At 30.9% G+C, this 230,686-nt stretch carries 102 protein-coding genes, 8 tRNA genes and 6 pseudogenes; 62 read left to right on the forward strand and 54 right to left on the reverse strand.

The genetic code is table 11. The features are described from left to right. Positions 1-615 precede the first annotated feature (615 nt). Complete coding sequence (gene ycaO / locus KTT71_RS01025; protein ID WP_216782625.1) at positions 616-2,373, forward strand: 30S ribosomal protein S12 methylthiotransferase accessory factor YcaO; 1,758 nt, start codon at positions 616-618, stop codon at positions 2,371-2,373. A 590-nt stretch (positions 2,374-2,963) separates the two neighbouring features. Here ycaO and ribA read toward each other — a convergent pair. Beyond that, positions 2,964-3,551 (reverse strand): annotated as a pseudogene (gene ribA, locus KTT71_RS01030) (GTP cyclohydrolase II RibA). A gap of 2,069 nt (positions 3,552-5,620) precedes the next feature. After that, a complete protein-coding gene (gene murJ / locus KTT71_RS01035) occupies positions 5,621-7,162 on the reverse strand; it encodes a murein biosynthesis integral membrane protein MurJ (RefSeq protein ID WP_216782626.1) in 1,542 nt (513 codons plus the stop codon). A gap of 2,219 nt (positions 7,163-9,381) precedes the next feature. On the opposite strand from murJ, the gene bacA reads away from it, so the two are divergent. Further along, complete coding sequence (bacA, locus tag KTT71_RS01040; RefSeq protein WP_216782627.1) at positions 9,382-10,197, forward strand: undecaprenyl-diphosphate phosphatase; 816 nt, start codon at positions 9,382-9,384, stop codon at positions 10,195-10,197. Between the two features lie 524 nt (positions 10,198-10,721). Here bacA and KTT71_RS01045 read toward each other — a convergent pair. Together KTT71_RS01045 and pmbA are read right to left on the reverse strand one after the other, a co-directional pair. Continuing rightward, positions 10,722-11,966 (reverse strand): multifunctional CCA addition/repair protein, encoded by a 1,245-nt coding sequence (locus KTT71_RS01045; protein ID WP_216782628.1) that lies wholly within the window; start codon positions 11,964-11,966, stop codon positions 10,722-10,724. A 1,050-nt stretch (positions 11,967-13,016) separates the two neighbouring features. Further along, a complete protein-coding gene (gene pmbA / locus KTT71_RS01050; protein WP_216782629.1) occupies positions 13,017-14,357 on the reverse strand; it encodes a metalloprotease PmbA in 1,341 nt (446 codons plus the stop codon). Between the two features lie 2,882 nt (positions 14,358-17,239). Here pmbA and bamC point away from each other — a divergent pair. Next, a complete protein-coding gene (gene bamC, locus KTT71_RS01055; RefSeq protein ID WP_216782630.1) occupies positions 17,240-17,926 on the forward strand; it encodes an outer membrane protein assembly factor BamC in 687 nt (228 codons plus the stop codon). A gap of 1,077 nt (positions 17,927-19,003) precedes the next feature. Here the strand turns inward: bamC and kefB are convergent. The 6 genes from kefB to pepA form a co-directional block, all read right to left on the reverse strand. Then, positions 19,004-20,815 (reverse strand): glutathione-regulated potassium-efflux system protein KefB, encoded by a 1,812-nt coding sequence (gene kefB / locus KTT71_RS01060; RefSeq protein WP_216782631.1) that lies wholly within the window; start codon positions 20,813-20,815, stop codon positions 19,004-19,006. Between the two features lie 4,101 nt (positions 20,816-24,916). Continuing rightward, a complete protein-coding gene (gene aroE / locus KTT71_RS01065) occupies positions 24,917-25,744 on the reverse strand; it encodes a shikimate dehydrogenase (protein ID WP_216782632.1) in 828 nt (275 codons plus the stop codon). Positions 25,745-25,749: 5 nt separating this feature from the next. Beyond that, positions 25,750-26,286: an L-threonylcarbamoyladenylate synthase type 1 TsaC gene (gene tsaC / locus KTT71_RS01070; RefSeq protein WP_216782633.1), complete on the reverse strand. Its 537-nt coding sequence runs from the start codon at positions 26,284-26,286 to the stop codon at positions 25,750-25,752. A 220-nt stretch (positions 26,287-26,506) separates the two neighbouring features. Further along, on the reverse strand, positions 26,507-26,980 hold the full coding sequence (locus KTT71_RS01075) for a DUF494 family protein (RefSeq protein ID WP_216782732.1): 474 nt from the start codon (positions 26,978-26,980) through the stop codon (positions 26,507-26,509). Between the two features lie 327 nt (positions 26,981-27,307). Beyond that, entirely contained in the window at positions 27,308-30,163 is a 2,856-nt protein-coding gene (locus KTT71_RS01080) for a valine--tRNA ligase (protein ID WP_216782634.1), read from the reverse strand. Between the two features lie 591 nt (positions 30,164-30,754). Continuing rightward, positions 30,755-32,272: a leucyl aminopeptidase gene (pepA, locus tag KTT71_RS01085; protein WP_216782635.1), complete on the reverse strand. Its 1,518-nt coding sequence runs from the start codon at positions 32,270-32,272 to the stop codon at positions 30,755-30,757. A 1,312-nt stretch (positions 32,273-33,584) separates the two neighbouring features. Here pepA and lptF point away from each other — a divergent pair. The 3 genes from lptF to cynS all read left to right on the forward strand — a co-directional run bounded on the left by lptF (position 33,585) and on the right by cynS (position 36,548). After that, positions 33,585-34,685 (forward strand): LPS export ABC transporter permease LptF, encoded by a 1,101-nt coding sequence (gene lptF / locus KTT71_RS01090; protein WP_216782636.1) that lies wholly within the window; start codon positions 33,585-33,587, stop codon positions 34,683-34,685. After that, positions 34,685-35,755 (forward strand): LPS export ABC transporter permease LptG, encoded by a 1,071-nt coding sequence (gene lptG, locus KTT71_RS01095; RefSeq protein ID WP_216782637.1) that lies wholly within the window; start codon positions 34,685-34,687, stop codon positions 35,753-35,755. The genes lptF and lptG overlap by 1 nt, the downstream gene beginning before the upstream one ends. Before the next feature lie 322 nt (positions 35,756-36,077). Beyond that, positions 36,078-36,548 (forward strand): cyanase, encoded by a 471-nt coding sequence (gene cynS / locus KTT71_RS01100; RefSeq protein ID WP_216782638.1) that lies wholly within the window; start codon positions 36,078-36,080, stop codon positions 36,546-36,548. Positions 36,549-37,559: 1,011 nt separating this feature from the next. On the opposite strand, the gene matP is transcribed toward cynS, so the two are convergent. From matP to mpl, 3 genes are all read right to left on the reverse strand, one after another. Then, a complete protein-coding gene (matP, locus tag KTT71_RS01105) occupies positions 37,560-38,018 on the reverse strand; it encodes a macrodomain Ter protein MatP (protein ID WP_216782639.1) in 459 nt (152 codons plus the stop codon). 1,628 nt (positions 38,019-39,646) lie between these two features. Next, the gene (gene bamD, locus KTT71_RS01110) at positions 39,647-40,381 is read right to left on the reverse strand and encodes an outer membrane protein assembly factor BamD (protein WP_216782640.1); all 735 of its coding nucleotides are present in this window, start codon (positions 40,379-40,381) and stop codon (positions 39,647-39,649) included. A gap of 1,059 nt (positions 40,382-41,440) precedes the next feature. After that, positions 41,441-42,820, reverse strand: coding sequence for a UDP-N-acetylmuramate:L-alanyl-gamma-D-glutamyl-meso-diaminopimelate ligase (mpl, locus tag KTT71_RS01115; RefSeq protein WP_216782641.1), 1,380 nt, complete (start codon positions 42,818-42,820; stop codon positions 41,441-41,443). A 233-nt stretch (positions 42,821-43,053) separates the two neighbouring features. Here mpl and recC point away from each other — a divergent pair, with 233 nt between their 5' ends. The 7 genes and pseudogenes from recC (at position 43,054) to KTT71_RS01150 (ending at position 58,995) form a co-directional block, all read left to right on the forward strand. Then, positions 43,054-46,428: an exodeoxyribonuclease V subunit gamma gene (gene recC / locus KTT71_RS01120; RefSeq protein WP_216782642.1), complete on the forward strand. Its 3,375-nt coding sequence runs from the start codon at positions 43,054-43,056 to the stop codon at positions 46,426-46,428. A gap of 132 nt (positions 46,429-46,560) precedes the next feature. Beyond that, positions 46,561-49,470, forward strand: a complete 2,910-nt coding sequence (ptrA, locus tag KTT71_RS01125; RefSeq protein ID WP_216782733.1) for a pitrilysin — start codon at positions 46,561-46,563, stop codon at positions 49,468-49,470. After that, a pseudogene (gene recB, locus KTT71_RS01130) lies at positions 49,467-53,020 on the forward strand (exodeoxyribonuclease V subunit beta). The gene ptrA and the pseudogene recB overlap by 4 nt, the downstream one beginning before the upstream one ends. A 17-nt stretch (positions 53,021-53,037) precedes the next feature. Beyond that, the gene (gene recD / locus KTT71_RS01135; protein WP_216782643.1) at positions 53,038-54,894 is read left to right on the forward strand and encodes an exodeoxyribonuclease V subunit alpha; all 1,857 of its coding nucleotides are present in this window, start codon (positions 53,038-53,040) and stop codon (positions 54,892-54,894) included. 748 nt (positions 54,895-55,642) lie between these two features. Then, positions 55,643-56,419: a carboxy-S-adenosyl-L-methionine synthase CmoA gene (gene cmoA, locus KTT71_RS01140; protein ID WP_216782644.1), complete on the forward strand. Its 777-nt coding sequence runs from the start codon at positions 55,643-55,645 to the stop codon at positions 56,417-56,419. 11 nt (positions 56,420-56,430) lie between these two features. Next, positions 56,431-57,405 (forward strand): tRNA 5-methoxyuridine(34)/uridine 5-oxyacetic acid(34) synthase CmoB, encoded by a 975-nt coding sequence (gene cmoB, locus KTT71_RS01145; RefSeq protein WP_216782645.1) that lies wholly within the window; start codon positions 56,431-56,433, stop codon positions 57,403-57,405. An 837-nt stretch (positions 57,406-58,242) separates the two neighbouring features. Continuing rightward, positions 58,243-58,995 (forward strand): YciC family protein, encoded by a 753-nt coding sequence (locus tag KTT71_RS01150; protein WP_216782646.1) that lies wholly within the window; start codon positions 58,243-58,245, stop codon positions 58,993-58,995. Positions 58,996-60,112: 1,117 nt separating this feature from the next. On the opposite strand, the gene mnmE is transcribed toward KTT71_RS01150, so the two are convergent. The 8 genes from mnmE to tmk all read right to left on the reverse strand — a co-directional run bounded on the left by mnmE (position 60,113) and on the right by tmk (position 67,307). Beyond that, positions 60,113-61,474 (reverse strand): tRNA uridine-5-carboxymethylaminomethyl(34) synthesis GTPase MnmE, encoded by a 1,362-nt coding sequence (mnmE, locus tag KTT71_RS01155; protein ID WP_216782647.1) that lies wholly within the window; start codon positions 61,472-61,474, stop codon positions 60,113-60,115. Between the two features lie 70 nt (positions 61,475-61,544). Continuing rightward, on the reverse strand, positions 61,545-63,179 hold the full coding sequence (yidC, locus tag KTT71_RS01160; RefSeq protein WP_216782648.1) for a membrane protein insertase YidC: 1,635 nt from the start codon (positions 63,177-63,179) through the stop codon (positions 61,545-61,547). Positions 63,180-63,181: 2 nt separating this feature from the next. Beyond that, positions 63,182-63,439 carry a membrane protein insertion efficiency factor YidD gene (gene yidD / locus KTT71_RS01165; RefSeq protein WP_216782649.1) on the reverse strand — a complete coding sequence of 86 codons (258 nt, stop codon included), beginning with the start codon at positions 63,437-63,439 and terminating at the stop codon, positions 63,182-63,184. Then, positions 63,403-63,762 (reverse strand): ribonuclease P protein component, encoded by a 360-nt coding sequence (gene rnpA / locus KTT71_RS01170; RefSeq protein WP_216782650.1) that lies wholly within the window; start codon positions 63,760-63,762, stop codon positions 63,403-63,405. Before rnpA ends, yidD begins: the two co-directional genes overlap by 37 nt. Before the next feature lie 16 nt (positions 63,763-63,778). Continuing rightward, positions 63,779-63,919, reverse strand: coding sequence for a 50S ribosomal protein L34 (gene rpmH / locus KTT71_RS01175; protein ID WP_216782651.1), 141 nt, complete (start codon positions 63,917-63,919; stop codon positions 63,779-63,781). A 939-nt stretch (positions 63,920-64,858) separates the two neighbouring features. Beyond that, a complete protein-coding gene (locus KTT71_RS01180) occupies positions 64,859-65,644 on the reverse strand; it encodes a YchF/TatD family DNA exonuclease (RefSeq protein ID WP_216782652.1) in 786 nt (261 codons plus the stop codon). A gap of 21 nt (positions 65,645-65,665) precedes the next feature. Next, the gene (gene holB / locus KTT71_RS01185; RefSeq protein ID WP_216782653.1) at positions 65,666-66,670 is read right to left on the reverse strand and encodes a DNA polymerase III subunit delta'; all 1,005 of its coding nucleotides are present in this window, start codon (positions 66,668-66,670) and stop codon (positions 65,666-65,668) included. After that, positions 66,624-67,307 carry a dTMP kinase gene (gene tmk, locus KTT71_RS01190; RefSeq protein ID WP_216782654.1) on the reverse strand — a complete coding sequence of 228 codons (684 nt, stop codon included), beginning with the start codon at positions 67,305-67,307 and terminating at the stop codon, positions 66,624-66,626. Before tmk ends, holB begins: the two co-directional genes overlap by 47 nt. Positions 67,308-68,970: 1,663 nt before the next feature. On the opposite strand from tmk, the gene folE reads away from it, so the two are divergent. From folE to fabA, 4 genes and pseudogenes are all read left to right on the forward strand, one after another. Next, on the forward strand, positions 68,971-69,633 hold the full coding sequence (gene folE / locus KTT71_RS01195) for a GTP cyclohydrolase I FolE (protein ID WP_216782655.1): 663 nt from the start codon (positions 68,971-68,973) through the stop codon (positions 69,631-69,633). 1,699 nt (positions 69,634-71,332) lie between these two features. After that, positions 71,333-72,898: an anthranilate synthase component 1 gene (locus KTT71_RS01200; RefSeq protein WP_420885582.1), complete on the forward strand. Its 1,566-nt coding sequence runs from the start codon at positions 71,333-71,335 to the stop codon at positions 72,896-72,898. Beyond that, positions 72,898-73,467, forward strand: a pseudogene (locus tag KTT71_RS01205) (glutamine amidotransferase-related protein); the annotation flags it as partial. The gene KTT71_RS01200 and the pseudogene KTT71_RS01205, both read left to right, overlap by 1 nt. Positions 73,468-75,920: 2,453 nt before the next feature. Continuing rightward, positions 75,921-76,439: a bifunctional 3-hydroxydecanoyl-ACP dehydratase/trans-2-decenoyl-ACP isomerase gene (fabA, locus tag KTT71_RS01210; RefSeq protein ID WP_216782657.1), complete on the forward strand. Its 519-nt coding sequence runs from the start codon at positions 75,921-75,923 to the stop codon at positions 76,437-76,439. A 2,234-nt stretch (positions 76,440-78,673) separates the two neighbouring features. On the opposite strand, the gene xthA is transcribed toward fabA, so the two are convergent. From xthA to fabI, 4 genes are all read right to left on the reverse strand, one after another. Further along, positions 78,674-79,510 carry an exodeoxyribonuclease III gene (gene xthA, locus KTT71_RS01215; RefSeq protein ID WP_216782658.1) on the reverse strand — a complete coding sequence of 279 codons (837 nt, stop codon included), beginning with the start codon at positions 79,508-79,510 and terminating at the stop codon, positions 78,674-78,676. Positions 79,511-80,146: 636 nt separating this feature from the next. Beyond that, positions 80,147-80,902, reverse strand: coding sequence for a hydroxyacylglutathione hydrolase (gene gloB / locus KTT71_RS01220; protein WP_216782735.1), 756 nt, complete (start codon positions 80,900-80,902; stop codon positions 80,147-80,149). A 1,015-nt stretch (positions 80,903-81,917) separates the two neighbouring features. Further along, positions 81,918-82,388, reverse strand: coding sequence for a ribonuclease HI (gene rnhA, locus KTT71_RS01225; protein ID WP_216782659.1), 471 nt, complete (start codon positions 82,386-82,388; stop codon positions 81,918-81,920). A 2,186-nt stretch (positions 82,389-84,574) separates the two neighbouring features. Beyond that, the gene (fabI, locus tag KTT71_RS01230) at positions 84,575-85,363 is read right to left on the reverse strand and encodes an enoyl-ACP reductase FabI (protein ID WP_216782660.1); all 789 of its coding nucleotides are present in this window, start codon (positions 85,361-85,363) and stop codon (positions 84,575-84,577) included. Between the two features lie 3,533 nt (positions 85,364-88,896). Between fabI and dnaT the strand changes: the two genes are divergently transcribed. Next, complete coding sequence (gene dnaT, locus KTT71_RS01235) at positions 88,897-89,454, forward strand: primosomal protein DnaT (protein ID WP_216782661.1); 558 nt, start codon at positions 88,897-88,899, stop codon at positions 89,452-89,454. Between the two features lie 293 nt (positions 89,455-89,747). On the opposite strand, the gene KTT71_RS01240 is transcribed toward dnaT, so the two are convergent. Continuing rightward, entirely contained in the window at positions 89,748-90,473 is a 726-nt protein-coding gene (locus KTT71_RS01240) for a UDP-2,3-diacylglucosamine diphosphatase (RefSeq protein ID WP_216782662.1), read from the reverse strand. 996 nt (positions 90,474-91,469) lie between these two features. Between KTT71_RS01240 and KTT71_RS01245 the strand changes: the two genes are divergently transcribed. Further along, positions 91,470-92,072: a peroxiredoxin C gene (locus tag KTT71_RS01245; protein ID WP_216782663.1), complete on the forward strand. Its 603-nt coding sequence runs from the start codon at positions 91,470-91,472 to the stop codon at positions 92,070-92,072. A 707-nt stretch (positions 92,073-92,779) separates the two neighbouring features. Here the strand turns inward: KTT71_RS01245 and dnaJ are convergent. The 3 genes from dnaJ to folD form a co-directional block, all read right to left on the reverse strand. After that, positions 92,780-93,901 carry a molecular chaperone DnaJ gene (gene dnaJ / locus KTT71_RS01250; protein WP_216782664.1) on the reverse strand — a complete coding sequence of 374 codons (1,122 nt, stop codon included), beginning with the start codon at positions 93,899-93,901 and terminating at the stop codon, positions 92,780-92,782. Positions 93,902-94,027: 126 nt separating this feature from the next. After that, the gene (gene dnaK, locus KTT71_RS01255; RefSeq protein WP_216782665.1) at positions 94,028-95,914 is read right to left on the reverse strand and encodes a molecular chaperone DnaK; all 1,887 of its coding nucleotides are present in this window, start codon (positions 95,912-95,914) and stop codon (positions 94,028-94,030) included. A 435-nt stretch (positions 95,915-96,349) separates the two neighbouring features. Continuing rightward, positions 96,350-97,216 carry a bifunctional methylenetetrahydrofolate dehydrogenase/methenyltetrahydrofolate cyclohydrolase FolD gene (gene folD / locus KTT71_RS01260; protein WP_216782666.1) on the reverse strand — a complete coding sequence of 289 codons (867 nt, stop codon included), beginning with the start codon at positions 97,214-97,216 and terminating at the stop codon, positions 96,350-96,352. Positions 97,217-97,400: 184 nt separating this feature from the next. On the opposite strand from folD, the gene KTT71_RS01265 reads away from it, so the two are divergent. The 14 genes from KTT71_RS01265 (at position 97,401) to dcd (ending at position 124,189) form a co-directional block, all read left to right on the forward strand. Further along, positions 97,401-97,477, forward strand: a tRNA-Arg gene (locus tag KTT71_RS01265). Between the two features lie 1,176 nt (positions 97,478-98,653). After that, the gene (gene infA / locus KTT71_RS01270; RefSeq protein ID WP_216782667.1) at positions 98,654-98,872 is read left to right on the forward strand and encodes a translation initiation factor IF-1; all 219 of its coding nucleotides are present in this window, start codon (positions 98,654-98,656) and stop codon (positions 98,870-98,872) included. A 2,766-nt stretch (positions 98,873-101,638) separates the two neighbouring features. Then, positions 101,639-102,919 carry a 3-phosphoshikimate 1-carboxyvinyltransferase gene (aroA, locus tag KTT71_RS01275; RefSeq protein ID WP_216782668.1) on the forward strand — a complete coding sequence of 427 codons (1,281 nt, stop codon included), beginning with the start codon at positions 101,639-101,641 and terminating at the stop codon, positions 102,917-102,919. A 1,223-nt stretch (positions 102,920-104,142) separates the two neighbouring features. Continuing rightward, entirely contained in the window at positions 104,143-104,832 is a 690-nt protein-coding gene (gene cmk, locus KTT71_RS01280) for a (d)CMP kinase (protein ID WP_216782669.1), read from the forward strand. 218 nt (positions 104,833-105,050) lie between these two features. Next, positions 105,051-106,730 carry a 30S ribosomal protein S1 gene (rpsA, locus tag KTT71_RS01285; RefSeq protein WP_216782670.1) on the forward strand — a complete coding sequence of 560 codons (1,680 nt, stop codon included), beginning with the start codon at positions 105,051-105,053 and terminating at the stop codon, positions 106,728-106,730. Between the two features lie 50 nt (positions 106,731-106,780). Further along, a complete protein-coding gene (gene ihfB, locus KTT71_RS01290; protein ID WP_246543835.1) occupies positions 106,781-107,065 on the forward strand; it encodes an integration host factor subunit beta in 285 nt (94 codons plus the stop codon). Between the two features lie 379 nt (positions 107,066-107,444). After that, the gene (ubiD, locus tag KTT71_RS01295; protein ID WP_216782672.1) at positions 107,445-108,911 is read left to right on the forward strand and encodes a 4-hydroxy-3-polyprenylbenzoate decarboxylase; all 1,467 of its coding nucleotides are present in this window, start codon (positions 107,445-107,447) and stop codon (positions 108,909-108,911) included. 1,762 nt (positions 108,912-110,673) lie between these two features. After that, complete coding sequence (locus tag KTT71_RS01300; RefSeq protein ID WP_216782673.1) at positions 110,674-110,946, forward strand: oxidative damage protection protein; 273 nt, start codon at positions 110,674-110,676, stop codon at positions 110,944-110,946. 80 nt (positions 110,947-111,026) lie between these two features. Beyond that, positions 111,027-112,106 (forward strand): membrane-bound lytic murein transglycosylase MltC, encoded by a 1,080-nt coding sequence (gene mltC, locus KTT71_RS01305; RefSeq protein WP_216782674.1) that lies wholly within the window; start codon positions 111,027-111,029, stop codon positions 112,104-112,106. Positions 112,107-114,041: 1,935 nt separating this feature from the next. Next, the gene (gene msbA / locus KTT71_RS01310) at positions 114,042-115,790 is read left to right on the forward strand and encodes a lipid A ABC transporter ATP-binding protein/permease MsbA (protein WP_216782675.1); all 1,749 of its coding nucleotides are present in this window, start codon (positions 114,042-114,044) and stop codon (positions 115,788-115,790) included. Continuing rightward, positions 115,787-116,767, forward strand: a complete 981-nt coding sequence (gene lpxK, locus KTT71_RS01315) for a tetraacyldisaccharide 4'-kinase (protein WP_216782676.1) — start codon at positions 115,787-115,789, stop codon at positions 116,765-116,767. Before msbA ends, lpxK begins: the two co-directional genes overlap by 4 nt. Positions 116,768-117,064: 297 nt before the next feature. Beyond that, positions 117,065-117,274 (forward strand): transcription antiterminator/RNA stability regulator CspE, encoded by a 210-nt coding sequence (gene cspE / locus KTT71_RS01320; protein ID WP_216782677.1) that lies wholly within the window; start codon positions 117,065-117,067, stop codon positions 117,272-117,274. Between the two features lie 3,488 nt (positions 117,275-120,762). Then, on the forward strand, positions 120,763-121,278 hold the full coding sequence (gene rppH, locus KTT71_RS01325) for an RNA pyrophosphohydrolase (protein WP_216782678.1): 516 nt from the start codon (positions 120,763-120,765) through the stop codon (positions 121,276-121,278). Positions 121,279-123,607: 2,329 nt separating this feature from the next. Next, on the forward strand, positions 123,608-124,189 hold the full coding sequence (gene dcd / locus KTT71_RS01330) for a dCTP deaminase (protein WP_216782679.1): 582 nt from the start codon (positions 123,608-123,610) through the stop codon (positions 124,187-124,189). Positions 124,190-125,754: 1,565 nt separating this feature from the next. Here dcd and phrB read toward each other — a convergent pair. Both phrB and KTT71_RS01340 read right to left on the reverse strand, forming a co-directional pair. After that, complete coding sequence (gene phrB, locus KTT71_RS01335) at positions 125,755-127,194, reverse strand: deoxyribodipyrimidine photo-lyase (RefSeq protein ID WP_216782680.1); 1,440 nt, start codon at positions 127,192-127,194, stop codon at positions 125,755-125,757. A gap of 1,858 nt (positions 127,195-129,052) precedes the next feature. Next, positions 129,053-129,205 (reverse strand): hypothetical protein, encoded by a 153-nt coding sequence (locus tag KTT71_RS01340; protein ID WP_216782681.1) that lies wholly within the window; start codon positions 129,203-129,205, stop codon positions 129,053-129,055. Between KTT71_RS01340 and dnaA the strand changes: the two genes are divergently transcribed. The 4 genes from dnaA to yidA all read left to right on the forward strand — a co-directional run bounded on the left by dnaA (position 129,199) and on the right by yidA (position 137,552). Continuing rightward, positions 129,199-130,566 carry a chromosomal replication initiator protein DnaA gene (gene dnaA, locus KTT71_RS01345; RefSeq protein ID WP_216782682.1) on the forward strand — a complete coding sequence of 456 codons (1,368 nt, stop codon included), beginning with the start codon at positions 129,199-129,201 and terminating at the stop codon, positions 130,564-130,566. The two genes, KTT71_RS01340 and dnaA, sit on opposite strands and share 7 nt — an antisense overlap. Before the next feature lie 24 nt (positions 130,567-130,590). Beyond that, positions 130,591-131,691 carry a DNA polymerase III subunit beta gene (gene dnaN, locus KTT71_RS01350; protein WP_216782683.1) on the forward strand — a complete coding sequence of 367 codons (1,101 nt, stop codon included), beginning with the start codon at positions 130,591-130,593 and terminating at the stop codon, positions 131,689-131,691. 980 nt (positions 131,692-132,671) lie between these two features. Next, positions 132,672-135,086, forward strand: a complete 2,415-nt coding sequence (gene gyrB, locus KTT71_RS01355; protein WP_216782684.1) for a DNA topoisomerase (ATP-hydrolyzing) subunit B — start codon at positions 132,672-132,674, stop codon at positions 135,084-135,086. A gap of 1,650 nt (positions 135,087-136,736) precedes the next feature. Beyond that, positions 136,737-137,552 carry a sugar-phosphatase gene (yidA, locus tag KTT71_RS01360; RefSeq protein WP_216782685.1) on the forward strand — a complete coding sequence of 272 codons (816 nt, stop codon included), beginning with the start codon at positions 136,737-136,739 and terminating at the stop codon, positions 137,550-137,552. A gap of 1,372 nt (positions 137,553-138,924) precedes the next feature. On the opposite strand, the gene nfuA is transcribed toward yidA, so the two are convergent. The 5 genes from nfuA to rfaD all read right to left on the reverse strand — a co-directional run bounded on the left by nfuA (position 138,925) and on the right by rfaD (position 145,385). Beyond that, complete coding sequence (gene nfuA, locus KTT71_RS01365; RefSeq protein ID WP_216782686.1) at positions 138,925-139,503, reverse strand: Fe-S biogenesis protein NfuA; 579 nt, start codon at positions 139,501-139,503, stop codon at positions 138,925-138,927. A gap of 1,487 nt (positions 139,504-140,990) precedes the next feature. Then, positions 140,991-141,075 (reverse strand) — tRNA-Leu (locus tag KTT71_RS01370). 1,314 nt (positions 141,076-142,389) lie between these two features. Further along, a complete protein-coding gene (rfaC, locus tag KTT71_RS01375; RefSeq protein ID WP_216782687.1) occupies positions 142,390-143,370 on the reverse strand; it encodes a lipopolysaccharide heptosyltransferase RfaC in 981 nt (326 codons plus the stop codon). Beyond that, entirely contained in the window at positions 143,358-144,422 is a 1,065-nt protein-coding gene (waaF, locus tag KTT71_RS01380) for a lipopolysaccharide heptosyltransferase II (protein ID WP_216782688.1), read from the reverse strand. Before waaF ends, rfaC begins: the two co-directional genes overlap by 13 nt. 15 nt (positions 144,423-144,437) lie before the next feature. Further along, positions 144,438-145,385 (reverse strand): ADP-glyceromanno-heptose 6-epimerase, encoded by a 948-nt coding sequence (rfaD, locus tag KTT71_RS01385; RefSeq protein ID WP_216782689.1) that lies wholly within the window; start codon positions 145,383-145,385, stop codon positions 144,438-144,440. Between the two features lie 3,625 nt (positions 145,386-149,010). Here rfaD and mgtA point away from each other — a divergent pair. Beyond that, positions 149,011-151,710, forward strand: a complete 2,700-nt coding sequence (gene mgtA, locus KTT71_RS01390) for a magnesium-translocating P-type ATPase (RefSeq protein ID WP_216782690.1) — start codon at positions 149,011-149,013, stop codon at positions 151,708-151,710. Positions 151,711-151,909: 199 nt separating this feature from the next. Here the strand turns inward: mgtA and rpmG are convergent, their stop codons facing one another. Together rpmG and KTT71_RS01400 are read right to left on the reverse strand one after the other, a co-directional pair. Further along, positions 151,910-152,077 carry a 50S ribosomal protein L33 gene (gene rpmG / locus KTT71_RS01395; RefSeq protein WP_216782691.1) on the reverse strand — a complete coding sequence of 56 codons (168 nt, stop codon included), beginning with the start codon at positions 152,075-152,077 and terminating at the stop codon, positions 151,910-151,912. A gap of 1,683 nt (positions 152,078-153,760) precedes the next feature. Continuing rightward, a tRNA-Ser gene (locus tag KTT71_RS01400) sits at positions 153,761-153,849 on the reverse strand. A gap of 1,727 nt (positions 153,850-155,576) precedes the next feature. On the opposite strand from KTT71_RS01400, the gene ppa reads away from it, so the two are divergent. The 12 genes and pseudogenes from ppa (at position 155,577) to KTT71_RS01455 (ending at position 175,073) form a co-directional block, all read left to right on the forward strand. Then, the gene (gene ppa / locus KTT71_RS01405; RefSeq protein WP_216782692.1) at positions 155,577-156,107 is read left to right on the forward strand and encodes an inorganic diphosphatase; all 531 of its coding nucleotides are present in this window, start codon (positions 155,577-155,579) and stop codon (positions 156,105-156,107) included. 1,669 nt (positions 156,108-157,776) lie between these two features. Further along, a complete protein-coding gene (cysJ, locus tag KTT71_RS01410) occupies positions 157,777-159,579 on the forward strand; it encodes an NADPH-dependent assimilatory sulfite reductase flavoprotein subunit (RefSeq protein ID WP_216782693.1) in 1,803 nt (600 codons plus the stop codon). Next, on the forward strand, positions 159,579-161,324 hold the full coding sequence (gene cysI, locus KTT71_RS01415; RefSeq protein ID WP_216782694.1) for an assimilatory sulfite reductase (NADPH) hemoprotein subunit: 1,746 nt from the start codon (positions 159,579-159,581) through the stop codon (positions 161,322-161,324). The genes cysJ and cysI overlap by 1 nt, the downstream gene beginning before the upstream one ends. Before the next feature lie 344 nt (positions 161,325-161,668). Then, the gene (locus KTT71_RS01420; protein WP_216782695.1) at positions 161,669-162,400 is read left to right on the forward strand and encodes a phosphoadenylyl-sulfate reductase; all 732 of its coding nucleotides are present in this window, start codon (positions 161,669-161,671) and stop codon (positions 162,398-162,400) included. Positions 162,401-163,365: 965 nt separating this feature from the next. Continuing rightward, positions 163,366-164,010, forward strand: a complete 645-nt coding sequence (gene adk, locus KTT71_RS01425) for an adenylate kinase (RefSeq protein ID WP_216782696.1) — start codon at positions 163,366-163,368, stop codon at positions 164,008-164,010. 923 nt (positions 164,011-164,933) lie between these two features. After that, on the forward strand, positions 164,934-165,908 hold the full coding sequence (gene hemH / locus KTT71_RS01430; protein WP_216782697.1) for a ferrochelatase: 975 nt from the start codon (positions 164,934-164,936) through the stop codon (positions 165,906-165,908). Positions 165,909-167,844: 1,936 nt separating this feature from the next. Continuing rightward, a complete protein-coding gene (rne, locus tag KTT71_RS01435) occupies positions 167,845-171,000 on the forward strand; it encodes a ribonuclease E (RefSeq protein WP_216782698.1) in 3,156 nt (1,051 codons plus the stop codon). A 943-nt stretch (positions 171,001-171,943) separates the two neighbouring features. Then, positions 171,944-172,744 (forward strand): annotated as a pseudogene (gene mlaF / locus KTT71_RS03455) (phospholipid ABC transporter ATP-binding protein MlaF); the annotation flags it as partial. A gap of 111 nt (positions 172,745-172,855) precedes the next feature. After that, positions 172,856-173,557 carry a lipid asymmetry maintenance ABC transporter permease subunit MlaE gene (gene mlaE, locus KTT71_RS03460; RefSeq protein ID WP_246543848.1) on the forward strand — a complete coding sequence of 234 codons (702 nt, stop codon included), beginning with the start codon at positions 172,856-172,858 and terminating at the stop codon, positions 173,555-173,557. A 7-nt stretch (positions 173,558-173,564) separates the two neighbouring features. Then, a complete protein-coding gene (gene mlaD, locus KTT71_RS01445) occupies positions 173,565-174,104 on the forward strand; it encodes an outer membrane lipid asymmetry maintenance protein MlaD (RefSeq protein WP_216782700.1) in 540 nt (179 codons plus the stop codon). Positions 174,105-174,138: 34 nt separating this feature from the next. Then, on the forward strand, positions 174,139-174,765 hold the full coding sequence (gene mlaC, locus KTT71_RS01450) for a phospholipid-binding protein MlaC (protein ID WP_420885584.1): 627 nt from the start codon (positions 174,139-174,141) through the stop codon (positions 174,763-174,765). Positions 174,766-174,845: 80 nt separating this feature from the next. After that, positions 174,846-175,073 (forward strand): STAS domain-containing protein, encoded by a 228-nt coding sequence (locus KTT71_RS01455; RefSeq protein ID WP_246543842.1) that lies wholly within the window; start codon positions 174,846-174,848, stop codon positions 175,071-175,073. A 630-nt stretch (positions 175,074-175,703) separates the two neighbouring features. On the opposite strand, the gene KTT71_RS01460 is transcribed toward KTT71_RS01455, so the two are convergent. Further along, on the reverse strand, positions 175,704-176,441 hold the full coding sequence (locus KTT71_RS01460) for a phosphatase (protein WP_216782737.1): 738 nt from the start codon (positions 176,439-176,441) through the stop codon (positions 175,704-175,706). 2,092 nt (positions 176,442-178,533) lie between these two features. Continuing rightward, positions 178,534-179,337: a tRNA pseudouridine(38-40) synthase TruA gene (gene truA, locus KTT71_RS01465; protein WP_246543852.1), complete on the reverse strand. Its 804-nt coding sequence runs from the start codon at positions 179,335-179,337 to the stop codon at positions 178,534-178,536. Positions 179,338-182,443: 3,106 nt separating this feature from the next. Between truA and KTT71_RS01470 the strand changes: the two genes are divergently transcribed. After that, the gene (locus KTT71_RS01470) at positions 182,444-183,622 is read left to right on the forward strand and encodes an FAD-dependent oxidoreductase (RefSeq protein WP_216782702.1); all 1,179 of its coding nucleotides are present in this window, start codon (positions 182,444-182,446) and stop codon (positions 183,620-183,622) included. 245 nt (positions 183,623-183,867) lie between these two features. Here the strand turns inward: KTT71_RS01470 and KTT71_RS01475 are convergent. From KTT71_RS01475 to asnB, 5 genes are all read right to left on the reverse strand, one after another. Then, positions 183,868-183,942 (reverse strand) — tRNA-Gln (locus KTT71_RS01475). 50 nt (positions 183,943-183,992) lie between these two features. Then, positions 183,993-184,067: transfer RNA gene (locus tag KTT71_RS01480), tRNA-Gln, on the reverse strand. 34 nt (positions 184,068-184,101) lie between these two features. Further along, positions 184,102-184,186: transfer RNA gene (locus tag KTT71_RS01485), tRNA-Leu, on the reverse strand. Positions 184,187-184,215: 29 nt separating this feature from the next. Further along, positions 184,216-184,289 (reverse strand) — tRNA-Met (locus tag KTT71_RS01490). Positions 184,290-185,028: 739 nt separating this feature from the next. After that, positions 185,029-186,696, reverse strand: coding sequence for an asparagine synthase B (gene asnB, locus KTT71_RS01495; RefSeq protein WP_216782703.1), 1,668 nt, complete (start codon positions 186,694-186,696; stop codon positions 185,029-185,031). 3,058 nt (positions 186,697-189,754) lie between these two features. On the opposite strand from asnB, the gene KTT71_RS01500 reads away from it, so the two are divergent. Both KTT71_RS01500 and murA read left to right on the forward strand, forming a co-directional pair. Next, complete coding sequence (locus KTT71_RS01500; protein WP_216782704.1) at positions 189,755-190,021, forward strand: BolA family protein; 267 nt, start codon at positions 189,755-189,757, stop codon at positions 190,019-190,021. A 54-nt stretch (positions 190,022-190,075) separates the two neighbouring features. After that, positions 190,076-191,341 (forward strand): UDP-N-acetylglucosamine 1-carboxyvinyltransferase, encoded by a 1,266-nt coding sequence (murA, locus tag KTT71_RS01505; RefSeq protein ID WP_216782705.1) that lies wholly within the window; start codon positions 190,076-190,078, stop codon positions 191,339-191,341. Between the two features lie 1,281 nt (positions 191,342-192,622). Here murA and KTT71_RS01510 read toward each other — a convergent pair. From KTT71_RS01510 to gltX, 5 genes are all read right to left on the reverse strand, one after another. Beyond that, the gene (locus KTT71_RS01510; protein ID WP_216782739.1) at positions 192,623-193,255 is read right to left on the reverse strand and encodes a protein-L-isoaspartate(D-aspartate) O-methyltransferase; all 633 of its coding nucleotides are present in this window, start codon (positions 193,253-193,255) and stop codon (positions 192,623-192,625) included. Positions 193,256-194,891: 1,636 nt separating this feature from the next. Further along, positions 194,892-195,365: a 2-C-methyl-D-erythritol 2,4-cyclodiphosphate synthase gene (gene ispF / locus KTT71_RS01515; RefSeq protein ID WP_216782706.1), complete on the reverse strand. Its 474-nt coding sequence runs from the start codon at positions 195,363-195,365 to the stop codon at positions 194,892-194,894. A 70-nt stretch (positions 195,366-195,435) separates the two neighbouring features. After that, a complete protein-coding gene (gene ispD, locus KTT71_RS01520) occupies positions 195,436-196,140 on the reverse strand; it encodes a 2-C-methyl-D-erythritol 4-phosphate cytidylyltransferase (RefSeq protein ID WP_420885585.1) in 705 nt (234 codons plus the stop codon). 174 nt (positions 196,141-196,314) lie between these two features. Then, positions 196,315-196,599 (reverse strand): cell division protein FtsB, encoded by a 285-nt coding sequence (gene ftsB, locus KTT71_RS01525; protein WP_216782708.1) that lies wholly within the window; start codon positions 196,597-196,599, stop codon positions 196,315-196,317. Positions 196,600-197,306: 707 nt separating this feature from the next. Further along, positions 197,307-198,740 (reverse strand): glutamate--tRNA ligase, encoded by a 1,434-nt coding sequence (gene gltX / locus KTT71_RS01530; RefSeq protein ID WP_216782709.1) that lies wholly within the window; start codon positions 198,738-198,740, stop codon positions 197,307-197,309. Between the two features lie 1,330 nt (positions 198,741-200,070). Here gltX and dnaX point away from each other — a divergent pair. After that, positions 200,071-202,001, forward strand: a pseudogene (gene dnaX / locus KTT71_RS01535) (DNA polymerase III subunit gamma/tau). Positions 202,002-202,940: 939 nt separating this feature from the next. On the opposite strand, the gene KTT71_RS01545 reads toward dnaX, so the two are convergent. Continuing rightward, a tRNA-Val gene (locus KTT71_RS01545) sits at positions 202,941-203,016 on the reverse strand. A gap of 1,257 nt (positions 203,017-204,273) precedes the next feature. Between KTT71_RS01545 and zapG the strand changes: the two genes are divergently transcribed. The 3 genes from zapG (at position 204,274) to nlpD (ending at position 210,994) form a co-directional block, all read left to right on the forward strand. After that, positions 204,274-204,666 carry a Z-ring associated protein ZapG gene (gene zapG / locus KTT71_RS01550; RefSeq protein ID WP_216782712.1) on the forward strand — a complete coding sequence of 131 codons (393 nt, stop codon included), beginning with the start codon at positions 204,274-204,276 and terminating at the stop codon, positions 204,664-204,666. 157 nt (positions 204,667-204,823) lie between these two features. Further along, on the forward strand, positions 204,824-206,152 hold the full coding sequence (locus tag KTT71_RS01555; protein ID WP_216782713.1) for a Do family serine endopeptidase: 1,329 nt from the start codon (positions 204,824-204,826) through the stop codon (positions 206,150-206,152). A gap of 3,837 nt (positions 206,153-209,989) precedes the next feature. Beyond that, complete coding sequence (gene nlpD / locus KTT71_RS01560) at positions 209,990-210,994, forward strand: murein hydrolase activator NlpD (RefSeq protein WP_216782740.1); 1,005 nt, start codon at positions 209,990-209,992, stop codon at positions 210,992-210,994. A gap of 1,954 nt (positions 210,995-212,948) precedes the next feature. Here the strand turns inward: nlpD and queD are convergent. Further along, positions 212,949-213,314 carry a 6-carboxytetrahydropterin synthase QueD gene (gene queD / locus KTT71_RS01565; protein ID WP_216782129.1) on the reverse strand — a complete coding sequence of 122 codons (366 nt, stop codon included), beginning with the start codon at positions 213,312-213,314 and terminating at the stop codon, positions 212,949-212,951. A gap of 3,477 nt (positions 213,315-216,791) precedes the next feature. After that, a complete protein-coding gene (htpX, locus tag KTT71_RS01570) occupies positions 216,792-217,673 on the reverse strand; it encodes a protease HtpX (protein WP_216782130.1) in 882 nt (293 codons plus the stop codon). Positions 217,674-219,264: 1,591 nt separating this feature from the next. Between htpX and KTT71_RS01575 the strand changes: the two are divergent. Continuing rightward, positions 219,265-221,237: pseudogene (locus KTT71_RS01575) on the forward strand (helicase-related protein). 1,965 nt (positions 221,238-223,202) lie between these two features. Here KTT71_RS01575 and KTT71_RS01580 read toward each other — a convergent pair. Further along, positions 223,203-224,066 carry a YicC/YloC family endoribonuclease gene (locus KTT71_RS01580; RefSeq protein WP_216782132.1) on the reverse strand — a complete coding sequence of 288 codons (864 nt, stop codon included), beginning with the start codon at positions 224,064-224,066 and terminating at the stop codon, positions 223,203-223,205. 1,790 nt (positions 224,067-225,856) lie between these two features. On the opposite strand from KTT71_RS01580, the gene rpmB reads away from it, so the two are divergent. The 4 genes from rpmB to tolA all read left to right on the forward strand — a co-directional run bounded on the left by rpmB (position 225,857) and on the right by tolA (position 229,799). After that, complete coding sequence (gene rpmB / locus KTT71_RS01585; protein ID WP_216782134.1) at positions 225,857-226,093, forward strand: 50S ribosomal protein L28; 237 nt, start codon at positions 225,857-225,859, stop codon at positions 226,091-226,093. A 1,401-nt stretch (positions 226,094-227,494) separates the two neighbouring features. Beyond that, complete coding sequence (gene tolQ / locus KTT71_RS01590; RefSeq protein ID WP_216782135.1) at positions 227,495-228,190, forward strand: protein TolQ; 696 nt, start codon at positions 227,495-227,497, stop codon at positions 228,188-228,190. A gap of 1 nt (position 228,191) precedes the next feature. Beyond that, positions 228,192-228,614: a colicin uptake protein TolR gene (gene tolR, locus KTT71_RS01595; protein WP_216782741.1), complete on the forward strand. Its 423-nt coding sequence runs from the start codon at positions 228,192-228,194 to the stop codon at positions 228,612-228,614. 243 nt (positions 228,615-228,857) lie between these two features. Next, positions 228,858-229,799, forward strand: a complete 942-nt coding sequence (gene tolA, locus KTT71_RS01600; RefSeq protein ID WP_246543816.1) for a cell envelope integrity protein TolA — start codon at positions 228,858-228,860, stop codon at positions 229,797-229,799. Positions 229,800-230,686 lie beyond the last annotated feature (887 nt).

Consider the following 230,686-nt stretch of genomic DNA (forward strand, 5'->3'; position numbering starts at 1 on the left):
TATATACATTTGTTTCTGTAGATCATATCTTATACTGTTGTTTTTATAGTTCTTATACCAGCATATGATTAAGGATTTTTCTACTTAGTTCCTAGAACTATTATTTTTTCTATATTAATATTTTATGCAGTAATTTCCTGTCATTTCCATAATTAGACCGATAGTACAACCATATTTTTATTAATTTTTTAAAAATTAATTGAATAATATTATTATTACGAGCATATACATTAAATATATATATATTATCAATATTGATAGAGAAATAGTTATCAGTAAAACTGATAACTATAGTATTAAATTGTATACTATATCCCTTGAAGACCTCCCTAATAATTCATAAATTAACTAATAGGATTAATATGATATGATCTATTTAACTGAGGAATTTATAAGTATGATGTTAAGGTGATCAGATCATTTTTTCTAATTATTGGTTATGTTTTGAGTTAATTTATTAATTTAGCTAATGCTTTAAATAAATTTCATTTTATTGATCTATGATGATTATATCAGTATATGCATTATCTTTTTAATGCATATACTGATATAATTATTTAATATTATTAAATAATATTAAATATTAATTAATATACCTAAACAAGTGATTTCAAAATGATACAAACCTATATTCCAGGTAAAGATGATTCATTGGAAGCCTCTATAATGCATTTCCAGCAGCAATTGACTAAATTTGGGTACAATATTGAAGAAGTATCTTTCCTTAATCCTGTTCCTAATGTTTGGTCTGTTCACATACGAGATCGAGATTGCCATATTTGCTCTGCCAACGGTAAAGGAAGTAGTAAAAAAGCTGCCTTGGCATCTGCTTTAGGTGAATACATTGAACGTTTATCTACTAACTATTTTTTTGCAGATTTTTATCTTGGCCTCGAAATTGCAGAAGGTGAATTCGTGCATCATCCTAACGAGAAATGGTTCAGAGTGCCATCTGACGATAGCCTACCAGACAGAATTTTAGATGAAAGTTTGCATAAATTTTATAATCCTTTCGATGAAGTATGTGGTAAAGACCTTATCGATTTACAATCCGGAAATCTAGACCGTGGTATTTGTACGCTGCCTTTTACACGTCAGTCTGACCAGAAAACTATTTATATTCCTATAAATATCATTGACAATCTTTACGCATCAAACGGTATGTCTGCTGGTAATACCCGTAACGAAGCACGTGTACAAGCTATGTCTGAAGTGTTAGAGCGTTACGTAAAAAATTTGATTATTTCTGAATATATTTGCCTACCAGAAATACCATCTAGTGTTATGAATCGATATCCCAGAGTTGTTGAATCTATAGTAAGATTAAGGCAAGAAGGTTTTCCAATTCTATCTTTTGATGCTTCACTAGGTGGTAAGTATCCAGTTACTTGTATTGTTTTATTTAACCCTATTAATGGTAGTTGCTTTGCATCATTTGGTGCGCACCCTGACTTCGGGGTTGCATTAGAACGTACTCTTACTGAGTTGTTGCAGGGACGAAGTTTAAAAGATTTGGATGTATTTTCTCCACCAACTTTTAACTATGCTCAAGTCAGCGATATATCTAATCTAGAAACGCATTTCATTGACTCTAGTGGTGTAATTTCTTGGGATATGTTCAAGAAAAATTCAGACTATGAGTTCGTCGATTGGTCCTTTAAAGGTAATACTCAAGAATCATGTAACATACTAATGAAAATATTTAAAAGGCAAGATAAAGAGGTGTATATTGCAGACTATGAGCAACTTGAAGTTTATACTTGCCGTATAATAGTACCGGGAATCTCTGAAATTTATCCTCCCGAAGATTTACTATTGGCTAATAATAATATGGGTTCGCATTTACGCAAGCAGATCCTACAATTACCTGCTTCTAATCTCAGCAAACGAAATTATCTACAAATTATAGATCAACTCGATGATGAATTAATTGACGATTTTACTCGTGTTCGAGAACTACTTGGTATTGCGACGGGTACGAATAATAGTTGGTACACTCTCCGTATTGGTGAACTAAAGGCAATGCTGGCTCTAGCTGGCGGTGATCTTAAGAAAGCTCTTATTTGGACTGACTGGACACAGGAATTTAATTTCTCGCTATTCAGTTACGATCGTATTAATTTTTATCGTTGCTTAAAAGACTTACTGACTCTTAATGTAGAAGGAAATAGAGAACCGAAAAATTATTATTATGCATTTAGCCTTATGTATGGCTCTGATATATTAGAAAAAGCTTTAGATATTACTGTTGGTAAAAAGAGGTTCTATGATCTTCCTGCCGTAGATGATAGTTTCAAGGCATTACCTGCACATCAGGCATTATTGCAATCTTACAAGAAGTTGCAAGTTGCAAAATATTATTCACTAAATTAAATAATAACAGAATTATTTGTTAAGAAATATTTCATGATTGTTGCTTGAACTAATGAACAGTTATTGATCATGCAACCTAAAATAAGAGATGTAATATTTTAAATGTGCTAAATTACTAATCCATTTTATTAATATAATTTTCTTAAAAAGATAGTATAACTAATTATGGGATGTAGTTTTCTAAAATCAGGACTGCTCTATTGTATTTTATTATTCGTATTATAGTATTCTTATATTATAAGAATATACAGAGACTGTATTTTTCAGTAATTAAAATGTATATAATACTTCTGTATTACTCATTATCTTTTATAAAAACTAAGTACCTACAAAATAAAGTTATTTTGTCTAAATTATTATTAATCCTATATATTAAAAATTAATAATACTTAATGATAGAGCTATTCTACTAATTTACATCACATCAAAACATAAGATATATCTGCCTAGATATTAAGAAGCATGTATCGTATTAATACTAATTTAGTAATGAATGTCTTAAATATTGTTACTCCTATTTTATCTTATTTTGAGGATTTAGTATATATTTTAATATGAACTAATAAAGATATTTCTCTGATGGCACAGCATTAATTAAATGTATGGCCTATTTTATAGGATTTTGCAGAACAGTAGAGTTTATTCTTTGAATTACGACCGACGATAATAGATATGTGCTCCGTGATGCTTATGACCGTCTCATATAAGATTACAACCTTATTTAGGTTATTAGTCAATAAACGTATTTGTTCTATGCCCAAAATTTTTAATATGTAGGCACATAGTGTAAAGTGGCGCTAGTCAGCAAAGAAGCCTAATCGTGGTTTTTTTCTACGTTATCAGCACCCGCATCTTGCAAATTATAAGAGCTATTTTTGTTTAGTAGGTAGATGTTTCTGCTTGCTTGACGGTGATATAGAATAAGACGACTATTTTCTTTTGAAATACGTTTAAATGCTGCGCCTCGTTGAAAACTACAATCAGAGCTCAGACTATATAAAACGTCTCCCTTTAAACACTCGGAGTATATTCATAAGAGCACTAGCAGAAATCGAGATACGTCACTATATACTCAGGATATATGATTATAACCATTAGCAATTTCCTCAAATCCTACTATCAAAAAGTTGTCCTCAATGTGTTGGTAATTTTGAGTTAGCTGCTTTTTTAATCTGCATATGTAATCTCCGAAATAGATCTTATATCTTTTTTATAAAAAGATTAATTGTCTCGTGTCGCTATTGATTAAATTTTATCTATATCATTATATTATTTAATATGTTCAAAAAATTATATAAAAATATTTAGGTCATGGGTTTCATTTTTTTAGATCTGATTTATAATATATTTATGTCATTAAAGAATATGCAAGTTATGATTGTATCGCTGTTATTATTATAATTTAATATTACGGTATTCTTTCTCTAAAGAAGAACAGAACTGAATACTTATTTGATAATATTTTTAATGGCGTAGTTAAAATACGGTGCAGTGATTATATTACCATAATTCTAGATATTGATCTGAAAATGGCACATCACATATTAAATAAATTATGCAGGATCCATCACTTTATCTCAGGCTGCTAATCTAAAATGTTTTATATATTTGCAGCACTCATTAGTATTATGTTTTTATTAAAAGTTCTGCAAAACACTATAATTTTTTATAAAAGAACTAATCGATATTTTCTGATTTAGTAAGTATATGATTTCTGATTTTTATTAAATAAATTTTAACATAATTAAGTAGACATTTGAGTATCTTGTGCTCCCCAGTTTAAAAATAATGAAACCTACAGTAAGCTAATGAACAGTTTATTAGTTGTATCCTAAACAATAAGCTCAAATTGATATCACTTAGCTTATGATATTTACTGGAGGCAAAAGATTTTTATAATATAATATTTAATATTATGAATACAATACAGTTAACTTTTACTCATATTATCAAATATATGCATCTGCGAAATAGATGCTGACTTGAATCGAATGATTACAAATATAATATAATTATAATTTTGATTATAATAAGATTATGTTAACGCATCGACCAATATTTAATAAACTATATTATTAATCCACTAAATATTTAATAATATAGTTAATTTAAGGTATTTAATTTATTTTATAATTATATTAATAATGCACACTCAAAGATAGATCATCTTGTTGAAGGTTTATGAAATAATGCTATATAAATTTTATCTTAATTAAATCAAATAATAAATCCGACAATATAAAATATATATTTTTAACAGCTCACACAATGCAATCTAGTAAATGTTAAATGCTTAAACAAATTAACATTGGTAGATTGTTTGATCAAATCATCATGAAAGTCAATGATAATACACTTCACTTACTTACTGAAAAGTAAATATATAAAAAAAGAACTGCTATCGATCATAATAATAGATTGCTTAAGTAGTTTTTTAGTTCCTGTAATACATCACTAACTGCTTAGAGATTTATGATCCTATGGCAAGATAAAATTATTAATTTTGCTAATAGCTAGTATCATGATGTTTTATTGTAGTATTATTTTAGAATCCCAGATATCATAATTTTGCCAGTAGCTGATAAAACTTTTGAGTGAATATTTAAAGAGTTATTAGTAAGAATACTAAAAAGCACACTGACATTCAAAGATGATTTTATCGCATTATTAATAGCATTTTCTCGGTATTTACTAAAGGTAAAAACAATAAATTGTAACACGAGGTGCACTGATAAATTTATATTTATGGTATAATTTACATCTAAGAATATGCGCTCTTTTTGCCTTAAAGATATAGTGATCGCGTTAATTTATAAGGGGAAAGCTTATAGCAAACAATAAGATATCATGCGCTAAGAAATGAAAGATAATCTAAAATCTCATCAATATTAGATTTATAATTATTTTGATACCTATATGTTTTCATAAATTCTTGCATCTCTAAGCTTTTAGAAGCATAAAATTATTATTAATATTATTCATTAGAGATATTTTCTGAAAACTTTTTAGGTTAGCTGAATCTTAGTTCAATCGATTATAATTATTGCTCTATTATAACATTAGATAGGAAATAAATAAAGGATTTTGAATAGATTGATAGAATCTTATAATTGTAATAGCACATATTGCAGCACTCTTATTTGTATCATAAGGTTTATTAATTCGATTGAATACTTTTGTAATATACATGCTGTATAATATTGCGTGTTACAAACATAAATTTGATGCATATTATTTATTAAAATATCTATTGATTAGATAATTTGCGGTTAAAATCACTAATACGAATTCCTAATAAAGCTAATGCAGAAAAATAAGATCCTGCTCCAACCAAGACTACAGCCATTAAACGAAGTAAACGTATTAGCATATTACCAGAATCCCATGCAGTTATAAACGACATCAGGCCAATAAGAACTATTGTCATAATTATTGCAGCTGCTAATAATTTTAATAGAAATATCCTCCAACCTGGTTGAGGAATATACATGTTTTTCTTGCGAAGCTGCCAATACAATAAGCTTGCATTAAGATATGCGGCTAACCCAATAGATAGTGAAAGCCCTGCATGCTGTAATTTCCATATAAAGGCTATATTCATTAATTGCGTAATGATTATTGTAATAATTGCAATTTGAACAGGTATTTTAATTTTTTGACAAGAATAAAAACTTGGTGCTAATACTTTGACTAAGATGAGTCCCACTAAACCAATTGTATAAGGAATGAGTGCGCGCTGAGTCATATCAGTATCGAAAGTAGTAAAATTACCGTACTGGAATAGCGCCATAATTAGAGGTTTAGATAATATCCCCAGAGCAATTGAACTTGGTATAGCCAATAAAAAACATAAACGCAACCCCCAATCTATTAAGTAAGAATAATCTTTATAACAACCTCTGGATATGCTTTTTGCTAGATATGGCAATAGAAGAGTCCCTAAAGTTACACCTAATACACCTGACGGAAACTCTATCAAGCGATCTGCGTAGTACATCCATGATACTGAGCCTGACATTAAAAATGAAGCAAAAATAGTGTTTATAATTAAAGATATCTGGCTGACAGATACCCCAATAATAGCTGGTCCCATCAATTTAATAACTCGCCATAATCCTTTATTGTGTAGGTTAATGCAAGGTAGTACTAGCGTTCCTATTTTCCTTAAAGTAGGCAGTTGGTAAGATAATTGTAGTAAGCCTCCTAAGATGACCGCCCAGGCCAGAGCTATAATAGGTGGATGAAAATAAGATGCACCAAATAAAGAGAAAATAATTATGCTAATGTTTAGGAAGATAGGAGCAAAAGCAGGTACTAAAAATAAGTCCCAGGTTGTAAGGATAGCAGCAGCTAATGACGCTAAAGAAATAAAAAAAATATAAGGAAATGTTATTCGTAGTAAGATATATGTAAGCTCAAATTTATCTGGATTACATAGAAAACCCGGAGCCGTAACATAAATAACAAGAGGTGCGCCTAGCACTCCTAGTATGCTCACAACTCCTAATATCAGCATTAGCATACCGCTAACGTGAGCTATAAGATTAAGAGTTTCTTTTTTGCCTCTTTGGTTTTTATATTCTGATAGAATAGGCACAAAAGCTTGAGAGAGCGCTCCTTCTGCAAAAATGCGCCTAAGAAAATTAGGCAGTTTAAAAGCTACAAAGAAAGCATCTGTAGCCATTCCAGCGCCAAAGTATTGCGCTACAAGAACATCTCGCACAAATCCTAATATACGAGACAATATGGTGATTAAACTGATCTTGGCTAGTGAGTTTAGTAAATTCATAAGTGATCTTTAAGCTGTGGTAAGCCTTATGAGGCAATAATACGAACGATGAAGAAGCCGAAAATTTTACTTTTATATTATTTAAATTAAATTTTATAAGAGATACACATTATCAATTTACAAGATATATAAAAATATGATCCTCTAGCCTGATAGATCATTTAAGATAGTTAAAAAATATTTGAAAATCCTATTAATATTTTATGTATGAAGACCTATTTAGGTTATTAACATAAAAATTTTACTATAACCTCATATCAATGCTGAATCAACATGAATTCTTTTGGTTAAAAATAACATATTCAGGAGGATACACATTGGTTAAGTAAGTGACTAAACAGAATATGGTCCAATTCTTAGATCAGCATAATTAAGAAATAATAAGAGATATCTGCTTATTCGTTTAACCTTATAACATTTATCTAACCTTTATATCGTCATACCTTAAGATATTCTGCATTAGTACATAACGTTGTGCATGAATTTAAATAAATATTATTTACTTCTTTATCTAAAACATGAATTCAGGCAGAACTTATCTCAATTTTTTGTACATGATCACTAGAAATATGATGCTTATATAAGATAAATACTTATAGTTTTAAGCTATAATTTAAGCTAGTCATAATTGGTATTACTTTTTCTATGTTAAAATTTTAGAGAAATACTATATCTAAATATCAGAAGTCTAAACTAATATATCTAGTTTATCACGCATTAGCTCCTTAAAAGGATATACTGCAATTATTATTATAAGAGAGATTATTCCATAATTCTATTGCCAAGACCGCTCACTATTGTTCATCATAATAGTATTAATACTAATATTTTAAATATTTATGTTAAGTATGAGTTAACAAGCACATCTTCAATTCGCGTGCTTCTTGATTTAATGAGCAAGTTTTGGTAACAGTATCCTACCTTATATATCGTGCTAACAGGAATGCAGTATCTTGCAAATTATTTGCAATAACTATAGAAAAGATTTCTATTTTCATTCTAAAATATAGTATGACTTGTATAAGAATGTTTTCTATTCAAATATTAATTTATTGTTTACTTTTAGATAAATATACTAATAATTAAGTAGATGCACATGGTAGGCATTAGGAAGATATTTACAATTATAGGATCTTTACTTTTAGACGTGCATGAGTATATATCATAGATAATTATTACTATCTACATAGTATTTTGATTGTTTTATTTATAAATAGAATCAGATCTTTTGTTAATAACACTGTAACTTACAGAACTGCTATTTCTCATTAAAGTTTTGTATATATTTTAGGTTATTATTTGCTATTTCCGGTTCTTTTTTGTTGAAAGTTTAGTATTAAAATAATTAATTTTCTTTTTCTATATACATTCATTACGCACATGCTTTAACTTATTGCTAATAATCATTGTAGTATCTTTTATCTATCTATTAAAAATTCTCATTAGCTGATATCATTTTTCTTTCCGAGCAAATGCAACTAGAATAAGTATATCAATAGATCTCCTCACAATATTATATAATTATTAGATTCTATATTGATATAACTTATAAGTAGTATAAATCTTTTAGGATCAACTTTGATTTAAATATATAGCAGGCACATAAGTTCTATTATCTTACTAGGATTACTATAAATTTTTTGATCCCGCGTAATCATCAAGGAGAAATAAGTAATCGCTAAAAGCGATAAATATTCTTGTACATGCTTTTTTAAGTCTCTTTTATAATACAGCAGATATTGCGACTTCAATTATAATTCATATGAATAATAATAAGGATTACAAGATATACATAGTCGTGATTCTACTATCTTATCTAATAAAGTAGTCAGATTCAGTGTTTTTGGTTTATTGATTTTTTATTGGATGCACATAATTTTATGGAGTACTGCAATATTGTAATGGTGTGTATCGTTCTCTAGATTAATGATCTATAAACTTATTTAAGAACTGATACTATACATTAGATGTTATTATCTTGTGATATCTAATATAAGAATATTTTATGTAAAGCCACTAACTATGAGAATGATATTTCATAAAACGCATTTTTCTATTCTATTATGGTTTTCTTAAAACTATACATTATGCAGTTTTCACTGAATCTTTATTTCTATATAATCTTATTATCAATATCGTTTTTGTTGTAGTTTTCAAAAACATTTTATTCTATAAAATTATTTCTTGTGCTTTTATTATCGGTTTAAAGGTTAGTTTTTATGGATCTGCATTTATTTATCAATGCTTTTGTTATTGGACTGGTAGAGGGTATTACAGAATTTATTCCAGTTTCTTCAACTGGGCATATGATAATTATCGGACATTGTTTGGGCTTTGAAAGCGATAAAGCAAAGAGTCTTGAGATAATTATTCAGCTAGGACCTATCTTGGCTGCTGTATTACTATTCAGGAACCGCTTATTTAGTTTGATTGGCATGCACTGCATTCATTATCCAGTATATCAGAGAGATAATGGTAATCATCTTAGGTTGTGGCATATTATTCTAGCTATGTCACCAAGCGTCGTGATAGGTCTGATCTTGCAAGATGAAATTAAAATGCTTTTTAAGCCATACACGGTAGTGTTTGCATTAATAGTTGGTAGTTTTATGTTGCTACTTGGAGATTATTTTAGAATAAAAAAATCATGTACAGTAGAATTAGATGATATTACCTATCGCCAGGCTTTTATAGTCGGCTGTTTTCAGTGTTTAGCCTTTTGGCCTGGATTCTCTCGTTCGGGTGCTACAATTTCTGGCAGTATGCTTATGGGTATTAGCCCTTTTTCGGCTTTAGAATTCTCATTTATTTTAGCAGTGCCCATGATGATAGGTACAACTGCACTAGAATTGTATAATAGTATTTCTTTGTTTTCTTTAGTTGATTTACAGATATTTACAGTTGGTTTTGTAACGTCATTTATTGTAGCGATGATGATAATTAAGTTATTTCTCGGGAAGATGAAACGAATCTATTTTACACCGTTTGCGATTTATCGTTTTATAGTGGCGGCATTTGTTTATTTCCTACTATAAGTAGCTGGTTCATATCTTCATAGATCATTAAATAATTAAGGATATACATATTTATTGTAAATCAGGGAAACTTACTTTAATTTAATACAATCATTCTTGTTTGGTCTTAGATAAACCCTGCACCTCATAGTATATATCATGTAGATTTTGCATTAGTAAATTTTACGATGATTAATAATTTACAAATAGTAAAATAAATGAGTATCTCTTTAAGAGATATGACTAATATATATTATATATTTTTGAAACTATTCTATTGATCAATAGAAGCCTATGCCCTGGTAGAGAAAAATGGATTGGGCTCTTGTGAGATCAGTAATTTGATAAATTATCATATAAAGTTGTTAGAACAAATATGCTTGTCGAACAACAAATACTATGTATGTCTATCATTTTTATAAACCGACGCCTTTCTAAGATCCTTATAAGAATATGAAAATTTCTTATTATTTGAAGAATAAATGATATATTTTTTATTAAAAGAACTATCTTTTAATAGGATACTAAGTTTGATTATTTTATAATCAGGTCATTTTATTTTTCTTGAAAAAATCATTTTTCCATTTTTTTAGCACATGCAAATGTCGCACCCTTAGTTCTTCACTGATTTTTGATCCTTTGAATCCAGCTTCTACTATTTCTCTAACGGATACGTTGATAGCAACTTTGTATGCTGACCTTAGGTAATCTCCTTGTGGGTATGGATGATTCTCAAAACCAGTATTTCCGCGGGCATCCGCTTCTCCAACTATAATAATCTGATCTAAACGATGTGGCTTGCGCCATGCATCAATAGCATCAAATAGTTTTAGCAGGGCTATTGGTTTCATGTTTTTTATGTTATGAACACATAAGTGATATTCAGCTGCTATTTTCGCAAATTCTCGAATATATTTAGGGATGCAAATACGCCTGCAAAGAGCATCAATCAGTTCTATAGCAACCGTTTGATGTTTGTAATGATATGGATTGTATGATTTATACGCTAAACCTTTTCCTAGGTCATGTGTTAAAATAGCAAAGCGCACTTCAACGTCTTTAGTAATTTTAGCTGCGATTGAGAGTGACGTGAGGGTGTGCACACCGGTATTCATTTCTATTTTGGATTTTTCTGGAGCAGGAGTCTCAAAAAGGTTATCTATCTCTGTAAATAAAATAGCTAAAGCACCGCAGTCACGTAGAAGCTGAAAATAAACTTGAGGACTTTTTGTAGTTAATGCTTTTTGGGTTTCACTCCATACACGCTCTGGAGTAATATTTTGTAGTTCTTTATAAACGGTCATTTGTCGCATTAATTCCATAGTTTCTGGTGCAACATTAAAACCTAGGTGGGCAAATCTTGCAGCAAAACGAGCAACTCGTAAAACACGAAGAGGATCTTCATGGAATGCCTCTGATACATGACGCAAAACTTTATTATTAATATCGTTCAATCCTCCATAAGGATCAATAAGTTTGCCATCGATGCTTTCTGCCATAGCGTTGATCGTGAGATCTCGACGTCGTAAATCTTCTTCTAGTGTTACATGAGGAGCGAAGTAAGTTGTAAAACCGGTATAGCCAATGCCTGATTTGCGTTCAGTACGCGCTAGTGCGTACTCTTCGTGAGATTTAGCGTGTAAAAAAACAGGGAAGTCTTTACCAACTTGCTGAAATCCCTTAGCAATCATTTCTTCTGGTGTCGCACCTTCAATAACCCAGTCGCGGTCATAAACTGGTAGGTTTAATTTTTTATCTCGTACAGCCCCTCCCACCAAAAAAATCTTCAAACTTAATTCCTCTTGAATAGCTAGTAATTTATAGCATACTTGTGAATAGTAAATATTTAATGTATAAAAATTCATTAGGATTATGAGATTGATTATATTATATAATATTCTTTTAAGAAGACCTACTGCTATATAGAGACAGAAATATCATTTTACTTATTAGGTCAGTAACTAGTTTTGTGATGTTCTAAAAAATGTTTACAAGTCTCCCATTAATTATCCTCAGCATCTAAATGTACAAAATACATTTATACTTATGAAGTGTCTTCATATAACATATTTATATTTATTTAGGAAAGATATAGAATCTCTCATTATAATTTTAGATTCAATAGAATAACATTAAAACTAATGAACATGACTATATTATTCAGGTGATTCAAAGGAAATTACAGCGAGAAGATTACTTGTATTGATTAGTTAAAAGATATTAGCAAAAAGATATATATAGTTATCTTGTTCATTATTATTGCTTATTTGTAGAATAGTAGAATCTATTATATTCTATATCTATTGTGTTATAGTATTTAGAATTAATTAAATTCAGGCAAATGTAATAATTTTTTGCAGCATTTACAATCTTTATATTATTCAGATTAATAGATTAGATATATACTTAATACGTGGCCATATCAGATTTTTTATTTTTATAAAAATGGTCAATAATAATTTAAAATATTGATTTATAGGTAGTTTATTTTTATTACGTGGGAGGCCTTCTTAAGGAAGTTGGCTTATATTTCATGTCTCCAATGTAACCATATAATTTTATGTTTTATTTAATCAGATGCATTACTTAAATGCAGCTAATTTATACTATTTAAGGACAATACTCTATAATCAGCAACTAATTGCTGATTATGTAATTAGCATCTACATTCATCTTCTCTCTGCTTTTAAAGAAGCTTGATAATAAATATGCCTACAGCACAAAAAATTATACTGTTATTAAAGACCATATTTAGCTTAAACGTAGACATGATTAAAAATCATTTGATCTTTATTTAAAAAGATAGAATGAATATGATTCTTGATCAGGCCGTCAAGATCTTACTCACCAGCAATTTTCATGTCTTCCAATAGAACAGATCCACACTTAATATTGCTGCGTATTTCAATATCATCACCAATAGTGATTTGATTTAACCAAATATCTTTTAAATTACCTGCAATAGTTACTTGGCTTACGGGATACTGGATCTCACCGTGCTCTACCCAAAAACCTGCCGCACCGCGGGAATAGTCACCGGTTACATTATTCACACCTTCTCCCATTAGTTCTGTAACTAAAAGACCAGTGCCCATTTCTCTTAGCATTTGCTGGAAGCTTAATCCTTGTCCTTTAATATACCAGTTATGAATGCCGCCAGCATGGCCACTGCTTTGTAGGCCCATCTTACGTGCTGAATAACTATTCATTAGCCAGGTTTGTAATACACCATGTTCGACAATATTGCGTGCAATAGTACGCACACCTTCATTATCGAAAGGAGTAGAGGCTATGCCTTTTAGTATATGCGGCTGTTCTGTTATAGTAAGCCATTTAGGTAAAATTTGTTTACCGAGGCTATTAAGTAAAAAAGTAGATTTACGATATACACAGCTGCCGTTTATAGCCCCGACTAAATGCCCGAAGAGACTAATAGCAACTTCTGCTGCAAATATGACTGGTGCTTTCATTGTAGGCAAACGACGCGGTGCCGAACGCAAAATAGCACGACGGGCACTCTCTTCTCCAACCCATTCAGGACTTTTTAGATCATTTAAATCACGAGATATGGTGTAAGCGTAGTCACGTTCCATGTTGCCATTATGTTCGGCAATCACACAGCTTGAGATTGAGTACCTGCTAGAGATATAGCTCTGCAGCATACCGTAGCTATTACCAAAAACTTTAATATCATGATGGCTATTAAAATTGCCTCCTTCGGTGTTAGTAATGCGACGATCAAATTTTAAGGCCTGTTGTTCAGCTCGTGCAGCTAATTCTATACCGTATTCTATGTCTAACTCGGCAGGATGAAAGAGATCTAGGTCTAGAGCCTGGAATGCTAATAGTTCTTTATCAGCAGGGCCAGAAAATGGATCTGCAGAAGTATAACGTGCAATGCTTATAGCCGCTTCTACAGCGCAAGCAATAGCTTCTGGTCTTAGATCTGTCAATGAAGAACTACCTTTACTATTCTGGCAATAAACATTAATATATAAAGCACCATCATTATTAAATTCAACATTCTCAACTGAACCAAAACGCGTACTTATACTAACTCCAGTTGTTTTAGTAATAGCTACTTCCGCAGCATCTGATCCAACTTTGGCTAATGCTAGAGCATATGCCACAGCATTTTCCAGCGCACTGCGCTGTTCTGCAATTTGAGTGACGACTTCCATATAATCTGCCCTAATTATCAGAAATTTATTAAAAAGTATTTTTCATACTACAGACTCTTATGATGAGTACCCATGATAATATTTTAAAATTATTCACTATTATTATAAATAATAGGTAAAGTTAACATAACTATTCAAAGATGCATTAAAAATTTGGGCTCTTATTATGGGTATTATTCACTTTTAAAATAATTAATTGAAGGAAAAGTTTATTGATAGAAGTATCTTTTCTATTGTGAAATGATATCACTGGGTTATATTTAATATTCAAATATTATTTCAATTAATTACTCTTAGTAGATACAGCAAATAGTGCAAGTATCTACTATAAAATTTATTCTGACGATTTTAAAAAGCAAGTAGTTTAGTGATATAATTACTTTCAGATTTATAATAATTATTTAATAGATATAAGTCAATCCAAAGATACGATGTTTTTAGTTTAAATCAAATTCATATATGAAAATTGAATAGAGTATTTTGGTGTGCTGATTAAAGATATTAGAGAGTATTAGTTAATTAATTTTATTCAGATATATCTTTTGTTCTCAGATTGTAACCAAAAATTTTACCGTATCCTTGATCAAATAGAAAATTTTAACTCTAATTCTTAAATAAGATCCAGTATTGATTACTATAAGGTGCTATTTTTAGTATTAATATATCACCACTGTATTCTGATCCTATTGATTAGTTCAGGTAGTTACCCAATTACTACTTATTAAATAACCAAATGCATCCATAAAATAATCTCTGCATTAGTTATGCTTTTACTTATCTGGCTATAACTAATCCTTTGCATCTTTACTGCTTGTATCTTAAACTAAGATCTTATAAATTTTGGTATACTAATAACATCCTATTTAGCTTGAGGTAGCGAATCAAGAATTATTATAGAATCAATAAATATCTGAAAAGTGTTTTTATTTATAACAAGGTAATAACTAATAACATTTGCTATGATTAATTAAATGCTCAGTCTATTCAACCAGCTGCATATGCATCATTTCATCGTTTATATGTTCTTTGCGATGTATCTATTACTTATCGCAATTTTTTGGTGTAAACGGATTATTCAATATTAGATGAGTAATAAATAGATTATCTCAGTATCAGTTAAGTTATAAGTCTGATATGTAGGTTTTGGCGTAAGCTATAATATTATTGAAGCATTAAAATAGATATGCAATAAGCTGAAAGAGTTATCAACAGAAATATGATTGGATTTTAATATCATTTATTCCTTGTAGATTTAAAGAAAATAAAAATTTTTTTCTTCTAAAGATAATTATCTAACACTTTATTATGATTTTCTTGATTTCAGTATTATATGGTTTTGCTCTAAGAAGAATTCATTTATCCATGCACAACATATAGACGATAATTATGAATTTACATAAAAAGAAATATCATATATTTCTGATAATATCGAGTAATTTTTATATGCTTATTTTTTAAAGATCTACCTTTTCTAGTAACAGCATAATAATTACTCATTAAGCTAATAACAGATTTCAGTAAGACGCAGAGCAATAATAAGGATCTCTAAAAATAAGTTTTTCAGATGATAGTCTTCTTAAATACTGTAGTTCTTCCGAATCATTAATATGATTTCTAGTTACTATATCGCAGTATAGAGAGGAAAAGTCTGCTCTAGAAGGTCTATGTTATATACAAGGTCTTAAAATTAGTAGTATGATTCTAGAATATTAAATAATAGGATACTCCTATTTAATCAATTAGGTATAATATAATTTCTTCAATTAATGTACCATACTTTGGCACGAACATAATAGTTACATGAAAGAAGCAGTTTTCTCGAATGACGTGTACTCCGATAGTACATGATTCGATATTTAGCCTATATAAATAAAATACATATTTATTAAGTGATTAGTTTAATGATTTTAGTGTATAAAAGGAATTCTTAATGCTTAAATGATTTCAGGACTAGCCTAATTCTCATAAAACAGGTACGCAAATATAGCAGCAGTTTTTTCTATATTACATCGGCACTATATTAATATAGTGTACTGTTGGTGTTTAGGAGTATAACTATTTTCTATTGAATAATTTAACTTTGATTATTGCTAATAAATATGATCATTTCATGATCAACACATGGTAGAAAGCTTGATTTACAATTTTGATCTATTGAAACACATAAATTAAGCTAAAAGATCTCAAATCATCAGATTATATGAATTGTTTATTTAAATTTTTTAAATTCACAATTTGTTTGTAATTATACATCTTTATTTTCTAAAAATATTTAACGTATATTATTGATCTATTCTTTTATAATAATACCAATTATTAATAATTTGACCATAATAACATACTTAAATATAATAAAAAATAGTTTTAACCGGCATATCAATATACTAGTATGATGTCTCATTTAACTAATATATTATATAATGCTTTTTTCGTACAGCATAAGATATAAGGCATGAAAAATATTTAATTTTATAAGATAGCAATCAGGTACTAAAATTTAGCTAATAATTGCCAAAACACCTTTTCTTACTATATCTGCATTTGCTATTCTTAATTAATTACGAATATTTGAGTGTTATAACGATATATATAGATTTTACTATATTTACAGTAAAGTTTTATTGCGCAAACATATCTAAACTAGATGATTACATTTTGTCTGGTAGACATTAATATTTAGAACGTTTATTGATTTTATATCAGCAATTATTTATATTATTAAAGTTGATAATTGTAAAAGAAGGCTCTTAATTTACCGAAAATTGTCTTCATATAGCATCATTAATATTCTTATTATATAACTGATATAATGATAATGAGCAAGAAATTACGATTTTATTATAAGCATTAATATATTAAGTTTTCTAGTTCAAGGAGACTAAGTGGTCTACTCAGCACAAAGATTTAGGATATCCATCTTCATAAATATTTTTTTAGTCATAACATTGGCTGCGTGCTCCACTGATAATAGTTATAAACGTCAGGCCACAGGAGGAGAAGGCTATCTTAATTCTGTTATGCCATCTAAATTAAAAATCCCAACTGGAATAATATTACTGCCCCAAAATAATACTTATCAGGTTCTGCATCACTCAACTAGAGGTGATATAGGCAAAGACTTAGACATTAGACCACCTATTCAGATCCTGCCCTTTTTGAAAGGTTCTAGTGGTCAATATTATAATGGTAAAGCAATTTTATTAGTAGATTCTGCTTGTGTGGGAAGCAGTATTTGGAATCAGGTAATACAAGCAGTGAAATTACTAGGCTATCCAATAGCCTGGTGTAATTTTGGGAGCCAAATTTTAAGAACTGATTGGATTATCTTTCAGTGCAGTGATGAAGACGTGCAGTATAGAGGTCGCTATGAAATTTATGTGCAACCAAAGAAGAAAACCCAAACTAAAATTGTCATTAAATTATTAAGCTTTAAACATGGCTATTTAGAAGTGGATAAGGGGTTGCAAGCTCAGCGTTATACAGTTTATGTACTTAATAACATAATAAGGGTTTTAGAGAAATATCAGATAGATGAAGGCAATTTTCACAATAAAACTCAGCATGGTTAAATTGATATCCAAAACTAGTTCTTATAAAATACAGTTTTATCTTTATGAAGATGATGTTAAAGATGATTTACTAGGTTTATGGATAATAAGGCATATGGAAATTATGTAGTATTTCTTTTAATGTTGTTTCAAGATATTGAAATATCTTTCAATAAATTTATTTAATTACTTCATATTTGACTATATAAATGCATGGCTAATAATAAAATATATTTTTGTTATATATTTTGTTTTTATTTTACTACTGCTATATGATATTTAAAATTGTCTTACTTAATACATATTATATTATTGCAGATACATTTTATATCGATCCATCGTCTCTTTAAGATTTATGTATCTTATACAAAATCATTATTTGATATCATTATCAGGGTATTTTAATTTAATCTTTAAAGATTAAATTATATAAATTTTGAGATGCTCTACATAGAAAAAAGTATACCATAAATATTAATATTACAAATAAATAATATATAATTCATTATTATCTATCTTGATTAAAATATATGAGGTTATATAGCAAACTACTTATTGATTAATGTCTTTATTTAATACCTCTGATTCTATGTAGAACATAAGTTTCTATTTTAAGATAGTTTGATAATGAGGAATGCCTAATCAATCTAGATTATTCATCTCTGATGACATCAGCTTATTAAGCAATAAAAAACAAAATTTTTTATTAATAAAGAATTATATTTTCTGTTGGATGAAATACTCTATATTTTGAATCAATATATTTATGGAATATAGTAATTTGGTTCTTCCAATCTTTTATGTTAAAAATATCTATATTTTTAGAAAAATATCATTTTTACTTAATATTAGTTTATAAAAAATATTTCATAAAATATATTATATTCATTGAATTTTCTTCTTTTGTTCTTTGATTATATGCTTTAGTTATATTTAGGAGTAATTTTTATCGTTAGGAAATTAAAGTTATTACAGGTTATATATTTTACATCGCACAAGACATTATTTTGAAATTATATAACTGTTATATTGTAATCTTTTTATTTTAGGTTTTGCAGTTTTTAAAAATATAGTTATTTTGATGGGTTACTTTAGATTTCATGACTGATCTTCTTTATCCCAGTCATGCATATACTGATGATGCATCTCGCATTCGAAAATATCTTCTAATTCTCTATGGGCTTCTTTTACTCTTGAAATTTGTGTGATACTCTTATTATTTTGAGGAATTAGTTCCCGTAGTATTCGCATATCTAGTCGCCGGAAGTGCTGCTCAGCCCGATGAGCCTGATCTGAATTCATACCTAGTTCTATCAATGCTTTTCTGCCTAAATATAATGCGCTAGAAAATGTCTCACGACTGAACTGATTTACACCAGCTATTAGGAGTTCATACGCTTCAACGCGGCTGCGTGCTCGTGCTAATATCTTTAGGTGAGGGAAATGCTGTTGGCATAAATTTACTACTGCTAGCGTGTCTTCTGGTGTATTACAGGTTATAACAATAGCAATGGCTTTTTCAGCACCAGCAGTACGCAGTAGTTCTAGTTCTGTAGCATCTCCATAATACACCTTATATCCATAACGATGCATCATACTTACCGTGCTTATATCACGTTCTAAAACCGTTATTTTAATGCTATTCATAATTGATAAGCGCCCGATAATCTGACCAAAACGACCAAAACCAACTATAATTAATTGAGTATTTTCATTGTCCTTGCACGTATCTTCTTTACTTTTATTCGATGGGTTATAGCGTTTTTCTAGGATTTGATCGACCATCTTCATCATGAAAGGGGTTGTCACCATGGAAAGGGTAACAATTACTAGCAATATTTCCATGTGATTTGCTTTAAGCAACTTCTCAATTCTGGCTGCGGAGAATAGCACAAATGCAAATTCACCACCTTGGCTTAGTACAGTTGCAAACTGCATGCGCATAGAACTACGAATTCCAGCAATGCTGGCTAAAATATATAATATACCGCCTTTTACTGTAATTAACATAATTACCCCGAGCAATACTTCTGGTAACCTGGTATATAAAACTCCTAGATTCAACGCCATACCGACAGATATAAAAAATAACCCTAAAAGCAAGCCCTTAAAAGGCTCTATAGCAATCTCTAATTCTTGCTGAGATTCACTTTCTGCTAGTAGGACGCCTGCTATAAAAGTGCCCATAGCCATTGAAACACCTAAGCTCTTCATAAAGATAGCCGACCCTAATACCACTAATAATGCTGCAGCAGTAAATATTTCACGCACACCAGTAGCAGTCATATAGCGAAAAACAGGTCGCAATAGATAACGCCCGCCTATCAGCATTCCTAGTAATGCTCCTACTTTTATTGCTATAAAAGTCCAGTTAGTATTTTGAATACTAGAACGAACTAGTACAGGAATTAATGCTAATGCAGGAATAACAGCTATATCTTGAAATAGCAGCACCGATAAAGCAAGTCTCCCACCTTCATTGCGATCCATACCTTTTTCTTGCATTGTTTGCAAGGCCATAGATGTTGATGACATCGCTAGACCAATTCCTACGATAACAGTAGCTTGCCATGAAAAATCTGCCAGTGATAATAGACTGCTAAGAATGGAGGCAGTGATAAAAACCTGTCCGGCTCCTATACCAAAAATAGAGCGTCTCAGAGCCCAGAGTTTGCTTGGTTTAAGCTCTAAGCCAATCAGAAATAGCAGAAATACAACTCCTAGCTCCGAAAAATTAAGAATCTCATCTACATCTCGAATAAATCCTAAACCCCAAGGTCCTATTGCAATACCTGCAATTAAAAAACCAAGTACTGTACCAATGCCAATTCTCTTAGCTATTGGCACAGTTGCTACTGCTGCAAACAAAAATAGCATTATAGCCGGCAAGAGTGAGCTTTCTTCATGCATGAGCTAAACTACCTACAGTCAAAGATGATGCGAGGTATTTCCTGTATAATTTAGTATAAATTTTTAATGTATTAGATTTTAATATTAATCTCCAATTTGCTGCTATTCGGAGCATCCAATATATGCACCAACATTTACTATTAATGAGTCGTAATGATTTTAAAAATATTTTTATTCTGTATGTATGATCTCTATTTCTTTTGTGGATCATTTGATTACTCCTATAGATACCATGCTATGCTAATGCTTTTAGCAGAAAATAACTCGACCATACTATGAATAAAAGAACACAATAGAATATGCTCTAATCCCTAATTCAACATAGCAGGACAGCTATGGTTATATATAATATTAAAAATAATTATCTGTTTTTGCGCAATATTATTGGCTTAGATTGAATGTCACGAAAAGCTTATGATAGTGCAGATAAAAAGTATTATAATAATCTAAGTTAACAGACATTTGTTAGCTTGAGTAACATCTCATCTGTACCTACTATTGTAATTCTCCATGAGGTATAGCAAGAATATGTTACATATTTCTAATATGTATTAATCTTCCAACGCGTATTTATTAATAAATATTAAATTACTTTGCATATATAATTCAAAATTGATAGTTTGAGTATCATGAATGATTATGCACATGCATAAGCATTATAAAATGTACATAATTTAACATATTTTTTATCAATGTCGCTTTATAATTGTATTTCATCTCTCTTAATGCTCTATATTCGTCTCTTTTATAATCCAGGAATTATAGGCTAAGTTTAATTAAAGATTTCCTTATTAAGTAAATCGCCATAGAAAATTAACTCTTCTGATATTACTTTCAAATTTTTATTAATTACTTATGTAGGAAGATTGGAGTTATAGCGGTTTTATTGAGGGTAGGTTATATAATAAAATTAAATTTATCGATTTAATAATGATAGTATATTCTTAATATTTTAGTTTATTTCTATGGATCTAGCAAGTACAGGCTTAAAAAGCCTAATCGCAGGAGGAGAGTAGCATAATGCAATGTTTCCTATTTATATCATGAATAATATTCAAGCATATCATATCTGTTCTAGGAATCTAATTTGCATGTGCATATCTTTGATAATTAATCTAATCAAGTAAAGAAATAAGTAAGGTACTTTGTAAAGGATCTCTGATACATTTTAAATGAGCTGAACGTTTTCTGTGTATTAAAGGCTTGCTAAATAGGTAAGTAGATAAACAAAAATATGCGTATCTGATCTTATCTAGTTTAAAAGTTAATGAAATAGCTATTGATTTCATCCTAAAACCATATGCTCTATAAGAGCATCAATCAAATCATATGATTCTCTGTGAGAATCAAAATATATTATATATTTGCAGCATATGATTATCTATATAAGCAGGATGCAACTGCATAATTCCTGCAATAATCAGCATGTACAGTCAACCGATCATAATTTATTTTAGTAAAGAAAATCAAGTATCTCTTTTTAGTTCTAGTGAATGGAGAAGATGATTAAAAATCATATGTAATATGCAAGTAGTGATATTAGAACATTAAATTATTAATTTAATTAAGATTAAGCAAGTTATTAAGTTAAATTATCTGAGTTCTATCTGCTAGCGCTAAATATGTTTGTAGTTAGCTATTGTAAATAAAAAATACTAAAAATCCATCTAATTACTTTAGTAAAATGTTTAGGACACTTATTATTATCTTGATTAAGGAAATTAATTATTGAGCATCATAAACTGTTGTGCCTGCTTCCCTAGTTATTTTCTGTCTTATCTTTATTGATATGCTTATTCAAGGTACTCTCATTAGGTAAAAAGAAAATTTCTGAGTACTATAGTATTTTCAGTATTTCTATTACTAATTTATAGATTTTAATAAACCCTATATGAGATCTATTACGGGTGCATGATCAAACCCATATTAATGCTAAAATATTTTAGGGCGCATGGTTTATGATTCCGTATTACTGATAACTTCTGCTTCTTTTAATATATAGATATGATTTAAGATTTTAACATTGAGCAATTGCATATCATATAAATTCTTATCAACAGTAGATTTATATCATTTAATGTGCCCAAGTATAGGGAAATACCAAGAAAATATTCGCAATAAATCAGGAAATTGTTATTCACAATAGTATTTCTTATTCTTTAGTACAATCAAACTTGATTTTATCTACGATAATATCATGAGGATAAGATCAGATCAGATCAGATCAGATCAGATGAATTTATCATGTAATAAAAGTATGTCAGCAAATATAGTTTGCATATTAATCTTGAGTATAGTTTATATAACACATGCAAACTATTTTAAGATAAAACTTATATTTTAAATATATTACAAATTATGTCATAAATAGTTCAATACAGTTAATAAATGATCTATTAATTTTTAATATTGTACAGCATTCGATCAATTAAGAAAAACAGTACAATAATAGGTGAGTATTATATCAATCAATATAACCTCATAGCTAAATAACATATTTTATATTAAGGTGAATATATTTCAAATAGATGATGCTTTTGGATTATATATGGGTATTAATAATTTTACTAAAATACTAATAGTTATACTATTTATAAATTAGTTACTAGAACTCACTAATATCATAAATGTTATATGTTACATAGATATTATGTTTTAATATAATTTACTATTTAAATAATAGCTCTTAAATTATACTGAGTGTATTCTTTATAAGTTTATAAATACTAACCGGTTTTCTTGATAATCATTTATTACTCATAATATTTAAAAAGAAAATATATCAATGAAAGTTCAAACATGCATATACAAAACTACTTCTTCTATTTATAGTACGATTATTATTAATAGTATACTTGACTGCTATTTTATATTTTATTATGTATTTAACAACTTTACTCTTACAATTATAAGCCATAGATATATTTTCTAATATTATTATTTAGCAAATATCTTCTCAACAATTATATAAATAAATATAAGACATAAAACTGACTTATACCATATATTTGTAGAGGCAATATTGACTTTTAAATGGATTTCATAGATATTATCTGCAAAGAGAATATCTATGAAATAGTTATGAAAAATAACTTGAATATAAGCTAGATAGTTTAAATAATTGCATCTTTATTATGATTATTTATCACTCCTATTCATACGTTATATTACAATAATATCTCCTTCTAGTAGATATCAACGGATTATGTAGATAAAAGAGAGACATATGATCATTTTATGATATGAAATAAAGATAGGATTTTTTATTGCTATAAAAACAAAAGGTATATACAGAACTTTTATAACAATGCTGCATCCGTATATAATGTGAACATAGAAAGATTTATTCTAGTGCAATAAAATCATTATTATCATTTGTATCTTTTTCTATCATATATTTTTGGTTTTTAAATATTTTTATGGTTACTGTAAGTATATAATATTTTTAGTTTCTGCTAAAGAATATATTAATATAATCAACTATTTAATTAATTATTATATTAATTTCATTTAATTACTCATATAACCTAACTTTATATTATAATTAAAATATAGAGTTAACCTAAATAAATATAATATTTAGATTAGATTTTGGTTTGTGTTAATAATTAATAATTATATTATTACAATTTATGGTTCAGGATATTAACAATGGTGAGCAATATTATATTAAGTTCAAGTAAAGATTATATCATTATCAGTTTATCAAGGTACTTTATTTAGTAAGGTTAATTAATCAATATATATTGTCGCATATCTACTTAATAAAATTAACTTATTGAGTATATTATATACCAGAGATGTACTATATGTACATATACTGTCGTTCTTTTCTAAGAAGATAAATTTATTAGGATAATTATTTAGAACACTCATAGTGTTTATGATATCTTTTTATATTTTATCTTTCAATAAAAGATTAAGAATTATTAATTTAATTATTTTAAAATAAAAGATGATAATTAATTCTATTTTCTGGCATGTATTTAATTTTTAAATTAATCATAAAAGATGATCTATTTCAACTTCTAATTATTGAAGAACATACGATATGAATCTTATGTGCTTCAATAATTAGATAATTGCTATAAACTATATCCTCTATGTAAATTGTGTGCATTCTTTACGCATGACTTCTAGAACTGATGATGTTGCTGGCATTACCTCATTCCACAGTAAGAATGAATAGGCAGCTTGTTCTACTAACATACCTAAACCATCAGCTAGCTGTATTACACCTTGTGTCTTTGCCAAGGACAGGAACGGTGTTAATCTTTCTTGATAAAAGATATCATAGCACGCAGTATTTTTATTAATTATTTCAAAGGGAATTTGCGGAATTTCATTATAAATACCCGAAGATGTTGCATTGATTATAAGATCAAATCTCTCGTCTTGTAGTTTACTAAAATCAACAGAAGTAATTTTTTTTCCTAAAGCACTAAATATTTTGGATAGTTCTTGTGCACGAGTATACGTTCTGTTAGTAATGATCAGCTCACATCCCAGCGATAATAGTGGTTGTATTATACCGCGCGCTGCACCACCAGCACCTATTAATAAAATTTTTGTTTTAGGAAAGACCATACCTAAACGCTTAATATCACTCAATAGACCAATACCGTCAGTATTATCTCCTAGCAATCTGCCATCTCTTAAAACCTTTATCGTGTTAACAGCTCCTGCTAATGAGGCTCTTTCACTTAATTCATCTACTAGTTTATATGCCTGTTCTTTAAATGGTATCGTGATATTTGCTCCGGATCCACCGCAAGAAAAAAATGACTTAATGCTTTTATCAAAGTTATCAGTAGAAGTTAGGTGAGCATTATAACTCAGAGCAATTCCCGTCTGTTCGGAAAACATCTTATGTATTCTTGGTGATTTGCTATGCTTAATGGGATTACCAAAAACCGCAAATTGTTTCATTTGTATTACCCTTGCCTAAATAATTGGTTAGTTAAAGCATCGCGAATTTCAGATGGTTGTAGACTTGTACCAACTGCTTCATCAATTAAAAGCAAATCATCACCAAACTGTAAACGAACCTCTTGCGCAGTACGGCAAGGCTTTAGACCGCTCAGATTAGCACTGGTTGAAACGATAGGCTTACCAAATTCTGAGCACAGTATTTGGATGAAGGAGTAATGACTAACTCGTACTGCAATCGTAGAAAAATGACCTATTAACCATCTAGGGGTCGTTATTTTAGCAGGTATTATCCAAGTAATAGGTGTTTCATTATAAGAAAATAATTGTTCGATTTTTTTTTCTGATAATTTTGTACGATCAATATATGGCAGTAATTGCTCATATTTTGCTGCAATAAGAATTAACCCTTTCCCCCATGATCTCTTTTTTAACTCTAATAATGCATGCACAGCTGTTTCACTATCAGGATCGCAACCTAGACCAAAAACAGACTCAGTAGGATAAGCTATAACCTTTGCATTTTTTAATGCTTGTACCATACTTTTTAGCGATGATTTTTGTTTTTTGTTTTTTATTTTTTATTCTCTTAGATGAATTTAGTATATTCTATCGATTATACTGTAGAAAAATATCTGCATATTTTTTATATTTGTTTTATACCTATTCAGGACGAGTAATGGGTTAAAATACTTAAAATATCTTTTGTGTTATGTATTTAATAAACTGCAAAAGTATTCTATTGATTCATCAATCAACTCCTTAATTTAGGTAGCCATCATTATACTCGAACAATAGTGCTTCCATCTGCTTATAAGCATATTCATGACCAGGAACGTTAAAGAGTACCATCAGCACTACCCACTCTACATCCTCAAGATCTAGCTGCTCCGCATCTAGGGCCATCACGCGATCAATAACCATTTCTCTAGTTTCTGGAGTTAATACTTGTATTTGCTCAAGAAAGAGTAAGTACCCTCGGCATGTACTATCCAGGCGCATTACCTCTTCATAGGCATAAATGCGTATTAAATGAGGCTTTTGACATGAAGTGTAAGGTAGTGCATTAGTTTCTTGCATAAAAGCAAGTTTTTCTAACCATCCAAGGGCATTACATATATCTTTTCGTTCAAACCCTACGCTTGTCAAATCATCAGTTAATTTATCTTGATCAACCTGCATGCCTGATGCAGTATGTATATATGTCTCGAATAGGTATATTAATACGTCGAACATGGCTAGCCCCCCTTCAGTTAGACATAGACCGCCGGGATACATATTGAGCTTTATTTATTGTTAATGACATATAGTTAATGCTCTTCTTTAGGCGGCCGCATCTATAGATGTCACCTCACATTCTACGTTAGTGAACAAATCGGTAAACAATAATTCGACTTAGATCTTTCGAAGTAATTACAACTAACTGATTGCCTAACTATATAGTTGAGATAGATCATTATGATAACAGTAATAGAATTCTACTCTTCAAGTATTATAAGATTTTATGAGGCATTTCTTAGAATTATTTCAAGTATCTCGTTATAGTTTTCTTAAGAGTATTTATTATAATGCAGCAATAACTTCTTGCTGTACTATCAGTTTAGCTTTCGCTTCAATGTAAGTATTCATCTTTTTAATTTCCTTAGCAACAATGATCTCAGGCGCATGAGCGAGAAGATTTTTATCAAATATTTTTTCTTCTATTCTCCTGATTTCAGCTTCTATTTTAGTTATTTCTTTTGCTAAACGATCTAGCTCGGTATCCTTATCGAACAAGCTAACCATTGGTATTAGTAGTACTGCGCTATCAACTATTTTAGTAACAGACACTGGACCTATGTCGCCAACAGGTAAGATAGTAATATTTTCTAAATTTGCTATTGACTTAATAAAAATTAGATTTTCCTGCACACGGCGCTGGGCATCATTTTCTAATTCACGCAGAAAAAGTTCTAGTGGTTTATTGAGGGGAGTATTCATTTCTGAACGAATATTGCGTATAGCAATTACTAATTTTTTGATCCAAACTAGATCGTCCGAGGAAATCTTATCAACTTTAGATTCATCATATTTAGGGAATGGTTGCAACATTATTGTATCATCAGTAATACATTTTAAATGCTTTACTTTTTGCCATATAGTTTCGGTGATATATGGGATAATCGGATGTGCAGCGCGTAGCAGAGCCTCTAGTACGGTAATCATTGTGTGACCTGTGCCACGCATTTCAGCTATCGAACCATCTGTCATGGTTGGTTTAGTGATTTCGAGATACCAATCGCAGAACTGGTTCCAGGTAAACTCATACAAAATATTAGCGGCTAGATCGAAACGATATTGATCTAGCGCTGTGCGGTAGGATTTTAACATCTGATTAAATTCAGATAAAATCCAACGATCAGCTCTAGACAGGATTGTTAATCCTGCAGACAGGTTATAATCTTGATTTTTGGTATGTATCAGGACAAAGCGGCTAGCGTTCCAAAGCTTATTACAAAAATTACGGTAACCTTTAAGACGGTTCATATCCCAGTTAACATCACGCCCCGTAGAAGATAGCGCTGCTAAGGTGAAGCGAAGAGCATCAGTTCCGTGTGCCTCAATTCCTTTAGGGAATTGTTTTTGGGTACGTTTCGCAATTGATTCAGCTAGCTGTGGTTGCATCATATTACTAGTGCGCTTCTTAATTAATTCTGATAAAGAGACACCATCTATCATATCTAATGGATCGATAACATTGCCTTTAGACTTAGACATTTTATGTCCTTTTTCATCACGAATAAGGCCTGTTATATAAACAGTTTTAAATGGAATCTGGGGCTTTCCATGTTTATCTTTCATGAAGTGCATACTTAACATGATCATGCGTGCTATCCAGAAGAAGATAATGTCAAAACCACTGGTCAATACGTTTGTTGGGTAAAAAGTTTTTAGTGCTTCTGTTTCTTCAGGCCATCCTAGACTTGAAAAACTCCACAGTCCGGAAGAGAACCAGGTATCTAGAACATCATCATCTTGTTTTAATACTACTGCAGCACTCATGTTATTCTCGCTGCGGACTTCGTCTTCACTTTTTCCTAAGAAGATATTGCCTTCTATGTCATACCAAGCTGGAATGCGATGCCCCCACCAGAGTTGACGAGAAATACACCAGTCTTGAATGCCAGTCATCCAAGAATAGTACATGTTTTCATATTGCTTAGGTACGAACTGTATTTCACCTTTTTTAACAGCTTCTATTGCTCTTTTTGATAGAGGTTCAGTGCGTACGTACCATTGATCAGTAAGCATAGGCTCGATAACAACTCCACTACGATCTCCATAAGGAATAGTAAGAATATGAGGCTGGACTTGCACTAGTAGATCAGATTCTTCACAAGCCCTAATGACGGCGCGGCGAAGTTCAAAACGGTTCATACTACAGAATTCTTGGGGTATATCTGCACTATAAGCTTCGATTTTTTTTCCTTGTGTATCAAATACCTCAGCTTTCTCACGTATTTTGCCATCAAAATTTAGAATATTAATCATAGGAAGTGCATGGCGACGAGCAACTTCATAGTCGTTGAAGTCGTGAGCTGGTGTTATTTTAACGCAGCCAGTTCCTTTACCTATATCAGCGTGCTGATCGCTAATAATAGGAATGCGTCGGCCAATCAAAGGTATTAATGCGAATCTACCATTTAAATTTTTGTAACGTAGATCTGTTGGGTTCACAGCCAAAGCGGTATCACCAAACAGGGTTTCTGGCCGTGTTGTGGCAACTACTATATAATCTTTTCCGTTGTTTGTTTTCTCACCGTCAGCAATCTGATAACGGAGATACCACATAAAGCCATTGGTTTTGCGGTTTTCAACCTCTAGATCTGAAATAGCAGTTTGTAGTTTTGGATCCCAATTTACTAGGCGCTTACCGCGGTAAATTAGATCTTCTTTATACAATCGAATGAATGCTTCTTTAACTGCTTTAGAGAGACAAGCATCCATCGTAAAGCGTTCACGATCCCAGTCAACTGAATTACCTAGACGACGCATCTGATAGGAGATGTTACAACTAGATTCTTTTTTCCAACGCCATATTCTATCAATGAAAGCATCACGTCCATAGTCATGGCGTGTTTTACCTTCTTCAGTTGCTATTTTGCGCTCGACAACCATTTGAGTAGCAATACCAGCGTGATCGGTGCCTACCTGCCATAGTGTATTTTTGCCTTGCATTCGCTGATAGCGGATCATTATATCCATAATAGTGTGCTGAAAAGCATGTCCCATATGTAGATTTCCAGTAACATTAGGAGGTGGTATCATAATACAGAAACTTTCTTTACTACTATCGTCATTTGGCCTAAAGTAACCCCGCTGTTCCCAGTGTTTATAAAGTGTTTGCTCAATGTTTTTCGGATTATATGTTTTTTTCATAGTGCTTCTTTTCTGGCTCTTATCAATCAATGTGATTGGTGCGCGGCTTAATGTAATTATAATAAAGCTCTAAGTAGTATTTATAGTGGTCAGTTGCTAACTGCTTTCACATTTTTCAGAAGGCACCAAGTCTAATTGCATCATGAAAGAGGTTATAAAATGTGTATATTCATCATCTAGGTAAATCATAAATTTATATTATATATGTCTACCTGGTTTCCGGATTTATAGCTCTACTAAGGCTATATCTTTGTATTCTGCGCACTAGCTATATTATCCGGTAAGAATACATATGATTAGAAACCAGTAATGCTTTATCCAGTTTTATTATCTTCGCTTGATATTGTAAATCAATAAGAATTCTCTTATACATCTTCATTGTTGACAGTTAGAGTAACATGCCAGATCTTTTATAATATCTAATGTGCTACTCAGGTTGCTTGTATTCAAAAACAGAGGATAACCTTCTTAATTAAGTTGTATTCATATGAGTACATGCAAAATTTATTAGATTATTAAAACAAAAAAACTTTTTCTAAACACCAATATGCAAGCAGTATCATGAAAGCTACCTGATTTGATACTAATATTTTAAGCATTCTTATCTATACTTAGAGCAGCACGGTTTAATAGAAACTGAGATAACATAGCGATAGGTCTTCCTGTAGCACCTTTGGAGTGACCAGGCCGCCATGCAGTACCTGCTATATCCAGATGAGCCCAGTGATATTTTCGCGTAAATCTAGATAAAAAAGAAGCTGCAGTGATAGCACCTCCAGGACGCCTACTAATATTTGCCATATCAGCAAAGTTAGAATCCAGGTAATCTTCGTATTGATCCACGATAGGTAAACGCCAAATATGGTCACTAGCCTCTTCTGATGCTCTAATTAATTCTGAAGCTAATAGATTATTATTCGTCATTAGCCCAGTTAAACCGTGCCCCAAAGCTATTACGCATGCTCCAGTCAGTGTTGCAACATCAATAACTACTTCTGGCTCGAAGCGTTCAACATAGGTCAGAACATCACAAAGTACTAAGCGACCCTCTGCATCGGTATTAAGAACTTCAACTGTTTGGCCACTCATCGTGGTTAAAATATCGCCCGGACGATAAGCATTTCCATTGGGCATATTTTCGCAGCCAGCTAGCACGCCAATAATATTTAGTGGAAGTTGTAGCGCAGCAGCTACCTGCATGACGCCGTAAACGGACGCAGCTCCACACATATCGTATTTCATTTCGTCCATATTTTCTGAAGGTTTAATAGAAATACCTCCTGAGTCAAAGGTCAAACCTTTGCCAACTAATACTATCGGTTTATCGTCTGAATTTATTTTCCCTTGATAATGTATGACTGACATTATTGATTTATTCGTAGATCCTTGTCCTACAGCTAGATAAGCATTCATACCTAGCTCTTTCATTTTTTGTTCGCCAATCAAAATAGTACGAACTTTAGGACTAAAGGTATCTGATAATTGGCGAGCTTGCAAAGCTAGATATTCTGCATTACAAATATTGGGCGGCATATTTCCAAAATCTTTAGCTACTTTTATACCGGATGCAATTGCTAATCCATGTTTTATAGCGCGTTTGGATATAGTTAATTCAGAGCAACTTGGGACGTTAAAGATAATTTTATTCAGTATACGGTGTTGCTCTGCTTGATTGTTTTTAAACTCTTTAAAATTATAAATAGTTTCTTCAATCGTTTCTACGGCTAGTCGCACTTTCCAATAAATATTGCGTCCCTGGACATGTAACTCCGTTAGGAAACAAACCGCTTCTGTCGAGCCCCTGTATTGCAGCGTGCGGATAGTTTTCTGGATGAGTTTTTTGTATTGAAGTTCTCTAAGCTCGTTTTCTGTACCGCATCCGATGAGTAATATGCGATCTGAGAGTATATTGGGAACGTTGTGCAATAATAAAGTCTGACCAATTTTACCCTCTAATTCACCACGTCTTAGTAGTGCACTAATATAGCCGGCGCTAATTTTATCTAATTTTTCTGCTATTGGTGATAGTATGCGTGATTCGAAAATACCTATGATCATACAGGCGCTAGATTGTTTTTCTGAGTTACTGCTTTGTACACTAAAATCCATGTATTCTCCTGAATTTCAAATATAGCTGCTTAATGCGTGTTTATTTAAAATATTGCTTCTTATGTGTATTAGATTAACTATCATCATTTGATGACCATGTAAGATACAGTTCTTAACTTCCTCTCTTATCATCATAATTGGCGGTTATATCTCAGGTACTGAGATATGCTAATTGTTTTAATGCTAAGATATTATATTACCCTATAATATGATATGAAATCACGTAATTTTATGTGTAGTCATTACGACATTTTATAATGAGTTAAGATTAAAAAATATATTATAAGTCTAATCAATCATCTAAATTTTATTTTGACTATCAAACAATATTTAGAATTTATCGATAATATAACATGAAGACTGGGGATCACTTAGCAGATTAGAAAATATATTTTTGGAGTTGTTACTTAAGTATATGATACTAGTCTTATGTAGAACAAATTTTACTTAACCTATAAGGATTTTAATATTTTATTATTATTATATATTTTCCAGCCAAGTGCACATTAATTAAATGTAATGATAAATATGGTATATTATATTTATTAATATTATTTTATTGACTAAGTAAGGATTATAAGTAAGACAATATAACAACAAATATATAAATTAGCAGTTATATGCCATTACTATTTATTAAACTATTTATTTTTTATTTATAAATGAGGTATTAGAACATAATAATACCGACAGTATTCTAATGCTTGCTGTGCTATATTTTGAGATGATCTAGGGAATATTTTATATAAATATTGTATGATGTTAATACATAATCTTCTTCCATAGAGGCTATTTATAACATCAATAAGTATGGATTACTAGTTTTCGTAAAGGATCCTTTTAATATTCATATCTTGGATATATTATTATAAGTTTTATTAAAAATATTATTTTTATCCAAACATAATATTCAGATAATTTAAAGAGAAAAGAACATAGTTGCTGATAATGATCAAGAGATTATTGATGATTGAATGACTTATTAGTAGTCATGGAGTGATATAATATGTATTTATTTTTCTTTTAGTTAAAGATAATGACACAATTATTTTTGTTATTTGATAAATCATAGCTACTGATTACTATTTTTAAGTATATTATTTTCTTACATCATTTTATTATTTTGATTAATAATAATTCCTATTATCTTATAAAAGATATTTTTAATTATCTGATATTTAGAAGGTATCATTGAGAAAACTATTTCATGAAACTATGATTATGATGCCCTCGATAATATTCATTAAATAAGAGGATATTACAGATATAATCTATTTTCTGCAAAAGAAAAATTTCTACAGGCGAAATAATAGTGATTATCATTAGATACTTAGTACGTGAAACATTAAAGAGTCAAATCGCCATTTTATGTATTTTGTTATTAATTTTTTTTTGCCAAAAAATGGTACGAATACTCGGGGCAGCAGTTGAAGGAGAAATGCCAACAAATCTAGTATTATCTCTCCTTGGTCTAGGTTTACCCGAGTTAGCTCAGCTTATTCTGCCGCTTAGCTTATTTCTTGCTTTATTAATGACTCTAACTAAACTTTATAATGAAAGTGAAATTGTTGTTATGCATGCTTGTGGTTTAGGTAAGGAATCACTCATTAAAACTGCAATGCTTCTTGCCTGTGTTACTGGATTTTTTGCATTGATCAACGCGTTTTGGGTATGTCCTTGGTCATCATTCTACTCAGCCAAAGTTATTGCAGAGGCAAAGGCTAATCCAGGTTTAGCATCTATGGTGGCAGGGCAATTCCAGACTTCTAAAGATGGTCATTATGTATTATTCATAGGAGATGTACAAGGAAAGAATTTTAAAGATGTCTTTTTAGCTCAGATACACCCCAAAAACATGCAATATCCATCTATTATTGTCGCTGATACCGGACATCTAGAAGTACTTCCAGATGGTGCCCATAAAGTATTTCTAGATACAAGCGCTTGCTATGAAAGTACAGTATTGTTGCGAGGTTTTCGTATTACGAGTTTTGTTGACTATGAAGCAATAATTGGGCATCAAAGTGTACCTCTTAAACCAAGTAATGTAGAACAGGCTTCAATGAAGACGCTATGGAATTCCAAAGAAAATGATTTTCGTGCTGAGTTTCATTGGCGTATCACTTTAGTATTCTCCGTATTTGTTATGGCACTTATGGTAATTGGATTGATCGAACTTAATCCGCGTCAAGGAAGAGTGTTGAACATGCTACCTGTCATGTTGCTTTATTTAATCTTTTTTTTAATACAAAGAACCCAACGCTCAGAGGCTGCCGCAGGAAAAATTGATCCATTAATTTCGTTATGGATAGTAAATGGGTTCTACCTCGTGCTAGCTATTGCTTTAAATATCTGGGATACCTTGCCTATGCGTAGAATCCGTGCACGAATCACTAGGCAGGGAGAGTACTGATGCTTAGAGTATTAGACCGTTATATTGGGCGTAATATTTTTACTACTATTATGGTAACGCTATTTATACTTGTCTCATTATCTGGGATAATTAAATTCATTGATCAGTTACGTAAAGTAGGACAAGGAAATTATTCTGTTTTTGGCGCTGGTATTTATGCTTTGTTAAGTGTTCCTAAAGACATTGAAGTTTTTTTTCCTATGGCTGCTCTTCTCGGGGCATTGTTAAGCTTAGGCATGCTAGCACAACATAGTGAATTGGTTGTTATGCAGGCTGCAGGCTATGCTCGTTTGCAGATTGCTTACTCAGTAATGAAAACTGCAATCCCTCTTGTCATTATTGTAATGGCTATTGGCGAGTGGATTGCTCCTGAAGGAGAACAGGCTGCGCGTAACTATCGTACTCAGCAGATGTATAGTGGTTCATTACTTTCTACTCAGCATGGTTTATGGGCTAAAGATGGTACTGACTTTATTTTTATTCAGCATGTTAAAGGTGAGAATAATATTCAGGGTGTTAGTATCTATAGTTTTGATCGCGAACATCATTTACGGAAGTTTCTTCACGCTACTTCCGCTCATTTTGAAGAACATCAATGGAAACTATCACAAGTTGAAGAATCTGACCTTATTGATTCCAAAAGGATTGTAGTTTTACACAAGTTAAACGATTTTTGGCAAACTAGTCTAACTCCGGATAAACTAGGTGTAGTTGCAATGAATCCTGATGCTCTCTCTATAAACGGTCTTTATAATTATGTGAAGTATCTAAAAAAAAATGGACAAGAATCCTCGCGTTATCAATTAAATATGTGGAGCAAGATTTTTACCCCTTTGTCTGTTGCAGTTATGCTGTTGATTGTTCTTTCTTTTATTTTCGGCCCACTGCGCAGCGTCTCGATGAGTGTAAGAACATTAACCGGTCTTAGCTTTGGTTTTTTATTTTATGTCTTGGATCATACTTTAGGATCCTTATGTTTAGTGTATAGTGTGCCACCTATTTTAGGTGCATTACTACCAAGTATTTTATTTTTACTGATTAGTATTTATATACTTATGAAGAGATCTTAAAATCACTGATTCAGTGTTAGACATCTCTTAGGAATAAATGATAAAATATCTATATATTAAAGAGATATTCTTTTCGTTATAGGATAACTCTATTCTATTGAATTAAATTGATATTTTCTAAAATATGCGATACCATAAACATATATATACTATGACGTAGTGATGCTTCTTGACAATTTTAATATTTTTAATAAGCCATTCTTAATTTATTACCTGAAATAAGACAAAGATCGAGTTAAAACTTAGCAGTCCGTATTATCTTTCATAGAAAATGATTATTTTAAAATAACAACTAAATTTTTATTTTATTTATGAGCTCGTTATGACGCAAACACTAGTTACTCAAGCCTCTCGCATATCGTTAACTGAAAATATTATTGCGGCAAAAATAGCTAAAAAAATATCATGGCAGGATCTTGCCGATGATACTAATATGAATGTAGTATTTGTGACAGCAGCTTTATTAGGACAACATCCATTGCCTTTGCGCATTGCTAAGAATATTGTGAAAAAATTAGAATTATCCCCAGAATCCGTGGAATTACTCCAGGCTATTCCTATCCGTGGTTCTATGCAACAATGTATTCCAACAGATCCGACAATTTATCGCTTCTACGAAATATTAAATGTTTACGGCACTACTCTAAAAGCCTTAGTACACGAACAGTTTGGTGACGGTATTATAAGTGCAATTAACTTCAAGATGGACATTAAAAAAGTAAAAGACCCGGAGGGTGGTTCTCGCGCTGTCATCACTATGGATGGAAAGTATCTGCCGTCCAAACCATTTTGATCTAATGCTAATATATCATTAGTTTTATTATTTCAAAATTTCATGAATCTTACTAAGAGAATAAATGTGTATAACATTAAATATTAATTTTTATCACAGCGTTTTTATACTACATAGTATCTGTATACTGCTCAAAGGTATTAATACTTTGTTACACAGAAATATGATGATATGTAATCGTAATCGATTGTAAGAAAAAAAATATTATTGTACGATTCTTAAAATAGATCACTTTCTTATATCATCTAGAATCTAATGGCTTTCCTGCTTTGCAAGAAATATTTTTAAAAATTTAAAAATAATTAATATTTATTAATAGAATAATTTGTATGTTATACCGCTTCTTCTTAGGATAACTATATCCGAACATATATATAGTTAAAGCCGCAATAGTTATAATAATACTAATAATATGGTATATGTAATCTACCTAAAGCATTCATCTTAATTAATAGGTTGTTCCACTTTATTACTTGATTTATCTATTCGATAAAATCGATAACTCTATTATTCACTTTCAATAATATTAAAGTCAGGAGTGGCTTTAATATTAGAGCTAATTATAACATCTACTAATTTAGATGTTATATCTTAATATTGTTTACTTTATTTAATTGAAATATTTGCTCTGCTATTAGCAGGATATTATTTATATGCTTTTTGGATAAATTATTTATAATAGTTATGTATTATTTGAAATATAAAAGATAAATTTGATACTTTAACGCATGGTATTGTAAAAATATTATTATAAAATTTAATCCATCAACTCTAATGAGTTATGCAATTTATTTATGGTATTCTTAGTATAAGACATTCATTAAATATACTATTAAACTTATCTGCTAAATATAATATGTTCTTGAGAAATGTTACAGTATAATCGTCTATATTTACCTATGAATACTATATTCTTTCTTACTTAAAAGAAGGTCAATATTTTAAAAAATATTCTATATACAATATCAATTGTATTGATATTTAGACAGAAACATATTTTTCTGTACTTTATCACTGATTATTGTTCAGGATAAACGACTGCAGATCTTTTTTTAGTGATAATATCTTCTTTTCATATTTTTCTTTCTCCTCTGCATCTTCTAGCAAGTGCATAATAGTGTCTGATAGAGTGCTACGGAGGCTCTTTGCAAGTTTAGATAGATGTTGCCAAACTAAATATTCTAAATCAATTGATTTTTTACGCTCATTTATACTTTCAGCATTAGATTTACGTTTACGTTTTGCACGAATACTTTGTTTGATCTTTTTCTCTAGATCAGGGTTCATGTGGTTCCTGATCCAATCTTGGACATGCTCATGTTTGTTCTCAATATTGAATAGTAAAATGACAGCCTGTTGGCTCAGATCGTTTTCCATATAGCGGGTAATAGACTGACCTTCATGGTATTTTCTTACTAAGTATTTCCACTTCCACTCATCTTCTATATCTTTATTTTTTTGGTATTTCATTGAGATTTCTGCTAGTTATAATAATAATGGTATATTAAAAAATATTTAATGTTTTATTTATTTTATATTTGATTAAAATTAATCTATCTAGATTTATTTCTACTGTAAAATTATTAATCTCCTATAATTATATATAAGATAAATTATACATTTGGTGTATTATAAATGTCTTGTAATAACTAGAGCAATATATATATCTAGTTACGATAACATCAATCATCTTAGATTCTAAGTATGCAGTTATAACTGAAAAAGCAATCCCTAAAATATAAATTTATTTTCTTTATTTTATCTTTGTATAACTAATAGTTATTAATTAATTGAAATTTTCAATATCTAAAGAATTTTATAGATATTTTCTGAATTCTCATTAGACTATTAGGGTGAATGATTCTCAAAAATACAGTTATCTCCTTATTAAAATTCAAATAGGCAGATGATTTAATATATCCTCTGTAATAATTAATTATTGATAATTAGGAGTACTCATATTTATTATAATCAAGTTAGCAAGATAGATTATGTTAGTCTTAATTCAGATTTTATCAACTCAAAAATAAAGCTAAGTAACCAAAAATAGTTACAATATTTAATTCATCAATCTAAAGAGCCGATTAGTTATCTTCCTACGATATACTTAAAAATTTATTATAATACTTTTATACTAACTTAAAATAAATTTATTCTAATTTCATCAATCCTCTATTTAGAATGTTAAATGCATCTTTGATCTGATCGAGTAATCAAGAGATCAAAATTGTCATATCTTTTATTTGAAATAATGCGTCATTTTTTAGGTCCTTATAAATTATGTCTGATTGTTTTGAATCATTTCTTTCATTACAATATTTATAAATCAGAAAAAAATTATATTTGCATTATTATCTTATAGTATAAGATGGCTACTGTATGCAGTTTTAAGTTATAAAATAGAGCTGATAAGTAATTAAAATAACTTCTATTTTTGATTGGATTATGTATTTTGCAGAGGCAATTATTTTCCTGATTTATAATCTGTTCTAGTATTTTTTGCTAAAGTTTATAACTGCTAAAACTGTTTCTGTTATCTAAAAATTATTTTTGCATGTAATCTAGCAGAAAGATCTACAGCGCTATATTTGATATATAAATCTGTACTTTAAATTTTGAAGGAAGACATATTAAGGAATACCTTATTATCGCCTAGTCATTCAGATGAATATTATAGCAAAGTGCATGAATAAAATTAATTAATGCATTATTATAGAAATAATAATATTAATTGATATTAATCTAACTTGAGTAAATCTATATTAAAGAATTGATTGCTGTTTATTTAGAATATTATGCTATATTTTAGAAAAGATATTTCTATCCAGCCACTGTATTCATGACAGATATCATAAATAGTAAAAACATTGAATATAGCAGCCTAATTGAACAAATTATAGTCACTCTGTGATTATTATCAATTGGAATACAACGAACTATCTTCAATAGTAGCAATCATATTAATATTATACTTAATGTTTATAAACTACTACTTTATAGCATACTAACCTATCAATTAATCAGTTGATATTTGCCGCATTAATAGCAGTATAGTCATACTATATACTTAAAGATTTCAACCTATAGGATATGATGCGTTATCTTAGGTGATTCTCGGCAATAATTCTGGAGACTTTATCCGCTTGATCGTTAAGATGAATCTGTTTATATGCATTCTGCATTAACAGTAGAGCATAGCGAGTTGCTTGAGTATTACGGTAGTCACGTAGCATGGTTTCTACTCTGTTAATAACAGCAACATAAGCTTGACGTTTGTTGTAGTATTGTGCAACCGATAGTTCATACTCCGCTAAACGATTCAGGAGATAAATCAGACGCCTTGTAGCATCTGCAGCATACTGACTATTATCATAGTGATTAACCAGCTCATTGAAATCCCTAAATGCCTGGCGAGCATTATCTGGATTGCAGTCAGCATGATCAATACTAAAAAAAATCTTCATATCCTGCTCATCTAAAGCCATACTAATTAATCCACGCATGTATAAGACATAATCAGCATTAGAATGTGTTGGGTTCAAATGCATAAAACGATCTATTAATGTTTTGGCCATGTGTAAATCATCTGCTTTATAATAAGCGTAGATAAGTTCTAGCTGAACCTGTTGCGCATAATTAGCAAAAGGAAAATAGTTATCTAATAATTCTAGTTGTATAATAGCTTTTCTAAAGTTACCGTCTTGTAACTTTTGCTGGGCTGTAGCATAAATTTCAGAGGGAAGATGATTAGATATTAAATTCTGGTAGCTAGAGCAACTTACCAGAGTTATAATAGATATGGTAATAGCAATTAAAGATTGCATACGCATCATGACGTTTTAATTACCTTATATGTTGTTATAAAATATTAGTTGATTTCATGATACTCGAAGATCTAAAAATATTTTAAATAGCAAAATTAAAAGAACGCGAGGTAAACTAAATACAGACATATAAAATGAATGAGTTTTGACTTAATGAAGATTACAACTCAATTATTATTACATAATTTGTTCAATTATTGCCTTGTAAATCTTATATAAACTTAATTTCAGTAAAAGTATTGCTTTCTACAGTCCTGTTGAGTAGATTTTACTTTGATTAAGTTATCACATTTATATCTATTGCCCTTGGGTTACTATATCTATTTTTTAAGGAAATGCATCTTATTCCTCTTAGCAAATAGAGATCAGGAATGTCCTAATTTATTTTTAGAATTTGTTAATATTTTTGTATAAATATGCACTATATATGCTATATGTACAGCATATCTTTTATGAAAAATTTTTATTAACTTTCTACGTTCCTAACATAAAACTATATTTCACAGTAATCTTATTCGGAAATTGATCTGCTGAACAAGAATGTCACTATCATTTCATAAAAGATAGTAACTAGATATATCTAACTTTATACATTTTTATTATTCAATTCTATTTTCTGGCAGAATTTGCTCTTTCTTCTATAAAATTCTTGATAGTAGGTGCTATTATTGATATGATAAGTCAGTGCTCCCTGTTTATCGAGAATCTGTAGTATTGTTTATAATACTCTTTTAGTGTCTTCTTTAGGGATTGACTCAAATAATAGATAATGATTTCTGATAAGAATCTCTACAAATTACCTAGGTTTCTGTAAGATAGAAACTATTATATACTCTTGCTGGGTAGCAGATCATACCTATCTCAGTGCATTAAACCAAATGCATTATCTAATGCAAATAGGTCAGTTATGTTTTTCATGCATCATTTATCTAATTTGATGAATCACTAAAAGAATAGTCAGTCTTTATTTTATCAAGCATGATTGGGCAGTTTAAATTTTATTATAATTATAATAAGTATTAGGTGAATAATATTTAGTTAATAGATTTCTAATCAAGCATATTCATATTATTTTTTACTGTTTTCCTCCTTGTCTTTTAAGGTTTTTAATATCTTGTCTTTAATTCCTTCAAAATCACCATTACTCATTATAAGAATATAGTCATCTGGTTGAGCTTTTTTTGCAATCATGTTAACCAGAAAATCAATATCTGCGCTACAATGCACAGGCTGAATGCAATATTTTGCTACTTCTAGGACTAATAATGAGATATTTGGGGGTTGGAATAAAAATACCTCATCAGCGCAACTCATCGCAGGCGCTAGATCGTTTTTGGATATACCCATTTTCATGGTGTTAGATCGAGGTTCGAGCACAGCAAGAATGCGCGCTGTTTTACCTATCTTACTGCGTAGAGCACCTATTGTCGACATAATTGCTGTCGGATGATGAGCAAAATCATAATATACTTTTACACCAAATACTTCACCAATTAGCTCTAAACGATTATGAGCATTAATGAAATCTACTAAAGAGCGGCAAGAATCAGAGGGTGATATTCCTAGATGATGAGCCGCAACAATTGCCATAAGGCCATTATGCATATTGTATTCTCCGATTAAGCTCCAGTGCACTGCCCCTATCACTTTTCCGCCTAGCAATACTTCAAAATTACTGGCCTCATTATTCAACTGAAGTGTATTCCAATTTTCCTGTTTTCCTTTTATTTCTTCTTGTGTGCTCCAGCAACCCATTTCTATTACTTGCTTAAGATTTGCATCATTAGAGGGAAAAATAATATGCCCTTTCTCAGGTACTAAACGTACTAAATGATGGAATTGTTTTTGAATCTCCTTGAGATCCTCGAATATATCTGCATGATCAAATTCAAGATTATTAAGAATCAATATACGTGGGCAGTAATGCACAAATTTAGCTCTTTTATCAAAAAAAGCAGAATCATACTCATCAGCTTCTATAACGAAAAATGGACTATTTCCAATACGTGCAGAAACATTAAAATTACCAGGTATACCGCCAATCAAAAAGCCGGGTTCGTATCCGCGTTCTTCTAGGATCCATGCAATCATACCTGCAGTTGTGGTTTTCCCGTGCGTACCGGCAACCGCAATAACCCAGCGATATTGCAGAATTTCATCATGTAGCCATTGAGGACCAGAAACATATGGTATTCCTTGCTCTAAAATAATTTCTACACAAGGATTGCCCCGCGCCATTGCATTACCAATAATAGCCAAATCAGTTCTTGGTGCTATATGTAATGGATGATACCCTTCCATAATATTGATCCCTTCTTTTTCTAGTAGCGTGCTCATAGGCGGATAGACATTAGAATCAGAGCCAGTAACGTGATGCCCTAAAGAACGAGCTAGCAGTGCAAGACCGCCCATAAAAGTGCCGCATATTCCAAGGATATGGATGTGCATATCTTTTCCAGTTGATTAAATATATCCTGATCATGTTATAATAATGATCTGGGGTAGTAGGTAAGGAATGAAATAATTTAGGTATTACTTTATACATTAACTGAATATCATTGACAATAAACTAGTTTAGTTATAAATAAACATTCTTATTTTTATAGCTATTAGAAAGATTCAGTATATATCTATCTGATATTTTATCCAAAACGTATTATTTCCCTTTTGTTGAAGACAGCATGTTTATTGTTTATCATTCAAATACATTTTATATGCTTAAGCATATAATTGCTGAACTAATGGAAAGTCAATCCTTGCAGAATCCTTTAGAACAAGAAGTTATCTTGTTACAATGCCATGGTATAGCAGAATGGGTGCAAATAGAATTGGCTAAACAATTAGGTATTGCAGCTAATATTAAGTTTTCTTCCCCTTCTACTTTTATATGGAATTTATTTACTATTTTAATACCAGGTCTCCCCAAAGATAATGTTTTTAATAAAGATGTAATGACTTGGAAACTGATGTGGTTATTATCCGCAAAGTTAGATCATGAAGCATTTGGTCTTTTAGAGAATTATATAGCTAATGACACAGATAATCGTAAACATTATCAACTCGCATCCTGCTTGGCTGATCTTTATAAACAATACTTAGTATATCGTCCGGAATGGATAAATCTTTGGGAACAGGGTATTTTAATAGATGGACTAGATGAATCACAGAGGTGGCAGGCGCTCTTGTGGGTAGCGTTAAAAGAGAATACTACTAATCTTACACATCCTGCATTGCATATTGCTAATTTATATAAAAAGTGTAAGTCCATATTAGAACATGCCACAGAGTGTCCGCTAGGGCTGCCCAAGCGTATTTTTATTTATGGAATTATATCATTACCCCCAATCTATTTAGATATTTTAAAAGCATTAGGAAATCACATTGACGTGCATTTAATGTTTAACAATCCTTGTCGACATAATTGGCATGATATTAAAGATGATGGATGTCTAGATAAAACACAGAATAGTAAAATTTACTATAATATTAAACAGCCTAATACTATTGCTATATCTAAAAATTATCAGAGATTATACGATCCTTTTAAAGCAGGTCGTAGTCAAGAACGGATTAATCCTTTACTGGCATCCTGGGGAATGTTGGGAAGTGATTATATAAATCTCTTATCTCAGTGTGATCTAAAGGAAGTATATGCCTTTGTTGAATTAACTCAAGATAACTTACTTACTCGTATTCAAAGAGATATTCTAGAGTTAGAAAACCATAGTAAAGTCACAAATAGTTCAGAAGAGATTAATAATAGCATAGGAAAAAGACTATTAAATATAGGAGATCGCAGCATTAGCATAAATCTCTGTCACACTCCGCATCATGAAATTGAAATGTTACACAATAGATTACTGGATCTGTTTAATGAAGATCTTTCTCTGGTTCCAGATGATGTCATAGTCATTGCTGCAGATCTTGATATCTATAGGCCTTTTATACAGGCCATTTTTGGCAATACTAGTTGTCAAAACTACATACCTTTTTCTATTTCTGACTGTAAAATTAGTCAAGAAAATCCGGTTATTCAGACGTTTCTAATGTTGCTTGACTTACCTAATAGTCGATTTACCTCTCAGAATGTTTGGTCTTTGCTAGAATTACCATCTTTAGCTGAACATTATGGTTTCAATAAAGAAGATCTAGATTTTTTACATCATTGGATTAATGATTCTGGTATTCGGTGGGGGTTAAATAATAATAATATACTAAGACTAAGCCTGCCAATAATAGGACAGAATACATGGCAGTTTGGTTTAACACGCATGTTGCTTGGATATGCGATGGACAGCGATGCTGGGGATTGGAACGGGGTACTTCCTTATAATGAATCCAGTGGGCTGATTGCGGAATTAGTTGGTAAATTAGCTGATTTTTTAATGAAGCTTGATCAATGGAGTGTCCGACTTAGCACGGAATATACGTTGCAAGAATGGCAACCAGTATGTCGTGAAATCATTAATGATTTCTTCGTTCAAAATACTAAAACTAAGGTAATTCATAACTTTATAGATCAGAAATGGCGAAATATTATTAGTCATGGAATGCAGGCTGAGTATCCGCGGGTTATAGAAATATCGATTCTTCGTGATAAATTGGTATCAAGTTTGGATAAACAAAATATAAGACAATGCTTTTTATCTGGATATGTTAACTTCTGTACTCTTAAGTCTATGACTTCGATCCCATTCAAAGTAGTTTGTCTACTAGGTGCAAATGATAGTGCCTTCAAGGATACTACTGTGCCGATGAGCTTTGACCTAATAGCTCGCCATCCCGCATGTGGCGATATAAACAGTAGATCTTATAATCGATACTTGTTCCTTGAAGCACTGCTATCAGCTCAGAAATATTTCTATATCAGTTATATAAGTAGGTCTATTCAGGATAATTCTCTACGTAATCCATCAATCATGGTTAGCGAACTTATAGAATATATTGCCCAAAGCCATTATATAGCTGGAGATGAGTCTATGGACCTTGATTGCAGTGCAGAGCGAGTTACTGAATATCTACAGATTAAGCATGAATTGAATTCTTTTAAAACAGGAAGCTACTTAAAGACTAGTGAAAGACAAAGCTACAATAGTGATTGGTTGCGTGATGTTTCAGCTATTGGTGAAACATCTAAATATTTTGGTCTACCATTGCCTCCAGAAACCCTTTCTGTCATTACTCTCGATGAGCTTATTCGTTTTTATCGTCATCCTGTGCGCGCCTTCTTCCAGATGCGTCTTGGGGTGAACTTCTCATTAGAATTAAACAAACTAAGTGACGAAGAACCTTTTGTGGTGGATTATATTAATAATTATACGATAAATAGCCAGATATTGAACCGGTTGATAAACGATGGCGATATTAATACTCTATTTCGTAAGTTTAGTTCAGCTGGTGTTTTACCTTATGGTGTTTTTAGTCATATTTATTTTGCAAAACAAGCGCAAGAAATGCTAGACCTTGCTGTAAAGGTAAAACAATATCTACAGCCTAACCGCAGCATTGAGATTGATAGTATTATCAGTGGTATACAGATAACAGGTTCTTTAGACCATATACAGGATAGCGGTTTAGTACGTTATCGTCCTGCTGTATTAGGTATTATAGATGGTATGACGTTATGGATTGAGCATCTGTTTTATTCTTTAAGTGGCGGTAAAGGTGAGAGTCATTTTTTTGGGCGTAAAAACTCAGCTTGGCATTTTCCTCCTTTATCCTTAAAAGATGCTGAAAAAGAACTATTGCCATTATTAATTGGTTATTGCAATGGTCGCAGCAGTCCACTCCTCCTGCTACCTAGAGCTAGCTGGGCATGGCTTAAGGCATGTTTTGATAAGCATACAAATGCAGTTAATTGGGATCATGAAATACAAGTTAAAGCACAAATGAAGTTTTTATGTTCATGGCAAGGTGATTATAGAATGACAGGGGATAGGTCAGATCCTTATATACAGAGAGTGATGCCAACCTTAGATAATGAGCAGATATGCTATCTTCAGAAATTGTCTGAACAGTATTATTCGCCATTGGCACGCAATAATTTAGCCTCATAGTTTTCAGCATATATTTTATAAGACCGCATGTACACAAATATTCATTCTTTTCAGTCCAACATTCTTGCTATTTAGATACTCGAATAACAATATTATTTGTGGATTTTGAGGTAAATCATGGTTGGATCATTAATGCACAGGCACTTTTCATGTCTTAAAGTAATTACATTACTAATTATGTGTACATCTTTTTTATGGTCAATGATGAGTTTGACCATAACTAAACCTGTAGGATGGCAAGCCCTTCCTGAAAAAATATATAAAGATCAAAACGATCCTCGCTTATATCAAGCTATAAAGCTTGACAATGGGATGCAGGTTATTCTAGTTTCAGATAAAAATGCAACTAAATCTCTAGCTGCTTTAGCATTGCCGGTAGGATCCCTTGACGATCCTAACTCACAGCTTGGTTTAGCACATTATCTCGAGCATTTAGTTTTAATGGGTTCCAAGAGATATCCCAAGGTTGATGATTTTTCTGAGTTTCTCCAAAAACATGGAGGCAGGCATAATGCCAGTACGGCATCCTATCGTACAGCATTTTATCTAGAAGTAGAAAATGATGCTTTATCACCAGCCGTTGATCGACTAGCTGATGCAATTGCTGCACCTTTACTTGATAGAGTGATTGCTGATCATGAACTAAATGCTGTTAATGCAGAATTAACAATGGCGCGTTCTTGCGATGCTATGCGCATGGCTCAAGTCTCAGCAGAGACTTTAAACCCTCTTCATCCTAGTGCCCGCTTCTCTGGTGGTAATACAGAAACTCTGAGAAATAAACCATATAGTAATCTGCAGCAGGAGAGACTCTTATTTTATCATCGCTACTATTCATCTAATTTAATGGTAAGCGTTATTTATGGAAATCAGCCGATATCTAAGCTCGCAGAAATAGCCTGTATTTCTTTCGGCCGCATTGCAAATCGTCATGCAATAGTACCTCCTATTACAGTTCCTGTAGTGACACCAGAACAGCAGGGTATTATTATCCATTACGTACCAGCAAAACCTTGTAAAATATTGAAAATTGAATATCGCATTGATAATAATAGTGCTTTGTTCCGTAGTAAAACAGATGAGTACATTGCGTATTTAATTATTAACCGCAGTAAAAATACATTATCTGATTGGCTGAAAAAGCAAGGTTTAGTAGAGTCTATTGATGCAGGATCTGATCCTATGGTTGATCGCAATGGTGGGGTATTTTGTATTAGCATAGAATTAACTAACAAAGGTTTAGCAGAGCGTGATCTTGTGATTAGTGCCGTATATAGTTATTTAAAACTGATACGTAATCAAGGCGTAAGGGAAAGTTATTTTAATGAAATCGCTCATGTTCTTGATATTGATTTTCGATATCCATCAATTATCCGTGACATGGATTATATAGAATGGTTAGTTGATAACATGCTGCGTGTGCCTATTAAAGACTCGTTAAATTCGCTTTATGTGGCTGATAAATATGATCCGCATGCTATAGAATTACGTCTGAATAGTATGATCCCAAATAATGCACGTATATGGATTATCAGCCCTGATGAGCCATATGATAAGGTTGCTTATTTTCTTAACGCTCAATACCAAGTAGATCGCATAACAGCAAAGCAATTTAGATATTGGGGTAATTTAGCAAAAAATATCTTATTATCACTACCCACTCTAAACCCTTACATCCCTAATGATTTCACGCTTAATAAATCGGATTTGCCAAGAATGATGAAACCAGAAATGGTTTTAGATGAACAGACATTACGTGCATTGTATATGCATAGCATTCATTTTCCAAATGAGCCAAGAGCAGATATCACTATTTCTCTGCGCAATAAAATAGGTGATGCTAGTGTGAAAGAGCATGTGATGTTTCTTCTAATGGATTATATTGCTGGTATTGCTCTTGATCATCTTGTATATCAAGCATCAATTGGTGGTATTGTATTTTATACAACCTATAACTGCGGTTTGACGATAAATGCCAGCGGTTTTACTCAGTTTTTGCCAGCATTGTTAACTAGGTTAATCAATATCTATATTGATTTTGAGATCAACGAAAAATATTTGGTACAAGCAAAAGCATGGTATCTGGGGCAGTTAAATTCAGCCGAAACAGTAAAAGCATTTGAGCAGGCGATGCAACCTATTCAGTCCTTATCTAGTATCCCCTGCGCTGATATTAGCGAAAGACGTGCACTTTTAGATCAAATAACGATCATTGATATTAAAAATTATCGCACCCAATTGATTAAAGGGGCTGCGCCAGAGCTGCTGGTAGTTGGTAATATGACTGCCATGCAGGTACAGGTTATGTCGCAAAATATCCGTGCCCAACTTAAATCGGCTGGCATGCTTTGGTGGCACGGTCAGAATGTGGTCTTAAATCATAAGCAATTGGCCAATATCCAGTATAAAGGCAGCAGTACCGATTCGGCTCTGGGCGCCGTTTATATTCCGGTAGGTTATGATGAAGTGGAAGGAATGGCATGCAGCCAATTATTAAGCCATATCATTCAACCATGGTTTTATGATCAATTGCGCACAAAAGAGCAGCTTGGTTACGCTGTATTCGCCTACCCGGCTTCAATAGGCAATCAATGGGGCATTGGCTTTTTGCTGCAAAGTAACAGTCAATCTCCTAGCTATCTATATAAACGCTATCTAGATTTTTATAGAAAGGCAGATAAGCTTCTCGAGTCATTAAAAGAGTCAGATTTTAAACAGTATAAGCTTGCGCTTATAAACAAGCTAAAGCAGCGTCCACAAAATCTCAGCGAAGAGGCTAGTCGCTTCTCGAACGATTTTGATCGCGGTAACTTTAAATTTAATACCCGAGATAATCTAATAAAACAAATTAATGCTCTTAGCAGTGATAACTTTATTACATTTTATCATAAAGCAGTTATGCAACCTCAGGGTATGGCTCTGCTATCTCAGGTTCTGGGTAGCCATACGCAAGGATATTATGCGGCACCAAAAGGCTGGATTACCTATAAAAATGTTTCAGCACTGCAACATACTCTGTCTTTTAAGGTATGTCCATCATGATTAATAATAAAACTTTAGATCCCTTTTCTTGTCCTCTTATAGGGGAGTGTCTCATTGAATCCTCTGCTGGTACTGGTAAAACCTTTACTATTGTGATTCTGTATCTACGCTTGCTGTTGGGTTTAGGTGGAAAAGATATCTGCCGTCCATCTCTATCTATTAAAAAAATTTTGGTGGTAACTTTCACTGAATCTGCTACCGAAGAACTGCGCGGGCGTATTCGCGATAATATCCATGCTTTACGATTAGCATGCATGCGTGGTAGAAGTAATAACCCTGCACTTTCTGCGTTGCTTAATTTAATTCATAACAAAAATAATGCGATTAACCAATTGTTGCGTGCTGAACGTCACATGGATCATGCATCCATCTTTACCATCCATAGCTTTTGTCAACGCATACTTAAGAGTAATGCTCTTGAATCAGGATCTTTATTCAAGCAAATATTAATCGAAAACGAATTGCCACTGCTTCGTCAAGCTTGTTCTGATTTTTGGCGACGATACTGCTACTCTTTACCTCTGAGCATTGCTAAGATCATTAATCAAGAGTGGAGCGGTCCTGATCAATTATTAATGGATCTAGAGCCATATTTATATGGTGAGTTACCGGAGTTACGTCAGGTTATTTCTGATGATGATACTTTGTTGCAAAGACATGAAAAAAATATTAATCGTATTAATCGTATAAAGTTTCATTGGCTTCAATTAGGCGGCAATATTGAACGCTTGATTTTGGATTATGATCTAGATAAGCGTAGTTATAGCAGTAGCTTGATACCGAAGTGGCTGAGAGTTATTGGCGATTGGGTTCTAACAGATACGCTTAATTATCAATTTCCTAGTGAGCTTAAACGATTTGGGCAAAATATTCTACTAAAAAAAACAAAAAAAAAAATCCACCATATCATCAATTATTTAGTGACATTGAACAATTAGTTACAGATTCTTTATCTTTACGCAATTTATTTCTTTTTCGAGCATTAACGGCGGTGCGCGCTAATATCAGAGAAAATAAAGAACAGCATAGTCAGCTCGGTTTTGATGATCTTGTAAGTATTCTATATAATGCTCTACATAAATCTAATGGTAATTTATTGGGTAAAGCAATTCGTCAGCACTATCCTGTCGCCATGATTGATGAATTTCAAGATACAGATCGTCAGCAATATGGTATTTTTCGGGCCATTTATAGTAGGTACACATCATGTGCTTTGCTACTTATTGCAGATCCTAAGCAGGCTATATATTCTTTTCGCGGTGCTGATATCTTTACTTACATGTATGCACGTTCTAACATTAAGAGGCAGTATACTTTAAACACTAACTGGCGTTCGTCATCAGGAATGGTTTCTGCTGTTAATCAGCTCTTCTCAATTGTGCATAATCCTTTTATTTTTGTAGACATTCCCTTCTTACCAGTATCTCCTGCAAAAGCTAATCAAGAGCTACGTTTTGAGATGGAAGGAAAGATTCAGAAATCGCTCCATATATGCTTACAGCCAGGTGAGGGATGCGGGATCGCAGAATATCAGCAGTTTCTCGCAAGCCAATGTGCAATGCAAATTCGTGATTGGTTAACTGCAGGTCAGCAGGGTAAAGCATTGCTTTATACTAATAAGAAAGATCTAGAAGGATGTATAATATCTCATCCGGTTAAAGCATCACATATCACTATTCTTGTACGTAGCCGTTCTGAAGCAACAGTAATTTGCAATGCGCTCATTGCACTGAAGATACCATCAGTATATCTATCTAGCCATGATAATGTTTTTCAGACTCCAGAAGCTTCTGATCTACTTTGGTTATTACACGCAGTTTTAACCCCAGAAAATTCACGTTTCTTGCGTAGTGCGGTTGCTACAAGACTAATGGGACTTAACTCACGAGAGTTAGATAGTCTATATCAGGATGAAAATAAATGGAATGATCTCATTTCTGAATTTGATGCGTATCGCCAACATTGGCAAAAGCAGGGTTTTTTGTCAATGTTACACTGCATTATTATAAAAAGAAATATAGCAAAAAATATTTTAGCTAGTCAAGAAGGAGAACGACGTCTAACAAATATTTTTCATATTGGTGAGTTGTTGCAAGAGAGATCCTTAAATTTAGACAATGCAGTATCTTTGCTGTATTGGTTATCTAAGAAAATAGAGAATCCTGATGTTCATTCAGATAAGGAGAGACTACGTTTAGAAAGTGATAATCCTGTCGTACAGGTAATGACTATCCATCATTCTAAAGGCATGGAATTTCCTATCGTTTGGTTACCATTTATTGGAAGTTACCGCTTGCAAAAAAAAAGGCTGTATCACGATCGAGATAACTTTAATTCGTTCCTAGATCTTAACAATAACAATAATAATGATGAAGTTAGTAAATTAGTAGAAGAGGAGCGCCTTGCGGAGGATCTTAGGCTGCTCTATGTAGCACTCACCCGTTCAATATATCACTGTAGTCTTGGTCTAGCCCCAATTTTTTCAGGGAAAAGGAAAAGACAGGGGAAAACTGACGTGCATAATAGTGCTATCGGTTATCTTATTCAAAACACAGAAGCCGGCGATTCCCAGATGTTATTAAATTTTCTTAAAATCTTAGAAAGCGAAAATATTAGATTAATCAAACTTAAGAAGCAAGATTACTTACCATGGACGCCTGTAGTAGATAAGGAAAAAGATCTTAGGATTAAAACATTTACTCGTAAGATGGAAGATGATTGGAGTATTAGTAGTTATTCTCAATTACATCGGCAAAATAAGACTAAAATATTTGATAGTTTATCAAACATATATGAGGACCCCGTTATTGAGACAGCGGAAGATAAAAGCATAGATGAATTTACACAACACACCTTTCCTAAAGGTGCTACTTCTGGAGTCTTTTTGCATAGATTATTGGAGTCGCTAAACTTTAGATGGATAACAAACATTACATGGCTTACTGAACAAGTAATACTTGAAGGTCTTAATATAGCTTGGATTCCGGTATTAAATAGATGGTTATATACTATTATTAGTTGCCCTCTAACGGATAAAGGACCTTGTTTAGCGCAGCTACATTCAGAGGCAGTACAGTCTGAATTATCTTTCTATGTATCCATCGATAGATTGATATTTTCTGCTGAATTAGATGCTTTGATGAAACATCACGATCCACTTTCTGCCCAGTGTCCTGTTTTAGAGTTCAAGAAATTTCGCGGTATGATAAAAGGGTCTATAGACTTAGTCTTTTACTGGCAAGAGCGCTATTATATCCTAGATTATAAATCTAATTGGTTAGGGGAAGATTATTATGCTTATACTCAGGAAGCAATAATAGAATCTATGATCGAACATCGTTATGATTTTCAGTACCAACTGTATTCGTTAGCGCTGCATCGTCATTTGTGTCAACGACTACCCAACTATAAATATGCACAGAATTTTGGCGGTGTGATATATTGTTTTCTGAGGGGTATGAATATAGAACAACGAGGACAAGGCATTTTTAAGTACCGTCCATCAGAAGAACTTATAGAAGGTATGGATAAGTTATTTGGTTATCTCTAAGGGGTCCTTATAAGAAAATGATTTTTGATCTTCTTTTACGCATGAAAGAACATAATTATCTGCGTTCTCTTGACATCCATTTTGCTCGCTTAATGGCCTCTAATGGTCATCCTCATTTGGCTTTAGCCTCTGCATTAGTTAGTAAGGGAACTTCTGCTGGTCATGTTTGCTTGCCTTTGAGTCAGCTAAGTATAGAAACACTGGTTTTACAGTTTCCTTATTTTTCTAGCGATATGCGATCCTTTTTTGGATCTATTTGTGAAAAGAAGTGGCAGGATTTACTGCTTTCAGAGCCTGAAGTGAGCGATGGCAGTTATATGGCTCCAATGATTTTACAATATAGCCTCTTGTACTTACAGCGTTCATGGAGAGATGAATGTTGTGTAGCAAAGTTTTTTGCAACCTCATATTTCCCTTTATATTATGACGAACAATATCTGTCTAAAATTTTAGCTCATCTTTTCCCTCCAAGAAATTCAGTCAATGCAATCAATTGGCAAAAGGTTGCTGTAGGTGTTGCTGCAATGAGCAAGGTCTCTATTATTTTAGGAGGTCCTGGCACCGGCAAAACTACGACAGTTACAAAATTACTCACGGCGCTGATTCAATTGTATCCATACAAGAAACTACGGATTCAGTTAGCTGCTCCTACAGGAAAAGCTGCTGCAAGGCTAACAGAAACATTGGGTGTTGCTATTAATATGCTTAACCTAGACATACAGGTGCGTCAATCCCTACCTCAGGAAGCCTATACATTGCATCGCTTACTTGGCGCCCAGTACAATAATGCGCGTTTTCGTTATTATCAGGATAATCCTTTGCGTCTAGACGTATTGGTAGTTGATGAGGCGTCCATGGTAGATTTATCCATGATGTCTAAAATTATATCGGCTATTCCAAAAGATGCGCGCTTAATTTTATTAGGTGATAGAAATCAACTACTTTCAGTTGAGTCTGGATCAATCTTGGGAGATCTCTGTTACTTCGCTAAATTTGGTTTTCGCCCTGCACGTGCAAGATCACTTTCTATACTGTGTCAGTATAGTATTACCGAAGGAAATTATGAACCGGATATTGCAATACGTGATAGTATTTGCCTATTAAAAAAAAATTATCGTTTTAAGGTTAACTCAGGCATTGCTCAGTTAGCAACAGCTGTAAATTCAGGAGATGCTGCTCATGCATTAAAATTGCTTAATAAAAAATTTACCGATATCTCCTGGATACCAATGACTAAGAACAAGGATTATGATACTCTTATTCAGACCTGTGTGGAAGGCTATCGTTCAACTTTAGAATTGGTATATGATAGAGCAGATATCACTAAGGTATTCACTAGTTTTTCGCGCTTTAGATTGCTCTGCGCATTACGCGAAGGACTTTTTGGTCAGTCAGGTCTTAATGAACGTATCGAGCTTGCTTTGGCTAAAGCTAAACTGATTAAGCGGTCTTCACAAGATTACAGGAATTGGTATAGCGGAAAACCAATCATGCTGACCAGAAATGATAGCTCGTTAGGATTATTTAATGGTGATATTGGAATTTCTCTTGCATATCCAGCATATGGAATTCGCGTTTATTTCCAGTTATCTGATGGTTCTATTAAATCTGTACACCCAAGCTGTTTACCACAGGTAGACACAGCCTATGCTATGACAGTACATAAATCGCAGGGTTCTGAATTTGCACATGCAATATTGGTTCTGCCTGTTGATTTTTCAGCTATAGTAACTCGAGAGTTACTATACACGGCAATCACTCGGGCTAAGCAGAAAATAACCATATTCAGTAAGGATAAAATACTGGTGTCGGCAATCTGTACGCCTACTTTGCGCCAAAGTGGTTTTATAAAGCGCATCATGCTTGAATCTTAGCTAAATTTTCAAGAATTATACCTAGTTATCTTGGGTTATTTTATAACTTTCTGATTTTAAAAGAAAGTCCAAGTATTTTAAAATAGCTTAATCAGTATCATATGAGGGTCACTGCAAAGTAATCACTTTAAGAATTTTTATCTCTATTTAGATATACATTAAAATAATCTCGAGAATAATGACTGTAAATCCTATTAATGACTCGCAGGGCTTAAATAATTATTATAGATAAGGTGCTTGGTTATTATATGATTCAATCACAAGAAAGGATTAAATGAGTGTATTCGTAAGACATGTTTGGTATAATGGTACCGCTTAATTAAACGGTACCATTATACCATCGACGATTTTTTCTTAAGATTCATCAATGTATTTTTAATATTTAGTATACTTTCTTTATATTACTTACACTAATAAGTGCTACTTAGTTTAGATTAACTAAGATTACTGATCAAAAAAATTTTGTACGGTAAATTTGGTTGAAGGTAAATTATGTAGTGCTTTTTTCAAAACTAAATTTCAAAATATTTAATGATATTCTTTATGCTATAGACTGTAATGTATCATTACTAAATTATTTGTAATAAAAATAAATTCTATTCTAATAATTTATTTTCTATATTTCATTCTTACGAATGAATGATTTGTTGTCATAATATACAATATTTGTTACTTGCACTATAATAAAGCTAGCAGTTTTTTATCTGCTAAATTCGGTCTCTTTATTTAAATTATATACACCTTATTTATGTCAAACTGCAATAATACTTTATATAGCATTCTCAATAGTAAGATAGGGGTTAAGCGCGATACGCTTTTCTCAACTCCTCTGAATAGATTATATGACTGGACTTTTGACGAACATATAGCTGAAGTCTTCCATGATATGCTACAACGATCTGTACCGGGTTACTCTAATATCATATCTATGATTGGAATGTTGGCAGAACGTTTTGTGCAGCCTAACACTAAAGTATATGACTTAGGATGTTCTTTAGGCGCGGCAACTTTTTCTATATGTCGCAAGATACGCGCTGAAGGCTGTCAGGTTGTTGCTGTAGATAATTCTCCTGCTATGGTGCAACGTTTTCGTCGCCATCTTCACTCTTTCCGTCTTCATATTCCAGTAGAAATTATCGAAGCCTGCATTCAAAACATTTCTATTGAGAACGCATCTATGGTGGTCCTCAATTTTACGTTGCAGTTCTTAACTCCAATAGATAGACAATCTTTACTCAATAAAATTTATCAAGGTTTATTGCCTCGTGGTATTATAGTTTTATCTGAAAAACTTCACTTTGAAGATAACACTATAGGCGAACTATTCTTTAATATGCATGACGATTTTAAGCGCTTAAATGGTTACACTGATCTTGAGATTACGCAAAAACGTAAGATGTTGAAGAACGTGATGTTCACGGATTCAATTGATACACATAAAATTCGTTTGAATAACGCCGGTTTTAAACACGTAGAAATTTGGTTTCAATACTTTAATTTTGGATCCTTGCTTGCAGTAAAATGAGGAATGGATCCATGATTAATTTCTTTAATTTCTATAAACAAATTACCAATACCTCACTAAGGCATTGGTTGGATGTTCTGCCGGAACAGTTAAACATCTGGCAAAGAAGCGCTTCGCTGCATAGCGAATTCAAGTACTGGCTTAACTGTCTTGAGCGTCTTCCAAAAATAACGCCATACTATCTTGATCTGTTAAATGGAGTGATCAGTCACGGAGAATCTCAGCTATTGTCAGATCACAAAGTAATGATTGAAAAAACTCTACGTTTACTAATGCCATGGCGTAAGGGCCCATTTCATTTCTATGGTATTGATATTAACACCGAATGGCGTTCTGACTGGAAATGGGAACGCATATTGCCATATATTTCCCTACTAAAAGGTCGCACTGTACTTGACGTTGGTTGTGGTAATGGGTATTACTTATGGAGAATGATTGGAGCAGGTGCAAAGCTGGCTATCGGTATAGATCCAATGCAACTATTATTATGTCAATTTGAAGCAGTCCGCAAACTCATTGGCGATGATCAACGTGCTCATTTATTACCGTTAAGAATTGAGCAGCTCCCTAAAATTGCGTCGTTCGATACTGTATTTTCCATGGGAGTTCTATATCATCGTCGTTCGCCGTTTGATCACATACAGCAGCTCAAGAATCAGTTGGTAAAAAATGGTGAACTAGTGCTTGAAACTATTGTGATTGAAGGTGATGAAAATAAAATACTAGTTCCTGATAAGCGCTATGCGCAAATGCGTAATGTATACTTTATCCCTTCGGCTAACTTTCTAGTAAATTGGCTGAAAAAGTGCGGTTTAGTCGATGTATGTATTGTTAATAGTTGCGTTACCACTGTGGATGAACAGCGTCGTACCGACTGGATGATTAGTAAATCTTTAGCAGATTTCCTTGATCCTAACGATCACAGCAAAACTATTGAAGGTTATCCGGCGCCTATCCGTGCTGTAATAGTTGCTCGCAAACAATAGAAGAAGATCTTTAAGAAATAGTTATCTACTATAATATTTATCTAGATAGAGTATACTACTTTTTGTATAACTAATAGTTTATAATCTTTTTATTAAAAGATGATAAAATACTACTTTATAAAAATATAAACTAAGAATTAAATATACTATAAGTAATAAAAATTTTAGATACGCATATTTTTAATCATATAAAGTTATTATTCTAGGAACTATAGGGTAAGATTAATAGTTATCTTAAAAGACAGCTCAATAATCAAAGTGTAGCCAAATGATTGTAATGCGCTTAAACCTTCACCTTAACTGACTTTATATTTAAGATAGTAGGATCTAATCATATATACGCTAAGATCTTGGATCACTAATATAAACTAAATGTTTATAGAAATCTGAAAAATAAATAATCAGTCCTAATCTTATTCTAAACAGAAATATCTCTCTTAATTAAATTCACTCATGTTATAGTATTAAGGGGATTCGCTATATATCATACTAGCGAAGAAATGCAGCAAATACCCTGCAACAAGATCTAGAATTTTCTGTACTAGAATGCTACAGCTAGTCTGTATAATAGTACATAAATACACTAAAGATATTCAAAGATATACTCTTTAAGCTAATCTAGTAAAATTAAAAAGATATTTTGTCTCTTTCTATAATTGTAATAGATCATGAAATATAGCAAACCTAAGGTATCATGTTTGCCTGCAGTTTGTGTCATCCCTTGTTAAAGATCAATAAATAGCGAGTAATCATATAATTAGAAATAACTTAAATATATTATCGTTTAGCATGAAATCATATCAGCAATAATACTCACAATTGCCAAGGAGCACTGGAATGCCAATAACGGCTTGTAGATTGTACCTTGACACCTTAAATTTTTTTCGTCATCAGTTCAGCACGCTATGCCTATTAGTGCTATTTACTACTTTGATTTCATTGATCTTGAATCAATTATTTACGATGGGTGGAGCCGACCTGAGTATTTTCTCCGGTCTTCATAGCTCTTTGACTGAGGATATGAATTGGCGAGAGATCATTAAAGAAATGACTCCTGAGCAACACATAGTATTGCTGAAACTCTCTATTGCAGCGAGTCTCTCTGGCCTTATTGGTAACGTTGTATTGTTAGGGGGCATGCTAGTACTAATTCCATTAATTTCTACAGGAAACGATATTAGTGCGTCACGTGTAATTTATGGTTCTGTGCTAATACTGCCACGTCTTTTATTATTAATGTTTCTGTGTACCTTAATGGTTCAAGTTGGCGCTACTTTATTTATTGTACCAGGTATTGTTCTTGCAGTCGGTCTCTCTATGGCGCCTCTAATAATATATAGGGAGGGACTAGGTATTTTTAGTGCTATTTATAGTAGTTTCCATCTTGCATTTGCTAACGTATCTCTGATTAGTCCAGCTATTATGCTCTGGTTTGCATTAAAACTAGTCATAATGCTTTTTCTGAGGTCAATACCTGTATTACATCCAATGATTATTATGTTTATTATGGGATTGTTCAATCATTTCGTTTCTACTTTACTTATTATCTACTTGTCACGTCTCTATATGCTGTTAAAACAAAACACTTAATTTATAAAATAGTCTAAAATAGGTTTTATATATGTAATATATTGTTCATTCTTATAATCCAAAAATTGCTAAATGATAACTATCTGGGATGCTCACATAGTTTAGATATTTAAAATGATTACCTTGTAATACACAAGTACACATTTATCTAAAAATTAGTGTATATACTAGTTGTTGATTTGTGCTAAGGCTAAGATAAATTATATCTAGTACTTATCTATCATATTACAAGACCTATTGTGCCTTATCATATCGTTATTATTCAGCTCATTCTCTTACAAATACTAAAAATAGATTTCCGCGAGATCATAATAAGAATATGATTATTTAATGTTTTGAGCACATCTCATAATCCTTATTCATTTTTATTAATACTTCCTTCAGCTCCTATCTGAAAATAATTGTTTCATCTCATAGCTTCTCTTTCTATGTGGTGTCTTCCAAATTTTCTGTTGAGTGTTCTCCACTATTAATGCAGCGTATTATTATTTTATGGATTTTTTGTTATGAAGTTATGGATAATAGGCAGTCAAATTAAAAAGTTATTAATTAATTGTACTCTATACTAAATTAGTAGTATTAATCGTAGATTAAAATAATTTTCTGTGTATATGGATTCCATGATTATACTGTTATAATTGCATCTTATTAAGATGCTTTATTTTTCTGGCTATGAAATATATAATACTTTTTAATTTTTATTAAAAATTTAAGTTTATTAGTTTTCACAAATGATCAGTATAATAAAAATTATTAAAGATATTTCTAGAATATAGAAATATTCTAATATTTTGCTATAAAATATTATATATACTACTTTTAATTCAGTGTTTGCACTATCACCTTCTTCAAGGTAAAAAGAATAATATTAATTATAATGCAAAGACCTTAGTATAGAGATCTATCTTGTTTAAATATTTCTTTACATACCGTAGCTTACATGCTATTGAGAATTTTTCTAACTAGTATATAGTAGAATTAATTAATTACTGAATTTAGATAAAACTAGTTTTTAACATGATCAGTTATATTGCTAATTAAAATAACTTTAATATCTTTAATAAGTAACTATATAAAAAGAATTAAACATTTCTATGTATTTCCATAAAAGTGAAGATTATTTACCAAGACAAAAACTGGAGAAAATACGTCCCAGTAATTCATCTGAAGTGAATTTTCCAGTAATTTCATTAAGAGCCTGCTGTGCGAGATGTAATTCTTCAGCTAATAGTTCAATTGCATTAGTATTGCATAGCTGATCTTTGCCCCTCTCAAGGTGCTCAGCGGCAATCCCCAGTGCGTGTAGATGACGTCTGCGGGCTAAGAACTTACCTTCTATGTTATCAAGACCTATGATCTTCCTTAGATGTACTCGAAGCATATCCAGACCTTCCCCGGTTAGAGCAGACAACCTTATAACAGAGTAACTATTAACACTGCTAACGCCTACTGATTCTCCAGTAAGGTCTACTTTATTCTTAATAATTGTGATTGGTAAATTTTTAGGTAGCTGATCCATTACATCTGGCCAAATAGTAGTAGATGCAATCTCATCAGTAGTGGTTGCATCAATCATACACAAAATATGATCAGCCTGTCTTATTTCGCTCCAAGCACGCTCTATTCCAATGCGCTCAATTTCTTGGTGTGTTTCGCATAATCCTGCAGTATCAACAATATGTAGTGGCATATCATCAATCAGGATATGTTCACGTAATACATCTCGAGTAGTGCCCGCAATATTAGTTACGATAGCTGTATCTTGGCCAGTCAATGCGTTTAATAAACTAGATTTTCCTGCGTTAGGTCGTCCAGTAATAACTACTTTTAAGCCCTCCCGTAATAGGATACCTTGTCTTGCTTCTGCAAGTATTACTTGTAGTTCTTCAATAATGCTATTAAGTTGTGCTTCTAGTTTTCCTATCGGGACAGAATCCACGTCTTCATCAGGGAAATTAATAACAGCTTCGATATAGATACGCACATGGGTAATTGCTTCAACAAGTTTATTAACTTTTCTAGAAAAAACACCTTGTAGAGAATGTAATGCTGAGCGAGCTGCCTGTTCTGAACTTGCATCTATTAAATCAGCAATTCCTTCTGCTTGTGCTAGGTCTAATTTACTATTTAAGAATGCGCGTTGCGAGAATTCACCAGGATAAGCAATCCGGACATCTTGAATTTTTAGACTACTTTTTAACAGCATATCTAAAATTATCGGTCCTCCATGTGCTTGTAATTCTAGCACATCTTCACCTGTAAACGAATTTGGTGCTGGGAAATATAAGGCAATCCCCTTATCTAATAAAATACCATTCGCATCTTTAAATGGCAGGTATTCAGCGTATCGGGGCTCTGGTAATTTTCCTAAGCAGGCTATGGCTATTGCCTTAGCTTGGATTCCTGATGCACGAATAATACCTATGCCACCTCGTCCAGGCGGTGTTGCTTGAGCAATAATGGTGTCATACTGACTCATAATTTATACTCTAATATTAAATATGTGCTATTAATATCGATTAAGTAACCTTTTGTTAAAATAATATTCACTATGTTTGATGCTTTTTCTTATCACTCTTGTGTAGGCCACGTTTCTCAAGGCCGTGGTATATTAGTTGTTGTTGCAAGATAGTAACTAAATTACTGATTATATAGTACAGGACAAGACCTGATGGAAACCACAAGAAGAATAAAGTAAATACTATAGGCATAAACATCATTATTTTCTGCTGCATAGGATCATTAACTGTTGTTGGTGACATCTTCTGAATAAAAAACATTGTCACACCCATCAGAATTGGCAAAATATAGTTTGGATCTTGTGTAGACAAATCTTGTATCCATAGCATGAAAGGAGCCTGGCGCAATTCTACCGAGCTAATCAACATGTAATAGAGTGCTAGAAATATTGGCATTTGTATTATTAATGGTAGACAACCGCCAAGTGGGTTAACTTTTTCTGATTTATACAATGCCATCATCTCTTGACTCATACGGTGTTTGTCATTACCGATGCGGTCGCGCATAGCTGACAATTTGGGTTGCAATATACGCATTTTAGCTATGGAAGTGTATTGAGCTTTAGTCAATGGGTACATGATCCCACGAACAATAAAGGTAATAAGGATAATTGAGAATCCCCAGTTTTTAATAAAGCCATGAATGGATTGTAGCAGTTTAAATAGCGGCTGAGATATGAACCATAGCCATCCGTAATCTACGGTAAGATCTAAGTGTGATGCCACAGCAGCCATACTACTCTGTATTTCGGGTCCGATCCAAAGAATTGCCTGCAGGTTTTTTTCGGTGCCAGGCTCAATGACAACTGGGGCAGCGTTAAATCCAATAGTTGATAATTTATTATCTGTATTTGTGGTATAAAAATGATTGGCACCTCTAGTTTGTGGAATCCATGCAGTAGCAAAGTACTGTTGCAACATAGCAATCCAACCAGATTTAGTAGTGACATTTAATCGCTCTTCATCATCAAAATCATATTTTTGATATTTATCGTTAGTTGAAGAGTATGCAGCGCCACGGAAAGTATGTAAGGCAAAGTTGCCGCTGTTATTATCGCGGTGTTTTGGCAAATTAATAGATTGTTGCAACTGACCAAAGAGAGTTACATGAAGCATCTTTGTGCTATTATTCTGAATTTGATGGTGTACACAAATATCATAATGACCTCGTTTTATAACAAATATTTTTTTGTATAAAACGTTGTTTTTCGACTTATATGTTAATGGAATGATCAGTTCCTCTTTATCTCTAACTAATTCAAAATGATCTTGATCAGTAGTGTATAGGGGTCGTTCATCGTTATTTAGATTATCTGGGCCATCCTGAGTATTAAAACCGCTGTTAGCCTGATATATAAAATCTGGAGTGGTCTCTAAGAGCTGAAATGGTTTCTCAGAACCTAAGCTAGCTGGGTATAACAATAAACTAGCTTCTTCTATATCACCACCTAATGTATTGATGATTAAAGACAGAACATCAGTCTTAACTTTAATAAGTTTACCCTGCCTACTTCTAGACACAACAAACTCATTTGATTTATCTGCTGTAATAATACGCTCTGCCTGACTTGTAGGATTCTGATTGTTATCTGCTTGCCATGTTTGCCAAATAATAAAAGACACGAATAGCATAGCTATGAGGAGTAGGTCGCGTTGCGAATCCATCTTTAATGTTCTCTGTTATCTTCTAGTTTTGGCGGTACGGGATCATAACCACCTAGGTTTAAAGGGTGGCATTTTGATAAGCGTTGCAGTGTCAGAAACGTTCCTTTGATCACTCCAAATAATCTCAATGCTTGAATGCTATACTCTGAGCATGTTGGTCTAAAACGACAATTTTTTCCTAGTACTGGACTAATAAAAATCTGATACATGCGTATTACCCTAATTAGGATACGCGAGCTTGCCGACAATGACGGAGCCATAACTTTTCCAAAATATTTATTAGTTCCTGATTATCGAGCGTTTGACCTCCTTTTCTAGCAATGACTACAAAATCCATGGCAGGAAGAGAATGTTGGCGTAAACGGAAATGCTCTCGTATTAAACGTTTGATCCGGTTTCGCTCATGGGAACGTTTGACACATTTCTTAGAAACTGTCAGCCCAACGCGGGGATACCCAAGGTTATTCATGCGACCAAGTATGATTATTTGAGGACTACTAGCTCGTTGCGGTTCCTGAAAGACAAAATTGAATTGATGAGGAGTGAGCAAACGAAACTCCCTAGGAAATGCTAGCGTGATCACAAAGGTATGCTCTTTATTACTTGGAAACAGTCAGACGAACACGGCCTTTTGCACGACGGCGGGCTAGAATCTGACGACCATTTTTAGTTGCCATGCGAGCAAGAAAGCCGTGTGAACGGTTACGTTTCAATAATGACGGTTGGAAAGTTCGTTTCATGGTTATTGCAATCCAAAAATTTAATAATGCTTAATTAGGCAACGAGTTTCTTGACTCAACGTGAACAGAACAAATGACGTCTTAATAACATACATCACAAAGATTAAAGATTGTAATAATTGAAAGTTGCTGAGTCAATTATGATTATAAAATAGTTTAATAAATTCTGCTAAAGAAAAAACTTAACCATATCTGACCTTGTAATACCTCTAGAGACGGATACTATTTAGTAATTTCTCCGAACACTAAAGTCTTAGTCTATCACTCAATTACTATTGATACAGCTTATTTAAGCTAAATTTATTTTTTAGTTAAGATAAAATAAATGCATCTAATGAGAATCTTAGATGATTTTTAGAAATATTCAGCAATAGGATGCTACTTATTTAGTATACCTAAAATAATTAGTGATTGGTACATATAAAAAGAAGAAGTCTAATAGACATCATGGTCATCAAATGTAATATGTCTAAATAAAGCATATAAATATGCTTATTAATAACAAATAATATTTCTAATTTTTGTTAGAGACGGAGAAGAACTTTTCTTAATTTAAACTTAGTATTTGCATCGAGATTATAAAATAGAGTTAAAATTATATTTATCATTGACTGTGATTTTTTAATGAGGACAATCATATGAAGAATTGATATTTTAGGTTTTGACCTGATCCTCAAAAGATTGATTAGGTTGAAATAAAATAGTAATTATTAGAGTTAGAAAATTTTTGATAAAATAGATAATTAGGCGAATCATATTATAATATGATGCTCTATAATAAGATTATACAGCATTGTTACGATTCATTTAATAAATTTTTTTAAAGGTATCTTTGTATTATAAAATACCTAATAGAAATTAGTATTATCGTCTAATAAAAAAGATGAATGTTTCTTATAAAACAAACCTTACAATATTTATATAATATACTTGATTATATCAATCATTGGGTAAATTTAATCCAAAAAGATTACTAAAATTATCCGTAGTTTGTTTCGCGAGAACTTCTATTGGCACATCCCTTAGAAGAGAAAGATGTAAGGCAATATCCCGCAGGTAGGCTGGCCTATTCTGTTTTCCACGGTGTGGTACAGGAGCTAAATAGGGAGAATCAGTTTCCAGCAGTATGCGATCGGCAGGAACATATCGTGCTACCACTTGCAACTCATCTGCATTCCGGAATGTTATAATTCCAGAGAACGAAATATAGCAGCCCATATCTAGCAGTTTGCGAGCGGTTTCCAGGTCTCCAGTAAAACAATGTAGTATCCCACCGCACTCATATATCTTCTCTGCAACTAAAATCTCTAAAGTGTCCTTACAAGCATCACGCATATGAATAATCACGGGTTTATCTAGTGCCTTGCCAACGCTGATGTGCCGGATAAAAGAATCTTTTTGTAAAGTAATATTATCCTTATTGTGGCAGAAATCTAAGCCGGTTTCACCAATAGCAATTACTTCTGGACTACTTGAATACTGATGAAGTTCTTCGTAATTATAACTATTGCTTACATTTAGCGGGTGAACACCACAGGAAAATGCTACATTATTGCGTTCACCAATCTGCTGACGCATCTCGAGATATCCGGGTATTGTGGTCGCAACCGTCATTACAAAACCTACGCTCTGATCTTTTGCATCCTCTAAAATATTATCTATACTTGTTGGAATATTTTTATCATTCAACTCATTTAAGTGGCAATGGGAGTCAACTAAATACATAATTTATAACCTATAAAATAATTAGCTACGTGGTTCGTTCCCAGATTTATCAGAACAAGAATCGCTCCATAAACAAAGTTGACGCGTAAGCATGAGTTCACGATTAAGACCAATAGTGGTTAGAAGACGATGTCTACAAAAAATCCATTGTTCTAACTGTTGTTGTAGGATCTTATTAGTATGTACAGATGCCAAATGAGAGATCAATTGTTGCTGGTCTAAATTAGCCAGTGTAGTCTTGATACCAAGATTTATCTTTAGAGCATCTAATAAAAATAGGCATAACCATGTTAGACAATCCCCAAAGTTATCGTGATCCAGGAGCGGTAATAACTGTATCCATTGCTGCTGAGGAATTGTTCGTTTTAATCCTAGAGCAAGCTGCATGCGTTGTGTCCACATGTTAGTTGTAAGTACTTTGAATGCAGCAACTGGTGCACCGGCATTTAAACGTAATGCAGTACGCATACTAAGCTCATGGCCCGGTCGTTGAGAATTTAACCAATGTAGAGCATACTCTTCTGTAGGAGTAGGTATATGTAGATAAAAACATCGACTGCGCAACGTTGCGGGCAAATGAGCCGGCTCACGGGTTCCTAGTAAAAAATAGGTTTGGTCTGGGGGTTCTTCGATAGTTTTTAATAAGGCATTTGTAGCTGCTTCCGTTAATGTTTCAACTAAGGGCAACAGCACTACTTTTGTCCCTCCTTGATGAGCGTGAAGATAAAGTTTTTCAATAATTTGTCGTATTAGTTCTATACCTATACCAGATTTTCCTGTCTCGGGTTGCATATGATACAAGTCTGGGTAGGTGCCTGCTATCATTAATCTGCAGCTATGACATTTACCACAGCTTTTGTATTCTTGTGTATCTCTGCATATCAACCAACGACTCAGAGCGTAAATCAGAGAATCATCACCGCATCCACCTGATGCATGAAGTAGTATAGCATGATGCCCTCTTCTATATTGATATTGTCTAACTATCTGTCGATAAGGCGCATTGAGCCATGGATACCATTTCATTCGTTTTTTCTTGCCTATCGAACCAAGACTGAAGAATTAAGTAGATATTATTAGTGACCTGGGGCAGAGTCTGTGTTGCATCAATGGTAATAATGCTTTGGTCTGTTTTAGCTAGTTCTATATAACGCTGACGCACACGTTCAAAGAATTTTAAAGACTCTTTTTCTATTCGATCTAATGAACCACGGCTACATGCTCGTTCTAGACCTATTTCTGGTGGTACATCTAAGTATAATGTGATTGCAGGCTTGAAATTACCTAAAACTGTATCGCGTAGTGACTGGATTAACTTAGAATCAATACATCTACCGCCGCCCTGATAAGCCTGAGAAGAAAGATCATGACGATCTCCTAATACCCAATTTCCGCGAGCTAATGCTGGTTTGATAACAATTTCTACCAACTGGACGCGCGCGGCGTACATCATAAGTAGCTCTGCTTTATCGGTAATTTTTTCGTGTTCTAGGTTCCTTTTTAATAATACACGTAGATTTTCAGCTAATAGCGTCCCACCAGGTTCACGTGTAAAAACTGTATCCTTAATACCTCGATGTTTCAGCATTTTAGCTACGTTATCGATTGCTGTCGTTTTACCAGCTCCCTCGAGGCCTTCGATAACTATGAACTTACTTTTCATGCGCGCTCCGTAGTAGATGCAGATAATTGAAAAGTTCTTCATTATGCTTGCAAAATTTATTTTTCAATAATTTTATATTTATAATATCAAAGATAAAAGATAAAAAATATATTTATAGTATGTTTCTAAGATTTGGAAGTATTTAATTTGCTTGTTGTGGAATAGATGGTGAAGGGATTTTGTCATACACAATTACTGCTATTAATCATTTTGTAGGTTAAATTATTATCACATGGCTATGATACCATTACCATGATGGGTATCTTTTGGTTTATACTAAAATTTTAGTATACGGCTGATAAATAATATTTCTTCTTACTTCAGTCAGTTTTACTGCGTTAGTCCGTTTTTTCTCTTTAATTAATTCAATATTTTGCATATGTAATATACTAATTATTATTAGATACTTTCTTATCTGAATCATAAACATTTATATTTTAAGCTACGCTATTTTTCAAGCATAAAGGAAAAGAGAATCAATTATTTTGTTATATTACGAAATAATACTCATCATAACGATGAGCTCTATTCAGTATTCAGTCTAGTATTATAAAATAGTGCTTAATGCAATTACTGTGATAATATTATAGATAAAGTTATATTTTTTGATAATTATAACATTAGGATCTAGCTAATTCAAATTCATATAAAAGTGCTAAAGGTATTCCATTAAATATAATCAGCTTTTAATCTAATTAAATTGTATTATATGCTGCGCTAAAAATTATTTCGTTGATTAAAATATAAGATTATCTTCTATTTATTGTCTATATTTAGAATATTATATAAATTCGTTTAGCAATCTCTGTCTTTGCTATAGCTCTTTTTTATATAAAACTTTGGTTGGCTGTTTCCTGTGCTTTAATTTTTTGAAAATTATTGATAATAGAAAATATTATCCCTGTTTCTAGCTCTTGAGATATTAATCTTTTTCGTTATATGGATTAGATCTAGTTTAATTTGTATTAATCTTATAAGCTTAGAATCTAAATTCTATCTTATGAAGTAATTATAGAAAGACTAGCATTTTCTATAAAATATTAGCATATTATATCGTCGCTGATTCACCTCTTGTCTTTGCTTCCGCTCTAGCAGAGCCTATTTTTAGTGACATTATCTTTATATAATAATAGCCTAATATAAGATTTCATCGTTTATGCTGTTCTGGAGGATATAATCCTTAATAAAGGATCTTTTGCAGGGGTTATTATATTGACTTGAAATCCTGGTTTTATAAGACTTGAGTTTTGGTTTTTAAGTAATATAAAAATGTAATTTCCTACTTTATTTTTTTGTTCTAATTTTACCGCTTGCTTCTGACTAATTACTTATCAATGATTGAACTAGAACAAATAAATATCATCACTTGAAAATAAATTCGCCTCTTCTATCAGCGCTATGAGCGACAGGTATTAATGTATTATTCATGATTAATATAACACCTATTTACTATATATCGTTATACCCAAAAGGAGCGCAAATCTTTTAGGAAGGTTAAGGAACCTTCCTAATCTGCTAATTCCTTATTTTGCATTAATATGTATTAGTTAGCATCATGTACAAGAATTTTTAATAGTATGTACTCCAATAGATTTAGAATATAGGATAAATTACTTGATCCTAGATATTATCCAGAATGAATATTACTTGCAGGAGAGGATTGATGTTATCTCTGAGTAAAGAAGCAGCTGAAGTGCATGAAAGGTTAGAACATTTTGGTTTGGAAAATCCTTTGCGGACGGAATTAGTAGAGCTAAAAATTCGCAAAAACAGTATTAAAGAGCATATTAGAGAAATAATGCTCTTGCTAAATCTAGATTTATCTAACGATAGTTTAGCAGAAACTCCTCAACGTATCGCTAATATGTATATTGATGAAATTTTCTCTGGTCTTGATTATGTAAATTTTCCTAAGATTACAGTTATTGAGAACAAGATGAAAATGGATGAGATGGTCACAGTTCGCAATATCACTTTTACTAGTACTTGCGAACACCATTTTATTACTATTAATGGTCAAGCTAATGTGGCATATATTCCTAATAAATGCATAATAGGTCTTTCCAAGATTAATCGTATTGTTCAGTTTTTTGCTCAGCGTCCACAGGTGCAAGAGCGTTTAACCCAGCAAATTTTAGTTGCATTACAAACTCTGCTCAACAGCAAAAATGTAGCAGTATCAATAGATGCAATTCATTTTTGTGTTAAAGCTCGCGGAGTTAAAGATGCAGCTAGTTTAACTAATACAATATCGTTAGGTGGGCTATTTAAGTCTAGCCAGACTACTCGTCAGGAATTTTTGCGTACAGCACATTATCATGAATAAGCATCATTATATTCTATATGGAATCGCGTATTTTTTGTGCTTTAATACAGAAGAACCTTCTGTTGGTGGCTAGAATGATTATAAAATAGGTTGTTTAAGTAGACAACTTTTGCATATTTTATGAAGGTTATCACCATAACCAGAGATTATCCTATAGATCTATTTTTTAACATGTTGTTTATAGCTATAATATTTTGGACGGAATTTTTTCTTGTGAAGTAATCATCTAATCTATATTTCGCAGTTATCATACTTCAATATTTATGGATATTTAACTGAAAATAAAAGATATGAATAAAATGAGATTATTCTAATGTTAGAGTCTAAATAATATCTATAAATAATCTATCATGCATAATATTACTACTGTACCCCAGTACTTTTGCACAGATAAAAGTTGAGCTCTACACAGTTATCATAATTATTGTCGATTTTATTGTGTAATGCATTTAGTATTTATTGAAATGCGTGGTCCTTATAATGCATTATATTGCGTAATAATCCACCTTCTTTTGTATTTGTTGTTATTTCTAAGAATGATGCTAACATACTCATATGAAATTTTCAGTCAAGCATTTTCAAGTAATTAGGTAATTAGAACAATATAGCAGAAAACTTGTATTATTTTTTATTTCTTATCTAAATAAAAATCGGAGTTTTAAGTCTTGACGATAAGATGATAGTCTAATATTAGTTACTTTTTATAGAGATCATTAGATAAAATAGACCTCTTGAAAGTCTTCAAAATATGCTGATGATATATCAAGATAAACTAAATTATCTAAAAGATTCTCACGCTGATATATGGCAGTTAAAATAAAGTAAATTCAGATTTTTAAAATTATTTTGTTAAAAATATCTTAATATAAAAGATCATCAAATCTTTTATCAATGATTATAATTGATACTTCTTAAAGTGCATGATCTAATTCCTGATATCATATAAGGAATAGTTTCAAGATTAAATTAAGCGTAATGATTTTATGATAGCCCTATTCTAGTAGCACCCATCTTAGCGTAATAATTTGAATAAAAATCTTGCAATAGTCTTTTGCTCTAGCGCTGCGCTAATCTAATAAACTGAGAAACTATATTTTTAGTTATCCTAGCTAATTATGCTTTTTGTTAAAGTAGTGATTTTGAATATTAATTTTTATTAGGTACTATATTAATATATATATGATAATCGTAATATCATATCTAATGTATTTATTTCTATCAACGACATCTTTTTAGTGAGCAAGAAGATAATATATCTATTGATAGATAGAAAAACTGTTGTCAGTATATATACCTATAATTAGAATAAAGTTGCTGTGTTATACTGAGTATAGATCTCTTTGATATCTATACTCAGTCATACCTATCTATATAATTTTCTTATGAAAAATATAAATACATGTATTAAAAAGGATTGCTATAAATCAGTAAATTATTTTTTTGATCAAATTTGTTATTAAATTCTATTTTTAAAACAACTACTCATAAAAATATAGATCAAGAAATTAATTCAGGTTAAGACAATATTAAGTAATGTCTTAAAAGAGTCTATTTAGTTAATTAATATAGATATTCTATCTAAACTATATTATAGATATGTGATGTCTGAAATGTAGGAATATTATGATACTATTGCTCGCAATCTGCGAGATTTTATGGCTAATTTCACTAAATATCAATCAGCCCATAAGCGAATATAATGATGAATTACATAAAACCAGTGTTAACTCTATTGACTCAAAATGTAGCTTACCGCAATGATCCAACAGCACTTTTTAATCAACTATGCGGAGCCCGTTCATCAACCTTGCTTTTAGAATCAGCTGAAATTGATAATAAAAAAGATTTAAAAAGCCTCTTAGTTATAGATAGCGCATTGCGGATTACGGCTTCAGGTCGTAGAGTAACTATCGAAGCTTTAACAGAGAATGGTCGTAGTTTATTACCCTTATTAGATACAAGGATATCATCAAAAGTTAAAAACGATATTCTCTTTAATAGGCGAGTTTTGCACTTTCCTGTTATTGAAAATATTCAAGATGAAGATGCTCGCTTAAAATCATTATCAGTATTTGATGCCCTTCGTACTTTATTAAGACTAGTTGATGCTCCGGTGCAGGAGCGTGAAGCGATATTTATTGGAGGACTCTTCGCCTATGATCTTGTTGCAGGATTCGAGAATCTTACTGTATTAAGTAGCGATAAGAGACATTTAGATTTCTGCTTTTATATGGCGGAAACCATGCTAGTTCTAGATCACAAACATCACACTGCTCGTTTACAGTCATCGATTTTCGGAAATAACCAGGAAGAAACCAAGCGCTTGCAGGAGCGCTTGCAACAGTTAACCAAGGAGATGCAATATGACGCTGAACCCATAGAGCATCCTCATGTTGAAAAAATGCAGTTGAATTGCAATTTAAGCGACGAAAATTTTAGAAATGTAGTTAGTAAATTACAGAAAGCAATTAGTATCGGTGAAATATTTCAGGTAGTTCCTTCACGTCGTTTCACCCTTCCATGTCCTTCACCTCTGGCGGCCTATCACACATTGAAGCACAGTAACCCAAGTCCTTACATGTTTTTTATGCAGGATAAAAATTTTTCTTTATTCGGTGCATCACCAGAAAGTGCATTGAAATATGATGTGACTAGCCGCAATATTGAGATATATCCGATTGCAGGCACCAGACCACGTGGACTCAACGCTAATGGAGAACTAGATCATGATTTAGACAGCCGCATTGAACTGGAAATGCGCACTGACCATAAAGAACTGGCTGAGCATTTAATGCTAGTAGACCTTGCTCGTAATGATTTAGCTCGCATTTGTGAACCAGGATCACGCTATGTTGCTGATTTAACTAAGGTCGATCGTTACTCTTGCGTCATGCATTTGGTATCCCGCGTAGTTGGAATATTACGTCAGGATTTAGATGTTCTACACGCTTATCAGGCTTGCATGAACATGGGTACGCTAACTGGCGCACCAAAAATTCGTGCTATGCAATTGATTTATGAAGCCGAACAAGATCGTCGTGGTAGCTACGGTGGTGCAATAGGTTATTTTACTTCGCATGGCGATCTGGATACTTGCATTGTTATTCGTTCTGCTTATGTAAAAGATGGTATAGCTACGGTTCAGGCTGGCGCAGGCGTAGTAATTGACTCTCTGCCACATGCTGAGGCAGAGGAAACCCGTAATAAAGCTCGTGCAGTTCTGCAGGCTATTGCTACTGCTCATAATGTGAAAGAGGTATTCTAATGACTGATATTCTTCTTCTTGATAATATCGACTCTTTTACCTATAACTTGGTCGATCAGCTTCGTTCTAATGGACACCATGTAATTGTATATCGCAATCACATACCATTAGAAATCATTATTAATAAAGTAACTGAGATGGAAAATCCAGTGCTAGTGTTATCTCCTGGTCCTGGTAATCCATCTAATGCAGGCTGTATGCCTGCATTACTGGGTTTGATGCGTGGTAGATTACCCATTATTGGAATCTGTCTTGGTCATCAAGCTATTATAGAATCTTACGGCGGGCAAGTATCACAAGTAAGTGAAATACTGCACGGTAAAGTATCACTTCTAGAACATGATGGCATAGGAATGTTTAGTAGTTTTCCTTCTCCGCTTGCTGTTGCGCGATATCATTCTCTAGTAGGTAGCCGGATCCCCACCGGATTAACAGTGAATGCCTATGTTAATGACATGGTTATGGCAGTTCGCAATGATAAAGATCGTGTATTTGGATTTCAGTTTCATCCAGAGTCAATTCTTACGACGCAGGGTGGGCGCTTACTTGAAGAAACTTTAAGATGGGCTTTATTGTAAAATAATTAACATTTATAATTAATAAATTTATTACTAATAACAGTCAGTGGATTTGATCGAATATCTAATTTATGATAAAACCAACTTTATATCATGAGAATGTGCATAAAATAAAGTGCGCTCTATAACCTGCGTTATAGAATATTAGGGTCTTTAGACAACTTGTCTTATAGGGCATAGTGTTTATTTTGGTGTAATAAAAATATGTTAGTTATTGCATTAATTGAGCAGTCAGATGACTTCTATGCAAAAACAGTGAATTGTCTAGCTTTTAAAAACAATTAATCAAGTATTTCTTGACGTGATTTCTCTTGCATCTAAGACGTGTAAAAGTTATGCAAACTTAATAAAAGTTATAAAAATTTATTATTATCTTCTCTCTTCTGTCTGTGTCGAGATTGACGGAAAACGATAAACATAATGTGGATAAGATAATAAATTACTGAAGATCTTATGCAATTGTAGGTCTATAGTCTGTCATAATAAATATTATATTAGATACAGAATATTATCAATTTATAGATGAGTGATTTGTGTTCTGATAAATAGTAATAATATTGCGTAATTATATTTCTGATTTTGGATAAAATAATTAAGTATTTTAGCTCTAAATAATAAATAACTAAATAAAGATAGCATTCCTTATCTAATCTATTAAATGATTTGCATTAAAATAACTATAGATATTTATGATTTAGTACTTGAATACAATATCCAATAAAAACTTTTAAATATTTTTAATGCTATAATTACACTTTACTAAAGTATTGTGTATTAAATAAAATTATTCTCTTAAATTAGTTGTGAATTTAGCGGGGGATATTAAACAAATTACTTAATATAATAATATCTTTATAAGATATATTTTCTGATGCCAATTAAAATTTTATGCTTACAAGATAACTAGCTTAATAATGCTTAAGCTCTTTAAGAGAAACGGACGGTTTAAATGTTCATATGCATTATAGTATAAAATAAATCAATTTTTTATGCATATTTTCTTCATATATTAAGCTAATGTATATCAATAATGTAGTAAAAATATTTTTGACATATTAATTATGTATTTATTCTATATTTATAATAAAAATTAAATTTTTTAAAAACATTACTATTAAGGACAAAAAGATGTATACTTATTTTATTCTATGCTTAAAATAAGTATACATATGATTTTTAAGATATAGCATCTCTTCATAGAAAACCTTATTTCATTTATTATGATTATTTATATCTTTTTATAACGTCAATAAATTTATATAGTAATACATTAATAAACAGAAGACAAATTTAGCACAGAAATTGCAGAGGATGTTAATATTTTGACTTATTAAGCCCTTGGTGCATCATTACGAGAGAGCAGAATAATAAATACTAATATTTATATGAAGAATTAATGGTTTTATGAATTTCTTTTGATCATTATTATAAAATAAAATACTTTGTTATTATATTTCGGGTTATAACTAAGAAACTGTTATGAACAAAGTATAAATTTGATATTATGTATCTTATTTGATTTCACTAAAAACTATTTCCATTTCAATATATAGCTCTAAAATAATATTTAACGGCATAATTTTATAAATTATTTATGAGCTGTTTTACTCATATCTTTCCGTTATAGTTAATGTATAATATACTTTAACCTGAATATACTGATATTCTAAGAAGTGCTTATATAAAGATTTTACTCACTATAGATCGATAAATATTGTTGTTTGGACAAAACAATATGCTTTATAATAATCCCTTATTTTATGAGCTTATCCGACTGCGTAGTTCAAGGAGAGCTCCATGAATTATATTAAAAAAATAACTATGCATATAGTTCAACAAGAACTTCAATTTTTTTTGAAATATATTTCTTGCTTCATCATGAAGTAAGAAATAGCTTAAAGAGAAATCATAAAATATAATAGATGTTTTGCTTGTGACATATTAACTCATATAGAGCAAATCAAATTTATAAATTATTCTTTTGTACACTTACTGTAATTAACTAACTAGAAAATTATAGAGCAAAATAAATCTTTATTATTATGTCTAATAAGTTCTAATATATTCTGAGAATCTTGCACGGTTAATTAGTGCACCTCTGATCTTCAGGGGGTATATAATACCAAGTATGTAACTATATAAAATACCTTAATCAAGCATAAAGAACACAAATGATCTTGATATTTTCGTAGAGCATATTTGTAAATAACTTTTAAAAAATATTTATCTTCATTGTATCATATTTATTGATATAACAAGATGTTTATACAAAAGATATTCTACTAATTTAGTATGACAACGATAGTAAAACAGAGTCGATATTAGGCGATGTATTAGTCATATTTCTTAGTGAAAATAATTTTTAGTATGTCTTTGCGGATCTGTTAAATATAACATGTATGATCTAAGAAATAATATTGCTTAAAATAAGGCTAATAAGAATTATGGTATATAAACGCAAGTATTATACTCAAGAAGACCTCGAAGCATGTGGGCGTGGTGATCTATTCGGTGCTAGCGGTCCACCATTGCCATCAGGCAAGATGCTTATGATTAATCGTGTTGTAAAAATGTCTGAACATGGTGGTAACTACAATAAGGGATATGTAGAAGCTAAATTAGATATAAATCCTGATCTATGGTTTTTTGCTTGCCATTTTATTGGAGATCCAGTAATGCCAGGATGTTTAGGTTTAGATGCTATGTGGCAACTAGTTGGTTTCTATCTTGGATGGCTTGGAGGTGAAGGGAAGGGACGTGCTTTGGGTGTCGGTGAAGTGAAATTAACTGGACAGGTACTACCTACTGATAAAGAAGTGACTTATCGTATTCATTTTAAGCGTATCATTAATCGTCGTTTGATTATGGGCATGGCCGATGGGGAAGTATTAGTTGATGGGGTCGTAATATATAATGCATCTGACCTTAAGGTAGGATTATTTAAAGATACTAGCTCATTTTAATCCAACAATATAAAAAAATTTTTTTCTAAAATATGAAAAATTCATTCTAGGATATAACCTGCTATAACTAAAGAATTAGTTAAAGTAAGAAGGTCTCGTACACAGTATATGTTTATTAGACAGTATAGATAATGATCATTCTCTTATGTAGATGCTTAATTCACAAGAAATATGGGTCTTGATATACTCGTGGTAAAATTTATCCCATTGTCCATAATATAATATATGTTGTTTGCGTCACACATGTTATCTCTTTCTTACAGAAGATATGATAATTTGTACAAATATTTTTAGTTATGTAATTTTTTAGTAAGTTAATGTTATCTCAAAATATAGAGATATTTAGTTGATGGTAATCTTAAATTTACTATATTTATCCCATCTGTCTTCAGTGAAGCATTAGTATGATCAAGAATAGTTTCTAAATACTTAATAAAATTGCTTTAACATAATATATACCTCAATTACTGTATTGAAGGCAAGTAAAAACTTGACATAAATATTAAAATCACATTTTTAATATTTAATATCTTCTATCAGTTATATATCACGTCATATAATAAACGTGTCCATATTATGTGAAATAATATACAGATTATTGCTAATTAATTATTTTTATTTCTTTATTTAAGGAAGGAGTATCTGCTTCGCTTAATTTATTTTTCAAAATAAAATACAGATGCATTCTAGATCATTAAGTCATTGAAGTAGATCATGTTATATATCAAACTATTAAACGATATTTTTATCTTAATAAACAGTCTTACAGTAAGGTTTAATATTTTATCTCCAGAATATAGTATGATCCTAAATGAGTTAATGATCTTGAATGACTTAAGGACCATAAAATAATCGCTTTTCTTAACATATTTAATATGTCACTTTTTTCTATTAAATATTTAATGATGTTTATATAGTTGTTCCAATATTATTGGAATAATTTTATATTTTTAATGATTCTTTAATATTAACTTATTTAAATCATAAGTTGAGCATCATTGCTAATATTATTGTTAAATTAATAATACTTTTCTAATATTATTTAAACAATAATAATAACTTATCTCTGATAAATTTATTCTTTAGCAAAAGATAATTTAATGAATAACTAATAGTAATTTTTCTAAAATAATTTTAAGATATTAATCTTATATTTATTTATATACCATTAACTAATAGGAGTATATAGATATATGCTACATGAAATGATACGGTATTTTTCTTAAAATATCATATGTAATAATTAATAATATGCTATCTACCTTTCCGAGAACTTTGGATAAGCAAAATTATTTTTATATCTACTATATGATATATGTATTCCTATCTATAAATAATGATTTTTTAACATAAAATATGCTTACCATAATAATATTGATAAATAAAGAGTTTATCTAGTTTAGATAAATTAAAATATCATGAAACTTGATATCTTTATACCTAAAATTATTATTTCAATTTATCAGGCAAATTACAATATATAAAATATATTATGCCATCTTTAATCGCAAGATATAATATAAAAATATTTTATATCGAAAAGTTCATAATTTCTTCTTAAGATAAATAAATAGTATTTATTATGTTATTAATATTTAGTAAATAATGGTCGAGAGATACTACTGGCTGCATGGCTACCCTTTAGAGTTGCTTGTAAATATTATTATTATAACAGGCTCTAAAAATAAATATTATTAAATATAAAAAATAGATGAACTATACCATATACCTATAATGAGGCAAAGCCTGCATTCTTCAAGATTGATTTAGTAACAATAAGAACTATTGTGATATTAATATATTTTTATTTAGAAAAACATTCTTTATTGTTATCAGCATAATACTATTTAATTATCTATAAGATATTAAATATCTTATGATCAATAATAATTTATATTAGATTATTTTATAACAAAAGTGTAGCGATTAGTCAAAGCTCAAAGAGTATGATTGTGATGTATATCATTAAACTTTTTTGATAATATACTAACTTAGTATGTGCTTACATATAATTTCATATCTCATAAATATAGATAAATTGCTTGTTTAAATTAAAATAATATATTATTTTAATTTAAATTTTTTAGTAGTCGTATATACTTTAATAAGTTAATGTTAATGACTATAATTTTCTTATCATACCTTATCATATAATTTCTCTATATCATTTACTGAGTAGTGTAAGCAGTAGGCTTTTATTATAAAAAATACAGCAGTAATCACTTCTATATGTTTTACATGTTGGTTTGCATTAGATTATTTTTGATCAGTTGAAACTCAGCCCAGATTGGTGCATGATCAGATGATTTCTTCATGCCATGAATTTCATAGTCAATCCCTGTATGAATGCAGCATTTAGCTAATCTCTGGGTTGCCAATAGCAAATCTATACGCAGGCCACGATTTTGATCGAAGCCTTTTGATCGATAGTCAAACCACGAAAACTGATCGTTGCATCTAGGATGTTCTTGCCGATAAGTGTCAATAAGACCCCAATCTTTGATTTGATTCATCCAATAACGTTCTTCAGGTAAAAATGAGCATTTTCCTTTATTGAGCCATTTTCTACGGTTCTCTTCGCCAATACCGATGTCACTATCAGTAGGACTAATGTTCATGTCTCCCATAACAACTACTTGTCCTTCTGGATTCTGATTAGTCTCAAGATAGTTTTGAAGATCTTGATAAAATTTGCGTTTTGCTGGAAATTTTATCATGTTATGACGATTGTCGCCCTGCGGAAAATAACCGTTTATTATTGTTAGTATTCCGGTTGGAGTGCTCATATCAGCCATAATAATACGGCGCTGTTCCTCTTGTTTGTCATATGGAAAACCTTTACGTACTTCTAATGGCTGTTCTTTAGTAAGTAGTGCGACTCCGTAATGTGCCTTTTGACCATAATAAAACATTTGATATCCTAAATATTCTAAATCGGATACGGGGAACATATCATCGTGAACTTTTATTTCTTGTAGACCAATTATATCAGGTTGATGTTTATAGATGATGGCCTCTAATTGATGCTTGTGAGCACGCAATCCGTTGATATTGAAAGAAATAAACTTCATTAGTATATCCTATATTCAATAATGATTATTCAGTAAGATTTTTATATGAACAATATAGATATATGTTGTATGACTTAAATATAATTAAATCAATCTAGATTGATTACATATTCTCTGTATTCTACAAAATTTAAATTTGTATATTTCCTAAATCACTGATGGCTTGTTAAGCTTATCACTTTTTGTAGGTCATTTTATGCATTACTATTGTATGTTTTAGTAGATCTTCTGATAATAGATATATAATCTAAATATATTCTTATTGTCTTTCAGAGAAAGAGGATATTTTTAAATACAATAAGATTAGAATAAAACATAATTAATTTGAAATACTTTATATGTAATCTTATTTTTTAAATAAAGTAGGCTACGTGTAGCTAATGGCTATTATATTGATGTAACTTTTTTATAAAGATAAAACTGATTATTTGCAAAAATAAAATATGAGATATTTTAATTTTCATTACAGCACTTATTTCTTATCTGCATGTCTATTATTTCTGTTTGTAGTATTGCTGCGCGCTATCTATCTAGTTATAATAATATTAAGTGCATTGTTATGTTATCTTATAGTAGTATCACATCTTCATCTAATATAAGAAATAATATTACTCTTATCTTAAAAGAATCAACTCTTTAAAAGAGATCCTTCATCTCTCGCAGTAGAGCAAAAATTTTCCAAGCACTATCTGGTCTATTGCTACAGGAAATATTAAGCTCTAAATCATTGTCATGACAGCGTAGAAAAGGATTAATATCTTTTTCTAATTTTAGAGACGAAGGTAACGTAGGTTGGTTTTGAAATCTTAAAGTTCTAACTTTTCTCTGATATTCTTGAATAGATTTATTTTTTGATAAAACAAATCTAGCAAATCTAAGATTAGATTCTGTATACTCATGAGCGCAGCAAATCAATGTATTATTTGGAAGCCGAGCAATGATTTGTAAGGATGAATACATTTGCTGTGGTGTACCTTCTAAAATACGTCCACAACCTGCAGAAAAAAGTGCATCTCCACAAAATAAATATGGTACCGCATAGTATGCAAGATGTCCTAAAGTATGCCCTGGTACATATAAAACCTGAAATATAATATCTAATGCAATAATTTTATCATTTGCTAGCACTGGGCTAGTACATCCTTTATTTAGAGTTTCTAAGGGACCATAAACAGGAATATTCGGATACTGTTCTAAAATATCATATACGCCTCCTACATGATCATTATGATGATGAGTTAGTAGAATTGTTTTAGGGGTAATATTATTTTTTGTGAGATAGTCTAAGACTGGTCTAGCTATACCGGGATCAATTATTATACTCTCACGTTGAAGATTAGATAGCACCCAAATATAGTTGTCTTTCATAGCAGGAATAGCGATTAGAGTCATCATATCTATAGTTCTTAATATAATTATTCTATAATAAATAGAAGATACTAGTGGTTATATATACTATGATTTGATATATGGTATTATCATACTTCCTTAGAATATCTTTTTCTAATTATATGCTAAAATTTTAGTAAACCTCTGTTGTCAGAGAGGATACATATAAGTCATAGTAATATTACTATGACTTACCTATTATCACGAAGTAAAATTATGTTCTTTCGTTGTACATATCCTAAATTTTTAACGATCTTCAGCGTACTTTACCATAATTAGACTTCTTTTAATGAATATGCATAATGAGTATTAATAGAATAGTGAATGCTAATATTATATTAGATTCAGTAAAATGATAATTTATTAAGGTGAATGATACCGCACAATATCCTTGATTTTTATTTTAACATGTATTCAATTCGGATTTACAATGAATTAATTATAAATGAATTTATAAAATATTTGCTAAATTCTTGCTTGATATTTATTGCATCTTTATAATAAAAATTATCTCGTTTGTTGTCCCTACAAAAACCTGATTGTTAAAACATAATAATTTTATCGCCGATATATCTCATTTTTTAAGAATGGGTTATAGAGTCTAATTTTTAGACCGTTATACCCAATAAATTTTTATTATTTTATATTGATCTTACGAAAATATTTAATTTCTATTATAATAATTATTTGATATTCGCAACTGTCATAAAATGACATATCTTTGCCTTATATTTAATTGAATTAATATTTCATATTATTATTCAGCCATTGCATCAATCACCACTAAATAATAAAAAATTATTTTGCTAGATCTTAAGCAGTATCTAACTTTTTATAAACATTAAAATTTTATCTTATCATTTTATGTATTTATTTTGAATTTAGTATTTATAACTTGATTCTAAAATCAAGTTATAAAATTCTTAACGTATATCGAGTTTAATAATAATCATCAATTCTATGTTTCTTATCTGTAAAGATTTTGTATCCTCTTAAATACCATATTATCTAATATTAGTTATCTGTTTTCTAGTTGATAGCCAATATCTTCCTTTTCTGGGCAACCAGCTGCTGTGCGCGCTAGCTCGTCGCAGCGTTCGTTATTAATATAGCCTGCGTGTCCTTTGATCCAGACCCATTTAATTTTATGTGCTCGAATAGCTATATCGAGACGTTGCCATAAATCTATATTTTTAACTGGTTTTTTGTCTGCTGTTTTCCAGTCGCGCTTTTTCCAGTTATGAATCCACTCAGTGATCCCTTGACGCACATATTGGCTATCACTATACAAAACTACTGAGCATGTTTCTTTAAGTTTTTCTAATGCTACGATTGCCGCCATCAACTCCATTCGGTTGTTCGTGGTTATATAGTAGCCAGAGCTCAAAGTTTTTTCTTGTTTTTTATAGTGCAAAATAGCACCATAGCCACCTGGGCCTGGATTACCTAAACAAGAACCATCAGTGAAAATCTCAACCTGTTTTGTCATAATCTATTAGGTTAATTCGTGGTAAACACCTGAATCTTTATAGAAATTTATATTTTAAATACAGGACAATAATAGTATAGATATTTGAGAAAAAGAAACGCACTATAGCAATAATCCAGGGATACAAGATAAAATATACTAATAGTAAATTAAAATTTGTTTGGTATTAGTTTTATATCGTTATCTCTTATATTTTATATTGTCTTTAAATTTTTTGTAATTATAGTGTAAATAATTTTTATCTGTTTGATAAAAAACTTTTTCTGAAATTTTATAAATTGTAAAAACAGTTTATTGATTATTCCCGAGTACATAATAAATCATCAATAGTTTGATAATAATATTTATGACCTATAAATTTCTTTGCTTAATAGTTCTCTTCTAAGAAAGATGTTCTAACATCTTATTTCTATTACTCATACTTGAATAATACTTATTAATTAGCACGAAATTATAGCGGAATATTATAGAGTTTATTTATTTGGTTTATATTAATACTTTAAAAACACTTAATTTGCGTTAGTAGTATAGATTTTTCTGTTTGCGAAGACATATATAAATTTTAGTCTATTGATGAAATAAAATATTATCAGGAAATATAGTGTGTTAGAATTCTTCAAGAATATGTAAGTGAATGATAAGCACAGAAAAAACACTTGTCTTGGTTTATGAAAAATATAAGCAGCAGTTATTTGCAGTTAAATTAATAATATTTTAAACGTAATATACTAAACGCATAATCAAGATAGAAAATATATAGTAGAAAGCATAGTTTTGAGAAACAGCGAACTATTTAGATCACAGTTTTATTGCATGTCTCTTATATACCATAAGTAAGGATAGCAGTAGTTATAGTTTTATGAGAATTAATAAGTTTTGCTCATATCTTTTGAGTTATCAGTTTAAAGATTTTTTATAATCTATCGTATGAATATAACAGTATAATCATTGAATATAGTATGAATACTATTATGCGTTATTTGTACTGAATTTTTAAAATCATCTCTTAATATACTTTATTAATATATAGTACTTTTAACTCGTTATTTAATAGAATAATTTCTACTTTTAGAAATATACGCTATGATACATTAAAAAAATAAGATGTTATTTCTTCTGATAATTTTAGAAAGGTCTACGCTATTTGCCTATATTATTTTTCAAGACCATTGGCATGTTACTTGAGTAGTATATAATAAAGTTATGATTCTTATAACTTCATGAATATATTTTTCATGAAGAGATCATAAAGAATATATTAAAAAATTGCGGATTGATATAATCCGTGGATTATACTATTTAAAAATCAGGCAGCTCTTGCTAAACCTTTATATTTTCTATTCATAGAGTACTTAGACAAGATGAACACCGTTGCTTCAATGCTTTATCATTTGATTATAATGAACATGCAATGATATTGCATCATTCTTCCGAATCTGTATGAGTTCCATACGCTAAGGCAATGATCGTTCTATAAAAAATTATTTATCTCAATTCATTGCTTATCAGCATTAATCCTTCGAAGGTTTCGTGTGGTTAATTATATAACAATCTATAATAAGATAGGATTTAATAAAATTTTAAAACAAAAAATTTTTGTAGAAATACCGATGTTTTGACTTTTAGTATGTTCTAGATATTAAATAGTTAGTAACGATGCTCAGAATAGATAAAGCCTTATAAGCAGCTTTATTATCTTAGAGAGCAATATTTTAGTATTAAATTTATTCCTGTTTAAACTGCTTTGTACAGTCATAGTATTATGGTGTTTAAGCTGCAATTGCTATACTTATCTTGAACGAAATAAATTCCCAATTTTTAGATTATGGATACTTATTTCACTACAGATAATCATAATACTCACAGGTATTGCTTCTCGTGATCTAATTTTTTTAATAAATAAAAACAAAATATAGATATATTTAGTTCTTTATGAAATTATAGAAGTATATTCTGATATAACTTTTATATTATCTATTTATGTTATATTAAGTAATTTTTCTGCTAATGAGTTGCACTGATGTCATAATATTTAGATATTTTGTCATGTGTTATACTTACTTTTTTATCTGTCTAGTGATATAAGTGATCCACATCTTTAGATTGAAAGGAAATAATTTAGGATATTGTCTAATAAAAATTATATGCTAAAGAGCACAATATAACCATACTAAAAAACCAGCAGATTAATCTGTTTCTAATTCGTTCATTGCAGATATATTAAATCCCCCGTCAACGTGCAATATTTCCCCAGAAATACCACTAGCTAAGGAAGAGCACAAAAATGCTGCGGAGTTTCCTATATCTTCGATAGTTACACTGCGACGAATTGGTGTTAACTTTTCACAGTGCGCCATCATCTTACGAAAGTTTTTGATGCCAGATGCAGCTAAAGTACGGATTGGACCCGCTGAGATACCGTTCACACGGATTCCCTGAGGACCCATGGCATTTGCCATATAGCGCACGTTGGCTTCTAAGGAAGCTTTTGCCAGACCCATAACGTTATAATTTAGTATAGCACGTTCTGCTCCTAGATAAGAGAGAGTAAGCAGGCTGGCGTTGGTGTTAAGCATTTTACGACAAGATTTTGCCATAGCAACAAAGCTGTAAGAACTAATATCATGAGCTATTCTAAAACCTTCACGAGTAACTACATCTACATAGTCGCCATTTAACTGTTCCTCAGGGGCAAAACCTATAGAGTGCACAAAACCATCTAATTTTGGCCAATATTTCCCTAGCTCTTTAAACATCGCATTTATACTGTCATCTTTTGCTACGTCACAAGGTAGAACGATATCGACATTGAATTGAGCTGCGCATTCTTCTACGCGGGATCTAAGTCTATCGTTTTGGTAAGTAAAAGCTAATTCGGCTTTTTCTCGGTGCATAGCACATGCTATTCCGTAAGCAATAGAGAGTTTACTAGCTATGCCAGTGATAAGAATGCGCTTGTTGATCATAGAATCCATATAATAACCCTTTTAGTCTAGTTTTATATTACTTAAGTATTTTAGCTCTATCTACTTTTCCGAATTATACAGAAGAGCGGGGTGTTCTTCGCGGCATTTAATAAATATGAAGATATTAATCTCTTTTCAGAGAAAATAGATATGTGAAAAAATCTTTTTGTTAAGATTTTATGACAGTATCAAAGTAAACTTAAACGTGAATCACTCAACCATTTATTTATTAATGTATAATTTTTATATATCTATATTATTGTTTTCATTCTAGCCTACTATATACAATATAACATACTATCAAAATATAGCGACGCAATACTGCGCATAGCAATGTTAATTTATAGATTAAGAGTTTACTTATTTTATATCTGGGTATACTAATACTTGATAAGTAATACCGTAGTTATACTGCGTCTCCATGACACATCACGATCACTTGATTGCTAATGTGCTGGATCCGCTTTAAAATCTGAGTAACATATATAAGAGATTAAGTGTTTTTGTTGTAGTTCTGATATAACATTTATCATCTGTAAATGTATCTACATATCTAAGGCAGCAATTTCTTCATCAGTACCAATAACTTTTGGTTGCAAAATTAACGCACATGCTAGAGCAACGTGGTTAATCTGTCTATATTCATATAATATGTTAATAATAGCATAAGTGTTAAGAAAGTAATTTAAATTGATGCAATATTTATTGATACGTTATTTACTTTTAGCAATATCTAAATATGTAAAATACGATGACGAGAATTTAATAAAGTTGACCATTGGTATTAATACTAGAGAGATAACAGACAGAATCATGCAGTAGGCAACAATTAGGAGCGTAGCATTATATAATGTAAGTTTAACAGACACGCATTAACTAGAGATCATTCTTGCTATATTTTTCATGCGATATAGTATATAGTACCGACCTAAACCGGTCGTAAAACTAGATGCAGTAAACAGAATATAAGTAAAATATCTAACCAGAAAAACGGCTTGAGCATCTGAATATCTCTAGGGAGCCAATCGCTCTATACTTCTATCTAAATCTTAATATGACAACTATAATACCCAAGAAATAACTGAGATTATTGCTATCATAAATGCTAAAATACAGAGTTCCACAGTTGCAGGGCACGTCTCTTTTAATTGTTTTATTATTATCCTACTATTTGTGCTAGAGAGACATAAATCTCCTTTTAGGAATACTATGTGCGCATCAATTAGAAATGCACTGAAAAGTGAGGTGTTAGGAGTAGACTCAAGCAGAATTAAGCCAAGCAGAGATAATAAAGATATTTTAATTAATAAAAGAAAACAGCCGGTATAATACAAAAGTAATTGTGTTTTGCTTTATATAGAAGATAAAAATAACTTGGTTTAATGCTTTGATGTAATTGCCTGCAGAATCTTCGCAACAGGATAAAAAGATGGTTTTTTATAAAATACTCTGTCATATGAGGCGTTATCAAATATATTAAATGTTATTTCTTGAATATTATAACGATATCATTACAAGGATAAAGAGTTGATTAGTATGACAATAGGAAATGCTCTTCTAGAATTTTTTATGCTTCTTGATAGTATTATATGCCCTGTAAACTTGCTGTGATAGCAAGAATTGCTATTACTGAATAAAATGATTCATTGCATCTATGAGATCAGTTATTCTCTGAATCAATCGTTCCGCTTCTTGGCAGGCAGGCTACAAATTCTCTGGATAATTGCTGTTATTTGCCTATCCTAAGAGTTTTATATCATGACTAATATCTATTGAACGCTCTTCGTGAAAGTTTTTTGCGATTGGGAAAATACTGATATCACTCCCTGGCGTGTACTAAATAATTAATTAACAAGCTTATCATTTTTTAGTTAGCTGGGTATAATACTTAAGATATAGTAGGCAAGCAAAATTGCACTTTAAGATCCTTCAGACCAGCATGCCTGAAAAACTAACGCGATGTTTATAGATGATATAATGATATTTTATATTTGTTACAATATGCGCAAAAAGAGCATTTTAGTTAAAATGCAGATATTTCTGTTGTATGATTATAAATATGCTACATCAGTATCTTATTCTTAATGGCATAAGAAATAGTGCACCATATATTTATATTATTTTATTATAGCTTTTTGGGTTTAAACTACCAGGGCAGTATTTCAACACCTGGATGTCAAATGAGAGTCTTGGTTATATCATAAAATGCTCAGCTAGCTCTGAGGGATATGTAGAGCATCGCATTTCCTGGTCAGTAGTTTTGACAATTTTCCTGTTTCTAAGATTTATAGTTACTTTGTTGCATACGCGGCTTGCCTTTTTAGGATTTATCATTTCTTTTTATACAAAATATACCCTGCTTAATACTTATGCATTATGAATAGAAAAGCACCAACTGGCAAATGATCAATTTCTTGTTTTATATTTTATTTTGTTAAGGTATGCGAATATTAGACCAAGAGGATTAATGCATAGTTGGTTGCTGAATACGATAGAAAGATCTATCCAAATATTTAAGACGAATTTCAATTTTATAGTTATCTAGTGTACAAAATTTTTTGCTGTGTATCTCAACGGGATACTATCAAAATAGGAGTAATATTCGCCATTTAGAATATACTACTCATGCTTTATGTCAAATATGAGGTTAAATCTAAATATAAAGTCATAAGAGTTTATTTTTTAGTAGTTTTAAAGCAGCTCGTTTCCTAAAAAGGTACAACTTTAAGATGTTGAAACGATACACATGTTATAACTGGATCTAATATTTCCTGGCTTTGCACTAATACAGGTATTAAATGGTATGGATATAGATCCATTCCTCGTAGAAGATCCTAAAGATAATACACTAGCGCATCAGAGACAAGCAAGATGTTGGTTAGCTGTTTGATGTAATATATAAAACCTCTTTGCCGTATATCGAAGTAGTGCCTGCATTTTACTTAGAGTTTTAATATAAACTGCTTTTGCCCCATGCAGAACGTTCAACTAATGCTGAAAGTATATTTTCTATTCTACGCATAAATGTTTTAATAGTTTGTTCTTAAATTCTGTAGTATACAGATATATTATCTTTTATCTTAATCATTAGAGTGAGCTAATAGGTTTTGCCAAATTAAAAATTCTATTAAACTCAGTGAATACTACGATGATGACTACGTTTTCATAAAAAATAAAAGATTAATATTATAGCCAAACAACTTAATTTGATTATCTAATCTCTGTTTCGTTAAATGCTAAATATTAATATTATAAATTCTTTATTTAGGAGCTACCTCACTTCTGGAGATGATTATATAAGATATTCTTTTATTGCATCAAGACATCCTGTATCAGGATCCTGATTTATTCAATAAATTACGATTGATTTCTCAATGAACCTGCAGCTTCTATTGGTCTTATAAAAATAGTTGCTTATAATATCTTTATTATTAATACACTTAAAGATAACATAGAATTTAAATAAATTATCTTAACAAATTTTAGAACAGCAATTTATTTTTGCTAGTCTTCATTCGTTTACATAGCATCAGAGTAAAAATATGTCTGTCAAGATTTTATCCTCTTCAATCACAAACTTAAATGAATTTAGTACTAACCCTATAACAGCTTTAACATCTACTGATTGTGGCATCATAGCTGTACTAGATGATAGTGCTCCTATACCTGTTTTTTATGCAGTAACACCAAAGAGAATGGCTGATCTTCTTGCTTTAGAAAAGTTAGGAAATACTGGCAATTCTCATGTCTTTTTAAAAGATGATTTATGTAATAATTATTTGTTGGATCCTTTAACTGAATATCGTGCAAACTCTTGTGGAAAATTCGTTATGCATTCAGGTTGGCATCCTGATAATGATTTTTTACATATGGCTGCAATATGGGGATACATCCTTAAAACGCCGGTAACACGAACTGAATTAGCTTCGTTTGTATCTTATTGGGAAGCGGAAGGTAAAGCGTTTCATCATGTACAATGGCAGCAGAAATTAGCGCGTAGTATACAGCAGAATCGTATTACTAATCGAACCCGATCTAAACTAGATATGAATAACGTATTTAAAGATACTTATTCCATTCCCAAAGGTTTTAGAGGTTAATAATAATATGTGTAGTCTTTATGAGTATAAGAGATACAACATAATAACCCCCCTGACTGATCATCCATAAAATAAGACGATCCGTTATTCATGCTTATAAATTTTCAAAGTGTTTTATTAAGTACTAGTTTCTTGGATATCCAGTGAATATTCATAGAATGAATATCATTAGCCTTTTATGATAATGATTATAGCAACAGAGTATCAACATGTCTTAGTTATAATAAACTTTTTTAATATCAATTTTAGGTTAGTGCAAAAATGTATAATCTTAACAGTTAATTACACTAATATTATAATGGAAATTCTATAAGCTCCATACCTTCCGGAGTAACGCTGAGCATCGATCCATTATGATGCCATGCACCTAATACCGCTCTTTTTGCTCTTTTGCCATTTTGGATTGCAATATCATGAACTGCCAAACGGTGAGTATGTCCGTGAATCAGCCAATCAGCGTTATTTCTTTCTAGTACATTAATAACTTCTTGTGGATTAACATCCATAATTGCTTCAGGTTTACAGCGGTTTATCATTTGGCTACGGCATCGCATTTTAGCTACTATATTTAAACGGGTGCATATTGGTAAACACAAAAATATCTTTTGGATAATTTGATTGTGTACTTTGCAAGCATAACGTTGGTAGTCTATATCATCAGTACACAGAGTATCCCCGTGCATAATAATAATGCGGTGCCCATATAGGGATATTCTTTTTTCTTGTGGTAGCAGCGTCATCCTACATTCTTTAGCAAAGCGCTTACCCAGCAGAAAGTCACGGTTTCCATGAATGAAATAGCAGGGTACTTTGGCAGTTGCAATACCTCGTAGGGCAGCAGCTATCTCACGATGTAAGGGCTGAGGATCGTCGTCACCTATCCAGTATTCAAAAAAATCTCCAAGGATATAAAGGGCATCTGCTTTATACACATTAAGTTTTAAGAAACGCAGGAAACCATTTGTGATTTCTGGCTCCTGTTCTCTAAGATGTAAATCTGCTGTAAATAGTGTGTGCATTATAAATAGAATTGTTATTTTAATTTTATATTTTTGTTATCATATTCTTAACTATTTTATCTAACATTGTATATCTCTAATTACTAAGTAATTGTAACAAGAGATTGGCAAAGTAGTTATGAGAAAATTGACGTAAAATTGTGTACTTTATAATGTTTATCTTTATTAATTGTAGCTTAATTGCGTTAAGAGTATTTTCAAAAGTTTTGGTTTCTCGTTTTAACAGAGATATATTGAATCTGTTTTATGCTGGAGTATAAAATATTTTATAAGTTATCAAATCTTTTTCATAAAGTGTTTAAATACATTTTTTTGCCAAAAAATTTAATGGAAATACCGTAAAAATGTGCTCTAATAACTTGTAATAAAATTTTTTTTAGAACGGAGTAATTATTATTTTATAACGGTATTAAAAAATTTTAATGCTATTCCATAGAATGGAAGTAGCGCTTATGTTGTCTAATTTATATTTTATTAGAATTGATGCGTCGCATTTAGTAGTTTTCTGTTCTATTGTATCTTCTGCAATAAGAATAAAAAAATATTTTGTAAGACTAAAAATTTTTAAAAGCATTGCGCTCGGAGAAATAGTATTTTATGCAGCTTTATTAAGCAATTTCTCTATATATTATGCTGTTATTAGAAATATTTATTTATTCTGAAGACAGAGTCTTGACAATAAGGATTTTATATAAAATACCTTATGCGATAAATTGTTTGTGTGTTCCAGAGGACTGATTAAATATATCTATTTTAAATAGCTATTTTATTTTATTCCTTAGATACCAATCTATTGATCTTGAATTTTCCTGTTATATAAATTAGACTTGGTAAGAAATTATAAAAACTTGTATGGATGATTTCTATATTAGTTAGTCATTCAATAACAATTCAAGAGGGTTATTTAAATTTCATTATACAAGTTTTGATCTTTATAATATTTCTAAGGATTAGAATCTAATCATCTATCTCAATATAAATTTAACAGGAGTTAATATGGTTCTGGTTGCTCGTCAAGCCCCTGATTTTACAGCCGCTGCTGTAATGAGTAATGGTAAAATTATTAAAAATTTTAATTTGAAGACATTCACGCAAAATAAGATGGCAGTAGTTTTTTTCTGGCCAATGGATTTTACTTTCGTATGTCCTTCTGAACTGATTGCTTTTGATCATCGTTTTGAAGAATTTAAATCCCGTGATGTCAAAGTTGTTGGAGTGTCTATGGACTCTGAATTCGTTCATAACGCATGGCGCAAAACCCCTGTGAGCAGTGGTGGTGTAGGTGATCTTAATTACCCAATGGTAGCTGATATTACCCATGAAATTATGAAAGCATATGGTATTCAGCATCCAGAATATGGAGTTGCTCTGCGCGGCTCATTCCTGATCGATAAAAAAGGTATTGTGCGACATCAAGTTGTTAATGATCTACCTATAGGTCGTAATGTCAATGAAATGTTGCGCATGGTTGACGCATTACAGTTTCACGAAAAGTTCGGTGATGTTTGCCCAGCTCAATGGGAAAAAGGTCAAAAAGGTATGGATGCCTCTCCTGATGGAGTTGCTAAATATTTATCTGAAAATTCCACAAAACTGTAATTCATTTGTAATTTAAAGAATAAATATAGTCAAGGGATATTTATTTTGATTTAAAAAAGCAAGCACTTATTTCTCGTATGACTATATTTATTTCTCCTGTAATCATTTTAAATTTACTATGATCTAGATGAGATTAGAATAAAAATAGGACAAGAAATGTCAAAAATAAAGAATAATTAAATTTTATGATATAGCTATAACCTGTTATGATACTAGCATCATTGCATCAATTACTTTATGTTAAATATATATTAATTGCTTGCTATAACTCTTATATTAATTTTTTACTAGACAAGAGATCTTTTCTACCATATAGTTATTATTTATTGTTAGCAATGACTGTTAAATGTTTGTGCCTGAATCAAGTGATTTAAAACTATTTTGTATTATTATGTGCATTCCTATGGTCAGTAAACAGGCTATAAAGTCATATACCTTTGTATATTAATATCATCTCATTATCAATGATTATATTTCTTTGTACAACACAGCAGCTTGAACATAAGAAATGATTAATAACTAGATAACTTATTTCTTGTCTTTCATTGTGTTTTGTATCTATGTAATTTGTGGTTCCACACTAGTTGGCAATCCTTTTATTATAGATAGATCTAGCATAGATATCTTCAGTGTTCTTCACAAGAGCATATACGTAAGATTTACTTTTGTGTAAAACATTACAAATTTCATTAACATGAAATATTAATTTAGTGGGTTAAATCATCAAAGAATTTCTTGACACCATCTAGAAAACTCTTAGAACGCGGGCTATTATTAACACTTGAAGAATTACTAAAACTTTCTTCTAGTTCACGCAATAAATGTTTTTGTTTATCATTTAGTTTTACTGGAGTTTCAACTACTACTCGGCATAATAAGTCTCCTTGGATATTACTGCGTATAGATGTTACTCCTTTGCCTCGCATGCGAAACATTTTACCGGTTTGGGTTTCAGCGGGTATTCTGAGTTTTACACGCCCATTTAGGGTAGGGACTTCAATTTCACCTCCTAGTGCTGCCATTGCAAAGTTTATCGGTACTTCACAGAATAAATTATTATTTTGATGCTCAAATATTGGGTGTGCTTTAACTGTAATTTGTACGTATAGATCTCCTGAGGGCGCTCCTTTATTACCAGCTTCACCTTCACCGTTTAATCTGATGCGATCATCAGTATCAACTCCAGCAGGAATTTTGACTGAAAGTATTTTTTGTTTCTCAATGCGGCCATTTCCATGACATGTATTGCATGGATCTTTAATTATTTGACCACGTCCTTTACAGTGTGGACAAGACTGTTGTACGGTAAAAAATCCCTGACGAATATGTACTTGCCCTGCACCATGACAAGTGGTACAGGTCATGGGTTTAGTGCCTTTCTTTGTACCATCACCACGACAGGTGTCGCATAACACTAGCGTAGGTATACGAATCTCTTTAGTTACACCACGGACTGCTTCTTCTAAAGTGAGTTCCATATTATAACGAAGATCGGCACCGCCGGCAGAACGCTGACGACGACCTCCTCCGAATATATCGCCAAACACGTCACCAAATATATCATTGAAGTCAGTGCTGCCATCGGTTCCACCCATGCCACCTTGTTGGAATGCTTTATGACCGTATTGATCATAAGCCGCACGCTTCTGCGCATTAGTTAATATTTCGTAGGCTTCTTTAACTTCTTTGAATTTTTCTTCCGCCTTCACATCCTCCGGATTGCGATCAGGATGAAATTTTATAGCCATTCGCTTATAAGCTTTCTTGATCTCGCGCTCTTCTGCATCACGGGGAACACCTAAAACTTCGTAATAGTCTTTTTTTGCCATTTGATCCGTCTTACCCCTTAACATAAATTTATAGACGTTAAGTGTTCTCTGTGCCTGTGACGGCTAAGATAATGTATCAGATTATTTAATCTTTATATTTTACTCTACTAAGTTTCCTAAGGATAATTATTTTTTATCTTTAACTTCTTCAAATTCAGCATCTACCACGTCGCTCTCTTTATCATTGCTAGATTCGGCTTGCTTTTTAGTAGCTTCTAAAAGTTTGCTGGAAAATTGAACTAGAGTTTGAATTTTTGCTTTTATATCAGACTCATCTTCGCCTTTAGCTGCACTATCCAATTCAGTTAAAGCAGATTCGATATCTTTTTTATCTTCAGGTGTAAGCTTATCACTAGCTTCTTCTAACTGTTTGCGAGTACCGTGAACCAGATGGTCAGCTTGGTTGCGAATTTGCACAAGTTGTTCGAATTTACGATCGGATTCAGCATTGGTTTCTGCATCACGTACCATTTTCTGTATTTCTTCTTCATTCAGTCCAGAAGAAGCTTTGATGGTAATCTTTTGCTCTTTGCCGCTATTTTTATCTTTTGCGGATACATGCAGTATACCATCAGCATCAATATCGAAAGTAACTTCTATTTGTGGTGTACCACGCAAAGCAGGCTGGATACCATCTAAGTTAAACTGACCCAGAGATTTGTTGTCTAAAGCACGCTTACGTTCACCTTGGATCACGTGAATAGTAACAGCAGACTGGTTATCTTCAGCAGTTGAGAATACTTGGCTATGCTTAGTGGGGATGGTCGTATTTTTTGTAATAAGAGACGTCATTACGCCTCCCATGGTTTCAATACCAAGAGATAAAGGCGTGACGTCCAGAAGTAAAACGTCTTTAACTTCTCCGGTTAAGACACCACCTTGAACAGCAGCACCGATTGCTACTGCTTCGTCTGGGTTTACGTCCTTGCGTGGTTCTTTAGAAAAGAAGTTAGCTACTTTCTTTTGAACCATAGGCATGCGAGTCTGACCACCAACTAATATGACATCTTGCACATCAGATATAGAAAGTCCCGCATCTTTTAGAGCTACTTTCAGTGGTTCCATGGAACGGTTTACGAGATCCTCAACCAGTGATTCAAGTTTTGCGCGGGTTACTTTGATATTCATGTGTTTTGGACCTGAAGCATCTGCGGTAATGTACGGCAGGTTTACTTCTGTCTGCTGAGCAGACGATAGCTCAATTTTTGCCTTTTCAGCAGCTTCTTTTAAGCGTTGCATAGCCAGCGGATCATTCCTCAGATCAATACCTTGATCTTTCTTAAACTGTTCAACTAGATAATTGATCAGACGGCTATCAAAATCTTCCCCACCCAGGTGGGTATCACCGTTGGTAGCTAGAACCTCAAAGGTTTTTTCACCATCAACCTCATCAATATCAATTATAGAGATATCAAAAGTACCACCACCCAAGTCGTAAACTGCAATAGTTCGGTTACCAACTTCTTTGTCTAAGCCGTAAGCTAGAGCCGCTGCAGTAGGTTCATTGATAATTCGTTTTACTTCTAGGCCAGCTATACGACCAGCATCTTTTGTAGCTTGACGTTGAGCATCATTAAAATATGCAGGAACAGTTATTACTGCTTCATTCACTGCCTCTCCTAAGAAATCCTCTGCAGTTTTCTTCATTTTTTTTAGAACTTCAGCTGAGATTTGTGGCGGCGCTATTTTTTGACCTTTAACTTCAACCCAGGCATCTTTATTTTCTGCCGCCACAATACCAAAAGGCATTATGCTTTTATCACGCTGTACCTCTTCATCTGCAAAACGACGACCGATCAAGCGTTTAATTGCGAATAAAGTATTTTTCGGGTTAGTTACTGCTTGACGTTTTGCAGGTTGACCAACCAGAATTTCTCCGTCTTGAGTATATGCGATAATTGAAGGAGTAGTACGGTCTCCTTCAGAATTCTCTAGCACACGTGCATTAGTTCCATCTATTACAGCTACACAAGAGTTAGTTGTACCTAGGTCGATACCAATAATTTTGCCCATCGAAGATCTCCACTAAGAATTTTGTTATTAATTTCATTGCTACCATAGGTGGGGGCAATATTTAGGTTTTCAACCGTTCTGTTCTACCTATAATATCGCAATCAACTGTGCTTACATCTAATATGGCTTACTAAAAATTACGATCTGGCTGGAGATTATTGATATGATTCTTCCTGAGAACTTTTTAAGAAATACACTGATTACTTTCAATAATTTAATAATTATTTAGTAATTACTATATACTGATAGTATTGAATAGGTTATACACCGGGTACATTGGAGTTAAAAATAATAATATTAGAACTTGCATCTTTTATAACCTAATTTTTAAAAAATTATTAATAAGTTGTACTACTTAAAATAGCCTATTTTAAAATATTGCAGCATGCAATAAACCCTAATTCTGTATAATAATCTCCTTATGCTAAAGATAGTCTAAAATTGAATATCAGAAAATTTCTCATAAGCTTGTATAGTATTTTGAATTAATGCAGCTACAGTCATTGGTCCAACCCCACCTGGAACTGGGGTGATCCAGCTGGCACGTTCCACAGCTACATCAAATTCAACATCACCGATGACTTGTCCATTATCTAAACGGTTTATCCCAACATCGATAACTATAGCACCTGGTTTTATCCAGTTACCAGGAATACAGTGAGGTTTGCCAACAGCAGCGATAACCATATCAGCATTCTCGACATGATTTCTCAGATTTTTAGTAAAACAATGAGTGATTGTTGTTGTGCAACCCGCTAACAAAAGTTCAAGTGCCATAGGTCGTCCAACTATATTTGATGCGCCAACAACCAGTGCATTCAAACCGTATGTATTGATTTTGCATCTTTCCAGCATAGTAATAATACCCCTGGGAGTACAAGGGCAGAGTTTAGGGGCCCGCTGACATAAACGACCAATGTTATATGGATGAAATCCATCAACGTCCTTGCCTGGGGAGATATGTTCTAAAATATTTATATTATTGATACCTTCAGGCAACGGTAGCTGTACAAGAATGCCGTCTATTGTGTTATCTGTGTTTAATTGATCAATTAAGCTTAATAGCTGATCTTCACTTGTGAACACAGGCAGATCATAAGATTTAGATATAATTCCTGCTTCTTTACAGGCGCGACGTTTACTGTCGACGTAAATACGGGAGGCGGGGTTACTCTGCCCCACTAAAATTACTGCCAAACCAAGAGCACGTTTTCCTTCAGCCGAGCGCTGTTGAATACGTACAGCTATTTCTTTTATAATCTGTTTAGCAATAATCTTACCATTAATAATGTTTGCAGCCATGATTAATTAAATCCATTTATCTTTTGCAAAGATAAGAGATGATGTTTGGTTGAATATAGACACATGTATTGTCATACTAAAAAATATATTATGAAGTAAATGCACAGTCACTCAATCACGATATATAATTTTATAACTCATATTTCTGTACTGACTGACAATTCACGTGTTATATTGCATTAATGCGCCCTTAGCTCAGTTGGATAGAGCACCGGCCTTCTAAGCCGTAGGTTACAGGTTCGAATCCTGTAGGGCGTACCATAAATTTAATTTTAACCGTATATATTTGGGTTAAGAAGATAGGGAAATATATTTTTCTGCAGGTACCGCTATTTTTTTAAACTTAGTCAATTTCTATAATAACTCTTTAGCCCATTATATATCGAAAGATATTTAGTGTATCATTTTTCTAAGATTTAGGATGATTTTAATATTCTATATTTCATATATAGTGTTATATATTTCTGGTATACATAAATCATTTAAATAAATCATAAAAATTATATCATAAGAATTCTTATTTATCATTTTTCATGATATTTCAATATTAAGAGGAATAAGAGCTTAGTTTATCTCAAATTAAATAAACAATGCTTTATCTATGCAAGAATATTATTCTTATTCTGCATTGTTTAATAATTGAGCCTTGCTCAGCTAGGATGTAAAAGTGCATAATAATATCAAGCCCTATCTTTAGTCGAAAACCTTAATTAGAATTTTATTCTCCTTAACCAGCATAAAATATTAAAATCTTTAATACTGCATTTTCTGCTATTAAATAATCTATTATCTTGCATAGCTAATATCGTTTAGTATATACAATTTTTGTTTTTAATTGCCAAATGAACTAACAAAGTTTATAATGTAGAGTATTTGTTATTAGAATAATATTCTAACTAAAATGCCTTTTAGATTTATCTTAGTAATCATTAAAGAGGTTTTAGGATTTGATTGTTCTTTGAATATATATTTAATATGCATGTATTTAATATTATTGAATATTAAAGCGTCGATACCACAAATTGTTGATGTTTTTCAAAATCATTCCAAGAATTTTTTAGATATCAAAAGCTTATTATAGATAAGTTTCCATTGTCTTTTTGCAGTACATACACTGATTTTAGATATTAAGAAATATACATTGCATTTATAATTATTTTGTTTGATCAGCCATAACTTTATACAATAAGGGTTACAACAGTTTTACTGAGTTTAGTAGTTAGGTAAATTACAACATTCTAAGTATCTATCATTATTCAGTTCATTAATAAGTCAGTAAACCTTGAACCACTGAAGATTTAAGCTGTTATCTCAAGCGAGTGCGCGATATGATTGTTCTAAATATCGGCAATTTACAAGATATATATTTTGTACATCGTCGATATTTAGCATTATCTTATTGATAGAAATCATGTTAGACATATTATAGAGGATTAAATGGCCAAAGAAGATAACATTGAAATGCAAGGTATCGTGCTTGATACGTTACCAAATACAATGTTCCGAGTTGAACTAGAAAACGGATACATTGTTACCGCTCACATATCGGGCAAAATGAGAAAAAACTACATACGCATTTTAACGGGTGATAAAGTGGCTGTAGAGTTGACTCCTTACGATCTCAGCAAAGGGCGTATTGTCTTTCGTAGCAGGTGAAAGCTCAATATAACTGCGTTATCCGCAGTATCGAATGCTTCTTATTAGAAAGAATGATTTTTCATCTAATACTAGAATAAACTCAAATTTTTTAAAATAAAATATTTTAGGAAAACATCACTACTCAAGTGAACATGAGCATTAATTTGTCATTCTAAATAATAGAGCATATAAGATAGTTCTTATCTTCTTTAATGTTTGTGATATAATAATTTCATAGCAATCATATATTTTCTGGATAATACTATAAAATATTTTAAGATGTTAACAGAATCTTGATACTTATTAGTACTGTCTAATGATAAACAAATAACTTACTGTATGCATTTCTCTTATAAGGTATGACATTTATCTATACCTTATGATAAATTTATCAGATACTAAGTAGATAGCAGAATAATGATCTGCGTTATAGTTATAGGTGTTCTGTATAGCTTTAAGCACTTTATCCGTAACAATATCAATCCATGAGCGTGTAATTTAAAAACAAAAAATAAAGATTCATTTTTTGTTTTTAATATTTGGCAGTGTAAATAGATTAACCTACAGATGACTCATTTCCTTAAATAGAATGCATGATACTTTGCTTATTTTAATGTATAATAACGATATTGCTTGCTATAAAAGATAATTAGCAGGAAATATTATGATAAAAATATTTAGATTTATGAGATCTTTACACTATAATATTTAAATTTTAAAAAATCTTTTAATAAGATATTTTTTCTCACTCAAGAATACTTATCTTTCTCTCTCTTTTCTTTTTTCTTTTCTATTTTTTAATAAAACTATTTATTATATTAATTAGTTCTAGGAATATTTTAATCTCATTTTCGTTAATGAGACGAGTTATATAAAGTTTTTACCTGAGTCTGTTGTCTTTCTCAACCCTTTGCATTTTTTATTAGCAAGGATATTTATTAAACTTCTATCATGACACGGAAGTTATTTAAGAAATATTTAAGTATCTAACCCAATTAAATATTTTATTATACTATACTTTGTAGTACACTATCATGTGTTGTTCAGTATGTGATACTATTTACAGTAATGTAGATAGATCGCATATTTCTCAGAAATAATAATAAAGTAAAAGAAAAATCTTTGTGTATTTTATGCTTTATAGTTAACATCGCTTGATGGAAAATATTTTCTTACTATTACATAATAGCTATGATAATTTTTTTAGAAAAACAATTTCAGTGAATACATCGTACCCAAAGTAGCATGAGAGTAAAATTAAAGAACATTTAAAATATAGTGATCAGGACTAGTCTAGATAATCTAGTATTTTAATATCAAGATATTATATAACTTATTTTTTTAATATACATTGTTATAAAAAAACAAGTTAAATCAACTTATTCTCTATAATTATTTATTTTATTTAAAACAAATAATTTGTATTACCTGTAAAATTGAATATTGCATAATCTAAGATACAATAATTACTTTTTCTACTTCGTTTTATTTATTGTACAAGATTAGCTTCAATATGCTTCTAATATTTATTTATTATCCTGTGCTTATATTAATATTAAGAAAATATTGATAAATAAGGTAAATTTTCATAAAAGAGTAAGAGTCAAAAAATTCGAGAGTAGTAGACAGGCGTAGCTTTTATCGTTTTAAAAGGCATCAGATAAATCCTTTATTTTGATGGCTGAGGGATTTTTATAAAGCTAAGTTACTGAGAGAAAAAATTTATGCATATTGATCTGTAGAATTAGAAAAGTCTATATTGATGATAACAGTGACTAAATATAGTATTTTTGCTACGTCATAGCAGATTGTATCATTTAGTTTAATGGTTATACTAAAATTATTATATAAGAAATGCAATTATAATCATAGACTCCTACTAGCATAGTATATAACATTCTAGCAAAATACTCCAAGATTATTAGACTTAACTGTTTAGGCCAAACTAGTACTAACATTTGTTGCTTTACATAATTTAAGGGATTTCTTCAGCAAAAGAAGAATAACTATCCTAAATATATGAATTATTTTCATAATAGCATCATGCATGGTATTTCAATTTCTTTAGACTTCTTTTATTACCAGTCATAGAATTACTAGATACATTTTTATAGCCAAATAAAAGTTAGTAGCTATAGTTTATTTATGAAAGTATAAGAGGTATTATTAAATCCTATTCACCTAGTTCTTTAGATTAATTACCAGTATACACTCAATTAAACAGAATAGGTAAACTCCATAATTATTATATGAAAACGTCTTTTATGAAAAGGATTTATGCATAATATTTGTCAAATCTTCTGTGATATTTGTAATATTGCACATGAAATATGCCTCAAGCTCAAGAATAAAGTCTTATTTGCAGTAAAAGGTTAAAATAAGGCTACAGCACATATCTTCCGTTACTACAGCGATTTGATCATAAAAGTATTTTATTTTAGAAATATTTAAATATTGTCTATAAATATTCTGCCGCATGCGTTAATTGCATTTCTTAAAGATTTTAACCATAGTATTTAGCCATTGAGCTTATAATACTTAGCTACCTTTATAAAATAAAAATATATCATAATTATTTGAGTCAAGAGTGTGAGACACTATTAATAAATTTTTTAATTCATTAGAAAATTTGGTTGGGTAAAATGGCGTTTCCTAAATCAATTATCTAGATAATTGTATTACTACACAAGAAAGATAATATATTTTATAAAAATAAAATCATTTGAATAATTGATCCATGGTAATTGTATTGATTAAATTAATTTAAAATTTGGAGTAAGTTTGATGCTAGATTCCCTAACTTTACAACCTATAAACATTTTTTATGGTGAGATCAATTTGCCTGGCTCTAAAAGCGTTTCTAATAGAGCCTTGCTGCTAGCTGCCCTTGCAAATGGAACTACTGTTTTGCATAATTTATTAGATAGCGATGATGTGCGTTATATGCAAAATGCATTAAAACAGTTGGGAATTCACTTACAACTATCAGAAGATCGAACCAGTTGTAAAATTACTGGAAATAAAGGATTATTGAAAGTAGATGGCCCACTTGAGTTGTTTTTAGGTAATGCAGGGACTGCAATGCGTTCTTTAGCTGCAGTTCTTTGCCTTGGCGAGAATAATGTAACTCTAACGGGAGATGCACGCATGAAAGAGCGTCCTATTGGCCATTTAGTTGATGCATTACGCCAAGGTTGGGCAAATATCAAGTATCTTGAAAAGGAAAACTATCCGCCCTTGAGTATACACGGTGGTTATACCGGGGGTAAGATTGAGTTAGATGGATCAGTGTCAAGTCAATTTTTGACTGCTTTGCTTATGATGGCTCCATTAGCTAATCTAGATACTGTTATTTCAATCAAGGGCAAGCTAGTATCTAAACCTTATATTGATATTACAATAGCATTGATGCGTACTTTCGGAGTAAAAGTAGATAATGAAAATTATCAGAGCTTTATGATTTTAGGTCGTCAAGAATATATATCTCCCGGTGACTATTTAGTTGAAGGAGATGCATCTTCTGCATCCTATTTTCTCGCTGCTGCGGCAATAAAAGGAGGTACTGTTCGTGTCACTGGTATTGGGAAAAATAGTGTGCAAGGGGATATTCGCTTCGCTGATATTTTAGAACTAATGGGCGCTAAAATTACTTGGGGAAATGATTTTATTGAGTGTACTCGCGGCGAGTTGCATGCCATTGATATGAATATGAATCATATACCTGATGCAGCAATGACTATAGCCACAACAGCGTTGTTTGCTGATTCTCCAACTACCATTCGTAATATCTATAACTGGCGTGTGAAAGAAACAGATCGATTACACGCAATGGCAACGGAACTACGTAAGGTTGGTGCTAAGGTAGATGAGGGCCAAGAATCTATTCGTATTTTTCCACCCGAACACCTAAAAACTGCTAAAATTAATACCTATAACGATCACCGAATGGCTATGTGTTTTTCATTATTAGCTTTGTCAGATAAGCCAGTCACTATTTTAGAACCTCATTGTACTGCAAAAACTTTCCCTGATTATTTTCAACAATTTTCGCTTTTAAGTCATTAAGAAGAGGTTTAAATGAGTATTTAAAGCATCTATTGGTTTTTTATTTTTATCTTGATAACAGAAATCGCTCATGGTTTATTATAATTTATCAGTGAGTATATTAATTATAAGATAATTGACCTAAGCTTAAAAGACTAGATCACATTCTCTTGATGAAATCAAAATAATTAAGATGATTTGCTGTTTGGCAAATTTCATTACATTTGTTCTTGGTATCATAATGATACGGGTTGTTCGTAATAGCTACATAATTCATGGACAGCTAAGACTAATACTTTCGGAGAACTAGAGAACTACTATCAGTAATATTGTTTACGTGACTAATAAAATATCTAATGTTATCACTTATTGCAAATAATGTTATAGATCATTATTGAATGACTAGTTTTATAGTGGCACTTTTAACGTTATATATTCTATTTTAGATTGTTTTCATTTTAGAAGGAGTATCAGCAGTTTTTCTCAACAAAAATAACAAATTTTTCCTCTATATTTTATGTTATAACATATGAGATCATCTTAATAAAGACTCTTATTCATAAATTATGATAGATAGTTTTTATTAGCCTTATCATCTTCTTATATGTAGATCTGCGAGGATCGTATTAGTTTATACCTCTAGAATTATGTTCCCTTAACCCAAATGCTTGAGGTAATCATTTACTAAGAAACTTAAATAATTCTCTGCTTATTATTTTTAATTAATCGTTCTTCTTGTTTGTGATGATTACTGTGCGCTAAACTAGGCAGCTATACAACAGTATTATTTTTAAATAGATATCATTCGATCTTTTATATTTTTAGATATATACTAACCTTATAATAAATCATTCATTCCGAATGATTTATTATAAGTATATCATTATTCAAATTACCTTTTGAGACTGTCTGATTTCAGAAGATTGTTGGTATTCAAGTTTCTTGCTATCTATCACAAAGATTAACTAATCTGAATATTGTTGGAAAATTATTGATAAAATTTTTTTTATTCAATAATCTGTGTTTATTAGTACACTATTTTCGAGAAATCAGGACTATACTATTTAAAGTTTAATATTTAAAATCATACATTCTGTTTTAAGAACTTTTGCTCTTATATTGTAGTAAATCTGTTTATTGAATCGACTTGAGGCTTCTAGTAATAGTGCATAACATCCATAAATACTTAAATTATCATGTCAACTATACACGGATCTTCCTGTATTGAAAATATTAGGAGAAAAATGACGGCAATAGCTCCTGTAATTACGGTTGATGGACCGAGTGGCGTTGGTAAAAGTGCTTTATGTAAAGCTCTTTCTAAATCCTTGGGATGGCGTCTGTTGGACTCCGGTATCATTTATCGCATTCTTGCATTATCTGTTTTACAGCATCAAATGAATATCATATCTGAAGATGACCTAATATCATTAGCATCTAACCTTGATATTTGTCTTTCAGGAGATAATGGTCATCTTCGGGTTATTCTCCAAGGAGAAGATGTGAGTAAAAAAATTAGAAGAGAATTAATAGGAAGCATGGCATCTAAGGCTGCTTCCTTTCCTCGTGTAAGAGATGTTTTACTACATCACCAGCGTGCGGTTCGTAATTTTCCAGGACTGATTGCTGATGGTAGGGATATGGGTACAGTTGTCTTTCCTGATGCAACAGTAAAAATTTTTCTTGATGCCCGTTCTAAAGAACGGGCTCTTCGTCGCCTATTTCAGTTGCAAGAAAAGGGGTTTAGTGTTAACTTTAAACGAATATGGGCCGATATGCAAGAACGCGACTATCGCGATAGTAATCGTAAAACAGCTCCACTTGTTCCGGCACAGGATGCTCTAATTTTAGATTCAACCGAAATGTCTCTCGAGCAAGTCATAATGAAAGTATTTTCTTATGTACAACAGAAATTACTGCATTCTATAGAGTAGCCTAAAAATCATTATTTAGGATTAAGTACGATATCATATCTATGATATGAGACTGCATTAAAGATATGATTGATTTAACTATATCTTTAAATGAATGCGTTAGAAGATTATATAAGTTCACCCCCCTGTCACTATGGATTGCTACAGGGCATGTTAAACAATCTTATCAAGCAGGATAGCCTGATAGACTTTAAAATAAAATCTGAAGATATATCAATATGACTGAATCTTTTGCTCAACTCTTTGAAGAATCCTTAAAAACAATAGAAACCCGCCCGGGTTCTATTGTCCGTGGTGTTGTTGTAGCTATCGACAAAGATATAGTACTAGTTGATGCTGGACTAAAATCTGAGTCTGCAATTCCAATAGAACAGTTCAAAAACTCACATGGCGAACTGGAAATTCAGATAGGTGAAGAAGTTGATGTTGCTTTAGATGCAGTTGAAGACGGATTCGGTGAAACACAGCTCTCTCGTGAGAAAGCTAAGCGTCATGAAGCTTGGATTAAACTAGAAAAATCTTACGAAAATGCTGCTACTGTAACTGGTATTATTAACGGCAAAGTTAAAGGCGGATTCACTGTAGAAATAAACGGTATTCGTGCATTTCTCCCAGGATCTCTCGTCGATGTGCGTCCAATGCGTGACACACTGCATCTTGAAGGCAAACAACTTGAATTTAAGGTTATTAAATTGGATCAGAAAAGAAACAACGTTGTTGTTTCTCGTCGTGCTGTTATTGAATCTGAGAATAGCGCAGAACGCGATCATATGCTCGAAAACTTGCAAGAAGGTATGAAAGTTAAAGGAATAGTGAAGAACTTGACTGATTACGGCGCATTTGTTGATCTAGGAGGTGTTGACGGATTGCTGCATATCACCGATATGGCTTGGAAACGTGTGAAGCATCCAAGCGAGATTGTAAGTGTGGGTGATGAAATTACTGTTAAAATTCTTAAGTTTGACCGCGAGCGTACTCGTGTATCTCTCGGATTAAAACAACTAGGAGAAGATCCATGGGTGGCTATTGCTAAACGTTATCCAGAAGTTACTAAATTGACTGGTCGGGTTACTAACTTAACAGATTACGGGTGTTTTGTAGAAATTGAGGAAGGAGTTGAAGGTCTTGTTCATGTTTCCGAAATGGACTGGACTAATAAAAATATTCATCCATCTAAAGTTGTCAACGTCGGTGATGTTGTCAATGTTATGGTGCTTGATATTGATGAAGAGCGTCGCCGTATTTCATTAGGTCTAAAGCAGTGCAAATGTAATCCATGGCAACTGTTCGCGGAAACTCATAATAAAGGTGATCGTGTTGAGGGAAAGATTAAGTCAATCACTGACTTTGGTATTTTTATTGGTTTAGATGGTGGGATAGATGGCTTAGTTCACTTATCTGATATTTCCTGGAATATTGCAGGTGAAGAAGAAGTACATAAATACAAGAAAGGTGACGAGATATCAGCAATTGTTCTGCAGGTCGATTCAGAACGAGAGCGCATCTCTCTTGGAATAAAGCAGCTATCAGAAGATCCCTTCAATAACTATATCGCCATAAACAAGAAGGGTTTAATCGTTACTGGTACAGTCACGTCAGTTGATGCCAAAGGAACTACAGTAAAATTACCTGATGGCTTAGAAGGATATCTACGTGCTTCCGAAGCGTCTCGTGACCGAGTTGAAGATGCTACTCTGCTGTTTAACGTAGGAGATACAATTAAAGCAAAATTAACCGGAGTAGATCGCAAGAATCGTATTCTAATTCTTTCTGTTCGTGCTACAGAAGAAGCTGATGATAAAGATGCAATAACCGCTGTTAACATCAAACAAGAAGAGGATATACTAAGCTTTTCTAACGTTATGACTGAGGCATTTAAAGCTGCTAAGGTTGAATGATCATTTCATTATTAAATGACGATAAATTCAGGGTATATCTGGAGAAAAAAATGACCAAATCCAAACTTATTAGAAAACTTGCTAGCCAGCGACCAAATATGCTCGCGATAGTTGTTGAAAAGGCAGTTAAAGAAATCATTGATCACATGTCCTCTATCCTGGCTAACGGTGAACGTATTGAGATTCGTGGATTTGGTAGCTTTTCCCTGCATTACCGTGCACCTCGTATAGGCAGAAATCCTAAAACGGGTGATACGGTGCCTCTAACAGGAAAATATGTTCTCCATTTTAAACCTGGTAAAGAACTACGTGCCCGGGCTAATATATATTCTTAGAAACGCATTTTGTGAAAAGAGTACGCATAAAAATATAATGCTGCTAACATTTTGTAAATACAATATCTCTATATTGATATTACTATCAATTATTCTCGCTTAGAGAATTTATTTTATTGCCTGTAAGTATATATTACTTATTAGTAGGCGATAATGATTTATACTTAATTGTTTTATAGATAAATAAACAATATATCACTTTTGTGCTAAACATGAACAAAATAATGTTTTCAGAAAATCCAGTAGGGCTCTAATTGATTCAACAACTTATCAAGAGAGAATCTTTGCAATTAGCTGCTAGTTCTACTTTGTTTCAATCTGAAAAGAATAATTATTAAGAATATTTATAGTTATTCTGTACGATAAGAAGAAAAAAGCTATGAAATATCGTGATTTGCGTGGATTCATTAGTTTGCTAGAAAAGATAGGAGAGCTAAAAAGAATTAGCCAACCAATAGATCCTTATTTAGAAATGACAGAAATTGCATATCGTACTTTACGTGGCAATGGGCCAGCTTTACTATTCGAGAACCCTAAGGGTTATGATATTCCAGTTTTATGTAATTTATTTGGTACTGAACAGCGTGTTGCCTTAGGCATCGATAAAAAAGATCTTGGCTCTATGCGTGAGGTCGGACAACTATTGGCATTTCTAAAAGATCCTAAGCCGCCGAAAGATTTTATAGATCTGTATAATCATTTGAATCAGTTTAAGCAAGTTCTGAGCATGCCAACTAGGAGGATTCGTTCAGCGCCATGCCAAGAGCTCATCTGGCATGGCGCTGATGTCGACATTGGGCGTATTCCTGTCATGCACTGCTGGCCTGAAGATGTTGCTCCTCTAGTTACTTGGGGATTAACCATTACACGCGGTCCTTGCAAAGAACGTCAGAACTTAGGTATTTATCGTCAACAAGTTTTGGGAAAAAATAAACTTATTATGCGTTGGCTTTTGCATCGTGGTGGAGCTATTGATTACCAAGAGTGGTGCCAGGCACATCCAGGCCAACATTTTCCGGTATCTGTAGTATTAGGAGCGGATCCTGCAACGATTATAGCTGCTGTTACACCGGTGCCAGACACTCTTTCCGAGTACGCTTTTGCTGGATTACTACGTGGCAACAAAACCGAAGTAGTTAAGTGTATTTCCAATGATTTAGAAGTACCAGCCTTTGCTGAAATTGTTTTGGAAGGCTACATCAAGCCGGGTGAAATAGCACCTGAAGGTCCTTATGGTGACCATACTGGTTACTACAATGAAATAGATCATTTCCCTATTTTTACTATTACCCATATCACACAGCGTTGCAATCCTATTTACCATTCCACATATACCGGACGTCCACCAGATGAACCCTCAGTAATTGGATTAGCGCTGAACGCAGTATTTGTGCCAATTTTACAACAGCAATTCCCAGAAATAGTTGATTTTTATCTGCCTCCAGAAGGATGTTCATATCGCATGATAGTCGTGACTATGAAAAAACAATATCCAGGTCACGCAAAACGCGTTATGATGGGAATCTGGTCATTTTTGCGTCAGTTTATGTATACTAAATTTATTATTGTTTGTGATGATGATATAAATCCTAGAGATTGGAAAGACGTAATTTGGGCAATTACTACCAGAATAGATCCGGATCGTGATGCTATAATAATTAAAAATACACCAATAGATTACCTAGATTTTGCGTCCCCAATATCTGGATTAGGTTCGAAAATGGGATTAGATGCTACTAATAAATGGCCGGGCGAAACACAACGAGAATGGGGGCGACCTATTAATATGTGTGCAGAAATACGTACACGTATTGACTCCATATGGGATGACTTAAATATTTTATAAGATATAAGTATAGATATTAAAAAATAAGCTTGATTAAATTGCTGTATTTAATAGTAAATGATTATTTAGTCATAGATTAGATTGATCAAGTGATGTTTACGGCTTGCATGTTATTCTAAAATACCTAACAAATATATCTATCTATAAAATTTATAAAAATCATGATGCGAGGTTAGATTGACTGCATCAGATCATCAATAAAGAGATTTAACGCACTTATGCCGATTTGTAAGGAGTAACTTACTAAAATGTCCTCATCTTTCTTACCTTATCCAATTGAGGTATATCTTTTATCAGGGATTGCTCGATATCCTAAAATATTATTTAATATAGCTCAGGTACTGCAATATCATTTTGAGTATATATATTCCGTTTGATTTATTTATTGCAAATAACCATGAATTATGAAGTTATCGTGTATCTTAGTAATACAATTGATAGCATCTAGTACTTGTTCTTGTTTAATTAGTCTTCCTATATTTTTGGTATGTCATCCTTATATAATATTAGTATTATACATTTTTTAAAAAATTATTTTTGATCTTGAAGTAGCCTTGTTGGATAATTATATTACTATGTTGTGAAACATGAAGAGAGATCTTGAGTGCAAGTACTATTAGTGAAAAAATCATAAGTTATGCGATATAAATTATCATATCAGGTCTTTTATATTATCTGATATTTTATACAGATTTTATTTGAATCCTCTTTGCTCTGGCTACTAGATAAAATTAAAGAACAAAATAGTTAATATATAGCAAATATCAATAGATTTAAAATCAGCTAAAAGAGCTTCTGTGTTATACCAAACACAATAGGTGATAACATGCGCTCTAGATAACTTATATTGTAATAATTATCCTTGCTGTATAAGATAAAACGCAATATTAGGATATCCTGCATTGGATTATTCATGCTATTATTGTTTATTGATTAATATCATATCATTCAATCTACTCAGTTGTGTTATATTTAGATTTAAAGACCATTTGGTAATTTTTTAAAATCAATTAAATTTTATAGGTAAGCTTTATCAAATCATTAATAGGATACTGTTATATAAATAAAGAAAAAATTTTTAATAATATTTTACATTTTTACCACTTAATATAAGTTTTAGCATAAAATATATATAATATAATTACATACATGATTTTATCAAAATTAATTTATAGAGGATCTTATTTTAAACAAAATAATATTACTATATGCAGGAGCTATAATAAAAATTATAGAACAGTCTAAATAGTTAGATTATAGAGTTTTTATAAAGTGCTATTTTGGTAAAAAGGTAATAACTCAAAATTATATGTGCTTAATATCTCAAAAAATAAAAATATTATTTCGGATATCGCGACAATTCCAGAATTTTTAAAAATTTTTTACTTAGTATGAGTGATTGAATAATATCGTGATAATATCTCAGTCTTTTTCATTGAATTTCCTGATCTTCCAGGAAAAAGAAATATCTACTATGTTTCAGATGAAACTATCTAGTAATATAAATTAATGCAAGAAGTTAAATGCTGAAATATTATAATTGCAATTGTAATTCTAACAAAGACACATGAGAATATTATTAAGTATGTTTTATATCACTATTCGAATGTTAAAAAATCTCTAAACAGGCATTTACTTTGGGTACAAATACTATCTAACTAGGGTACTATAATCTCCTATTATTAGGATATATAAAACTATAATTTACTATTAATATCAAAACTATAAAACCAATTGCAAAAAGGATGTTTTATATAAAATCATGTATAGAAAAATTTTCTGTAGTTTCTTCAAAGAAGAAAAAGAAGGGCAAGAGTTCCAAATTTATCCAGGTGAGTTAGGTAAACGCATTTTTAATGAAATTTCAAAAGAAGCATGGTCTCGGTGGCTCCAGAAGCAAACCATATTAATCAATGATAGAAAGCTCAGCTTGATAAATCCGAATGACCGTAAACTGCTCGAGCAGGAGATGATACAATTTTTATTTGAAGGTCATGATATTTATTCTTCTGGGTATACACCAGTACGCAACTAATTTATTACTTGGATTTAACGGGATTAATGATTGTAACGTATTGATGTAAATCCCATATTTTATTTGATATGGCTGTGAAGATGAAGAAAGTTTTAGTACTAATCCTGATATTTTTCTTGCTGATCGCTTGTTCTGCAAAGCAAGATACTAGTAATAGCGAAATATTAGTTAAAGATATTAATGGTTTGGATATTTTAATGGGACAATTTGCGCATAATATTGAAAAAATATGGGGTGTCCATCAGTTAGTGATCGCGGGCCCAAAAGATTACGTAAAATATATAGATCAATACTTAACTCGTAGTCACATTAACTTTAGATCTGGCAAGATTACAATTGAAACTATTTCATTAACCCATCCTCTAGCTAGCCTGAAAGAGGCCATCATCAAAACCTTGCTTATGGGAGCCAACCCTGATGCGCACAATCTATATTCTGATTTGAATATTACTGATCGTAGTCATAAACCATTTCTATATAACCAAGTATTAGACAATTATCAGCAAGCAATACGTTGGCATGGGCAGGCTAGTAATTTTGCCAACTATCTACTGCATCACAAGCTTATACGGCGTAAGCGTGGGCCACATGATATTTATTCAGTAAATATCGCATTAGTACCAAACCACCTAGATAAACGTGCGCATAAATACTTAAGTATAGTTCATATGGCCTCTAAGAGATACGGTATTGATGAATCTCTTATTTTAGCAATTATTCAAGCTGAATCCAGTTTTAATCCTTATGCGATTAGTAGTTCCAAAGCACTTGGGCTTATGCAGATAGTTCAAAGTACTGCAGGTAAAGATGTATTTTTAAACAGGGGGAAGAAGGGTGCTCCAAGCACGAGTTATTTATTTAATCCATCAAATAATATTGACATCGGGACAGCATATTTAGCTATATTACAGAACAAATATCTATGCGGCATCAGTAATCCTATTTCACGTCGTTATGCAGTTATTACCGCGTACAATGAAGGTGCAGGCAGTGTATTGCGCTTATTTTCCAATGATCGTAATTCAGCCATTAGTTTTATTAATAAGCTAAAACCTAGTGATGTATACCAAAGGCTTATTAGTAAAAACACTTCAAGAAGATCAGATCATTATTTATATAAAGTTAATAATGTACATAAGAGATATAGCTGTCGCTTATAAAATGTTTCTTTACTACTTTTTTCAAGAATAGGTATCTATTCCATTGATAAAAAAGAATGCATGATTCTGATTTCTCCAAAAATGTCAGCGTTATGATTTGATTTGAACTTCTGCTGTTATCTATGATGCTTAATATACTAAAATATCTTATTTTCATAAATTCGCTTATTTTGATATTATTGCAATTAATAATATCCATATAATCTTGCAGATTAGTTAGTCTTGCTGTAGACACAATATAAATAAATATATTACTTCTTATCTGTTTATATCTATATTTCAAAAACTAAATGTTGATTATATATTTTATATTTGCTATGCAATTTTCTAGGAATAAGCAAGCGCAAGCTATAGATTAGCTATGGCAATAAGAGATGCTTGCTAAAAATAGAAAAACTATTTTATATTATTCTTCTTCTCTATTTCTAAATTAATTTAATAAATAAAATAATCGATTATAAGTTATCTTAGCATCTAAAATGCTAGTCATTTTAAAAATATTTAAAATACCTACTATTTATTTAAATAAAATTTTAAAAGGATATTTAGTATATTATTAATAGAATTTAATTACTTCATGCACTAGCCTTTAATAGAGTAAACGTTATGTAAAACTTTATTTAGATGATAGTATAAATTATAAAATATTTTTATAAATGATTTATTTTATAAAATTATAGTTTTGTCGTAAAATATAAAAGATATTACGAGGATATAAGATAAGGTAGTGAAAGCCATAAACTTACGGTTAGGTCCTGCCTATGTAATGAATCTGTGATCTATCTAACTGTGCTAGTAAGTACAATGATAGCCTTATAATTCCGTTTAGATATAATCTTTAATGACTACATTTAAAAATTTTAATTACTGAATTAACTTTATTAAATTACCTCAAAAATTAGACTAGATGATTTAATTATTGACGGGAACTTAGAGTGCTCGAACTTTATTATACCCATCAGTAGTATTCCTATCAAGAAAGATGTTTCACTTTGCGCTTAGAAGTTGCAAGAGGTCTTCGTACACTCTTGAGAATTAATAGAACTATAATTAAATATTCTTATTTCTCTTAAATGGTAGTGTAGTCTAAAGATGTTCAATGTTTCCTTGAAACTCACATTTTAGTTTGCTCGTTTATTTTGATTGATAGCACCTAACGGCTATCCGGTTTTATTGAACGATCAATTTAAAACCAGCAATAACAAAAAAATTATTTAAAAATATGTTGTAGCATCAGATTCATTTTAATAACTTAAATATATGAAAATATCTGTTACTAATGTATCGTTTTATAGAGATACTATTCATATCTTCGTTGAACATAACTAGTGTATTATTAAAAGATGGCATAATACTCTGCATTAGCATGTTATTAAATAATTTATTAATTTTTCTGATACTGAATAAGATAACATCTATCATTATGTTATTACTATTTATTTTCTTCATTCATGAATTTTCTTAATAAGAATCTTCATAATTTATGTATTACACTACGATCTGATAAACATTTTTAGGTAAATTAAGTACAATAGTACATAGGTTTAAGAATAATTCTGCTAATCGCATCAATTAGCTGTGTTTAATAATCGTTATACTTTACGGATTTTTATTAGCATGATTTATTCAACGACACGAATAATATCAATAAATATTTGATAAATTTATAGTAGTATACTCAAGCAAGCAGGAGAAGTAGTGATTTTGCCTTTTATCTGTGTATTTTATAACCTTGCATTGGTATCATATTTATAATAAGAATAGCTGAATACGCATTATATATCCCAGTGAAGTCGATAATTTTAAACACAAAATACCTAGTGATAACGAAGTACTCTAAAACTAATAAATATACGTCACTATAAATATTAGTTAGGCGTCAGAGGGCATGATCAGTAAAACAATTCGTTATTTCATTCTGAGCTGGTAAACTAAATGTTGAATGACAAATATCTTTCTAGCTGGCAAACATTTTGTCGCTTATGGCCATCTATATCTCCTTTTAAGGGATGTCTAATTATTTCTTCTATTGCTTTAGTTATTAATGCAGGCAGTGATGCCTACCTTCTCTCATTGTTAAAGCCATTATTGGATGATAGTATTGGGAATACAGGAATTGATATTCTTAAATGGATGCCTGTGATTGTAATTGGACTAATGATTGTTCGTGGATTTTCTGGTTTTATTTCTAGCTATTCTGTCTCTTGGGTTGCAGGTAAAGTAGTCCTGAATATGCGTAGTCGTTTATTTAGCCACATCATGGGTATGCCGGTTTCATTTTTTGATCAACAGTCTACAGGTACTTTGCTCTCTCGGATTACGTATGACTCTGATCAAGTTGCCTCTTCTTCATCAGATGCTTTGATTACTGTAGTGCGTGAAGGTGCTTCTATAATTGCTCTATTCTGCATGATGTTTTATTATAGTTGGCAACTCTCTCTTATTCTTATATTTATTGCTCCAGTGGTTTCTATTACCATTCGTGTAGTATCGAAAAGATTTCTGAATATAAGTAATAATATGCAGAATATCATGGGCACTTTAGCCACTAATGCTGAGCAGATGTTAAAAGGGCATAAAGAAGTGCTTATTTTTGGTGGCCAAGAGTTAGAGAGTAAACGTTTCGATAAAACTAGCAACTGGATGCGACAGCAAAATATGAAGATGGTTGCTGCTTCTTCTGTTTCGGATCCTGTTATTCAATTGATAGCGTCTTTTGCGTTGGCTTTCGTGCTTTATGCCGCTAGTGTTCCATCCGTTATGAAAACCTTAACCGCAGGTACCATTACAGTTGTATTCTCCTCAATGATTGCATTGATGCGTCCCCTGAAATCATTAACTAACGTAAATGTTAAATTCCAGCGCGGTATGGCGGCTTGCCAATCCCTATTTGCTATTTTAGATTTAGAACAGGAAAAAGATACCGGTAAACTAGAGGTTGACCGTGTAAAAGGAGATGTTGAATTCCGTAATGTCACATTTATCTATAATGGAAAATGCATGCCAGCGCTAAAAAATGTGAGTTTTACAATTCCAGCTAACAAAACTGTAGCTTTAGTTGGGCGTTCAGGTTCAGGTAAATCAACCATCGCCAATTTACTAACGCGTTTCTATGATCTACAAGAGGGCCAGATTCTTCTGGATAGTTACGATTTGCGTGATTATAAGCTTAGTGCTTTGCGCAATCAGGTTGCTCTAGTTTCTCAAAATGTCTATTTATTTAACGATACTATCGCAAATAATATCGCCTATGCACGTCATGAAGTTTATAGTCGTAAACAAATTGAAGAAGCTGCTCGCATGGCTTGTGCAATAGATTTTATTCGACAAATGGATGATGGTTTAGATACCTTAATTGGCGAAAATGGTGTTTTACTTTCTGGCGGACAACGTCAAAGAATTGCAATTGCTCGTGCATTATTACGCAATAGCCCAGTTTTAATTCTTGATGAGGCTACCTCTGCATTAGATACTAAATCTGAGCGTGCTATTCAGTCTGCGCTAAATGAACTCCAGAAAAATCGTACTTCACTGGTTATTGCTCACCGCCTGTCTACTATAGAAAAAGCTGATGAGATCATTGTGCTTGAAGATGGATATATTGTTGAACGAGGAGATCATGATTTACTATTATCTAATAATGGTACTTATGCACAATTGCATAAGTTGCAGTTCGGTCAGTGATTGAACAAATATGGTCTGGAAAATATCGGATATATCTGCTCTTACTGCCGTTCTCGTGGTTCTACGGTTTATTAAGTAAGATACGCTACTTTTGCTATTGTGCAACATTGCTAAAAAGCTGGAAAGCTCCTTGTCCTGTAGTTGTAGTAGGCAATCTAACTGTGGGAGGTAATGGTAAAACACCTTTTGTTATCTGGCTAGTAGAGCAGTTACAAGCTAAGGGGCTACGAGTTGGTGTTGTATCAAGAGGTTATAGAGGTAATTCTCGGCGTTATCCGATCTTATTAAACATGAACACGCTAACATCACATGCAGGAGACGAACCCGTGCTTATCTATCAACGCACATCTGCTATCGTTGCTGTTGCCCCTAAGCGTAGTGATGCTGTAAAAGAAATTCTAAAACATTCTGCTGTTGATATTATAATTACTGATGACGGCTTACAGCATTATTCTCTGGCGAGAGACATGGAGCTGGTCTTGGTGGATGGCGTACGCCGTTTTGGTAACGGCTGGTGGTTGCCTGCTGGACCAATGCGAGAAAGAGCTAGTCGTTTGCTTTCTGTGGATGCAGTTATTACTAATGGTGGCCATCCCTCTTTAGGGGAAATTCCTATGAAGCTAATTGGTAACACTGTGGTTAATATGCAAACTGGCGAGAGATGTGCTCCTCATTCATTAATGCGATCTGTAGCTATGGCAGGTATCGGTCATCCTACTAGGTTTTTTTCTGCGTTAAATCAACTCGGAATCTCCGTTTCTAGTGTTATTGCTTTTTCTGATCATAAGAAATATGATATTGCTTTATTAAAATCCCTAACGCCCGAAAATCAGCCACTAATAATGACTGAAAAAGATGCAGTTAAATGTCGTTATTTTGCTCAATCTAACTGGTGGTACTTGCCTGTAAGTGCTTTTATACCTTGTAAAGCGGCTAATCAATTATTAACAAAAATTACAGCACTCATTATAAAATAGCATGGATATCAATAAATATATTCAATTTTTAATCAAAATAGTTTCATTTTGAAATCATTAGATATTCTTTTTAAAAGAAATTACTTGCTCATTATCTATCTTTATGAGTAAATGTTATTGGCCTATGATATAAACCTATTTATGTACGACATGAGATAAAGAAGTTCCTACTTAAGATATTATCCTCTAATTCTTTTTGTTAGACGAACCACCTTCTTAGTGCCATCCATAAGTATTTTTATTAGTGAGGTCTTTACGCCTTAGGGCAATTTTAATTAAGTTATAAAGGTAATACAAATGACTAAGAAGACCGGTCAGGTGAAATGGTTTAACGAAAGTAAAGGTTTTGGTTTTATCGAACAGCAAGACGGTAGCAAAGATGTATTCGTCCATTTTTCTGCTATTGCTAGTGAAGGTTTTAAAACTTTGGCTGAAGGTCAGCGCGTAGAATACACTATTCAAGACAGTCCTCGTGGTCCTGCTGCGGCAAATGTAGTAGCTTTGTAATATCTTATAGAATAGTTATTTTAAAATTAAATGGATTGTTCTTGCAGAATGCACCGGTTATTTGAATAAGAACTTAATATTCAGTAGTAAGACTTAAGAGCCCGTCAATGGACAGGCTCTTATTTTAATAATATTTAATATAGTTTTAAAGATATAACCTTAATAAGAACTAAATACGTAAAATTTTCAACTACCATAAAAAATGGATATAAATATTAAGTTTAATAGCATACGCAATCCCTAATATAATCTGGTACAGATGGTTTGATAGTTTATATTTTTGATTAAGAGTATAATATTTTATGGTCTTGTCTTAAATGCTTGTGTAATAAAAATTTTAAAAATAGTACTACATCTTAAATGTATTTATGTAGTCTTAATATTAAGGATGCAGACATCATTTCTTCTTCAGTATTACTAAATAATAAGATGTATTTCCTAAGTATATTGATTCTATTTTTATTATACTGCATGCTCTTTTAAAAATTAAGTGTGTTTAACTATAAAATGGCTTATAATTAATAATGATGTTAACTAGATGACTATATATTATTTCTATCTGGATTTATATTTGTACATAGAGCACTAGGAGAAGGAAGTTTGTTTATCATGATGATATAAAATAGTATTTGTATTGCACCTGTCTTAAAGCATAATTTTTTATTTACTTTTATCATTTTGCAATCTCTGAATTGTATCAACTCATGATATTCTATATTAAGGTTAATGCCAAACATTTTTAGTACAGACTCTTGATGTTATTATCTAATTTGTAATTCTAATATTTCATATATTACCTAGAATTTTACCGCTACATTGATCTTGACTAATCAGAGCGAAAGATAAACATCTATGATTAATCTAAAAATACTGTAATATATTATAACCATTTTGGTTGTGTAATAATTATTAAACCATTTGCTATCAACAGAAACTACAGCAGTTCAAAACATGATGCAATATAGTCTTAAAGACTATCTGCTGATCTGATACTCTTGAGTGATATTATATCTAGCCCATGATAGTGTTGTATTATTGGTTATTCTGATATAAAAAGAAGAAAATGATTGTTATCAATTTTCCATATATTTGCGTTCTGGAATAGTATTAATTTTTTATCCGCATAAGCTAATCTTGCATGACTGTTTATTATTACTTATTAGTTGATATTAACTTCTTATTTTTACAAATTTTTATTTTAAATTACATTACATATAATCATACCTACTTATAAGGTAAGTACTTGATAATATATTTAAGCAGAGCTAAGCGTTTTAGACATTCACGTCTGTTCTTATCAAACATTCTAAAACATCTTCAAGGAAGATTAAGAACATTGTTTTATTTGAAAATATACTGTGCATCACAAATAAGTCATCATAATCAATTATAGCGATTGCTAAAAAGTCAATGATTCTTATTTAAGTAATAAATATAAGACAGATCTTGAAATACAAGTAAGTTCTTTCGATATTATGTCGGCTGCTTTGTTGAGGTATATTAATTGTCTAATATCTTTATTGTTAATAAAATTAAGGGCTGCTCTAAGCAGAATTAAATTACTATAGTAGTTATAATGTTTATATTATCATGATTTTTGGAATATGTGTGTTCCAATTAAGCACCTTGTGTTATCATATTTATATAATAATACTGTTAATATGTGATAACTATGAATTCAGATCAGGATAATATCCTATTTCAGACATCTAAGATGTGGAATCTTTTTCTTTTTGCAAAACATGCAAAGCGAATAAATCAGAATAAGTTCCTAGATTTCTGGAATTATCCTAGACCTCAAATATTTATCCATCCTAATCTCTGTTAGAGATAGACTTATATCCTATATTACATTCTTATATTAGAGCTCTTAGTTAATAATAAATTTCTATATTTTGATTAATAGGAAATATTATTTATTTATCCTATTATTTTCTTTTCTATTATTATCAAGACGTTTAAATATTCTTTTTTAAACAATAAAAAAATTACTGAAATTATATTTCACTATTCAACAGTAAGTCATAATCTTTTATATAAAATGTATTAGAAAACATGTTTTATGCATTCAAGAATGCTTACTATCATAAAGTATCGTTAATTAGGATTCTCTGTTTTATAAATTTATACTAAATGATAACAATTTAATTGTTTATATCAAAACATATTAGTTCAAGATATGAAAGGAGTAACTGGGTAAATATCTTTATTATTTGTGTATTATATGCTTTTATAGAACATAATAGTCTTTTATATTCAGCCTATATATCAGAAAAAGCGAGATATATTATTTATTTTATTTTCTGTAAATAAGCATAAATATTCTTATAATGCGTCTATTGTGCAGAGAATACTTATCTTACAATAATAATATACTAAACTTTAGTTTTATCTCTTTTTATGCGTTTGATAAAAAGTAGTTATAAAACTTAAGATGTTTTAAGAAGGATTAGATAAAATTTTTGTATAAAATTGCAAGATAACGTAATGTTAGTATATACATGCTTTTATTAAAATTATTTAAGATGAAATACTATTTGCTGCTTTTAAGCTGATCTGCGTGAATGATCTTAACTAATAGTTTATGTGGTATAATTTATCTGTTAGATTCATATCAGTTGATTCATATTAATAAATTTTCTATCTTCTAAGCTTGGTATTTACAGTGAGATATTGCTTGTGCAGTATTTTACAATAGTGTTTCTTTTTTTTGATATTGATATCTAAAAAATTTGATGTCTATTATAAGATAGAGATCTTAATTGTTAAGCAATACCGCAATTTATTGATTAGATTACTACATATAAATGTGTTTTTATAGAATTGCTTATATCAATAGGTCTATTTTTAATTTCAGACCATACCAATAAAATAATACGTTCGTTTAATTTATATCATGGTTTCTATATCAATTTTCATGATAATACCTCTTAAAAATTTGTTTACTTTAATATCTAATAAAAGCAAGGGAAAGTCTGTACGCTCATTGGCTACAATAAATAACAATCAGATGATTAGTCTTAATTTATTATATCTTCTCTATAGGGATTAGTAATTAGTCATGTGTGAGTTTTTATCATGAGAATATTATTATTTTATACAAAATATTAGTTGCAGAATACATAGATTATCATTTTGATTAAATAGATAGGGCTCTAATTAATTAGCTCTTTTTATCCTTAACCATTATAATGCATAACATAAGATTTGAAATAGATTATGATAGAATCATAGATAAAATTTTTGTAAAACTTTATCTGATTTTTGAGAAAGATTGATCAAATATCCGCAAAATGCGATAATGCATACGATTATTAAAATCAGAACTATTCATATACCAATACACAACTACTAAAAATATAAATATATAGTTCACTATATAAGTATAGCAGTATCATTTATTTCTTACCCAATCTCGGTTTATATCTAAGTCTTAGGTAGGAGCATAAAATACTATTTTTACAATATTAATGTTAAAAGGTGGTCTAGTGATAGATAATGATGGCTACCGCCCAAATGTAGGTATCGTAATTTGTAATAGCCAAGGACAGGTTTTTTGGGCCCGTCGTTTTGGGCAGAACTCTTGGCAGTTTCCTCAAGGAGGAATTAATCCTAGAGAAACTCACGAACAAGCAATGTACCGAGAACTATTTGAAGAAGTTGGATTGAAGGGCAAAGATGTACAAATTCTTGCGTCTACCAATGACTGGTTACGTTATAAAATACCTAAACGTTTAGTACGTTGGTATCAGAAGCCTGTATGTATCGGTCAAAAACAGCATTGGTTTTTGTTATATCTAAAATCTAATGAATCTGAGATAAACATGCAAAAGATTATTGCTCCTGAATTTGATTATTGGCGATGGGTGAGTTTCTGGTATCCCGTAAATCAAGTTGTTTCATTTAAAAGAGATGTTTATCGTAGTGTAATGAAAGAGTTTTCACCTATGGTTATGTCATTTAGAGATCTGGAATTGCTAAAAAGACGTATATATACTAGCTGATCTTATCATATATTTGACTATATTTAAAAATATAATTTTAGGTTTTTAGTTTTATACTTATCCTCAAGATACTGCGATTAAGATAGCAAATAATTAGTAATAATATTAATGATTATGCTTTGCAATACGACTGACTTTACTTGCTATAGTTTTAAACATGAAAATCATGACATATTATTCATCATATAATTGCTTTTAGCATATATTCCTTGTTAGAAAAAGATGCAAGGAGGCATTCAATAGTTTAAGAAGCTCGGATTATGACTAATAATATTTTTAATTATTTCGATATTAAGATTATTTACGCTGCAATAAGGAAAGTGAATAATCAGGACTGTGTTCTGAGTAAATATTGATAGAAGTTATAAGAAGGTATACAATACGAGCAGTTATAATTTTATATGAAAAATACTATATTTTGTCTTAGCTCTTGTATTCTCTCCCCTTGTAACTTTTATCTATTAAACATAAATCATAGATATCTCCTACAGAAACATAACTACGATAAAACCTATACATATAGTTTTGATTATTAGGATAAAAATATTATATGCAGCACTTACATAAAAATCCAGCGCATAAAATAATCATGCTATTTTGCAAATTATAAATGTATGAAATTTGATTAGGTATTGCCTTTATCAATGTATTTATTCTACTCGGAATACTAATATATTTCTGATTGCCTTTAATATTTATATAATTACTAATAATAATCCTTCTTATGGAAAAGACTACCTTAGCCAGGTGATGACTTGACTAATAATATTCAAGTTTTGTTCACTCAAAATGCTAACGATTAATGCCTCATGTATCTTATCTATTTTCATATAAGATCTTCTATGCTATTGAAAGTAGTTCTTACCTCTTTGAGGTTATAACTACAACACACTTTGCTTATTCTCTTCTTTAAGCAGAGTGATTATCTGCTTTATACTATGAATTATTCAGGACATATTTGTAGTAATACTATCTTATCATTAACTATTTAGATTCCTAAATATCTATTTAAAATCAAGAATAGCTCTATATTTCTTACAGCTATAGGATAAAAATCCTACTTTTATTTAATATCTGAGCGCTTATTGCAAAACACAGTATTTGTTTTATCAATTTATTGAAATTAAATAGCAGTGCCTTATAGCAACTATTACTGAATTAAAGTGTTTTTCAGCATCATGAATTTAATAGTATTTTATTCTATGAATTATTTAGATAATAAAAGTCTATAGTATATATACTTTATGTGAGAGCATTTTGCTGTAGACATTTTGATTCAAATTTAGGACGATTAGTTTTTAAATTTCTATTTTTATTGATATTATAAGTTACCTGCAGAACTGCTTCACTTATATTATATATGATTTACGGCTCACTGTTATAGAGATAGTTTATGATTTTATGATACAAGAGCTCTTTTGATCAAGGGCTAGCCACTAATATGTGAACTTATTAATCATCATTATATACCTCATTAATCTATAAGTCTTTCAGTCAACGGAATATCTCTCTCTAATAATAGTGATTTAACTCAAAAATTATTGAATATATTCTAATGAGCCATTAATCATTACTATGATATACTATACTGATTTTAGGCATGTTACATATCATTATGTTGTGGTCAGTAATTAATATATTAAAATTTTCTTTTTAGATGTACGTACTACATTTTTTTACTTAGCTACAGAAAATTTATTTAAGATATACAGTATTTAAAATTTTAGCGATTTATATATCCATAAATTATCTTTGTATTTTCTAAGAAAAAAGAAAAATTAAATTAATAATGATGATCATAGATAATGAATAAAGTATTCTAAAATACTCAAGAGATATAGCGATCGATATTTTATTGCTACAGTTAAGATCAGTATTCTATACTAAACAGAAGAATTAAGTTTTTCTAAAAAATAGTATTTGTTTCAAGCATAATATTAAATAATTAATATATTTTTATAAAATATATCCTTCAAGAAATAAGATTTACGAGTGGTAACATATTATGCTTTATAGATGAAATATCGAGCTATTAGTTATATTTTATATATGCTAAGTTAGCATCATAGATCAGTAAATATAACAGCAATAACAATCTTAACTAAATAATACTGCATTAGATACTACAAGTCTAGCAATCTTGTAATAATATACGAATGCAAAATTTTCTCTTGATAAATTTATCATAGTTAAATTATAGATAACATTCGTCAAAATAGAGAAGCAGTTTATTGAATATTTATAGAGATATTTCAGGAACTTAAAGTAATAAGATGCTATATGACGTATTTTGTATCTCTTAATTCTATAGATGCAATGGAGATAAAATATGAGACTTTGTGACCGTGATATCGAGGCCTGGCTAGATAGTGGTAAAATTATTATTTTACCTCGTCCACCGTTATATCGTGTGAATGGCGTTACTGTTGATGTGCATTTAGGAAATAAATTTCGTGTTTTTCTTGGCCATAACGCTGCCTATATAGATCTAAGTGGGCCTAAGGATCAAGTATCTGAAGCATTAGAACAGATTATGAGTGAAGAGATTATTTTGAGTAAAGACAAGGTCTTTTTTTTACATCCTGGAGAACTGGCTCTTGCAGTAACACTAGAGTCAATAACTTTACCTAATGATTTAGTAGGTTGGTTAGATGGCCGTTCTTCACTTGCGCGCCTTGGCTTGATGGTGCATGTCACTGCACATCGAATTGATCCAGGTTGGAAGGGATCTATCGTTCTGGAATTCTATAATTCAGGCAAGATTCCTTTAGCTCTTCGTCCTGGTATGCCCATAGGAGCACTTAGTTTTGAGTGTTTATCTGGACCTGCGTTGCGTCCTTATAATATTCGGCAAGATGCAAAATATTATGACCAGCAAGGTGTTGTTACCAGCCGTATTGATCAGGATTAATGCTGCTTCTTCCCTCCTGATTTTAATAGGTATCAATTATTTTGATACTCTAACAGAAGGCGTATAACTTTATATAACAGTAGTGTAACAGAATCTCCTCAAAGTTATTAAAATATCTTTTCTGTTTACCAAACAATAATTATGTCAATTGTTCATAATAGTCAGTATCATTATTGAGCATATATAATCAAAAATTTTAGGTAGAGTACAATTTATCTATTTAAAATTTAATTTTTCTATTTTTATATTTTCTAAAATTATCTTATTATTATATCTAGAAAAATATTTTTGTAATTCTAATAAATCTTGCATGACTTATTATAATATATAACACATGCTTGAATCAGTTGTTAAAGATGATTAGATGTATATTGAATAACATATTTAATTAATTAATATTTTAGGATCTTTTAATCATGTTTATTAAAATGTTGATTCTGAAAAGATATAGTGTGAAACACAAGAAAGGATTTTAGTGGTAGGAAATAAGATGTATTGCTATTTACTAAAAATATTCAATAATATATAACATTAAACTATTTTTTATCTTTTGTATATTGTAAGGTATAAGCATAAGGATACATCATTAATTCATTCCCTATCTAGCAAAATATTTTGTCCTTAATATTATACCCTATCAATTGATCCTCATAGTTTTATATAATGCTAAATATAGCAACTTAAGAACTATTAAATTAGGGCTATTAATTTTCTTTCTATGTCAATTTGCTAAGTTATATTAATGTTTTATTATTTATCTGAAAATAATTATAGCTCGTTATTTGGCAGATTATTCCATATTCTCTTGTTCAAAATCTACTCAATCATATATTATGCAGTACCTTTACTAGGAGTAGTATTCAATCTTGTATCATCCTTGTTTATTTGCTCTGTTATTTTTTATATAAGCAGCATTACTCTAAGATAGATAGGTATAGATGATTATCTAAAAATTCTTACTGTATAGAATTAAACCATCATTTATTTTTAGTAATTTATAATGCTTCCTGATATGAAATTATTTAAGATCTATAGTATAAATCTGCAAAGAGATAATTTTTCTATAAAAGGTTTATAGCTATATGCTGCTTATCTCTGTATTTTATATTATAAACAACATGCTTTGAGTGTAGCAGCCAAAAGTACTGTTATCTTTATAAGATAAATACGAAGAACCATATATTAATAAAGTTGATCAAATGGATAAGATATATCCCTATATATTTTATTAAGATATCTTAAAGTAAAGATGAATACTCTATATTAATTTCGCTAATGTTTATAATAATTTCTTAAAAAGAAAATACTTGTTCTCTTGATATTTGTATTATTATAAAGTTTAACTTCTATATCCGGGATTAGTTTAATATTATAAATACTATAAAATAATCTAATATCTAGAACTAAGATCATTAAAAATATAAAAATAGAGGAATATAATTTTGTAGCTGTATAATATATGCTTATTAATTAATTGAATATACTTCACAAGTCTTATGTAATTGACAGGAATATGGAAGAAGTAGATGATATTTGTTTCTTTTTGATTATGTATGAACTAAAATCTAGAGAACAATACTCTGTATACTTTTTGACTCTTTAAGAAGTATAAGAATTTTCTTGCGTGATACAAGATGATCTACTATTGGTTGTGGATAATCTAACAAACTACTTGCCTTAATATCCCATAGATGCGGGGTGTTTATATGACTTTTTGGTATATGTTCTAATTCAGGAATCCAACGCCGGATAAACAAACCCTGTTCATCGAATCTCTTCGCTTGAGTTGTCGGATTAAAAATACGAAAATAAGGCGCAGAATCTATTCCTGAGGATGCGGCCCATTGCCAACCACCGTTGTTAGCCGCTAAGTCTCCATCTATCAGTTGAGACATAAAATAACTTTCTCCTGCCCTCCAATTAATTAATAAGTCTTTGACTAGAAAACTACTAGTAAGCATCCTTAACCTGTTATGCATCCATCCGGTATAGTTAAGCTGTCTCATCGCTGCATCAATAATAGGGTAACCAGTTTTTCCTTGTTGCCACGCTATCAAATGTTCTGCCTTCCCTATCCAGGGAATATTATTATTCCATTGAATAAATGGTTGATTACGGCATAGCTTAGGATAAGCCACTAATAAATGATGATAAAAATCTCGCCAAATAAATTCATTAAGCCATATAAACTCACCATTTTTTTTATTTTCTAATACATTAGGATCCTTAATTAGTAGTTGCTGCAGACACTGACGCGGAGATAAAATACCAATACTTAGATAAGGAGACAGCATACTAGTTCCATCAAGAGATGGGATATCTCTCAATTGTGCATAATCCTGAACATGTTCTCGACAGAAAAGATAAAGTCTATTTAGAGCAGCTTTTTCTCCTACAGGGAATAGCTCGTGGTCTATCTCTTGCTGAGGATAATCAAAAGGCTTTAGTCTACATATATTAGAAATTTGGTTTCTTTTATCCGGAGCAGGTAAAACACATAGACTTAAATTATTAAGCTGTTGTAAAAAAGATTTACGAAATGAGCTAAATACTTTGTACATTTCTCCACTATAGTTCAAAACGCTACCTGGCGGAAGCAATACAGCATCATGAAACTCATGAATCTTACATACCCCCTTTATTAAGTGCGCTACGAGATCATCTCGCCTTCTCTCATTTAGTGCATATTGTTTATTATAAAAAAGGTTTGTTGCCTCATGTTGCTTGCAGAAATTAACCAGCCATTCTGCTAGTTCGCGAAAATTAACAGACTGCTGGTAAAAAAAGGGAATATTTTTCTTCGCTAAATTTTTAACTAAACACTGTAGATGTTGATTAATAAACTTCGCCTGGCGCGGTGACATGTTATGCTTTTTCCACTGTCCTGGTGTAGCAATATATACAGAGATGACTTTTGCAAGAGGGTTTTTACAGGCCTCATATAGAGCCCGATTATCTTGCACTCGCAAGTCATTACGAAACCAGACTACGTTTGTAGAACTCATTCTTCTTCCTTGTTACTGTAATGCTCATACCTGTATGGTATATAATAATATTGTGTGCTAAATAAAATAAAGATTCTCTAGTAAGAGATGCGTTAGGATGCTGTTTGAATCATATGTATATGATAAGTTTTTGTTTACTGTATACTATTTAACATTTCCACTGAGATCTTGTAAAACTTACTACAGACTACTTTCTATGATAATAATGATTTATTAATTATTTAGAGATTTTATTTAGTGTATTATAAGTTTCGTGAAAATTAGTTATATCTTAACAGATATTTGAATAGATAATCGGGCTTATTATCTTGCTAGTCTGTGAAACCTAACAAACCACTTCGTCAGCTATTATAGCTTTGATGTATTAAGCGATTGTTATTTAATAAAAATATATAGATCAATTATTACATTTTATTAAATGTATACAGCATAATTTGTAATTATTTTTTAATTGATTTTACTTAAAATAAAGAAATAAAAATATCAAGCAGTATGAAATACTTTTTAGTTTCTTGCAAAGAAAGATGTACTTATATTTTCTATGAGTCAAATCTATTCAAAGAAGCAGTTTATCTATTTTTACAAAATTAGATTAAATACTAGTTTAAATTTTAAGATTTGATCTGCATAAATCATAGTAAAAGAAATATGTTATTTAGCCTAGCGACTGATAATATGATACTATGCTATAATATTGCTAAAAGAAATGAGTCTCAAGTTCTTTGCGTTGTATATCTTATATGAATGCCTTAAGATAGAGTAGTATTAAGAATTCCTGATGATCTGGGCTCGCTATCAAAAACAAATTTAATTTTATAAGAACTTGATAGAACAAGATATAATCAAGAATTGCTAAAGTTATTTAACATATTTTATTGACTTTTTGCAATACAAGTATTTTTTTATATTTAATAATCTCTACTTTAATATTTTGCAATTTTTTATTATGTTCCTTTGATTAGTTCAGGAGATTGGAAATATTTTTATTATAGTATCTACTAATGCATTTAGGGCTGTAAAGACTGATAGATAAAATATAGGTTTTTAAAATTTTTTATATATATACTTAGTAATATTCTATATGTTCTCTAATCTAGTTGTAACTATTTAATGAAAAATAAGTTAATACTATTAAATGATATTAAAAATAGGATATTAAATAAATCAATACAACAATATGTTCTTATCTTTTTCTGTACAATATTTTTATAAACTAAAACATGATCCTGCGCTAGACATTTTCAATCTGTATTTCTATCAAAATTAAAATAGATAATTGCTTTATTTAAAAATTTATCGTGATTAAATTGATAATTGATCTAATCAAGAGCAAGTCTATATTCATACATGTTCATAAATTTTTATATATATTTACCTAATAGCGTATCTCTTTATAAAATACGATATTAAATATATTATGCATCAGTGATATGTGATTAATATTTATATTAGAATATGAAAATTGTGTAACAATTGCAAGCAAGGAAGAATCTATATCTAATATAGTGTAATATCTTTATCAAAAGATATCATGATTAGTTTTTATTAACTAATACTCTCGTCATAGCTGAATTAAGTTAGTAATTTTAAAATTTTTTGTTTTATGTTCTTATTCTTAGCTAACTTGTAGCGATAATATTAACGAAACTTGTCAACAGTGCTGTTGATATCATGAAGTTGATATAAATATAAATTCTTCTTTTAATATCTTTGTGGATAAAACTACCCAATCTGATATAAGTAGGGGATATTCTGTCTGGTTTGGGTTATTATCTGCCGTTCCACTTTCGTTCTATAATCCAGATATCTGATATTATTAGATATCATAATATTTATAAAGTAAATTTATAACCGATTACTATGTAATAGTACTTTTATCGGTAACCTGTTCATCACCTATCTTTTGTTCTAGATATTTTAAGAAGATTAAACGAACATCATCGTTAAAAGTCAGCTTGAGTATTTTATTGATTTCTTCCTGATCTTCTCCGATTGGAGTACGCCGTGTCACTTTCTCTTTGGCAGCAGTGTCTTGCCAAGTTGCAGGATGATTTACCTGCCACAGAATTTAGTATGTGGATCCGTCCTTTACAGGCGGAACTAAGTGCTAATTCCTTAGCACTGTATGCTCCTAATAGTTTCGTATTAGACTGGGTGCGTGATAAATATCTTCATAAAATAAATGTATTATTAAATAATTTTTATGGCAAAGATACATTATTTATCCGTTTTGAAATTAGTATAAAACCTATAATTACAGTGATACCTGATCAAAATATGGTCAATATGATTCTTGCAACTCCTTTAAATATTGGTTGGAATAGACACACTACTAACCCAAAATTAGCTTATAGATCTAATATGAATCTTAAGCATAGTTTTGATAATTTTGTCGAGGGTAATTCTAACAAACTTGCCCATGCAGCTGTTCGTCACGTGGCGGGCAATCCTGGTGAAGTTTATAATCCCTTGTTTTTATACGGTGGTACAGGATTGGGGAAAACACACCTTCTGCATGCGGCGGGTAATGGCATGATTTCAATCAAAGATAATGCTAAAGTCGTTTATATGCACTCTGAGCATTTTGTTCAGGATATGGTTAAGGCTCTGCAAAATAATGTTATAGAAGAATTTAAACGTTACTATCGTTCCGTTGATGCCCTTCTTATTGATGATATCCAGTTCTTTGCTCATAAAGAACGTTCGCAGGAAGAGTTCTTTTATACTTTGAATGCTCTACTAGATGATAATAGGCAAATTATTCTTACTTCGGACAGATACCCAAAAGAGATTAATGGCGTAGAAGGTCGTCTAAAATCACGTTTTGGATGGGGTCTAACTGTGGCTATCGAGCCACCAGCATTAGAAATGCGAGTCGCAATTTTAATAAAAAAAGCTGATGAAAATGGCATATCCCTCTCCGGAGAAGTTGCATTTTTCATAGCTAAACGTCTACGCTCTAATGTTCGTGAGCTAGAAGGTGCATTGAACCTGGTGATCGCGCATGCTAATTTCAAAAGTTGTGCAATTACAATAGATTTTGTTCGCGAAGCATTACGTGATCTGCTTTCTTTAGAAGAAAAAATATTTACTATTGATAATATTCAGAAAACTGTTGCTGAATATTATAAAATTAAAGTAGCAGACTTAGTTTCCAAAAGACGTTCCCGCTCTGTAGTTCGTCCTCGCCAAATGGCAATGGCATTGGCGAAAGAGTTAACTAACTATAGCTTACTAGAGATAGGTGATGCCTTTAATGGTCGTGACCATACAACTGTCTTACATGCTTGTCGAAAGATTAATCAATTACATGAAGAAAACCACGATGTTAAAGAAGATTTTTCTAACTTAATGAGAATTTTATCATCCTAATACAATAATAGTGATTGTAGAGATATGAAATGTATTGTTGAACGTGAACATTTATTAAAGCCTTTACAACAGGTTAGCTCCCTACGAGGCAGCCGGTCAATATTACCTATTCTTGCAAATATTTTACTGCAGGTTAAAGACGACCATCTATTTTTAACAGGTACTGACCTTGAAATAGAAATTATTGCGAGGATTCCTCTCACACAAGATTATATAAAAGGAGCGACAACTATTTCTGCGCGTAAATTTTATGATATCTGTCGTGCTCTTCCAGATGGTGCTAAAATGACTATTTTTTTAGACAACGATAGAATATCAGTGCTTTCAGGTCGTAGTAGTTTTTATCTAACCACATTGCCTGCTATTGATTTTCCTAACGTAGATGACTGGCAGAATGAAGTTGAATTCAGCATACCACAGGCAATGTTAAGAAAGCTAATTGATGCAACTCAATTTTCCATGGCTCATCAAGATGTTCGTTACTATCTGAATGGTATGTTATTTGAAACTGAAGGTGAAGAACTGCGCGCCGTTGCAACTGACGGTCATCGCCTTGCGGTATGCTCACTGTCAATTGGCCAGATATTACCAAAGCATTCCGTAATTGTACCGCGTAAAGGTATTATTGAGTTATATCGTTTGCTTAACGGTAGCGAAACACCACTGCATTTGCAAATTGGTAAAAAGAATATCCGAGTTAACGTGGGTGAATTTATCTTTACTTCTAAGTTAATTGATGGCCATTTCCCAGACTATCGTCGTGTTTTACCTAAAAATCCTGATAAAATATTGAAAGCTGATTGCAATGCTCTAAAACAAGCATTTTCCCGAGCGGCAATCCTATCAAATGAAAAATTACGTGGTGTCAGAATGCATATTAGCAATCATCAAATCACAATTACTGCAAATAACTCAGAACATGAAGAAGCAGAAGAAATCATAGATGTAAACTACGTAGGAGCCGATGTTGAGATAGGATTCAATGTTAGCTATGTTCTTGACGTGCTGAATGCTCTTAAATGCGAACATATTCATATGTTTCTTACAGATACAGTATCTAGCATACAGATTCAAGATGCCTCCGTTCAGTCATCTTCCTACGTAGTTATGCCAATGCGTCTATAGAAGATAATACGCTATTATTTAGCTTTTGTAGTTACTTTATCTTTTTCCTGATTTATGCGATTTGACGATTTAGTAGAAATATTTGACATGTATTTGTATTCAAAATATTACATTTTCTGTAGTGAGTATTCTAGTGAACAGATACAATTAAATTTTAATATTTCTCACAATTAAATATATTAGCAATACATAATTTATGTATTCATCTCCTACTTTTAGCTATATATCTTTATCGCTTATAAAGATAGCTAACAAGAACTGAATAGAAATCACGCATGCATAATATTAAGTATTTCTAATGGTGAATGTTATTAAAAATAATTATTTGTATTGATGACAATATTTATTTTTATAATCACTTCTAATATAGAGATCCTTAAGAATAACAATATTGAATTTTAATATCGTGCAAGTTGTATTTCATACTAATCTTTTACATGACTACGTAACAAATCATTCTGCCTAACTTAATGAATGTATTAATGAAGATAGTCATCATATAAGATATGAGATGCCGCGCTTTTCTACCTATATTGAAATCTGTATTCACGTTTTTCTAGTCTATCTTGAGCAAATAAATCTAATATATAAAATTTACTGCATTTCTTTTCTAAGATTTAGAGTTTTACTTTAATATTTCTTAGAAAAATAAAGTCTGCAGATTATTATGATGAATGTAGATCGCATTTAGACTACTCATAGATAATCAAATTACTAATTTATTTAGTGCCTTTAATATGAAAAATATCTCACTGTTATATAATGAATATTTATCTTTGCTTTATCGATTATTTTGACCAATTAAAATACTATTAGGGCAATGTTTGTTTCCCGGCCGCATTCAATGCGGCTATCGGTTATCTTAATAATTTTTGTAAGTAGATGATAGTTTTCAGGCGTTTTACTAAAAAAGCAAGATGTTTGGCATGAAACAAGGTAAAATAGTATTTTCATGAAATTTAAAATGAGCGAAAAAGCTGATGTTAAGTACTTATGACTCCTCAAGTATTAAAGTATTAAAAGGACTAGACGCCGTGCGCAAACGTCCTGGAATGTATATTGGTGACACTGATGATGGAACTGGTATGCATCATATGGTATTTGAGGTTGTAGATAACGCGATTGACGAAGCGCTTGCTGGGTATTGCAAAGATATTATTGTTACAATTCACATTGATCATTCCGTATCTGTTCAGGATGATGGACGAGGTATTCCTACAGGATTACATGAAGAAGAGGGTGTGTCAGCAGCAGAAGTAATTATGACTGTATTGCATGCCGGTGGTAAGTTTGATGATAATTCTTATAAATTTTCTGGTGGTTTGCATGGAGTTGGTATTTCTGTCGTGAATGCCTTGTCTGAGAAATTAGAACTTATTATTCGTCGTGAAGGGAAAATTTATAAGCAGAACTACTCAAATGGAGTACCCCAATTTCCCTTGAAAGTGGTTGGAAATACTAAAAATACTGGTACAACCGTGCGTTTTTGGCCTAACAAAGATATTTTCTGTAAACATTCTGAATTTCAATATGAAATTTTAGCGAAGCGTCTTCGTGAACTATCTTTCTTAAATTCTGGCGTCTCTATTAGTCTGCGCGATAATAGAGATTATCGTGCAGATTATTTTCGTTATGAAGGTGGCATTAAAGCGTTTGTGGAATATATGAACAAGAATAAAAATGCTATTCATCCAAACGTTTTTTATTGCTCTACTATTAAAAATGACATCGCTGTTGAAATAGCTCTTCAGTGGAATGATGGTTTTCAGGAAAATATCTACTGTTTTACTAATAATATTCCACAGCGTGACGGTGGTACTCATTTGGCTGGTTTTCGTGCCGGAATTACGCGCACGCTGAATGCCTATATGGAGAAAGAAGGCTATAATAAGAAGGTGAAAGTAAGCGTAACCGGTGATGATGTGCGTGAAGGATTGATTGCCGTAGTTTCTGTAAAAGTTCTAGATCCTAAATTTTCTTCTCAGACTAAAGATAAGCTGGTTTCTTCTGAAGTAAAAACTGCGGTTGAAACACAAATGAACGAACTAGTTGCTGAGTACCTGCAAGAGAATCCAAGTGACGCAAAAATCATCATAGGTAAGATAATTGACGCTGCTCGTGCACGTGAATCAGCTCGTAAAGCACGTGAAATTACACGTCGTAAAGGTGCATTAGACTTAGCGGGTTTGCCTGGTAAACTTGCTGACTGCCAGGAGCGCAATCCGGTATACTCTGAACTATATTTAGTAGAAGGAGACTCTGCTGGTGGTTCTGCAAAACAAGGACGTAACCGTAAGAACCAGGCTATTTTACCTCTTAAAGGTAAAATTTTGAATGTTGAGAAAGCGCGTTTTGATAAAATGCTTTCTTCTCAGGAAGTGGCAACATTGATTACTGGACTTGGTTGTGGTATAGGTGCAGATGAATATAATCCCGATAAGTTACGTTATCATAGCATTATAATAATGACCGATGCTGATGTTGACGGGTTGCATATTCGTACTCTATTGTTAACTTTCTTCTATCGGCACATGCCTGAAATTATTAAACGTGGACACTTATTCATTGCTCAACCGCCTTTATATAAAGTAAAGAAATGCAAGCAGGAACAATATATTAAAGATGATGATGAGATGAATAAGTACCAGCTCTCTATTGCTCTAGATGGCGCTCAGTTATATGTTAGTGAATATGATAAAGCGATATCGAAAGAGCATTTAGAAGCAATGGTTACTGAATATTATCAAGTTGAAAAAATGATTGATCGGATGGCATTCCTGTATCCTAAGGCATTATTAAACCAAATGATATATCATATATCTTTATTAGACATAGACCTAAGCGATAAGCTTCAAGTATTTCAGTGGATTGATTCTTTAGCAAATATTATGAACGAAAACGAAATCCATGGCAGCACTTATTATGCGATTGTCGATGAAAACAATGAACACCATATTTTTACTCCTGCTCTACGTATTCGTACTCACGGCATAGATAATGAATATAAGTTAGACTTTGATTTTATTCATAGTTTAGAATATCGCCATATTTGCAATCTAGGAAGAAATTTGTTTGGTTTGATTAAGAAAAATGCATTCATTATGCGTGGGGATCGGCGACAAGCAATTAGCAGTTTTGACGAGGCCTTGAAATGGCTGGTAAGAGATTCTCGTCGTGGTCTTGCGATTCAGCGCTACAAAGGTTTAGGTGAGATGAATCCAGAACAACTATGGGAAACCACAATGAATCCTCAAAGCCGTCGTATGCTACGTGTAACAATAAAAGATGGCGTGGCTGCTGATCATTTGTTCACCACATTGATGGGTGATGCAGTAGAACCCCGCCGTGCCTTTATCGAAGAAAATGCGTTGCGTGCATCTAACCTGGATTTATAATCCCGAATAAATCACTTATAATAATCTTCCTTTCAAAGCATATTTACTGTTGAACAATAAATTAGTATTATGTTTTGAGGAAGAACTTATTCGCATATAAAATATGTCTATTAGAATATTAATCATGAAATCACCAGAGAATATCACAAGCTTAGTATTCTTCATCTAATAAACATTTTCATGAAAGAGATTTTATCTTGTTGGGTTCTATATACTCATTTAAGAAGTAAGTGGCTTAGTTACTAGATTTTAGTTATATATTATATTCCTTTTAGGAATATGTCTTAAAAATATCTATACAAATTAATCTTCTTAATTATGCTTAGAGCCTTAACTAATTAATTTTTTATACTATATCAGTATCAGTAAGACCATCTAATAATATTAGATGGTTAAAATATAGGTTCCAGCAAATATAGATTGATGATATCTAAATTTATTTTACAGGTTTAATAATTAGACAGTATTACTTATGTCATAAGTCGTATTAACGCATTTTTATTCTAAAAAACATTTATATCCAATTTAGTAATAGAATTACTATTCTTTACCACTTTGTTATCAAGTAATTAGTTACATATCTTAAATATTTGGTATACTCATATGATAAGAATATTTTGAAATTTCTTAGATTTTAACTTATGGTTCTAGCATATAGTATAATTTTTAGTATGGCATTTTTCTCAATAATGAGAAGGATTGCGCAAATAATGCAGTTTACATAGAAGAATATATCTTTATCGTTGTTAGTGCCATATTATCTTAGACCAAAGATAAAAAATTAGTAATATCAAATGACTAAATATACAATTTTTCTTCCTCTCCTGATTGCAGGCTTCATGCATTTTTTGTACCTATCAATTTATTAATTTTAGAATTAGATACAAGAATAAGCTTTTATTATCTTTGTGAGATATGTGTATTCTTTGAATACTCTGCTAGATGGGTAAAATATAAGATTGATAATATTCTTGATTATTTAGTAAAATTTAATATAAAAAAATTTTTGGAAAGATTTTTATAATTTTATTTTTTATCTATTAGAATCTAAAATAATAAATTTTATTTACTATCGCAATTATGCTTATAACATCTATCTTGCTTTCTTCAAGCAAGATAGATGAAAAGATAGACATCTTGTGTATAATTAATACCATCACTCATGAAAATAATAATAATATCATCCTGATATATCTATATTTGTGAATATCATATCAATATCCTTAATCTTAATTAAGAAGCTTTTCTATGCTATGTACAACATATTTATCATTATTATTCAGATTACTTGGTTGCTATCATAGCATATCAATTTAGGTTGAATTAATATATTATATAAAGATCAAATATTATTTTTTAAGAAGTATGTTTTTATACCTTTAAGGCATTGAGATAATAATCAGCGTAAATTGCGATATGTTTTACTGATATATTTGAAAATTACAATTTTAATATATTTTCTTGGTATTTCTGTGATTGTTAGCTGTGATAACATGCTATATATTGATTACTCTGATATCAAAATGCATAATATCTGATAATAAAAAATAAGATTTGATATATACAAACCATGCTTTTATAGAGTACTGTTCTTAATTACTTTAAGTTGCTTTAATATATAATATTCTCATGAATTCTAAGGAGCATCTGATGTCTATTAAACTTATTGCCATAGATTTAGATGGCACACTTCTTAATAATGATCTTATGATTACACCAGGAGTAAAGGAATCCATCTTATCGGCTATAGCTCATGGCGTGCATATATTATTAGCGACTGGTCGTCCATTTATTGGCGCCAAAAAATATTTGCAAGAGTTAGAACTAAATAAAGCAGGTTGCTACTGCCTATGCAATAATGGTGCTTTGATTGTTCATGCAGACAATGGGAGACCATTGTTTGAGACTTTGCTAGATCATAATGATTATCTATATCTAGAATCACTATCCCATCGGGTTGGCGCACATTTTCATGCTTTTGATTACGATAAGCTTTATACAGCAAATCGTGATATAAGTAAATATACTATTTATGAATCATTTATCACAGGTATCCCACTTCATTTTTGTCCTTCTAATGAAATGGATAAAAAAATAAGATTCCCAAAAGTAATGATGATAGATCAACCAGAAGTACTTGATGCAGCTATTGACCTTATTCCAAAAGAGATCTATAAACTCTATACTATAATGAAGAGTAGTCCTTATTTCCTGGAGATATTAAATAAAGAGGCAGATAAAGGGAAAGGTCTTTCGCGTATTGCTCGGTACCTAAATATTTCACATGAAAATGTGATGAGCATTGGTGATCACGAGAATGACTTAGCAATGATAAAATATGCAGGTATTGGCGTTGCTATGGGTAATGCAGAATATGTAATTAAAGAAGCAGCTCAATTTGTCACTAATAACAATCAAGAAGATGGTGTTATGATAGCTATTAACAAGTTGTTATTTCATAAATAGATATTATGTTGATTATACTTGCTAAAGCCTTATCATTAAGTGAGTGTAAGCAATTATACAAAACTAAAATATAATAGTTAACCTGCTGTATTATTTTTATAAAAAGTTAACTATTAAAGTGCACAATTGTTATATTGTCCAAAATTTATCATGACAAGATGATTTGATCTGTAAGATGTTGAAAGTAATTACATGGTATTTATGCTAATAATTTTATTTTGGGTAACTTAAGCTGGTTTGCTGTTATAAACAATAACTTTTTGCATCTAAGTTCATATTTTAGTAATATTAATTAATTAATATTTTTGATGCATTTTATATAACTTTTCATGCAATTATATTTTTGATATCATTTAATTTTATTAAATGTAAAGTTTTAGAATTGAATCAATGAATTTTATTGAACTTTATTATTGTATTTGTATTATTCTTTAAATATTCCTAGTGTGTAATAAAATTGCTGATATCAAGTTTCAATAAAAATTATTAAAAAATTTTTCAGGCTATATAACTACTAAGTGGTATTTAGCTACTTATATATTCTGCTAAAATATTTTGAACACTGTGCTTTCTGTGAGTAATATTACAAGATTAATATAACATTCTAAATATCGTACCATGAAGTATAACTTTATTAAATATATTAATTCCTTTATCTTATTATTTAATCATAGATTCATATAGATTATTTATTGTTGATTTTTAATGATCAGATAATAAGTATCCATCCAGAAAAATGCAATAGCAGCTTAGAGATTAACTGATACAAAAAATAATACATAAGATTATCTATATATTTTTATTTATAAAGATGGAGGAACCAATTAAATTATCTTTGCTGATTGATTAATGAGCATAAATAATACGATCTTTTAATATTGACTTTTCTATGGTCTCTATAAGTTAGATAAGAGAAAAGATGCGCTTATTTGCATAGTTGCATATAAAGTCTGCTATTTTTAATCCAAAATCTTTATACTGAAACGATGATGTTCTAATCATACTCTGATTTTCTTTAATTAATAATCTTATAAGGTAATAAAATTTATCTTGTTCTCATGTATAAATTTTAGGCATAGAACCTTTTTAGTGCTCTCTCTTTCTTCTAGAGAATTGTTCTTAGATGCTTAAAGCTATATATTTCACTTGAAAATTTTTATAAATTAATAATATTGGTAATAAATAAAGGCATCTTGCTTCTTTCATGATAACTACATGAAGATACATTTTAATTACATCATCCTTATTTCTTGAATTAAGATTTCGATAGTTAGTCCTAACATTATTAGGACCTTCTTTCTTAGCTAGTAAAATTTTATTGATCATTAAAATTAATTTAGTAAATACTCCACTACTAGATTATCTAGCATAATTAGTAGTAAGAATGTATTCCGCGCTCGTGCTCTGTTAAATCTTGTACTCCTTGTAGTTCATGCGGGAACCGATTTAATAGCTCTTTTTCAATGCTTTCTCTTAACGTATGCTTCACCCTTGAACAACCATTACATCCCCCTCCAAATTTCAGAATAGCAATGCCGTCTGAGGTTATTTTTATAAGATTTACCTTGCCACCATGGTCTGCTAGATGGGGGTTAATATGATATTGGAGTACATAGTTGATACGTGTGCTCAATGAAGTATTTGTATCTAATTTATGCATATTAGCTTTAGGAGCTTTGAGAGTGAGCTTAGATCCTAGCTGATCAGTAATAAAATCTATTTCAGAATCTTCTAAGTATGGTGCACTTATCTCATCAATGTAGGCCGATATTTTTTTAAAATCTAACTTGGTATCACTTTCTTTTATTGTGTTTGGTAGACAATATGAAATTCCGCACTCTGCACTTGAGGTACCTGGATTACTAATAAAAATACGTATTTGGGTTCCTGATTTTTGTGTTAATAGCAGACGGGAAAGGTGCTCCTGGGCAGGATCTGTGATATGAATCATAGTATTACTCGATAGTTAGTTTATCTGCTTATTTATATTATGTGAAGTAAAAAATTTAACGCACTTTAATAAATAGATATAGCTTGTAATATATTTTCTCTATTAAGAATCGGCAATTTATCTATAATTGTAGCTCTGTGGTAATAAATTTATAGATGTTTAAGCAGTTTAGCAAATATTTTTATATTAGCATACTAAGTACTACTTGTGCGCATTATTTAGTTTATTGAGAAACATTATTATTCCTGATGTATTTAAATATTTTTATATTTTAGATTTGCTATTAATAAGAAAATCTTATAGAAGATTTTATCTGATAAATGTTATTTGTTACAAAATATGTTTTTATTGCTATGTTGATGAATTATATTAGAATGAGATAAAATACGATCTGTATTAAACAGATATTTTATTCTTAATATGTGATGATCATATTGAGTAATATTGTATCGCTTATTCAGCTATTAAAATTAAGCTAAGTAATACCATTACTATCAGAATTACAGAATTTTATAAGTATTACATAAAAATATGTTAAATATAATCTCATTGATAAAAATTGGCAAGTAATCATGTAGATGATATCATTATGTAGTTATGATATGGTTCATATGATATCTATCATTTTTAGCATTTGAGCTTTATTTAATAAATATATCTTATTTCATTTTATCTTCCTTAGCTGTTTGTAACTAAGTTTTAAATACATGTTGGCTCTAAGTATTCATAAAAAATTTGTATAATTTATACAAATTTTTTATGTCATGTGTTTTATAAATAAAAAATTTTTAGATCAGATCCTGATGATAATGAAGTTATCATGATTATCTCTATATTTTTAAATTATCATTTAATTACATGCTATTTTAGAAAACGTCTTTAGATAAATAATTTTATTTTAGATTAAAATCTTGCATCGTCTATAATAGCTATAGTATGTACTATATTACATTCTAAAATAGAAATATTCATGAATATATAATAGCTTACACTATTTTAATAAATCGTTTATTTTGCACTAAAGGTCTGTTCTATTTTTTATGAATATATTGCAGCATATGCAATATATAGATTCTAAAAAATATTTAGAAATTGTTTTAGTTAATTAACTATATTATTTATAGTTTAAATCTTAGTTTCTGCTTGTATTTATACTTATTTATCGCTTATTTATCGCTTATTTATAGTAAGTATCTAGAAGGAAATAGATGCAGTTCGTTCTATTATGAGTATATAACCTAATAGCATAATTAGATCATTGATATATTAAATACATTGCATCTCTAAAAGATGATGAATTTTTGAACGATAAGGGTCCATAAACTCTTTGCTGTTTCTCTTATTCAGCTTAAATTTTTATTATCAGGATTAGCAAATACGCTCTGTAGTATACCTAATTGTTCTATAATATGATGTATACTTGCAGCCATAAAATTAGATAAATTTATAGGTCTAATAAGTACTTGCGGTTTTATCTTATAGATTACTGGTGCCGAAAGCCGGACTCGAACCGGCACGTTTTTCAACGGTTGATTTTGAATCAACTGCGTCTACCGCTTCCGCCATTTCGGCATAGAGCATTAATATTAAAATTAATCTTATCATCTTATATGATATCGTATTAATTTTATGTAAATTAAATGTTTTTGTAAAGAGCTAACTGTTGCATCTCGTAATTATGATATAACAGATGATTTAAGGCAACAATTAAAATATAAACCGAGGTTTGTTTATTTTGCTTTATGTATCTCTTGAGATGTTAGCAGATATTGTTTTTATTAACTAATACCATTAGGTTTAAATATTAAAAATATATCAGACGATATTTGCTAGTATTATAGCATACCATTCTAACTAGTAGAAGATTGATACAGTATATAAAATTATTTGTTCTGATATATTATCATTTATTATGTAACTCTTATAACTGCTTATAGTTATCTAGTTGACAGTTAATATCTAAAAGAGCAGGGATAAACTTACAGTAAGTTTAATATATTTCTGGAAAGAAACTTTATAAAGGACATGATGCTATCATTTTTGTCTGATTTTATATAAAATTTCAATAGAAGTTTATTAGTTTTATAGCACAACAAATGATAAATGTAATTTATTCCAATAAAATATATTGTAAAAGATATTATTATGCCACTTAATTCACTTAAATAATTAATATAATTGTTTTTAGCTTTTGGCATAATAGTGCTATGATAAATTTAGTAATTAATATTTTATATTAGATTTGATGTAACTCCCCTTACACTATAGTCATAAGGATTTATTATCTGTAGATCTATCTTATATTAATAATATAAAATAATATATCTTTTATTTGTTAAATATCACTATAATTTTTTAAAAAATTATAGTGATATTTCATGTTTATATTTTATTTTTAGTTATTTAAGTAAAATCTTTATGGCATAAAGAATTAAAAAATTACTACAATATATCTCTTAATATTATAGTATCCGCAATAAATACTAAAGAAGTATGAATTACTATCCTAATTTTTTCTTGGATATTATATATTGACAATATTTTAAATAAGGAATAGCTAAGAGTTAGATAATATAAAACTGTTTAAAATTATTGTAATACCTTTTGTTAAGATATTATAAAATAATGAGTGTCTTCATAAAATATTAATTATTTTGATTCTGATTCTTTCTAGTACACTATGACTAAGAGTATAGTAATAATTATATTTTCATGAATTATTTATTATCTTAATAAGATAATTTTTTCTATTTCTGGAAACATGGGCATAAATACTTTATAAAAATAATTAAGATATATTCTTCCAACATAGAAGAACATGAAATAATGGCTGCTGCAGGGCATTCTTTTGGGCACTATAGAATCATACAATGATATTCTATCTTTCTATAGAGTTCCTTTAAGATACAATATATATAGTAATAATTTAATGACAATATTAGGTCTTAATTCACTCATTTTTTTATTCGCAGAACAATATACGATCTGATTTTTTCCATAAGTTCCAATTAGCTGCGGATCAGTTGGACCATATAGCGTTATATTTGGGCGATCAAGAGCAGAAGCTAAATGACTCAGACCTGTATCTACAGATACTAGTGCCTTTGCTCCTACAATGACTTCTGCTACCTGCTCCAGGGATAATCGTGGTAAAACTTCTACATTCTGAAAACCCTCTTTTAAGATCATAGCGCGTTCCTGTTCATATTTAGTGCCCCAGGGGAGTTTAATCTTAATTCCTGTAGATTCAGTTAGAGCAATTAGATCACGCCAGTGTTGTGTTGGCCAGTGCTTATCATTACGTGTTGTTGAATGAAGAAAAACTAGATAACGGTCATAATCTGGTGGCAAACGTTTCAGAAATAGTTCTAGAGGAATAGTATTATTAATACTTTCTGGTTTTTTATATTTTAAACTAAACGCAAAGAGTTCACGTATTCTTTCTACGGCGTGTATTTTTTTGCTTATGCGGTAGGTATGTGTAAAAAAACAACTGGCAAAAAGTTCCCGAGAACTCCTATAATCTTCTCCATGAATTGGTCCTTTTGCAATTCTTGTAATTAGAGCAGCGCTTTTCATCAGGCCTTGAGCATCAATAACAGCATGGTAGTGACGGCACTGAATTTCTTTTCTAAAATTATAACGCTCTTGACGAGTTGTTGTAGAAAACCAGTTTTTTCTCCAGCGACGAAAAGCAACAGGGATAACTCGGTTAACAGCAGGGTGCCAGTATGGAATTTGCGCAAAATCCTCTTCTACTACCCAGTCAAATTTAATGTTTGGAATAGCATGTGCAGCATCTGATAGTGCTGGTAAAGTATTTATAATATCTCCCATTGATGAGGTTTTTACAATCAGAACGTGCATGAGTGCTGTGAATCCTTTGTTAATAACTTCTGCAATGCGCGAAGAACAGTATTAGGCTTGATATCGATCAGACTATGATGATATTGCTGATTAATATCTTTCTGACAAATTTTATAAGAAACTGTAATCAAACGGATCACTATTGCTCTTGGGGATAATGGCGGGGTGAAATCTGGGCTAGTAGGGCCATAAAGGGCAACTAGAGGTTTATTGACTGCGGCAGCAACGTGCATTAGACCTGAGTCATTGGTAACTATAGCATCGCACGCTGCAATCAATGCAACGACCTGCTCTAAATTTGTTTGTCCTACAAGATTTAAACAGTGCTCTCGAGCATTTTTAGTAAGCGCATTACATATTTCTGTGCCTATTGGGTGGTCTTTAGCTGATCCAAATAAGACTATCCTATATCCTTGATCTATAAGTTTCTGTGATAGACTAGCATAGTGATAATGCGGCCAGCGTTTTACTAGTCCGAATTCAGCTCCTGGGCATAACCCTATGATAGAACGATTGCTTTTTAGGTTAAAAATATCTGCAGTTTCTTCAATCTCTTGCTCAGACAAGCGTATTTTTGGCAATAACAAAGGCTTAGATAGGGTTTTTGCTAACTTAATATGCTGTTGTGGATAGGCTAATGCAATGTATCGTTCTACCATTAGAGGTAATGCTTTTTCTTGTGGATAATTATATACATGAGTCAATAATCCATAGCGCATTTCACCTTTCCATCCAGCTCTGAATGGAATCCGGGCAAAGAATGGCACTAGAGCTGATTTGAATGAATGTGGCAGTATATAAGCACGATCATAACCACTATCACGCAAACTCTTCCCTAAACGATAACGTTTGGTAAGCGCTAGTGTTCCATGTCCTAAGGGAATATCAATAGCTTTGTTGACTTCCGGCATACGAGATAATAAGGAACGACACCAGTCAGGTGCTATAACATCTATTTTAGTATTAGTATTTTGATCCTTTAAGGTTCGGTACAAGCTATGCGACATTATCATATCTCCTACCCATGAAGGTCCGATGATAAGTATTTTCATGCTGTGCTCTCTTCCTTATGATTCACGCAAATTTTTAGGCTTTGTATTCAGCCATAAAAGATATTCTCTGATGCCTTCTGTGATAGTTTTGAATGATTGATCGTAACCTGCTATACGTAGTTTACTGAGATCAGCTTTGGTAAAGATTTGATAATGACCTTTTAGTTTGTCTGGGAAAGGGATATAAGTAATCCTGCTTTTATGATGATATGCAATTATAGCATCAGCAATAGTTTTAAAAGATTCAGCGCGTCCGGTGCCGCAGTTAAAGATACCAGAGATTCCCTGCTGCCAGAACCATAGATTTACATCAGCGACGTCTGTGACATAGATGAAATCACGTTTGAAAATATCACTGCCTTCAAACAATTTTTGATCTTCGCCATTTCTAGCTTGATGGTTCAAATGAAACACAATGCTAGCCATGCTGCCTTTATGTCCCTCACGCGGACCATAAACGTTGAAGTAACGTAAGCCACACACCTGTGATTTTACCTTTGGCAGAATATGACGAACATATTGGTCAAATAAAAATTTAGAATAACCATAAACATTTAAAGGTTCTTCGAATGAACGATCTTCCTTAAAATATTTAGCAAGACCATAAATAGCAGCTGAAGATGCGTAAAGAAATGGAGTATGACGTTTCAGGCAGAAATGCAATAATGTTTTAGAATATTGGTAGTTATTCTCCATAATATATCGACCATCCCATTCGGTTGTAGATGAGCAGGCTCCTTGATGGAAAATAGCATCTATGGATTCTAAATAATTGTTGTTTATAACTTTTTTTATAAATTGTTTTTGATCGATATAGTCACTTATTTCAAGATCAACCAAATTAACAAATTTGCTACCATCTTGAAGGTTATCAACGACAATAATATCAGTATATCCAATATTATTCAGGGCTTTCACGAGGTTACTTCCTATCATGCCAGCGCCACCAGTTACAATAATCATCAGATCACCTTATAATCAATAGAATGTATAGTGGATCAAAAGATCCACATAACTTGATAATGGTCATTTCACTACCTAATTAGGTTTTATTAACAAATAACGTTGATGACATATGACTGTGTTTATTGCTTATACTCTATGAACCTCTATATCTCCATCTACGCACTTTTATGAAATGACGGTAATTTTAAATTATTATGTAAATAACCATTCTAACAATATTAGACGGCCAGATCTTAACAAGATCTTCGTCTAACAGATGAGATCTTAAAGTATAATTCGTGTAATAATGATAGTTTAATTGTTATTTCTTGTAATATTTTATGTTTTTAATGCTTAAAAATTTGTTTCAATATAGTTTTTATTTAGTCATGATTATTTCTTTAAACTGTGTGCGCACTTGCTAATAAAAATAAAAATAAAAATATTATTCTATAAATTTCTTTAATTGCAGTAGTGAGATCCGATAGCTAAAATATTATTATTAAATATATCTCTTTGTTTTAAGCTCATATTTAATATTTTTAGCTACTTATAGAGAAAAAACGATAGACTTAAGAAAGAATCTATATTTATTAGAAAACTTCTCAGATAATATCTGTATTACTATTCCCAGAAGAAGTATAGATATTATACGATGATTATCGTACTAATATATAGATATATAATTCAGCAAAATTCACTAACATCGCGTTCAATTCAGTCTAAATTGACTCTTCGTTGTATTATAAATGCTTTAAAGAATATACTTAAGAAGGAGCATACCAATTCTTATTTTTATTGGCTATCTGAGAGTATTATTGCATGTAGTTTTATTAACTTATTATTTTCTTGAGATAGATAGCTATCTATCTCAAGAAAATAAATGACACCATTAAATTATAGATAGACTTGTTGTATCAAGATAAGCCTTTGATTAATTTTTATATTCTTCAAATAAATCACTATTTCTACTATTTCTACTATTTTTGAGTACTAAAAATATTATGGAATAATTTTTATTGTATGAATACTTGAACATTCTAAATATCATAAGCAATATTATTTTATAATAATAGTTTTAGCTTCTGATATTATAGGGTTGATAGGCATAAATCTGATTAAATTAATGTATCGTTATACTAACTCATCACACTAATGCAGAGTAAGATAATTAAAATATTTTTAATATTCTATTAAAAATTTCTTTTAGAATAGCAAATATTTTTAAAAATTCATAAGTAGTAAATGCTGATACATGATGCGAAGAATACTTTCTATTTATAATTTTATTTTCTGCTTATCTCTTAATTTTAGCAGTAGATTTTACGAGGTCTAAAAGAAAATATATTAAAGATTTGCTATATCTTATATATCCTAAATGAATATATTTATTTCTATTGAAAATTTCAAAATTAGAATAGCATTTTTTATCCAAAATGATCAAAATTTCATTTGAAACAAAATTCTTTAGCAGTAACTTATATGCTTAAAAAATTATTTTATTCATGAATCTCTTAAACAGAATATTTTATAATACAATGATGATAACAATGCACTGACTACAAAATACCTGCTATATAGAGATAAGTATATTGAAAGATAGTGCTCTATATTATAACATTCTAGTACAATAAGGGAACAACATAAGCTGTAAGCTTCCCAGTCAAAAAAATTACTTATGTTACGTCTATTAACTATACGTTTATTTTAACTATGAATCTTTTATAGAGATAATCTGTAATTCAGAGAGAAGATCAAACTATTTAATAACACTATTAACATTGCTAGAAAATCTTGATCAAAGATTTATATTCTGATCTAAAAAACTAAAGGAATGCTCTAATATATAAAGTAATTTTTAATTACGATACTTTATGCGTGAACACAATCTTAATAAGATAGAATTGATTTATTTTGTGACAAATAATTTTTTATTTACCATTCATGGTACACTTTAAGGTTTCATGATATCTTCTGCCTGCATGTTATCTCTTTAATATTCTAATAAAATTATATGGCTATAATATAATCTAGTATTGTGATTCTTCACTAGTTTAAATAAGTAAAATTATCAATAGCAATATTTTTTTCAGGAATCATTATGGCAAATAAATTTCTATGTTGTTTCATATCTTTTTCTTAAAATAGCCGAAAAATTAATTAGATACCTACCATAATCCAATTACTATATATTACAGAACTCTAGTATGATTCACTAAAATAATCTGCTAAAATTTATTTTTAACAAATAATGCTTAGAAAGCAAGAAATAATATAAGATGTAGAGCTCAAAAAGAGGTAATATATAGTAGTAAAATACTAAATAGACATATAAATATAAATCATATAGTACTTTAAGGGCAATAAATGTGAATAAGAAAAAATTAGATTAATAAGATCTAAAAGGCTTGCACAAATAAACTAAAAAACTCTTAGATATCTAAGGAAGTTATTTAGTAAGAAATTTTCTATTAATACATATGAGCTGATCAATCTCTATTAGATAAAATATAAAAAAGTTTAAGCTAGAAATATTAATAATAAGTTATAAGATATTTATGAAATAGGTATTATTCAAATAAGTCTTTTTTAAGAAGATAAACTATTAATAATATAATCCATGATATAGCATATTATTTTATTGAACAATAAAAGAAGTAATATCATTTGAAATAATTAGACACAACATACTGTTTTATTAAAATTTAAGTTTATGTGCTATAAATTAGTCAATAATAGTAAATTATATTCAAGAAGTGGTTATAGATTTTAAGTATCTGCTGAGTGCTGTTATATAAATTATGAGATATTAAACTCATGCAGCCATAATACATAAAAAAGAAAAACAAACATAATTAATATTATTATATCAATATGTTCTTATACAGATGATTAAATAAGGATATATTTTAGCGATATTAAGATTATCTTAATATTTATTGCTCTTGGTATAAGAATAACTGATTTTATATCTTTATCTTATTATTATATAGATTAATCTCAGTCGATCTTATAATCTTAGCATTTAATTGATGTAGATATATGATTAGTAAATTATAGCAGTAATTTCTTAAGAAATAAGAATAATTTACTCTAAATGATTTGCTTACTATATTTTTAATCATTATCTATTTAAATTACGAAAATATTCGACCAAATAAAATTTATTCATCTTTTGTTCTTATAGAAGTATATCCCTGCAGTTATTATTTAAATTTTAAACTCCTATTTAATATGCTTTTAGTAGTTAGTAAAATTGCGGTATTAGTAATGTACAATTATTAATAATAGCTATCTTTCCAATGTATTTACTTTATCTATTGATCTAGAGTTACTTATTATTATTTAGAGAAATCTATTTAAAAATGTATTAGTATGATAACATTAAAATAATCTCATGCTCATAATATTTCTTAGGTAAGATATTTTAATTTAAATTTTCTGTAAACTATAAGCAGTTAATGTGTGCTAGGACGGTCAAAATAATTCTATCTACGTTGCATGCATCTACTTACTTAGAATAATACTGTCTCAGGATGTTATCCATACTTTGCTTGTCTTCCCCTAATTAATATTGTTAGTAATAAAATCGCTTTTATTGAAGGTTTCCTCTAAGTTCTACAATAAGTTATGAGTCTTTGTTATGCCCCAACTAATTGATTATTCAAATAAAATATGGAAATATAAAAATAATAAAAAAGATAATTATCTTCGTTATGAGTCTGGCTTCGACCTAGACGAAACCATTCTCAACCTTTCTGCTGACCTCAATGGTTTACAGGAGGAAGATGCTCGTGAGCGTCTCATGTTAATAGGACCTAATCAGGTTCACTATAAAACCTCAAGATCTATTGTAATGCAATTCATACGCGCATTTAATAATCCATTTATTTTTATACTTATTCTAGTTGCTTTAATCATCTTATTTACTAATTATTGTTTACCTATAACAGATAGTAAAGAACCAGACATGATTCGTGTAATCATGCTTTTAACAATGGTATTTTTTAGTGGATTAATATCTTTTTGCCAGGAATTACGCAATAATAAAACTATTTATTCGTTAAAAAATATGGTGAAAAAAACAGCAAAAGTAATGCGTCAAGACGGTCTCAAAGTAAAAAAAGAATATCAAAACGTTCCTCTTCACGCACTAGTGCCGGGCGATATAATCTTTCTTTCCGCTGGAGACTTCATTCCAGCTGATGTTAAATTGATTGAGTCCAGGAATTTATTCGTGAATCAGTCAGTTTTAACAGGTGAATGTATCCCTATTGAAAAATATAAAGTAGCTACTAAACCTCAGAAAAGGATATCTATCAAAAAGACCGATAAATTATTCGATCGCTCTGACATATGCATGATGGGAACTAACGTTACGAGAGGAACTGCCAAGGCTATCGTTGTTGTGACAGGTTCAAGAACATATTTTGGTTCAATCGCTAAGTCTATCGCCGGAATTGGTTCTAAAAGTTATTTTGATCAGGGATTTAATAGCATCAGTTGGCTACTGATTAGATTTATGACAGTAATATTTCTGGTTGTTCTAGTAATTAATGTTTTTACTAAAGGCTCCTGGTCTGAGGCAACATTATTCGCTTTAGCTGTTGCCATAGGATTAACGCCTGAAATGTTGCCTATCATTATTGGTTCTAATCTTACTAAGGGTGCTAGTAAGATGTCTCGTCATAAAGTTGTTGTGAAGCACTTGAATGCAGTACCTAAATTAGGTGCGATGGATGTACTCTGCACAGACAAAACTGGTACTTTAACACAGGATTCTATTGTTCTTAAATATTATGTTGACATTCATGGGTATGAGAGTGAAAAAGTATTGCAGTTAGCATGGCTCAATAGCTATCATCAGAGTGGGATAAAAAATCTCATGGATAAAGCTGTAATCCAATTTATTCAATCACATCCTAAGGTTAAAAGTATATTAAGATTTATTAAGGTTGATGAGCTACCTTTTGATTTTATGCGTCGGCGTCTATCTATTGTGGTCAGTAATGAACAGAAAATGCATACTCTCATTTGTAAAGGTGCAGTTGAAGAGATGCTTGAGGTTGCTCGTTATGTTTTAGAACAAAATAACATTGTACCCCTTGACAAAAAGTTGCGTGATGAACTATTAAAAATAGCTGCTCAATATAATGCACAAGGCTTACGAGTACTGGTAGTTGGGATACGTGACTTAGGAATTGAGGGCTCTACATTACCACTTCAAAAAAGAGACGAACGAGATTTGGTAATATGTGGTTTACTTGCGTTTCTAGATCCACCAAAAGCATCTGCTGCAGCAGCAATTACTGCATTGCATAAAAAAGGTGTAGTGATCAAAGTGTTAACTAGTGACAATGATATTCTTACCCTCAAAATTTGCCTTGATGTCGGTTTAGATCTATCTGAGCCTTTATTGGGCTATGAGATTGAAAAAATGAGCGACGAGCAACTTTCCCTGATCGTTGAAAAGCGCAGTATATTTGCTAAATTAGCACCATTGCAAAAATTTCGCGTCTTAAAAGCACTGATGGGTAATGGTCATACCGTTGGATACCTAGGTGATGGGATTCATGATGCACCAGCACTACGATATGCTGACGTTGGCATTGCGGTTGATATTGGAACGGATATAGCGAAAGAATCGTCTGATATTATCTTATTGGAAAAAGATCTGATGGTATTAGAAAAGGCGATGATTATTGGACGTGAAACCTTTGGTAATATTATTAAGTACTTAAATATTACATCTAGTGCTAATTTCGGTAACGTAATTTCAGTTGTGGTCGCAAGCGCTTTTATTCCATTCTTGCCAATGCTTGCAATCCAACTCTTGTTGCAAAATATGATGTACGATATCTCTCAAATTTCAATCCCATGTGATAAAATGGACAAGAATTTTTTGAATAAACCTTGCAAATGGGAGGCAAAAAATACTAGTCGTTTTATGCTATGGATTGGACCTGCGTCATCTGTTTTTGATATTACTACCTATGCTATTATGTGGTTTATTTTTACAGCCAATAGTATTGAACATCAAGCGTTGTTTCAATCTGGATGGTTTATAGAGAGTTTGCTGTCACAGATGTTGAGTATACACATACTGCGCACTAATAAAATTCCTTTTATTCAAAGTTCTGCAACTTTACCGGTCATGATGATCACTGGCCTAATTATGGTATTAGGTATTTATATTCCATTCTCCTCTTTTGGTAGCTTATTAGGTTTGCAACCTATGCCGTGGGAGTATTTTTCATGGTTATTAATTACACTGTTTAGTTATTGCATTTTTATTCAGATGATAAAGATCTTTTATATAAATCGTTTTAGGCAGTGGTTCTGATAGAATATCATAATTGATCAAATCTTTATTGCTAAAGATTTTGAAAATACTAGAAGAGCAAAGTTAAACTAGCTTATTTATAAGCCTGTTATTGCAATACCATAAGATTTATTATTTAGATATATTTGTAAAGTCATGAAAATGTCTTGATACTCAAGAAAAAAGATTGCTCTAGATTTTCTTGAGTATGCATTCATAGTCATTTAATTTTAGCTTCTTTGTAGATCAAATGTTGACGTATAACAGGATCAAACTTTTTAATTTCAATTTTTTCTGGTTGGCTACGTTTATTTTTAGTGGTTGTATAGAAGTGACCGGTTCCTGCAGATGAAATCAATTTGATCTTTTCTCGAATACTTTTTCCCATATATTCTGCTCCTGTATGATTATTATCTTAAGTCGTATCCATATACCAAGTTCTTTTGATAGTGCTTGATAACCAATATTTATATCTTTAATAGATATACTCATATATTAAAGCACCGCTCTTCTTTAGCTTAAGAAAAGTTAGGTGGTTTGTACAAAATATATTAGTTGTTAAGATATATAAGCATTATTGCGGCTAAATCTTTTATTTAAAATACAATATGATTCTTGTAATAGTTTATATGTTAAAAACAAAATATACTTTTTTATTACAGAGGATCTGATCTCTTGTTAAATAGTTATAGCACCTCATAAAATTAAGGAAAAATCTTGTTTACATGAAGTATGCTGAGATGGATTATATTAAGAGAATATAAATATATTAAAATACTTTATTTTATAATACCTAATCTCAAATGTTAATAAATACCTAGCAAAGATCTTTATCAAGATCCATAAGTAATTAAATACAATTTATTTTAGGAGAACGACACTTCTCTCTTAAGAGAGAATATCATACAATTAATTATTAGTATATTGAATATTGTTTAATATTTCTTATGATTTATGCTTCTACTGTTATCTGCATGGTTTCTATGAACTAATGGCTCAAGGATAGGATCTATTGCAGAAAAATAGTAAGGTAGATCTTATTTATAATTAACAGTTAATGTATTATAGTTAAGATATTACAGACTATAAAGAATTATTATAAAAGAGGTAGATGATTGATTTATATGCCTAGAATGGTATATCTATTTCTGTCCATATCATCCTATTTTTCTTTTATTATATTGAAATGCTCTTGCATATCTTAATCATAAATGTTATCCAGCAAGATTAAATCAGAGAAATGGATTATTTGTTAAGTTGGATCTATTACCTGTTTCGCATTAATATTTATTATATATTTAAAAGTAATTTTTACTAGTGCCATATAGAAATAAAATAGTTACTAGTTTCTTGAATATTCTTGAAAGAACTAACAAAATTTATATTTTGTTTAATTCATTTTGTGATATCTGCTAATTTTTTTTAACTTATATTTAGGCAAGTAATAAAAAATTTTTTATTATGTTAGTTTATAAGCTGTCCTATGATGAATAATATTATTATATGATATATAATATGCATTATTTCTCATGCATAGTTAGAGCATGTTTGATAAAAACGTAATGACTTCTTGAATGACATATCTCAGGGCACCTATGTCTGTGTATTTTTCATGACATACCCCTGCCAAATATATCTTTTTTATTATTATTGTATTAAGTATTATTTATTAATAGCCTTCACAGGATTTATAGTATCCTTGTAAACTTAAGGTATTTATATTTAAATTTAGGAAAATTATCTTTTAAGTAAAATATACTTTAGTTTTATAATAATTTATTCCTTTAATTTGTTAGTTGAATATAGATACTGATTTTTAAATCAGTCGGGTAAATACTGGAATTGTTATAGCTATTCATTATGGCTATTGAATAATTTTTAGTTAACAGTAGTTTTTTCTTTCTGGCTATAAAATTAAATTATCATAAATCAATGAGCGCCTATTATTTTAATATTAAGGTATGAAATGTTGTATTGCTATTTATCAATAAAAATACATGCCTAAATTTAAAAGTTTTATTGCGCTTGACTCTGATGAATTTATTCATCTATTCTGGCTATAATCTAAATGTGGCGGTGAGAGAGGGGTTCGAACCCTCGATACGTTTTGCGTATACACGCTTTCCAAGCGTGCTCTTTAAACCACTCAGACACCTCACCTTGGTATAACAAATTTTGTTGTTATTACTGATATGATATAGGATAAAGTAAAAAATTTGCTTAGTCTGAATATACAGGAAATAAAGAGCTCATGTGCTTTTTTCTTAGCTAAGATTATGCATCCTATAAGCTAAATTGTATTATCTAATAAACTAACTTTGTGCCAATGACCCAAGACTTTGCTATATATTAATTTATAGCTTGTCGTAAAATGTTTTTTATCATTATAATGACTATGCCAACTTTTATCTTATTTTATTCTAATACAGATCTTGAGCAAGGTTATACAATATTGAGGATATGCCTCTAATTAATTAGTTAAAAATAGTAGATTACATACCATACTAATCATAGTAGTATCCAATATACTTAAAGAATTTAAAACGAGTTGTTCATAATGATCATAGCAAATAAAATACTATAATGATTTTATAGTTGTGGTGCAATGATTACTAATAAATTATATAAGTAATAGTTTACATGTCAACAATGCTTTTATTAAAATAATAAGTAAGAACAGACCTCGTTTTTGTAATCATGTATTTAAAGTTTATATCTAAAATTTAGTTATATGAGGTGAGTAATATTTTTAAAGATGATATTAAACCATACAAATAAATTACTGTAGTTGTTTTAAACATCTTTCCCAATAACAAAATTCAAATTACTGATTTTTATTTCTAATACAACATACATCTGATTAATTGCTGATGAGATCATACAGTCATGTTTAATAAATTTATAAAGCTATTATTTATTAGTTTAAGAGTTAATCATGAAAGAAATCATCATTTAGTTGCTATAACTATATATTTATAAATACATTTAAAATTAAATAGTTTATCCACATTACCTTCATAACTGAATGTACTTTCTTTTTTTGATGATATTCACAATTTAGTTGTTTATGTTCTAGATGTTAGATTAATAGAAGCCTAAATCGCAAAAACATACAGAATGTATAATAAAATATAAAGAGTTTAATAGATACCTGCATTTAATAAATACTACAGCTAGATTTCATGATGTTAGATTTTATGATTTGTTATAATTAAAAATATATTCTTATTAATTGTAACTAATTTGACAATAAATACAAAGCAAAAATATATAATATTATAGGAATATGTGGTTTGTAATGTCTATACGTTGCTAGTATAATCTAATAAAATTTTTGAATACATATGACATAAAATTCAGGCCTGATGCTGAATAGCAAAATATCTATCATACAATTTCTTACTAAGAGTATATTATAAATTAAAAGTAAAATTATTTATAAGATATATTCTTTGCTAATGTATTGCATTATACTCAAGAAAAAGAATGATCTTAATGTAAAACTTTTAGTTATGTCTGATATAAAATACAGTAGATTCATAAATATTTAGTTATCTTAGGTTATGAGGATACTAAAGGGATAGCAGTTGCAAAATGCATAGTCAGATGATAGAAAAAGATATCTTTCATATAATGAAAGATCACATTAAGTCCTCTATAAGAGTATACCAGCGATTGATTAAACAAAATGCTTATTTGGTGTGAATTAACATAACATTTGATGAGTTATTTCTAGAATATATGATTTTGCTATAAAACTTATCTTTTCGTGAAATCAGCAAATCTAAAGTTTTTTGGACTCTTATGGTAATCTAATATAACATCTTATATAGATTTACTAACATAATAGGCTGAATTTAGTACTTATTTGATTATAGGATAGTGATATGAGCTTAATGAATGTTCCTGCTGGTAAAAATATTCCAGAAGATATTTACGTTATTATAGAAATCCCATCTAATGCTGTTCCAATTAAATATGAAGTAGACAAAGAAACTGGTTGTCTATTTGTTGACCGTTTCTTGTCTACGGCTATGTACTATCCATGTAATTATGGTTATATAAACCAGACCCTTTCTCTGGATGGCGACCCAGTTGATGTTCTAGTTCCAACACCACATCCACTGCAGGCAACTTCAATTATTCGTTGCCGTCCGGTAGGTGTTTTAAAAATGACTGATGAAGCTGGTAAAGATGTCAAATTAGTTGCTGTTCCACACAGCAAAATGACAAAAAAATATGATCATATTAAGGATATCAATGATCTTCCTGAACTATTACTTTCCCAAATACTACACTTCTTTGAGCATTACAAAGATTTGGAAAAAGGAAAGTGGGTTAAAGTTGATGGCTGGGATAATGTTAAAGCAGCTAAATCTGAAATAATTGCCTCTTTAGAACGTGCTAAAAAACGATAATCATGTATCGTCTCGACCAATCTATATTATACCTTATTCTTTTCCGATCTCTTAAAAATTTGTGTAGCTTAAAGATAAAAAAATAATATTATTATATTAGATATTTATCTAAAATATCAAATTTTGATAAATTTTATTTTAATATCTTTAGAACAGTATTATTAAAAAAATCATGTTGATTAGATTATACGAATTCAGAAGACAATAGGTATCTGCTAAAGCAGTATTCTTTTATTTTTTCTAAATTTATTTATAATCATGCTTCAGCATTAATAACAGCATACTTCATTAGACATCTTATATAGGTTATAAGTTTATCAAAGCGATCGCATTCTATAGAATGCGATATTACAGTTCATAAATGATAAGAATCATATTCTTTGAAAGATAAAACTATATAAATAGTACCGTTGCCCTGAATTAAAACAATATTGAGATCAAGTGTTTTCTAAGAAAAATGCTTATAACATCTCTTATGCTTAATTACTAGTTTTAATCATTCGGTCAGAACCCATACTGACTAAATTTAAATCTTTAAAAATTATACAAAATATTATTATATCTTTTCAAATTTATTCTTCATACAACAAATAAATCACTAACTTGATACACTATTATAACAAATATTATAATAGCAATGCTATCTGCAGTTATCTTGTGCTTAGTCAAAACTGAGATTATTTATCATATGTAGTATGTATCTCAGACTCAATCTTATATGCTTAGATATGTTGCTAAATTTCTTTAAGAATTTTCTAATGCAAAAGATTTTTTGTAGTGCTTGCCTTGAGCGCTTGAAATATTTTATTGCTTTATTTTATACATGTTCCGCATTAGCATGCTATCCATATTATGAAGAGATAAAGAGCATACTTAAGAATAAAGTTCTTATAATAGTTATTAATAACTATTGGTTATTATAATATTTTTGCTTGAAATATTCTAAAAGTTAGTTTTTATATATTGCAGGAATACATTGTGTATTAGGTAGAATACGAAAGTTATATATTATGATTAATTCTTGATAATGCTTATTGATGTAGAGGATATTATAGAAGATCTATGTTGCTAGATGAACATATTTATTTGTTGATCATATTTATAATCTGCATTGTTATTATGCTATTCTTATTAGAAATAAAACTTGGCTCATCATTTCATCACGCAAAAATTAGACATAATGAAGTTCATAATAATACCAAGATAGCAACTGTTAGATCAAAATTTCTCTAAAAATGAAAAAAGATAAAAATCTATAATATAAAAGAATTAACAAGGTCAGATAGTAAGATGATCTAATAAATACTTAGCTTATTACGCTAAGTATAATGTATTATTAGGTTTCAGGTTGATATTACATTACATGATAGTTCTACTGTGTAGAATGAGACATGGATATAGATTTAATAATCTTTGCATCTTATAAAGATAATAAACTGAAGACTATTTTAAGAAAACATACCATGATATTAAAAATAAACTACAATGTAATCTATTTAATAATTATTATCTAGTACAAATATTTATTTGTTATGATATTAATTTTAAGTGTTATCACCTAGCTAGGTAACCTTAGAAGTATAGAATAGTAGTGTTACCTAAAGTTTAAAAGCTAAGCTTAAGGTTGCTTGAAATAAAAAGAGAATCACTGTTCAAGGAAAACTTAGCAATGACCAGTAATCTTCCTCCTGCTTTAATGTTGCCAGTAACGGCAGAGAAATTAGCCAAGATTCAATCGGCTATTGCTGATTTTTTACCAAACGAGCTTTCTTGGCTTTCCGGATATTTATGGGGCATGCTTTATCAGCAGTCTGGTGTTATGAACGTTGTTCCAACACCTTTTGTCTCGACTCCTATCACTTTGATTTCATCCTCTCAAACTGGCAATGCTAGACGTATCTCGGAAAAACTTTTTAAAGAACTGACAGCTATAGGTTTCAATATCAAAATGTTTAATGCCGGTGATTATCAGTTCAAAAAAATCATACATGAAAAAATATTACTATGCATTACTTCCACTCAAGGTCAGGGTGAACCCCCAGAAGAGACTGTGGCTCTGCATAAATATTTGTTCTCAAAAAAAGCACCACAGCTAACTGGTACTTCATTTGCGGTATTTAGCTTGGGTGACACTTCATATGAAAAATTTTGTCAGACTGGCAAAGATATTGATAAGCGTTTAGCTGATTTAGGAGGTGAGCGTTTATTAGAACGTGTCGATGCTGATGTTGATTATCAAGCAACAGAAGAAGAATGGCGTAAAAAGATCATTATCGTTCTTAAAAAAAAATTCTCACAAGCCATAACCAAGCAGGAAACATCTGAAGTTCTTATGAGTGCGTCGGAGGATCTTAACAAATCTTACAACAAAGAATATCCTCTCGCTGCAACTCTTTTACTAAATCAAAAAATTACTGGGCGTTATTCTGATAAAAACGTACATCATTTAGAAATCGATCTAGGTGACTCAGGAATCTGTTATCAACCTGGTGATGCATTAGGGGTATGGTACTGGAACGATGTTCAATTAGTAGAAGAGATTATCGGATTATTATCTCTTACTGGCAATGAAAAAGTCAAGATTCATGATCATGCTATAACATTGCGAGAATCGTTGATAAAAAAATTTGAAATCACACAAAATTCTAGCTTGATAGTAGAAAAATATGCAAAACTCTCACGCAACAAAAAGCTTATTGATTTGTTAGCAGATAAAAGGAATCTACAACAATACGCAAAGACAATACCACTACCGGATATGATTAGGCAGGCTCCTGCTAATATAAATGCATATGACTTGATATCGTTATTAAGATCCCTTACACCTCGCTTATATTCCATATCTTCCTCTCAATCTGAGGTAGGCAATGAAGTTCATATAGCTGTTGGCCTAGTTCGCTATGATATTGATGGGCGTGTCCGCACCGGTGGTGCATCTAGCTATCTGGTTGATCGTTTACAAGAAGATGAAACGTTAGATGTCTTCATTGAATGTAATAATAATTTTCGCCTTCCTCTAAACCCAAAAACTCCTATAATCATGATTGGCCCTGGTACCGGAATTGCACCGTTCCGTGCTTTTATCCAACAACGTGCAGCAGAAGGAGCGGTAGGTCTGAATTGGCTCTTCTTCGGTAACCCTCACTTTACTGAAGATTTCCTCTATCAGGTAGAATGGCAACGTTATATGAGAGAAGGTATTCTATCTCGAATTGATTTAGCTTGGTCTCGTGACCAAATAAATAAAATATATGTTCAAGACAAAATTCGTGAACAGGGAAGTGAATTATGGTGCTGGATCTCACAGGGAGCACATATCTATATTTGCGGAGACGCTCATCGTATGGCGAAAGATGTTGAGGTGGCGTTACTAGAGATATTTGTTGAACATGGTGGCATGAATATTGAACAAGCCGATGAATTTTTAAGTAAGCTGCGCTTGGAGCGCCGCTATCAACGAGATGTTTATTAATGAGCAAAAATATTAAAGATGAGTATTTCTTTACCAGTAAACACCCAGGTCCTTTAGTAGTAGACTACCCCCTAGAAGACGCTGAGCGCCTTAAGAAGGATAGTAATTTTTTGCGCGGAACAATTGCGGAGGATCTAAATGATGATCTGACAGGCGGCTTTAATGGAGATAATTTTTCGTTAATCCGTTTTCATGGTATGTACCAGCAGGATGATCGTGATATACGTGCTGAACGTGCTGAACAAAAGCTAGAGCCTCGATATGCTATGATGTTGCGCTGCCGTCTACCAGGGGGTGTGATAACACCAGAACAATGGCTGGGGATTGATAAGTTTGCCGGAGAAAGAACACTCTATGGTAGTATTCGCATTACAAATCGTCAAACCTTCCAATTTCATGGCATTCTTAAAAATAACTTAAAATCAGCCCATCGGCTGCTTAATGAATTGGGACTAGACTCAATAGCTACTGCGAATGATGTGAATCGCAATGTTCTATGCACTTCAAATCCTGTAGAATCTGAGCTGCACCATGAAGCTTACGAGTGGGCTAAAAAACTCTCTGAACACTTGCTCCCTAGAACTCGTGCTTATGCTGAAATTTGGCTAGATCAGATAAAAGTGGAGACCACTGAAGAAGAGCCTATTTTAGGTATGACTTATTTACCTCGTAAGTTTAAAACCACGGTTGTTATTCCTCCGCAGAACGATGTCGATCTGCATGCTAATGATCTAAATTTTATAGCAATTTCTAAAAAAGGAAAATTAATCGGTTTTAATGTATTGGTTGGCGGTGGTCTTTCTGTTTCTTACGGTGATAAGTCAACCTATCCGCGAACTGCTACTGAGTTGGGATTTATTTCGGTTGAGCATGTGTTATGTGTTGCTGAAGCTGTGGTGACTATTCAGCGTGATTGGGGTAATCGTGCTAATCGTAAAAATGCTAAAACTAAATATACATTAGAACGTGTAGGCCTTGAAAACTTTAAAAAAGAAGTCGAAAAAAGATCAGGATTAATTCTTGAGCCAGTACGTGCTTATGAATTAACCGGCCGTGGCGATCGTGTTGGCTGGATCAAAGGAATCGATGAAAAATGGCATCTTACACTATTTATTGAAAATGGAAGAATTTTGGATTATAAAGATCGTCGACTTAAAACTGGAATGTATAAAATTGCTAAAATTCATACCGGTGATTTTCGTTTAACTGCTAATCAAAATTTGATTGTGGCAGGTGTCTCTGAGCAAGATAAAGATTATATTGAGAGTGTCGCTCGTGATTATGGTCTGATGGATGATAACATCAGCGAGTTACGTAAAAATTCTATGGCCTGTGTATCGTATCCAACATGCCCACTGGCAATGGCTGAAGCAGAGCGTTTCCTGCCAGAATTTCTTACGCATGTCGAGGCAATCATGCAGCGTTATAATTTAGGAGATGATTATATCATCATACGCGTAACAGGATGCCCAAATGGTTGTGGACGTGCTTTGTTAGCTGAAATTGGTTTGTTGGGAAAAGCGATTGATCGCTATAATATGTACTTGGGCGGTAATCGTGTTGGGACACGTATTCCACGCATGTATAGAGAAAATATCAGTAGTAAAGAAATTCTTGTTTTGATTAATAAACTGATCAGTCGCTGGGCAAAAGAGCGCAATTCTGGTGAAGAATTCGGTGATTTTACTATTAGAGCAGGAATTGTTCGGGCAGTTTTAGATCCAGCTAGAGATTTTTATGATTAAAAATATTATTTTCTGCATTAACTATAATTTTATTATTATTTCTTTATTTTAAGACATTAATATTCAGTATAGAAATTAACAATAAAAAATAATTCAGAAAAGTCAAGGAGTATAGGTATTGCTGAAAACTTGAATAACCTTATCGCATTTCTCTAGTAATCCATAAGAACGATGTGGTTGCATTCTGGTTTTCCTACTCAAGACTATATATAAATATAGCAACTATCTTCCTTATAAAAGGATACAGCCCAGCCTATTCTTGTACTTGTTTTGACTTTGATGGCTAATAGAGAATATATTTTAGTGCAACATATACTCATATATTTATGCGGAGCAATTTGTTTATGTCTCAATTAAATTTGAATGCATTAAAACTGTTGTCGACAGTTGATCAGGAGATGTCTTTAGCTGAAATTAATAAAGAACTCGAGAATATGACTGCACTTAGGCGCGTGCAGTGGGCATTAGATTACTTATCTCCTGTATTCATAATATCTTCTAGTTTTGGAATTCAAGCGGCGGTATTACTACATTTAGTAACATGCGAACTACCAGATATTCCAGTAATCTTGATAGATACCGGCTATCTATTTCCTGAAACGTATCAATTTATTGATTTTCTTACTAAGAAACTTACTTTAAATCTAAAAGTTTATCGTGCAGTACAGTCACCTGCATGGCAGGAAGAGCGCCATGGTAAACTTTGGGAACAAGGTATGAAAGGCATCGAGCGTTATAACCAGATTAATAAAGTTGAGCCAATGCAGCGTGCAATCAAAGAAATGGAAGCTCAAACATGGTTTACCGGCTTGCGTCGCGAGCAATCAGGTAGCCGATCAGATCTACCTGTATTATTGATTAATCGAGGCGTATTCAAAATAATGCCGATAATAGATTGGAGCAATCAGAAAATACATCAATATATACAAAAAAATAGTCTGAGCTATCATCCTTTATGGGGAAAGGGTTATCTCTCAGTAGGTGATATTCATACAACTCGTAAATGGGAACCAGGTATGTCAGAGGAAGACACTAGATTTTTTGGGCTAAAACGTGAATGCGGCTTGCATGAATAGCTTTTCTACTACTTAAAGTATTTGAGTATTCGGCTATATTAAGGAAGTATTGGTGATTGGTTTATTTATACTTAGAATATATTTTATGTATTATATAATCTTTTTCTCTTCTCTAATTTTTAGTGTAGCTCATTTAATTCTAGGTAATATGTTAGTAAAAGATGGATGATTACATATATATTATCCTAATATATAAAATAATAATTTTATTACAAGTATGTCCTATTAGTTATCTTCTAAATATACAGCATTAAAATATATCATATAACAAATTATTACTTAAGTTATTTCGAACCATTTACAAGTATTTAAAACAGATGAATTGTAAACATTAGCAAAATTTTACTAAACAATAAATATAGTAGTAATCATAGGGGCACCGTATGGCTATTATATCAAAAAATAATATTATCTGTGCTACTTGATTTTTATGGAATATCACTAAATAGATATTATATCTGATATATATCCGTACTAAATTGACTATACAATACAATAAGGTTAGATAATATTTAACTAAATAAATGCTATGCTCATAACCATAAAATGGTACAGCAGAATCTTAGTAAGATTGACTAATTGGAAACAAAATAACTTTCAGCTATTGTTTTCTAAGAATTATCTTCCGTATTCATACTCCCTTGCTGTTATCTAAATCAACAAATATTAAGAGTATCAGGCTTCAATACTTTACTAATGCTCAGAATTTATGACCTAATAAGATTGTTACAGAATACAGAAATCATCATTATACTTATAGCTTCCTATTATGGACGATTATACGTATTATTATAGATCTCATAAATCTATGATAGCGCTCAAATTAAGAGATATTTGATGAAGTGAATAACATCAGCGTTATTATTTATCTGACGGTTTAGTATTTTAGGTTCTGTGTGTTAGGAGTAAAACCGATAGTTTTTAGTGTTTTTGAATTTTATAAAATTACTTTAGAGGATTCACAAATGCGTATTATTCTACTTTCTCCTCCTGGTGCTGGCAAAGGTACTCAAGCACAGTTTATCATGAAACAGTACAACATTCCTCAAATATCTACGGGTAATATGCTTCGTTCAGTAATCAAAGATAGCATCAAATTAAGGGAAGAAGAGAAGATAAGCATGGACGCTGGTATTCTCTTAAATGATGATTTAGTAATTTCACTTGTTAAAGAACGTATTATGAAAGAAGATTGTAAACATGGGTTTCTTCTAGACGGGTTTCCTCGTACCATTTATCAAGCGGAATCGATGAAAGCAGAAGGTATTAAGATAGATTTAGTATTGGAACTACATGTGCCCGAGGAGCTACTACTTGAACGTTTGCTTGGCCGTCGTATTCATCATAGCTCTGGACGTGTTTACCATATTAAATTTAATAAACCTCAAATAGAAGGTAAGGACGATGTTACTGGTGAAGCTTTAACCATTCGTCAAGATGATCGAGAAGAAATAGTGCGCAATCGTCTACTGGAATATAATATTCAGACTGCACCACTAATCCAATACTATGGAAGAGAAGCTAACCAAGGTAACATTAATTATATAAAATTAGATGGCACCCAATCTATTACTGTTTTGCATACACACATTAAAAATGTTTTAGGATAAGTTAGAAAATTGATGTTATTTCAATAACATAAGTATATTATCTTGAATAATTTTTCTTATATAATACAAGTTAAAACGATACTTTCGCGATGAAAAAGTTCTAGTCCGGGATTTATACTTATACAAGCAATATACTCTAATATAATTAAAGATAATAAAATTATATTTAATGTCTTATCAAACCTTAATAAAGGATTTTCATATATATATTTTAAACTAATGTAGACATCAGCATTACTCCCTTTAGAAAGAGATTAGGCCGTTAAATATTTAGTATAAATAATGATGTAATTTGCGTACAGCAGTCATTTATGATCTTAGATAAGATTATTGATACTTGTTTATATCCAAATGGTAGTATTGTATCACCAACAGATCATCGCTGACAAATAAATACTAAATATGAAATAAACTATATCTTAGAACTAAGATAATAAGGTTTATCTACAATGTTATTACTGTACTATATTTAATTTGAAAGAAAAAATATTCGTCAATTCATTACCCAAATATAAAATATTTATAGTGCTTTGACCTATGCGATACCTATCATGGATTCTCAAGACGTTCCTAATTATCCATGTGAACAAGAGCTAACTAGCTTAGAGAAAATACAATTGTTGGTTATTAGTTTCCATTCACTGATTATTTACTTTATCAATGAAGCTGCTTATAGTAGGACTTTAGTATATAGAACTCATGGGCTATGATTAACCATTCAATAATAAAAATTATGATTTGAATAGTATCTATGCAGATATCTAATACTTTTTAAAGCTATCGCTATAGCGATAGCTATGTCCCAACATAGGCCTCAGATACTATAATTATATGAATTATTCTCAGTTATCATCAATTAATTGATCTATTTATGATTTATCATTAGTTTTATCATTAGTTTTATCATTATACTTAGGCCTAGCATGAAGCAAGAAAAAATAGGTGTGCTATTAGTGAATTTAGGAACTCCGGACGCTCCAACAACTGTCGCAGTTAAACGTTATTTAGCTGAGTTTTTAAAAGATAAGAGAGTAGTGGACTCTGAGTGTACAATCTGGAAACTAATTTTATATTTTATTATTTTACCACTCCGCTGTCCACGAGCCGCTAAAAGATATAAATCAATTTGGACGAAAGATGGTTCGCCATTGATGTTTTATAGCTATCGTCAGCATGCGTTATTAAAAGAACGCTTACCAAATATTACCATAGAGTTGGGTATGAGATATGGCCAACCTGCATTAAAACACGCAATTAATAAGCTATCCTATGCTGGAGTAGATCGTATGATTCTGCTCCCTCTGTACCCACAATATTCTTGCTCTACTAATGCTTCTGTTTTTGATAGTGTTGCCCGACATTTCGCTAATATGAGACGCATACCATCGCTGACTTTTATTCGTGACTATGCCGAACATCCAGCTTACATTGATGCATTATCTGCCACTATTCGCAGCAGTTTTGTGCAGTATGGAAAACCAGATATGCTAATCTTCTCTTTCCACGGCATTCCACAGAGTTATGCTGATCAGGGAGATGATTACCCAGAGCGTTGCAATGCTACTGTCCAGGCAGTTGTTGATCAGTTAGGATTGCATCCAAAACATTACATGATGACTTATCAGTCTCGTTTTGGACACAAGCAATGGCTAGCACCTTTTACAGATAAAACAATTTCACAGCTTCCAGGAAAAGGAGTTAAGCATCTACAAGTTATTTGCCCTGGATTTTCTGTTGACTGTTTAGAAACCCTAGAAGAAATCAAATTTTTAAATAAACAATTATTTATTAAAGCTGGAGGAAAAAGTTTTAGATATATTCCTGCACTAAATGATAACACTTTACATATTGATCTCTTGTATCAGTTACTTGTTGAACAAATAAGATATTTAGACTAATACTGATTTGCTCAATTATTGAATAAGCTTTTACTGATCTGTTAAGATTTAGCAAATCATTGTAATTCAGGTCAATAAAGCAGTATTAAGGATTTATCTATTGGGGTATTATTTATTACTACAGTCTTAATGCTTTTATTTCTGCTATATTGTTCTCAAACTAATACAAGCGTCATTCTAAAAATATATTATATAAAATAATTTATCTAAATTTTTATATACTTCAGATACTCTATAGCCTATTAAGATGTTGCGGATCTTTAAGTCAATTGGAGCCGGTTCCTATGGATATCGGTGCAATATTTAATATTGTATAATCAATTAATTGAAAAAATTATTTACCAGTTTTTTAATGAAAACAATAATCCCTAAAAATATAATGTATTATGCTTTTATTTTATTATGATAGCTCTTAAATATTTTAAAGTGATTTCACTATGTTTTGGCATAGATCTCATAAAAGATATTAAATATATTGATCAGGTATTTTCACATAGTACTAAGTGTTTTATGTACTGGATATATATTTAAGTCCTAAGGTATAAAAATACATTACCTGTTACTACTGGGATAATTACCACATTTGTACTATAATTATACATCTATCATGGTGAATCAAGTATGTGATGAAAAATTTTTCTTATATATAGCATCATGAGATATAACTATTCCATGGGAAAAAGCATAAATCTTGATAAATAGCATTAGGTAACTTTGTAATATTTTTCTTTCTTGTGCTACAGTCTTATTTTACTAATGGTTTATCTCGCATCAACGTAACGGATAAAAGTAGTCATCAATGCTGCTACCTACCTATTAGTCTATTTTCTGGTTACGAAAATACTAAAATATCTTGAGTGATTAATTCATTAATGAGCCTACTAGTTCTCCAATATTGTTTTAATCACAATAGAAAAGAATATAATTTAGAAGAATTATATTGAGCTACTGAATCTTTATTTTAAGTTATCTATTTATTTAATGTGATTTAGGGATCTAATATTAAAAAATAAGATTTAACCGATCCTTGATGCAATTATTATTTTGATCTTTCTTTTATATCTTTTTTGTACAATCAATATTAATTAGCTCTAGTACGCGGTATTGCTTGTCTAATATGCCAAGATTAAGTAATAACCTCTATATCGGTGGCTTAAATTCTAAAGAGCGAAAAAATGAATGCTGTTAGCATAAAGAACTAATTTAGTTATTTGTCCAACGTATTGATTTGTATTATTTTATAATATTAGGGTCAGAGATATGAAAAGTACTTGATAAGGATTTTCAGAAAGATCTTCAGTAAAGGATATCAAATAATTATATGCCAAAATATCACTGAATCTAAGAATGTTTAAGACGGTATTTTATAGAACACGAACCATAAAGATATTCTTTAATAGCCCTCTTGACAAAAGAATTTTTAGGATAAAATTGCGCCTAATATACCTAACATAAAAATAACTAGAAAACCTGTTTACGCAATATAGTAAAATCTTCTCGATCATTCGAAAAGTCTTCTTGCTATACAGGAGGTTGCAGTGAAATAATGAAATTATTTCTAGTTTATTCTTATTAAAACAAAAGAGAATGCCGAAATTTAACGTTTACTTGATGAGAGAGAAATGCAGTAATGGCGTAAGACATGTTCTTAAAATCAAGTGATTAGCAGGCTTGTGGGTAGCAGTCTGACCTAAAATATTAAAGTAGGAATACTTGTATTGTGTATGGTTATCTATTAATAAAAGTATTATTTATAATAAGACGTATCTTTTATTAATAAACATAAAATTACTTAAATATGCGTCTATAATGCAAGCGGTAACCATAAGATTGACGACTTTTCGATAAAACTGGTGAAGGTCATCGGTCTTCTTCTCGGTCAGGACGTTCTTTGCCCGCAACTTAGTTGCCAATGCAAAACATGAGTAAGTTTAAGATGAAAAGAATGTTGATTAACGCAACTCAGCATGAAGAGTTGCGTGTTGCCCTTGTAGACGGGCAGCGTTTGTATGATTTAGATATTGAGAGTTTAGGTCACGAACAGAAAAAAGCAAATATCTACAAGGGTAAAATAACCCGTATTGAGCCAAGTTTGGAAGCTGCTTTTGTAGATTACGGTGCTGAAAGACATGGTTTTCTCCCTCTCAAAGAAATTGCCCGTGAGTACTTTCCTAGCAATTACTCGTCTTATGGTCGCCCAAACATAAAAGATGTTTTGCGAGAATATCAGGAAGTTATTGTTCAGGTTGATAAAGAAGAGCGCGGCAATAAAGGTGCAGCATTAACAACATTTATTAGCTTAGCTGGCAGCTATTTAGTATTGATGCCTAATAACCCACGCGCAGGTGGTATTTCTCGTCGCATAGAAGGTGAGGACCGTCTAGAACTTAAAGAAGCCCTTGCTTCTCTTGAACTACCGGATGGGATGGGTTTGATTGTTCGTACGGCAGGAGTTGGTAAATCTGCTGAAGCTTTACAATGGGATCTATCGTTCCGTCTCAAACATTGGGATGTTATTAAAAAAGCTGCCGAAGGACGTTCTGCGCCGTTTTTGATTCATCAAGAAAGCAATGTTATTGTTCGCGCATTTCGCGATTATCTGCGGCCTGATATTGGTGAAATATTGATTGATAACCCCAAGATTCTTGATCTAGCAAAAAAACATATTGCTGCTCTAGGGCGTCCTGATTTTAGTAGCAAAATCAAACTATATGCTGGTGAAATTCCACTATTTAGTCATTACCAGATTGAATCTCAGATTGAGTCTGCATTTCAACGTGAAGTGCGTCTGCCTTCCGGTGGTTCCATTGTTATTGATTCTACTGAAGCTTTAATAGCCATAGATATTAATTCTGCTCGTGCAACACGCGGAGGCGACATTAAGGAAACAGCATTTAATACTAATCTTGAAGCTGCTGATGAAATTGCTCGTCAGCTGCGTCTACGCGATCTTGGCGGTCTGATTGTGATCGATTTCATTGATATGACTACTGTACGCCATCAACGCGAAATTGAGAATCGTCTACGTGATGCTGTTCGTCAGGATCGTGCGCGTATTCAGATAGGTCGAATTTCCCGTTTTGGTTTGCTTGAAATGTCTCGTCAACGTCTCAGCCCCTCACTAGGTGAGTCGAGTCATCATATTTGTCCTCGCTGTAATGGTACTGGTACTGTGCGCGATAATGAGTCCTTGTCTCTCTCTATTCTTCGTCTTATTGAGGAGGAAGCGCTAAAAGAAAATACCAACGAAGTACATGCTATAGTTCCAATTCCAGTTGCCTCTTATCTATTAAATGAGAAGCGAGAGTCTGTTAGTGTTATTGAGAAACGTCAAGATGGCGTAAAAGTTATCGTTGTACCTCACGATCAGATGCAAACACCGCATTACTCTGTGGTGCGTATAAGACATGGTGAAGGGACCAGCACTCTAAGTTACCTTTTGCCCCAGTTGCACGAATCAGAGAGCCTGATTGCTGACGAAGATAATATTATTGATCGAAAGCGCACTGAACAACCTATAAGGTGTACTTTTTCTATGGATGTTGAAACTCCAGTTCTAAAAGTTGCCAGTGATAGTGCTATCAAAGTAATTGCTCAGCCCACGGTAGAGTTTGGTTTAGTAAGACGACTTTTCTCTGCGCTAAAAAATATGTTCTCAGTTTTAGATGCAGTGCAAAAAACAGTGACCCAATCTAGAGGTCCTACAGAAGATATGAGAAATCATAATAAAGATTATTATGATAAGACTTGCCGTCAGAATAAAAATGCCAATTATGATATATCTAACTATTCTGATATTAATTTTGAAGATCAATCTGGCAATCTTCGGTACTTAAAACAAGTTGCTGATACTAAACATAAAATAAATAATACCGCTACCCGAAAGCATGATATACAAACGCTATTTGCTGGCTCACTTAAGAATGAGAATCAGGGTGATTACAGTAAAGATCATCAGCTTGTTAATCAGGAAGTAAAATTACCGAATAATCAAGATACAGCTCTAGAGACTACAGCAGAAGAAAAGAACAGAGAAGATAAGAATAATACAACTCTAAGTAATAGACGTGAATTAACTCTAAAAATGCCTGTTAAACCCAAGAATGAAGATTCACTTTTAGCGCTATCTCAAAATGCTATCTCTCCTCAATTAGGTCTTTCTGAGTCCACTCAACGACAGAGACATGATGAGAATGGGAAACCTTCTGATAGCAATCAAGATCGAATTGGTATGCCTCGTCGTTCTCGTCGCTCACCGCGCCATCTGCGTGTTAGTGCTCAAAGGCGTCGTCGATACCGTGATGATCGTTATCCGTTGCAGTCGCCAATGCGACTTGAGTTCGCTGCAGCATCTCCTGAGATGGCATTCGGTAAAATCTGGATCACCTATCCAACAGTCAGGAATTCAAAGTCTGGAATAGCTAAGACACAAGTATTAACGGAACACTTGCATAAAAACAATAATATCTCTCGTTTTGCACAAAAAGCTATAGTTCCTTCAACTATGAATCAAGCTGTACCTAGAACTTCCATGGCGCATCCAGCTAATATCCGATCGGTCGTTAATTATGTTATATCAACATCTATTAAAGCAGTAACGCCTGAATCTATAAAAGTTAACGAAGTAGTAACAGTAACTCCAGAAAATATTAAACCATCTGTCACTAAAAGTGCAGCTTTTAAAGAATTAGCTCATAAGAAATATGTTATTACAGAATCCGATAGTTTTGTGACAGAAGATGCTAGAAGAAAAATGGTTGAGAAGGTTGTTGATTCTTCATACATGGCAGATATCGAATCAGATATCATCCCCATTAAAGATGCATTTTTTAAAAAATCTACAGTGCATATTTTGGGTATCGACAAAGATACTATCGAAACTAATAGGATTAAGTCTCTCATGTTAACTGAGGCTAAATCACAGAACGTTGCAACAGCACCTATAACTAAAGTACCAGCAGAACCTCAGGATAAAAATTATGTTTCAATTATGAGTAATCGCAAGCGACCTAATCTAGATTTGCTGAGTAAAAATTCTGCTGGTGCTCACGCAGCGGCAAGTCACTCAACAGCACCGCCAACCAAGCCGTGAATCATGGAGTAATCAATAAAATAGCTAAAAATAAGAAGAATATTTTTATATTAATATTTATTATTTAAAAGATACTGATTTTATTAGATAAGATGCATATGATCATCAAGTTGAGTCTTCTTTGTTGCTTATGGTTCTTTATCTTCCTAGGACTTACTAACATCTAGAACTAGTAACAATAATAGTACGATAAATTTAAATTTTTTGTAATAGCTTTGTAATATTTAATATTTATATCTTACTTAGATGACAATATTTATTGATGAAGCCTTTTGATTCTTTAATAAGGAGAATATTAAACTTTATTGGTGAGGCTATTATTAATATTAAAGAGGTTATCGTCTTACAAATAAATTTGTAAATTTTAAAAAGATTAAAGTACTTTTATCAATTTTTAAATAGATACACCTGAGTCCTTTTAAAATACGAGAAAGAGATTCAACGTTTTATGCATTATAAAAAGATTTTATAGCAATTTAGTAAAAGCAATGGATATATAGTTTAGAATAAAATTCATGCGTGCATCCTAAAAAATATTTAGGAGATGAAAAAGTACATCTTAGTCCTTGATGATTTTTAATTAATATTATATCTAGTTTATTACTTAGATATTTTTCTATAAAGATTAATTTTCATTGATGTTGCTATATTCGTAAGAAGAGCTATTAAGAGCTCCGCGTATTTAATAACTTAATTTATATCTATGATCAAGAATCATCTTGATTAGTATCTCGAAATGATGATGAGTTTATAAAATATAATTTCGTCCTACAAATACTATGCATAATTCAATTAAAATACTTTAAAATCAAGAATACTCTATCTTTCGAAATTTAATACTTACTTGTATGATTCATTATGAGAACTAACGTGGTTGATAGGATGTAGTCAATATAAATAAATTCTATCAATTGCCATCAAGATTATTAAGAGAGCATAGCTCATGAATCAACAGGCAACTAATTTAGTGGAAATCAGCGACATGAGTTTTCGTCGTGGTAACCAGCAAATTTTTACCAATATAACTATGACTATGCCAAAAGGTAAGATTACTGCCATTCTGGGTCCTTCTGGTGTTGGTAAAACCACTTTATTGCGTTTGATTGCCGGGCAAGTACGCCCGGATAAAGGTAGAATATGGTTTGATGGTCAAGATATTTCATCACTTTCACGACATAAATTATTCAAAATACGTGAAAAAATGAGCATCTTATTTCAATCTGGTGCTTTATTTACTGATCTGACAGTAGTAGATAATGTAGCATTTCCTCTTCGAGAGCGTACAGAGCTACCAGAACCGATAATCCTAACTACCGTGCTGATGAAGCTAGAGGCAGTAGGGCTACTTGGTGCAGGAAGTATGATGCCGTCTCAGTTATCGGGAGGAATGGCACGTCGTGCAGCTTTAGCGCGGGCCATTGCCCTGGACCCGGAAATGATTTTATTTGATGAACCTTTTGTTGGACAAGATCCAATAACCATGGGAATCCTGGTAAAACTCATTAACGATCTTAATAATTCACTAGGAATTACCTGCATCGTAGTATCACACGATGTGCCTGAAATATTGAGTATTGCAGACTACGCATATATTCTAACAGATAAAGGGATCATCAGTAAGGGTGATTCTAAGGAACTTAACAGCAATATCGATATACGAGTTAGACAGTTCTTAGATGGAACTGCCGATGGCCCTATACCATTTCGATATCCGGTCGGCGATTATCATGGGGCATTGCTCGGAGTATCTACACTATCTTCAAAAATCAGTGAGCCCATCTTATTCAATGCATTAATATTTTATGGGCGTCTAGGAATTAAGTTATTTGCTTATTTTAAACGCGCGAGTCTTATGATGTTTCATGCTTTAATAAGCAAGCCTGATTTAATTAAGCAGTGGCCCCTTCTTTGCGGACAAATATATAGTCTTGGTGCCCAGTCTTTGCTAATCATTATAGTCGCGGGATTCTTTATTGGTATGGTTCTTGCCTTACAGGGTTATCTAACTTTAACTACCTATAGTGCTGAAGCTAGTCTCGGGCTGATGATTTCTTTATCACTTCTCCGTGATCTTGGTCCAGTCGTGACTGCTTTGCTGTTTACTGGACGAGCTGGTTCTACAGTGACAGCAGAAATTGCTTTAATGAAGGCGACAGAACAAATTTCTAGTATGGAAATGATGGCTGTAGATCCACTTCGTCGTGTTATTGCGCCTCGCTTTTGGGCTTGTATAATAAGTATGCCTCTGCTAACGGTAATTTTTGTTGCAGTAGGCATCTATGGAGGATCTGTAGTTGGTATTGATCTACAAGAAATTGATAGCGGTTTGTTCTGGGCTGCAATGCAAAACTCGATAGATTTTTGTCCCGATCTTGCAAATTGTATGATTAAGAGTTTTATTTTTGCTATTACTATTATATGTATTTCCTTGTTTAATGGCTATGATGCAATACCTACTTCTGAGGGGATTAGTAACGCTACCATGCGAACAGTAGTGCATTCCTCGCTAGCAATCTTGGGATTAGATTTTATGATAACAGCACTGATGTTTAGGTAATAATGCAATGCAAATAAAACAACATGAAATCTGGGTTGGCATATTTATGCTAATCGCATTTTGTTCATTCCTCTTCTTATTACTACAGGTCGCCAATTCTCATGCGCTGATTGATGAACCCACTTATCGTATCTATGCTATCTTTGATAACATTGGTAGCTTAAAAAAGCGCTCTCCTGTTAAAATAGGGGGAGTTATTATCGGTCGTGTTTCAGATATTCAGCTAACTCCGCAAACTTATCTTCCACGTGTTGCGATAGATGTATATAAACAATACAACCAGATTCCTGATACAAGCTCATTAGCGATTAGTACCCCAGGATTGCTGGGAGAGCAATTTCTGTCTTTAAGTATAGGTTTTAAGGATTATGAAATGGGAACATCAATCTTAAAGGATGGTAGTACTATTCAGAACACAAAATCAGCCATTATGTTAGAAGATTTGATCGGTTATTTCGTTTATAATACTGCTCATTATAATTTTAATAAGAAAAATAATTTTTCATCTGAAGATTATATACTATCTAAAATTTCCGTATTATACTAATTTTAAGGATTTATTCGTGTTTAACAGTATGTTTATGCCTGTATTATTCGTCATATCCTCAATGGTTATTGCACCTGCACAAGCTGCATGCGATGAGAAAAACCCCTACAAGATGATGTATGCTGCTGCTAAAAAAACTTTTGATCGTCTTAAAATAGAACAGCCTAGAATCAAGCAGAACCCAGATTACCTGCGCACTATAGTGCGAGAAGAGCTTATGCCTTATATACAAGTTAAATATGCAGGTGCCTTGGTTCTGGGCCAGTACTACAGTAACACTACAACTGTCCAGCGTGATGTCTATTTTAAAGCTTTTCAATCCTGTTTAGAACAATCTTATGGCCAGTCCTTAGCGCTTTATCATGGCCAAGATTATAAAATTGAGCCTGAGCGTATTCTAGGTGATGATGTCACTATTATTCCCATTCGAGTTACGATAATTGATCGGCAAGGTCGTCCTCCTATACGACTGGATTTTCAATGGAGGAAGAATAGCCAAACAGGAAAGTGGCAAGTATTTGACATGATAGCAGAAGGTATAAGTATTATCACTACTAAGCATAATGAGTGGGCTTCTATTTTGCGTCGTAACGGTATTATTGGTTTGACTAAATATCTCCTGTATTCTTCGAAGCAGGCTATCATTTTGGATCAAACATAATGGTTCTTCATAATATACTACAATGGCTTATTGAGGAAGAAACTATCAAATTTATAGGAATCCTAGATAGGAATTCTTTAATGAGTTTCTGGAAAGAACGTGATATTTTACTTGAGGGTAAAAAATGTTTTGATTTGAGCAGATTGGAGCGTTTGGATTCCGCTGGGCTAGCTATGCTGGTCTATTTACAACACAGCAGTTATCCTAGGATTGCAGTTGCTGGGGTCAATCAGCATGTAAAAATGCTAATAGAACTTTATAACCTCCATGATATTTTAATTACAGAGAGCACATCAGTGATGTCATAAAATATCTTCCAGTCACTAGGAGCACAGATAGATTATAGAGTGTTTATTGAATCTATCTTATCTTAGTTTAAGATGAGTCCTGCTTGTGTTATAGGTATAAACGTCTTTAGTAAAGATAATTAATTTTATTAAAATATATCGTTGAATAAATTAAAGACTTATGCAGCAGTTTAATTATTATTTTATAATAATCAAGTATGCTAGTTCTTGAGTACCTTAATTAGTATATTAACTGGATTTTTTACTTCTTCGCCAATCAGGAATAGTCTATTAGTAATATCTATTTAAATGAATACATATATTAGTGTTATTGATACTCTTTGATCAGCAAAGATTTTGATTTTCGTCTGTTAGCATTTTAATAAGTTATTCAGTATAATTTATACTAAGATTTAAAGAGGATTACTATCAATATAAAAGATTGCTCTAGATTTTACTAATGATAAACACCTATCGATCTGTTATCTTATTGTTTTGCTAGAGATTAAGAAACTGTTGTATAATTCTTTTTCTGTACTGTAAGATTTAATAAGGCATTAATAATGCATACCATGGACGATCAGCGACAAGGAACAATTTATTTAAATAGATGCAGTAAAAGATTTTTGTAGACAGATAACCTGATATAAGTTACCAATCAGCTAGTTCTATTATATTAGCTTTGCCTCTCTCGATTAAAAAATTAAGTAAACGACGGGGAGATACATTTAATACACGATCATGCGGAAACTCTGTTTCATTAATAATACGGATACAGTGCTCAAAATTCCCTAAAGAGAATGCTATGTGAGAGTCAGTACCAAGAGCAAGATACCCTCCTGCATTGCGCACAGCCTTAGCAATCTTACGGCAGTTGATTGCACTACCAATGCGAGAGTGTATAAAAGATGAATTATTTAACTCAAGAGCTACGTTGTAAAATGCTGCAGCTTCTGCTACTGCTCGAATATTAATAGGGAATTTAGGATTACCGGGATGGCTAATAATATCAGCATCTCCTTTTGCTATTGTAGATATTATTGCTTCAGTGTGGCTATGGATATCCTTAGGTGCAAAAACCGGTTCATGAAGTCCAGCAATAATCAGATCTAGTTCATTTAACATCTGTGTACTGCAGTCAATATTACCCTGTATATTTTTGATATTAGATTCAATACCTCTCAAGACGGCAATTCCATTAACTATTCGTGGCCATACTCGCATATTTATGAAGTGCCAAGAATGTGGCGCATCTTTCATATCAGGACCGTGGTCAGTAATTGCGAGCAGTTTAATTCCGCATGCATTCGCTCGCGCAACATAATCATGGAGTGTACTATAGGCGTGAGTGCTGGCCACAGTATGCATATGTAAATCTACGGGATACATAGCTTTTTCTCCTTTATATATATGCGCTAACGGTCCTAAAGAACTAATACTCGTTCTCCTATTAACATAGCATATATAACGTCTCTCTAGCAATGAATGTTGCATGGATATTTAAAATGGCATATAAATTATATTGCTAATATTAATTAGACATTACAATGATATCAGAAATAAGGTCACTTCCACCTGTTATTACTATGGTATTAGTATAGTAATTTTTACTCATTCTAGCGTATTAAATACTAAGAAGTTTCAGTTCTAGATTAACTTGGCTATATAAAAATATTTTATCTTCTTAAATAATTTTCTTTCTTCTAGCTCTTGCATTCGGCATATAATTACAGCTAATTCTTACATTTATATTATTTCTGGAATCCAGGTTCTTGCTAACCAAGCATTTCTTCGACATATTGCGATTATGCTATTATATAATAATGTAACAACCTAATCCATTTTATGGATTTGTCATTTTTATTCAAAATATTTTGCTAACTCGGATTTGCTTGCTCAATTTGTTTGTTAAATATTTATTTATCTGCTATGCATAAGAATTTATGCCTATTTCTCATGCATAACAAGAGCGTACCGCATCATCCCTATACTACCAAAACATCTTATTGCATTTTTAATATTTCTTTCTCGTTTTTACTTGATGTCTTCTTATTACTATCAGTGAATTACTTATTCTATTTTATGTAATATACGGTTATATTAGTTACGTATCTGTTATGAAATTGTAGTATTATTAAATAATCCATCTGCTTCTATAAATTTATATTTATATTGCAATTCTGCCACTATATTACTTTACTTCTGTTACACAGATATCTTTTAATCTAAGGGTATTTAGTAAAAATTCAGAGAGAGTATATACTAATATTGATCGTTTTAAATACAAGGTTGATTATGTTGTCTAGCATTAATTAACTAAAATTGCGAGTATATAACGATTAAAAATTTTCTCTAATTTTATATTACAGGAATGATTAGCAAGAAATAATGACTACTAACCTATCGCAGATGATATCAATGCTATAAAAAATACTTATGATACTAGCAATTACATCGATTATTTTGATTGAAGGTTTAATAGAGATAGTGTTTATCGGGGATCAGAAAGATCTACTGTATACCTTGATATTCTTTTATAAATAAAAAATTTAATAGGACTCAATACTCAGTATGTAAAGAATTATTAAACAAAATTTTTTCTGGATACAAGTATATTACTATATAATTCTTAGTCAGATTTTTACTAAAATAAATAGATAGATTATATAGAGCTAAAAATTTATTGAATTATAGTGAAAGCATCTATAAAAATTAGCATAAAATAGCATGATTTTAAACCTATTTTTTATCTTTAAGATGATTATCTACACATTATAAATTTATTGTTCTGAGCTTGCTTTAAGCATGAATACTACTTATATTATAATCGTCATATATCTGGTTTTATCAATAGAATAATATTTACTCATGAACTAGATAACAGAGATTTTTTAAAATCCTTATAATTATGATATTTAGTTACTTCTTGATTGAGATGTCTATCAAAGTAGGTAAGTAGTATGTTTATGCTGTGTCTCTATTTTAGTAATAACAAGATAAATATGTCTGACTATTCTTAAAGCACTAAAACGCAAGATTATAGTAAATCTATTCATAATAATTTAATATAATAACCTCTAGACTTCTAAAATATGAGCATTTATCAGCAGCAACATTAATATTACGGTTATTTATCGCTAGCTTTATCTTCTTAAATAATTACTTAAAAGCTTCAATATTAGTCTATATTAAAAGAGAGTAATAAATAATTATTAATATCTTTAATTATCTGCTTTTCTAGGCGAGATGATGCTAATTGGGTATTCGAAAGACAATATTGTAAAACGGAAACCTTTGTGTAATCAGGTGAAGGTAAAAACGTCTTCTGATAGATGAAAAATAGCAACTACTATATATAATATTTTCAGAGGATACGCTGAGAAGATGGTTATCAATTAAAAATATTTAATGATATTGTATATCTATGCCATTAAAATTTTTTAGATTACTTAAATTAAAAATATAAAAGGTCAATACTTAGTTAATCAACCAAGAACAGTGGCCCCATCGAAAACTGCGGTAGATCAAAATGACTTGGGTATTTTACTGCCACTAAATAAAGTCCTGCTGCTTTTGCTGTAGCAGCCGCCATCTTACGATCTTTAGCATATAAAAGATCAGCCATCCATGTTTCAGGCTTATTGCCGCGGCCAATCTCCATAAGGCTACCCACGATATTACGCACCATATGGTGTAAGAAGCCGTTAGCCTGTATGTCTATAATCACGTATTCACCCAGACGGGTTGCCTTTAAATGAGATAAGACGCGCCATGGGGTAGAAGACTGGCACTGTGATGAACGAAAAGAGGTGAAATCATTTGGCCCTATTAAGTCCTGTGCTGCTCGCTCAATGCGAGAAACGTCTAAATAATAAGGGAAATGAGTAATCCCATTTCGTAATAATGCTTGTCGGTAGCGATTATTATATATGACATAACGATAACGGCGAGCTGTTGCACTAAAACGAGCATGAAAATTTTTTTTTACTATCTTTGCCCAATGAACCGCAATATCTTTCGGCATGTAAGTATTAACACCCATTATCCATCTATGATCTCTCCGTTGAACATGCGTTTGTACATGAACTACTTGGCCTGTAGCATGAACACCAGCATCTGTACGACCAGCGCAGGAAACCGTAATAACTTCATTAGCTACCTTGCTTAATGCTTCTTCTAAACATTCTTGAATGCTTGGTGCATTTGACTGACGCTGCCAACCGGCATAATTGCTTCCATCATATTCAATCCCAAGAGCAATTTTATGCACTTGATTATCATTGATGTTTGAATAATATATTAATGGTGCTCTAAATATCACGTCTATTCCTGAATAAAATTTTAAGAATTTTCAATAATCATCTACGACCGTTAACTCATAGTAATCTTATGTTATATAGTTGAGAACTGCACTAAAAATTCTAACTATTCTTATACAAACTGAATGACTTAATAATTAGATTAGTATTTATTAGGATTTATCGACATGCCATGGATTATAATTTCTTTCCGGACTGTGATCCTATATAACTAGAATAATTAAATAAAATAGATCTTATATAAAGAATATCTATTTTATAAAATTTAATAAAGATATTGCGATAATAAAATATTAGAGCGTTAGATTAGAGATTCATATGAAACCTTGAATCAAGATTAATTAAGTCCCTTAATAAACCATACTGCCTTTTCAAAATATTATTTTACCGCATCACAGGAATAAGTATCTATTAAACGACAGATGTTTTTGATATTATTACCTTAAATAAAATATGATTTAAATCAACCTCTTTGCTGCCTTGTCAATTCTAAGTTTATTATTAAAATAGCATTACTTGGATACTGCAATATCATTAGTTAAAAAATAAGTACTGAACTACAATTCTTGATTACCTCTCCAATTTATTTGATAAATCAATGATCCTAATTCTAGGAAATACGAATAAATAATAACATTCTATCTTTGCTTCGCAAATTTGCATAAATCCGCGAAGCAAAGATAGAATGTTATGATTACAGGCATTAAAGATAGATATTTTTTTAAATTATATTACTATAATCAGATTATTATATTTTTTTTTAAAACTGAACGTTACTGGTTTATCATGCTGAATTTTCTGATGCATTATTATACTTCTAGCCAATGTGCATTTTAGTTTACTATTTTATAGCATAGTATAAAATACTGTGAACTTTTATTAAGAGTATATTCCAGATATCTCTTACATTCTGTCTTTAAGGAAATAGTAACAGTTGATCAGTATTTATGAAGCAAGCAAATAGCGCTGGCGATATTAGTAAATTTTCTTTATTAAGATTATCGTGATCTTAAGGAATCAATATTAAATATTCTACTCCTAGAATAACAATATTCCTTAATTTCTTCCTATATAGACTAGTAATTAATTGAGGGATATTTTTTTAAAATAATTTTATTCTGTCATATAAAGCCATCATAGAGATCACAGAGAATGAGAGATCCTATTGACAGTACATTTAAGTTAAAGTTTTAAACGATCTTATGAATAGCTCGCAACATCATATATTATCTAAATGATCTTTCTCATGTTACAGCCATTTTATATAAAATATAATTTTTCCTAAAAGTATCTGCCCGAAGTGTTATTGTTCAAGCACGTTATCAGTTACTATTTCTATTTTAGAGAATTATATTTGAAAACGTCGATAGGTATTAGATTAGGTAAGGTTTTAACATTAGATGCTTTACACATTTTTGCATAATTCAGTATTCATATTACAAATTTTATCTTTTATTACTGCAAGAAACTTTTATAGTAATTTTAATGCCGTTGTTCCAAAATTGTTTTTAAGATTTTTAGGTATTAATTGCTTATAGTTAATAAAATTATATTTTTGAGATATCTAAATAGTAATCACAAATGATATTTATCATGTTTATTTATTTCAAAGATCGCCGGTATGTCTTAATAACTGCATGCTGAGAACAAAGATAATATACAGGAACTGATTAGTGTCTGCTGATGCCAACAAAATCATTTAATTATTCTGTTATGATATATATCATTAATATGCAAGAAAATCATGCTGCATGGCAGACTATTAAATATCTAATCTTCTTATTATATTTTCATGTTCTACTAAAATATCTATGATATTATAGAATATCGAAGACTTATTTTTTAACGTAGGTATAGAGACAGATCTACTTTTATAAAAAACAAAGAGAAAGCAAGATCATGATCCTCATATAAAGTATGGGTCATATTATTTTATGCTGTTTTGAAATTATATTTATCATTATAGCATATTAACAAAAAAGTTTTTAAGAGATATCGAGTTTAGAAAATAGTTTAATTATAATTGCCACTATTATTTAATACTAGTATTGCTTATGACAACTTAAAATTTAAGTAATAATTTAATTTTTCTGTAAAAACCACTCTTAAGTAATATTGATTGCTTTTAGGATCACATGATTATTTATGACTATGATTTATCTAGAAACCATGAATAAAATGGTGACTTATCACCACATCATGTCAATATAGCAATTACTAATAAATAATATATTATTCCTTATAGACCACATTTATTATTTATATATACGTATATATTATCTTGTTTTGTATGTATTGCGTAAATTGAGATAAGATAATTATATTTTTGGGAGATAAAATATACTATTTATTATCTATTACTAAAATATAGCATAGAAAATATCAGGCTAATATCTCTGAATAAAGAATATAAATATCATCATTCAAATTTATATTAAATAATATATAAATATCGTTTTCAGCATTAAATCATGACATAATCGCTGATTGCTTGTATTATTACTTTTTAAATACCTCACATTTTATGTAAATTATGTGAGAATTATATATAAAAAATTAATTTTACCAATAAAATTGGTCCACATACTTTAAAATAATTACAGATAAATGTTATTAACAGTATATTTTTTAAAATTTTATTTTATTTATATAAAATATATATAGATTAGAATTATGATGTTGTTAAGTACATTCCTGGTTTCCTTAAAATAGTGATTTAGAGTAAGTTATTGAAGAAGGAAAGATGGTCATAATTTATGATATCTTTATTTTGTTCCTCTTTATATTTGACTCTTAATGGATTTGTTTAAACTTCTCGAAAAAGTTCATTGATTTAATAAATTAATATTAGTGACATATTTACTCACGTATTCTGCGAATAGCTAAAAAGCATTTTGCTATTTATCAAAATTTATGAACTTTTATTTGTTGTAGTAAATATTATGCTGATATTAACTACATTGATTAGAAGTTTGTATAAGATCACCGAATTATAAATTGTGCTGAATGCTAAAATAAAATAGGTATAGCTAATAACCTGCAGGTTTTATTAGAACTGAGCAGCTGAAAGATATGAATAACTATACAAAAACTGATGTTGTAGTAATCGGCGCAGGAATGGTCGGTGCTGCTGCTGCCTTAGGTTTAGCTGAAGCAGGATTTTCTGTTGTAGTTGTAGAAAGTAATCGCCCAAAACCTTTTGATTCCTTACGACAACCGGATTTGCGTATTTCTGCAATAAATGCTTCTTCAATAAATTTACTGACAAATTTAGGAATATGGCAAGATGCACGTCATATGCGTAGCGCTCCCTATCTAGGGTTAGAAGCTTGGGAGCTAGAAGGATCTCGTTTCACCTTTCATGCTAAAGATTTGGGTATTCCAGAGCTAGGGTATATGATTGAAAACGAAGTCTTGAAGCTATCCCTGTGGCTTCGCTTAGAACAGATTCCTAATATTAGGATTTATTCTCCAGCTGATTTTAAAATTTTAACAAAAGCTAATAAGAGGTGGATTGTTGGTTTAAGTAACGGAGTTGAAGTAGAGGCTAAATTAGTTATAGGTTCGGATGGGGGGAGATCTCAGATACGAGATTCAGCAGGCATTGGTTTAATAGGTTGGCAATATCGTCAGTCATGCATGATGATTTTGATTCAGATGGATGATGACCCGCTGGATATTGCTTGGCAAAAATTTACACCGCATGGGCCGCGATCTTTTTTACCTCTTTGGGAACACTGGGCATCTCTCGTTTGGTATGATAATCCCGCACGCATTCGCCAGCTAATGGAATTATCAATGTCGCAACTAACCAAAGAAATTAAAAATGTTTTTCCTCCTTGTTTAGGCTGCATAAGGGCAATACATGCAGGATCTTTTCAATTATTACGTCTCCATGCTAACTGCTATGTGCAAGAAGGCTTAGCGCTATTGGGTGATGCAGCGCATACCATGCACCCACTAACTGGGCAAGGAGTAAATCTAGGATATCTTGATGTGGATGCTTTATTGAATGTAGTGATTGCAGCTCGTAATAAGGGCGAGCATTGGTATAGCGAGAATATATTAAAGCGTTATCAGCACATTAGGCGTTCGGATAATTTATTGATGCAGGCAGGTATAGATCTATTGTATTCTGCTTTTAATAATGACTTAATTTTACTGAAGATTGTTAGGAATCTGGGTTTAATAGCGGCCGAATCTTCTATTGAACTTAAAAAAGGTATGCTTAAATATTTATTAGGTTTATAGCAATCGTAATCTGCATTGCTATGGGCAGTATATAGAGATATCAATAAAAATATAAATAACTTTATGAAAAATAAGCATGCTCTACTAATTTTTATAGAGCAGCATATTGCTAATATATTCAATCTGTTTTTCTTATAATACAATTTTAAAAGTTAACTGAGATAAGATATGCTCTTTCTATTTCTTGTTTAAATACTACTGTTTGCATAAAGTAAACTCAAGCTAAAAATTTTTTATCAATATTTTGGCTGGGGTACGAGGATTTGAACCTCGGAATGCCGGAATCAGAATCCGGTGCCTTACCGCTTGGCTATACCCCAACATTATTTTGTAGTGCAACAATATTTTATATTTTTAGAAATATCAGGTATGGCTGGGGTACCAGGATTCGAACCTGGGTATGCTGGGATCAAAACCCAGTGCCTTACCGCTTGGCTATACCCCACAACACGATAGAAAAATTAATTGATTTAGATATGTGGTGCGGGAGACGAGACTTGAACTCGTAAACTTTGCAGTGCTAGAACCTAAATCTAGTGCGTCTACCAATTTCGCCACTCCCGCTTTTAATAGAACTTATTTAAGGTGGATAGTGGCTACGACGGGATTCGAACCCGTGACCCCATCATTATGAGTGATGTACTCTAACCTACTGAGCTACGTAGCCCTCTATTTTTATAGTCTAAACTTATAATAATTTCAGGCAAATTATTTGTATATCAAACATTTAGTAAACTATTTTGATCGTAAAAAGTAACAACTCATATTTCCGATGAAATTATATAATTAATAAATCAAGATGATAATAACATCAAGATAAAATTATTCACTAATTTTAATAAAAATTTTTCCCTAAAACAGGCCAGATATTTAAAATAAATATTAATTTATGTGTTTCTTCATCTAGAAACTAGATTCTAGTTTTAAATATATTTTTATGGGTTTTATAATTAATCTTTAATTTTAGGGCCTTATGACAAATATATTATTGAGCGTAACATAATTATCATAGCTACAGCTAATATATTTTTATGCTAAATATTTATCTAACCTCTTGCTAAAGAAATATCAGTCTTTTAAAAATCTCATATAGCTTTTGAAAAGCAATATTCAGCTATTAAAGAGATAAAATAGAGTGTAAGTTGTTTCTCGTATAGAGTATTATTATATCTGAAATTGTCTTGACCAGTTAACTGTTAATATTATCAATAACGCTTATAGTTTTATTATAGCAAATGAAATAAGTCTAATTTAAAATTTAAATAACTTATGTGAAAAATTTATGTATTATACACCTTAGTAATCTCACAATAATTTCATTAAGCAGCAAGAAATTATAATTATTACTGTCTTGCGTGCCTATTGAATAGAGAATTAATGATTGCAAAGATCATTTTACAGCAAGTCTAAGTTTTATATGCATGCTGATGTGTACTCACCGAACGACCTGAGGGATCATCTATTGTTCTGAATGATTCGTCCCATTCGGCGGCTCTTCCTGAAGAGCAAGCAACAGATCTCCCTATTGGAACACACTCCGCTGCTCCAGGCACAGGAAACATTTCAGCAAATATTTTTCGATATAAATATCCTTCTTTAGAGAGCGGCGTGTTGTATGGAAAAATTTCATGCGCATTTGATAGCATTTTATTGCTAATTTGCTGACTTGCAGTATTTTTCAAGATATCTATCCAGGTATAACCTACCCCATCAGAAAATTGTTCTTTTTGACGCCATGCAATACTATGAGGCAAATAGGATGAAAAACATTTGCGCATGATATATTTCTCTATTTTGCCGTTTCCACACATTTTATCTTTCGGATTGAGACTCATTGCTACATCCAGAAATTTTTTATCCAAAAAAGGCACGCGCGCTTCGAGACCCCAAGCCGACATAGATTTATTAGCGCGCACACAGTCATACTTGTGTAGCGAGAGTAGCTTTCGCACAGTTTCTTCATGGAATTCCTGACTGTTTGGTGCTTTATGAAAATACAGGTATCCGCCAAAAACTTCATCAGCACCTTCACCAGAGAGAACCATCTTGATTCCCATATCTTTAATTCTACGTGCCATTAGATACATTGGAACTGATGCACGAATTGTGGTAACATCATAGGTTTCAATATGATAAATCACATCGCGAATAGCATCTAAACCTTCTTCTATCGTAAAATTAATTTCATGGTGTATAATCCCCAAATGCTTTGCTACTACATGAGCTGCTTTTAAATCAGGCGAATCTTCTAGGCCGACCGCAAAGGAGTGAAGTTGTGATTGCAATATCGCAGTATTCTGATCATAGCCAGCGTGACTAGTCATAAATTTTTTAGTAATAGCGGCAATAATTGAAGAATCAAGTCCCCCAGATAGCAATACTCCGTAAGGTACTTCAGACATCAAATGGTTTCTGACTGCATCTTCGAGTGCATTTTTTACTTGATGAGGATAGCTGATATTATATTTTATATTTTCAAATTTGAACCAGTTACGATAATAATACCTATGAATTTTACCTTCTTCGCTTGACATATAGCTTCCAGGAGGAAATTCTTTAATGGTGCAGCAAATTGGTATAAGTGCTTTCATTTCAGAAGCAAGATAAAAGTTAGAGTGTTCATCGTAACCCATGTATAGCGGAATAATTCCTAGATGATCACGGCCAATAAGATATCTTTGCTTATCTGCATCGTATATAATAAAAGCAAACATGCCATTGAGGTCATTTAAAAAATCAGATCCTTTCTGTGCATATAAGGCCAGAATAACCTCGCAGTCAGAGGAAGTTTGAAATTTATAACTATTTTTAAGAAGTCTGCGTAGTTCTTGGTGGTTATATATCTCTCCATTAACTGCTAAAGCTTGTGTATGCGCAGCATTATACAAAGGTTGAGCGCCGTTTTTGATATCTACGATTGATAGACGTTCATGCGCTAGGATTGCGTGATCCGAAGCGTAGAGACCAAAACAGTCGGGGCCACGGTGACGCATAAGTCCTGATAATTCAATTGCTTTTTTTTGCAACTTCATAGGATCAGTCTTTAAATCAAGTACAGCAAAGATAGAGCACATATATTTCTCCCAGACTGTATTCCCCTAATTATGAAGCTATAGTTTATTAAAGGGCTATACATGTATTTGTACCATATTCTGATGTAGAAATTAACTTTATTCTCTAACTCTGTTATAATTTATCTATTATTATGAAAGATTATCGCTTACTATAATTATTAATTTAAGTTTTCTAGTAGAAATTGAATCAATTTATATTGATTTTCATCATATATGTAATTGTATATCAAATAAAATATATTCATTTGAATTATCAATATTATTCTACTAATTATAATAAATAAAATTTTTTTCTAATACATCAAGTATTATATCACTGTTTTTTCTATTTGATAATAACATTTATTTTTAAAGATACACTCTTGTATAAACTTATATTGTGACCAAAACATTAAAAGATTGAGGTCTCTTATATCCTGTCATTATACTCATCATGATTTCCTTTAAGTATGCCAATCAAAAAAGCAAATAAAAGAGAGAACCAATACCTAAAGTATTCAATACTTTATAATAAAAATCCTAAAACGCAGAATTAAAGTATTATAGCTATCATAAAATATATACAATTTACTTATATCTCATTTATGATATACATGTATACACCTCTAGCATTTAACAGTTATCTTATAGCATATACTTTATGGCATTTTAAATTATCTTAATACCTCTTGCTGTTTAATAACGACTCTGCTCTTCGGATCGAAGATTGGTCAATCATATAAATAAAAATAGTTAATATAGTTATTATATGCGAATAGAATATTTCTAGCATGCCAAAATTTTTTCAGGCTGTTATTGCTTCGGCTAATCAATATATGTATGGGTATCCAGGAAATGATATCCATTTATTATGTTTAAACCGACACACAGCATAATTCATAATAGACTATACTTCAAAATAAATCATTGTTCTGCGAACTCTAGTAGTACTTAAATATACGAAATAAAGCACTAATACTGCAAATCAGTTAGCATTTTAGCAATAAAAACATAATTTTAGTTACTGCTGAAAACAATAACATACGAATGATTTTTCATTCATCTGCTATGAATTTAGTACAACTTATTGATGGTTTAATATTACATATCAATGGATAATAGTTACATCAATTTAATAGATAAGTAAGTTATAGTTGATTACTGCTATATGTCTTGCAGCATCTAAAGATATATACATTTTAAATATTAACTTAAACTAGTTCCCTGATAACTATTCTGCAATAAGCAACATCAATATAATAAACCAGTCATGTATTTACTCAATTTTCCGTATAATAAAGATTGATAATCTTGTTGGGATTATTTTTAAAATATTAAAATATTATATTATTGCACGTTTTAAAGACACACAACATCGACGTAATATCAAAACATAATTTTTTTTGCAGCAAAGACCTGAAATATAAATAGTTATTAATTAGGTTATAAAATATATATTTATTTTAATTTTATCATTATAGATTACCACTTATATCTCTGATGTTCATCTATAAACAAAATACAGAATGTATTGGGTAATATTAAGATATTAAAAGACTTATTAGTTTCTTGAGCAAAATCTTTATTTCTATATCTCCTCTTTATTTAAAAGAGCAATAGCTATTCTGGTATATATAAATCTTCATGTTGAAAAGTAACAATGTTGTTCTAACATACTTATTGATGCGCTAAGAAGAAGATGATAATTTATATATTTAGTCTAAGTAACTCATGAAAGTTATTAGTATCTACAAACCATGTTTTATTATACTTGTACACGCTTATATCTCAAACATAATGTAACTATTATATTTACGGTAATCATGTGCATGTTAAAAGTTTATTAATTTATTGTGAAGCACAGAGATGATGACTGTAGGGAGGACAGATAATAACCATTTCAGAACTTATGGATTTTATCTATATAGACTATATAAATATAGTATTAATAAAATATCAAACATTATTTTGATAAATATCTTTGAATATATTTTAGCATATTATATAAAAATATTTTTCTTAAAATTATAGGTAATTTATTGTAAAATTTTGGCGATGCTTTATGAATAAATAAAGGCGATGGTATTTATTTTTCTTTGCTATATTAAAAAGATTTTAATCTTCTATGCCCAGAGCAAGCTTCATTTAATTTATCAGTAATTATATTTAGAATGCTGTTTATTTTTAATCATTGTCTTTTAGGCTGTCAACATTTTATAAAATCTAAAATGAAAAGATATCTTATTAAAGATAATTATAGAATTTTATTCTATCTTAATCATAATGAGAAATCTGTATAAGAATTAAACTACTCACAATATTACTAAGTACTCAGAAAAACTAGTCACTTCTTTCATCTCTAAATTGTACTATATTTGTATGCGAGAGAGCATAAACTTACTTTTTAATAATATCTTGATTCATTAACATTGGAGAAATAATTTATTTTATGGGCCTTTTAGCTTCTGAATTATAAAACTAATCTATTTTTATAGACGTTTACATACAGCATGAGTTGCGATCTATTTCTTCTTTCCTTGTTGTTTTTATGGCGTCTTTGTTAAAAGAATAAGTAAGATATATTATATCGCTATAAATTGATATTTTATTCTATTAATAAAATCTCTTGGAAGAGACAAAAAGTTAAATACTCGGTATTATCTAGATAGGATCCATATCTATCTTAAACAAGAATGGCATAGCAAGTTAGAACTTATTATCATTGATCATCAGAACAGAAATACTTGTTTCTAAAAATCTTACTTAAATATAATATAATTAATGTATGCAGTAGATCTAAATGATGGGTTAAATTAGGATTATAAAAGTAATCTAGATTTTTTTTAAATCCTTATATAATTAAGAAAGCATAATAATTTTTTGAAAAATAAAGGCAAGAATTATTTGTACTTTCGTATTTCATCTATGATTATACTAATTGCAGAACTAATTTTATCATTTTCTGAAGGAACATGAAGGTAACAAGTAAAAAGTATAAATTATGTAGAGTGTAAAACATTATTTGTATCAAGAATGCTAAAGTAATTTTCTTATTTTTATAATTTAATGATTGAGCCTCATGAACAATAAGCAAATAAAAGATGTGTTGATGCATGAATTATCTCTAGAGGAAGCTCATGTAACTATTCAAGGTACTCACGTTCAAGTCATTGTTGTCGGCAAGCAATTTGCTGGTATAAGTCGCGTAAAAAAACAACAGATAGTGTATACTCCTTTAATGAAATATATTCTAGATAATAGTATTCATGCTGTATCAATAAAAGCATTTACTACTGAAGAATGGCAGCGCTACCGTAAAGTAATAACGCATAATCCTCATGACTAGCTATTATTGTGTATTATTCATACTTATTAAAAGTATTAATCTAGATTGGTAATAATGAATAAATTTCGTGTGCGAGGCCCTACTCGCCTAACAGGAGAAGTTATAAGCTCTGGTGCAAAAAATGCAGCATTACCCATTATATTTGCTGCATTATTAGCCGAAGAGCCAGTAAAAATTAACAATGTGCCAGATTTACAAGATATTAACACGACTATAAAATTATTAACCCATCTGGGAGCGCAGATTGCGCGTAATGATTTTTTGAATATAGATGCGAGAAAAGTGCATGATCTGTCTGCACCGTATGATCTGGTAAAAACCATGCGTGCTTCCATTTGGTCACTTGGTCCTCTCGTTGCTCGTTTCGGATACGGTCAAGTTTCTTTGCCAGGTGGTTGCGCTATTGGAGCACGCCCTATTGATTTACATGTCTCTGTTTTAGCACAATTAGGAGCTGATATTAAACTAGAGGAGGGTTATTTAAAGGCATCTGTGGATGGACGTTTAAAGGGTGCACATATGCGAATTAGTAAGGTAAGTGTCGGGGCAACTGTGACCGGAATACTCGCATCTGCAATAGCTGAGGGTATTACTGTTATTGAAAATGCTGCTCGTGAGCCGGAAATTGTTGATACTGCTAACTTCTTGAATATGATAGGTGCTAAAATATCAGGTGCTGGTACCGAACGTATTGTTATTGAAGGAGTGCCTCGTTTAGGCGGTGGCGTTTATTCTGTCATGCCAGATCGGATAGAAACTGGGACGTTCTTAATTGCAGCAGCTGTAACTCGTGGCAAAATTATCTGCCGTAATACATGTCCAGATAACTTAAATGTATTGCTCGAAAAATTACTTGAAGCCGGTGCTGATATCGAAGTGGGAAAAGACTGGATATCTCTAGACATGCATAGCAAGAGACCAAATGCGGTGAGCGTATGTACTGCCCCATATCCTGGTTTTCCAACCGATATGCAGGCACAGTTTAGCTTATTGAATATAGTGGCTAAAGGTAAGAGCATGATCACTGAGAGTATTTTCGAAAACCGTTTCATGCATATTCCAGAACTCATCCGAATGGGAGCTCAAGCTAATATTAAAGGTAATACTGTTACTTGTTACGGTGTAGATAAACTTTTTGGAGCGCAAGTCATGGCAACTGATCTACGTGCTTCTGCCAGTTTAATTATTGCTGGCTGTATGGCAGAAGGAACTACAATTATCGATCGTATCTACCATATTGACCGTGGGTACGATCACATTGAGTACAAGCTTAGTAGACTCGGCGCTAATATAGAACGTCTTACAAGAGAATATAGCTAAGTTAGTTTTATTTTGATCACGCCAATATATCATATTTTTATTACACTTTATTTTTACTTCACTCTCGTTGAAAAACTTTCACTATTGATTTAAGATACACTATCTATCGGAAGGCAGAAAAGTATTAATTTTCTATTATAAAAATATAATCAAAGAATTAAAGCTGACTTTAATATAGTAACTTACCTATTAATATAGTTTGATATATAGGATAATGTTTTATTTTGGTCCGTGGTTATTTAGTATCTATGTATTTCAATACATAGGCGGTGTGTTCTTATTTTGGATTGTTAATATGTTTTCTGCGCATACGATTTTAAAGAATGTATGTTTATCATTGATATGCAGTTAAAAGTACCATTATATCAATATAATTTCATCTGCTCAGCTTGATATTGTTATAACTGGGTTACTGCGTTAAAAATTATTTATATGCAGAAAATTATTTTTCTATTTGCAATAGAAATACCTTGATTAAATTTTTTAAAATTTAGTTGCTCCTGCTAATAAAATTACGTGTAATATTTATATTTATGCATCAGTATTTTAGACTCTATTTAGCAGGTAAGCCATATTTATTTAAATTTTATTTATTTTATTTATCCTAGTTATATATTAAAATACCGTAGGAATATTGCGAATTACAGATATTAACTGATCTTTTATATTAAGTCTTCTGACGTAAATTATTATGCTTCTTATTTGAGAAGATCTATCACATTAAATCACCAAGTATGCAATGATAGATACATATGTCAGTTTTATTCATATTTTATCTTCGCTACTAATTGTTATCACTATTATCATAGATATTAAAGAAGATAATTCAAATATACTAAAAACAATCATAAACATTAAAGACTATGATTACAATATAAAATTGTATTTTTTATAAATTCATTAAATATAGCAATAAATATCAAAATAGACTAGTATAACAGCATTTCACAGAAAAATAATCTATATTTTAATATCTTACTCATCAATAATATTCTAAGTTATGCATCTTATTGAGTGTATTTATTAGATAATTAGCTAAAATTTAATTGTTAAATCTAATTTTTTAGGTTAAGAAGTAAGATTGATTTGCCAATCATTACCGAAAAATCAATATATTAATCTTTTTGAATAACAGTTAATCATAAATTACTCTTTTCTAAGATTAAAAAATTATTAAGAAATAGGTGATACAATGTATAAATATTGATTATGATAAATGATCAATATTTATATTAGACTTTATCAAGAATCAGAAAAAATGCTTTAGATAATATTTAATAATTAAGCCAGTTTGCCTCTAACTAAAGGCACAAACCTAACCTTTTCGATAAACTTAATAAAGAAATCATTACCGCGCCGTTGTACATAATTTAAATTTTGATCCTTATCATAGTCACCCATGGGCAACACCAAACGTCCACCATCACGTAGTTGTTCTAATAACGTTCCTGGAATTTCTGGTGGAGCCGCTGTAACAATAATAGCATCAAATAGACCATGTGTAGCCCACCCCTGCCAGCCGTCACCATGACGCGTTGAAATATTGTATAAATCGAGCTGTTTAAGACGTCTTTTTGCCTGCCACTGTAGGTTTTTAATCCTTTCTACAGAAAATACCTGTTTAGCTAAATGTGCTAATACAGCTGTTTGATAACCAGATCCCGTGCCAATCTCTAGCACTTTCGAGTTATGCCCTATGCGTAATAATTCTGTCATTCGCGCTACTATATAAGGTTGCGAAATAGTCTGACCCGAACCTATTGGTAAAGCAATATTGTCATATGCCTTGTGAGACATAGCTTCATCAATGAATTTTTCACGAGGTACTTTACCCAAGGCTTCTAGCACTTGTTCATCCCCGATACCCTGTTGAATCAACTGCTGTAATAGGTTTAGCGCACGTTTCTCCACGATTCCCCACTAATGTGGTCTATTAAAGCTACGAATAAAGAAATTTTTATGCATGATATATCGTACATTCTAATCAGAGAGAAGTGATTCATAACTTTTATTCATCTAAGATAAGCATTAATTATGAATTAATTGTTTCTCTGAATGGTTTAAATGAAGTATATATATTAGTTATTTTGTATATTCCTAATCTTAATATTTTTTATTAAAAATGTAATTACATTACATGACTTAAATATAAGAATACATCTAATTATATGCACAATATTCTCCAATATAATGCGTGATTAACAACTAATCTTAAATATTTTAGTAACTATAATATATTCAGTGAAGCAAAGCAGATGATACTAAACAACGTTCTGTAATTAAAGGGATCATACTACTATAGTAATTTTTGCTAAATTTGATTTCTCATGAAAATCTAAAATAATGATATAATACTACAAACATTAACTAGTTAATTATAATATGGATACAGTATTAGATAATAATGTTGGTCTTTAAAGGCTTTCTAAAGATATTTAAGATTTTTAAAATACAGAAAGTTTTATTGAATTAGACCAAAAAACCCTATTTAAGATTGTTTGATTTTATCTACGTATTACTGTTGAATATATTGCTTTCTGCAGCAGAAATATCATTTTTATATTTGCTGACCTACTTATATAAAATTCATATATGAAGATTAATCTCTACACTAAATACTTTTACTCATCAAAACATATCTCACTAAAATAATTTAACATTCTATTCTATAATAATTATTTTTCATTCTAATTTAGGGAAATACTGGATGTTACATGCAGCATGTAGTATGCCTCGAAGATAGATAATATATAATTTATCTATATGATGATATCATTTTATAGCCTGAGCCAATAAATCGGCTAATATTTTATAAGATTTTATTTATTAGATCAGAGAATACCTATCTGAATCTTAATAAAATACTTTTTAATCTATATTAGTGAACAGTAGTCATTTAATTTGTATTTTATTAAGCTAATAAATATTTCTTATCTTGTCTTAGTATGAGTGTTGCACTTTCTATAAAATATGTATTACTACTTCCTGCAAGATATCATTAATAACATGCTGATTTACTTAATTTTATTATCGAGGTTAACCGTTTACGATATTATCGTATGATAATCTTCATGTATAAATAATGATATTAGTACTATGTATAGGATTTATATATTAATCATGATTCTTATATCACCATGCATAATAAATTATGCAATCCCTGATAATGTTATTAAGAATAAGTGAACGTATTTCACGATATCTTTAGTGATCATAATTCGTCATGCCTTACTGGTTAGGTTTATGAATAATATAGATAAAAGATTATTATAATTTTCTTATAATTCTATATAAACAATTATTTTAAATTTGGGCATTATATTGCCAATAAAAGAATATAATATGAACATTTCATTTTTCTGTAAAACACCTGATAGTAAACGAAATTTTTATCAGAAAAACACTAATAGTTTATGCGTGCATATAGATGAAGAATTGATATGTAATTAAAATGGAATAAATAATGACAGGAATATTAGGCCATAATCATCTTATTTATTAGTTTATGCGAAATAGTTGAAGTGTAGTACTGTTTATCAAAATTTAAATCTTATGCTTTCACTAATAATGTAACTGCTTCACAGGCAATACCCTCACCACGTCCTATAAAACCTAATGTTTCTGTAGTAGTAGATTTAATATTAATCTTATCTGTACGGCAAGATAGATATTCTGCTATGTTAATTCGCATTTTAGAAACATATGGGGCTATTTTTGGAGCCTGAGCAATTATAGTTATATCAATATTGCCTAAGATATAACCCCTAGCTAAAATTAGAGCAAATGATTGTCGCAATAAATTGCTACTGCTTATATCTTTAAATGCAAGATCGTTATCAGGGAATAATGTACCGATATCTCCCAACGCAATGGATCCTAGGAGCGCGTCAGTTACAGCATGTAACGCAACATCACCATCAGAATGCGCAATAAGACCACACTTATAAGGAATCATTACACCTCCGATAATCAAAGGTCCTTTACCGCCAAATTTATGCACATCAAAACCATGTCCAATCCTCATCAATCATTTTCCTTTTAATTATTTTTAATATTAATCATAGATAATGGTGCATATGAAACAAGTCAAAAGGTTAGTTATTTTTAGATAGACACAACTGAGCTAATGCAAAATCTTCAGGGCGAGTTATCTTGATGTTATCATAACGACCTGGTACTAATATTGGATGATACCCACAATACTCTAATGCTGATGCTTCATCAGTAACATTGCATCCTTGATTTAGGGCATACTCCAAACACATGATAAGTAATTTACATGGAAAAAACTGGGGAGTTAGCGCGTGCCAGAGCCATTCACGAGTGACTGTATGTTTAATAACATCTATACCAGATCTAGATCGTTTCATAGTATCGCGAACAGGAGTAGCCAGGATACCTCCTACTTTAGATTTATAGCGTAATTCCAGCAAATTACTTAGATCATCTTTATGCAAGCAAGGCCTAGCAGCGTCATGCACTAATACCCAATCTGCATTTTTAGCTGCTCTTAAACCAGCTAAAACTGATTCTGCACGATTTATACCGCCGTGCAACACCTGGATACGAGCATCTTTTGCGAGAGGTAAATCATAGAAATAACTATCGTCTGGGCTTATTGATACTATAATCCTCTCTACTTCTTCGTGAGATAAGAGTGCCATTACTGAATACTCTAATATTGTCTTACCTTGGATAGATAAATATTGTTTTGGACAGACGGATCTCATCCGAGTGCCAATACCTGCTGCTGGAACTACAGCAACTATAGATAATCGTGCTGATATTGAAGGATTAATCATGTATTTATCTTGTAGTTAATGTAAATAATTATTAATATATTATAATTTTCAGTAATAATCTTAAAATTATAAATATTTAAATTTTAATTATAGAAATAACGCTTACTCCAGGATAATCAGATGCCCTAAAGAATGAAAATAAAAATTATATTAAACTTATTTATGATACTATTATTTTTTCAATTGTTCTGGAACTAGTCTATAAAATATTTCACCACGTTTTATCATCCCAAGTGCTTGACGCGCACGTTCCTCAATTGCTTCTTGACTTTCATTGAGATCATTTATTTCAGTAAATAATTGAGCATTACGGGATCTCAGTTTGATATTATTATCTTTTTGAGTGAGAATCTCTTTTTTGATATACATATAATCATTTATACCGTTTTTGCCAACCCATAATGAATACTGAAGCCAGCACAATAAAATGATAAAGAATAGTGTTAATTTGCCCATGAATCCACTCTACAAGTATAAAGACCCAGCTCCTATTATATTGATAGCAACTATTATTGTCTGTTTACAAACATGTTTTATTAGTATCTCTAATAGAGAAAAAGAATTCTAAGGGATAATACGAATCTTAGGCATAAGTCTTTCTAAAAAATCGTGATTAATAATTGGATTTAATACTAACAGAATGGTAATTTATGTGATGCTCTAGAAATTTTTATTTGTTAGAGTGCTAAACTAGCATATATGCAAGATAATGTATAAGCCAAGTAAAGTTATTCATTCAATCTTATAAATTTTAAAAATTATATCCCTGTACTAGACCAATATCAATTTACTATACTAATATAGTCATTACTGATATAGATTACATAATAAACATGTTTAGAGTATGTGTACAAGATATTTTAGGAGTGAATATATTGTTTAGACAAAAGAAACTTTTGCTAAGGATTCTGTGTTAATTCTTATTGATTAGGAATTATAGATAATAAATTTTATAAAAAGAGATTATTTAGACATATCTATCAAGCAAAATATCTTAAAAGCATTCTTTCTGTCTTTATTTCTGATTGAAGATTTCATGTTAGAAAATATAGATACTTTTGAGTAGCACAAGAGTAGTTTTTTATTTTTAATAAGTATTAACATCAAAAAATTTTATAGTTGTATTTGATATATTTTTCTATAAAATACAGTTTCGTATTATACTATTGATATTTTGCATCTGTAGGTTGTGCTTTACAAGCATGAATAAAGTCAAGAGCTGTATCTATTCTATTTAGTGATCGATTCTTACCAATGTAATAGACAGTGATATCTATGCTTGGTGATATTTCTGAACCTGTTACTGCTACACGCAGCGGCATTCCAACTTTACCAATTTTCATTTTGAGTTCTTCTGCAGTTTGCTGAATTGCATAACGTATGTTTTCAGGACTCCAATCATTTATTTTTTCAATTTTGCTACGTACTAGTTCTAGCTGACTAGTTACAATGGGACGTAGATATTTCTGCACTGCCTTTGCATGAAATTCATTATGGTCCTCATAAAAAACCCGTGCCTGCGCTGCCATTTCCTTGAGAGTCTTGCAACGTCCAGCTAGCAGCTCAACAATATCAATTAATTTTGGTCCATGATTGATTTTATAACCAGCCTTATGGATGTGCAATGCTAAATGCGTGGCTACATATTTAGATGGCATGCTTTTAATATAGTATTGGTTAAGCCATTTTAATTTTTCAATATTGAATATACTTCTAGATTTACTTAGATCATCAAGAGTAAACAACTCTTTCATTTCATCAATGCTAAAAATTTCTTGATCTCCATGAGACCATCCCATCCGCACCAGGTAGTTTAGTAGGGCTTCCGGCAAATAGCCTTTATCGCGATATTGCATAACTCCAATTGCACCGTCTCGTTTAGAGATCTTCTTACCATTATTGTCTAATATCATTGAAACGTGTGCATATTCTGGAATTGGAGCACCTAGAGCTTTTAACATATTAATCTGTCGTGGCGTATTATTGATATGGTCTTCACCGCGGATAATATGAGTTATTTCCATATCCCAGTCATCAATAACAACACAAAAGTTGTAGGTTGGGGAACCATCTGTACGACGAATGATAAAATCGTCTAGTTCTTCATTGCTGAATTTAATAGTGCCGCGAATCTTATCTTCAAAGATCACATAACCTTTCTGAGGGTTTAGAAAACGCACGACGTAAGGCTCATCATTGGCGTGATGTTCATTACTATGTCGACAAAGACCATCGTAACGAGGTTTCTTCCTGTGTGCTATTTTTATTTCACGCAAATTTTCGAGACGTTCTCTAGAGCAATAACATTTATATGCGGTACCCTGCTCTAACATTTGATTTATGATCTTGTTATAGCGATCGAAACGTTTAGTCTGGTAGTAAGGGCCTTTATCCCAATTGAGTTTTAGCCATTTCATACTATCTATAATTTCTTTTGTCGCTTCATGAGTAGAGCGATCATGATCGCTATCTTCAATACGCAGCAAGAATTCACCTTTAGTATGACGGGCAAATAACCAAGAATAAAGAGCAGTACGTACACTACCTAAGTGCAGGTTGCCAGTTGGACTGGGCGCAAAACGAGTTTTAACTTTCATATGAAATCTCATTCAATATTTAGGCGATATATTCTAAACATGCACTAATGATGGTTGCAGAGCTAAAATTAACTTAATTCGTATATTACGAATAGTTTAAACTTTATTATTAATATTCATCCATGGTTTTAACTAAGATATATTTTCATATGAAAATATATCTTTTTCGCAAAAATATCTTCTGAAAATTTTTAAGGTAACCATGATAATTATATACAGTTGCTTTACTGGATACTATCTAACATAGTCATGATTTTAGACGCACTTATTATTGCAATTTATTAACTTAATAAATCTTTATTTCTTTAGTGGGATTGCTAATATAATATTTATTTAGGAGATAAATGCATTTTGCTTATTGCTTTGCTTGATCGAAAGAAATCATATCTTTTATTATATAAGTCATATCATTAAATTAAAATTTTTCCTCATTAAAGTATTATACTAGTCTAGTATTTAAGTTTTGTAAGTAATATCGATAAAAATATTTTATTTCTATTAATTTTTTATTTTTTCTGGTAAATTAGGCATCATTATTGGCATTAAGATCCAGATATGCCCAGACTAATTTTATTAGTAAGATGATAGATCTATAAAGTATAACTTAACGATAATTTGATTAGTTAATCCCAAGTAAGAGATTGCTGCTGATTACCTATTTTAATTCATCTAAGGATTGAGTTGTGAAATAAGAAAACAAAAGAAGATTTTATACTAATTTTATTTTATATGCTAATAGTTCAGTTTTCTTATCTGGTTTGCTAATAGATTATTACGGGCAGCATATGCATAGTTTAAGTCTGCTAAAATATATTCAACTATCATAGCACACAGATGATATTATATTACTCATAGCATGATCTCATAATCATGCTATGAGTTTATGAGTAATTCTTGTTATCCAAGATAACTACTATAAAATAGTAATTGTGCTTCAATTTTTGCCATATTATATCACATTTTACTAGTAATATGGATATTATGATTATATGCACTTCCAATATTTATATATAAATTAGAATAAATAGAATATCAATGATGATACATGAACCGTTTGGCATGCTCTATAGAAAATAACCTGTCTGAAGTATAATATTTTGTGGCTGAAACCCAAAAAACTAGTATTAAGAATATTATCTTCTATGATTTAATCTAAAGCTATAATATTATAGTGAGATAATTAATATCTTTTCTTATATTATATATTATATATCTATCAAAAATATATAAATAACAATTATAAATCGAGATTTTTAAAATAAAAAAGAATAAATTTAATCTTTAATGTCATAAAGTATTTCTTTGTATATTAACATTGAGATAAGTATTCATGAGCTATCAAGTACTTGCCCGTAAATGGCGCCCACAAACATTTTCTGATGTCGTTGGTCAAGAGCATGTTTTGATTGGGCTAAAGAATGGTCTTTCCATTGTTCGCATCCATAATGCGTATCTTTTTTCCGGTACTCGTGGTGTTGGGAAAACTAGCATCGCGCGGTTATTGGCTAAAGGACTGAACTGCGAAACAGGAATTACCTCGATACCATGTGGTTTGTGTGATAATTGTAAAGAAATTGAACAGGGATGTTTTATCGATCTTATAGAGATTGATGCTGCGTCGCGTACTAGGGTTGAGGATACTCGCGATCTCCTCTATCATCTGCAATACGCACCAGCTCGTGGCCGTTTTAAAGTATACCTAATTGATGAAGTGCACATGCTTTCTCGTCATAGTTTTAATGCGTTGTTAAAGACTCTTGAAGAACCTCCATCCCATGTAAAATTTCTGTTAGCAACCACAGAGCCGAAAAAATTGCCGATAACTATTCTTTCCCGATGCTTACAGTTTCATCTGAAAGAATTAAGCGTCAATCAAATTCTGATTCAATTACAAAGAATCACAATTGCTGAAGGAATTATCGCTGATCCTTGTGCTTTACAGCTGTTAGCGTGTGCCGGCAAAGGCAGTATGAGAGATGCGTTAAGCTTGACAGATCAAGCAATATCTATGGGAATCGATAAAATAACTAAAGAAAATGTGCTTTTAATGCTTGGTAGTTTGGATAATGAACAGCCGTTATCTATTATTGAAGCTCTAGTGGATAAAAATAGCGAAAAAGTGGTAGATTTAATTGAACAATCTGCTTTATTAGGAGTAGATTGGGAAAACCTAATTATTGAAATTCTTACTCTCTTACACCGTATTGCAATGTTCCAAGTGCTTCCTAATGCACTGGACACTTACTATAGTTCTGTGCAAAAAAGGTTGCGCAAGCTCTCCTGTCTTTTAACACCTTCAGATTTACAGTATTTTTATCAGATTGCTTTAACGGGTCGCAAGGATCTCAATTATGCTCCAAGTCGTCGTATGGGGGTAGAAATGATGCTACTACGTGCTTTATCCTTTCACCTAAAGTTGGTCATTGATCAACCGGTAGATGTATCTGAAAAAACTTTGCAGATTATTCAAATGCAGAGTATATCTTCCTCAGATATACAAACAGACACTGTCTCTAACGATGCATCTATAAATAATTCCGCTAGTCTTCCTGATAAGAACTGTATTTTACAAAAAGAAGAAACTGCTAACCCAAAAAAGTCAGAATATTCTTTATCTCATTCAACGGATCAATTATTACAAGAGAGAAACCATATACATCAAAGATCATCTGGTATCATCGACCCAAAGCCGTTGACAAAAATATTACCAGAGATTTGTTAGTAGAAACCAAAATATGTACAAAAGAGGCATATCATTGGCAATTACAGCCAAGAATAACCACATTCAGACTGAAGAAGCAAGCTACGAAAAAAAATTTTCAGGCGAATATTAAGCATAGCAAGAAAAGAGAGTCTTCTAGAAAAATAGCTAAGAACGAGTTCTTGACTTACGATTCTTGGGTTGCAGATCTTGATAAGTTAGGTTTACCTGATTTAGTGCATCAGTTAACAATGCATGCATTTCCTGAATTTTTAGAAAACAATAAATTAGTTTTGCATTTGCGATCTACGCAAAGTCATTTAAATTCCTGCTTCGCAAAGCGGATCTTATCTCGGGCAATAAGTGATCTTTATGGTTATCCATTTGAACTAATTATTCTCGAAGATGATAATCCAGATCTATTGACGCCATTAGAGAAGTCTGTTTATGAAGATAAGCTCCTACAAGCGCGCCTATCTATTGCTACTGATATCAATACTCAAGCTTTAGAACGTTTTTTTAATGCTAAATTGGATTTAGATAGTATCTGTCTTCTTTAGATCTCTCGTATCATCACGATATCCTGCTGAACAATATAATATAAAGAAAAATTAATGCCTTGCAATATATTTTTATCGCTTATACTAATTGGTAAAATTAGTAAATATAAAATAAAATGGCATTCTTTAATACAAGAGATCCCATAAATCAAAATGATATAATATATTAGCTCATTTCATGAAAGTATATTATTTATGAATTAGTAAAACCTTAAGTATTAAATATAATTAGAGCTATTTATGAGATTAGTAAGATTCATGTAATTATCGCAATTTTAATAATTCACAAAGACATATATGTTCTTACAAGTCCTAATGACGGATGTTATAGTAATGATCAATATCTTAAAGCTAAATAGATATTCATATTTGAACATAGAATCTTGTTAAAGATGTAACGAGGATTATTTCCAAACTATCAGTATTATAAATACTAATCTCTTAATCTATCCGCGGAATAATCTAATGACTATATTAGTTACATAAGTCTTATCGATTTATACTTTTTCCGATTTTATTCTTAAGCTGAACCTTGTAATGCGTTTTAATTTACTATTTTAGATGTTTTATGGATGCTGTGAACATATAAAATACAGTTACTTTTAAGTATGGAACTCATAAATTTTTATAGCTATATTGCAATATATTTAATAACATATTTTCAATAAAATAATAATTCCATTATTATAGATATAATTCTAAGCAACATCCTTGTCTCATAAATAATCAAGAAGGACATTGTGCTAAAAGGCATTTTTAATATTGCCTATTTTATCTGGATTAATATTATGTCAAAAATTTATTTTTTAGGAAAAATTAAAGTTATATCAAGACTTAAATAGCAAATTTTTTGCATTAATAGTTTTTATAGAGTAGCGATCGCGGGATCTCAGAAGCATAGTTATTAATAATAATGTAAATCTTTAATAATTTTAGATGTGGTGGGTGATGACGGGCTTGAACCGCCGACCCCCTCCTTGTAAGGGAGGTGCTCTCCCGGCTGAGCTAATCACCCTTGTTTTATCTATTATAACAATAGATGCTTTTAAATAGTCAATATTTTTTCGAGAAAATTCTATTTTATTAACAATAAATAGTTTCTATCTAACTATTAATAATGAATATAAGAGTTATAAGACTATAATGTGATTATATGATATACTTGCTTAATTAGCATTTGCTAAATAGATTACATTTTAAGAAAATTAATTTAAAATAGTGCTGAAAGTACTTGCTGATATGCGCTCATCTTGCTTTATTAATAGTCTTAGCATTTGCTTCATTATCTTTATTACAGCCCTATAATTTATCTTGACCTTAGTCTTCTGTAAGATTAAGGTATTTTTCCATCTAAGGAATGGTTTAATTTTTAGTATGAATTATCCTTTAATAAGGATTTATCTGTTATATTATTGTATGCTCTTTTCTATCCCGCAATGCATTATTATACTCTTATTTGTTAATTATCTACAATAGCGATCAGAAAAGATCAGGTTCTTTTCTTAAAAAAGCATCTATCATGGTACAACTACCTCATTTATCTGTTCCTAAAGAGCTTGCAGATCAATCGTATTGCTGAGTCATAATCTTGTAATCAGGTGTATCAATGAATTTTATATTCTGCTGTCCAATTAAGATTAATATGTACTCTATATTTTATTCTGCAGTATATCTGCAACATATACACCCTAAGTTTAAGCTTATAGTTTAGCGCTACATGGTATCGATAAATGGCTGAGCGGATCTGAATGTTTTATGATTATGTTAATCCTCTTTTCTTACGGACTGATACAGTCTAAATGGAGCACCCTAGAATATTTTAAAAATAGGAAATAATTCTTAATTTAAAACTGTAACTAGCATTGAAACAGATTAGTTAATATAAACATATTATAAATGATATCTTTTGATATCATTTTAAGACTACTAAAGTATGGAACAGTATTTTTTATCTATTCATCCTTGATGGATTATCCATTTATCATTATTAGTGAGACCTGATGCTTGATGTCTGTGTCCTAAGAATAAGAAATTTCATAAGTTTATCTTGTCTGTAGAAATATCCTTAAAACTACCATGATACTATAACAAAAGAACTACTGAAATTTTTATTTATTCAAATAAAGACAATACACTGGAAGTGTTTCACTCTGATAAAATTAACAGGTATAGTATGCTTTTGTTTAAAATATGTCTTAGCCTTTAAGCAAACGAATAGTAAAATATATGCTTACATGTAAGCAGCAAATTGTATATAACCATAGGAGTCATTATGACTTTGGAGTATGCTCTTATTAATTTAGTGGTCGGTATTTTGATTGGTATTTTAGCTATGCGTTTTGGCAGCCTAAAACGCTATCAAAAGCGCATGCTTCAAAGCCAACTAGAAAAAAATAAAAATGAATTAGAACAATATCGTCAAGAGTTAGTAAGGCATTTTGCCCATAGTGCTGAACTATTAGATAATATGGCTAATGATTATCGTCAAATTTATCAGTATATGCTAAAAAGCTCGAATAATCTGCCACTAGATATACCTAGGCAAGATGATTCCTTTCAGCATACTTTGGCAGAAGATCAGGATCACGATCTACTAGAGTGCCCCCCAAGAGATTACTCCGAAAGAGCTTCTGGCATATTACGAGCTAGGCATCATGATAAATAATTGTATTATATCATTCTATATTCTGGAACTATTATTCTTAATTATGCTTATTAAATAGAAGAGTGCTAAAATACTCGCTGTTTGTTAGGAGTAATATAGCGAATTCATCTGCAAAGAAACGTTGATTGCTTAAAAAGCTATGAGAAACTATTCAATTATGAAGAAAGAATCTTTATTACTTAGCCTAATTGCTTGTACCATAGGCTTAACAATATTACCTGCGCCAATGGTTAATGCTGCATTGCCTCCAATCGTTGCTTCGCAAAATACCCCAAGCTTAGCACCAATGTTAGAACAAGTGCTCCCAGCAGTTGTCAGTGTTCACGTAGAGGGTATGCAAAATACTAGATCTACTCCAATGTTTAGGGGTGGAGAACGTGAGTTTGAAGGGTTAGGGTCTGGAGTGATTATTGATGCCGAAAAAGGTTATGTACTAACTAATAATCATGTTATCAACGATGCTATTACGATAAAAGTACAGTTAAACGATGGACGCGAGTACGCAACTAAACTGATTGGTCGTGACGAACCGGCTGATATTGCACTTCTCCAATTAACTGATGCGAAGAATTTGACTGCAATAAAGATTGCAGACTCTGATAAACTACGGGTAGGTGATTTCGCAGTTGCTGTAGGAAATCCATTTGGAATCGGTCAGACCGCAACTTCAGGAATTATTTCTGCATTAGGCCGTAGCGGTCTTAACCTTGAAGGTTTAGAGAATTTTATTCAGACTGACGCAGCGATCAATCGTGGCAACTCCGGGGGCGCACTGATTAATCTCAAGGGAGAACTTATAGGCATTAATACTGCTATTTTAGCTCCGGGTGGCGGTAATATAGGTATTGGATTTGCTATTCCTAGCAATATGGCTCAAAGCCTTAGTGCCCAGTTAATTAAATATGGAGAATTTAAGCGCGGTGTTCTTGGTATACGAGGTCGAGAAATGACATCAGACTTAGCACGTGCTTTTAAATTAGACGCCCAACGCGGTGCCTTTGTTAACGAAGTACTGCCTAATTCAGCTGCGTCCAAAGCTGGAATTAAAGCAGGTGACGTAATTACTGCATTAGATGATAACTTGCTCAACAGTTTTGCAGAGCTTCGTGCTAAAATTGGTTCCGCTGCACCAGGTACTATTTTAAAGCTTGGTATGTTGCGTCATGGTAAGCCGATCAATGTTTTCGTCACCTTAGGAAACAGTAGAATAAATACTACGCAAGCAGAAAATATTAGTCCTGCCCTGCAAGGAGCTACCCTGAGCGATGCAGAAGTAAAAGGTACTAATGGTATCAAGATTGAGAGCGTTAAAAAAGGATCTATTGCGGAGCAGATAGGCATGCGTAAAGATGATCTAATTATTGGCATTAATAGTGAACGCATAAGCAATATAGCATCTTTACGTAAATCACTTGCGGCACATTTACCAGTTATAGCTCTGCACATATTGCGCAATGGCACAAGTCTATATTTACTTATAAGATAATCATGTAATTAAAATAACGCACAAAACAAGGAACATCATCATGTTCAATTTGTGCGTTATTTTAAGATATTTTTTGATAATTAAAAATTATGGATTATAGATAAACTATTATTATTTATTATTTATAACTTTTTCCTTATGTATATTGAGATTATCCTTGTCTAGACCGTTACCTTGAGATCATAAGGACACGGGCAGCAAGAATATAATAAATTAAAGTGATGATTAATTATATATTCCACGGCGTGTGTTATCTGTTATTGCAGATAACACGAAAGAGTTGTATTTTACAGAAATGATCATTCTATCTATAGCTAATTATAAGGAATTTTTAGTATAGATAGAATGATAAAGTTATCTAAAGAAATGATGATAAAACGATATTATGCAGTTACTCCAGATTTGATTTTTCTAAAAATTTCAGCATTCATCTTTCTGTTATTAGAATAAATCTATATTTTTCTCACGTCTTTGCCTGTCTTTCTCAGTATCGGCAATAATTATAACATCAAGAAAATAATGAGATATCATAAATGATCAGTAAATGTTCTCTATAATGTTAATCGTAGATATAACATCAAGAATTTCTCGCAAATGAATTAATAATAAATTGCGGTAATACTGGATAGGTATATTATTGCATGAGCCAGAAAATTATTGGGTATTCAGAGATGAATTTTAAATCACATAGATGATAAAAATATAAAAAATATATTTTATAGATCTTCTTTTTTATAAAAAACGATTTTTTCATTCGCATCTTATTCTCAAAGATATAGCCTTACATCATGTCATGTAATAACTCTGTGTCACATAATATTTAAAATAATTACTACAAATATAAATATTAAATACTAAGTAATCTGATTGTTTATAACGACTTGGATCTAGTCTTTATTTTATCTTAACTTATGAATTAACCTATAGAATATTTTGAAATATATTCATACGGCATTGATGATATCTAAAATTATAATATGCCAATAATTATAGACTAATTAGGTTAAGTATAAGTCCGAATAACTGTTTTAACTTATATAGTTATAGCTGGCTTATATAAGCTATGAATAATAAAACTATATAAATGATAATTTTTTTATGGAGTCCGCTTAAGTATAATAATCTCTATTCTCTAATTAGATAATTTATACTCTATATTAAATATATTTTAGAGTCTTAGTTATATCTAAATCATCAATACAGGCTAAAAATATGTAACCCATATGACAGTATTTTATATTAAATATATATCTGTATTATAATTGAATAATGATGAACTTTAGTTTTAACTGACTTGAAGTATATAATTTCTGCTAAAAATAGGACTGCATCGTAAAAGTATGTTCCTTGCTAGATAAAATATTATTAGCATTTTCTCTTTAATAATCTGTATATAATAATAAGGTCTATAGAATTGTTTCTATATTTTATAAATAAAATAATATTGATGTGTGATTCTTTAATAATCTAGATTAATATAGATCTTTTCTTTTGGGTGATATTAATATATTAAGTGTGAATAAATAGAAATACAGATAATTTAATAATTAAAGAATTATAGTCACTTCAAAATTAGTTTTAGTATAAAGAAAATTGAAACAATAATTTACTCTATTCTTATGATAGAAAATTTATGATATCTCTTATATTAAGAGATATACGTATCTTACGGGCTATTGATCCTTTAATATAAAAATTAAAATATATGCTCATCTAAATTATTATCCTTTGTCTGTAATGAATATCAGCACAATATATCACATAATAATGTAGACAAGCATACATTCTACATTAACCATGCTAGAAATATGTATACCACTACATATTATTATGTATCTACAATGCTTCTTGCAAGAGTTTAATATCTATAATATTTAGACTAGGCAGGTGAAGTACTTTAATTTCAAAGATAAACAAGTCTCACGTCATATAAAAAATAGCTTGTATTCTTATTTAATCAATACTATATATACTATATAGCCTGAGTATAGCACAACCAAAAATATAATAAACTTTTATACGACCTATCAATTAAAAGAAAGTTATTTGATAATCATAATAAAATACAGGGCAGTATATTATATCAATAATAATCAATTATATTACTAAATGCATGGCAATTTCATTCTTATGAAGAATGCTATATCCGAGTATAGTCAAGGATTAAAGAATAAATATATTAAATATTTCTGATATAGCGCTATTAGGACAGTATGTGTGATAACAAAATGACTTGATTATAGATGCGCTAAAGATAAATACAATAGATATTATAGATATAATTGATAAAAATTGTGAGAGCAACTTAATATTAATGTAGATATAGCAAATCTTATTTATACTCATCATTATTAATGAAAGCTATTTATAATTATTAGGAATAATTTGCGGTTAATATCAGATTAACAACATCCTATAGTTTAGAGGTTGATTCTAATAATATCCTATATTAGGCTGTCCATCATACTTGCTATCCGTAAATCACAATTTCTATTTTTCTTTTATATAAATATTTTCTCTATCTAGAAAAAGACATAAACTCTTTTTTTGTAAAACTATCATGATCACAGCAAGAACAACTTATTCCTACAATAGTATTATTCTATAGTATCTGATCAGTACCCTTTTCACTAGCTTGGCCTTATTTAAATGAAAGGTTCATTCCTTGAAAGATGAATCATATTATTTAGTTATCTTACCTCGTGTTGTACATGAAGATATGAAAGATCTAATTTATAACCCAGGTTAAGATAAATTTAGTTTATGCATTCTCTGTAAGGGTCGTAAATAAATAATTAATAATATATATATCTATGATATTTTCGGTAAATATTAAAGTTATAGCGGTAAGAACTTAGGGATTAATCGCAACATTTACCGCTTCTAAACTTTGCTTCTGTTTGATAAAAATTCTTGATCGTATATTCTAAGATAAGTTGTGACAAAAAAATTCTGTGGCGTTTTGCTACAACTGCAGCAAGGGATTTACATATAATTTAAGAGGATAATTGATATAAATTTGTTATTTTTAGGTATATTATCATTTCATTATTGATGTTATTTATTTACTTTTAGTATAAGTAGTTTAATCTAAATGATAGAATTTATAATTTCTACTAATATATAATGTGGAAAATTTATATATCTCTCTTGTCAAAAATAATTCACTGATCATTTTATCAGATAGGTGTTATAAAATATAATTTTAATCTAAAATAGCTTGCTATATGTGCTACATATTATTGAGCTCTGTTATCAGAGGTTAGAAAAATTTTAATCAAAAGTAATTGATGTTGTATATGACTCTAGTATTTTAAATACACCAGCCAAGAAAGCACCATATTAAATATTAATCATTCAAAGATCCTCATCTGTAAATATTCATATGGATAATATGCATAGTTAATTATGATCTAGGCTGAAGAGATCAATTATTTTTCTAGAATTCTTATGGAATCAATGCGCGATGAGCGATGTAGTAAATGAGGGGTGAATACTTGATTAGATAATTCTGTGCTTTAGATCTATTTCTGAGCCATAAAAACAAAAATTTATCTTGAGTCATTATGATATAAACATATAAAAATTAACTTCTTATAACAGGATGAGTGTTGAACGTTCGTGATATCATTCGCAATGATATCACGACAGGCTAGAACGTTAATCACTTAAAGTTATATAATTCCCAAATTTTAAAAAACATCAGGAAACAAAATTCCTTAGAAAATCCTATAAAGCCAGCTGTAAAAGAAAGATATAAAAATGCAACTTATCGTCAATGTCAAAAACAGGGAAGATGCTGCAACAAGGATGCGTTCATATATAGAAAGCATGAGCATGGTAATCCAAGTAATTAATTGGCTACAGGCAATAATGTATACTATGATGACTTTTTGGTTATCCGGTTGTAGTTCATGCAATAATTCCGCACCTATAGCCTCTGTGTATAAAGGTTACAAAAACCAAATTATATCAAATCCTATTTATCATGATAGACGGGAACAATGTAGTAAAGAATGTTGTATTGCAAATAACAGTGGTCATCATAAACTTTCAAAAAAACTCTATTCTAATAGTTTTTATACTGTAAAACGTGGTGATACTTTATTTCATATAGCTTGTATTTCAGGTAATAACCTGCATTCTCTTGCAGAGAGGAATAAGATAGCTAAACCCTATACCCTTTATTGTGGTCAAATTATTCAGTTGGATTTTGATAGTAAGCAAGGTAAAGAGCTATTTATCCAAGATAGAGCTCATAGCGCACTTGCTCATCAGTCAATTCGTCAAATACAAGGTAATGGTATTACTGATCATTTGTCTCAACAGTTTTCTTATGATTTAGGTAAAAATAACATTTTACCAATATTACCTCCATATCACGCTCACTCGAGTAGTATTTCTTCAGTAACACCTACAGATATACCAGCAAATCATCTAAGTAATAGCTCTTCAATTAGAGATTGGCACTGGATTACTAACGGTAAAATTATTGATACTTTTTCTTCTGCGGAAGGTGGAAACAAAGGTATTGATATAGCTGGTTTTCTAGGGCAGATAATAGTTGCCGCTGCCGAAGGACGAGTAGTATACGCTGGTAATGCGCTAACTGGTTACGGTAATTTGATTATTATTAAACATAATAATGACTACTTGAGTGCTTACGCTCATAACGATACAATACTAGTACGTGAACAACAAGAGGTAAAAGCAGGTGAAAAAATTGCAACTATGGGCAGTACTGGAACTAATTCGGTTAGATTACACTTTGAAATTCGTTATAAGGGAAAATCTGTAAATCCATTAAACTATTTGCCACAGCGTGAATCAACTCAAAAATAATTATTTCTTTTTAGAAAATAAAATCGTTAAACATATCTATTAGTCATAATACTTCTAGCAGTCAGAAAAAAATTAGATCGATATAATATTTTAGAAAATTATGTGATAATAATCTTCTTGCTAAAGCATAAAATAATGATTAACTGATGTAATCATTTTATTATAGGTTCTATTATGTAAAATATTATTTATGTAACTTCTTTCTTATTCCTAATATCACAGAAGAGCGCTTTTACAGAAGTTACTAACTTTATGTTAATCAATGCATCCTGTGATATAATTATATGAATAATTTGCTTATTGTAGCAATGATCATTCGGCGTTACAAATACTCTCTTAACTAATAATCATTTCTAGAAGAATAAATATTCTATTTAATCTGCTTGATAGATAATGTTAATATAGAGACAATATTTGCTTTGCTATCACTATTTAATTTTTAAGTAAGATCGATAGTGTAGTAAGCTATATTGAATTAATCACTTATTGCCTTACGGTACCCATGCATCTTTCAAAATATCCACCTTTATCTGCAAAATTATCTTAATTTTAGATAAGATTCAGCATCGCTCTGAGGTATAAGAAATTGTGCATGATATTCTATTATCTTGGAAAAGTGAAGATTACATATTTGATCTATTCAAATTGAGCAGAATAGTATCTTTTATAAATAACACACTGAAAGTAATTAGAAATTATATTTGCTGGATATTTTGAGCGGAACTTATAGTATGATCCTATTAAGGATAACAACAGAGATAATATAAAGAATATTATCTTGCAATTCGTCATTTGAACTTACTGATAAAGAAGTGATGCACTATCGCATATTTATTTGTGTTATAAAGAATTATAGATCAAATTAATAGGGTAAATTAGATTAACTCATTATCATTGTATGGCAATATGCAAATACAAGTATTTGCATATTGCAGTCTTATGGGATAAAACTTAGGTTGATTATCATTTTATTACTGCAAATTATAATTTTAGCTATTACTGTGTTTGTCTTGATTTAATTCCTAGAACCTTGAACTTTTGTCTGCACTTTAAGAGCAATTATTGCTTGATAGCAATACTATAAGTACTATATATAAAATATAGATTTACTTTCTGGGGCCATTTTGAGGATTGGGCATAAATGCGCAGATATTTCTGCGCGATAAACATTTACGTGTAAGTTATATAAGTCCTCTATTTTTCTAAAATATTAATTATGTCAAAATTTTGCTAAATTATGAGCCAAGATTAATCTATTGCAAATCCTTCATAGATTTGAGTATTACTATATTTTAGTATCAATCGATCATATCTAGTCTTTGTTTGTTATCAATATCCGGAATATGGGATGCTTATTATCTTAACAAGCAAGCTGCGAAATATTTAGAATAGCTAATCCACCTATTGAATCTAAATTAATATCTTATCAATAGATAAGATAATATCTTGTCATTGACATATACTGCTCCAATATGAGCCTATCGGTACAATTCATGAAGCTTATTTCTTTACATACCTGTAAAACCATGGTATAACTAGCTATATAAAATTATGTAGAAAAATTATTTATAATAAATATTATATATCAATTTTTGAATTACTTAGCTGTTATTATGCACTAATAAATACTAAAATATAATTTAATAAATATTGCATAAAACCTAGATTTAACTGAAGTTTGTGATGAGTTACATAAATAGAAGTTAAATAATTAAAACTAGTAAGAGCTAGCATTACTAAAAAGCAATGAATAATCATAGCATGTATATAATTTTATACTTTGATATTTAAAAATCAAAACTATCTTGTTCTTGTTGGGTAGAAAATAATGTTGACCCCATATACTACATATCAACAAAACACAAAATAGTAATTTTATTATAGAGGGTGTTTATACGCACGTTAAAATAAGACACAGTCTATGACTGTGATACTACAATAATATGATAGTACTTTATAATCCGCGATAAATACATCCAGCAGTGCAGGTTTCTTTCACTACAACCGCACTGAGAATTTCTACATCAGGTTTTATTTTCCGCCAAATCCATTTTGCTAGGATTTCACTTGTTGGATTTTCCAAACCAGGAATATCATTGAGATAATGATGGTCAAGGATCGATATAATTGGGTTACATGCTTTTTTTAGCTCAGCGAAATCCATAACCCACCCAGTACAGGAATCCAGTTCTCCAGTAATTTCAATACGCATTAAAAAAGAATGACCATGCAGACGACCACATTTATGGCCTGCTGAAACATTTGGAAGGTAGTGTGCAGCATCGAACTGAAAATCCTTAAATAATGTAATTGTCATCATAATTCCTCATAACTCAACACTTAAGAATACTAATAAAAACTTATATTTATGATATTTATCCCTATCTATTATGCAATATTCTCAGAAAAATAATAAGATAAGCTTTAAAATATTTTTGTTATTAGGTAGTATAGCAAAAAGAATTTTATTCTAATTATAAAGCGCTTATTAATGATATCTATAGGAAATATAGTATATATAAAAATTATATTTTATTCACTATATATAAAAATATTATATGTGCCGAATGAATTAGATATTAGTACTCTCTGCTGAGAGTACTATGTTAATTTTGTTCATCGATTTATATTCTTATAATCTATAGATAACATTCATTAAAACTTATCTTTATATCCTTTTATTATAAGTAGTGGCTTATCTTGATAAAGATGGATTATTTCTTCTTTATTCAATTCATATTAGTGATCAATAAAAAAATTTTAGAATTAATTATTCTTTTTATGAGAATTTTATTTGTGATTAAGTATTAACCTTATAGCTATTCATATAGATTTTAAAATGTGCATATTATTGCTCTTACTAGCGCTTAGAGTTAACCCTATTCCAGCAGACACTATCTTAAGATCTATGGCTAGAAAATCGTCCTTAATTGATAATGAATTAAGGATTATTCTAGGTGTATAATGGTGTTCATTACCTTTCCTCTATTTTTTAGAGGTCCATGTCTAAAGGTATTATTTTGAAAAATTTAAAAGCTGAAAACTGTAATTAGCAATAAGTTAATGATCATTAACTTCGATTTACTATCTTAGGATCATCTCTATAATGTATTCTATTAGTAGCTATACTAATGATGTAGCGGTAAATAATTATTATAGGTTAAAACAATATCGATAGTGCAAGTACACATCTTCTTTCTTATTTTATGAAAGTAAGAAAATTTTTTTATAATTAATATATTATAGTAAAGAAAGTGAGTGGAAATACAGCCTTTGAGTTACCTGAATGATCTTAGTCATATAAGACTGTTACTATTATTTGATTAATATAATAAATATGTTATATGTATATCTATAAATATCACTACTTTAATCACAGTGATTGACAAAGAAATAGAAAACGTAGTAACAAAAGTGTTTACAAATCTTTCTTTATTAAGTAGAAGGCTTGTAAATTCTAGGAATAATCACAGGTTAAAGCAATAATATTTCTTTAATAAACGGCATCATCAGTTTCTCTGGGATATAAGAGAAGCTTTATCTAATTTATCTAATCCGATAAAAGTGCACACATTTCACGATCTAATTGATTAAGTAAGAAACGTTTAGCATCTTTGCTAGATCAAAATATCGTAGTTTATATTATAGTTGTAATACAAAAATTTTCTTATCTCTTAGTAAACATAGCTTATACATTAGTCTCTAAATTAAGCGAGAGGCAAGATCATGAAAGCCAATTTTTAAGTTGTTGAGGGGCGATCCCGGTGATTAATAGTCATACGCAGCGAGTTTCAAGTATGCGATTGTACAGATTAAAGATTACTATTTCCTATTCATTTTTTCACTCAATAAATTAAATATTATCAATACATACAAGAGAGAACTGTTCTATTACATCAAGTACTTCCAGCATAAAGTATGTATAATTATATAAAAACCTTAACTTGATATGATTGTCGTACTTAGAGAGCTAGGCGCAATAAGCACGCAAAATATAGCTTAGAACTCCACCTTCTAGTGACCAAAATAAGAGATATGCATCATGATTATCCCTCAAAAGGCTTTTAATGTATTTAATAGAGCAGAATGATTTCCCTAATATAAATTTAACAGAGATCTTATCATCATGCAAATAAAGCGGTAGTAAAAGCTGTACTGCAGCATCCAGAGACAACTAATATAAAACTAAAAAAATATAAATTTGATAGATTAAAACACAAAATAATAAAGGGTAATTTATAGACTAGTAGGTAGAAATTAGCGCGATAGATTTTCTGTGCTCTTTTTAGTAGTTTTAACTAATTTTTTCAAAAAAGAGGTTGCACACTTTCATATGGCACGTCAATCACTTCTATCTTTACCAGAATTTTTCTTTTCTTTGGCAATTTATTGTAAATAATTATTTTCAGAAAAATTATTTTATATCTTCAAGAAGATATTTCTTCTATTATATTATCAAGTATACAAAGTATCTCCTATAATAACTTTAAAAATAAATTAGCTATAACTAATAGCTTATATGCATAATATGTATATACTCAATATAGTTTTCTTGATTTAATAACTATGGCTCAGCTACCTTAATTTATTAATAATATTGATATTATATAGATAAGAGAGAAATCATTGAATGTCTTATACAGAGAACATGAATGCCATATTAACTTTTTATACATAAAGCATTATTTATTAAAGCAATTAAAATATAACATCCATTATTCTTGGTAAGTTGTGTTATCCCTTATAATTATATTTATAACTAATCAATACTATGTGAAGATAAATATATCTAGATTTTTTGCTAAATAGTAATTTAAAATATTTTATATCGTTTTAGATCAAGATCATTAATAATATCATTTTCATCATACTTTTCATTAGTTATGCTCAGATTAATACTATATAATGTACTCATGATCATTGGCATTTTATATAGCATTGTTATTTTGATTCGTCTCATAATCCTTATCTTATATAACCCTGGTATTTAGATATTCATTTAATCAGTATTACATATCGCAAGCTGATGCTAGCACAGTACTCCGTTAAGCCTGATATATCTGAAATGATAAGCCTGGTATATACTATTTTAGTACGTAATATTTTTCTTAATCAAAAAAGATATTATTTTAAAGCAAGTAAATATACTGCTGCAAGAGATGTACGTTACCTCGGTTCTCTATCTTTATTTTAATCCAGAATCAAGTAATTATTATGTTGTCGATTCCACATAACTTATTTCTTGCCTTACCTGATTGCACACTTTAACGTTATAAAAAATAAGTTAAAAATATTTAGCATTAGTAAAATATATTAATCGACTAATAGATAGGATAAATTCCAAAATAACTATATTAACTAAAGTGTTTTCTACTATTATCAAAGCAGGTACTAGTATTGATTAGTAATAGTATTATATATTATTGCAATAATTTGTCTTTCATTTAAAAGGGGGCGGATTATTTTAGGATTTCTTTCTTATAATAAACTTATATCTTGAAAAGATTAAAGAGACTTAGATGATATTTTAAATAAAAATTTTATTTATTGAATACAATATTTTATTTTATGCATATTTTGTGTACTTAGCTAAATAAAAGATAACTATACTATAACTGTTATATCTTATAAAATACTCTAATATCTTAAAATATAATTATCATTTTGCTTTTTATATCATGCTTGCATCTCTGCTATAATTTAACACAAGTATTATCAGAATATAATATATTTCTTTGTAAGAAAGAAATAAATATTAGGTGTATTTTTATTTATTAGATTATAATAAATATGTAGATTACTTCAGGTATTGTGCACTGTTCAGTGCTTGAATCCTTTCATCTAATGGTGGATGCGATAGAAATAGCGCACTTATAGATTTTGCACGACCATTGATGCAGAATGTTACCACATGCCCCTCTTCCTGGGGACTATAGCTTGTTTTTAAACGTTGTAAGGCAGCAATCATTTTATGTCGACCGACTAAATTTGCAGAACCAGCATCAGCACGAAATTCTCTATAACGAGAGAACCACATGGTTATAATATTTGCTAGTATGCCAAATATTAGTTCCAATACCATTGATACGGAAAAATAAATCATAGAATTATTGTTAGTACTTGGCTCTTCCTCACGCGTACTAGATAAAAAATTTGATACTACGTTTGCTATTAAACGAGATATAAAGATAACAAAAGTATTCACGACACCCTGGAGCAGCATCATAGTGACCATATCGCCATTAGCGATATGGGTGATCTCATGAGCCAACACAGCTTCAGTTTCTTCAATAGTCATATTTTTTAGCATACCTGTGCTAACGGCTAGTAATGAATCATTGCGACGGGCGCCTGTTGCGAATGCATTGATATCTTGCGCGTGATATATAGCAATCTGCGGTATATTAATACCTACCTTTTCAGATTGCTTTCGGATGGTGTCAAGCAACCAACGTTCGGTTGCGTTTTGTGGTTTCTGAATAACCTCACCGTTAACTGAACGTAAGGCTATCCATTTAGATGTTAATAGAGAAATTATAGAACCACCAAAACCAAATAACAGTGCTATAATCATTAACGCTTGTGTGCTACCAGACTGAATCCCAGTTATACTCAGCACTATACCAAATACTAATATAACTGCTAAGTTAGTCAGCAGGAATAAAGAAATACGCATCATACTATTATTCATCCTAGTAATAAATTATATAAGCACACCCCTTAACGGAACATACATGCCTTTCTAAAAAATATTAAGCTGTAAAGAACCAATTACAATATAATTTTAAAACTTAAGGCATTTAAAATTATAAAATTAAATATTAAACAAAATGTTATTGCCTTTTAGTAACTCATTTACTCTAATGCTATTGAAATCTTAAGCTTAGCTTGCTAGATTGATCAATGTTTGTTATAATATTTCCCTAGCGAATGTTCTAGAACATTTATAAGAACTATTTAAATTAATAAATCAATTTTATTGACAGCTTACTAAATATTATCTAAAAGTACTGGTGATAGATCTTCGTTCACTTAGTGCAATTAAATAATAATTTCTGATACTTTAATAGACAGTAGTCTAGATAGGATGCATGGAGACAATATGTGTTATCCTAGAACAGTGAATGATATTGTTTTATAGTTCCTGAGATCAAATTTATTTAGACTATATCTATATTCTATTGCACTTTATAGAGGCTAATATTAGCCTATCATTTAGATGTACTAAATCAATATAATGCATAAATAATAGTCTTTACTGTTTGTTTAAATATTTCCTGTTTAGAAAGAGGCGGGGAGATGAGCATTAATAATCAATAGACCAGCAAGATGATTCATTTTTAGTTATCATCTAATAACGCAGTTATTCCAGAAATACATAATAACTCATATGCCTTGCATTTTGCTGTTTTAGATTCTTGCATGTTTAACGCATCTGTTTATCTCAATCTATTGCTATTATACTAGTAATTCTTATTACTTACTATAGATTCAATTCATACAAAAAAATATTTTAAGGGTATTCAATCTTAATGTAAGGTTAAAATCAGAAAATCTTCTTTCATTAACGAAGAATATTATAAATAATCTATACTAATTTAATGATCAAATGCAATTTTTGCGTATAATGAATTGTACTCTTCAAGTGCATTCTTGAAATAAATATAATAATGATATCATTTTTAAAATGCAAACACAAAATAAAGTATTAAATTTTTACATAATTATTTTGTCAAGCTATTTGATTTGTAATCATAATCACGAAAAATAAAACATACAAATTAAATAAAATTATTCTATCGTAGTTTTGTAAACAGGTTATTTATGCTTAATTATTTCATACTCTAAGAATAATTTGAAAAATAATTAAAATCCATCTGTAGATTAAATGAGACTTCCTTGATTTTTGTATATTTATATCAATATAAACATATATATACAGTTTGTATATAAAATTTAGTAATTAATGCAAAATATATTTTAGAACATCATCTTGCCGGAAAAGATAGTTTTAGACAATATAGTGTGGTATAGGTAAATTTTAGGTAATAAATTTTATTAAATACTATCAATTATCTTCAATAACTATTATAACAATATAAAACACATAACTTACTGTATTGAAATTTTATTCAATAACCTGTTAAATGTTTATAAAGACATAAGAAAGGTATGTTGAGCAAATTTCTTATATTTAAATAAATACTTATTGATGATCAATTATTTCTAATATTTTTATGATGTACTTGCATCAAATAACGATCTCATTCATAACTAAAACTTTTAACCTGCATTATGTATTTAAGCCAACTGGAGATGAATCTAATAAAATTAGCAGTGTAATCTCTGGTTTATAAAAGGTTTTTCATATTAAACTATTCTCGAAATAACAGGTTCTGCTAGAACAGTTACTATTTCTAGTATAATTTCTCATTTTAATAGACTAAAGATAGTCATTGCACCAAATAAAATTTTAGTTGCACAACTTTATCTTGAAATAAAACAGTGTTTTGGAAATGCTATTGAATATTTTGTATAGTATTAAGATTATTATTAACCTGAATCTTATATGCCAAGCTCTGATAGATTCGTCGAAAAATACTCCTATGTGAACGCACATATAGAACAGATGGGTCTTTCAGCGACAAAAGCATGCCGAATGTAAAGATGTAATAGTGATTGGGTCTGTTTTTGTAATTTATGGATTAGGTAATCCCCCATTCTTAGCTGAAGATGATGTTGCATCTTACATCAGGGATGATGATTGATCAGCGAGTTATTTTAAGTCGTTTATCAGAAATGCAATACGTTATCAGAAAAGATTTTACCGAGGCATATTCGTGTTAACAGCGAAGTAATCGATATTTGTCGGGTAGAATCAAGAAATGAGGCGCTGCGTGGTATTGAGCTGTTTTATAAAGAAGTGCAACGTTGATCCTTGTTCAACTCTTTAACAGGACAACTCTTAAAAAGAGTGAATCATTTTAGAGTTTATCCAGAGACGCATTATTTAACTTCAGGCGATCGTATTCTACTGGCAATAAGAGAGATATTAAAAGTTGATCTTACTAAGCGGTAGCAAGTATTGTTGAAAAAATAAATTTGTCCAGGAATATTGCTTAACTTAGCGTGACATATTTTAATCTAGAAATGATTAATAAATTAGGATATTGTGCCGGAATTAAAAATATTTTCGCTATCGCTCAGGTCGTAAAATGGATACAGCACCTCGATATTATTCAATTCTCTACCTGCTCCTGCCTTATTAGTGATCGATGATTCCCATATAACCATTTCGCAAATCCGTAGTATGTATCAAGGTGATCATTCACGCAAAGAAACGCTGGTAGAATGCGTTTTTCATTTACAATTAGATCTAGATAATAGCCCAATGCGCTTTGTAAAATTTGAGTAGTTAGCATCACAAACTATTTATTAACAACTCCAGGAAATTATTAATTAAAAATCTAGTCTTAATATAGTTTATCAATTAGTAAAACTAACTAGTTTATTAGATCCAGTTATTACTGGTACTGCAAGTAGCCACTCAGGTGTATGATTTAATTTCTGAAATTAGTATCCAAAAAGAAGATTATGAGCAAGTACTTGTCACTACTCTAACTAATATTATGCTTGAATAATTAAGGAGTCTCTTAATTAATACGCAGTGAGAGTACACTACTTACATTCTGATATTCATATTCTATAGCGTCTTGCTATTATCCTGGATCTTGACCTAGATAACTTTGATGTTCTAGTTGGGATAAATCCTTTAAGAAAAGACTTAGACATGCCCGAATTTTCTCTTGTGTCTATTTTTAGATGTTGATAAAGAAGGTGTTCTTCCCTCTGAGCGCTCGCTGATCCAGAATATTGGTCGAGCGGCACGGCATATTAATGGCAAGGTTATCTTGTATGGTGACCGAATTACAAAATATATAGAAAAAGCAATTAGAGAAACTGAGGATTGTCTTTCTAAGCAGCAACCCTATAATCTTAAGGATGGCATAACCCCGCAACCGTTGAATAAGAGAATATCACAGATCATGCAAATGGGTGACGAATTTTTAAAATGTAAAGATCAAGATGAGTATTCGGCATATTTCCCTGGTTTTAAAATAATCAACAAATGAAAGTTCCAAAGAATTTATTGGAGAACATTCGGAAGATGGAATCGCAAATGTATAAATACGCTCAAGATTTTTAGTGCAAAAGGGCAACTAGTTTGAGAGACAAGATTTAGAAAATACATAATAATTTTATTGCTATCTCTTAAAGGATGGTGCTAAATTGTTTAAATTTCTCAAAGATCTTTGGTATGGAACAGATATTTTATAGAATCCCTCGTCATGTTTTGTGTCCAGACTAAAGTCTGGATTAATAATCTTTTAAGAAAAATTATATATTAATATAGCCTAATTATAAAATTTTAGTTCTCAGATGCTACTTATATTCTGATGCCCAGAACCACCTTTTGATCTTAATGAGATAAAAATATAATATTTTGGACACAAGATATATCCTATTCAGTTTTCTAATACTTAAGTCTTGTCTTGGATACAGATGAACAATGTATCTACTATAAGATCTGCGCTCTTAATACTTACTGAGATATGAACTGCATCCTTAAAAGTTCTTTGTTATTAAGATTTGATTTATTCAGAAATTAGGTAATCAGGCTTATTTGTGATAGATATAAAAAACATGCTCTGAATGATTCTTGAGCAATTAATCTTATTTCTACTAAAACATATGTCAAAAAATAATATATTTGCTAATAAATAATATTATCGTATTTATTAACATTTTATAGTGATCGTAGTATCTTTTATTATTAGAATGGTAACTTTGTTGTAAAACATATAATATTTTATTTACTATAGTATAAGTTATTTATTAAAAATAAATATAGATAATTGATTATCTTAGTTTATAAAGCGACATTAATTAGTAGGAGGTTTTTTGAAGAATTAGGAGCGAAGGCTCAGAAGCTAAATGAAAATATTAATCATAAAATAATCACATGTTTAGTAACCAGATAGAAGTCTATAAGAAAATTATAGCATGTCTCCAATAGAGATATATTTTGTCTACTTATTGCAATAACTAACTCATCTTATCTTATTTAAAGTATTATGATAATATCATATATTTTATGCGAAGATCAAAGGATATCTCTTTTATTAAGATGGTTACATATAAACGTTACACTTCATTAGAATCTTGACTGCATATTTTTAGACTAATTTTATTAGAAAAAGCTAAAATATTATTTTTATAATTAAATTTTACGATCTTTTATTTAAAATATTACTATATTATTTTAGGAAGTAAGGCGAGAACGAAAAATGAAAATTTTATTTTCTAAGAAACTAAATCTTAAGAATATCAAGATATCGATTAAATTCTTGTAAGATATTTATATCTAGTTAGTTTTTATAGAATATTGCAGGCATAGTTAGTATTTTGGTCTTATTATAATTAGAGGAAAAGCAGGAGGTCAATAAACAACTAGCAGATCTTTGACTATCAAGAATGCTCAGGAATAAGAAATTGGAGTGAAATATTAATAACCTATAGAAATAATTTTAATAAATCTCATCAGCTAAACAGACCGATACAATACTGTGTTTATAACAGGCTAGTCAGTCTCTATAGATTCATATCAAGGAAAATTAAAGCTACCTATGTGTTTTCTGCTTATCAGCAGATAAATTAATATATCTCAAGATATCTTGATTCTATTATCTTAAAAATTCCTGAATAGACCTCTAAAAATATAGAAAGGGATTACATCTATGAGAACTGCGAAATAGATAAATATATTTTGTTTTTTGTTAAAATATATAATAATTTCTTAAATTATTATATATAGATTAATGATCTCTTACTACTATTTTAGTATTTCTAGTATGTTTTAAGCAGGAAACATTATAAAAACATTTTATGTAACTGATGATTGTATTACATAACAGCTAATATCAGCATGTCAAAAATTAATAAAATATGAAGGTGAGTTATTGTTCCTTATCACTGCTGATCTGGTATGCTCCCATAAACGAATACTCAAAGCAAAATATATTATAATTCTTGTATTAAGCGCATAATAACCATTTATTGCGAAACTCTTAATGAAATTTGATGCATCAAATAAATTAATCCAAAGAATCTTTTAGTTTGGTTTAATTCTTCTAGAAGATCAAAGGTCTTATTCAATATTCTGAATTTGCTCGCGCATCTGTTCAATAAGTACTTTAAGCTCAATAGCAGATGCAGTGACGTCTGTGTTAATAGACTTAGATGCTAATGTGTTTGATTCACGGTTTAATTCTTGCATCATAAATCCAAGGCGGCGGCCAACAGCTTCTTTTTTCTTCAGAATTTTTTGGGTTTCTCTGACGTGTATTTCCATACGCTCTAATTCTTCAGAAACGTCGATGCGTTGTGCAATTAAAAGTATTTCTTGCTCTAAGCGATTGTTTTCTAAACGCTCTTCTGCTTCTTGTAGTTTGCTCATTAAGCGTTCACGCTGCAACTGTAGCATTTTAGGTATTTGATGGCGGACTTTTGTTATTTCGACTAAAATTTTTCTTAAGCGATTTTCTATCATCACTTTCAGTTCGTTGCCTTCACGTTCACGTGCCTTAATTAAATCATCAATAGCAGATGTTAATGAAACTATCAACTCATCATTAATCAAACTTAAATTTTGTTTTGAGCAAGAAACCATACCAGGCCACCGCAGAAATTCCATAGGGTTAACCTCACCTTCATCACTTTGCATCTTGATCCAGTTAGCAGCTTCAAGTAACTGTTTAGCTAATTCTTTGTTTAGTATTAAAGTACTCTCTGCTTTTGGGTCTATTATAAAATGTAAATTACATTCTATTTTTCCTCGAGTTAAAGACATACGCAATTTCTCGCGCACGATAGGCTCAATGCGATGTAATTGTTCAGGAATACGAATATCTATCTCAAGATAGCGATGGTTTAAAGAGCGAATCTCCCAAGATGCACTGCCCCAGGTATTTTGAAGTTCACGGTAAGTGTAGGCGGTCATACTGCGGATCATGTTGTATCTCTATAAATAATCAATTAATTAGAGCAAGAGTATAGCCTGTAATGTTCTATAACGATAAGAATAAAATCATATATTTATATATGTTTCTAGTAAAAATACAAGAAGAATTCTTTTATCTTATAAAATTGATATAGCTAAAATTACAATAGTATATTTAAAATAAAGAATACAGATAACTGAATCACTGTTAAATTAATCTATATAAATAAGAAATATTACAGTTTTGACAACTTTATATGCATAACTTTTTGAGTAATATAATACTCTTTAATAATCAATGTTCTCTCGAATGATTGTCCGAAAGATGCCTAGTATAAGAATAGTTAAAAATAATTTAAAAATTTTATGCATCCTTAAATTGAATACATATTAATATATTTATTTATCTTTATTTTATATGCAATCATCTAAGGATAAAAACTTCTTACCAGACATTAGCTATTAATAGCACCTGTAAGAATGCTATAATTAATTAGAAGAGGACGTGTGTACAAACAAAGCAAGATTATAAAGGTACTAAAACTTCTCGATTGCTTGTTTGCACGTAGCTTCATAGTGTCTTCTGACATAAAGAAAAATATTGTTATTTTTTAATATAATCTAATAATTTTCTTCCAAGCAATGAATTTCCTCTAGTATTTCATGCAAATATTTAAGGTACCTGGTATCTTTTTTAATTAATAGAAAATTATAATTTCATTAGCCTCGTAGAATAAAGTTGTTAGATATCATAAAAACTTAATGTGATAATAAATGTCTTGATATGTTACTGACAAACGTTGCGTATCTATGTATTAAAAACATGTCTAGTATAGAAAAAGGTTATAAAGCATTTTTCAGCATATGATATAATTTGCTGTTGCATTACTGAAAGATGATAATAAAGATATTATCAGATTAAATGACTATCCTGACTTTGATCATTCTATGTATGCTAGACAGTCTTTTAAAAGGAAAAGATTTAATTATATATTCATAAATTTACTATATCTCTGCTTAAGGGTGTAATTGATTCGCCTGATATATTTTTGATGTATCCAGCAATAATATTTAATACAAGGATATAAAAGGTAATAGAGAATTGGAGATAAAAAAGTAATCTATTAGTAGTATTAAGATCAAAATATATCCAAGATATACAAACAGCTCTAGAAATTTTTAAGAGTATAATATGAACTCTCTTAGCCCTTAGATCTAAAATTGACACATGCTATTAATTAAATAATTGTATAGATATAAGTATCGTTCTCTTCAATTAAATAATAATAGATTCAAAAAATTGTTTCTATAAAGTGATGATGAAGCTTCTAACTCTATTAGAATCACTAAGCTTATATATACTGATGACTATTTTCTAAGATGATAATTTACTAATTAAATATTTTTCTGTATTATAGTAATTAAATCATAATTCATCTATAAGCATTAATATAATAAGATTAATAAAATCTAGATTGATGGACGCAATACATGTAATCTAATTATATTAATTTAATAATTTCATAATCCTTCTAAATTATTAGAACATGATATAACCTAAAAATATTACTGATATGTAAAATAGAACTCCTATTTACCATATAAGATATTTAATAATTGAGCTTTTATGCTCTGACATAGTTATAATATGTTGTATTAAGTGTATGTAAACACAATACAAGGTATTAGCCTAGCAACTTTCTTAGCTAGAAATTTCTGTTGAAGGTTTGCTAAAATATATCTTATAGAAACACGTATTCTTATGAGAAATGATAGCAAATTTAAAATTCTGGAGAATAAATATGCCCCGAATATGCCAAGTCACTGGCAAGCGCCCAATTACAGGTAATAGAGTTTCACACGCGATGAATGCAACCAAAAGACGTTTTCTTCCTAACTTGCATTTTCACCGATTTTGGGTTGATAGTGAAAAACGTTTTATAACTCTGCGTCTATGCGCTAAAGGTATGCGTTTTATTGATAAAAAAGGTATAGAAACAGTCTTAGCAGAAATTCTTGCACGCGGTAAGAAATATTAAACAATTGATCTTATAGCAGGAAAGATATATTAACGATCAGAGACATCCAGATATATCTACTCGCATACTAATACTATTGAATACTCTTAGTTAGGATATTTACATGATCTTACCAAAGATACACAATGTAATCTTATTACATATCTAGTTATTAAAGATCATATAAAATGATCTGTAGAGATTTTATTGTAAAATCATCGGATGCAAATTTTTTGTTAAAAAACAGAATTATGACCAGCATTATAAGTAATAATTACTACGCAAGCTATTATAATATTATTTTATTAAGAGCTATGAATTAATAATTTTTTATCTGCTTAGTTCTATGGCTCGTTTATCTGTACATGCAGTTCATAAAGATATTTTACTAAATTTTAAGATTGCATAATATGTATAAGTTATTTCAATACCTTACCTTATAGAATAAGGTGCTTCTTCTGTTATTACTTTTCTTTAAGATGCTTAGTGAAATTCAGTCTATCTATTACACTACTCTGAGAGTAATGTATAATTCCGGTCAGCATCGTTTCAAAACGGCAACATTATATTATTACTTAGGGATTTGATAGTACTTACGCTCTTCTTAAACAGATTGATATAATTAATACTGCTGAGAAAGACTTCTTTTTATTATGTTTATTAACACTATAAAATTTAGCCACCCAAAAACATAAAAGAAAGATTTTATAGAAACTTGTATTTAGTTAATCTTTCATATCTCACGCCGCATAGAAAGATTTCTTTGAAAAAAAACTAAATATCAATATTCTTGATGTAATCTGCATGAAGGAATATTCTTGTGTTTGGAAATTTAGCAATTTTTAGATATTTGCCAGTACTGTGTATTATATATTTTATTTATTTTTAAATTCATCTAGATATAATAATTATATCATTATTCCTTGGCAATATCTGCAGATCGTTATCATTCTATAGATAATAGATAATAGATAATAGATAATAGATAATAGATAATAGATAATAGATAATAGATAATAGTATTATTCTTATTTTGAACGCTTCATTGCTTGAAATTGCAAATAACCAATTAGTTATCCTGTTCACTAGAACTTATAATATATCAAGTATATATCATAATAATTATATTGCGATCTCCTATTGTTTTGTCTCATTAAGAAGATGAACTTAAAACTTAGTGTATTATGCAATAATATCTTGTTTTTATGCAAGATCTTGCAATATAAGATCTAAGAATCTTGAGATTCTTCATAAGTATTTGACTATAAGTAAATGTTAATGATTAAACTAGCAGTTTATCTATGTTTCCTAACATATCATTTATTTATAATGGTCGAATATTTTAATTAAGCTGAGATGATCTTTAAATATATATCAATCAAAACTAAATACATTCTATTTAGTTTGTGCGGGGTTTTAATAATGACTGACATAAACATGTTAGATCTATTTTTAAAGACTAGCTTGTTGGTAAAGCTTATTCTGCTAATTCTGTTATGTTTCTCTATTTTATCTTGGGCTATTATCATTCAGTGCACTTTAAGTCTGCATACAGCTAAAATTCAGGCTAAATCTTTTGAAAATAAATTCCGGTCAGGGATAGAGTTATCGCTTCTGTATCAGGCAAGCAAAGCACGTTATAATAATCTGACTGGCTCTGAGAAAATATTCTATTCTGGTTTTAAAGAATTTGTACAATGTCATCGATTTCACGCTAAAGCAGCAAGCTGCTTGACTGAGGCTGCAGCCCGTACAATGCGTATTTCTTTAAATCGTGAAATTGAGATCTTAGAAAGGGATATTCCTTTCTTAGGCACTATTGCTTCAATAAGTCCTTATATTGGGCTATTTGGTACTATCTGGGGAATTATGCATGCTTTTATGAGCTTGGGCGCCGTCAAACAGACTAGTCTTCAAATGATTGCACCGGGTATAGCAGAGGCATTAATTGCTACGGCGATTGGTTTATTTGCGGCAATACCAGCAGTTATGGCATACAATAGTCTAAATCAGCATATGAATTATCTTGAACAGCATTACAGAAACTTCATGGAAGAGTTTATTGTGATTCTAAATCGTCATGCTTTTGCTGCAGATTCTAATATAATTAAGAAGTAAGATTGTGAAATCAAGTAACTGTCGCCAGCTAAAAAATGAAATTAATATAGTTCCATTACTAGATATATTGTTAGTTCTATTGCTAATGTTTATAGCTACCGCACCTCTTATGATTCAAGGTATTGAGGTTGATTTACCAGATGCTACAACTTCAAAATCAGTTTTTAATAGTAACGATACTCCAATTATCATTGAAGTTTCTCGAAGCGGAGAATACTCGGTTATTACTGGATACAATCGCATGCAACAGATGAGGGAAAAACAGGTAGTTGCAGAAGCGCAATCACAGCTCAGAATTAATCCTAACAAAGTATTCTTAATAGGTGGTGCTCACGATGTATCTTATGATGAAATTATTAAAGCTCTTAATATGCTTCGTTTGGCCGGTGTAATCTCTGTTGGTTTAATAACGAAGCCAACTTAAAAATGCTAAACAACCTTACAGTATAGATTTTTAATTTATTTGAATAAAATATAGATGTATCTGCATTTTACACAGCATTTAATTTGATTTCTTAAACTATTTTTTAAGCAGCCAGCATTGGTAAGTATTGGAACATAAATTGTGGTAAAGGTATCTAGAAAAAATAATCATATATATTTTTATATCATGATTTCAATTATTTTACACATAGTCCTGGTGGTATGCTTACTCTGGCGTTCGCTGATGCAAGATAAAAATATTAGTAGTAGTTATAAATCTCTAACTAACATATTAATGGTTGATTCCGGTAATATAGTACAACAATATAATCGACAGCAACAACAAGATAATGCAGAAAAAATTAAAAAACAAAAAGAGAAACAAACTCTAGAATTACAAAGAAAATATAATTCAGAACAGCTGCGCTTAAAATATCTGAAAGAAGAGAGCGTTGCAATAGGGAGTGGTATTAAGCCAGTTGCTTCTAATAAAGTCCAGAAGCCAGTTGCTTCTAATAAAGTCCAGAAGCCAGTTGCTTCTAATAAAGTCCAGAAGCCAGTTGCTTCTAATAAAGTCCAGAAGCCAGTTGCTTCTAATAAAGTCCAGAAGCCAGTTGCTTCTAATAAAGTCCAGAAGCCAGTTGCTTCTAATAAAGTCCAGAAGCCAGTTGCTTCTAATAAAGTCCAGAAGCCAGTTGCTTCTAATAAAGTCCAGAAGCCAGTTGCTTCTAATAAAGTCCAGAAGCCAGTTGCTTCTAATAAAGTCCAGAAGCCAGTTGCTTCTAATAAAGTCCAGAAGCCAGTTGCTTCTAACGTAGAAGAAATTGATGATTTCTTTGATCAATTAGTGGATATTAAAAATGCTACGAAAGTTAACTTAACTGGTAAAGAAGATAAATCTAATCTCGGAGTTTCTAGTAAAGATATTAATAACTATGCTAGACAGATTCAAGATGCAATTACAAACAAATTTCATACTGATCCAGTATTTATCGGGGAAACATGTAACTTACGCATTAATATTGCTTCAGATGGTACGCTGTTAAGCGTTACTTCTGAAGGCGGTGCTCATGCACTGTGTCAGTCTGCCTTATCAGCAGCGAAGAGGGCGTACTATCCTAAACCAGCTAATAATTCTATTTACCAGATATTTAAACATTTTAATATCACATTCAAACCAAACTAATTATTTTTTAGTTATCTAAGTATTTATATAAGAATTTTATCTTAAGTTGTGATGTTAATAAGTTTTGACAGCATAACTATCACTAGAACACTTCATTGTATTAACACTCTAAAAATTCCGGATATAAAATTGGTTAATCAATACTATAAGATAATCAAAGTATACTTATACATTTATTATAACATCTCATCGCGTTACTACATAAATAATACATAGTAATAGCAATTAAGATATTTAGTAATAGCAATTAAGATATTCTATAAACCTGCTTTATAGCTATAATTTCTTATGAAATATTTTCATATGTTTATAATTTCGATTCAAGAAAAGATATAATATTTTATATCGATTCTTATTACATATAACCTTTGTTTTTTTTAAAATTTTGTAAAAATATTTTTGAAAAACTGCTCTTGCTATAGCCTTAATAAGGATATGATCCTAATTGATTCAATCAGTAAATACCTAGATGAATTTAGATTATATATCAGTAGCAACTGATTACTATAAAATATCTGTCTTGTAAGAAGACATTAGTATGGTCGAAATATTGTCATTAATATAACACATCTTCATATATAATAGATTATATTTTATAGTAAAATGGTCATACTGATTTGCGAAATATCTATAAAGAGTATCGCATACTTATTTGATCCGCTCATGCTTCTAGGTATACTAAGGATATAAGCACAATTAATTTTTAAGATATTATCCCTACATTTTATTTAAAATATTAATGCTTTATACTATTAATATTCTTATTAATATCAATAAAAATATCATTAATACATTAAAACTGATGCTAAATAGTCTTCTGCATTATTTTTAGAGATTCTAGTAATTAGAAAGAATATAAATACTTAGTAACTGACTTTTATAATATT

This window comes from Candidatus Profftia tarda, from assembly GCF_904848675.1.
In the GTDB taxonomy this organism is placed as follows: Bacteria; Pseudomonadota; Gammaproteobacteria; order Enterobacterales; family Enterobacteriaceae; genus Profftia; species Profftia tarda.

What these genes read in the sequence shown, in the direction of transcription:
- KTT71_RS01080 (WP_216782634.1), bottom strand. Translation starts at nt 30,163, where the DNA reads ATGAAAAAAACATATAATCCGAAAAACATTGAGCAAACACTTTATAAA.
- ispF (WP_216782706.1), bottom strand. Translation starts at nt 195,365, where the DNA reads ATGAGGATTGGACATGGTTTTGATGTGCATAAATTTGGCGGTAAAGGA.
- yidD (WP_216782649.1), bottom strand. Translation starts at nt 63,439, where the DNA reads ATGGCTCCGTCATTGTCGGCAAGCTCGCGTATCCTAATTAGGGTAATA.
- cysI (WP_216782694.1), top strand. Translation starts at nt 159,579, where the DNA reads ATGAGCAAAAATATTAAAGATGAGTATTTCTTTACCAGTAAACACCCA.
- ihfB (WP_246543835.1), top strand. Translation starts at nt 106,781, where the DNA reads ATGACCAAATCCAAACTTATTAGAAAACTTGCTAGCCAGCGACCAAAT.
- cspE (WP_216782677.1), top strand. Translation starts at nt 117,065, where the DNA reads ATGACTAAGAAGACCGGTCAGGTGAAATGGTTTAACGAAAGTAAAGGT.
- KTT71_RS01180 (WP_216782652.1), bottom strand. Translation starts at nt 65,644, where the DNA reads ATGTATTTAGTTGACTCCCATTGCCACTTAAATGAGTTGAATGATAAA.
- dnaJ (WP_216782664.1), bottom strand. Translation starts at nt 93,901, where the DNA reads ATGGCAAAAAAAGACTATTACGAAGTTTTAGGTGTTCCCCGTGATGCA.
- pepA (WP_216782635.1), bottom strand. Translation starts at nt 32,272, where the DNA reads ATGGATTTTAGTGTACAAAGCAGTAACTCAGAAAAACAATCTAGCGCC.
- kefB (WP_216782631.1), bottom strand. Translation starts at nt 20,815, where the DNA reads ATGCATGAAGAAAGCTCACTCTTGCCGGCTATAATGCTATTTTTGTTT.
- aroA (WP_216782668.1), top strand. Translation starts at nt 101,639, where the DNA reads ATGCTAGATTCCCTAACTTTACAACCTATAAACATTTTTTATGGTGAG.
- murA (WP_216782705.1), top strand. Translation starts at nt 190,076, where the DNA reads ATGAATAAATTTCGTGTGCGAGGCCCTACTCGCCTAACAGGAGAAGTT.
- mlaE (WP_246543848.1), top strand. Translation starts at nt 172,856, where the DNA reads ATGTTTCATGCTTTAATAAGCAAGCCTGATTTAATTAAGCAGTGGCCC.
- gltX (WP_216782709.1), bottom strand. Translation starts at nt 198,740, where the DNA reads ATGAAAGTTAAAACTCGTTTTGCGCCCAGTCCAACTGGCAACCTGCAC.
- rne (WP_216782698.1), top strand. Translation starts at nt 167,845, where the DNA reads ATGAAAAGAATGTTGATTAACGCAACTCAGCATGAAGAGTTGCGTGTT.
- xthA (WP_216782658.1), bottom strand. Translation starts at nt 79,510, where the DNA reads ATGAAGTTTATTTCTTTCAATATCAACGGATTGCGTGCTCACAAGCAT.
- cysJ (WP_216782693.1), top strand. Translation starts at nt 157,777, where the DNA reads ATGACCAGTAATCTTCCTCCTGCTTTAATGTTGCCAGTAACGGCAGAG.
- cmoB (WP_216782645.1), top strand. Translation starts at nt 56,431, where the DNA reads ATGATTAATTTCTTTAATTTCTATAAACAAATTACCAATACCTCACTA.
- ppa (WP_216782692.1), top strand. Translation starts at nt 155,577, where the DNA reads ATGAGCTTAATGAATGTTCCTGCTGGTAAAAATATTCCAGAAGATATT.
- tmk (WP_216782654.1), bottom strand. Translation starts at nt 67,307, where the DNA reads ATGAAAAGTAAGTTCATAGTTATCGAAGGCCTCGAGGGAGCTGGTAAA.
- msbA (WP_216782675.1), top strand. Translation starts at nt 114,042, where the DNA reads ATGTTGAATGACAAATATCTTTCTAGCTGGCAAACATTTTGTCGCTTA.
- waaF (WP_216782688.1), bottom strand. Translation starts at nt 144,422, where the DNA reads ATGAAAATACTTATCATCGGACCTTCATGGGTAGGAGATATGATAATG.
- pmbA (WP_216782629.1), bottom strand. Translation starts at nt 14,357, where the DNA reads ATGGAAGTCGTCACTCAAATTGCAGAACAGCGCAGTGCGCTGGAAAAT.
- matP (WP_216782639.1), bottom strand. Translation starts at nt 38,018, where the DNA reads ATGAAATACCAAAAAAATAAAGATATAGAAGATGAGTGGAAGTGGAAA.
- KTT71_RS01240 (WP_216782662.1), bottom strand. Translation starts at nt 90,473, where the DNA reads ATGCACACACTATTTACAGCAGATTTACATCTTAGAGAACAGGAGCCA.
- nfuA (WP_216782686.1), bottom strand. Translation starts at nt 139,503, where the DNA reads ATGATTCATATCACAGATCCTGCCCAGGAGCACCTTTCCCGTCTGCTA.
- KTT71_RS01455 (WP_246543842.1), top strand. Translation starts at nt 174,846, where the DNA reads ATGAGTTTCTGGAAAGAACGTGATATTTTACTTGAGGGTAAAAAATGT.
- fabA (WP_216782657.1), top strand. Translation starts at nt 75,921, where the DNA reads ATGGTATATAAACGCAAGTATTATACTCAAGAAGACCTCGAAGCATGT.
- yidA (WP_216782685.1), top strand. Translation starts at nt 136,737, where the DNA reads ATGTCTATTAAACTTATTGCCATAGATTTAGATGGCACACTTCTTAAT.
- zapG (WP_216782712.1), top strand. Translation starts at nt 204,274, where the DNA reads ATGACTTTGGAGTATGCTCTTATTAATTTAGTGGTCGGTATTTTGATT.
- dnaN (WP_216782683.1), top strand. Translation starts at nt 130,591, where the DNA reads ATGAAATGTATTGTTGAACGTGAACATTTATTAAAGCCTTTACAACAG.
- ycaO (WP_216782625.1), top strand. Translation starts at nt 616, where the DNA reads ATGATACAAACCTATATTCCAGGTAAAGATGATTCATTGGAAGCCTCT.
- cmoA (WP_216782644.1), top strand. Translation starts at nt 55,643, where the DNA reads ATGTCAAACTGCAATAATACTTTATATAGCATTCTCAATAGTAAGATA.
- ptrA (WP_216782733.1), top strand. Translation starts at nt 46,561, where the DNA reads ATGCACAGGCACTTTTCATGTCTTAAAGTAATTACATTACTAATTATG.
- rnhA (WP_216782659.1), bottom strand. Translation starts at nt 82,388, where the DNA reads ATGACAAAACAGGTTGAGATTTTCACTGATGGTTCTTGTTTAGGTAAT.
- rpmH (WP_216782651.1), bottom strand. Translation starts at nt 63,919, where the DNA reads ATGAAACGAACTTTCCAACCGTCATTATTGAAACGTAACCGTTCACAC.
- recC (WP_216782642.1), top strand. Translation starts at nt 43,054, where the DNA reads ATGTTTATTGTTTATCATTCAAATACATTTTATATGCTTAAGCATATA.
- rfaC (WP_216782687.1), bottom strand. Translation starts at nt 143,370, where the DNA reads ATGCACGTTCTGATTGTAAAAACCTCATCAATGGGAGATATTATAAAT.
- rfaD (WP_216782689.1), bottom strand. Translation starts at nt 145,385, where the DNA reads ATGATTATTGTAACTGGTGGCGCTGGCATGATAGGAAGTAACCTCGTG.
- lptG (WP_216782637.1), top strand. Translation starts at nt 34,685, where the DNA reads ATGCTTAGAGTATTAGACCGTTATATTGGGCGTAATATTTTTACTACT.
- fabI (WP_216782660.1), bottom strand. Translation starts at nt 85,363, where the DNA reads ATGGATTCTATGATCAACAAGCGCATTCTTATCACTGGCATAGCTAGT.
- KTT71_RS01300 (WP_216782673.1), top strand. Translation starts at nt 110,674, where the DNA reads ATGTATAGAAAAATTTTCTGTAGTTTCTTCAAAGAAGAAAAAGAAGGG.
- murJ (WP_216782626.1), bottom strand. Translation starts at nt 7,162, where the DNA reads ATGAATTTACTAAACTCACTAGCCAAGATCAGTTTAATCACCATATTG.
- dcd (WP_216782679.1), top strand. Translation starts at nt 123,608, where the DNA reads ATGAGACTTTGTGACCGTGATATCGAGGCCTGGCTAGATAGTGGTAAA.
- queD (WP_216782129.1), bottom strand. Translation starts at nt 213,314, where the DNA reads ATGATGACAATTACATTATTTAAGGATTTTCAGTTCGATGCTGCACAC.
- mpl (WP_216782641.1), bottom strand. Translation starts at nt 42,820, where the DNA reads ATGCACATCCATATCCTTGGAATATGCGGCACTTTTATGGGCGGTCTT.
- KTT71_RS01200 (WP_420885582.1), top strand. Translation starts at nt 71,333, where the DNA reads ATGATGAATTACATAAAACCAGTGTTAACTCTATTGACTCAAAATGTA.
- tsaC (WP_216782633.1), bottom strand. Translation starts at nt 26,286, where the DNA reads ATGGTACAAGCATTAAAAAATGCAAAGGTTATAGCTTATCCTACTGAG.
- recD (WP_216782643.1), top strand. Translation starts at nt 53,038, where the DNA reads ATGATTTTTGATCTTCTTTTACGCATGAAAGAACATAATTATCTGCGT.
- holB (WP_216782653.1), bottom strand. Translation starts at nt 66,670, where the DNA reads ATGAAATGGTATCCATGGCTCAATGCGCCTTATCGACAGATAGTTAGA.
- adk (WP_216782696.1), top strand. Translation starts at nt 163,366, where the DNA reads ATGCGTATTATTCTACTTTCTCCTCCTGGTGCTGGCAAAGGTACTCAA.
- tolQ (WP_216782135.1), top strand. Translation starts at nt 227,495, where the DNA reads ATGACTGACATAAACATGTTAGATCTATTTTTAAAGACTAGCTTGTTG.
- KTT71_RS01245 (WP_216782663.1), top strand. Translation starts at nt 91,470, where the DNA reads ATGGTTCTGGTTGCTCGTCAAGCCCCTGATTTTACAGCCGCTGCTGTA.
- KTT71_RS01460 (WP_216782737.1), bottom strand. Translation starts at nt 176,441, where the DNA reads ATGTATCCCGTAGATTTACATATGCATACTGTGGCCAGCACTCACGCC.
- tolA (WP_246543816.1), top strand. Translation starts at nt 228,858, where the DNA reads ATGCAAGATAAAAATATTAGTAGTAGTTATAAATCTCTAACTAACATA.
- rpmB (WP_216782134.1), top strand. Translation starts at nt 225,857, where the DNA reads ATGCCCCGAATATGCCAAGTCACTGGCAAGCGCCCAATTACAGGTAAT.
- htpX (WP_216782130.1), bottom strand. Translation starts at nt 217,673, where the DNA reads ATGATGCGTATTTCTTTATTCCTGCTGACTAACTTAGCAGTTATATTA.
- KTT71_RS01500 (WP_216782704.1), top strand. Translation starts at nt 189,755, where the DNA reads ATGAACAATAAGCAAATAAAAGATGTGTTGATGCATGAATTATCTCTA.
- hemH (WP_216782697.1), top strand. Translation starts at nt 164,934, where the DNA reads ATGAAGCAAGAAAAAATAGGTGTGCTATTAGTGAATTTAGGAACTCCG.
- mgtA (WP_216782690.1), top strand. Translation starts at nt 149,011, where the DNA reads ATGCCCCAACTAATTGATTATTCAAATAAAATATGGAAATATAAAAAT.
- KTT71_RS01420 (WP_216782695.1), top strand. Translation starts at nt 161,669, where the DNA reads ATGTCTCAATTAAATTTGAATGCATTAAAACTGTTGTCGACAGTTGAT.
- aroE (WP_216782632.1), bottom strand. Translation starts at nt 25,744, where the DNA reads ATGAAACAATTTGCGGTTTTTGGTAATCCCATTAAGCATAGCAAATCA.
- infA (WP_216782667.1), top strand. Translation starts at nt 98,654, where the DNA reads ATGGCCAAAGAAGATAACATTGAAATGCAAGGTATCGTGCTTGATACG.
- bacA (WP_216782627.1), top strand. Translation starts at nt 9,382, where the DNA reads ATGGATCTGCATTTATTTATCAATGCTTTTGTTATTGGACTGGTAGAG.
- gloB (WP_216782735.1), bottom strand. Translation starts at nt 80,902, where the DNA reads ATGACTCTAATCGCTATTCCTGCTATGAAAGACAACTATATTTGGGTG.
- KTT71_RS01150 (WP_216782646.1), top strand. Translation starts at nt 58,243, where the DNA reads ATGCCAATAACGGCTTGTAGATTGTACCTTGACACCTTAAATTTTTTT.
- gyrB (WP_216782684.1), top strand. Translation starts at nt 132,672, where the DNA reads ATGTTAAGTACTTATGACTCCTCAAGTATTAAAGTATTAAAAGGACTA.
- KTT71_RS01580 (WP_216782132.1), bottom strand. Translation starts at nt 224,066, where the DNA reads ATGATCCGCAGTATGACCGCCTACACTTACCGTGAACTTCAAAATACC.
- rpsA (WP_216782670.1), top strand. Translation starts at nt 105,051, where the DNA reads ATGACTGAATCTTTTGCTCAACTCTTTGAAGAATCCTTAAAAACAATA.
- KTT71_RS01075 (WP_216782732.1), bottom strand. Translation starts at nt 26,980, where the DNA reads ATGTTCGACGTATTAATATACCTATTCGAGACATATATACATACTGCA.
- folD (WP_216782666.1), bottom strand. Translation starts at nt 97,216, where the DNA reads ATGGCTGCAAACATTATTAATGGTAAGATTATTGCTAAACAGATTATA.
- mnmE (WP_216782647.1), bottom strand. Translation starts at nt 61,474, where the DNA reads ATGAGTCAGTATGACACCATTATTGCTCAAGCAACACCGCCTGGACGA.
- bamD (WP_216782640.1), bottom strand. Translation starts at nt 40,381, where the DNA reads ATGATGCGTATGCAATCTTTAATTGCTATTACCATATCTATTATAACT.
- cmk (WP_216782669.1), top strand. Translation starts at nt 104,143, where the DNA reads ATGACGGCAATAGCTCCTGTAATTACGGTTGATGGACCGAGTGGCGTT.
- KTT71_RS01470 (WP_216782702.1), top strand. Translation starts at nt 182,444, where the DNA reads ATGAATAACTATACAAAAACTGATGTTGTAGTAATCGGCGCAGGAATG.
- phrB (WP_216782680.1), bottom strand. Translation starts at nt 127,194, where the DNA reads ATGAGTTCTACAAACGTAGTCTGGTTTCGTAATGACTTGCGAGTGCAA.
- mlaC (WP_420885584.1), top strand. Translation starts at nt 174,139, where the DNA reads ATGCCTGTATTATTCGTCATATCCTCAATGGTTATTGCACCTGCACAA.
- mlaD (WP_216782700.1), top strand. Translation starts at nt 173,565, where the DNA reads ATGCAAATAAAACAACATGAAATCTGGGTTGGCATATTTATGCTAATC.
- yidC (WP_216782648.1), bottom strand. Translation starts at nt 63,179, where the DNA reads ATGGATTCGCAACGCGACCTACTCCTCATAGCTATGCTATTCGTGTCT.
- dnaK (WP_216782665.1), bottom strand. Translation starts at nt 95,914, where the DNA reads ATGGGCAAAATTATTGGTATCGACCTAGGTACAACTAACTCTTGTGTA.
- folE (WP_216782655.1), top strand. Translation starts at nt 68,971, where the DNA reads ATGTTATCTCTGAGTAAAGAAGCAGCTGAAGTGCATGAAAGGTTAGAA.
- rpmG (WP_216782691.1), bottom strand. Translation starts at nt 152,077, where the DNA reads ATGGGAAAAAGTATTCGAGAAAAGATCAAATTGATTTCATCTGCAGGA.
- dnaT (WP_216782661.1), top strand. Translation starts at nt 88,897, where the DNA reads ATGTCTGTCAAGATTTTATCCTCTTCAATCACAAACTTAAATGAATTT.
- asnB (WP_216782703.1), bottom strand. Translation starts at nt 186,696, where the DNA reads ATGTGCTCTATCTTTGCTGTACTTGATTTAAAGACTGATCCTATGAAG.
- nlpD (WP_216782740.1), top strand. Translation starts at nt 209,990, where the DNA reads ATGGTAATCCAAGTAATTAATTGGCTACAGGCAATAATGTATACTATG.
- mltC (WP_216782674.1), top strand. Translation starts at nt 111,027, where the DNA reads ATGAAGAAAGTTTTAGTACTAATCCTGATATTTTTCTTGCTGATCGCT.
- ftsB (WP_216782708.1), bottom strand. Translation starts at nt 196,599, where the DNA reads ATGGGCAAATTAACACTATTCTTTATCATTTTATTGTGCTGGCTTCAG.
- cynS (WP_216782638.1), top strand. Translation starts at nt 36,078, where the DNA reads ATGACGCAAACACTAGTTACTCAAGCCTCTCGCATATCGTTAACTGAA.
- KTT71_RS01555 (WP_216782713.1), top strand. Translation starts at nt 204,824, where the DNA reads ATGAAGAAAGAATCTTTATTACTTAGCCTAATTGCTTGTACCATAGGC.
- ubiD (WP_216782672.1), top strand. Translation starts at nt 107,445, where the DNA reads ATGAAATATCGTGATTTGCGTGGATTCATTAGTTTGCTAGAAAAGATA.